Origin of the sequence: Achromobacter kerstersii (genome assembly GCF_902859595.1) — a bacterium.
In the GTDB taxonomy this organism is placed as follows: domain Bacteria; phylum Pseudomonadota; class Gammaproteobacteria; order Burkholderiales; family Burkholderiaceae_B; genus Achromobacter; species Achromobacter kerstersii.
The window spans coordinates 1-229,980 of sequence record NZ_CADIJQ010000010.1; the positions used below are offsets into that span (position 1 = coordinate 1).

Consider the following 229,980-nt stretch of genomic DNA (forward strand, 5'->3'; position numbering starts at 1 on the left):
CTGCGCGTGCGCCGCGCTTAGTTCCAGGCCTTTCAGCAATTGCGCAGCCGGGGCTTCCAGGTTCTTCATACCGGCCGAGATCTTTCGCATTGCGCCGTTTGACACCTTGCGCGCCGCATCTTCTGCTTGGCGGACGACTCCTTCCACGTGGCGCGCCGCGTTCTCTACTTGATTGCCCGCGACCGTCTTAAGGGCGTTGATTCGCTTGTGGACGTCTTCCGCACTGCCTTCGACCCACAACGTCACGTCAATCAACGTGTTTCTCACCGCTGGATCGGGGATGCTGATCAAGCCTGCGAAGACGAACGCGCGCACGCGCCGGCTGGCGTCTTGCTGTAGGGACTCGCCGACGCGTTGCAGCTCTTCCGCGCAGATGGACAACAGTTCCCCCACCGTGAGTTGGATCACGACTTGGGTCATCTGCGCCTTGCGGTACAGCCATGTCCCGCCCACGTGAACCGCATCGACGGCGGACTTTGCACCCGCGCTCAAGTGTTGGTGCAGGCGCTTGCTGGCGCCGTGCATGGCGGTGAGCAGTTGGTCGGCGGCGTCGGCGGCGCGGCCTTCGCGCCATGCGCCGATTTCCTTGCTGCTGATGATGCTTTTGACGGCATCGAAGTATTTTTTGCCGGCGTCGTTGGCCACCGCGCCCGCGCCGAACAGAGGGATAAACGTGGTTTGCAGAAAGGTTTGATGGCCGTTCAAGGCCAGATAGGCAGCGCTGTTGGGGTCGCTTAGCAACGACTGCCACGCGGTGCCTGTTGGCCCCAGCGTTTCGGGTTCATCCGACGCGGGATCAGACGCCGGCATGGCATCCGTGATGCCTCCATCCAAACACGCCCCCACCGTGATCAAGCGCAGCTGCCGCGAACGTTCGTCGGTATCGGAATAATCCATCGCCACGATGCGCTTCCACGCCGCGCTGCCGATCACCTGCGCCCAGTCCTTGCCATACGCATCGATGTCGTTTTCAAACCGCTTGATGTCCCGGTCGTACCGCGCCTGAAAACTTGCCCGGCCGTGGCGGCGAGGTTCGGTGGGCGGATTCGTTTCCCAATAGCGTTCTTTCAATCGTTCCACGCGATCGGTGATCTTGTCTTGCACACGCTCTTGCCGTTCACGTGCGGGGTCCCAGAACACGGGTGGCGTGCCGGACTCGCTGGGCATGATGTCGAGCAAGGGTGTGGGGCTATCCAGGGTCTCGGCGTCGGCCTGTACGGCGTACAGCTGCTGAATCGCCAGCAGGCATTGCGAGGTCAGATACGCGTAGCGGCGCTCCGGTTCTTCGGACCACAATCGCTTTTGCGTGTAAGCGGCCAGGCGGACGTTGTTAAGTTCTTCGGCCATGCCGATCGGGTCGGGCAGGATCAGCCCGCTCACGCCTTGCGGCAAGCGGTGCTGCCGTTCCATCAACGTCAGGTAATTGCGCATGCCTGCGGCTTGCGCCGAACGTGATGACCAGCCGTGAACGCTGCCGAAGTCGTCGACGCCGCTGGCATATTCCGCCACGTGCTCGTTCAACAGATGCGCATGTTCCAAGGCCAGCGCGGTGCCGCCGGCCGAGGGGTCTTCCCGCAGCTTCGGCAAGTCGACGATGACAAACCGCTGGGGGTAATCGGCATTTAAGCCCTTGCCCGACTTGTACGCATCCAACACTGAAGTCGGCCAAGGGTCTTGCGAATACGCGATCCAGGCGACCTTGTATTTATCAATGTCGATACCGATGAATGACGCAGGAAGATTGTGCGCGGCCTGAACGCAGCGCTCGGCCAATGGCGCAGGCTCGGCGCGGGGCATTTCATAAGGGTTGAAATGCCGCAGATGCCCGGCATCAGTCACTTGATAGGCATGCCACACCCTGCGATCCAGCAGCACATACACATAACCCATGCGCAAGATGCGCAGCGATTCTTGCAGACCGGAATGCGACAGCGCACCGCGCGCACGCAAGAACGAATTTTTAGCCACCACCGCCGGGCGCAGCAGCAGAATCGGCACGCCGTTGCGTTCGCAGGCGTTGCAGCTGCCGGGCGGCAGCGGCATGGTTTCTTCGACGATGTCGATGAGCTGTTGGCTGAGTGTCATACGCTTTCCCCCGTTTCGTTCAGGTAGGCGGCAATGCGGCTCCATGCCACGTCGCCGTATGCGACCAGGACGCTGGATGCGTGTCCGGGCGTCGCGCGAACCAATGCGTCACGCAACGGTTCAAACCTCAGCAATTGCGGATGGATCGTCTCTTGATGCAGGGCGAGCGCGAGGAGGTCATTGCTATCCGTGACGCCGCGTTGACGCGCCTGCCGGATTAGGCGGAATGCCAATGCGGCGGCCTGCGGCGGTAGCAGCGTCTTGCCTTGCCATCGTCGTGGCGCGAACGGCAACGGCGCTTGCAATGTTCGGCGCCATGCCGCCAGCAGCAACGCAATCAGCGTGGCCTCCCTCTGCGCATCGCGCGCAATCGGCGGGACGTCACACGCCTCGCCCGGCGCACCGCTCACCATGGCGATTTCGCCCCAGCTGGTCGGCAGCAACCATGCACGGATCGGCCACAGCGCACTGCCCAGCGAATCCGCCATCGATGCCGCCAGCAGCTCCAGGCGCAACGGTTCGAACCACGGCGACACGCCGCCCGAGGCGCTGGCGGAAAACGTTAAACATCGCGCCGCGATGTGCTCGGCCAAGGCGTCGGCGGACAGCGGGCTCAGCAAACACCCGCAGCCATATCGCTTGCGATGGCCGGTCTCGGTCAAAGCAAGCCGTTCCGTACGAGCCAGAAGATCCGCGGCAGGCGCGAGCCCCGGCCCGGCGAATCGAACCAGAATCGGACACGCCCCAACCGTATGCGCCAGGTCCGGCCTGGGGACGCTGACAAGCGCGTCATCCCCCAAGGCAGCGGCCAGCGATGACGGGCTTAGCGGATGATCCGGCGCACAACCCGCCAACGGATCGACGAGCAGATAAACAGAATCTTCCGGCGCTCTGTGCGCGGCGATTCGTTCCGCGATGACTGAGGCGGTCATCACGAACGTTCCTGGCAATCCGCCAACAGGCCTTCAACTGCCTGGCCCGCCATGGAAACCGAGTTGCCAACCCCGCCCGATTGCGAGATGGGGCCCTTCAAGTTGATTGCCACGCCTTCAAAGGTGATGCCGCCGCCATCAATCGTGATCGTGCCGCCCGGCCCCTTGATGACGGCGCGCTGGGCGGACTGCAATTCATACACCACCGTCTTACGCGCAATCCGCTGACCCGCATGCAGCTGATGATGCCCCTGCACGGTGTGTTCCACATTCCCGCCGGTTTCAATCCAGTGGTTCGCCGCGGTCTTGTCGCGCCGGTTGTTGCCGACGTCTTCAGTCCGGTCCTTGCCCGTCATCACCGTGTGATTACGCCCGATCGTCAGAAAATCATCCTGGCCGATGTCGTGACGCCGGTCGTGCCCGATGTTTACTTGTTCATCGTTGCCCACGGTTTCCTTGCGGTCGTGGCCGATCACGATGGTCTCGTCGTGCTCCACCTGCTCGCTGCGGTCATGGCCGACGAAGGTGGTTTCGTTGTGGTTCACATGGAGGTTCTGATCTTTCTGCGCATGCACGTAGATCTCTTCCTGATCCCGTTCGTCTTCAAAACGCAGTTCGTTATAGCCATCGCCTTTATGCGTCTGGCTTTTGATCGTCATGCGCGTTTTGTGACGCGGCAGTTCATACGGAGGCGGGTTGATCGACCGGTGCGTGCGGCCCGTGATGATCGGCTGCGAACTATCGCCATCCAGAAAGCTGACGATGACTTCTTGCCCGATACGCGGGATGGCCGTGTGGCCCCAGCCCGCGCCCGCCCAGTTTTGTGACACGCGTATCCAGCAGGAGCTGTGTTCGTTGTGCTGGCCCAGGCGGTCCCACGGGAATTGCACTTTGACGCGGCCATAGGCGTCGCAGTAGATCTCTTCGTTGGGCGGCCCGACTACGCTGGCGATCTGGGGGCCGTCCACTAGCGGCTTATAGCTGGGTTCGGGCTTCCAATCGACTTTGTCGGGCACGATATCGGCCGTGTAGTGATAGCGCGTGCCGTATTCTGCGCCCGCGCTGTCTTCTTCCTGGCTGGTGTGCTGCACGCCGTGATGGCGCATGCGCACGGGCCGCCAGCCTTGGTTCCAGTCTTCGCGCGGGTGGCCGGTCAGGTCAAACGCCACGCCGGGTATCAAGCGCGCATCGTCGCCTTCCACTTGCGCCATGCGCGCATCGCGGCGCAGGCCCAGCAGCCGGCTTTGTGTGAAGGGCTTGCCGGCTTCGTCGCGCTTGTAGCGGCCGGGATAGTCGTAGCGTTCGTAGCGGCGGTCTTGGTGTTGCAGGTCTGACGCGACGTGCGTGTGTTCTTGTTCGTACTGCGGGTGCGTGTAGGTGTAGTCGCGCTGGGTCTGGCGGGCGGTGCGCAGCTGCTCGGTATAGGTGAAACGATGCAGCGCGGGCTGAGCCGGGTCGCCGCCTGACAGCTGCACGTATACGACCGGGCCGCCAGCGATTTCGCCGTGGATGTAGATGCGGTCGCCGTGAATCAGCCGATGGCTTTTCTCGGTATGTTCGTAGCGATGGAAGTAGCCTTCTTCGGCGGCCAGCCGGTTCAAGAACGCCAGATCGGTTTCGCCGGCCTGCACACAGTATTCGCGTGGCAAGTGCTCGTTCGTGGTGACCTGTTCATAGTCGGTGATGCCGTGGCGCTTCAATACATCAGCCAAAATCTCTGGCACGGACAGCTGCTGAAACACGCGCCAGTCCGAACACAATGCCGCGCGCGCAAGTGATGGCTCGACCACGGCACGGTAGCGAGTGCGCCGAAAGCCGGTGTCGCCTTGTTGAAAGGCCGTCACGATGCCGTGCACATGGCGCACCGCCTGATCGCCGCGCCAGATCGTGAACAACGCGGGCTCATCCAGCATGGCGCCGAAGTCGATGGCGGGGTTGAAGCTGGATAGGTCCAATTCCAGCCGATAGGTTTCGGACAGCGCCTCGTCCAGCGTGAATTCGATGACGTCGAAATCCAGACCGCGGCCAGAGGGCGTGAAGGTGAAGCGCAAATCGGATTGGCGGGGCATGGCGGCATCCTGAGCAAAGGCGCGGTGAATCGCGCGATACCGGACTAATGCAACATCCGTGCCAGCTTTCGCATCACGCTTTTAACGTCAATGAAATCAACGACATACACCGAATCCAGCAACACCATGCAAACCGCCGCAACCCGTTCTCCGCTGAAAACAGCACGTTTGCCGCGAAAATCGGGCCAGTTTTGACTCGATAATTTTCAAGCCCTTGATTCATAAGCATTTATCGGCGGGTCAAATCTGGCCCGATCGGGTCAAATTTGGCCCGCGTACGGAGAGACCTGCCTTACTGGCCATGTTCCACACACCATTTCCACCAGCCATGCGCGTTCCGCATGGCCCCGTTCAAAACCGGCATATCCGCTACGCCCCTTTCGTCCCTACCATGAGTTCCACCGATGCGGCGCATGCCGCCGGTCAACACCACAACAACACAAGGGGCAGGACATGAGTGAAACCGTCCAGGCGGTGCTACGGGCTGGCACGCTGACCGGCGTACGCGATAACGACGGCGTCTGCCGCTACAGCGCGATTCCCTATGCGCAAGCGCCCGTGGGCCGTTTGCGCTTTGCGCCGCCCGAACCCGCAACGTGGCGCGGAGACCGCGACGCCACCCAGCCGGGACCCATTGCGCCGCAGATTCCGTCGCGCTTGCGCGGCGCGATGGGCGACTTCGACGTGCCGCAATCGGAAGACTGCCTGCATCTGACCGTCTGGACGCCCGGCGCCGACACCGCGCGGCGGCCCGTCGTGGTGTGGCTGCATGGCGGCGCATGGCAAAGCGGTGGCGGCGCGCTGGACTGGTATGACGGCGCGCGCGTGGCCGCAAGCGGCGGCATCGTGGTCGTGGCCGTGAACTATCGGCTGGCCGCGCTGGGATGGTTGTATGTGCCCGGCGAGACGGCCAACGCCGGCCTGCTGGATCAAGAGGCCGCCATTGATTGGGTGTTGGACAACATTCAAGACCTGGGCGGCGACCCAGAACGCATCACGGTGATGGGCCAATCCGCAGGCGCGTCGTCGATCTGCGCGATGCTGGCGCGGCGGCCGCGTTTCTCACGCGCCATTCTGCAAAGCGCGGCGCTGGGCCGGGGCTTTCGAACAGCCGCGCAAGCCGAAACGTTGGGGCGCGCCTTCTTGCAAGCGGCCGGCGTTGACTCGCTGGAGGCGGCGCGCGAACTCCCGGTGTCCGCGTTGCTCACCGCTCAGCAAGCCCCCGCGGTGGCCGAAGCGTTGCAAGCCGAAGGCAGCCGCCGCAGCCAGTTCTGCCCGGTCCTGGACGGACACGTGCTGCCGCAAGACATTGCGCCGGCATTGAAGGCAGCAGCGTCCCGTGCGGATGTGCTGGTGGCTTACACCCGCGACGAGATGGCCGCCTTTCCCGGCCACGCGGCGGATGCTGCTGGCCGCGAACAAAGCGAACAGGTGTTCGGCGCGCCGTCGCGGCAATGGGCCACGGACGCCGTTGCGCTGGGCCGGCAAGCTTGGCTGGCCCGTTTCGACGTTGCGCCCACATCGCGCTTTGGCGCCTGCCATTGCATTGAACTGCCGTTCGTCTTCGGCACCGTTGACGCTTTCGCCGCGGCGCCCATGCTCGTCGGGTTGCCCGGCAGCCACGCTGCGCAATTGACGCGGCAGACACAGAACGCCTGGATCGCATTCATCCGTGGCGAAACGCCCGGCTGGCCCATGGCGCCACATCAGCAGATTCTGGCCTGAAGGCGGGCGGACAAGGGTCAAAGCTCACGTTCACCGCCCGAGGCCGCAGCCTGAGTTCATAGCTCGAATGCACCGCCGCCGCACACACCAACAACACAAGGGGAATTCCATGTTCAAGCAAACCGCGCTGGCGCTTGCGCTGCTCGCGCCATTGGCCGCTCACGCCGTCTATCCCGACAAGCCCGTCAAGATCATCGTGTCCAACCCGCCGGGCGGGCCGGTGGATGTGATGTTGCGCGTGTTGGCCAGCAAACTGGGCGCGGCCTGGGGGCAGCCCGTGGTGGTTGAAAACCGGCCGGGCGCCTCGGGCATCATCAGCACCAGCGCGCTGGTGAAGTCCGCGCCCGACGGCTACACGCTGGGCATGGTGGTGGCGTCCACCGTCACCATCGTGCCGTTCGCGGTGGACAGCCTGCCGTTCGATACGCAGAAAGACTTGCAGCCGGTGTCGCTGGTGGCGCGCACGCCGTTCATCTTCATCGTTCCGAAAGACAGCCCCATCAAGTCCTGGGATGACTTCGTCCGCGAAAGCAAGACGCGCAGCTTGAGCGTGGGCTCGTTCTCCATTGGCACGGCGTTTCATCTGGTGTGGGAGCAGACGGCGCGGCGCGCCGGCATCAAGGCGCTGTACGTGCCGTCGTCGTCATCCGGCAAGACGCAGAACGATTTGATCGGCGGGCAGTTGGATGTGGGGCTGGATGCCCCGTCCAGTTCCAAAGGCCTGATCGATAGTGGCCGGCTGCGCGCGCTGGCCATCACCAGCCCCGAGCGTTTCGGCGGGTTGCCCGACACGCCCACACTGAAAGAGTCTGGCCTGAACTACGCCCCGCAACCGTGGATCGGCCTGATGGCGCCAGCGGGCGTGCCAAAGGACCGGGTCGCCCTGATCCAGAAGTCTGTGTCGGAAATCCTGAAGGAACCCGCGATGCGGGCGCAGATGGAAACGCTGGGCATGATTCCCATCGGCAGTACGCCGGACGTGCTGGCCGCCACGATTGAAGCGGATCGCGCCGAGATGGCGCCCTTGATCAAGGAGCTGGGCATCAAGCTGCAATAGCGCATTGCGCCCTCTACATCGCCAACGCCGCCTTCGCGAAAATTCCATCGGCCGGAATCAAAACGCGCCGATTTTAAGCATCCGTAACAAACACGCCGGCGGCGTGGCGCTTGGGTAAGATCCTCACCCAATAACAGGTTAACAACCACGAGGAGACCCCCATGCAAGCACGCAAGACGCTGTTCCGCCTGGCGCCGTTGGCGCTGGGCGCCCATCTGTTGATGGCCGGCCCCGCCGCCGCGCAAAGCGCGCCCGGCACGCAAGGCCCGTTGCCGCCCGCGCCCAATGCGGCGCTGTCCGAACAGATCGACCAACGCGCACGCGCCATCGAAGACAAGCTCATCGCCTGGCGCCGCGACATCCACCAACACCCCGAACTGGGCAATCAGGAAACGCGCACGTCCAAGCTCGTCGCCGACCATCTGCGCGCGCTGGGCATGGAGGTGAAGACGGGCGTGGCGGGCACGGGCGTGGTTGCGGTGCTCAAGGGCGGCAAGCCCGGCCCCGTGGTGGCGTTGCGTGCCGACATGGACGCGCTGCCCGTGAAAGAACAGGTTGACGTGCCCTTTGCGTCCAAGGCCAAGGGCACCTATCTAGGCAAGGAAGTGGACGTGATGCACGCCTGCGGCCACGACACGCACACGGCCATCCTGATGGCCACGGCCGAAGTGCTGGCCGGCATGAAAGACCAATTGCCTGGCAGCGTGAAGTTCATCTTCCAGCCCGCCGAGGAAAGCCCCGCCGACTTCGAACCCGACGGCAAGAAAATCTGGGGCGCCAAGATGATGGTGCAGGAAGGCGTGCTGGAAAATCCGAAGGTGGACGCCATCTTCGGCCTGCACGTGTCCAGCGCCTATCCGGCCGGCTGGCTGTCGTGGCGCAGCGGCCCCGCCATGGCCGCGGCCGACCAGTTCTGGATCGACGTCACCGGCAAGCAGACGCACGGCGCGCGGCCGTGGTCGGGCATCGACCCCATCGTCGTCAGCTCGCAAATCATTCTGGGCTTGCAGACCATTCCCAGCCGCCAGATCAACAGCATGCTGGAGCCGGCCGTCATCACCGTGGGCGCCATCCATGGCGGCAACCGCATGAACATCGTGCCGGACAGCGTGGCCATGACGGGCACCATCCGCACGTACGACGAAGGCATGAAGAAGGACATCCACCAGCGCATCGCCCGCACCGCTGACATGATTGCGCAAAGCGCAGGCGCGAAGGCGGATGTGCGCGTGGTCGAGCTCTACAACGCCACCGTCAACAACCCCGCGCTGACCGAGAAAATGGGCTCCACGCTGCGGCGCGTGGCGGGCGAAGGCAACTACGGCCTGCAACCGAAGTCCACCGCATCGGAAGACTTTTCGTTCTATCAGGAAAAAGTGCCGGGCATGTTCTTCTACCTGGGCGTCACGCCCAAGGGCACGGATGTGGAGAAGGCCGCGCCGAATCACTCGCCGCGATTCTATGTGGATGAATCGGGCTTGATCAACGGCGTGCGCGCGTTGTCGAACCTGACGGTGGACTACATGGCTCGCGCGCAGCAAGGCGGTTGAACTTGCGCGGGTAAGCCGTCGAAGACGCGTCGTACGACATGTAGTGCGCCATGTAGTACGGCGGGTAGCACGGCGTGTAGTACCGCATGTAGTACGACAGGTACTACCCGCCGGCCCCTGCCCGCCAGCCGCCAGCCCCCTGCCCGCCGCCCCATCGTGCGGCGGGCACGCATAACGCATAAGCAAACGGCTACAAATTCTTTGTCAGCCGATGTGCGGTTTTCTACAGTACGCCCCTTTGCCGCCCGCGCGGCGGCTCTGTAGAACCCACGCCATGCCGATTTCCCGACGAAAATTCATGCTTGCCAGCACGCTGGCGCTGCCCTTGGCGCGGCCGCGCATCGGGCGTGCGTCAGCTTGGCCCGACCGCCCTATCCGGCTCGTCGTCACCTTCCCGCCGGGCGGCGCAAGCGACATCGCGGCACGCATCATCGCGCCCGTTCTGGCTGAACGGTTAGGCCAGCCCATCGTCATCGAGAACAAGCCGGGTGCAGGGTCCACCATCGGCGCAAACCTGGTTGCGCAAGCGCCCGCCGATGGCTACACGCTGCTGATGTCGAACTCGGCGCCCTTGTCGATTTCACCCGCGCTGCTGCCGCAAGGCGGCTATGACGCGATTCGCAGCTTTCAGCACGTTGCCTACCTGGGCGCGGTGCCCACAGCGTTTGTCGTGCACCCGTCGGTGCCCGTGTCGGACTTCGCGCAACTGACCGCGTGGATCAAGGCGCAGGATGCGCCCGTGCAGTACGGCAGCGGCGGCCTGGCGTCGGTGGGCCAGATCGTCGGCGAACTCTATGCCCAGCAAACCGGCGCGCCGCTACAGCACATTCCGTACAAGGGATCGGGCGCCATGCGGAATGATCTGCTGGGCGGACAGATCCGCTTTGCGGTAGATGCGCTGCCGCAGAATCTGCCCTTTCTGAAGTCCGGCCAATTACGGCTGTTGGCGGTGACCACCGAGCAGCGCGTGCCGCAAGCGCCCGGCATTCCCGCCGTGGGCGAACTGGGGTATCCGGGATTGATCGCGGAAAACTTCATCGGCGTGTCTGGTCCGGCCGGGCTGCCCGACGCGGTGTCGCAACGCTTGAATGACGAAATCTCGCACGTGCTGGACACCCCCGACATCCGCAGCAAACTGGAAGCACAGGGCTTTGTGCTAAGCCACAAATCGCCCGCGGAATTCACCGACTTTGTGCGTCGGCAAGCGCAGGCCTGGGGACCGGTCGTGCGCGCAACGGGAGCCAGCCTGTGAGCGCCCGCCGCATCCTCGTGCTGTTCGGCCATGCGGGCCGCGGCGGCTTTAACGAAGCCGCGGTAGAAGGCGCGGCGCGCGCCGCTCAGGCCGGCCTGCCTTTGCAAGTGGAATGGATCGCGGACAACGACATCGCCGCGCGCACGGCCCGCCTTGCGCAGCTGTGCACGAGCCACCCCGACCTGGTCGTCGTGCATGGCGGTCAGGGCGATGGGCCGGTGGCGGACGTGGCACCGCGTTTTCCCGGCACGCAATTCGCCATCACGCAAGGCCATCACACCGCCGCCAACGTGGCGTCGTATGAAATCCTGCAAGAACACACCGCCTTTCTTGCGGGGGTGCTGGCCGGTTTGCGCGCGGCCAATGGGCGCGCCGCGCATCTGTCAGGCGAACGCGTCCGCCCGGGCCTGAAGGGCCGCGCCGCCTATGCGGACGGTGTCAGGCGCGTGACGGGCCGCGACCCGCTGACCGCGTTTTGCGGCAATCAGCACGACCCGGAACTGGGTGCGAAGTGGACCCGCGCTTTGGCGGGACGCGGCGCCCGCGTGGTGTTCGCCATGATGGACGGCGGACGCGATGGCGTGACGCGCACGTGCCGCGATACCGGCGTGTGGCAAATTGGAAACGTGCTGGACTGGGTGGCCCGCGACCCGCAGGTCTATCTGGCCTCGGCCCTGGCCGACTCTGGCTTATGCGTCGAGCGTGCGGTAGCCGACCATGCGGCGGGCGCGTTGGCGGTGGGCCGCGTCACCCGCTACGGCCTGGAAGAGGCGGCCGCGTTACGGCTGGTGCTGGGCGCCAAGGTGGGCGCGGAAGAACGCCGCACGCTGGATGACTGGGCGGGCAAGCTCGCATCCGGCGACGTCCACGTGGCGAACGACTACGCGGGCGCGGAGTTTGCGTTGTCGGCGTAGTCTGGCGCTGAGCGGGCTGCCCGCATTGCGGCCATTCCGCATTGACGCCCGCGCGGGCGCTGGATAAAGTGGCCGGCAACCTTGCGCCATCGGTGTCGATGGCGTTTTCTTTGATGCAGGGCTCGCGGTGCGCCGCGGCCTCACACGGGACTCTCCATGAACAACATCCGCGTCGGCATTGCCGGCTTCGGCGCCATCGGCCAGGCCGTGGCGCAATCCCTGGATGCCGGCCTGCCCGGCCTGTCGCTTGCCGCCATCGGGGTACGCGATCCCAGCGCCGCCCCCACCGTCGCATGGACGAACGCCGCGCCGCGCTTCACCACCATTGACGCCTTGCACGAGTATTGCGACGTGGTCGTGGAATGCGCCCCCGCCGCCGTGTTCCGCAACATCGCCGAACCCGTGCTGCGCGCGGGCAAGAAGCTGGTGGTGCTCAGCTCCGGCGCGCTGCTGCGCAACGATGACCTGATCGAACTCGCCCGCCAGCATCATGGCCAGATCATCGTGCCATCGGGCGCCATCCTGGGCCTGGACGCCATCACCGCCGCCGCCGAAGGCGTCATCCATTCCGTCACGATGATCACCCGCAAGCCGGTGCAGGGCCTGCTGGGCGCGCCCTACCTCACCGACAACAACATCGACATCGCCGGCATCACCGAACCGCGCCTGATCTTCCGCGGTTCACCGCGTGAAGCCGCCATCGGCTTTCCCGCGAATTTGAACGTGGCGGTCAGCGTGTCGTTGGCCGGCATCGGGCCCGACCGCAGCACCCTGGAAATCTGGGCCGACCCGTCGCTGGAACGCAATGTGCACCGCGTGGAAGTCGTGTCTGACGCCGCCACGTTCTCGATGGAAATCCAGAACATCCCGTCGGCCAACCCCAAGACGGGCCGCATCACCGCGCAAAGCGTCGTCGCCGCCTTGCGCAAGCTGTCCGGGCCGTTGCGCGTAGGCACCTGATCAGGCCGCCACCCGTAGTGGCGTGCCAACAGCGGGCGGCGCCATCGGGCCGGCCGTCCAGCCACCCGCGCCATCCAGGTCCAGCCGATGCGTATGAAACGGGTCCAGCGTGCTGCGATGCCCCACGCTGACCAGCATGCAATCAGGTAAAGCGCTGCGCAGCAGGCTGTACAGCATGTGTTCCAGCCCTTCATCGGTAGCGGATGTGGCTTCGTCCAGGAACACAATGGCTGGCCGGTTGAACAGCACGCGCGCAAACGCCACGCGCTGCTGTTCACCAATGGACAAGATGCGCGACCAGTCCGCCACCTCGTCCAGGCGCGCGCTTAAATGCCCCAGGTTGACTTGCCGCAGCGCATCGGCCAGCCGGGCGTCATCTTGCGGCAGGGCCACCCCCGGATACGCTACCGCGCTACGCAAGTCGCCCAAGGGCAAGTAAGGCCGCTGCGACAGGAACAAGGCCGACGCGCCTTCCGGCCGCCGCACATGGCCTTGCGCATACGGCCACAGCCCGGCAAGCGCACGCAGCAATGTCGTCTTGCCACTGCCCGACGGGCCTTTGATCAGCAAGGTCTGGCCGGGACGCAAGCGCAAATTCAAGGTGTGCAGCAAGACGCCGCCATCAGGCCGGCGAACCGTGACGCCATTGATGTCCAAGCCATCAGGCAAGGGTTCCGTCTGCACCGACGGCAGGGCGCGCGCCGCTTCGTTGGCGTCAAGAAACCCATTCAAACGGTCCAGCGTGGCGCGGTATTGCGCAAAGGTGTCGTACGACGTGCGAAAGAACGACAACGCGTCCTGCACCTGCCCGAACGCCTGGGACGTTTGCATCACGTCACCCAGCTTGATCGCGCCGGTAAAGAAGCGCGGCGCCTGCAAGATGAACGGAAACACCACCGCCACCTGGCTCACCGACAGGTTGAAGCCATCGAACTTCAAGCCCCGGTAAACGCGCGCCCACAGATTGGCGATGTAAGCGGTGAAACGCGTCCACAGGTTGCCGCGCTCGACGGCTTCGCCTTGATAGAACGCGACGTTCTCGGCGTTCTCACGCAAGCGCACCAGCGCATAACGGAAGTTAGCCGTGAGCCGCTCTGACAGGAAATTCAGTTTGATCAACGGCCGTCCGATCTTGAAGGCAAACCATGTGGCGACGATCACGTACAGGAATACGACAAACACCATGGCGCGCGGAATCTCCACGCCCGCCACCGTCAACGGGCCCGACAAGCCCCACAAGATGCCCGTGAACGCCACCAGCGACACCAGTGCGCTCAACGCGCCGATAGCCAGCGTGCGTGAACCCGTCACGAACATCGTGATGTCTTGTTCGATGCGCTGGTCGGGGTTGTCGACCGGTTCGTTGACGAAGTGGCCACGGTAGTACGCGCCCGCGCCCAGCCAATCGCGCGTCAGGTGGTCATTGAGCCAGACGCGCCAATGGATATCAAAGGCCTGGCCCGCGTAGCTGTCGACCAGCGTGCGCACCACATGGACCGTGGCCAGCACGGCGAAGATACCCAGAAAGCGCCAGAACGCGCTCTGGTCCAGCGCTTGCAGCGCGCTGTAGAAGCCGTTGTACCAAAACGAGAACAGCACCGTCATGCGCACGGCCGCCATCGCCAACAGCAGCAGCAACGCCAGCGTCAATAGCGGACGCCAGCTGCGGCGCGGGGTCAGATAGGGCCAGGCCAGGCGCCAGAACTTGCGCCCCCAATCGGTGGTGCGCGCAAGCACCACGGCAATCACCGCCATGGCGACGGCGGTGATGCCGAACGCGCGCGCCAGCCAGATTGCGCTTTCCACAAGTTGTTGTTGCCAGTTCAGATCCATGGACACCCCCATCGTCGTTTCTTGTTAGACGGGGCGGGCGTGCCGGGTTCCGAAGAAAATGCCGTTTTAAGCCAGGCTTAAGCGTTCTGGCAGGGCAACTGAATGCGCAGTGAAAGCCAGCACTGTAATCAGCGTGCGGCCAGGTCCAGGTTGGCGAACATGTCGGCCAAGGTGGGGACGGAACGGGCGGGCCAGATGGCGCTCAGGTCGAAGCTGGGCAGCGTCTGCCCGTCGCGCACGTCGCAGAAACGCACCCCGCCAAAATTCATGGTGCGTATCCAGCTGGGCAACAAGGCCACGCCGCAACCGCCCGCCACGCAAGACAGCACTGTCAGCGTGCGGTTCGCTTCTTGGGCAACGTGCACATCGTGGCCGCCCTTGCGCATGGCATCCAGAATGCCCGCATAGAACGCGGGCAATTGCGCTTGCGGATACATCACCAGCCCGGCTCGCGCGATTTGCGCCATCGACACCTTGCCGTCTTCGGCAACGTCGAATTCGTCCGGCACGGCGGCTACCAGCCGGTCGCGCAGCAGTTGCCGTTCGCGCATGCGTCCGCCCACCGCCACTGGCGTATGCATCAGGCCGATATCGATCTCGCCCGTCTGCAAGGCTTCGGCTTGCTCGGCGTTGCTCATCTCTCGCAAGATGACGCGCACGCCCGGCGCTTGGCGGCGCATCTCGCGCAAGGCGCGCGGCAAGGTATCGAATAGCGCCGACGACACCAGCCCCACCGTCAACTGCCCGGCACTGCCCCGCCCGATCTCGCGCGCGCGGTGCGCTGCGGCGTCGATGCGCGCCACGCTGATGCGCACGTCTTCCAGAATCGCCAATGCCGCCGGGGTGGGCGCGGCGCCCTGGCGCGAACGCTCGAACAGCCGCACGCCCAGGTCTTTCTCCATGCGGCCCAAGGCCTGGCTCAAGGCGGGCTGCGCGATGCCCAGCCATTCCGACGCACGGCTGACGCTGCCATGGTCCACCACTGCCAGGAAGTACCGCAGGTGCCGGGTTTCCATATCATTCCGATATATATAAAGCCGATTTAGACAATGGAAAACTATACCCCGAGTTCCTAGAATTCCGGCTAATAGAAGCGCGTTGGGCCACGCCGCCTAAGCGAATAGAAGCCCTTGGCACCGCCCGCCGCAGAGAACAGAAGCGCTGGTCCACGCCCGGCGCCAAGAACAGGAGACCGCCTTGCCCCCGCATTCGACCGGCGCCGCCGTCGACACCCACGCGCACGTGTTCCGGCCCGGTTTGCCCCTGGCTGACGCCCGCCGCCACACCCCCGATTACGACGCCACGCCCACGCAGTACCTGGCGCTGCTGGATGCGCACGGCCTCTCTCATGGCGTGCTGGTCCAGCCCAGTTTCCTGGGCACCGACAACCACCACATGGTGGACGCGTTGCGTGCGGCGCCCGATCGGCTGCGCGGCGTGGCCGTGGTGTCCCCCGACATCACCGACGCCGCGCTGCAAACGCTGGCCGACGCCGGTGTCGTGGGCATCCGCCTGAACCTGATCGGCCTGCCCGCGCCCGAGCTGCACGCGCCGGCCTGGCAAGCCTTGCTGGCCCGCGTGAACGCGTTGGGCTGGCACGTTGAAGTCCATCTTCAAGCCCAGCGCCTGCAGGACGTCATGCCCACCCTGCTGGCGGCCGGATGCCGCGTGGTGGTGGACCACTTTGGCCGGCCCGACCCGGCGCTGGGCGTGTCCGACCCGGGCTTTCAGTATCTGCTGCAACAGGCGGACAGCGGACGCGTCTGGGTCAAGCTGTCCGCGCCGTATCGCAACTGGCAGGCCCCGGCTTGCGCGGCTTCGGGCTGGCTGGCCACGCAACAACTGCTGCTGGCCTTTACCCCCGAACGTTTGATGTGGGGCAGCGACTGGCCCCACACAGAGCATCGCCACGTGGCGTCCTACCCTGCCGCACGGCAGTGGCTGGACGCGTGGATCGACGACCCCACGCAACGGCGCATCGTGCTTGCCGATACGCCGTTGCAGCTATTCCAATTCCAAGGAGACAAAAAATGAACCCTCTGATCAAACGCGTGGCGTGCCGTGGCGGCTTGCTGGTTGCCGCCGGCCTGTTGGCGGGCGCCGCCAGTTCGGCGTCTGCCGCCTATCCCGAACGCGCCATCACGCTGGTGGTGACCTATCCGCCCGGCGGCACCGTGGACGTCGTGGCCCGCTTGATCGGCCCCAAGCTCGCAGCCGAACTCGGCCAGCCCGTGGTGATTGAAAACCGCGGCGGCGCAGGCGGCATGATCGGCGGCGCGGTGGTGGCCAAGGCGCAATCCGACGGCTACACGCTAATGCTCGACGCCTCCAACCATGCGCAGAACCCCGCGCTGCATTCCAAGATGCAGTTCGACACGCTGACCGCGTTTGCGCCCGTCTCGCTGCTGTTGCGCGTGCCGAACGTGTTGGTGGTGACGCCTTCGTATGAAGTGAAAACGGTGGCTGACCTGATCAAGCTGGGTCAGCCCGGCGCCAAGGATCACGTGTACTTTGCGTCGGCCGGCCCCGGCTCGGCGCAGCATCTGGCGGGCGAATTGTTCAACCTGCTGGCGAAGACCCAGCTGCAACACGTGGCCTACAAGGGCGGCGGCCCGGCCATGATCGACGTGATGTCGGGCCAGGTGCCCGTCATGTTCGCCAGCATGGGTTCGGCGTGGCAGCACGTGAAGAACGGCAAGCTGCGCGCCGTGGCCGTGGGCGGCCTGGAACGTTCGAAGACCGCGCCCGATCTGCCCACCATTGCCGAGTCCGGCGTGCCGGGCTACGAGACTTATGAATGGAACGCGGTGTTCGCACCGGCCGGCACGCCGCCCGCCATCGTCGACCAGGTGTCGCAGGCGCTGGCGAAGGTACTGAAAGACCCGGCCATTGCCGAACAATTGGCCGGCATTGGCGCCGAGCCCATAGGCTCGACCCCGGCCGAACTCGATACGTTCCGCCGCGCCGAAATTGCCAAATGGCAGCGCGTGGTGAAAGAAGCGAATCTGAAATTGGATTAAGCCGCGCGGGGCGTTCACGCCCGATGAACGGAGTTTGCAATGGCGCCCTGCGGGGCGCCATTTTTTCGCCGGGCGACGCACGGGGCTATCATTGCGCCTTGGGCAAACGCATTGCAGACCGCACATCGCAGAGAGCAGCAAGATGGACAAGATTCGACTCGACAAATGGCTATGGGCCGCGCGCTTTTACAAGACGCGCAGCCTGGCCGTGCAAGAGATCGGCAAGGGCCGGGTCCTGGTGAACGACCAAGCGGCGAAGCCCGCGCGCGAAGTCGCACCCGGCGACCGCATTACGATCCGCAAGGAAGACCCGGCGCTACAGGTGCAGGTGGTGGCCGTCAGCGGCGTGCGTGGCCCCGCCCCCGTCGCGCGCCTGCTCTATGAGGAAACCCCCGACAGCATCGCCGCCCGCGAACGTGCCGCCGAAATGCGCCGCCTGGCGCCCGAACCGGCGCTAGGCATCGAAACGGGCCGCCCGACCAAGCGCGACCGCCGCCTGATCGATCAGATGCGAGGCAAATGATGAAGCGCAGTTCAAGCGGCGGGCTGGTCTATTCCACCGAAAGCGGCCGCATGTGTCCCGAATGCCGCCAAGCCCTGACGCAATGCCAATGCAAGCCAGCCGCGCGCGCCGTGCCTGCGGGTGATGGCGTGGCGCGGGTCTCGCGCGAGACCAAGGGCCGGGGCGGCAAGAGCGTCACGCTGGTGCGGGGGCTGGCGCTGGAACCGATGGCGCTTGCGGTGCTGGGTAAGGAATTGCGCACGGCCTGCGGGTCGGGCGGCACCGTGAAAGACGGGGTGATCGAAGTGCAGGGAGACCACTGCGACCGCATCATCGACGCACTAACCACCCGCGGCCACCGCGCCAAGCGCGCTGGCGGCTGAACCTGACGAGACGACCATGAATGATCTGGCGGTAAACGGCGTGGCCAGTTGGCACGCGCATGTGTACTTCGACGCGGCCAGCCGCGATACCGCGTATGCGTTGCGCGAACGGGTGATTGCGCAGTTCGACGGCAAGATGGACATAGGGCGCTTTCATGAGCGCCCCGTCGGCCCGCATCCCCAATGGAGCTACCAGATTGCGTTCACCCCGGCGCACTTCGCCGAGATCGCAACCTGGTTGACGCTGAACCATGGCGAGCTGGATGTCTTCATGCACCCCAACACCGGCGATTCACTGCGCGACCACCGCGACTGCGCCGTGTGGATCGGCCGCAGCTACACGCTGAATCTTCAGGTGCTGGGGGCTTGAACGAAGGCGGACTGAATACAGCCGCTTGAACCTAGGCCGCTTGAACCTAGGCCGCTTGAACGTGGCTCGCTTGAACTTGGCCCGCTTGAACGTGGCTCGCTTGAACGTGGCTCGCTTGAACTTGGGCAGCCTGATCACAGGCTGCCCAATTTGCTTTACAGCGCACGCCCCACGATCAGCGAATCCAATGCCATATCGGGTTCGCTGCTTTTGCCTTCATACGGCAGCCGGCTCAGCACGTAGCGCATGGCGTTAAGGCGCGCGCGCTTCTTGCAGTTCGACTTCACCACGATCCACGGCGCGTCCGCGGTGTCCGTATGCGCAAACATCGCTTCCTTGGCGCGCGTGTAGTCATCCCATTTATCCAGCGACGCCAAGTCCACCGGGCTCAGCTTCCATTGCTTGAGCGGGTGCACTTTGCGTTGCAGGAAGCGGCGGCGCTGCTCTTCCTGGCTGACCGAGAACCAGAACTTGATCAGGTGGATGCCGCTGGACACCAGATGGCGTTCGAAGTCAGGCACCTGACGCAGAAAATCCAGATACTCCTGCTGCGAGCAAAAGCCCATGACGCGTTCCACGCCAGCGCGGTTGTACCAGGACCGGTCGAACATCACGATCTCGCCCGCCGTGGGCAGGTGCTGCACATAGCGCTGGAAGTACCACTGGCCCTTTTCGGTATCAGACGGCTTTTCCAACGCGACCACGCGTGCGCCCCGCGGGTTCAGGTGTTCCATCATGCGCTTGATGGTGCCGCCCTTGCCGGCCGCGTCGCGGCCTTCGAACAGGATCACCACGCGCTGCCCGGTCGCTTTGACCCAGGCTTGCAGCTTCAACAATTCCACCTGCAGCTGGTACTTCTGCTTTTCATAATTGCGGCGCAGCATGCGATGGCGATACGGATAGATGCCTTCGCGCCAATCGGCGGCCAACTCTTCATCAGGATTGCGGCGGCTGCCCGGCACTTGCGCATTGGCGTCCAGCAGCGCGCGATGCACGGCGCGCGCATCGTCCGCCGACAGTTCTTCGATGACCGAACGCAGCGCGTCGTGCGCCTGCGTATCCGCGCCGACGGTGTAGCGGCGCGCAATGTCCGACAGCACCGACACCGCTTCCTGACGCGCCGCATCTTCGCGCGCTGCGACTTTCTTGCGCGCCTGCAATGCCGGCTCGATGGCAGGCTTGTCGCCCGGTTCAATGGCGGCATCAATGGCCGGACCCGCACCCCGCGCATTCGCCTTGACGACAGCCGCCGCCTTGGCCGGCGTGCGGCGCGAAGTCGTGCCGCTGCCTGCGCGCACCGAGCGTTTGGCGGCGCCCTGCGTGCCGCTTGCGCGCGGCTTCGCGCTGATGGCGGTGTCTGATTCGGCGGCTTGCGGTGTCTTGTCTGTCATGTGTCCAGTCCTTGCTGCGCTTGTCGTCTTGCCCACACCGGCCGGCCAGTCGCCGGCGACCTGCGAGGCAAAGGCAACACCCTAACGCGCGCCTTCAGGCGTGGATTTGACGAGAATCAAACGTTGTAACATCTATTGCGATTTCATTGCAGCCGCGCCGTCCGATACACTGCCCGATCCGCCTTCAGCCTTCATCCTTCATCCTTGCCATGTGGTCACGCATCAAGCGGTTCTTGATCGGCCCGCCTCCGCCCGAAGACCCTTTCCGCAAAACCGTGCGGTTCGACGACACCGGTTTCACGCGCCAGTGCGAATTGGCGCGCGCGATGGGCTTGCAGGAGTTCTGGCCGTGGAGCGATGTCGAAGAATTCGGGTTCGCCTTCAGCAAGGCGATGTTCCCCGACCCCTGGTATGGCGACTACATGGAAAGCCTGTGGTTCCTGCGCTTGCGCTGCGAAGACGGCGATCTGATGCGCGTCGATCTGGAAGAAGACCAGCTCGCCATCAGCCAGCTGCCGCCCGCACTGCTGCGCCATCTGCCGGGGCTGGATGTGGACGTGCTGCGCGAAGGCCTGGCCGTGGCCGGCCGCGGCCCGCGCCACTTCGACGGCGAAGGCATATGGGTGGCATGGCGGCGCACGTCGGCCCAACCGCCTCAGTCGCCTCAGCCGCCTCAGCCGCCTCAGCCGCCCCAGCCGCCCCACTCGCCTCAGTCGCCCGACTCGCCTCAGCCGCCCGACTCGGTCGACTCGCCGAATCCGCCGACTCGCGGTTACGGCACCGCCCCCCAGCCAGACCCTACACGCGATCCAGACCCTGCTTGAGATCCGCCAGAATATCTTCCGGCGTCTCCAGGCCCACGGACAAGCGCAACAACCCTTCTGACAAGCCATACTTCTCGCGGTCTTCCGCGGAATAGCTGGCATGCGTCATCGACGCCGGATGCTGGATCAGCGTTTCCGGGTCACCCAGGCTGACGGCGATACGCGCAAGCTTCAGGCTGTTCAGCAGATTGCGCCCCGCCGCCAGTCCGCCCTTCAGCTCAAACGCCACCAAACCGCCGCCCGCCGCCTGTTGGCGCAGCGCGATGTCCGCGCCCGCCGTGCCGGCAAGACCCGGATAGAACATATCCGCCACCGCCCGATGCTCGCGCAACAGCTTGGCCACCTTCAAGGCAGATTCGCTATGGCGTTGCACGCGCAGTTCCAGCGTCTTGATGCCGCGCAGCACCAGGAACGCGGTGAACGGCGACAACGTGGCCCCCGTGAAGTAGCGCAGGCCTTGCAGACGGATGGCGTCAATGTGCTCCTTGCGCCCCACCACCGCCCCCGCCAGCAAGTCGCCGTGGCCGCCCAGGTATTTGGTGGCCGAATGCAGCACGATGTCCGCACCATGTTCCAGCGGCCGTTGCAGCACGGGCGTGGCGAAGGTGTTGTCCACGATGGTCAGCAGGCCCTTGCCGCGCGCAATGGCGGACACGGCGGCGATGTCGACCAGGCGCAAGTTCGGATTGGCCGGCGTCTCGAAATACACGGCGCGCGTCTTGGGGCCGATGGCGGCGGCCACCGTCTCGGGCCGCGTGAAGTCCGCAAACACGGCGCGCACGCCAAAGCGCGTCAGCCCCTGTGTGAACAGCGTGAACGCCGTGCCGTAGACAATCTGGTCCACCACGATTTCGTCACCGCTTTGCAGCAGCGAAAACAGCGTGGCGGAAATCGCCGCCATGCCTGAAGCCGTGACCACGCCCGCCTCGGCGCCTTCCAGCGATGCCAGCCGCTCTTCCAGCAACGCCTGCGTGGGGTTGCGCGTGCGGCCATACACATAGCCCTGCTTCTCGCCCAGGCGAATCTGGTCGAAGGCTTCGATGCTGTCCTGCGTGTAGGTCGACGTCAGGTACAAAGGCGGCGACAAAGCGCCTTGCTCATCCAGCGGGTCGTAACCCAGGTGTATGGCGCGCGTGGCGAAGCCTTGCTTCAAGGTGTCAGACATATGAACTCCTGTCATCAGATGGCGCAAAGGCATCCCGCCCTTGCAAGAAATTGCACGGTCCCGACGCGGCCCGCAGGCGTTGACGGGTGCAGATCCACTCGTTACATTGCAAAGCAATGTCCCCAATTTTTGGTGCGCCATGACGTCGCAGGAATCGTCCCCGGAGTGCTCCCCGCGGCCGCCGAAGGGCCGGCCACGCCGCCTGCGCATCGCCGTCGCGGTGGGCCTGGTGGTGCTGATATGCGCCGCGGTGACCGGGCTGAGCCAAATGCGCGACCGCGAACAGGAACGCGTGGCGACCGGCGAAATCCGCAAGGTGGCCGACACGCTCAACCTGATGGTCAGCGGCGCCGAAAGCGAATCCGGCGAACTGCCGTCCATTGACCCTACGCCCAAGGCCACCGGCTTCTACGGCGAAATGGAGCGCGCCTTCAAGACCATTGCCAGCGAACGCCTTGCGCAGCACAAAGCCTATGTGCAAGAGCTCAAAACCATCGGCATGCCCCGCCTGCTGGATGCGCATCGTTTGGCGCAGGACGCCGGCCTGATCGAAAGCCGCATGATTCTGGAACAGGCCGAACGGCTGGTGCCGAAGTACCGGCAGCAAAGCCTGCAAGTGTTGAACAACATGCCCACGCTGATCCGTTCGCTGGCCATCCGCGAACCGGAAAAGCAGAAGATGCTGCACACGCTCGATACGTCGCTGGCGCAACGCAACGAAAGCCTGGAGCAAGTCTGGCGCCTTGAAACGCGCATCCTGCAAGAGTTCGGCAAGATGATCACGCTGCTGGATGACAACCGCCAATACTGGTATGCCGACCACGATGAACTGATGTTTGTGCGCGATGCCGATCTGACGCGGTTCCATCAGCATCAAGCCGCGATTGGCAAGATGGCGACGGAACAGGAACAGCTGGGCAAGCGGCAGTTGGCAAACGTGTTTTCGGCGTTGCGCTAGGCGCGGCCGCCATCGCCCTGCCTGCTGCCGCGCGCGCTTGGGGCTCATCAGCCCCGCCCTACCGCTTGTGGTCCGCCCGGCGTGACAACCATTCGCCGGTGAACTGCACGATCGACACCAGCGCGATCAGAATCACGATCACTTCAAACATCACGCGCGTTTCATAGCGTTCGTAACCGTAGCGGATGGCCAGATCGCCCAGGCCGCCCGCCCCCACCGCGCCCGCCATCGCCGACGCGTTGATCATGGCGATGACGCTGACCGTCATGCCGCCGATGATGCCGGGCAAGGCCTCGGGCAGCAGCACATGGCGCACGATGTGCCAGCGCCGGCACCCCATGGCGCGCGCCGCTTCCACCAGCCCATGGTCCACATCATTCAGGCTGACCTGCGCAATGCGGGCAAAGAACGGCACCAGGTTGGCCGACAGCGGCACAATGGCCGCCCACGTGCCCAACGTGGTGCCCACCAGAAAGCGGGTGAATGGCAGCATGGCCACCAGCAAAATGATGAACGGGATGGCGCGGAACGTGTTCACCGTGATGGACAGCGCCTTGTTGAAGCGCGGCTTGGGATACAGGTTGCCGGGCGCGGTCACCGTCAGCACCACCGCCAGCGCCAGGCCGGACACGATTGCGATGACGGCGGACACGCTCACCATCGCCAGAGTCTGCAAGAACGCTTGCAGGTATTTATCAAGCATCGGCAGCGACATAACCCAGCACCTTGATCTGATCGGCCACTAGCGCGGCGCGCGCGGCCTCTTCCTGTAATGCGCCCGCTGGCACGGAAACCAGCAGGCTGCCCTGTGCGTGGCCGCTCAAGCGGTCCAAGCCGCCATGCAACAGCGTGGCGCCCGGCCCCATCGCGGCCAAGGCTTGCAATGACACGCCCTCCGGCCTGCCCTGCCCCGTGAAGCGCAGCCGCAAGATGGCGACGCCATCGCGGCCTTGCAGATCGGGCACCAAGCGCGCCGCCAGGTCCGCCGGCAGTTCATGCTGCAAGGGGCGCAGCAAGGCGCGCGTGGCATCCGCTTGCGGGTTGCCGAACACGCGCCAGACGTCGCCCAGCTCAACCTTGCGGCCGCCGTCCAGCACCAGCACCCGATGGCAGACCTCGCGGATCACCGCCATGTCGTGCGTGATCAGCACCACCGTCAGCCCCAGCTTGCGGTTGATGTCCTGCAATAGCGCCAGAATCGATTGCGTGGTCTCGGGGTCGAGCGCCGACGTGGCTTCATCGCACAGCAGGATTTCGGGTTCATGCACCAGCGCACGCGCAATCCCCACGCGCTGCTTCTGCCCGCCCGACAGCTTGGACGGATACACGTCGGCCTTGTCGCGCAGGCCCACCATGTCCAGCAAGGCCTCAACGCGCGCCCGCGCGGCGGCGGGCTTCACGCCGGCCACACGCAAGGGCAGCGCAACGTTTTCAGCCACGGTCTTGGCGGACAGCAGATTGAAATGCTGGAAGATCATGCCGATGCGGCGGCGCAGGCCCACCAGCGCATCTTCATCCAGCTGGCCCACGTCCACGCCATCCACCTGCACGCGGCCCGCGGATGGGCGTTCAAGCATGTTGATGGAACGCAGCAGCGTGGACTTGCCCGCGCCGCTGCGCCCGATAATGCCAAACACCTCGCCGCGCGCCACCGAGAACGACACGTCGGCCAACGCCGTCACCACGCCTTGCGCGCTGGGATAGCGCTTCTGCAATCCGTCAAAGACGATGTGCGCGTCATACGCAGCAGGGTCCCCGGGCGCCCGCGACGGCGCGGGTTGGGAAAATTCGTGTTGCATCATGGCCTTGCCCGGCTTAGAAAACCGGGATCACCGAGCCTTCGTACTTGCTCAGAATGAACTGGCGAACTTCCTCGGAGTGGTACGCCTTCACCAGCTCGGGCACCCACGGCGCGTTCTTGTCTTTTTCGCGCACGGCAATGATGTTCACGTAGGGATTGTTTTCTTTCTTCTCCACGGCAATGCCGTCACGCGTGGCGATCAGGCCGGCCTGGTACGCAAAGCTGTTCACGATGGCGGCGGTATCCACATCCGGCAACGAACGCGCCAGCACGACCGATGCACTTTCCACGAAGTTCAGCTTCTTGGGGTTGGACGTGACGTCCGCCAGCGTCGCCGTGCCTGTTGCCGGGTCAAAGCCGTCTTTCAAGGTAATCAAACCCTGATCGCGCAAGATGACCAGCGCGCGGGTCTGGTTGCTGGGGTCGTTCGGAATGCCCACCTTGGCGCCGTCCGGCAGCGCTTTCAGCGACTTGTATTTCTTGGAGTAGAAGGCGATGGGCGAGATCAGCGTGTTCGCCACCGGCACGATCTTGTAGCCGCGCTGCTTGATCTGGTCGTTCAAAAAGGGAATGTGCTGGAAGGCGTTGGCCTCCAGGTCACCGTTGTTCAGCGCCTCGTTGGGGCTGGCGGTGCCGGTAATGATCACGGGTTCCACAGCCAGGCCGTTCTTCTTGGCGACTTGCGTCACCACTTCCCAGATTTGCTCGTCCACGCCGCCACGCACGCCCACTTTCAGCGGCTTGGGGTCCGCCGAGAAGGCGGGGCCATGGAACATGGCCGCCGACGCCAGCACCGCGCCCACCAGCGCTTTCAGAAAGACGCGCGTGCGATTGACGGTTGGCGATGCGCCTTGTTCGGACGCCGCAGCTAGAAAACGGGTAGTCATGATGGAATCGCCTCTAAGTCAATGCAGTTATGAGAGAGACGATTCTAGGGAGGGCCCTGGCGGCCACGAACGAATACTTCGTTGAGTCCTTATTACAGGGATCTTTGGATATGGCCGGGCGGCATAAGCGATGCACCCGGCCATGGCGCGCGGAAGGTTGGCGCGTAGGTCAGGTCAGGTCTGGTCTGGTCTGGTCTGGTCTGGTCAGGTCAGGTCTGGTCTGGTCGAAGCCTAGAACGGCTTGACCACCACCAGCGTCACGATGACTGCGCATGCGATGACGGTGAACGGCGCATACAGGTCGATCATCGGCGGGCGCTTCAGATTGCCCTTCACCATGCGGCGCAAGGCCGCGCTCTGGATGCCCAGCAACGCCGACAACGCCAGCGCGAAACCCAGCTTGACCCAGATCCAGTTCATGGCGAACCAGCCGAAAGTCATGGCCAGGTGCAGGCCGATCAACCACGTGATGACCATGGCCGGGGTCGTGACCCACAGCGTCCAGCGCCGCAGCGCGCCAAGCATCTTGCGTTCTTTGGGCGCCTCGTCACCGTCTTGCGGTTGCGACGACAAGAGGAACAGCGAGACGAACAGCGAGCCGACGATCCACGCAACGACGGCCGCCACGTGGGCCATTTTCAATAGTTGATAAGTCATGGCCGGCATTATCGCCGGATGCTCGGAGCCGGCAAGCGGCGCGCTGAACGCCCGTTTGCGTCAGCGCAAACCGGACGCGGCGATCAGGTGCAGGTGGCGGGCATATCGGAAGTGACGGTCAGTTGCCGGTGGCAGGGGCACCCGCCGCTGCCGGCGTCGAAACGGCAGGCGTCGTGGACGTGGCCGCCGGGGTCGTCGTCGGGGTGGTGGTCGTCGGCGAGGGGGCTGCCGTCGGCGCCGCAGGGGTCGTGGCCGTCGTACCGGACTCCGCGTTGCCTGCCGTGGACGGCGGCGTGGCATGCGGCGCTTCGGCTGCCGGCGTGGCCTTGTCCGGCGCGGCTTCCGTGGCCTTTGCTGCCCCAGGGGCCGGAGACGGACCGTTCGCCGCAGCCGGGTTCAAGGTGTCGGCCGGCGCATCTGGCGACACCACCGGATCGGCTGGAACCAGCAGTTTGGATTGCGAGGCGCGGGCGCGGCTGGGCGTCGGCACATGCGGCGCGGCGGCGGCTTCGGCATCCGGCAGGAAGCGCTGCAACAGCTGGAAGAAGCCTTCGTAGAACTTGGGCCGCGACACGGTCTGGCTGGCCGTCTTCACCAGCGAATCGTCGCTGGAGCCGAACGGCATCGACACCTGGCCCAGCACGCTCACGCCCACGCTGGCCGAACTGGTGGTGCGCTTGATGGAATAGCGATCCTGCACGGCATTGGCGAACACGGTGGCGCGCTGGTTGGCGCTGCCGTCCGAGGCGCAATCGATATTGAAATTGATCTGCGTATGCAGCCCGTCTTCGCCCTGGAAGTTCTTGTGGCCCGACACACGCGCCGGATCGAAGCGGTCGATGTTGTAGCCCTGGCTCAGCAAGGCGCGGCGGCCCGCGTCGCAGGCCGTGTTGCTGGCGGTGGGAAAGGTGCGGGAAAACACGTCGTTCTGCGCGAAGTCTTCTCTTTCGTATGCCGCTTTGGGGGACGCGCAGCCCGCCAAAATTGCCGAAACGCAGACGAGCAGGGGAACAGACAAACGACGGGTAACGCAGGGCATGAGGGGTCCAGCTGTTGGCGTAAAGGGGGCATTATCGGCCACGAAGGGGGAATCTGGCGAATGGCCCACTACCGGCCGTGATGGGTTGAAACAGGTTTAACGGGGCCAGGGTGCGCCGCACTGCTCCGCCCCTATTTTTCGCTCCGGTTTTGCCGGCCCCGACACCGGCGTCGAACACCGCCCCCCTGTGGCCGCGCCATCCTAAGCCTCCTCCCTACGCCACCTTTACGCATCGCACCTCATGCCCCGCCGCCACCGGCACGATGTCAGGCACCTTCGCCAGGCATTGCGCTTCTGCCAGACTGCAACGCGGCGCAAACGAACACCCCGGCGGCAAGGCGGCCAGGTCGGGCGGGGAACCTGGAATGGTTTCAAGCCGTTGCCCTTTTTGCATGGCGCCGTGCGCGCGGCCCTTCAACAGCGCCAGCGTGTACGGATGGCGCGGTGCGCGCAACAGGTCGGCCATGCTGCCCTGCTCCACAATGCGCCCGCCATACATCACGGCCACGCGGTCCGCAATTTCGGCGGCGGCGCCGATGTCATGGGTCACGAACACAATGGCCAGCCCCAGTTCGCGTTGCAGCTCGCGCAGCAACAGCAGAATCTGAATCTGCACCGTGGCGTCCAGCGCGGTGGTGGGCTCGTCGGCCAGCAACACCTTCGGATTGCAGGACAGCGCCAGCGCAATCATGGCGCGTTGGCGCATGCCGCCCGACATCTCATGCGGATACGCTTGCAGCCGGCGCTCGGGGCTGGGAATGCGCACGCGTTCAAACAATGACAGCGCCCGCGCGCGCGCCTCGGCGGCGCTCTTGCCGGTATGCCGGCGCACCATTTCCTCGATCTGGCGGCCCACGGTATAGACCGGGTCCAGCGCCAACAGCGGCTCCTGGAACACCATTGACACCACCGGGCCGCGCATGGCGGCCAGCTCGCGCGCATTCATCGCCAATACGTCGCGGCCGTCCACCACCATTTCACCGCTGATGCGCGTGCGGCGCGGCGGGTGCAGGCGCATCAGCGCGCGCAGGGTCACGCTCTTGCCGGAGCCAGACTCACCGATCAGCGCCACCGCTTCGCCCCGCCCCACTTCCAGGTTCACGCCGTTCAAGGCATGCACGGTCTTGGCGCCCGCCTGAAATGCCACTTCCAGGTTGCGGATGCTGACCAAGGGGGATGTGGTCGCGGTCATGTCAGCGCTCCTGATGCGGCGTAGCCGGAATCGGGTTGATGAATCAGGCAACGCACGGCGTGGCCGTCTAACTGTGTCATGGCGGGCGCCTCTGCCGCACAGGCCGCGCGCGCCAATGCGCAACGCGTATGGAAACGGCAACCCGAGGGCGGATCAATGGGGTTGGGCGGGTCGCCCGACAAGGGCGCCGATTCCGTGCGCTGCCCGGGTTCCATCGACGGCATCGAACGCAGCAGCGCCTGCGTGTAGGGATGACGGGGCGCATCAAACACCTGGTCCACCGGCCCCAGCTCTACGACTTCGCCCAGGTACATCACCATGACGCGGTCAGAGATGTACCGCACCACGTTCAGATCATGGCTGATGAACATATACGTCAGCCCGAAATCGTCTTTCAGGTCCAGCAGCAGGTTCAGCACCTGCGCTTCGACGGACTTGTCCAGCGCGGACACTGCCTCATCCAGAATCACCAGCCGGGGGTGCAGGGCCAGCGCGCGCGCGATGTTCACGCGCTGACGCTGGCCGCCAGACAGTTCATGCGGATAGCGGCCAGCGAAGCGTTGCGCGTCCAGCCCCACGCGGCCCAGCAGCCCGCGCGCCACCGCAATGGCGTCGCGCTTGGCGCTGCCATGCACCAGCGGGCCGAACGCCACCGAGTCCTCGATGGTCATGCGCGGGTTCAGCGACGAATAACTATCCTGAAACACCATCTGCGTCTGCCGCCGGAATTCGCGCAGCGCCAGCACGCGCGACCCCACGGCCATGCCGTCAAACACCAGCTCGCCATGATCCTGCGTGATCAGCTGCATGACCAGCCGCGCGGTGGTCGACTTGCCGCAACCGGATTCGCCCACCACGCCCAGCGTTTCGCCTTTCTTCACATCGAAGTCCACGCCGTCCACCGCGCGCACGGCGTTGCCGCCCCGGCCGCGCGACAGCGGGTCACGCTTCAACGGAAAGTGTTTGATCAAACCGCGCACGCTCAGCAAGGGCTGTGCGGGGCCGCCTACGTCTTCGTGCGTGACACGCACGGCGTCGATGACAGCGTTCATTCCTTGACCTCCATGGCCGAGCGCAGTCCGTCGGACAGCAGGTTGAAGGACATCGACGTGATGAAGATCATCACGCCCGGCAACGCCGCCACCCAAGGCTGCGTGTAGATGGCGGTGCGCAAGGTGTTCAGCATCAAGCCCCATTCCGGTTCTGGCGGACGCACGCCCAAGCCCAGGAACGACAGGCCCGACGCCAGAATCATCGACACCGAAATCAGGCTTGTGGAATACACGAAAATCGGCCCCAGCACGTTGGACAGCACATGCGCGCGCACGATCGTGAACGGCGACGCGCCGGATGCGCGCGCCGCGTCCACATAGTCGCTGCGCCGCACTTGCGTGGTGACGCTTTCGGCCACGCGCACAATCTGCGGCACGAACACGATGGTGAGCGACAGGATGGCGTTGAAGATGCCCGCGCCCAACGTGCCTGACAGCGCAATGGCCAGCAGCACCGACGGAAACGCATAGAACACGTCCACCACCCGCATGATCAGCGTGCTGGTCCAGCCGCCCGCATAGCCCGCCAGGATGCCGATGGCGCTACCCACGACGAACGCGGCAATCACCGGCACGATGCCCATGAACAGCGACAGGCGCGCGCCCAGCATCAGGCGGGACAGCATGTCGCGGCCCAGCTCGTCGGCGCCCAGCGGGTAGCCTTCGGTGCCGATGGGCCGCAGGCGTTTCAACATCGACGCCTGGAACGGGTCGGCCGGTGTGATCCACGGCGCCAGGATGGCGATGATGATCAGCGCCAGGATGACGCCGCCCGCGGTCAGCGCCAGCGGGTCGCGCCGCAAGCGGCGCAACACATTGGACCAATAGCCCGGCGACCGCGCCACGGGGGCCGTGACGGCCGCCGCGGTCAGGCTGGCAACGGAATCCGTCATATCAGCTCCTTTCGATACGAGGGTCGAACAGCCCTTGCAGGATGTCGACCGCCAGGTTCAGGATCACGAAGAACAACGCCAGCACCAGAATCGTTCCCTGCAACAAGGGCAGGTCGCGCTGGAAGATGGCGGCGTTGAGCAGGAAGCCCGTGCCGGGCCACGAGAACACCGTTTCGATCAGGATGGAGCCGCCCAGCAGATAGCCCAGTTGCAGGCCCATCACGGCCAGGGCCGTGGGCGCGCAATTCTTGACGACATGCAGGAAGACGCCCAGGTCGGTCAGCCCGCGCGCGCGCAAACCCACCACAAATTCCTGCGACAGCGTCTCGGCCACCAGCGCGCGCACGGTGCGCGCGATGATGCCCATCGGAATCACCGACATCGTCACGGCCGGCAGGATCATGTGGCGAAAATGCGCCCAGTCCGCCGTCCACTCGCCGGACCCGCCCGGCCCTGCCCCCGTGGGCGGCAGCCACATCAGCTGCGTGGAAAAAAGGATGACCAGCACCATGCCCAGCCAGTAGTGCGGCACGCTGACGCCAATGACCGACACGAAGGACGCCACGCGGTCCATCACCGAATTGCGGTAATAGCCGCCCACGAACCCCAGGAATGCGCCCACGATGAAACCCAGCAGCGTGGCCAGACAGGCCAGCCGCAAGGTGTTGCCCACGGCTTTGAAGACCTCGGCGGCCACGGGGCGGCCGGTGGCAATCGACGTGCCCAGATCGCCATGCAACGCGCGCCACAGCCAGCCGGCAAATTGCTCCACCAGCGGGCGGTCAAAACCATAGAGCTGCATCAGCTGCCGTTGCAGGTCGGCGGACGCGTCAGGCGGAAGAATGGAGACCAGCGGATCGCCGGGCGCCAGATGGATCAGCAGAAAACAGAGCAGCGCGACCCCCACCATGATGGGCAGGGCGTACGCGATACGCCGGATAAGGTAAGACAGCATAGGCGTCACCGGCTAGGGCGCTGGACGCCGCGCGCTCAAGGTGGCGCGCGGCGTCCAGCGCGTTCAAGATCAATCCATCGACATCGTGGCGATATCGATGAACCAGCTCTTGGGCTGCACCACGCCCTTGACCTTCGGCGAGATCGCGCGCGGGCCGACGTCATGCGCAATCCAGACGAACGGCGCTTCTTCCACCACGCGCGCATGCAACTTGGCCAGGGCCGCGTCGCGCTCGGCGGGTGCGAAGGTGGTGCGCGCATCCTTGATCAAGCCGTCGATCTCGGCGTTGCCGAAGTAGCCCCAGTTGTTGGAGGCCGGCGGAAAGGTCTTGGTGCTGACAAAGCGCACGATGGCAAAGAACGGGTCCATCGCCGCGAAGCTGACGTTGATGGCGTCGCTGCCGTTGGCCGACGGGTCCTTGGCGCCCTTGCGCCAGTTGGTGAACAGCGTGTTCCACTCGACCACGTCAAAGCTCACGTCGAAATAGCAGTCTTTCAGGTTCTGCTGCACGAACTCATTCATGGGCAAAGGCTGCATCTGGCCGGAGCCGGACGCGGATGTCTGCACTTTCACCTTCACCGGCTTGGCCTTGGAGAAGCCGGCTTCCGTCATCAGCTTGCGTGCGGCGTCCGGGTCGTACTTGATGTCGAACTTGGGGTTGCCCCACCACGGATGGCCCGGCGGCACCGTCCCCTTGGGCTCGGCCATCATGCCGCCCAGCAGCTGCTTGAGTTCACCGCGGTTCACGCACAGGTTGGCGGCTTGCCGCACGCGCGCATCCAGCCACGGCGAGCCTTCCTTGAACGACAACTGCCACGGCCACACGTGCGGCTGCTCGTTGGAATAGATGATGAAGCCGCGGCCCTTGATCGTGTCGAACGCGTCGGGCGCGGGCGCTTCAATCCAGTCCACCTGCCCGGACATCAGCGCCGCCGTGCGCGAGTTGGCTTCCGGCAGGGGCAGCATCACCACGCGGTCGATCTTCGGCCGGCGCTTTTCATCCCAGTACTGATCGTTCTTGACGACTTCCAAGCGCTCGCGCGGCACGAACTTGGCCATCTTGAAGGGGCCGGTGCCGGACGCGTCAGCCGCAAACGCGGCCCATGCCTTCTGCGAACGCTCGGCGGCATCGGTCACCGACGCGGGCACTTCCGCCAGCTTCTTGTTCCAGTGCGCGGGCGACGCCATGTACAGATTGGTCAGGTTGATCGGCAGGAAGGAATCCGGCTCGGTGGTGATCAGTTCCACCGTCAGGTCGTCGATCTTTTTCGCTGACTTCAACGTCGGCATGCGCGAGGCCGTGACGCCCACCTGGCTGGCGTCGAACTGCGGGGCGCTCTTGTCCAGCACCTTGCCCACGTTCCACACCACGGCATCCGCATTGAAGTCAGAGCCGTCGTGGAACTTCACGCCGGGGCGCAGCTTGAACACCCACTTTGTCTTGTCCGCCGCATCCACCTCCCACGACACGGCAAGGTCCGGGATCAACACGCTGGGGCCGTCCTTCTGCGACAAGTCCCATTGCGTCAGGCCGTCGTACATCGGAATGCCGGTGAAGCGATTTCCCTCGAACCCCTGGTCTGGCTGACCCAGCGTGCGGGGGATGTCTCCGGCGGTCATGCCAATGCGCAAGACCTTTTCGGCATGCGCCGATCCGGGGGCAATAACGGCGGCGCCGGCCGCCGTCAGCGCGAGCGCGGCGGCGAGGGATTTGATGCGGAAACTCCGTGTCTGCATTGTGGTTCTCCAATGTCTTGCATGGCGAGGAGCCGGATGAAGGAACCAACCCCGAACGCGCATTCCCCGCGAGGGTGCCGTGCGCGTGAACAGAGTTAGTACACAGAATTTGTATAAGCAATTTCTGTGCCATTTTGAGAACATCGCAGTGGTGTCAGGGATAGTCCCGAGCGGCCAGGCCAGGCCCGGCCCGCCGCGGCGCGAGGCAGGTCACACGCGCGGGCGTAGGCAGCCACGCGGGCAGAGGGCTATCGACAGGGAAACCAGCATGCGGCGCAGGCAAGCCGACGTCACAGAGAAGGCAGGCAGCGGGCCAGTGCAGGGCACCCAGCAGCCACCTAAAACACCTAAAAGAGCACCTAAAAGAGCACCGAAAAGGCACCAACGCAGCGCCGCGTGCGCCGCCTTGGTGCACCCTGCACGTCAACGCATCACGCGATGCCCGCTTGCGCCAGCATGGCGCGCAGCAGGACGTTGCATCCTGCTTCCAGGTGATCGGGGCGAGCGTCCTCGATTTCGTTGTGGCTGATGCCGTCCTTGCACGGCACGAAGATCATCGCGGTAGGCGCTACGCGAGCCACATACACGGCGTCATGCCCCGCCCCGCTGACCACATCCATGGCCGACAAGGACAACGCGCGCGCGCCGTCCCGCACCGACTGCACCAGCGCGGGCGCAAACGGTTGCGGCGCAAAGTACACCACCTGCTCGACGTCCGCCTTCACGCCCCGGTTGCCGGCCGCCGCCTGCACCGCCGCGCGCAAGGCGGCGTCCATGGCGGACAGCGTCACATCATCGGCCGCGCGCAAGTCCACCGTCAGGCGCACACGGCCGGGGATGACGTTGCGCGAATTGGGAAACACATCCATCCAGCCCACCGTGCCGCGCGCATCGGGCGCATGCGCCAACGCAATCTGGTTCACGGCCAGCACCAATTCCGAGGCAGCCAACAAGGCGTCGCGGCGCAGTGGCATCGGCGTGGGGCCGGCATGCGCTTCGACGCCCGTCAGCACCACGTCGTACCAGCGCTGCCCCAGCGCGCCGGTCACGACGCCGATCACGGTATCGGCCGCTTCCAGCACCGGGCCTTGCTCGATGTGCGCTTCGAAATAGGCGCCCACTTCGTTCGGGTTGGACGGCGGCACGGCGGTCTTGCCGTCGTAGCCGATGGCGGTCAAGGCATCCTGCACGCTGACGCTCTCGCGGTCTTCTTGCGACAACGCATGCTCCAACGTGAACGCACCGGCGTACACGCCCGAGCCCATCATCACCGGCACAAAGCGCGACCCCTCTTCGTTGGTCCACACGGCCAGCTCCAGCGGCGCTTCGGTCTGGATGTTCTCGTCGTTCAGCGTGCGCAACACTTCGAGGCCTGCCAGCACGCCGTAGTTGCCGTCAAACTTGCCGCCGGTGGGCTGGGTGTCGATGTGGCTGCCGGTCATGATGGCGGGCAAATCGTTGTTGCGGCCCGCACGGCGCGCGAAGATATTACCGATGGCATCCACGCGCACTTCACAGCCGGCCTCGCGCACCCAGCGCACGAACAGATCGCGGCCCTGGCGGTCAAGCTCGGTCAGCGCCAGCCGGCACACGCCGCCTTTTTCCGTGCCGCCGATCGCGGCCAGATCCATCAAGGACTGCCACAACCGTGCGCCATCCACGCGCAGGTCGGCCAGCGTTTCAGGTGCGGGGGCAAGGCTCATGGGGACTCCTGGTGACAAGTCGGCCGCGACACCTCGCGGCAATGGTTCGCCCGATTCTGCGCTGTGTACCAGCCCGATGCAAACGCCGGCCTACAAGGGATTCCCCTCACCCTCCTCGCGCGTCAGGCTCTGCCGATAGCTTCTGCAACCCGCCGCCAGCAGCACCACACACAGCACCGTCGCCCCGGCGATCAACAGCGAAAGCGACTGCCCCACCGCACCGGGATTCTTGAACAAACGGTCAGTCAGCAAGGCCACCGCCGTCGTGCCCAGCCCCAGCCCGATCAGGTTCGATATCAGCAGGAACAGCGCCGACACCTGCGCGCGAATCTGATTCGGCGGCAGGATCTGCATCGCTGCGGTAGACGTGGGCATGGGAAACGACGCAAAGAACATCGCGGGCAGCAAGAGCGCCACCGACACGCCCACGCTGTCCACCTGTGTGAACGCCACCGCCGGCAACGCCATGCCCACGGCGCCGATCACGCCTGCGCGCAGCGGCGCATCGCGGTAGCCGCGCTTGGCCAGCGCATCCATCAGCCAGCCGCCGCAGAACACGCCCGCGGTGTTGGCCACCAGCACCACCACGCCCAGCATGTACCCCACGTCCACGGGCGACATGCCGAACTTGCGCATGTAGAAGGCGGGCGTCCAGCCCAGCAGCGCAAACAGCACCATGGCGTAAAACGAAAAGCCCAGGTAGTGGCAAAAGAAGGTGCGGCGGTGGCGGCCCAGGAAACGGAAGGTGTCGCGGATGGTTGGTTTTTTTGCCTGGCCATCGGCGCTGCGGCGCAGGCCCAGCCGTTGCGGGTCACGCACCGTCAACAGAATCAGCAATGCCACCAGCAAGCCCGGCAGCCCCACGATGAAGAACGTCACCTGCCAGGGCCGCATCGCACCTATCCACGGCACCACCACGCTGTCTACGCTCTTGAGCAGATTGATGACGTAGCCGCCAATCAAAAACGCCATGCCGCCGCCGATGAACGAGCCGATCGAATAGATGCCCACGGCGCGGCCCAGCTTGTCGCGCGGGAACATGTCGCTAAGCATGGAATAGGTGGCGGGCGACAGCGCGGCCTCGCCCACGCCCACGCCAATGCGCGCCAGGAACATGTGCGCAAAGTTGCGCGACAGGCCACAGGCGGCCGTCGCCAGGCTCCAGAACGCCACGCCTATCGCGATGATCTTCGGGCGCGAATAGCGGTCGGCCAGCAAGGCGATGGGGATGCCCATCACGGCGTAGAACAAGGAAAACGCCAAGCCGTGCAACAAGCTGAACTGCGTGTCTGACAGCTGAAGATCGTGCTTGATCGGTTCGATCATCAGCGCCAGGATCTGTCTGTCGACGAAGGAAAATATGTACGCTAGCATGCATATCACGACGACGTACCACTCGTAGGCGTAGCTTCGTTTCGTCACTTGCGGCAGCGTGGCGTCAGTCATTTTTTTCCCTGGTAGTTGTCCGTCTTTTGTAGGTCTTTGCGCAGCCAGGCTCTATACGCCGGACGCAACGACTGTTCCCACCGCGCAGGAAAGCATGTTCAACGACACCTATCCGCTGAACCGCCATTGCTTGCTGAACTCGGGCAACGCCGCCGAGGTCAAGGATCAGGTCAGCCAACACCTGTGGTCACATCGCATGTGCGTCGCCCAGGGAAAACCCTTGCAGTCGCGTCTGTACGGCGTGTTCTTCGGCAACGCGGCGCTGTTCGATCTGCACTACGGCGCCGAAGTTGAAATTGACGCCGGCGACATCGCCAGCTACTACCTGATCCGCATCACGCTGCAAGGCTCGGGCCTTGTCACGCTGGGCAAGCGCAGCGCGTTGATGCAGGCGGGCAGCCTGACGATTTCGTCGCCATCCGAGCCCAGCGTGATCAGCATCGGCCGCGACTGCCGCAACCTGATCCTGCGTGTCGAACGCCAGGCGCTTGAGCACCAACTGCAACGCCTGCTTGACCGCCCCATCAAGCAGGCGCTGGTGTTTGATCTTGAAGTGGATGCCGACGCGCCGGGCCTGGCCGCCGTGCGCGAAACGCTGGACTATCTTTGCCGGCTGTACCAGCACCCCGCCATCGACGGCGTCACGCAGACGCTGGCAGCAGGGTTTTCCGATTACTTGCTGGCCTTGCTGCTGACCCAACTGCCTCATAACTATTCCGAGTCGCTGCGCGCCCAGCGCGGCCAGCCCCTGCCGCAGCATGTGCGGCGCGCGCGGGAATACATCGAGCACCATCTTGACGAGGCCATCTCGCTGGCGGATCTGGCCGCGCACTGCGGCGTATCGATCCGCACCTTGCAGAACGGATTCACCCAGTTCTTGAAGCAAAGCCCCAGCGACTATGTGCGCAACCAACGCCTGACGCTGGTGCATGCGGCGCTGGAAGCGGCGCGCGCGGGCGACAACGTCACCGACATTCTGCTGCGCCACGGCGTCACCAGCTTCGGGCATTTCGCAACCCATTACCGCAAGCGTTACGGCTGCCTGCCGTCGGATACCTTGCGCCAGCACAGGCCCTAGGCGTCAGCGCTGGCGGCCTTGGCTGCGCTGTCGGCCTTGGCTGCGCTGTCGGCCTTGGCTGCGCTGTCGGCCCTGGTTGCGCTGACCGGCCTGCGTGGCTCGGCTTGCGCGGCCCGGCCTGCGCGGCTCGGCCTGCGCGGCCCGGCCTGCGCGGCCCGACCATTCCCTTGCCGGATTGGAATGGCGCTTGCGCGTTTGGCGCAGCGCCGCGTGGCGCCCCGCCGCTAGGATCAAGGCTCCATCGAAGGAGCTTTGATCATGCGAATCAGCGTAATAGGCGGCGGCCACGGCTGCTACGCGGCGGCGGCCGAACTGGCGGAACGGGGGCACGAGGTGCGCTGGTGGCGCCGCGACACTGCCGCGTTCCAGGGCTTGCAAGACGCGGGCGCGCTGACCGTCACCGACTATCGCGGCACGCGCCAAGTGCCGCTGGGCAAGGGGCCAGGCCAACTGGAACTGAGCGCCTCGCTGCCCGACGCAGTGGCCGACGCGCAAGTGTTGGTCGTCCCCCTGCCCTCGACCACGCACGACGCGCTGGCGCCGGCATTGGCGCCGCTGTTGCAAGACGGGCAGGTGGTGTTCCTGCCGCCCGGCACATTCGGCAGCTACGTCTTTGCGCGCGCCCAGAAAGACGCCGGCAACACCGCGCGCGTGGCCTATGCAGAAACCGGCACCCTGCCCTATCTGGCGCGCAAGCACGGGAACACGGTCGTGATCAGCGGCTACGCCACGCGGCTGCCCACGGGCGTATTCCCCAGCCGCTTGTCGGACGAAGCATTGGCGCGGCTGAAGCAGGCTTACCCCAGCATCGAACCCATTGAAGACGGCCTGTCGGGCGCGCTGATGAACGCTGGCCCCATCATCCACCCGCCGCTCATCATGATGAACGCCGGGCCGTTGGAGCACTTCGACAAGTGGGACATCCACAACGAAGGCACGCAAGCTTCCATCCGCCGCGTGACTGACGCGCTGGACGCCGAACGCATCGCCATCCGTGTCGCGCTGGGCTACGCCGCGCCGCACTTCCCGCTGGCCGACCATTACGCCAGCGAGGGCGACGAATGGATGTACGGCCGCGGCGCGCACGGCAAGCTCACAGACAGCGGCGACTGGCGGGAAACCATCAACCTGCACACGCATCGCTACATGCTGGAAGACACGCGGCTGGGCCTGTCTTTCCTGGTGTCGATGGGCCGTTGGGCGGGCGTGCCAACCCCGGTTGCACAGGGGCTGCTAAGCGTTGCCAGCGCCATCACCGGCCGCGACCTGTACGCCGAAGGCCGCACGCTGGAACGCCTGGGGTTGGACCGCCTGTCGCGCCGCGGCATGGCCGAACTGCTGGCGCAAGGATGCTGAACATGGACGACAGAATCTGCGTGGTCGGCGCGGGCCGCATGGGCGAAGGCATTGCGTTGTCGTATGTGCACGCGGGGCGGGACGTGACGCTGATCGACATCAAGCCCCGCAGCCCGACCGAGCAAACCGAGCACGACGCGCGCGTGCTGGCCAACCTGCAACGCGAACTGGCCACGATGACGCGGCTGGGCCTGCTGGATGCCGCCCAAGCTGGCCTCGCCATGCGCCGCGTGCGCCTGTGCGGGCGCGATAGCGCGGCGGCTGACCTGCATGGGGCACGCATCGTCTTTGAAGCCGTGCCCGAACGGCTGGACGCCAAGCGCGATGCCTTCCTGTGGCTTGCGCAAGCCTGCGCGCCTGACACCGTCATCGCCTCCACCACATCCACCTTTCTGGTGACCGAACTGGCGGAACTCGTGGCAGGCCCGGAACGATTCCTGAACGCGCATTGGTTGAACCCCGCGCACCTGATCCCGCTGGTCGAAGTGAGCCGTGGCCCGAAGACCAGCAACGACGCGCTTCAACGCCTGCTGAACGTCTTGCGGCAAGCCGGCAAGGTGCCTGTGCAATGCGCCCCTGCGGCGGGCTACATCGTGCCGCGCATTCAGGCCTTGGCGATGAACGAAGCCGCCCGCATGGTCGAGGAAGGCGTGGCCAGCGCCGAAGATATCGACACCGCCGTGCGGCTGGGTTTCGGCCTGCGCTTCTCGGTGCTGGGCCTGCTGGAATTCATTGATTGGGGCGGCGGCGACATCCTCTACTACGCCTCGCGCTACCTGTCCGCCGAAATCGGCCCGCGCTTCGCCGCGCCCGACGTCATTGCCCGCAACATGGAACAAGGGCGTAACGGGCTGCGCGATGGCCAGGGCTTTTACGACTACGTCGGGGTGGACGTGGACGCCTACAAGCTGAAACGCCTGGGCGAATTGTGCAAACGGCTGGAGGTGATGGGACTGCTGCCGCGCTTTGATGCGGCGAAGGCTGCCGCCGGTTCGAACCGGACCGGCAGTTAGCGGTTAGCGGTTAGCGGTTAGCGGTTAGCGGTTAGCGGTTGGCGGTTCGCGGTTAGCGGTTGGCGAATCGCGGATCGCAGTTCGCGGTTCGCGGTTCGCAGGTCGCGGTTCGCAGGTGGCAGGTCGCAGGTCGCAGGTCGCAGTTTGCAGTTCGCGGACGGCGCTTAGCGGATCAATTCCTCCAGAATCTGATACGCCAGCCGCACACGCGCTTCGTTCGGATAGTTCTTGTTGGCCAGAATCACGACCCCGACCTTTCTGGCCGGCACGAACGCCACGTAACCGCCGAAACCGTTGGTCGACCCCGTCTTGTTGATCCACACATCATCGCGCGGCGCGGACGGCGGCGTCAGTGCGGTGACCGGGTGGCTCTGGCTGTTCAGCGTCCCCGCGTTGGCCGCCAGCAGCGCGTCCAGCGTGGCGGGATACGCCAATTGCTCCCACGCCAAGTCTTGCGTCATGTCGCCCACGCGGTAGTACCCGACATGCGTCTGGCGAATCGCGCGATGAATGGCATCATTGCCCGCGGCGTTCATGTTCGCATCCACAAAGCGGATCAAGTCACGCGCGCTCGTCTTCACGCCATACGCCTCGGCCGCCAGCACGCCCGGGTTCACGCGCACGGGCGCATCCTGCTTGTTGTAGCCCTGCGCATAATCGCCCATCTTCGCCGCCGGCACGTCGATGTAGGTGTGCGACAAGCCCAGCAACGGAAACAGCGTCTTTTCCATGGCCTGCGTGAACGGCTGATCCAGGCTTTTGGCCGCCACCACGCCCAACATGCCGATGCTGGGATTCGCATAAGTCCGGTAGGTGCCTGCGGCGTACTGCGGGGTCCAGGCTTTCAAGTAATCCATCAACTGCGCGTCATTGCGCACCGCGTCCGGCACCTGCAACGGAAAGCCGCCACCCGTGTGCGTACCCAGATGAATCAGGTTCAGTTTGGCGAATGCCGAGCCCTGCAACGCGGGAACGAAACGCGCCGGGCTATCGCCCAGCGACAGCTTGCCCAGCGCTTCTGCGTAGGTGGCCAAGGTCGCCGTGTAGGTCTTGCTGATCGAGCCCACTTCAAACAACGTGTCGGGGCTGACCTTCGCCTTTGTCTGACGCGACGCCACGCCGTACTGGTGAAATTCGTGGCGGCCGTCGCGGGTAATGGCAATCACCAGGCCCGGCACGTCGTGTTCCTGCATCAGCGCCTGCGCTGCGGCATCGATCTTTTGGTCGGTCTCGGAGGGCGCCGCCATCGCGGGCGGCACAGACGCCATCGATGAAAAAACGGCCAATGCCAACAACATCGTGCGTCGCATCGCGGGAAAGCTCATTCTTTTCGTCCTATTTTGATCAGGCAGCTACGCTGCGCCGCCGGCAACATAGTACTAACCCTGAATCAAATGCGACAGAAACTTGGCTATTCTCTACTCCGTCGTTTTAAAACCGCGTAGAAGAGACTGGCCCTTGCGGCCAGCGCCGACGGAGCAACCGCCCCGGAAACTCTCAGGCAACAGGACTGCGCGAGTCTAGACAATCTGGAGAGAGGCGCCGTGCGCGCCCACCGAAGGGGAACCCGCCGCCGTCAGCGCTGCGGGTGAAGCTCTCAGGTACAGAGACAGATGGGGTGCTGCGGCCTAGATGGGCCGCTGCCACACCGTCTGGAGCCATCATGCCCCGCATCGCCATCATTGGCGCCGGTATCACCGGCGTCACGTCCGCCTATGCCTTGTCCAAACTGGGTTACGACGTCACCGTCTACGACCGCCAGCGCTACCCCGCCATGGAAACGTCCTACGCCAACGGCGGGCAGCTATCGGCCAGCAACGCCGAAGTCTGGAACAGCACCGCCACCATCCTGAAAGGACTGCGCTGGATGTTGCGCAAGAACGCCCCGCTGCTGCTCAACCCCAAGTTCAGCTGGCACAAGTATTCGTGGCTGGCGCAGTTCATGGCGCAAATCCCGAACTACCGCGACAACACCATCGCCACCACCCGCCTGGCCATCGAGGCGCGCCAACACCTGTTCGACATGGCCGACGCAGAAGGTATTGATTTCGACCTGGAACGCCGGGGCATCCTGCACATCTATCACGACGCCGCCAGTTTCGACACCGCGCGCCGTTCGAATGCATTGCTGGAAGCGGGCGGGCTTGAACGCTACGCGGTGTCCAGCAGCGAAGCGCGAGACATCGAACCCACCCTGCAAACCGGTTGCTACGGCGGCTTCTACACGCCATCCGACGCCACCGGCGACATCCACAAATTCACGCGCGGCCTGGCCGCCGCCTGCGAACGCCGGGGCGTCACCTTCGTGCAAGACGCCGACATCGACAACATCAGCCGCGACAGCCGGCCGTACGTGCTCGACATCCTGCGCAACGGCGGCACACAACGCGAACAACACGAAGCCCACGCCATCGTCGTCTGCGCGGGCGCCGCCAGCCGCAAATTCGCCCAGCAACTGGGTGATTCGCTGAACATCTATCCGGTCAAGGGCTATTCCATCAGCGTCCACCTGGACGACGCAGAAAGCCAGGCCGCCGCGCCGCGCGTCAGCCTGCTGGACGAAGCCGCAAAAATCGTCACCAGCCGCCTGGGCGACCGCTTCCGCGTGGCCGGCACGGCGGAATTCAACGGCTTCAACATGGACATCCGCGCCGAACGCGTCCAACCCCTGATCGACTGGACCCGCAAGCACTTCCCCAACGTGAAGACGTCCCGCGTGGTGCCCTGGTGCGGCCTGCGCCCCATGACCCCCAACATGATGCCGCGCGTCGGCCCCGGCAAACGGCCCGGCGTGTTCTACAACACCGGACACGGGCATTTGGGGTGGACGCTGTCGGCAGCAACGGCGCAGATGCTGGCGGCGAGCGTGGGGCGTGCGCTGCCGGTGGGGTGAGGAAGGGGGGATTGCGGTAAGCCGAGAAGCGCAGAGGACAAGATCGTTGCGCTTCGCACGATGGGCCCGCGGAAGGCATTTCACCTTCCGCGGGTTTCAACGCGCTGACCGCGCCGGGTCAATTCGTGCACGGGCAAAAAGCCTTACCCCTGCAAGGTCTCGAAAAACGATTCAGCCTCATCACCATTCCCAAGCACCTTGGCAGCTTCACGAATCGCCGCCTCCCGATACTTCGGCTTTAGTTCCCAATCATCGTCCCGCAAGTCTTCATCGGCGTCATGAAACACGACGCCAATCGCAGCCGCTGCCGCCGCGAACGTCAGCAGGTCAGGCGCAAATTCATCGGCGGTCCAAGACCCCGCGCCATGGCGCGCGAACAGTATCTGTCCGGTTTGAGTCTCCAGAATGAACGGGTCGGCGTTCATATCTGCGATCACCAGCCATTCATCCCGCCAATCGGCTACGCGCTGGCCGTTTGACGCATCCCATCGATAACCGGCTTGCAGCGTCCACAGGCGATGCAGCGGCGGAAAACTGATTGCGGTCTCTGACAGCGTGATGCCCACCGGGCCGACGTTCTCGTGATAGGTCTCGCCCCAGGGGCCGATCTGCTCGTAGAAGTCAGCCAATGATTCAGGCAAGGGAATATCGCCGGTCCATGCGCTGCGGGGTTGCGGGCGCAGTTCGCCGAACAGGGAAAATTGTTCTCGGATCTTGGGAATGGAAATCATGGCGGCAATGGGCAAATGCGGGAAGACGAATGCCGGGGATTATCGCCGCTCGGTAACGGTGCGAGAAACCGAAGGGGCCGCCATCAGTAAGTCATAGGGGTTGATTGCCCCGCCGTCATAGATTCCATAGTGCAAATGCGGCGGTGTGCCCTTGGCGTTGCCGGTATTGCCCACATACCCCAGCACATCGCCTGGCGCGACCAATTGTCCGCGCTGGATATCTGCATAGCCGTCCAGGTGCGCGTAGTAATGCCGCTGGCGGCCGGGCCCCAGCACCCACACCACTTGCCCGCCCAGATTGTTGGTGCCGACCTGCATGACGACGCCTTCCGTCGTGGACAGCACGGGCGTCCCGCGCGCCGCAAAGATGTCGATGCCTTCATGCCGCCGCCCGCCCGCGCGCGCCGCGCCCCAGGTATCGGCCAGCCGCGCAGGCGTGACGCCCTGCACAGGAACCGGCAAAGCGGAAGGCGCTTCCTGCCATGCCAGCCGCGCCATATGCCACGGCGCACGCGCGGCATCCGGCAGCCGCGGCCATGCCCAAACTGCCAGCGCGGCGACTACAGCCAGGACGACGACACGCCGGAGAAAACGCCATAGGGGGTGTGCATTCATGAAGGGTTCGACGCTTGGCACCCCAGGGGGTTCCCCGCACCGCCCCTTCGCCCCTTCGCCCCCTCGCCCTTCGCCCCCTCGCCCTTCGCCCTTCACCCCCTCGCCTGCCCCCTCGTTACACGAACACCAGACAAACCGGCGTCGCCACCTGGGCGACCACGTCCGGGTCTCCCAGGCGCCCGCTCGGACCGTCTACGCGCAGGCGCAGAATCGAGTCGCCCTTTTGGTTTAGCGCATACACGCTGCCGCCGTCTGGCGACATGCTTAGCGCGCGCGGGAAGCGCAGCCCTTCGGTCCAGGTTTGCACACGGGTCAGCGCGCCGTCTGCGCCGACGGCGAAGACGGCGATGCTGTCTGCCTGGGGGTGGTCGTTCTGCACGCGGCGCGTGGACGCATAGAGGTAGCGGCCGGACGGATGGATCAGCAGGGACGCCGCATTGGCCGCGCCGGTAAAGCCTGCGGGCGTGGCCGGCACGATGTGGCGCGGTTCCAGGACGCGGCCTGCCCGGGCGTCGTATCCCAAGCACGCGATCGTGGCGTCCAGCTCGTTGACGACATACAGCAGCTTGCCGCCAGGATGCAGCGCGAGGTGCCGGGGGCCGCTGCCGGCCGGCAATGCCGTGCGGCCGGCCAGGGCCAAGCGGCCGTCTTCCAGGGTGAACAGATTGATGCGGTCACTGCCCAGGTCGGTGGCCAGCACGCGTTGGCCGGTAGGGTCGAACAGCACCATGTGCGGATGCGCGGATTCCTGTTCCGGGCGCGGGCCCGAACCGGTTTCCTTGACGATGCCTGAGACGGAACCCAGTGACCCGTCGCGATGGATTGGCAACACGTTGTAGGTGCCACCCAGGTACTGCGCGGTGACCAGATGGCGGCCGTCGGGCGATACGGCCAAGTGTGCGGGCGCGGTGCTGGCCAACGACAGCGGCTGCCGGTTCAGCAGGTGCAACGTGCCATCGTTCTCGTTGATGGCATAGGCTTCCGCGGTGCCTCGGGGCAGGCCTTCCCAGTGATCGATTTCATTGATGGCGTACAGAAATCGTTGTGACGGATGGACCGCAAGGAACGACGGATTGACGCTTTGCACGACCTGAACCAGGCGCCATTCGTCCGCGCGCAATGCAAAGACGTGGATACCTGCGGAAGGCGGCCCGCCGGCGGTGCCGCCCGGCGCGTCATGCGTATAGGTGCCCACGTAGGCAAAGCGGACAGGGTCCGCGGCAGATGCCGTGGCGCCCATCGCCGACAGCCACGGCCCCACCGCGCCTGCGGCCGATAAGCCGCCGGCGAACTGAATGAAGGATCTGCGCGGCGCACTCGAAAGGGAGTTCATGACAGGTTCCGGCAAGGCAAGCCGCGCGCCATCATGGGCGCACCGACATCGCGTGGTGGAAGATATTGTTGGGATCGTAGCGGCGCTTGACCTGTTGCAGGAAGGGGTACAACCCGCCGTCGCCGTAATACAGCTGCGGCCAGAACGGATAGGCCAGCATGTCGCGGTCGGGGTAGTTGATGTAGCAACCCTGATAGCGGCTGCCCGGATACGGCGTGCCTGCGTAGGCCGCGTCCAGCCCCGGGCCGGTATAAACGTCGCGATAGAAATCCGCCATCCAGCGCAAGTGCATGGCGTCGTGATCGGCGTTGTTCCAATAGGTTTGATACTGAAGCTTCATGACGGAGTCGCGTTGATGAACGGCCGTGTCCCGTAGGCGTTCAGGCCGGTTGATGGCGCCGCCATACGAATCCACCTGCAACAGCGACTGCCGCAGATCGGCGCCAGGCACGTCACGCGTCAGGTGCGCGTAAATGCGCGCGGACTCGTGCGCCGTGAAGTTGCCCTTCATATAGGCCGACTTGTATTTGCCCCGCTGGTTCGGCCCCGAGCCGTTCAGCGTTTGCGTGGCCGCGAGCCAGTCGTAGCGGATGACCGTGTGGGGTTCGCTACAGAGCAAGTCGCCGCCCAAGCGCGGACGCGGCAGGCCCGGCGTGGTGGCGCGCGCGGCAACGGGCGCACACGGACGAAAGCGGTCGAGGAAGTCTTGCAGCACGCTCAAGTTACGGCACGTGCCATCCGGATTGCAGAACTGCACGATCATCACGATCTGCCCGGCGGCTTGATGCGTGAGCTTCAGCAATGAAAACATGCCCCAGGTGTCGGCGTCCCGGCCCCGCGTGTCCCAGTAGCCGCCGTAGATATCCAGCAACTGCGCAAAGCGGGCGGGCGTCATGCCCGCCCAGTCGAACGCAACGGTGGCGATGGCCACTTCGCGCGGCGCTTGCGGCAGCGTGGCGAACCCATAGCTGGTGATGACGCCAAAGTTTCCGCCGCCCGCGCCGCGGCAGGCGCGGAACAAGTCCGCATCGTGCGTGGCGTTGACCGTGCGCGGCACGACTTGCCCGCTGGCGTCCACGGTCAGGATGTCGACGGCGCTTAGCCAATCGGACGCCAGCCCTTGCAGGCGTGACAACAAGCCGTAGCCCCCGCCGCTGATGTGGCCGCCCGCCCCCACCGAATAGCAGGAGCCGCCGGGCAACGACACGCCGTAGCGCTTGTACAAGTCTTGATCGCCATTCCAGTTTTGTGAGCCGGCCGCAATGCGTAGCAGCCCGTCGGCCGATGGCGGCACGCGGTCAAGCAGGCTCAAGTCCAGGATGGCGCCGCCCGGGTTATTCGAGACGAAGTCTTCGTAGCAATGGCCGCCGCTGCGCACCGTGGGGCGCATGCCTGCGGCGACGATGCGGGCCAATGCAGCGGCCGCCTCTTCGGGGGTTTCACAGAGTTCGATGCGGGAGGCGGCCTCACCGGGCTGGGCCGGCCACCGCAGGTTGAAGCCTTTTTTAAGGGTGGTGTAGCGGGGATCGCCCGGCATTACGCTGATGCTCATCTTGACTCGCCTCCCGGGCCGCATGCTTGGCCACGACGCGTCAAGGATAGGCCGAGAGCCCGCCGAAGATCTGTAAGAGGAGTCCGATTTTTCCACGTCCGATTTTTCGACGTCCGATGTTTCGACGTCCGATTTTTCAATCGTCCGATTTTTCAACGTCCGATGTTTGCGCCGCCGACGCATCGACGATCGCCGCACCGCCCGTCCCCTTGCGGCGTCTACTGATACCGCTCGCGATATCCCACGGGCGACATGCCGCAATACTTGTTGAAGATGTCGCGAAACGCTTTGGTGTCGTTGTAGCCGACCTCATACATGACTTCGGCCACGCTTTTGCGCGAACTCTCCAAGCACTTCTTGGCCGCTTCCACGCGCACGCGCTGCACGTACTCGACGATGCTGTTGCCGGTGGCCTGACGAAAGCGGCGTTCCAATGTGCGGCGGCCCAGCGCGTGACGATCGGCCAGATCTTCCACCGTGATTTTTTCTGTATAGCGCCCTTCGATATACGTCTGCACCGCGCGCACGACGTCGTCAGCGTGGGCCTTCTGGCCCATGAACACGGCGAACGGCAATTGGCTTTGCCGGCTCCAGTCCAGCTGAAAATACTTGGCGCACCAGATGGCGGTGTCGCGGTCGGTGTATTTTTCGATCAGGTGCAAGACCAGATGCGCGGCGGAGAAGGCGCCGCCGCTGGTGTAGACGCCATTTTCGGCCATGACGACGCGGTCGCTCGTCCACTGCACGTTGGGGAACAGGCTGGCGTACAGGTTCTGCGCCACCCAATGCACGACGGCCTGTTGGCCATCCAGCACGCCGCCCGCCGCCAACAACGCAGCGCCCATGCACAGGCTGGCCACTTCGCCGCCGTTGCGGTGATGGCGGGCCAACCAATCGATGAGTTCGCGGTTGGACAACACGGCGTCGGACACCGCGCCCAGCAAGGGCGGCGCAATGCAGATATCAACGTCTGGCGCATCGGCCAGCACCATATCGGCCTGCACCCGGATGCGCCCGTCATCCAGGCTGACTTCACGCGTGAGCGCCAGCGTGCGCACCGTGAATTGGGGCGGGCGGCCACGTGCGGCAAGGTATTCGTTGGCCACCAGGAAACCGTGGCGTGCAGTTTCCAACGAGGCGATATTCGCACCCGTCGGCAAAAGAAAGGCGACGTTTTTCATGCCGATAAGCATACGCCTGAGAGGTGTCGCAATCCACCCGCAAGAATGTCGCAAATCCCTATCTGAAACCGTCGTCAATCCCGATACAGTGGCATCTACCGGCTGTCAGGCCGGGCAGGCATCGGCCATGGCCAGCGGGCGTGGCCGGCGCCTGTAGAACAACAGGGATCAAAGGAGTGGCAGATGGAAAAGTACATAGATGGTTACCTGCTTGCCGTGCCGAAAGCGAACTTGTCTACCTACGTCGACATGGCCAACAAGGCCAAGGTGGTGTGGCTGGAACATGGGGCGCTGGATTACCGCGAATGCGTGGCCGACGACATCGACAAGGAAGGGTTTGCGTCGTTCTCGAAGGCGGCTGGCGCGCAGGACGGAGAAACGGTGGTGTTCGCCTGGATTCTTTACGAGAACAAGGCTGAACGCGACCGCATCAACGAGAAAGTCATGGCGGACCCCCGCTTGAATGACATGGCCTGCGAAGGCGTGTTCGATTTCAAGCGGATGCATTGGGGCGGATTCAGCACCTTGGTCGCCAAGTAAAAAATAAAACGGGCGGCGTGTCGATATTGGCACTCCCCGTTCGTCGTAGTAGCAGGAGGACTCGCCCCCACATCGCATTGCATCGCAGTGCATCGCATCGCTTTGCATCGCATTGCATTGCATTGCGGCAGGCCGGTCCGTCCCCCACCGCTCATTCAACGTATTTGGAGACGCATCATGGCTACCCCTGCAACGCAGCCCATTCCCGAAGGCATGCACACCGTCACCGCGCACATCGTGTGCGAAGGCGCGTCGGACGCGATCGCTTTCTACAAGAAGGCGTTCAATGCCGAAGAGCTGGCACGCCTGCCCGGCCCCAACGGCAAGATCATGCACGCGGCCATCCGCATCGGCGATTCCGTGGTGATGCTGATGGATGACTTTCCCGAATGGGGCAGCCTGGGTCCGAAGGCGCTGAAGGGTTCGCCCGTGACGCTGCACCTGTACGTCAAAGACGTGGACGCCGCCATGAAGCAGGCGACGGATGCGGGCGCCACCGTTGCAATGCCCGTTGCCGACATGTTCTGGGGCGACCGCTATGGCCAGGTGATCGACCCTTGCGGTCACCGCTGGTCGATCGCCACGCACAAGTTCGATTATTCGCCCGAAGAAATCCAGCAGAACATGGCGAAGATGGGTGAGATGAGCGGTTGCGGCGACGCGGCTAAAAAATAAGCCCTGCGTCCGGGCCGGCACGACGCCGTCCCGGCCGGCATGGCCCTGGCTGCTTGGACCGGCTTGCGTGGACCGACCTGCGTGGACCGGCCTGCGTGGACCGAGAGCTGCATGGACGGGCCTGCTTGCACCCGCCTGCATGGACCTGCATGAACGCTATTGAGGCGTGTACGGTCCCAGGAAATCCAGCTTGCCGATTTTGACTCCCGCGTTGCGCAAGATTGCATACGCGGTCGTCACGTGGAAATAGAAGTTGGGCAGCGCGAACGTCAGCAGATACGTATCGCCCTGGAACTCGGGTTTGAAGTCGCCGAAGTTCACGACGATCTTGCGGGATTCCGCGCCTTCGACTTGCTCGGGCGTCACCGTTTGCAGATAGGCGATGGTGTCGGCGATGCGCTGCTGCAATTGCGCAAACGTAGTTTCCTCATCCGGAAACTTGGGCGCCTGCCCTTGCGACAAGCGCTGAACGGCAAATTTGGCGGCGTCGCTGGCGCGCTGGATCTGGCCGGACAAGGGATACATATCGGGCGCGAGCCGCGCGTTGACGAGTTCAGACGGATCGAACCCCGCGGCGTCGGCGTGGGCCGCTGCTTTTTCCAGCAACGAGGCCAGCACGGTCATGCCGCGGATGAAGACAGGCACAGAGACCTGATAGACAGAAAGAGTCATGGCGATAATTTCCAAAGTTGGCCCACGCTAGGGGCCGGCCTGAACGGCGCCCACTCGGGCGCTTTACGGGTCAGGGGGGTCACGGGAATCAGGGGGATCGGGGATGCGCAGATCTTACTGCCGCGCCCTGCCGAATCCCGCCCGTGCCCGTCGACATCAGCATTCTCAAAAGACGAACAATCGCCACGAATGACGAACTTTCACGCCCTACGGCGCGATCTTCCCGGCCCCGGTGCGCCGCAGGCTTTGAAAGAACCGCCAGACCAGCGCCGACGCATCCGGCCCGCCGCCCGCATGGTATTTCACCGAGGCATCGCCGCCGCTCCACGCATGTTCCAGCCGCGTGATTTCGCATAGCCGCAATACGGTCTTGCGTCCGCGCATCATGTCCAGCCGACGGTACGCCTTTTCGGTGCCCAGGCCCAGCACGCGTTCCATCGGCACGTCTTCCGGACGCAGATCATTCAAGGCGCGGAATTGTTCGAACAATTGCTTGGCATTGCGCGGCGCTACCGCCGGGTCCAGCTGACCTTGCAGGATCAGCGCTGGCATGCCCAATTGGAAAACGGCGGGGTCCGACACGCCTTCCAGAATGGGCAACAACGGTTTCACCGACCCGCGCCGCATCGTGCTGATGCCGTTGGCGGCGGTGTGCGCGTCGCCCACGACCGGGCCGGAATGCATGGCCACCGCGGCAACCAGCGACGGATGCCGCAAGGCGACGAGTGCCGCCATGCCCGCCCCCGCCGACATTCCGGCGACGTAGACGCGTTCGGGGTCCAGCCCATGGCGCGCGACTTCGGACCGGATCAACGCCGCGATCAGATCGGCCTCGCCCCCGCCATGCTGGTCATCGGGCTGAAACCAGCGCCAGCAGCGCTGCACCTGGCGCGTCATGGACTGTTGCGGATACAGCACCATGAAGCCGCCGGCATCCGCCCATTGATTCATGCGCGTGCCACGCGCAAAGGACAGTGACGTCTGCCGGCAGCCGTGCAGCATCACCACCACCGGCAGGCCGGTCTTGGCTGCGGCAAGCGGCGTGTAGCGAGCGAAAGCCAACTGCCGCCCTGCCCCATCGGAGAACTGCCGCGAGGCTTCCCAGCGCCCGCCGCCCAGCGATGAGACCGCAGGCGTGCGTGACGGGGGGCTGGCGGATGCAGAGCTGGCGGACGATGTGCTGCCCGCTGCTGGCTTGGCCGTCGACTTGCGCGCCGCAGCGCGTTTGCGGGCGGGCTTGGGCGACGCCATGCGTAACGCGGCGCGCTGGAGCTTGCTTAATTTCTTGGCGGCTTTGAAAAACAGACTGGTAAAACTGCGTGCCATTGCGAGGCCTCGGCCAGTAAACCTTCTCTTAGAACCTCGGGGCCGGGCCGGGACCGCCCGTCAGCAATTGCAGACAGGACATCAACGCGACGGCGATGGTGAGTATTGACAATACCCTGAGCACTTTACTGGAGTCGGGACGCGTCAACATGTCTGTCATGCGTGTGATGATGTAAGCCCCTACCATTAAGCCAATTGCCGGAATCATGGTGCCTCCCCTTGGAGATCTGTTTGCGGACGGGCTCGTGCGCTGCCGCGTGTGCGAGCCCAGAAAAAAGAACGTCTGCACCGCCTCTTGGGGCGGATCATTTTGTGCGTGAAATGTATCACACAGTAACTTTCGCGCCGCCCATCAAACAGTGATCAACGCCGCCTTGCTTGCCCTACATCAAACGGGCCCCGCATCGCAGGCAACGAGAGGCGCCGCGCACTTGAGCACACGCCGCAAAGCGCCTAAGGTGGACACTTCGCATCAACAAGACGCATTCATGTTCCCCAACGACAGACCCCAGACTCTGGGCGAAGAAATCGCCAACACCATCAGCCATGGCGTAGGCGCGGCCGCCGCCGTCGCCTCTGCCCCCATCCTCATGATTGCCGCCGTGCGTCAGGGCGACGCCGCGTTCATCGCAGGCGCGGCGGTCTTTGCGGTGTCGATGTGCCTGCTGTATCTGGCGTCCACCATCTATCACGCGCTGCCGCGGTGCCGCGCCAAACAGATCTTCAATGTGCTGGACCACTCGGCCATCTATCTGCTGATCGCCGGCACCTACACTCCGTTTGCCTTGGGTGCGTTGCGCGGCCCTTGGGGTTGGACGTTGTTTGGTCTGGTGTGGGGGCTGGCGCTCTTGGGCGTGGGGCTGAAGGCCAGCAAGCGCCTGAACCGGCCCGCGATTTCCACCGGGCTGTATCTGGCGATGGGGTGGATCGTCGTCATTGCGGTGAACCCGCTGATCGAACGCGTGCCCACGGGCGGACTGTGGTGGCTGGTTGCGGGCGGCCTGGCGTATACGGGCGGCGTGGTGTTCTTCGTGTTCGACAACCGCTGGCGCTACAGCCATTTCATCTGGCATCTGTTCGTGCTGGCGGGCACGGTGTGCCACTTCTTCGCGGTGCTCTGGTACGCCGCATAGGGTACGCCGCGTAGCACGCCCCTGCCCTAACCCTGGCGCAGAAACTCAGTCGGCGAGCGGCCCAGCACCCGGCGGAACATCGTTGAGAATGCCGCCGGGCTTTGGTAGCCGAAGTCCAGCGCAATGGCGGTCACGGCTTCGCCTGCCGCCAGCCGCGCCAGCGCCAGCACCACACACGCGCGCTGACGCCATTCCGAAAACGACATGCCCGTGTGCGCGTGGAAATGGCGGCTGAACGTGCGCGGGCTCATGTGCAGGCGGTCGGCCCACCCTTGCGGGGGCTGACGGGCATCGGGCGCGGCGATGAAGGCGCGGCACAAGGCCGCCAGCCGCTTGTCGCGCGGCACCGGGATGTGCAACGGCAACACGGAAGCCCGATCCACCTCGTGCACCAGCAGCGCGGCCAGCGCGCCGTCGCGGCCCGCCAGCTCGTAGTCGGCGGGCATATCCACCGCGTCCAGCAACAGTTGCCGCAATAGCGGCGACACCTCAATCACTTCACACGCGGTGCGCTGCGCGCGCGCCGACCCCGGTTCCAGGTACGCGCTGCGCGTGCTGACGTCCAGCATGCGCACCTGATGCGTGACCCCTGCCGGTATCCACACGGCGCGTTGCGGCGGCACCACCCAGTTGCCATCGCGCGTGGTCACCTGCATGACGCCGGTTGCGCCATACAGCAGTTGCGCGCGCCTGTGTGCGTGCGCAGGCAGCAGCGTGCCCGGCGCGTAGTCGTTGCCGATGGCGACGACCGCGCGGTCCAGGGAATCGTAGTGATCGATGTGCGTGTTGCGCATGGCAGGCGATGACGCGTTGGCCGAAACGCAAACATTATTGTCCAATCCTCGAAAGCAGGCCACGCCGCGCCGCCGTATCGTCATCTTTTTCCGCAACCGGACGAACGGCATGCTGTATGTGATCTTGGCAATATTTGGCTGCGCAAGCGGCGTTACCACCGTGCTGTTTGGCTTTGGCGGCGGCTTTGTGGTGGTGCCCGTGCTGTACGGCGTGTTGACGGCCACGCATGGCGCGAACGACGCCATCGGCCAATCGGCCATGCACATCGCGGTGGCCACCTCCACCTGCGTGATGATCGTCAATTCCATTGCGGCCACGCGCAAGCACCAACGCGCGGGCAATATCCTGCGCGCCTACGTATGGCCGCTGGCGGGCTTTATCGCCGTGGGCGCCTTGCTGGGCGCATGGGCCGCCACGCGCGCCAGCGGCGATCTGGTGCGCGTGGCGTTCATCGTCTATCTGGGCGTGACGATTCTGGACTGCGTGCTGCGCCAGGGCTTCATGGCGCAGCACGCCGCACAAACACCCCGGCCGCTGGGCCAGGGCGTGGTGGTGGGTGGCGGCGTGGTCATCGGCACCATCGCCACGTTTCTGGGCGTGGGCGGCAGCGTGATGACCGTGCCCCTGTTGCGGCGGCGTGGCTTGCCGATGGCCAAGGCCGCCGCCATGGCCAACCCGTTGACGCTGCCCGTCGCGCTGGTGGGCACCGTGGCCTACATGGCGGCCGCGCGCAGCCTGCCCGCCGCGCTCGCGCCCTGGATCGTGGGCTATGTGGATCTGCTGGCGTTCGCCGCACTGGCGCTGGGGTCGCTGATCGGCATCCGCCTGGGCGCGCCGCTGATCCCGCGCATTCCCGACCGCTTGCATGCGCGGGTCTACATCCTGCTGCTGGCGCTGGTGATGCTGAGCATGCTGCTGATTTAAGCGGGGTGACTGCGTTGAGCGCGCTGCTGATCTGAGTGCGCTGCTGCTGAGCGCGCTGCTGATTTGAGCGCGCCGCTGCTGAGCGCACCGCTGATCTGAGCGCGCCGCTGAGACAAGCCGGCGGCTGATTTCGGCGCGCCACGCACGATTCTTCGGCCTCGCCCACACACCTAAGGAAACATCGCGGCCAGCAGCGACTACGAAACCGCGCAAAACGTTTCCGCACCGCCCCCGGGGGCCGCCCTCCCACAGAAGCCACCCCATATCGTGGCGTGCCGACACAGGAAAACACATCGCGAAACTTGTCCCGCGGCCGGTCACGTCGTCATCATGGTCGGACTCTTAACCGGAACAAGGAGGTTTCATGCAGCGTTCCACTTACGCATTCCTATCCGCCGCCATGTTGACGACGGCGTTGTCCGGTGCTCCCGCCCTGGCGCAGAACGCCAGCCAGCCGCCGGCGGCTCAACCGCAGATGGCCCCCGCCATCGCCCAGCCCACCGACCAGCAGTTGCAGCGCTTTGCCTCGGCATCGCAGAAGGTGTCTGGCGTGGTTGACGAGTACCGTCCCAAGGTCGACGCCGCGAAAACGGACGACGCCAAGCAAAAGGTCGTCCAGGAAGCGGACGCCAAGATGGTGCAGCTGGTGCGTGCCGATGGGCTGACCGTCGAAGAATTCAATGGCATCGGCCAGGCCGTGCAGCAGAACCCGCAATTGAAGCAGCGGGTAATGAACTTGAGCCAGGGCGCGCCCAAGCAGTAAGGCTGGACCGGGGATTGTCCGGCCTGCGCCACGCGCCCCTGGGGTACGTGGCGCTTTTTATTGCCCGCGCCGTCCGTTCGTGCGCAGCGTGATCACAATTTTTATTGCCCGTGCCGCCTGTTCGCGCGTGGCGTGATCGCAATTTTATTGCCCGCGCCGCCTGTTCGTGCGTGGCGTGATCGCAGTATGCTGGCTGCGGTTCTCACCCCGAAGACATCTTCAAGGAGCGCGGTATCTTGACCCCGGACCTTACCCTGTACGACCTGGCGGGCGCGGATGCGACCCTACGCTTCAGCCCGCATTGCTGGAAGACGCATATGGCCTTGGCCCACAAGGGGCTGTCCGCCAAGACGGTGCCGTGGCGCTTCACTGAAAAAGAAGCCATTGATTTTTCCGGGCAGAAGCTCGTGCCGGTGCTGGTGCATGACACGCATGTCGTCAGCGATTCCTGGCAGATTGCCTGCTATCTGGAAGACACGTTCCCAGAACGCCCGTCGCTGTTTGGCGGCGCGGGCGGACGCGCGGTGAGCCTGTTTGCGAACAGCTGGGCCGACACCACGCTGGTGCCGGTGCTGGCGCGCCTGCTGCTGCCCGCCATCCATGGCCTGATCCACGAGAAAGATCAGGACTACTTCCGCGCCTCGCGCGAGAAGCGCTTTGGCAAGCTGGAAGACCTGCCCGCGGGTTACGCAGACCAGGTCGCCGCGTTGCGCGCCGCCCTGTTGCCGCTGCGTCACCTGCTGGGCAAGCAGCCGTACCTGTCGGGCAGCCAGCACGCCTATGCCGACTACGCGGTGTTTGGCATGTTCATGTGGGCGCGCTGCACGAGCCCCCTGGAACTGCTGGCGGAAGACGACACGGTGTACGCGTGGCGCGAGAGGCTGCTGGATGCCTTTGACGGCCTTGCGCGCCGCGCGCCCACCGCGGCCGCATGAACAGGTCAACCCGATCAATCAGCGCAATCAGGATGAACAGATCAACCCGATCAATCAGCGCACTCAGGTCTTCAGGCGATAACCCGTCTTGAAGATCCAGCGCACGCCGATCAAGCATGCCAGCAGGAACACGAGCGTCATGCCCACGCTGACCCCGACGCTCACGTCCGACACGCCGTAGAACGCCCACCGGAAACCGCTGACCAGATAGACCACCGGGTTGAACAACGTGGCGGTCTGCCAGAACGGCGGCAGCATCTTGATGGAGTAGAAGGTGCCGCCCAGAAAGGTCAGCGGCGTGATGATCATCAGCGGAATGATTTGCAGCTTCTCAAAGCCATCGGCCCACACGCCGATGATGAAGCCGAAAAGGCTGAACGTGACGGCGGTCAGCACCAAGAAACCCAGCATCCAGATCGGGTGCGCGATCTCGAACGACACGAACAACCGCGCCGTCGCCAACATGATCAGCCCCAAAATGATGGACTTGCTGGCGGCTGCGCCCACATAGCCCATGACGATCTCTACGTAGGAAATCGGCGCGGAGTGGATTTCGTAGATGGTGCCCGAGAATCTTGGCATGTAGATGCCGAACGACGCATTGGCGATGCTCTGCGTTAACAGCGACAGCATGATCATGCCCGGCACAATGAACGCGCCGTAGCTCACGCCGTCGATCTCGACCATGTGCGAGCCGATGGCCGAACCGAACACCACGAAGTACAGCGACGTGGAAATGACGGGCGACAACACGCTTTGCATCAGCGTGCGCCAGGCGCGGGCCATTTCAAACAGATAGATAGCGCGGATGGCGTAGAAGTTCATGATTGACCGTGTACCAGGCTGACAAAAATATCCTCAAGCGAGCTTTCCGATGAATTCAAGTCGGTGAATTCAATCTGGAGCCGGCTAAGGTCGTGCAGCAGCTGGGAAATCTGGCCGCCGCCCTGGTTGTCGTAGGTGTAGACCAGCTTGTAGCCGTCGGCCGACAAGTCCAGCTGATAGGCGTCAAGCGCGGTGGGAATGCCCGGCAGCGGCGCGGTCAGCGTCAGGCTCAGCTGGCGCTTGCCCAGCTTGGCCATCAGCGCGTCTTTTTCTTCGACCAGAATGATCTCGCCTTTGCGGATCACGCCGATACGGTCGGCCATTTCCTGGGCTTCTTCGATGTAGTGCGTCGTCAGGATGATGGTGACGCCGCTCTCGCGCAGGCGCCGCACCATTTCCCACATGCCGCGCCGCAATTCGACGTCCACGCCTGCCGTGGGTTCGTCCAGGAACAGAATGGCCGGCTCGTGCGACAGCGCCTTGGCGATCATCACGCGGCGTTTCATGCCACCCGACAGCGCCATGATGCGGCTGTCTTTCTTGTCCCACAGCGACAAGTCGCGCAGCACCTTTTCGATATACGCGGGGTTGGCCGGTTTGCCGAACAAGCCACGGCTGAACGTCACCGTGTTCCAGACGCTTTCAAAGGCGTCGGTGGAAATCTCTTGCGGCACCAGGCCGATCTTGGACCGCGCGGCGCGAAAGTCCGACACGATGTCGTGGCCATCGGCCAGCACCCGGCCGTCGCTGGGGTTGACGATGCCGCAGATGATGCTGATCAGCGTCGTCTTGCCCGCGCCGTTCGGCCCGAGCAAGGCGAAGATCTCACCGCGTTGAATTTCCAGGTTGACGCTTTTCAGCGCCTGGAATCCCGAGGCATACCGTTTAGATAAACCCTGAACTGAAATGACAGGCTGCACACGCGCCCCCAACTTGATCGATAGTTAGGGATTTTACCCGCCACGACGGGGGCCGCTTGGTCGGCGTGGCGGAACGCTGTGTTCGCGATTCGGGAATTACCGGCCCCAGCGCAGCACCAGCGGGTCCAGCCGGCGGGCGGTTTCCAACAGGCCCTGGCGGACTTCGTCGCGCATGCCGGGGAACGGATGGCGGGGCGCGTCGCACGCGATCACCCCGCCCGCCTGCATCAAGGCCTTGGCCGTCAGGATGCCGCCCTGGCGGTTCTCGTAGTTGATCAGCGGCAGCCAGCGCTCGTACAGGCGGTAGGCCTCGTCGCGCTGGCCCGCCCGGTGCGCCTGGATGATGGGGCGGATGCCGTCGGCAAAGCCGCCCCCCGTCATCGAGCCCGTGGCGCCTGCATCCAGGTCCGGCAGCAGGGTAATGGCCTCTTCGCCGTCCCACGGCCCTTCCACCGCCGCGCCGCCCAGCGCAATCAGGTCTCGCAGCTTGGACGCCGCGCCCGCCGTTTCAATCTTGAAATACGACACCTGTTCGATCTCACGCGCCATTTTCGCCAGCAGCGCGGCGGACAGCGGCGTGCCCGCCACCGGCGCGTCCTGGATCATGATGGGAATTTCGACCGCGTCCGACACCTGCTGAAAGAAGGCTTCGACCTGCGCTTCCGGCACGCGGATGGTGGCGCCGTGATACGGCGGCATGATCATCAGCATGGCCGCGCCCTGGTCCTGCGCGCGCCGGCTGCGCGCGGCGCACACGCGGGTGCTGAAGTGCGTGGTCGTCACAATCACCGGCACGCGGCCCGCCACGTGTTCCAGAATGGCGCGCGTCAGCACTTCACGTTCGTCGTCCGACAGCACGAACTGCTCGGAGAAGTTGGCCAGAATGCACAGCCCGTCCACGCCCGAGTCAATCATGAAGTCCACCGCGCGTTTCTGGCTGGGCAGATCCAGCTCGCCTGACTCGGTGAAAGGCGTGGGCACCACCGGGAAAATGCCCCGGTAGCGCGGCGGTGGGGTGGTGGTCGGGGTCGGGGTCGTGGTCGGGGTCGTGGTCGGGGTCGAGGTCGTGGTCGAGGTCGTGGTCGAGGTCGTGGTCGAGGTCATCGGCGTCGTCATGGCGGGCCTATTCGATGATGTTGAAATCGTTCAGGTACTCGGTCTTCAAGGTCAGGCCCAGGCCCGGCTTGTTGTCGTCCAGGTCGATAAAGCCTTCCTTGGCGACGGGCTCACCGTCGAAGATGTAGTAGAACAGCTCGTTGCCCACTTCCACGTCAAACATCGGGAAGTACTCGCTCATGGGTGAGGCCAGCGTACTCATCGTCAGATGGTAGTTGTGCATCTGCCCCGCGTGCGGAATAACCGGCACGCTATAGGCCTCGCACAGCGCGTTGATCTTGTGCGCCGCCGTGATGCCGCCCACCCGGTTGGTGTCGTACTGCACGACGGACACGGCCTTGCGGTCCAGCAGCTGTTTGAACCCATACAAAGAAAACTCGTGCTCGCCGCCCGAAATCGGAATCGACGTCAGCTGATTCAATTCGGCATAGCCGTCGATATCGTCAGCGATGACGGGTTCTTCGAGCCATCGCGGTTCGAATTTTTCCAGCTTGGGCAGGATGCGCTTGGCGTATTCCAGGTTCCAGCCCATATAGCATTCCAGCATCAGGTCCGTGTCGTAGCCGATGACTTCGCGCACCGCCTCCACTGACTTCAAGTTTTCGGACACGCCCTTTTGCAAATGCGCCGGCCCGTAGCCAAAGCGCATCTTGAACGCGGTGAAGCCCTGGTCCAGATACGTTTGCGCCTCGTCCTGCATGGCCTTCAAGTCGGTGCGGTAGAGCTTGGAGTAATAGACCGGAATCTTTTCCTTCGTGCGCCCGCCCAGCAGCTTGAAGACGGGCTTGTTCACGGACTTGCCCAAGATGTCCCAGATGGCCAGGTCCACGCCCGAAATCGCCGCCATCGTCACGCCTTTGCGGCCCCAGGCGTGGGTGGCGCGGTACATGCGCTGCCACAGGTATTCGTAGTCCCAGGGGTCTTGGCCCACCACCAGCGGCGCCAGGTATTGGTCGATGATGGCCTTGGCCACGCGCGGGGCCAGCGCCACATTGCCCAGGCCCACGATGCCGTCGTCTGTTTCCACTTCCACCACCGTCCAGCCGTGAAAGCGGAAGGTGCTCATCGTTTCCTGCTTGGAATACAGCAGGTCCATGGCGTTGGAGCAAAAATTGCCTTGCGGCGGCACGGTCTTGCCGGTCCATTCGAAGACGCGGGCGCGGACGGATTTGATCTTCATGGGGAATCCAACCTTATTGGGAAAGGGAACGATGCGACCGGCCCATGCGGCAGGCGATCAGAAAGGCTTGCCACGTGGCGTCCACATTCGCGCGGCCCTGGCCCGCGATGTCGTACGCCGTGCCGTGCGCGGGCGTGGTGATGGGAATGGGCAGGCCGCCCTGCACGGTCACACCGCGCGAAAAGCCCAGCAGCTTGATGGCGATCTGCCCCTGGTCGTGATACATGGTGACAATCGCCTGGAACTCGCCGGCCTGCGACTTCAGAAAAATCGTGTCGGCCGGGAACGGGCCTTGAACCGCCAAGCCTTCAGCATTCAGCTCGCGCACGGCGGGCGCAATGATGTCGACCTCTTCGCGGCCGCACGTGCCGCCGTCGCCGCCATGCGGGTTGAACGCCGCCACCGCCACGCGGGGCGCGTCGATGCCGTTGGCTTGCAACGACCGGTAGATCAGCCTTGTGGCCGCCTTGATGCCGTCGATGCTGAGCGCGGCCGCCGCGTCCTTCAGCGGAATGTGCGACGACACGCGAGACGTCCACAGATCGCCCAAGGTATTGAATTCACAGAAATAGCCGGTGACGCCCAGGTACTGCGCAAAGTGGTGCAGCTCGTCGTCGTGCTTCAAGCCGCCCTGCTTCATGGCGTACTTGTTCAGCGGCGCGAAACAGATCGCGTCGACATGGCCGTCGCGCGCGGCGTCCATGCAGGCGTTCAGCACGCGCAGCACCGAGGCGCCGCCGGGGGCCTGCGCCTGGCCCACGGTGACCTGATCGGGCTGCACCGTGTCCATCGCCAGCCAGGCGGGCAGATGGGTATCCGCGCGGTGGCGTACGGCGTCCAGGCTATCCACCGCTTGGGTCGCGACGGTCACGCCCGCCACGCGCTGGCCTGCTTTCCACAGCCACGCGTCGCCCACCAGCACGATGTTGGCGTGCTCGCAGGCGTCGGGGCGCGCCAGCAGGCGAGCGATCAGTTCGGCGCCGATGCCGGCGGGGTCGCCCAGGGTCAGGGCAATTACGGGGAGTTGCTGCGGCGTCATGCTGGTGTCATTCCACGGAAATGTTGTTCTTCTTGATGATGCCGGCGTAGCGCTGGTTCTCGCTCTTGTGGAACTGCGCAAACTGTTCCTGGCTCATCGGGGTAATGTCGGCGCCAATCGCCAGCAAGCGCGTCTGCGTTTCGGGCAGCGCCAGGATCTGGTTGACGTCGTCATGGATGCGTTTCTGGATGTCGGCAGGCGTGGCGCTGGGCATATAGATGCCGTACCAGGCGCTCATTTCCACGCCGGGCACGCCGGCTTCGGCCATCGTCGGCACGTCGGGCAACTGCGCATTGCGGCGTGCGCTCAGCACGGCCAGCGCGCGCACCTTGCCGCTCTTGATGTGGGGGATGACCGACGACGCGGTCTCGAAGGCGATCTGCACCTGCCCGCCCATCAGGTCGACCATGGCGGGGCCGCTGCCGCGATAAGGGATGTGCGTCATCTGCACGCCGGTGGCGTCCTTGAACAGTTCGGCCGCGATGTGCTGCGTGCTGCCCGAGCCGCTGCTGGCGAAGTTGTATTCGCCCGGCTTGCTCTTTAACAGCGCGATCAATTCCTGCACGGTCTTGGCGGGCACCTGGTTGTTCACGACCAGGATGTTGGGCACCGCGCCCACGAACACCACGGGAGTCAGGTCGCGGTCGTTGTCGTAGCCCAGCTTCAGCAGATGCGGCGCGATGGCGTGCGCGGTAGACACGCCCATCACCATCGTGTGGTTGTCGGCAGACTTCGCGGCCAGATCAGCCGCCAGCGTGTTCGACGCGCCGGGCTTGTTCTCGACGACCACGGTCTGTTTCAGCATCGGCCCCAGCCGGTCGGCCACGGCGCGCGCCATGGCATCCGTGCCGCCGCCAGGCGCCGAGCCCACCAACAGACGCAAAGGTTTCGTGGGCCAGCCGGCTGCTGGGGTTTGGGCGGCGGCTGGGGCCGACGCCATTGCCGACAGGCACAGGGCGCCCGCCGCCATCGCGGCCAATACGCGGATCTTCATGGTTGTCTCCTTGGGGTTTTCTTTGCCACTGACGGGCATTTCTTATGGGTTCATCTTAGGGATTCGGTTCGTTTCCGTAAAATGAAACTTTTGCACCAACCGTTCACCACAGGCGATCAATCATGGAACGCACCCTGAACGTCCCCGCGCTGTTGTCACGCTTGCGCATGCGGCAGATCGTGCTGCTGCTGGCCATTGACGAACGCGGCACGCTGCGCGCGGCCGCCACCCAGCTGAACATGACCCAATCGGCCGCCAGCAAAATGCTGCACGAGCTTGAGCTGGCGCTGGGCCAGCCGCTGTTTGACCGCGTGGGCCGCGGGCTGGCGCTGACGCCGGCCGGCGATTGCGTCATGGGCTATTTCCGCGGCATGCGCGGCACGGTGTCATCGCTGGCGCGAGAACTGGACGAGCTGCGGCTGGGCAGCGCAGGCAAGCTGTTCATTGGCAGCATCATGGCGGCGTCGCCCGGCCATCTGACCGACGCGCTTTTGCGGTTAAAGCAAACTTATCCGCTGCTGGCCGTGGAAATTTCCACCGGCACCAGCGATCTGCTGATCGCGCAACTGAACGAGGGCAAGCTGGATGTGGTGATTGGGCGCATGCTGACCGCGTCCGACCGCAACTACGTGTTCCGCCCGATCGGCGACGAAGCGCTGTCCGTGATCGCGGCGGTGGATCACCCGCTGGCTGGCCAGAAGCGCGTGAGCTTCGAAGCCATGCAGGACTACTCCTGGATTCTGCAACCGCAGGGCAGCCCCATGCGGGACGTGATCGAACAGGAGTTCCGGTCGCACAGCATTGCCCTGCCGCCGGGGCTGATTGAATCCGCGTCCATCCTCACGACGACCAACCTGGCGATGAAGTCACAGATGCTGGGCGTGATTCCGGAATCCGTCGCCAGCCGCTATGCGCGCCACGGCCTGCTGGCCATCCTGCCGTATCAGATCCAGCAGTCGCTGACCGCATTTGGCAGCATCGTTTCGCGCGACCGCCCGCTCACCGCAGCCGGACAGCATTTTGTCGACTTGCTGCATGAAGATAAGCGATGATAAATGCGCGTTCAGCGCATTTTGCGTGCCCGGCGCAGTACAATCGCCGATTGCGCTTTTTGCGTTGTTACCTTGAGGTCTATCCGTGAGTGCTCTGCCCGCCTGTCCGAAGTGCCAATCTGAATTCACCTACGAAGATGGCAGCACGTATGTCTGCCCGGAATGCGCGCATGAATGGTCGGCCCAAGACGCCGCGCCCGCCGACGACGATGCCCGCGTCTACCGCGACTCGGCCGGCAACGTGCTGCAAGACGGCGACACCGTCACCGTCATCAAAGACTTGAAGCTCAAGGGCTCGGGCGGCGTGGTGAAGATGGGCACGAAGGTCAAAAGCATCCGCCTGGTGGATAGCGACCACGACATCGACTGCAAGATCGACGGCTTCGGACAAATGAGCCTGAAGTCGGAATTCGTCAAAAAGGTCTGACGCGGCGCCGCCCGCTTTGCCGGTGCTGCCCCGCTTGCCTTGCGCCACGTGTGCAAGTTGCGCAACTTGCCCGGCATAAATGCCGGGCAAGCGCGGGCCACACCGCAATCACACGTCTTCGTCTTCTTCCTGCTTGGGCATCAAGTACGCCGTCAGCGTGCTGGACAGCCCCGCCATCACCCACAGCACGAAAAACGACACGGTGTAAAAGCCCACGCGCCCCGTGGGCACATGCCCGAAAATCGCCACATCCAAGGGGTCGATCAGCGCGAAGATCAACGCGCTGCCCATCGCGGCCGCCAGGAACGACGGCCACAAAATCCACATCAATGAACGCAGGCCCATCTGTGCTCTCCCTGCTTTACGGGTTGGCTTGCGCGGCGCGCGCGCCCTCGCTCGCCTTGGGTGCGGCCTGCTCGATCACCAGGCCGCGCTTGACCACGCCTTCCTGAATCGGCTCGTGGGTGAAGTTGCTGTACGCGAAATAGATCGTGATGAAGCAGCCAATCATGGCGGCGGCAGGGCCCGCCATCAGAATCCAGGGCCAGGGCTCCTGGTACCAGGGCTTGGGCGACGGTGCGGTTTGGGCGAGGGTCATGGGAGTGTCCTTCAGGCTTAATCAGGTACGTAAAAACTGGCGGCTTCATCGGTCTCGATGGACCGGTTTTCGCCGTCGTGGCCGCGCGCGCGCAGCGTGATGGAGTGCGCACCGGGCTCAGCGCCTGCCGGCGCGCGAATCACCATCGGCACCAGCTTGTTGGAGGCGGCTTCCACTTCAACGGTGTCCGAGCCTTGGCGGCCAGCCATCACCGCCAGCCCCGGCATGCCGTCGGCCGACAGGCGCAGCCGCATCGGAGTGTCTGACGTATTGATGATCTGCAAGCGGTAGACGTTTTCGATCTGCCCGCCCGCCACTTCACGGCCCAGCGCGCCACGGTCACGAATGACGTCAACCCGCAGCGGGTTGCGCATCGCCAGCGACGCCACGAACGCCACGGCCAGAATCAGGATCAGGGTGCCGTAGATCAGCACGCGCGGACGCAGCAGATGCGAGCGCGCGCTTTGCGTGCTCAAGCCGTCGAGCATGGCGCGGTCTGACGTGTAGCGGATCAGGCCGGGCTCGTACTGCATCTTGTCCATGACCTGTTCGCAAGCGTCGATACAGGCGCCGCAGCCGATGCACATGTATTGCAGGCCTTCGCGGATATCAATGCCGGTGGGGCAGACTTGCACGCACAGGCTGCAATCCACGCAATCGCCCATGCCGGCGGCCTTGTGGTCCACCTTGCGCGAACGGCCGCCGCGCGGATCGCCCCGCCGCTTGTCGTAGGTGACGACGAAGGTGTCCGGGTCCACCATCACGCTTTGGAATCGCGCGTAGGGGCACATGTACTTGCACACGGATTCGCGCATGAAGCCCGCGTTGCCCCACGTGGCAAAGCCATAGAACAGCATCCAGAACCATTGCCACGGCCCCAGTTGCAGCGTGAAGAGTTCATGCCCCAGTTCACGGATGGGCGCGAAATAGCCGATGAAGGTCGAGCCCGTCCACCATGCCAGCGCAATCCACAGCACATGCTTGGTGATTTTCAGGCGCGCCTTGCGCAGCGTCCACGGCGCTTCGTCCAGGCGGATGCGCGCAATGCGGTCGCCCTCAACCTTGCGCTCGATCCACATGAAGATTTCGGTGTAGACCGTTTGCGGACAGGCGTAGCCGCAGAACAAACGCCCCGCCACCGCGGTGAACAGGAACAGCGCCAGCGCGGATATCACCAGCAGCACCGCCAGGTACACCACGTCTTGCGGCCACAACACCAGGCCAAACAAATAGAATTTACGCGCGCCCAGGTCGAACAGCACGGCCTGCCGGCCGTTCCATTGCAGCCACGGAAGGCCGTAGAAAATCAGCTGGGTGATAAACACGAACGCGATGCGCCAGCGGGCGAAATTGCCACTGACGGATCGCGGATAGATCTTGCTGCGCACCCCGGCCAGTGTCTGCTCCAGGGTTTCGGCCCCGGGGCGTGGCGGACGCGTATGCGGGCGCCAGGGCGGCGGGTCGCCGCCAGGCGGCGTGCCGACGCTTGCGGTTGACCCATCTTCCATATGCTGCTCCGTCCTGTAAGTCCGATGATGTGGGAGGCGCGCAAGGCGTCCTCCCACTTAAGTCCTGCTGACTGCGCGTTACTTGGCCACTGCCGCCGTGCTGGCCGCGGCCGTATCCACCACTGCCGCTTGCGCGCCGCCTTCCGGTTTGTTCGACAAGCCCCAGACCCAGGCCGTCAGCACCTTGATCTGCTCAGGATTCAGCACATGTTCCTGCGCCGGCATGCGGTTGTCGCGGCCATCCAGAATGGTCTTGACGATCGATGCTTCGGAACTGCCGTACAGCCAGACGTCATCGGTCAGGTTGGGCGCGCCCACCAGCTGGTTGCCCTTGCCATCCACACCGTGACAGGCCACGCAGAAGTTGCCGAATTCGCGCTTGCCGCGGAACACGCGCACCGGGTCCGCCGTCAACCCGGACAACGACCGCACGTACTGCGCGATGTCGCCGGCCATCTTGGCGTCGATGGCGGCCTTCCAGGGCGGCATCACGCCATGGCGGCCCTTCTTGATGGTCTCCATGATGATTTCCGGCGTGCCGCCGTGCAGCCAGTCGCCATCCGTCAGGTTCGGAAAGCTGGGGCCGCCCTTGGCGTCGGAGCCGTGGCATTGCGCGCAGTTGTTCAGGAACAGGCGCTGGCCGATTTCACGGGCGCCCGGGTCCTGCGCAATCTGCGGCACCGTCATGGTTTCAAACCGCGCGTAGATCGGGCGCACGGCCTCGGCCATCTTGGCCTGATGCTGCGCCACTTCTTCGGTGCTGCTGTAGCCCAGCTGGCCCTTGTACGAACCCAGGCCCGGCATGAAGAACAGGTAGCCCAGCGCGAACAAGCACGCCAGCAAGTACATCCATGTCCACCAGGTGGGGACCGGGTTGTTGAGCTCGGTCAGGTCGCCGTCCCAGACGTGGCCGGTGTCTTCGACCTGGCCGCTGGCGGGCTTGGCGCCCAGCCAGCGGCGCTGCGTGTACAGCAGCCACAGGCACCAGACCACGCCGCCCACGGCGACGACCGAGATGAAATATCCCCAGAAGCCATTAACGAAATCGCTCATGACCGATTCGCTCCATCTTGTTGTGCCTGGCCGAACTCATCGGGCAGGGCGAACGGCAGCATGGCCGATTCGCGGTTGGCGCTCTGGCGCCCGCGTGAGCAGGCCCACCAGACAATGCCGAAAAAGGTCGCCATCGAAATGGCGGTAACGATTGCGCTCAAGTAACCCAGCATGATCAGCCTCCCGTGGCCGCTTGCGCGGCAGGTTGCAAGGCGGACTGCGCGGCCGGCGCCGTCGCGGCCGGTGCGGCGGTGTCAGCGGCCTGCTTGGCGTCTTCAGCTTTCTTGGCGTCTTCTGCCTTTTTGGCCTCCTCTGCCTTTTTGGCTTCCGCAGCCTGCTTGGCTTCTGCAGCCTGCTTGGCCTTGCGCACACCGACGCCCAAGCTTTGCAGGTACTCGACCAGTGCGTCCTCTTCCGTCTTGCCTTCAATGGCCTTGGGCGCGTCGGCGATCTGCTGATCCGTGTACGGCACGCCCAGCATCCGCAGCGCACGCATGCGCTCGGCCACGTTCTCGCCGGTGATCACCGTCTTTTGCAGCCACGGATAGGCAGGCATGTTCGACTCGGGCACCAGCTTGCGCGGATCGCGCAAGTGGATGCGGTGCCAGTCGTCGGAGTAACGCTCGCCCACGCGCGCCAGATCGGGGCCGGTGCGCTTCGAACCCCACAGGAACGGATGATCGAAGACCGATTCCGCCGCCGTCGAGTACGGCCCGTAGCGCTGCACCTCCGCAGCCAGCACGCGCACCTGCTGCGAGTGGCAGCCGACGCAGCCTTCGCGGATGTACACGTCGCGGCCCATCAGCCGCAGCGGGCTGTAGGGTTCAACGCCCGCCACCGGCTGGGTCGTGCTGTGCTGGAAGAACAGCGGAACGATCTGGACCAGGCCCGCAAAGGACACCACCAGGATGCTCGCGATGATCATCCAGCCAATGTTCTTCTCAAGCGTCTGGTGAGAAAAGAAGCCAGTTTTCTTGTTGGCCATGATGTCCTCTCGTCAAACAGTGGCCGGCACGGCGGGCGCGTCAACGACGGCGACCGGCGGGCGAGCGGCATGGGGATCGTCCAGCGGAATGGCGGGGTTGACCGGCTGCGCACCGCGCACCGTCTTCCACACGTTCCAGGCCATGACGAACACCCCCGACAGGAACAACGTGCCACCAAGCAAGCGGATCAGGTAGTACGGAACCCGCGTCTTCAGTTCTTCGACGAAGCTGTAGACCAGGGTGCCGTCGGGTGCGGTGTCGCGCCACATCAGGCCCTGCTGCACGCCGGCGATCCACATGGCGGCGATGTACAGCACCACGCCGATGGTCGCAATCCAGAAGTGCAGTTCGATGGCGCGCACGCTGTACATCTTCTCGCGGCCATACAGGCGCGGGATCAGGTAGTAGAGCGATCCAAACGAGATCATCGCGACCCAGCCCAGCGCGCCGGAGTGCACGTGGCCGATGGTCCAGTCCGTGTAGTGCGACAGCGCGTTGACGGTGCGGATCGACATCATCGACCCTTCGAACGTGGACATGCCGTAGAACGACAGCGCCGTGACCATGAACTTCAGGATCGGGTCGGTGCGCAGCTTGTACCAGGCGCCTTGCAGCGTCATGATGCCGTTGATCATCCCGCCCCACGACGGCGCCAGCAGAATCAGCGAAAACGTCATGCCCAGCGATTGCGTCCAGTCAGGCAGCGACGTATACAGCAGATGGTGCGGACCCGCCCACATGTACGTGAAGGCCAGCGCCCAGAAGTGGACGATGGACAGGCGGTACGAATAGATCGGGCGGCCAGCCTGCTTGGGCACGAAGTAATACATCATGCCCAGGAAGCTCGTCGTCAGGAAAAAGCCCACCGCGTTGTGGCCATACCACCACTGCACCATCGCGTCCTGCACGCCGGCGTAGGCCGAGTACGACTTCCACATCGACACCGGCATTTCGATGTTGTTGAAGATGTGGAGAATGGCGATGGTGAGGATGTACGAGCCGAAGAACCAGTTGGCCACGTAGATGTGTTTGGACCGGCGCTTGATGATCGTGCCGAAGAACACGATGGCGTAGGCCACCCAGACCAGCGTGATCAGGATGTCGATGGGCCATTCGAGTTCGGCGTATTCCTTGCTGCTGGTGAACCCCATCGGCAAGGTGATCGCGGCGGCGACGATGACGACCTGCCAGCCCCAGAACGTGAAGGCGGCAAGCTTGTCCGAGAACAGCCGCGCCTGACAGGTGCGTTGCACGACGTAGTACGACGTCGTGAACAGCGCGCTGCCGCCGAACGCGAAGATCACCGCGTTGGTGTGCAGCGGGCGCAGGCGGCCGTAGCTGAGCCATGCGGTGTCGAAATTCAACTGAGGCCAAATCAGCTGCGCGGCGATAAAAACGCCCACAGCCATGCCGACAATGCCCCACACCACCGTCATGAGCGCGAACTGCCTCACGATCTTGTAGTTGAAGGTATCGGCCTTGCTTGCGATTGCGGCGCAATCGTTCATCACCCTTCCCCTAAAGTAACAAATAGCTCCAGGCTTGAATGATGGGACACGTCACAGGAGTCGGCGTTGATATGGATCAAGCGCCAGAGGGCGCGCGCGGGAACGCAGCGCGGGCACAACGAACCAAGGCCGCTTTAAAGAAAATTCCGTTGTTGCTCGGGCATGCCGCGCCAGCCCGTGCGCAGCGAACAGGCCGAACGCAATCGTGCTTAGCCGCGGCTGGCGGGGCCGCTGTCGTCGTCGCGCAAGATGGCGGTGCCGGCGCTGTCGGTGTCGTCGTACTGGCCATTGAAAACGGCCCACCAGAGCGACACGCCTATCACCAGCACAAACAGCAGCGACAAGGGCAAGAGCAGGTAGAGGATGGTCATGGCGCGGCGTCCAGCGCTGCGGGCGAAGCGATCGCGCCCGACCAGTCGCGGCGGCACAAGCGCCACGAGTTATAGGCCACGGCCAATGACGACACCAGCATCGTGATGGCGGCCAGCCACGGCTGCACCCAGCCCATCAGCGCAAGCGGCGTCATGAGCAGGTGCCAGATCAGCGAACCATACAGGTTCTGCCGCGCCTTGTGGCGCGCCTGTTCCAAGAGTTCGTCTAGCGCGGCGTCCGGCATCGTGGGATGTGCGGCCAGCGCGGAGTGCGCGGACGCCATCGCGGTGGGCACCGCCATCGACATTGCGCAAGGGCAGCTCATGACCAGCAGCGCAACCATCACCGGAATGCTGTGCGCCGGGTCGATGTATGCCCAGCCGGCAGCAGCCGCCAAGGCCAGCGCCACCTGGATCATGACGAAGCGTGAAGCCAGCCGATCAGCGCGTGCGCCAAGGTCCAGCCGCTGCGCCTCGACGCGTTGATGGCGCTGCCCGCCCGCCGCACCGCCAAACGATTGGCGGGCGCACAGTTCCAGGTAGCGGGCGGTCAACAGAAAGGCCACGAACATCGTGACGGAATCAAAATAGACTTCGCCGCGCCCCGTCCAGGTGGCATGAACGCTGGGGATGAACGCGGCGACGATGCCCAGCGCCACCGGCACGTCCATGCCGGCGCGCCCGTGGCGCAGGTTGTCTCCAGCATGACGCCAGATCGGCCACGCTGAATACAGCACCACGGGGATGGTCAGCGCAAAGCTGGCCCAGTTCATCAGCACGATGGCCCAGTCCAGCGTTTCCAACGCATCGGCGGGCATGCTGTCGTGGCGCAGGTAGCCGGGCCACGCGAACATCATCACCTGCATCATCGCCAGCCAGGCCAGCGACAAGCGCACCAGGGCATGGCGGCGCTGCTGGCGGTCGGTATCTGACAGGCAGGCCGGGACGGCGAAGATCGATTTTGCTCGCATGCGCCGATGGTAACGAGCGCCCCCGCCCCCCGCCTTGATCTGGATCAAGCCGCTTTTTATGGCTTGCCTATGAACCGGATCAGGGGCGTTGCTGACGCAGCACGGCCACGACGGCGCGGATCAGCGTGGCCAGTTCGTCGTCTGTGATCGTCAGCGCGGGCGTCAGGTACACGACGTTGCCGAAGGGGCGCACCCAGACCCCGGCTTCGACCAGCCGCCGCTTCAAGGCTTCGCGGTCGGTGATGCCATCCAGCTCCACCACGCCAATCGCGCCCAGCACGCGCACATCGCGCACCCAGGGCAAGTCGCGGCACGGTTCCAGGCCAGCCGCCAATGCCTGGGACAGCGCCTGCGCCTGCGCCAGCCGGGGTTCGGATTCGAACAGATCCAGCGACGCATTGGCCGCCGCGCAGGCCAGCGCATTGCCCATGAACGTGGGGCCGTGCATCAGCGCGTGCGCTGGGTTGTCGGACCAGAAGGCGTCGAACACCCGGTTGCTGGCCACCGTGGCGGCCAGCGGCAGCGTGCCGCCCGTCAGCGCTTTGGACAAGGTGATGATGTCGGGCTTGATGCCGGCCTGCTCAAACGCGAACATCGAGCCCGTGCGCCCGAAGCCGGTGAAGATTTCGTCAAAGATCAGCAGCAAGCCGTGGCGGTCGGCCAGGCGGCGCAAGCGGCGCAGCACTTCCGGGTCATGCAGCAGCATGCCGCCCGCGCCCTGCACCAGCGGTTCGACGAGGATGCCCGCCAGTTGCGGCCCGCGCGTTTCCAGGAACTGGTCCAGCGCCGCCAGGGCGGCGTCATCGCGCGGCAGGTCCACGATGTCGTGCTCGGCCAGCATGCCGCGGTACAGGCTGTGCATGCCGTCTTCGGGATCGCACACGGCCATGGTGCCGAACGTGTCACCGTGATAGCCGCCCCGAAACGCCAGAAAGCGGCTGCGGCCGCGCTCGCCCTGGTTCAACCAGAACTGCACCGCCATCTTCATGGCGACTTCCACCGCCACCGACCCCGAGTCGGTATAGAAGACGCGGTCCAGCCCCGGCCCCAGCAACCCGGCCAACCGGCGCGCCAGCGTCAGCGCGGGCTCGTGGGTCAGGCCGCCGAACATCACATGCGGCATGGCGTCCAACTGCGCGCGCACGGCCTGGGCAATGTGCGGGTGGTTGTAACCGTGACAGGCCGTCCACCAGGACGCCACGCCATCGATCAGGCTGCGCCCGTCGGCCAGTTCCAGCCGGCTGCCGTGGCTGCGCACGACGGGCAGCGGTGGCGTCACCGTTTTCATTTGGGCATAGGGGAGCCAGATGTGGGGCTGGCCCTGGGCCACCCAGTCGGGCGTGTGCATGTTTGAGCTCCGAAAAAGCAGGCGCCGCCGCAGGCATTCCCGGCGCCTTGGACGCCGGAAAGCGCCGGGCGCGCCTCCACTACAATGGCCCGCATTCTACGGCTTGGCGCGGGCGTTGCCCTGGCCCGGCCGCTGCCGGAACGATTGATGTCTAAGCTGGATTCCCTGTTTTTCTCTGAGTTGGCCGCCGCGGACACCCGCCGCGTACGCCGCCGCCTGCGCACCGCCACGGCCGCGCCGCCCGGGCGCATCGTGCTCAATGGCGCCCCCGTGCTGAACTTTTCCAGCAACGATTATCTGGGGCTGTCCAAGCACCCGCTGCTGATCGAGCGTGCGCGCGAATGGGCGGCTCGCCATGGTGCGGGCGCGCAAGCGTCGCGGCTCGTGTGCGGCAACCTGGATTTGCACGAACAGGTGGAAGCCAAGCTGGCCCGCCTGAAAGGCACCGAGGCCGCGCTGCTGCTGGCTTCGGGCTGGCAGGCCAACGCCGCAGTGCTGCCCGCCCTGCTGCGCGCCGCCGCAAGCCAGGGCGACATCGAGCTCTATGCCGACAAGCTCAACCACGCCAGCCTGCATCAGGGGTGCCAGGCGGCCGGGGTCAAGCAGATCCGGTTCCGGCACAACGACCTGGACCATCTGGAAAGCCTGCTCGCCGCCAAGGTGAAAGCGGGCGCGGGCACCGGCGCGGGCAGGGGCAAGCCCGTGTCGCGCTTCATCGTCACCGAAAGCGTGTTCAGCATGGACGGCGACCGCACCGACGTCGCCCGCCTGGCGGACCTGGCCGACCGCTACCAAGCCTTTGTCTACCTGGACGAAGCGCACGCGACCGGCGTGCTGGGACCCGGCGGCATGGGGCTGGCAGGGCTGGCCCCCGGGCGCATCGATCTGGCGATGGGCACGTTCAGCAAGGCGCTGGGCGGGTTCGGCGCGTATGTGGCCGGGTCGCGCGCGCTGTGCGACTACCTGATCAACACGTGCTCCGGCTTCATCTACACCACGGCATTGCCGCCCGCCGTGCTGGGCGCGATGGACGCCGCGCTCGACCTTGTGCCGACCCTGGACGCCGAACGCGCCCGGCTGGGTGCGAACGGTGACCGGCTGCGCGCCGCGCTGCAAGACATGGGTTTGGACACCGGCGATTCCTCCACGCAGATCGTGCCGGCCATCGTGGGCGACGAAGCGCGCGCGCTGGACATGGCGGCCAGCCTGGAACGCCGTGGCCTGCTGGCCGTGGCCATCCGCCCGCCCACCGTGCCGGCCGGCACCAGCCGCTTGCGCCTGACGCTCAGCGCGGCGCATCGCGACGCCGATGTCGCGCAACTGATCGACGGCATCAAGGCGGTGCTGGCATGAGTACCCTGCGCCCCACCCTGCTCTTCGTTCACGGCTGGGCGTTCGACGCGTCCGTCTGGACGCAACTGCGCGCCGCGCTTGCCGACTGGCCGCATGCTGTGGCCGACGCCGGTTACTTCGGCGCTACGCCCGCAGTGATCGACCCCGTCACTGGCCCCATCACCGGCCCCGACATTGCCCCCATCAATGGCCCCGTCATCGCCATTGGCCATTCGCTGGGCGTGATGCGCCTGTTGCGAAGCCTGCCGTCCAATTGCGTAGGCGTGGTGTCGATCAACGGCTTCCCGCGCTTTAGCGCCGCGCCAGACTTTGAGGCCGGCGTGCCGCGCCGCATGCTCGACCGCATGATGAAACGCTTGTCGGCCGACCCAGCCGCCGTCGTGCAGGACTTCCGCGAACGTTGCGCAGAGGCATCCGTATTAGGTGAACCGCGCCTGGAACCGCTGGCCCGCGACCTGGAACTATTACGCGACGACGACCAGCGCAGCGCGTTGGCGGCGCTGCCCGTTCCGTTGCTGATCCTGGCCGGGGAAGACGACCCCATCGTTCCCGCCGCCATGACGCAAGCCGCGTTCGGCGGCCGCGTGGGTGACGAACGGCACGATCTGGAACACGGCGGCCATTTGCTGCCGGTGTCGGACGCCCCCTGGTGCGCGCGCCATATCGCCGGCTTCATCGCCCGCGTGGCGCCAGCGGCTTGATGCAAGCCACCCAACGCAATGCCCGGGTCGGCGCCCGCTTCGGCGCCGCCGCCCACCACTATGAAGCGCATGCGCCCATCCAGCGCATCACCGCCGAACGGCTGGCCAGCGATATCGCCCGCTTGAACTTGCCCGCGCGCCCTCGCATCCTGGAAATCGGTTGCGGCACCGGGTTGCTGACCCAGGCCCTGGCGCGCCAGCTGGGTGCGGCAGACTGGACCATCACCGACATCTCGCCCGCCATGCTCGCCACCGCCCGAAGCGGCCCGGCGTTACCTGGCACCGCGCGCTACCTGGTGCTGGATGGCGAAAACCCCCAGGTGCTGGATGGCGAATACGACCTGATCTGCTCCAGCCTGGCCGTGCAATGGTTCACAGACCTGAACGCGGGCCTGGGCCGACTCGCCGCGCGGCTGGCGCCCGGTGGCTATCTGGCCGTGGCCACGTTGGCGGCAGGCACCTTCGCCGAATGGCAGGACGCGCATCTGGCGGCGGGTTTCGTTGCCGGCACGCCACCCTACCCGCCGTGCCAGCTCATCCGTCCCGCCATGAGCAATCTGGCCGGTGGCGTGCGCAGCGAGCGGCTGATACAAAATCATCCTGATGGCCTCGCTTTTCTGAAGGGCTTGAAAGGCATAGGCGCCACCACGCCCGCGCCCGGCCGCCCGCCGCTCTCTGCGGCGGCGCTGCGCCGGGTGTTGGCGGCGTTTGACGAACAAGGAGCCACGGTGACGTATCACCTGGCCTACGGTATGTGGAAACAATCGACGCAACGCCCCGCCGGGGTTTTCGTGACCGGCACTGACACCGGCATCGGCAAGACGCTGGTGTCCGCCATCCTGGCGCGCGCCTGGAACGCCGACTACTGGAAGCCGGTGCAAACCGGCGTCTCCGAAGACCCGGGCGACACCGACACCGTCGCCCAACTGGCGCAACTGCCGCCCGAACGCCTGCACCTGCCCGCCTACGTGCTGCAAGCGCCGCTATCCCCGTGGGCCGCGGCCACGCTGGAAGACACCGTCGTCGACGCCACCTCCATCGTGCCCCCCGCCACCACCGCCCCGCTGATCGTGGAAGGCGCGGGCGGCCTGTACGTGCCGATCGACGACACGCACATGATGATCGACCTGATCGCTCGCCTGGACATGCCCGTGGTGCTGGCCGCGCGCAGCGGGCTGGGCACCATCAATCACACATTGCTCAGCGTGGAAGCGCTGAAACGCCGCGGCATCCCAATTCTGGGCGTGGTAATGAGCGGCCCGCTGTCCGCCGGCAACAAGGAAGCCATCGAACGCTTTGGCGACGTCCGCGTACTGGCCGAGATCCCGCCCCTGGCGCACGTCGACGCGGCAGCCGTCGCAATGCTGGCGCAAAGCATCCCGCCACTGGAGGAATGCCTGGCCGCGCTAGGCGGCGCGCCGGCGGTGGCGGATTAGGGGGGACTACATCACCCCAACGCCCCCCCTACCCGTAACGCCTCGGCTCTTTCCGGGGATATCCCCGCTTCCGCCAGCACCGCCTCGCTGTGTTCTCCGAACGCGGGCGCGGCGCTTGGGGTGCCGGGCGCGGTGCGGCCGAACTTGATGGCTTGGGCGAAGCCCTGGTAGCTGCCGACGACCGGGTGGGTGAAGGTCGAGATCATGTTTTCGGCTTGCACCTGCGGGAAGTCGAACATGTCTTCGACACCACGCGCGGCGGCGCAGGGAACGGCTTCGCCGAACCAGGCTTCCCATTCCAGCGCGCTGCGGGCGCGCAACGCCTCGTGCAGGCGCGGCACGATTTCGTCGCGGTGTTCGGCGCGCTTGCGCACCGAGTCGTAGCGCGCGTTTGCGGCCAGGTCGGACAAGCCGGTTTTCTCGCACAGGGCTTGCCAGAAATGCGGCGTGTTCGCAGAAATGTACAGATAGCCATCGCCCGTGGGGTGAATGCCGGTGATGCCGCCTGAGCGCATGTCGCGCCCGATGTTGCGCGGTTCGCCTTCGGCCCAGATCAACCTTGCCGATTGCAGCGCCAGCGCGCTGCGCAGCAACGACACGCCCACGAACTGGCCACGCCCGCTGCGTTCACGTTCGTAGAGCGCCGACGCCACGCCCGCCGCCACCATCGACGACGCGTAGTAATCCACGATCGATCCGTACAGGATCTCAGGCGGGCCATCGGCCTTGCCCTGCAACGCGCACATGCCCGTCATCGTTTGCAGCACCTGGTCGTAGCCGGCCTTGTCCTTCAAGGGGCCCTGCTCGCCATAGCCCGACACCGCGCAATAGATCAGGCGCGGGTTCAGCTCGGCCAGTTGCTCGTAGGCGATGCCCAGACGCGCGGGCACGCTGGGCCGGAAGTTGTGGACCAGCACATCCGCCTGCCGGGCGAGTTCATGCAGCACAGCCAGCGCGTCGGGGTTTTTCAGATCCAGCACCAGGCCGCGCTTGCCCCGGTTCACGCCCAGAAAGGCGCGGCTTTCGGCGTCGAGCGTGGACGGATATTTGCGCAGGTTGTCGCCCGTGGGCGGCTCGACTTTGATGACGTCTGCGCCCTGGTCCGCCAGCAAGGTGCAGCCATAAGGGCCGGCGATGTAGGCGCTAAGGTCCAGCACGCGCACGCCCGCCAAGGGGCCGCCGGTGCTCTGCGCCGCGGTGGTTGCTGCGCCCGGCATCATTGCGCCTCCGCGGCGTTGACCAGACCCAGCCCCGAAGCCGCACGCAAAATCGCTTCGGCGCGGCGCAGGAAGGGGCCATCGATCATGCGGCCGTCCACGACGAACGCTGCAACGCCCTTTGCAGAGGCCTCGCGCGCCGCCAGCACCACTCGGCCCGCGTGTGCGATTTCTTCGTCTGTGGGGCGAAATGCCGCATTGGCCAGCGCCACTTGTTTGGGATGAATGCAGCTCTTGCCCAGAAAGCCAAAGCTACGCGCCAACGCCGCTTCGGCGCGATAGCCCGCTTCGTCTTCGATGTTGGCGAATGCCGAGTCATAGGCGAACACGCCCGCCTCCGCCGCGGCCATGCGCAAGGCGAACATGGCTTGCTGCACAGCGGCTGGTTCACGGCGGCCGATGCCAGCCGGCTCGAACAAGTCGCCCAAGCCCAATTGCAAACCGGCCACGCTGGGGTGCGCCGCCGCCAAACTCGCCGCCCGCCGCAACGCGCGCGGCGACTCGATGTTCAGCAGCAAGCCCACCGCGTCATGCACGCCATTGGCGATTCGCGCCTGCTCGATCGCGCTGGCTGCCGCCACCACATCTTCTTCGCGTTCCGCCTTCGGCAGGTTCACCAGATGCAGCCCCGGCCGCACGACCGCCTGCACGTCCGCATGAAAGTGTCCGGAGTCCAGCGCGTTGACGCGCACGATCAGCGTCTTGCCCGACGCCGCCGCTTCCGGCCCCGCGAGCATACGGGCCAGATGGCCGCGCGCTTCGTCCTTGCGCGAGTCGGCCACGGCGTCTTCCAGGTCGAACGACAGGGCATCGGCGTCGCCATTGAAGGCCTTGGCGAACAACTCGGGACGCGATCCCGGAACGAACAGTTTGCTTCTCATGCTTGCACTCTTTGGGGAATGGGAATCGGGACCGATGACGCGCTTACTGGATGGAGATGTTGCGGTCGCTCGCCACCTGTTTCCACTTGGCCGCATCGGCCCGGACCAGGTCTGCGAATTGCGGCACCGTCAGTTCGGCCGGCACCGCGCTTTCCTCCGCGAACATGGCGCGCATCTTCTGGTCGTTCACGATGCCGCGGATTTCGGCGTTCAGCTTGTCCACCAGGGGCGCAGGCGTGCCTGCCGGGGCCAGCACGCCCCACCAGAGTTCCACCGCGTAGCCGGGCTGGCCTTCGCCTATCGTGGGCAGCGCCGGATAGAACTGCGAACGCTCAGGCGACGTCACGGCCAGCACGCGCAGCTTGCCGCCCTTGAGCAGCGACGCCGTGGACGCAAAGCTGCCGATCACAAAGTCCACGCGGCCACCCGCCAGATCATTCAGCGCATGCGACATGCCCTTGTAGGGCACATGCGTGAAGGACGTTTTCTCGCCGCCGGCCAGAATTTCGCTGGCCATCTGGTTGACCGAGCCCAAGCCGGCGCTGCCGTAAGTCAGCTTGCCGGGTTCCTTGCGGCCTGCGGCCAGCAGATCGGCCATGGACTGATACGGCGAATCCTTGCCCACCACCAGCGCCATCGGGCTGCGCGCCAGCATCGCCACGGGCGCAAAGCTGCGCACCACGTCGTACTTCAGATTGGTCTGCACGGCGGCGTTGGTCGTCAACGTGGACGACGACAGCATCAGCACCGACCCATCCTTGGGCGCGCGCGCCACGTATTCCGCGCCAATTGCGCCGCCCGCGCCGGGGCGGTTTTCGACGATGACGGTGGTGGACAGCTTGGCGCCCAGCTTCTCGGCCAGCACGCGGGCGAAGACGTCGTTGCTGCCGCCTGGCGGAAACGGCACCACCATCGTGATCGTGGCCGGCACGGCGGGTGCAGCTTGCGCCACGGACACGCCCGGCGCGCCCAGCGCCACGGTCAACGCCAACGCGGGCAATAAGGCGGCGCGTGCGCCGGCCAGGATCTTGTTCATGCGGTGTCTCCTCGGTTGCGGTCTGGCCGGCGTGGAATGCCTGGCGTTCAGCCGCTTGTCGTTGTGGTTGAAGCCGATACTAGGACGCCGCTCTGGTGATATAAAGCGAGGATTCTTAAAACACTACGTGAGGATTTCTGATGAAGATCGAGTCTTTCCGTACGCTTAACGCCGTGCTGCGCGGCGGCAGCTTTGCGGCGGGTGCGGCGGACATGAACCTCTCGCCCAGCGCGGTCAGCCTGCAAATGAAGCAGATGGAGGAATACTTCGGCCAGCCGCTGTTTGACCGTTCGGCGCTACAGGTGCGGCCCAACGCGTTTGCGGCCGAGGTGGATGCGGTGTTGCAAGAGGCGCTGTCGCGTCTGGACGAATTGCGCCGGCGCAGCACGCCCGCCGTTGAGGGCCGCGTCCGCCTGGGCACGATCGAACCGTTGCAGGTCACGCTGCTGCCCCCGCTGCTGCGCAAGCTGCGCGAACGCTATCCGCTGCTGGACGTGCGGCTGGTGCGCGGCCGCGCCACGGAGCTGACAGAAAAATTGAAGCAAGGCGAGATCGACGCGGCCATCATCACCCAGCCGGAAACGGGCGGCTCGCGCCGTCTGACATGGACGCCGCTGTTTCGTGAAACGCTGGTGTTGATTGCACCGCCCGATTCGCGTGAGACGCGCGTGGCGGAATTGTTCCAGCAGTACGAGTGGATTCGTTTCGACAAGACCACCATCGGCGGGCGCCTGGCCGCGCGTTATGTGGCGCAACACGCCCCGCACGCGCGTTGCCGCATCGAAATGCAATCGCTGGCCGCGTTGACGGCGCTGGTGTCCGCCGGGCTGGGCGTGTGCGTGTTGCCAGAACCCGGGGCCAATTTGCTGGACGTGCACCCGGTGCGCGTGCTGCCGCTGGGCAAGCACGCGCCTTATCGCCAGATTTCATTCGTCTGCCGCCAGACCGACCAGGACAACCGCCTGGTGCAAGCCCTGCTGGAAGGCGCAAGGCCGTAGCACATCGGGCTTGGACACCGGCCTTGGACACCGGGCTTGGACACCGGGCTTGGACACCGCCCCCGTTTCCCGATGGCCCATCGCCGCTGCGCCCTACGCCTCGCCTTCCACCTTGGCCATGTCGATGAACGCCCGCAACGCCGACGACACGCGCCGTTGCCGCGGGTAATACAGCATGAAGCCGGGAATGGACGGGCACCAATCTTCCAGCAGCCGCACGAGCTTGCCGGCGGCCAGCAATTCCGTGACGTAGGTTTCCGGCACGCTGCCAATGCCGATGCCGTCCACCGCGGCGCGCACCTCGGCGTGCACATCGCTCAGCGAAATGCGGCCCGCCACATCCAGCTCGATCGCCACGCCGTCCTTTTCGAATTCCCATTTATAGAATCGCCCGCTGGCAAAGCGATAGCGCACGCATTCGTGCTGCATCAAATCATTGGGATGCCGGGGCGGTTCGCGCCCTTGAAGATACGCGGGCGACGCCACGACCGCCACGCGCAGGCGCGGGCCGATCTGCACGGCCACCATGTCTTCGGGAACGGCCTCCAGCAAGCGCACCCCCGCATCAAAGCCCGAGGCCACGATATCGACAAAGTTATCGTCTTCACCGATTTCCAGCCGGATATCCGGGTACGCCGCTAAAAAGCGCGCCGCAAACGGCATCAACAACAGGTAGGACGCCGCGCGCGAGGTGTTGATGCGCAGGGTGCCCGACGCCGACCCGCGAAACTGGTTCATTTCTTCGAGCGCATCGCCCAGGTCATGCAGCACGGGCAGCATGCGCTCGGCCAGCCGTTGGCCCGCATCGGTCAACGCCACGCTGCGCGTCGTGCGGTTGAACAGGTTCACGCCCAGCCGCTCTTCCAGGCTGCGGATGGCGTAGCTGACGGCGGAGGTCGACAAGCCCAGTTCTTCGCCCGCGCGGCGAAAACTACAGTGACGGGCGACGGCGGCGAACGCGGCCAGGTGGGACAGGTTATCGGGCAGCATGATTGTGCTATTTCATCGAACAAAGCATGCGGAAATTCTAGCTTGATCCGGGGTTTCCACAGGAATATTGTGAACGCCTGCTTAACAAATTCTGTCGAGATACCCCATGATTCAAGCCCGTGGCTACGCCGCCCACAGCACCGATACCCCCCTCGTCCCGTTCAGCTTCACCCGCCGCGAGCCGGGCGACGACGACGTGCTGATCGACATTCTGTACAGCGGCATCTGCCATTCCGACTTGCATCAGGCGCGTGGCGACTGGGGCAACTCCGTCTACCCGATGGTGCCAGGCCACGAAATCGTGGGCCGCGTCACCCAGGTCGGCAAGAACGTCAGCAAGTTCAAGACGGGCGACTACGCTGGCGTGGGCTGCATGGTGGACTCCTGCCTGCACTGCAAGGCCTGCCGCCTGAACCTGGAGCAATACTGCGAGGAAGGCGCAACGCTGACCTACAACGACAAGGAACGCGGCAGCGACCAGCTGACCTTCGGCGGTTACTCCGACCGCATCGTCGTGAAGGAACACTTTGCGGTGAAGGTGTCCGACAAGCTCGACCTGAAGGCCGTGGCCCCGCTGCTGTGCGCGGGCATCACGACCTATTCCCCGCTGCGCCACTGGAAGGTCGGCCCGGGGCAGAAGGTGGGCGTCATCGGCCTGGGCGGCCTGGGCCACATGGGCGTGAAGTTCGCCCACGCGATGGGCGCGCATGTCGTCATGATCACCACGTCCGCCGACAAGGGGCGCGACGCCAAGCGGCTGGGCGCCGACGACGTGCTGGTGTCGCGCGATGCCGACGCGATGGCGGCGCACGCCGGCACCTTCGACTTCCTGCTGAACACCGTGCCCGTCAGCCATGACGTGAACCCGTACCTGGCCCTGCTGGGCTTGAACGGCACCATGGCGCTGGTCGGCGCGCTGACGCCGCTGGACCCCATCCCCGGCGCCAACCTGATCATGGGCCGCAAGTCGATTGCGGGCTCGGCCATCGGCGGCATGGAAGAAACGCAAGAGATGATGGACTTCTGCGCCGAACACGGCATCGTCAGCGATGTGGAAATGGTGCCGATCCAGTCCGTCAACGAGGCCTACGAACGCTTGATCAAGAACGATGTGAAGTACCGCTTCGTGATTGACATGGCTTCGCTGGCGGCTGAACAGCCGCTGGCCGCATAGGGCAGCGTAGCGCGGCATAGGGCCTGCGCTGCCGAGGGTCGGCGGCGCATAAGGCCGCGCGCCCCAGGCCGACGCTTCAGGGTGAAAAAAAAGGGTGCCCGAAGGCACCCTGAATCCACCCTACAACAGCACCTACAACTGCAAAGCAATCCCTTCAATCATGCGCGCAAGGCTGCTTTAAGCCACCTTCTGCGTCTTGCCGTGTTCAAACTGGGCCTCTTCCGTCGAGCCGGTCAGCGCGGTGGTGGAAGACTGGCCGCCTTCGATCGTCTGCGTGACGGCGTCGAAGTAGCCGGTGCCCACTTCGCGCTGGTGCTTCACGGCGGTGAAGCCCAGGTCGGCGGCGGCGAATTCCTTCTGCTGCAATTCCACGAAGGCGCTCATCTGGCGGCGGGCATAGCCGTGGGCCAGTTCGAACATGCCGTAGTTCAGCGCGTGGAAGCCGGCCAGCGTGATGAACTGGAACTTGTAGCCCATGGCGCCCAGCTCGCGCTGGAACTTGGCGATGGTGCCGTCGTCCAGGTTCTTCTTCCAGTTGAACGAGGGCGAGCAGTTGTACGCCAGCAGCTTGCCCGGGAATTGGCGATGGATGGCGTCCGCGAACTTGCGGGCGTATTCCAGGTTGGGCGTGGACGTTTCGCACCAGATCAGGTCGGCGTACGGCGCATAGGCCAGACCACGCGAGATGGCCTGGTCGATACCGGCCTTGGTGCGGAAGAAGCCTTCCACGGTGCGTTCGCCGGTGATGAACGGACGGTCGTTTTCATCGACGTCGCTGGTCACGAGATCCGCCGCGTCGGCGTCAGTACGAGCCAGCAGCACGGTGGGCGTGCCCATCGTGTCGGCGGCGAGACGGGCGGACACCAGCTTGGCCACGGCCTCGCGGGTGGGCACCAGCACCTTGCCGCCCATGTGGCCGCACTTCTTCACGGAAGCCAGCTGGTCTTCAAAGTGCACGCCCGAGGCGCCGGCGTCGATCATGGCCTTCATCAGTTCGAAGGCGTTCAGCACGCCGCCAAAACCGGCTTCAGCATCCGCCACGATGGGCGCGAAGTAATCGATGTAGCCTTCATCGCCCGGGTTCTTGCCTTCCATCCACTGGATCTGGTCGCAGCGGGCCAGCGAATTATTGATGCGGCGAACCACTTGCGGCACCGAGTTGGCGGGGTACAGCGACTGATCGGGATACATTTCGCCGGCCAGGTTGGCGTCACCGGCAACTTGCCAGCCAGACAGGTAAATCGCCTTCAGGCCGGCCTTGACCTGCTGCATGGCCTGGTTGCCCGTCAATGCGCCCAGCGAATTCACGAAAGGCTCGCTATGCAGTTGCTCCCACAGACGGGTCGCGCCACGCTGGGCCAGCGTGTGCTGCACGCTGATGGAACCGCGCAGGCGGATGACATCTTCGGCGCTGTAGTCGCGCTTGATGCCCTGCCACCGGCTGTTCTCGGCCCAGTCTTTCTGCAGATTGCGGATTTCGGTTTCGCGATTGCTCATGGTGATGCTCCTGGTCAGTGATGAGAAGACTTCAAAAGATTCGCGTCTTGCATTGCGTGAATCGTTGGACAAAGTCTATGCCTCTGCTGCGGAGCAATGCGGGCTTATGTCTTATAGAAGATGAAAAATGTTTTGCTTATAAATCATTAACTTATAAGTGCGGTTTCGCATTGCGAAACGATATTGTCATCTGTGAAATGTGCCCTCGTTGCATAGCAGCAGGAACTTTCACATGACGAGACTTACATTTCATAATGCGAAAAAATGCCGGTTTTTGAAGCGCCTACAATGCCTCCATTCCGATGATTTCCATGGTTTCGCTATGACCCTGTCTCACGGCCCGCTGGGCCAGAGCGTGGCCTACGCCTCGCAATACGACCCGTCCCTGCTCTTTCCCATTGCGCGTTCGCACAATCGCGCGGCACTGAATCTCACCGCCGGCAGCCTGCCCTTTACGGGCGTGGACTTGTGGAACGCCTATGAGCTGTCGTGGCTGGACGCCAAGGGCAAGCCCCGCGTCGCCATGGCGACGTTCTCGGTGCCGGCCGACAGCCCCAACATCATCGAGTCCAAGTCGTTCAAGCTCTATCTGAATTCGTTCAACCAGACGCGCCTGGTGAATTCGGCCGCGTTGCGCGGACGACTGGAACGTGACCTGAGCGCCGCCGCGGGCGCGCCCGTGGGCCTGGATTTTTTCCTGCCGCAGCGCTTTTCTGAATTGCAGATGGGTGAGATGGACGGCATTTACATCGACAAGCTGGATATCGAAATCGATACCTATGAGCCCGCGCCCGAGGTGCTGCGCACGCGGCCCGGCGATGTGGTCGAGGAAACGCTGGCCTCGCGCTTGTTGAAGTCGAACTGCCCGGTCACCGGGCAACCTGATTGGGCCAGCGTGCAAATCCGTTATCGCGGTGCACCCATCGACCGCGAATCGCTGCTGCGCTATGTGGTGTCGTTCCGCCAGCACGCTGAATTCCACGAGCACTGCGTGGAACGCATCTTCAGCGACATCATGCAAGCCTGCGCACCCGAACAACTGACCGTCTACGCGCGCTATACGCGCCGGGGCGGGCTGGACATCAACCCGTGGCGCAGCAACTTCGAAAGCGCGCCCCCGGCCGACGTCCGCACCGTCCGCCAGTAAGCACACGTTGCCCGGCCCGGCCCGGGTGAACGTGGCGGCCTCACCGTCATGAAAGAACGGACACAGCGTCGGCTCGCCCTGAGCCGGCGCCGTTGATCTGCGGCAAATCGTGCCGCCGACAGCGGCTTGCTGACAAGCAGTTACAGAACGCCTGCTTCGAATCGATATCGTTTATTGTTGCCCCGGCATCCAGGCGGGCCTTCGGGCCCGCCGCCACATCCGAACCGCAGTCATTCAACTCCCCACAGGAGGCCGTAATGCAAGTCCGTGATTGGTTTGTCGAGCGTCAACCCGAATTTGCCCAATGGCGGCAAGACATCCATGCCCACCCCGAATTAGGGTTCCAGGAACACCGCACCGCGGAAGTCGTGGCGTCCAAGCTGGCGCAATGGGGGCTGGAGGTGCATCGCGGCGTAGGCCGCACCGGCGTGGTGGGTGTGCTGCGTGGCGAACGCGCAGGCAAGCGCAGCATCGGCCTGCGCGCCGACATGGACGCGCTGCCCATGCAGGAGAAAACCACGCTGCCCTACCGTTCCACGCACGAAGGCAACTTCCATGGCTGCGGACACGACGGGCACACGGCCACGCTGCTGGCCGTGGCGCTGCACCTGTCGCAGAACCGCGATTTCGCGGGCACCGTCAACTTCATCTTCCAGCCCGCTGAAGAAACCCTGGCCGGCGGCGCGGCGATGCTTGAAGACGGCCTTTTCACCCGTTTTCCCTGCGACGAAATCTACGGCCTGCACAACAATCCCATGGTCGGCAAAGGGCGCGTCGCCGTACGCGAAGGCGCGTTGCTGGCGGCCTGTGACGGCTTCACGATCCGCGTGCATGGCGTGGGATGCCACGGCGGCATGCCGCAGCAAGGCAACGACCCAGTCGTCATCGCCAGCCAATTGGTGGGCATGCTGCAAACCGTGGTCAGCCGTTCGCTGGACCCCTTGGTGGCGGGCGTACTCAGCGTGGGCATGATGAACGGCGGCACCGCGCGCAACGTCATCCCCGACCTGATGGAGCTGCAAGGCACGGTGCGCACGCTGAGCATTTCCGCGCGCGAAACCGCCTTGCGCCGCGTGCGTGAAATCTGCGACGGCCTGGCGGCCAGCCACGCCACCCGCATCGATTGCGAATTCGACCTGGGCTGCCCGCCCACCATCAACGCGCCCGGCCCCACCGCCACGGTGGCCGCCGCCGCCGCGCGCGTGGTCGGCCAAGACCTGGTTGACGCGCAGATCACGCCACTGATGGCGTCCGAAGACTTTTCGTATCTGCTTCAGGCGTGTCCTGGCGCGTACTTCTTCGTCGGCCAGGACGGCCACTTCTGCCACCACCCCGAGTACGACTTCGACGACGACATTCTGCCCATCGGCGCAAGCGTCTTCGTTGAGATCGTGCGCGACCGGCTGAGCTGACCCGCTCCCGCCTTTTTCGCGTCTCGGGTCTGGGCTGACCGCCCTTCCCCACTTTTTTGAATCCCCGGAGCGTGGCGCTCAAGCGCCGCGCTCTGTGCCCCCTTGCGCCTTCGCCGCGCCTGCAGGAGTCCCTGATGACGTCTGTTTCCGCTTCCTCTTACACCGTTTCCGCCAGCATGCGCCGCCGCGTGGTCATCGCGTCGGTGCTGGGCAATGCCTTCGAATGGTTCGACTTCGCCATCTACGGCATGTTCGCCACGATCATCGCAAAGCTGTACTTCCCCACCGGCGACAACGAAACGTCGCTGCTGCTGGGGCTGGCCACGTTTGGCGTGGCGTTCGCCGTGCGCCCGATCGGCGGCTTGGTGCTGGGTTTGTATGCCGACCGCTACGGACGGCGCCGCGCGCTGTCTTTGATGATCTTGATGATGGCGGGCGGCACCGCCATGATCGGCGTGCTGCCCACTTACGCGTCCATCGGCGTGGCCGCCAGCGTGCTGATGTTGGTGGCGCGGCTGATCCAGGGCTTTTCGGTAGGCGGCGAATACGCCAGCGCCAGCGCCATGCTGGTGGAATTCGCCCCAAAAGGACGCCGCGGCCTGTATGGCAGTTTTCAGATGTGTTCGCAGTCGTTGGCGTTTTCAATTGGCGCGGGCGTGGTGCATCTGCTGTCGTCGAACCTGTCGACGGCGGACCTGGAAAGCTGGGGCTGGCGCATCCCATTCCTGTTTGGCGTGCTGATTGGCCCCATCGGCTATTACCTGCGCACGCAGGTGGACGAAACGCCCGAGTTCCGGCGCTTTCAGGACCAGCGCGTCAAACCCCAACAAACCACGTTCCGCACCTTGTTTTCGCGTTACCCGCGCGAGCTCATCGGATCGTTCTGCATCGTGGTGACCGGCACGGCGTCCAACTACGTCATGTTGCTGTACCTGCCCATCTTCGCCGTGCGGGAATTGGGCCTGACGATGGGCGACGCGCAACTCAGCAGTGCGCTGGCCGGGGCCTTGCTGCTGGTGCTTTGCCCCTTGTCGGGCGCATTGTCTGACCGGCTGTCGCGCCGTGCGCTGATGCTGCCGGCCACGCTGGCCTTTGGCATCGCCACCTGGATCATGATGGCGCGCGTGCTGCACAACCCGTCCTTCGCCACGCTCGTACAAGCGCAATTGCTGGCGGCGGCGTGCATGGGATTCATGTGGGGGCCGACGCCCGCGCTGATGACCGAAATCCTGCCCGTCAACCTGCGGTCCACAGGCGTATCGCTGTCGTACAACCTGGCGGTGATGTTGTTCGGGGGCCTGGCGCCGTTCATCAATACGGCGGTGATCCAGTACACCGGCAACCGGATGGTGCCGGCGTATTACGTGGGCTTGTGCGTGGTCATCGGACTGGCGGGCTTGTTGTTGCTGGGCCGGCGAGGCGCCCCGCCCGCCGACAATTTGATGCCGCTGATGCAAACGCGCTAGTCAGGACTCGTCAGGATTGGACGCCGCCACGTCAAACGCGGCAGCGGGCATAGATAAACGGCGCACCCTCGGGTGCGCCGTTTTGGCTTTCAGGCAAGACGGGACGTATCAGGAACGCGCCACCGCGCCGCCTGCCGTCATCGGCTCGGCGCGACGCGCCTGCACCGCGATCCATTGCGCCAGGAAGGCCGCGGCTGTGAACGCCACGCCAGCGCCCACCCACGGACCCTGCCGCATGCCGGCGTCCAGCAGCAAACCAAACGCCAGCGGCCCCAGCGCCGAGCCCACGTCCATGCCCGAATACACCAAGCCGTAAACAGAACCCGTCGACCCCTTGGGCGTGACGCGGCGGATCAGCATGTCGCGCGACGGCGCGGCCACGCCCGAGCAGAAGCCGGCCAGCGCCACCACCGGCGCGGCAAACGCGGCCGGCACCAGACCCAGCGCCAGCACCACGAGCGTCAGGCCCGCCAGAATCAACGCCACCATCACCGTGCGTTCGGTGCGCGGGTTGGCCGACACCAGGAAGCCGCCCGCCGCCATGCCCACGGCCGACGCCACCATGTAGCCGGACAAGGCCGAACTGGCGGCCACCTTGGACAAGTCGTACAGCTGGCCCAACAGCGGAATCGTGTAGTTCTGCACCGACGACAGCGCAATCGACGTGCACGCAAAGAACAGGAACGCGCCCCACAACGCCGGCTTGGACAGCAAAGTGCTCAACGTGGTCAGCACACCTTCCTGCGGTTTGGCGGCGGCCGGCTTGGCGGATTTGGCGTCCGGCTGAACATCCAGCGGCGACGGGCCGCCGATGAGATTACGGCCGATCACCGTCAGCAGCAGCACCGCCGCCACCAAGCCCGCCGCGCTATAGGCCGCCACGCGCCAGTCGGCCAGCAAAGTGATGGTGGTGATGAAGACCGGCGTCAGCGCCCAGCCCAGGTTGCCCGTCAGCCCGTGCGCCGAAAACGCATGGCCCAGACGCGGCGCGGTAATCCGATGGTTGATGATGGAATAGTCTGCCGGATGGAACACCGAATTGCCGATGCCGCCCACCACGGCCGCGGTCACCAGCATCGTGTAGCCCGTGGCCGACCCGATCAGCAGGCCCGACACCACAAAGCACGCCAGCCCGAACCACAGCACCGGCCGCGCGCCGATGCGGTCCACCACAAAACCCGATGACGCCTGGCCGATGCCCGACACCACATAGAACGTGGACACCAGCAAGCCCAGCCGGGCGAAGTCCAGCCCGAACTCGTTGCCCAGCGATACGTACAGGGAAGGCAAGACCAATTGAAAGAAATGCGACGAGGCGTGCGCAACGCCAATCAGCAGGATGATTTTCCAGTCGCGCCGGCGGACGTCGGCATCCGAAGGCATAGGGGTGGCAGCGGTGTTCATTGCAGAAGGCCGCGGGCAGCGGCGGAAGGCGCCCGCCAAAGGCGGTGCAAGGTTGTCTCCGGCAACGTCCGGAAGAACCGGGCGTTGTGTGCTTGGCGACGTGGTCCGGCGGGCCGGCCGATCGCTCTTGGAATATCTCGGCGGCCGTGTTGCGCGAGCCGGGCCGCCGGGGTGTTGCAAAACCAAGGGTGTTGCAAAACAAACATGGCCAGTACTTTCGTACCAGCCATGGAGATGCATTTACAGCGCTTTCTCGCGGATGGCGGGCCAGGCGCGTTGCAGGTAATACAGCATCGACCAGACCGTCAGCACCGCCGCCACGATAATCAGCACATCACCCAACAGCTTGGTGCTGATGCCGTAGACCGGCTGGTTGTACAGCAGGCACGGAATCGCAACCATTTGGGCGGCGGTTTTGAATTTGCCCAGGCGGTGCACGGCCACGCTGGCGCTGGCGCCGATCTTGGCCATCCATTCGCGCAATGCCGAAATAGTGATTTCGCGGCCGATGATGATCAGCGAAATGAAGGCGTCGACGCGGCTCAAGTCCAGCAGGACGATCAGCGCCGCGCACACCATCAGCTTGTCGGCAACCGGGTCCAGGAACGCGCCAAAGGCCGAGGTCTGGTTCCAGCGGCGGGCCAGCCAGCCGTCGAACCAGTCGGTCAGCGCCGCGATGATGAATGCCCAAGCGGCAAAGCTGTCACGCGTGGGAACCGACATCCAGCTCTCGGGCAGGTAGAACAGCCCGACCACCAGAGGAATCATGGCGATGCGCAGCCATGTCAGGATAATGGGTACGTTAATTGGCATAGTGTCCGTATGCTACATCAGCCGGGTGACACTGGCTGTATCGAAGCCTTGGCATGACCGCCCGCTGGCCGCATGGGCGAATCGGGCTACCCACGCAGCGCCTCGTAAATGCGTTCGGCCAAATCCTGGGAAATGCCATCCACCGACGCCAGATCTTCGATGCTGGCCGAGGCCACGCCCGAAAATCCGCCGAAACGGGCCAACAAACGTTGACGCCGCCGCGCGCCCACGCCTTCAATTTCCTCCAACCGCGACACATTGCGCGTCTTGGCGCGCCGTGCTCGCATGCCGGTGATGGCGAAACGGTGGGCTTCGTCGCGCACCTGGGCGATCAGCATCAGCGCGGCAGACTCGCCGCCCAGCGCCACCGGGGGCCTTTCGTCGGCGAACACCAGCGTTTCCAGGCCTACCTTGCGCCCTTCTCCCTTGGCCACGCCCACCAGCGTCTGGATGTCCAACCCCAACTCCACGAACACCTTGCGGGCCACTTCGACCTGGCCCTTGCCGCCATCGATCAGCACCAGGCCCGGCATTGGCGCGTCACCATCCGCCACCTTGGCGAAACGGCGCGTCAGCACCTGGCGCATGGCGGCGTAGTCGTCGCCCGGGGTGATGCCCGCAATGTTGTAACGGCGGTACAGGGATGGCTGCATGTCGTGGTGTTCGAACACCACACAGGATGCCTGCGTCGCTTCGCCCGCCGTATGGCTGATGTCGAAACATTCGATGCGCAACGCGTCCAGCGCGGCTTCATCGGTATCCAGGTCCAGCGCTTCGGCCAGCGCCAAGGTGCGGCCGGCGCGGGCGCCCGATTCGGTCAAGGCGCGGGCCAGCGCCATTTCGGCATTCTTGCCCGCCTGTTCCAGCCACGACCGGCGCGCGCCCTGAGGACGCGTCAACAAGCGCGACGGGCGGCCACCCGCCTGTTCGACCAGCAGACCGATCAGGTCAGGGTCGGGCAAGGCGTGGGAACAGACCAGCACGGGCGGCATGGCGTTGTCGGTGTAATGCTGCGCCACGAAGGCTTCCAGCACTTGCGGCGCGGCCTCGCCCTCGGCGTGCGTCGGAAAGAAGGGCTTGTCGCCCAAGTGGCGGCCGCCGCGCACCATCGCCAGGTTGACGCAGACTTTGCCGCCCGCCACCGCCACGGCAATGATGTCGGTGTCTTCGCCGCTGGTGTTCTCCATGGTCTGCTGATGCAGCACGCGCGCCAGCGATCCCATCTGGTCTCGCAGCGCCGCGGCTTCTTCAAAGCGGAGTTCACCCGCCGCCTGCTGCATGCGGGCTTCGATTTCGCCCATGACTTCCTTGGCCTCGCCATTCAGAAAGCGCACGGCGCGCTGCACGTCGCGTTCGTACTCGGCGGCCTCGATGGCGCCCACGCACGGCGCCGAGCAACGCCCGATCTGATGTAGCAGACAGGGCCGCGAGCGGTTGGCGAAGACGGTGTCTTCACAGGTGCGCAGCCGGAAGACCTTTTGCAGGATCTGGATGGTTTCGCGCACCGCCCAGGCGTTGGGAAACGGGCCGAAATACTGGCCGCGCTTGTTCGTTGCGCCCCGGTAGTAGGCGATGCGCGGCCATTCGTGGCCGGTGATCAGCAGGTAGGGATAAGACTTGTCGTCGCGAAACAGGATGTTGTAGCGCGGCTTCAGGCTCTTGATGAGGTTGTTTTCCAGGATCAGCGCTTCGGCTTCCGAGCGCGTGACGGTGACCTCCAGCCGCGCCACCTTCGACACCATCTGGGCGATACGGGGGCTGGCTAGGTTCTTCTGGAAATACGACGAGACGCGCTTCTTCAGGTCGCGCGCCTTGCCGACATACATGACTTCACCGGCCGCATCCAGGTGCCGGTAGACACCTGGAAGATGCGGCAGATCAGCCAGGAACGATTTGAGATTGAAGTCGTCGGGCATTCTGATAGCGGCTTTCAGCCTGCAAGGTGTCCCAGTCGGGCGCATCGAAACGCGGCATGAGGCGGCGGATGCGTTCAACCGATTCGGGAGCATGGTCGAACTTCAGGCGCGACAGCAGATCGTCGGCCAGATCGGGGCGGTTGCACACCAGCACCATATCGCAACCGGCGCGCAGCGCGGCGTTGGCGCGGTCCAGGATGTCGCCCGCAACCGATGCGCCTTCCATCGTCAGGTCGTCCGAGAACACCACGCCGTCATAGCCCAGGCGCTTGCGCAGAATGTCCTGCACCCAGCGCTTGGAGAACCCGGCGGGATGCTTGTCGACCTTGGGGTAGATCACGTGCGCGGGCATCACGGACGGCAGCACGGCGTCGCCCAGCCAGGCGTACGGCGCGGCGTCGTCCTTCAGGATGTCGTCCAGGCCGCGCGGGTCCACGGGGATTTCGTGGTGCGAATCCGCGCCCACAAAACCATGGCCCGGGAAGTGCTTGCCGCAAGCCGACATGCCGGCCAGCGCCAAACCCTGAACCAGGGCGCGCGACAGCATCGTCACCACGCGCGGGTCGGAATGGAAGGCGCGATTGCCGATGACTTTGCTGACGCCGTAATCCAGATCGAGCACGGGCGTGAAGCTCATGTCCACCCCGCAGGCGCGCAGCTCGGCGGCCAGCACATAGCCGGCTTCGGTCGCCAGGCGCATGGCCTGAAGGGGGTCGCGGTCCCACAGCGCGCCCAGGTCGCGCATCGCGGGCAAGGCAGTGAAACCGTCTTCGCGGAAGCGCTGCACGCGGCCGCCTTCGTGATCCACCAGGATCAGCAGCGGTTCCTTGCGGGCTTTGTGAATCTGGCGAGTCAGCTTGGTCAGCTGCTTGCGGCTTTCGAAATTGCGGGCGAAAAGAATCACGCCGCCGACCAGCGGATGGCGCAGGCGCGTCTTCTCTTCTTTTGTCAGCGTGAAGCCCGCCACGTCGACCATCACGGGGCCGGGGGGCAGGCCACCCTTGGATTTCTTCTTGGCCATGAGGCTGTCCTTGTGTCTAGATATGGCAAGCCGGCACCGCGCAAGGCGGAGGCTCAGGGCTTGCGTTCGACCACCACATACGCGGCGGCCATGTCGGATTCGTCGGTGATGGATACATGCGCCGCGCCGAAACGCTGCGTGTACCAGTCGAGCAGCTCGGGCGCGATGACGAGTACCGGGCGTCCGCCCGGCGCATTCAGCGTTTGCACGCGCCGCCACGTCATGGGCATGCGCATGCCCAGGCCGATCGCTTTGGAAAAGGCTTCTTTGGCGGCAAAGCGCGTGGCCAGAAAGCGCAGGCCGCGCACCGGGTCGCGGGCGCGGCGCGCATGGAATTTCTGCAACTCTTCCACGCCTAAAATCTTTTCGGCGAAGCGGTCGCCGTGGCGTTCCAATGCGCGCTCGATGCGGTCGATGCGCAGCAAGTCCATGCCGATGCCGGCGATGGCGCCAGCGGGCGCGGGGGTCTTGGGCGTGTCAGACATGGGCATCAACCAAAAACAACGCCGCCAAAAACGCGGCGCGGGGTTTCATCATCCAGCCTGCCGTCACAGGCCGCGCAGCGCTTGCAGCCGGGCCTGCACCATCAGCGCTTTCATGTCGCGCACCGCCTTTTCCCAGCCATCAAACACCGCCTGCGCCACGATGGCGTGGCCGATGTTCAGCTCGGAAATACCGTCAATGGCGGCAATGGGCGATACGTTGCCCACATGCAGGCCGTGTCCGGCGTTCACGCGCAGGCCATGGCGCAAGCCTTCGGTGACGGCCAGGCGGATGCGCTGCAACTCGGCCTGGGCGGCGTCGCCCTGGGCTTCGGCGTAGGCGCCGGTATGCAGTTCGATGACCGTGGCGCCAGCCTTGGCCGCCGCGGCGATCTGCACCGGGTCCGCGTCGATGAACAACGACACGCGAATACCGGCTTCGCGCAGCAAGGCCACGGCGTCCGTCACCGGCCCCATGGCGCCCGCCACTTCCAGGCCGCCCTCGGTCGTGAGCTCGGTACGCTTTTCAGGCACCAGGCAGACGTCGTTGGGTTTGACGGCGCAGGCAATTTCCAGCATTTCCGCCGTGATGGCGCATTCCAGATTCATGCGCGTGCGCAACTGCGGACGAATGGCGTAAACGTCCGCGTCTTGAATGTGGCGGCGGTCTTCACGCAGATGCAGCGTGATCAGGTCGGCGCCGGCGTCCTCCGCGCGCAGCGCGGCGGCCACCGGGTCCGGGTACACCGTATGGCGTTGTTGCCGCAACGTGGCAACGTGATCGATATTTACACCAAGTTCTATCATTGAGCGGTCGTCGTCACTTTGGTCGGTTCTTTCGTGGTTTCTTCCCAGCCGCCGCCCAACGCCTTGTAGAGCTCCACGCGGTTGATCAGCGCGGCCAAACCGGTTTGCACCAGCGAAAGCTGGGCATTGAAGAAGTCTACCTGAGCGGTCTGCACTTGCAGGTAGCTGTCGATGCCATTGGTATAACGCAGATTCGACAGTTCCAGCGTGCGCGAAGACGAATCCTGCAACGCGCGCTGCGCATCAAGCTGCGCGCCATACGTGGCTTCGCCCGCCAGCGCGTCCGACACTTCGCGGAACGCCGTCTGGATGGTTTGCTCGTATTGAGCCACGGCGATGTTGTCGCGCGCCTTCGCCAGATTCAACCCTTCGCGGATGCTGCCACCCGCAAACAGCGGCGTCGTGATCGACGGCGAGAAGCTCCAGTACCCCTGGCCACCCTTGAACAGATCACCCAGCGACGGGCTGGCCACGCCCAGCAGGCCGGTCAGCGAAATCGTCGGGAAGAAAGCCGCGCGCGCCGCGCCGATATTGGCGTTGGCGGCCTTCAACTGGTTTTCTGCGGCCAGAATATCGGGCCGGCGCTCAAGCAGGTCAGACGGCAGGCCGGAAGGCACCGTCGCCAGCAACTGGTCGCGGCCGAACGTGGCGGGCTCGGGCAGGTTTTCCGGCAACGGCGTTCCCACCAGCAGCACCAGCGCGTTCATGGCCTGCGCACGGGCGCGGGCCAATTGCGCCAGGTCAGACGACGCCGTATCCAGCAGCGACTTCGACTGGTTCAAATCCAGTTCCGACGCCACGCCGCCATCGAAACGGCGCTTGACGAGGTTGTAGGATTCCTGGCGCGAGGCCAGCGTGCGCTGCGTCAGGTCCAGCTGCACTTCGGCCGCGCGCAGGTTGAAGTACGACTGCGCCACGGAACCGACCAGCGTGATCTGCACGCTCTTTTGCGCCTGTTCGGTCGACAGATACTGCTGATACGCCGCTTCGGACAAATTGCGCAAACGGCCGAACAGATCGATTTCGAAGGTCGTCAGGCCGATACCGGCCTGATAGGAACTGGAAATCGAACTGGAATCGGGGCCGCCTGCCCGCATGTTGGCGGGCAAGTGCTGGCGCTGGCCCTGAATGCCGGCGCCGATGCTCGGCCACTGCGCGCCGCGCTGCACGCCGTACTGCGCACGCGCCTCTTCGACACGCTGCACGGCCACGCGCAAGTCGCGGTTGTTCTCAAGCGACAAGGCGATCAGGCTTTGCAGGCGCGGATCGCGGAAGAACTCGCGCCAGCCCAGGTCGGCCGCGGGCGTGCCGTCTTGCGGCATCACCGACGTCGATGGCTGCGTGCCCAGCGTTGAAGGGTTGTTGTACGCGCCGTACTGCACCTTGGGCTGGTCGGGCCACGCGCCCGTAACCGGCGCATCGGGGCGCTTGTAGTCAGGCGCCAGCGAGCAGCCGGCCAACGCCACCGCCACGAAGGCGGACAAAGCGGTCTGTTTGATCATCAGGGCTTTCATGCCTTGCCCTCCGGGCCACCGTGGGGTTGTGCGGGAGTTTGCGCAGCGTGGGACGAATCAGCGGTGGGTTCGCCAGCCGCCTTCTTGGCCGCCTGCTCTTCTTCCCAGGCCTTCAGTTCAGCGCCCAGCAGACGCGGGCGGGTCTTGAACAGGCCCAGCACCACGACGAAGAACGTCGGCACGAAGATGACGGCGAACGGGGTTGCCGCCAACATGCCGCCCAGCACGCCCAGACCCACTGCGCGCTGGCTGGCGGCGCCTGCGCCCGTGGCCATCGCCAACGGCACCACGCCCAGAATGAACGCCAGCGACGTCATCAGAATCGGCCGGAACCGCAGCCTTGCGGCTTCCACCGCAGATTCATATAGCCCCATGCCCCGCGCGTACTGATCCTTGGCGAACTCCACGATCAGAATGGCGTTCTTGGCCGCCAAGCCGATCACGGTCACCATGCCCACCTGGAAGTACACGTCGTTCGACATGCCCAGCGCGCTGACCAGGGCCACCGCACCCAACATACCCAGCGGCACCACCAGCATGACCGAGATCGGGATGGCCCAGCTTTCATACAGCGCGGCCAGCACCAGGAACACGATCAGCAGCGACAGGCCCATCAGGATGGGCGCCTGGTTACCCGCTTGGCGTTCCTGATACGACAGCCCCGTCCACTCGTAGCCGAAGCCTTGCGGCAACTGCGCGACGAGGTTCTGCATTTCCTCCATGGCCTGGCCCGTGGTGTAGCCCGCCGCGGCGCTGCCGCCGATACGCATGGACTCGTAGCTGTTGTAGCGCACCACCTGCACCGGACCCTGCACCCAATCGGCCGTGACGAACGTCGACAGCGGCACCATCCCGCCTTGCGTGTTGCGCGCGTTCAGCTTCAAGACGTCAGACAGCTGCATGCGGTACGGCGCATCGGCCTGGACCCAGATGTTCTGCATCCGGCCCATGTTCGGGAACTTGCTCAGGTAGGCCGAGCCCACCGCCGTCGAGATCAGCGATGCCGCCTCGTTGAAGTCCACCCCCAAGGCTGCTGCCTTGTCGCGGTCGATGTTCAGCGTCAGTTGCGTGCCCGCCGCCAGACCGGTGATGCGGACTTGCGACAGCACCGGGCTCTTCATTGCCGCGCCCATCAACTGGCCCGTGGCCGCGGCCAGCGCCTCGGAGCCGGCCGCACCGCGATCCTGCAAGCGCAGGTCGAAGCCCGTGGCGTTACCCAAGGACGAAATGGCGGGCGGCACCAGCGTGAACACCTGCGCATCGTGAATGCCCATCAACTGCTTCTGGAAGGCATTGAAGGCGATGGCGCCGGCGGAGTCCTGGCGTTCCTTGCGGTCTTTGAAGTCTTTCAGCGTGGTGAACGCAATAGCGGCGTTCAGGCCGTTACCGTTGAAGCTGTAGCCCTGCACGGCGATGACGTTTTCCACCGCGGGAATGTTGCGGAAGTATTCCTCGACCTGTTCGATGACCTCAACCGTACGGTTGGCGCTGGCGCCCGTGGGCAGCTCGATGTTGCTGATCACGTAGCCCTGGTCTTCTTCGGGCAGGAACGACGACGGCAGACGCAGGTACAGCCAGCCCAGCAGCAGCACCAGCACCAGGAAGGCCAGCATCATGCGGCCGCCCTTGTGCAGAATGCGCGATACCCAGTTCTGATAACCGTGGGTGGTGGCGTCGAACTTGCGGTTGAACCAACCGAAGAAACCCTTTTTCTCGTCGTGGTGACCCTTGGCCACCGGCTTGAGAATGGTGGCGCACAACGCCGGCGTGAAGGTCAGCGCCAGCAGGGCCGAGAAGAAGATCGACACGGCCATGGCCACCGAGAACTGACGGTAGATCACGCCCACCGACCCGCTCATGAAGGCCAGCGGCAGGAACACCGTCACCAGCACCAGCGTGATGCCGACGATGGCCCCGCTGATCTGCGGCATGGCTTTCTTGGTGGCCTCTTTTGGCGGTAAGCCTTCGGTGGCCATGATCCGCTCAACGTTTTCAACCACCACGATGGCGTCGTCCACCAGAATCCCGATGGCCAGCACCATCGCAAACATGGTCAGCACGTTGATCGAGAAGCCCAGCCCCAGCATCACCGCAAACGAACCCAGCATGGCCACCGGCACGACAAGTGCCGGGATCAGCGTGTAGCGTACGTTCTGCAGGAACAGGTACATCACCAGGAACACCAGCACCATGGCTTCGGCCAGGGTGTGCAGCACCTGCTCGATGGACACCTTCACATAGGGTGCGGTGTCGTAGGGAATGGCGTACTGGATGTTGCCCGGGAAGTACTTGGACAGCTCTTCCATCTGTTGGCGCACGCCCTGGGCGGTGGCCAACGCGTTGGCGTCCGGCGACAGCACGATGGCGAAAGCGGCCGTGGGCTTGCCGTTCAGGCGGGCCCCGAATTGATAGTTGTCGGCGCCCACTTCGATACGGGCGACGTCGCGCAGCAGCACCTTGGAACCATCGGTGTTGGCGCGCAGGACGATCTTGCCGAAGCCTTCCACCGTGCTCAACTGGCCGTTGGCCGTGACGGTGGCGGTGATGCGCTGCGACTCCGGGTTGGGCGGCGAACCGATGCTGCCGCCAGAGATCAACACGTTCTGGCCCGAGATCGCCTGGTTGACTTCGGACATGCTCAGGTTAAAGCCCACCAGCTTGGCGGGATCGACCCAGATGCGCATCGCGCGCGGCGCAGCGAACAGCTGGAACTGGCCCACGCCGGCCACACGCGAGACCGGGTTCTGCACGTTGCGGGTGATGTAGTCGGCCAATGCCGTTTGATCCAGCGAGCCGTCTTCGGACGACAACGTCACGATCATCAGGAAGCCGGTACTGGTCTGCTCGTATTGCAGGCCCTGCTGTTGCACGGCCGCCGGCAACTGCGCAATCACGTTGGACACGCGGTTCTGCACGTCCACCTGCGCCAAGTCGGGGTTGGTGCCCGGGGCGAAGGTGGCGGTGATCGTGGCGGTGCCGTAGGAATCGCTGACCGACTCGTAGTAGATCAGGCCCTTGGCCCCGTTGAGCTTGTCTTCGATGATACTGGTGACCGATTCCGCCACTTCCTTGGCCGATGCGCCAGGGTAGGTAGCGGTAATCGTGATCGCCGGCGGGGCCACGTCGGGGTATTGCGCCACCGGCATGTTCGGGATGGCCAGCACCCCCGCCAGCAGAATGAACAGGGCAACTACCCAGGCGAAAATTGGTCGATCAATGAAAAATTGCGGCATGTGGGCTGACTCTGAAAGCGATGCTCACCAAAGGGGAACGCGGCGCTGGTTGCGCCGCGTGCCGCTCAAGATTTCTGGCCTGCTGCCTTGTCCTGCTGGGCAGGTTCGGCAGGCTTGGGCGATTGCTCGGGCGCGGCCGGCTTGGCGCCGGGTTGCGCCGCGGGCTGGGCGCCGTTCGCGGGGGCTCCGTTCTTGTTCCATTGGCTGACCTGCACCGGCGCGCCTGGGCGGATTTTCTGGAAGCCTTCGACCACGACAACGTCGCCTGCCTTCAGGCCGCTGGTGATCAACCAGTTGTTCTTGATGGCGCCGCCGGTGGTGACGGGCAACTGGGAAATCTTGTTGTCCTTCACCAGCATCAGGCTTTGCGAGCCGTCGGCCGTGCGTTGCAGCGCCTGCTGCGGCACGACCAGCGCCTTGTCATCCACGCCCTGCTCCAGCCGCACGCGCACGTACATGCCGGGCAGCAGGATGCCGTCGGGGTTGGGCACTTCGGCGCGCAGGTTCACCTGGCCCGTGGACGGGTCCACGGTGATGCCGGTGAACAGCAGCTTGCCGGCGTGCTCGTATTCCGTGCCGTCTTCCAGCACAACGGTGGCGCGAGCGGTGTCTTTGCCCACCTTCTGCAATTGGCCGCTGGCGAATGCGCGGCGCAGCGTCGCCAATTCGGAAGTGGACTGCGTGAAGTCAACATAGACCGGGTCCAGCTGCTGCACGGTAGCCATTTGCGTGGCGGACGTGGCTTCCACCAGTGCGCCTTCGGTGACCAGCGGCTTGCCGATGCGGCCCGTGATGGGCGACGTGACATCGGTGTAGCCCAGGTTGATGGCCGCGTTGTCCTGGTTGGCCTTGGCGGCCGCCACCGAGGCATCGGCCTGGCGGAACGAGGCCACGGCGTTGTCGTATTCCTGCTTGCTGACGGCGTTGGCCTTGACCAGCGGCGCATAGCGGTCTGCCAGCAGCTTGGCGCTGAACAGATTGGCCTGCGCCTGCTTCAACTGCGCCGTCGCTTGATCGTAGGCTGCCTTGTAGGGCGCCGGATCAATCTTGAACAGCAGTTGGTTTTCTTTGACGTCACCGCCTTGCTCGAAGGCGATTTTCTGAACGATGCCGGTAACACGCGAACGGATCTGCGCATCACGCACGGCATCCACGCGGCCGGGCAATTCAGAAACGATGGGCGCGCGCTCGGGCTGCACGGTAATGACGCTGACTTGAGGCATGCCGGGATTCATCTGTGGCTTTTCGCCGCACCCTGCCAATATCAGCGCGAGGACGCCACCGGAAACAGCCAGACCTGAAACACGTTTAGGCGAAAACCGCATTGAAACCCCCGCGCATAGCGTAGTGACCCGTGAATAGCCCAATAATGTAACTCAGTTATTGGGGAAATCACGTATTTTCAAGCCGTACAACGATGCGCGGGAGAGACAAATCCGTAACAGCCTCAGCAGTTGGGAAGCGCTCTGAGATTGCCCAGGAACACGTAACCCACGCCGTGCACAGTATGCAGCGGCAAACGGGCGCCTGTCTGCAGGACTTTGCTGCGTAGCCGGCAAATCGCCACATTGAGCGTGCGCATATTGGTGCTCTGGCGCACGGCCATCAACGCTTCGCGGCGCAATTCGCGATGCGGGCTCTGCAGCAGGCAGACAAAGCACGCGCGTTCAATTTCGGTCAGGTCGATACGCGCGCCGCTGGGCGCCAGCAGCGTCCACCCTTGGTACATCAGGCTCCACCAGCCGTCGACCCGGTCGGAGGCAAGCGTGGCAGGGGCATTGACGGTGATGGACGGCGGCAGGCGCGCGCCGCGTGGCGAGGGTTGATCCAGGCGGGCAAGCGCATCAGCGGCAGGCGCGTGAGGCGTAGGTGCGTGAGGGGCGAGCGCGTGAGGAGCAAGCGCGTGAGGGACATTCATGGCAGGTCTCCATCGGGCCGGCCCCGCCTGGCGTGGCGGCAGCCGGAACCCGGAACAAGGTTGCTGTTTGTCCCTGAAGACTACCGGTGTGAACGGCTTCTGGCTGCCGAATGAGCCAATTATCAGACCAGTCTTACGCGCCCTATCTGTTTGTGGCGACCCGGCCTGTTTGTGCCCACCCTGCCTACTTATGCGTACCGTTGCGATGAATATCGTGCGTCACAAAGCAGCTGTTTTCGGTGGGCCGCGCCAGAATGCCGGGCTTGGCCAGCGTTTGGCGGATGTCGGCCAAACCGGATTCCCAGTGCTCGCGCATGGCCTCGGTGCCGAATTCGTAGTCCTTGGAGTAACGCTCCAGGTGCTTGGATTCGTAGATGAGGTTGATGATGTTGGTGGCGGGCGTATGCGACAACTTGCGGATGTCGGCGAACTCGGGCGCGTTGCGCTCGGACTCGGGCAGGCGCTCAAGCAGGCGCTGCAAGCCATGGCGCAACTTCAGCACCCGCCGCAGCTGATCCGTGACAAGGCGGGTTCGGCTGGAATACTGAATGTCTTTTTGGCGCTCGGCCACTTCTTCAAGCGAAGTCGGCAGCCCGCCACGCGCAGGCCATAAATCAACCTGAAACGCCAAGGTGTCGCGCATGTTGTCGTTGGTCAGCACCTGCGCCAGCGGCGTGTTCGATACGATACCGCCGTCCCAATAATGCTCTCCCTCGATCTCCACCGACGGAAAACCCGGCGGCAAGGCGCCGGAAGCCATGATGTGCTCGGGGCCCAGCTTATCGGTCTGGCTGTCGAAATAGGCGAAGTTGCCACTGCGCACATTCACCACGCCGAAGCTTGCGCGCACCTTGCCGCTATTGAGCACATCGAAGTCGACGAACTGGCGCAACGTGGCCGCAAGCGGCGTGGTGTCGTAAAAGCTGGTGGACGCCGCACCCCGGCCGCTGGCCCAGTACGGAGGCGGGAAGCGCGGTTTGAAAAACCCCGGCTGCCCTGAAAATAGCGCCTGAAAGGCAGACAGCTGGCCGTTCATGGCCGGCGAGCCGAAGCCGAAGGGAATGCCTTCGAACATGCCCGCCAGCGTGTCACCCCACGGCACCGAGGCAAAACCGGCCGGGCGGCAAATGCTTTCCCAGAAGCCCCGCAGCCGCTCAACGCGTTCGTCTTCGGGCGAGCCCGCGATGATGGCCGCGTTGATCGACCCGATGGAAATGCCGGAAATCCAGTTGGGCCGAATGCCCGCTTCGTGCAAGCCTTGGTACACCCCCGCCTGATAGGACCCCAGCGCGCCCCCGCCTTGCAGGACGAGGGCAACGGTTTCGTAGGGAGGCGTATCGCCGGTATCGGTGGACGGGGCCTTGCGGCGAGTGGTCATTCGGCTACCTCTGGCTAGGGTTTGCTTTTGTCCGGCACTTGCGGCGCGGCGACGCCGGCCCGGAAAGGATACTTGGCGAAGATTTGCGCCACCGCCTTGTCCACGTTCTGCGAGGTGTTGGCGGTATCGGGATTCTGCACTTCACCCACGGCCACGCCTTCCCACACCAGCTGCTTGCGCCGGGGATCGACCAAGTCGATATTCAGCGTGCCTTCGGTGTATTGATAAACGTCGTCGCCCCAGCCGTAGCCGGGCCAGCCGCCGTAGAACCCCGTGCGGTAGCCATAGTAAGGCCCCATCGGCGGCGCGGCCGGCGTGACTTGGGTTTTTTGCTGGAGCTTGGCGCCGAAGTTGACGAGCAGATCCGGGTTGGCGGCGCTGTACGTATAACCGCGCATCTCCATCTGGCCGCGCGTGGCGTCCTTGAGCCGCTCGGTCAAGAGGCTGCTGTAGCCCGCCTTGTCCGTGCCTAGCGGGTTCATGAAAGCGAATGTCCGGTATTGGGCAAAATCCGCCTGGTGATCGTAATCGCCCTTCACGGTGGGGCCTGATGCGCAGGCCGCCAGCAATGCCGTCATGGAACCGGCCGTCAACCATTTCAACGCTGGAAACGCTTTCATGTCGATTTCTCCGAGAGCTCAAGGCTTGGACATAGTGCCGCGAAGCCCGCAAAGTTTCAACAGAATCTCATTCGCATCCCCCCGCCTGCCGTCCATTACACTCGCAGCTGATTCATCCCCCTGACACAGACCCAAACCAGCATGTTGGAACTCGACGGCTCAATCTGGTTTCGTTCCGGCGCCCAGACCTGGGGCGGAAAGAACCGCATCGACCTGCTCTCCCAGATCGACGCCACTGGCTCGATCACGGCGGCTGCGCGCGCCGTGGGCATGAGCTACAAGGGCGCGTGGGACGCCATCGACGCCATGAACAATCTGGCGGGTGAACCGCTGGTGGTACGGGCCGCAGGCGGCAAAGGCGGCGGCGGCACGCAGCTGACCGACCGCGCGCGCCGCCTGATCGGCACCTTTCGGGCGTTGGAAGCCGAACACCGGAAGTTCATGGACAACCTGACGCGCGCAGGGCTGGACGCCAGCGGCGACATCGACCTGATGAGGCGTTTCATGCTGAAGACCAGCGCGCGCAATAAATTTCTGGGCACTGTCATCGAGATCCGCACGGGCGCCGTCAACGACGAAATCCTGTTGCGCATCGCGGGCGGCCATACCGTCACCGCGACCATCACGCGTGAAAGCACGACGGAATTGGGCCTGGAGCCGGGCAAGGAAGCGATTGCGCTGGTGAAGGCGTCCAACGTGATCGTCGGCGCACCGGGCCCGGGCCTGCGGCTGTCGGCCCGCAACCAGTTGCTGGGCAAGATCAGCGCGGTGCGTCCGGGCGCCGTCAACAGTGAAATCCTGATCGCCATGGACGGCGGCGCGACGATGGTGGCGATTGTCACCAACGACAGCGCGACGGAACTGGGCCTGGCCGAAGGCGAACCCGCCGTGGCGATTTTCAAGGCGTCCAGCGTGATCCTGGGCGTGCTGGACTGACGCGCAACGCGTCAGCGGTCCGGTCAGACGTCCGATCTAACGCCCAATCCGCAACCCGCATCCATCCCCCGGGATCAAGCCCGATCAAACCCCCGGGTCATCCGCACGGCGGCGCACCTTGCCGTCGCGCACTTCGAACACTTCATCGGCCAGGGCATCCACATCCGCCGGGTCATGCGTGATCAGCAGCATCGGCACGTCCAGCTGCCGCTGCAGCGCATTCAGTTCCTGGCGCATCTTGCCGCGCAGTTGTGAATCCAGCGCAGAAAACGGCTCGTCCAGCAGCAGGATGTCGGGCTGCAACGTCAGCGCGCGCGCCAGCGCCACGCGCTGCTTCTGCCCGCCCGAAATCTCGTTGGGATAACTGCCGATGATGGCGCCCAGCTCAAACGCATCCACCCAGCGTTTGGCCTCTGGCGCCACGCCGCGCCTGGGCGGGTTGAGCCAGCCGCGCCGCAAGCCGAACGCGATGTTCTGCGCCACCGTCAGATGGGGAAACAGCGCGTAGTCCTGAAACAGATAGGCCACGCGCCGCGACTGCGTTGGCAGGCTGACGCCCGCCTGGCTATCGAACAGCACGCGCCCATTGATATCGATGCGGCCAGCGTCCGGCCGCAGCAACCCCGCCACCGCGCGCAAGGTCAGGCTCTTGCCCGCGCCCGACGGCCCGAACAAGGCGATGCGCTTGGACGACGACGTGAAGGCCACGTCCAGCTCAAATTGGCGGTCGCCCGACACCATGCGCTTGGCGACCTGGATGTTGATGCTCATCGCCCGCCCCCGTTGCGTTGACCCGCCCCGATAGGCACAAGCTTGCCCGCCACCAGCAACACGATGACGCAGGTGACGGACGTGACCAGCACCAGCAGGTTCGCGGTGTGATCGTCGCCTGCCTGCACGGCTTCGTAGATGGCCACCGACAAGGTCTGCGTGCGGCCCGGCAAGTTGCCCGCAATCATCAACGTGGCGCCGAACTCGCCCAAGGCGCGGGCGAACGCCAGCAGCACGCCGGCCGCAATACCGCGCGCCGCCAACGGTAAGGTCACACGGAAGAACACGCCGGCTTCGCGCACGCCCAACACCCGCGCCGCATTCTCAAGCTGCGGGTCCACGTTTTCAAACGCCGCGCGCGCCGACTTGAACACCAGCGGAAACGCCACGACGGATGCCGCGATCACCGCGCCCTGCCACGTGAACACCAGTTCAATGCCCCAGCCCGCCAGCGTTTCACCGATGACGCCGCGCCGGCCCAGCAAGACCAGCAGGTAATAGCCCAACACGGTGGGCGGCAAGACCAGCGGCAGGGTGAGGATGGCGTCCAGCAGATCGCGCCCCGGCCAGCGCCATCGCGACAAGCCGAACGCCGCGGCGGTACCGGCCACGGTCGCCAACAATGTTGCCCAGCCCGCCACCTTCAACGAAAGCAGCAGCGGCACCCAAACCGGATCTGTCATCAGTTCAACGCATCAGCAATATCAGGGCTTCTGAAAGCCGTAGCGCGACAGAATAGCCTGCCCTTCGGGCGACAGCACATAGGCGACGAAGCTATCGGCTTCTTTCGCCGCGGCTTCACGCGTGGTCACGGCAATGGGATACGTCACGGGCGTTTGCGACGGCACGCGCACCGCCACCTTGACCTTGTCAGGCATGACGGCGGCGTCTGTTGCGAACACAAAGCCCGCGTCCACTTCGCCGCGCGACACGTAGTCCAGGCTTTGGCGCACGTTCTGCGCCAGCACGCTCTTGGCTTGCACCGCCGTCCACAACCCGGCGGCTTCAAGCGCGCCCTGGGTGTAACGGCCCACCGGCACCGAGGCCGGGTTGCCATAGGCGATGCGCTTGATGTCGTCGCGCGTCAGGTCTTTCAGCGCGGTGATGTTGGCCTTGCTGTCCGTGGGAACGATCAGCACAATCTGGTTGGCGGCGAAGTCCACGCGCGAAGCAGGCTTGACGGCCTTTTCTTCCACGGCCTTGTCCATCGCTTTCTGGTCGGCCGAAGCGAACACATCGGCGGGCGCGCCCTTCACGATCTGCTGCAGCAGCACGTCGGACGCGCCGAAATTCAGCACGACCTTGGTGCCGGGATGCGCTTTCTCGTAGCCTTGCGCCACTTCCTTGAATGCGTTGGTCAGGCTGGCGGCGGCGGACACCACCAGGTCACCCGCGTGGGCGCTCGCGCCCCACAGGGTGGACAGCGCCAGGGATAGCGCCAGGGACAGGGCCAACGGCGGGCGTTTGCAGGTCATGATCTTCTCCTCGGGTATCGCCATATCGGTAACGAAATATATAGAGGTATATAACGCTCGTCAATTTGCGTCCCGCCGGCCATTGCGCCAGATCAAACGGGCAAAAAATGGGGGAATATCAGCCGCGCGCGACCGTCGTGACGTGTACCGATTCCGGCGCCAGCGCGTCTTGCAGCCAGGCCAGCGCCAGCTCGGGCTGCGCCGTGCCGCACATGAAGATGTCCAGCGCCGCGAACTGGTGTTCGGGCCAGGAATGGATGCTGATATGGGATTCGCTCAGCATGACCACGCCCGTCACGCCCGCGCCTTCGCCAAAGTGGTGGAAATGCGCGCTCAGCACATGCGCGCCGGCGGCCTGCGCCGCGCCGATCAATTGCGCTTCCAACGCGGCGGCATCCGTGAGCCGCGTGGCAGGCACGCCGCGAAAATCCGCCAGCACGTGGCGGCCCGGAGTGGCATGCACCGTCACTTGTGCGATCCGCCCGATGACCAGCCCGAACTGCCGGACGAGCTGCTGCCCCAGCTGCTGCTACTGCTGCTGCCGCCGCTCACGATACGGGCGCCGGGCGAACTGGCGCCCGTGGCCGCCAGCACCACCACCACCGCATAGACGGCATAAAGGAACTTGCCCATCGTCCTAGTCGTCCTTTCTGGAAAACTTGTCCGCCAGCTTGGCGGGGAACCACAGGAACGCCAGCCCGATCAGGACTGGAATAAAGCGGCCGTTCAAGATATTGCTCATGTTCAGGAACACCATGCCGATCGTCGCGATCCAGGCCCATTTGCCGTAGCCGCCGCGCTTGCCGCCCATAGGCAGCGACTTCTGCTTGGCCAGTTGCGCGTCGCCAAACCACTCCGCCAACTGCGCCGGGACGATGGGCGCCGACGCCGACCAGCCGAGTTCGTTGGCCGCGAGTTCACGCGTGAGCTTCAACGTGCCGGCCTTGTAGTCGGTGATCTTCGTGGTGTCGCCCGCCTTGACGCGCCAGTTGAACGCGCCCAGCGGCACCTCGACCCGCGAGGTGTAGTCGTACAGCTTCTGGTACAGCTTTGACCGCCAGCGCACGCTGGTGGCGTTATTCAGGCTGGGCCAGGTGTCGCAGACCTGCACGCGTTCCCAGCCTTCGTCGGTTTCCACCAGCCAGATAAAGCCTTTGGCCGGGTTGAACAGCAGATACTCGATCCAGTCAGACGGTTCGTCGGGATCGGGGTCCGCGCATTTCATCAGGCCGATCAGCGTGTAGCTGGCGCCGTCGATCTTGGCCACCGCGCCCAGTGACAGCGTGGTGGTGATCGCCTTGACCTTGTGGCCCTTGGCGATGACTTCGGCCGTGGGGCCCGAGCAATCCACCGCCGATGCGCACGACGGGCAGACAACGTGGGTGGCCATGGCCGCCACGAAGCTGATCGGCGCGCCGCAGTTGGGGCACTCCAGCGCCTTGATCTGTCCACGGAAGCGGCCCGCGGTTTCCTCGACCTGCTCGTTGGTGCGCAGCGACCCCGCCTGCATGGCGGACAGGTCGAAGGCTTTGCCGATATAGAGTTCGGGTTCGGGCGCGTCGGAAAAATCCAGCGTGAGAAACGCGTCCAGGCTGCGGTAGTCCGCCACCTTTGCTTCCCAGCCATCGCCCGGCACAAACGGCAGTTCGCCCTGCGCACCACCCGCCTGCGCCGTGCGGACATCGGCGGCGACAAAGCGCTGGCCATCCAGCTTGAGCTCGTCGCCTGGCGAAATGTCGGTAAACGCCGGCATGCCTTGCAAGGACTTGACCTTGCGGCGGCGCGTGACGGCGTACTGGCCCGACGCGTCCGACAACCAGCCGTCGGAGCCATCTTCGAACCACACGTACCACTCGTTCCAGAAGCCCTCGTCAAAGCGCAGCTGGATGCGGCCGATGACGTCAAAACGCTTGCTGTCGAACTTGCCCGTCGCGCCCAGGCACAAGGGCGAATAGTCTTCCAGCACATCGGCCATCTCGCCAATGCGCTTGACCGATTCGGCATCCTTCAACAAGGTGCTGCGGCAAGCGCCGCAAACCGCCATGACGGATGCGGTGGACGTGAACTTGACCGGGGCGCCGCACTGCGGACACAGAACCTGCTGCATAAGTCCTTAGCTGGTAAGTTTCTTCAGCACTTCGGCCTTGGCCGAATCGTAGTCAGCGGCGGTGATCAGCCCTTTGTCCAGCAAGTCCTTCAGCTGTTGCAGGCGCGCGACCGGGTCGGCGCCGGTCGCAGCGGGCGCGGCTTGCTGCGCGGGCTGCGGCGGTTGTTGCTGTGGCTGTTGCGGCTGGCCCTGCCCCACGCCCAACCCCGCGGCCATCGTCTGGCCCAGCGCGGCGCCGGCCGCCAGGCCCGCGCCGATGCCGGCAATGCCGCCTTCGTTCTGCGCCGCCAGCGGAATCGACGTCGCAGTCTGGTACTGGGTGAACTTGCCCAGATCGCCCGCCATACCCATCGAAATCCGCGTGTCCAGCGCCTTTTGCAGCTCTTCGGGCAGGGACACGTTTTCAACGGTGAAGTTGTCGAGCTTCACGCCATAACGGTCGAACACCGGGGCCAGCTGCTCGCTGATGCTTTGCGACATCAGCCCCTGGTTACCCGCGATATCCAGGAACGGCACCTTGGAGCCGCCCAGCGCCGTCGTCATCGCGGCGACCACCATGTTGCGCAGCTGCGCTTCCAGGTCGTCCACGGTGTATTCATCACGCGTGCCGCTGATTTCGCGATAGAACTTGGCCGGGTCGGAAATCTGATACGAATACACGCCGAATGCGCGCAGGCGCACCATGCCGAATTCGCTGTCGCGCAGCGTCACCGGCTGCGCCGTGCCCCAGCGCCGGCCCAGTTGCAGGCGCGTGCTGAAGAAGATCACGTCCGACTTGAAGGGCGACTCGAACAGCTTGTCCCAGTTCTTCAGGTACGTCAGGATCGGCAGCGTCTGCGTCGTCAGCTTGTACATGCCGGGGCCGAACACATCGGCCACCTTGCCTTCGTTGACGAACACCGCCATTTGCGATTCCCGCACGGTCAGGCTGGCGCCGTACTGGATTTCGAAATCCTGCATCGGATGGCGCCAGGCGAGCACGCCGTCGCGATCCTCGTTCCATTGCAGGATGTCAATAAACTGCTTGCGAATAAATGAACCGAGACTCATGGCAAGTTCTCCCGTGTCAGATCGGATGACGCGCGCCGGCCGTCAGGTCAGGCAGGCGGCGTTGACGACGCCTGCGGCCAGCGAGATCGAACCGATCAGGCCGCCCATGGCGATATTGTTTTGTTCGATGGCCTCGTTCATGCCGCGTATGGCCTGGGCGATCACGACATACACCACGATCTGCACCACCATGGCGGCGGCGCCCCACACCAGGAACATCACAAAGCTGGCGTGCACGGCAATACTGGAGCACAGCGTGAAGCTGAAACCGACCAGCGCGCCGCCGTAGGACAGCACCGCTGCGATGTTGCCTTCGCGGATCAGGTCGAATTCTTTGTAGCGGGTCACGGCGGTGTAGACCGCGGTGAAAACACCCAGCATGACAAGCGCCGAGACGATATAGATCAGATAGGTCACCGCCGGATGCATCGCTTCTCCCATTGCCACCCTCCTAATTGCGCGCAGTATATACGCGGCGTTCGATATACTGCGAACGCATTTTTCGCTCCGGACACCCCATGCGCGACCGCGTTCTCATCCTATCGGTATTGATCGTTGCTTCCTGCGGTTTGGGCTATGAGCTCATCAGCAGCGCGCTGGCCAGCTATTTACTGGGGGATTCCATCCTTCAGTTCTCGTCCGTCATCGGCTGCTATTTGTTCGCCATGGGCATCGGTTCGTGGTTGTCAAAATATGTAAAAGACGAAGACGTTTTGAATCGGTTCATCGACGTCGAACTGCTTGTTGCGTTGTTGGGCGGCGTGTCCGCCGCCGTCTTGTTCCTGGTTTTCGCCTGGCTGTCCGCCCCCTTTCGCGCGGCCTTGTATGTGGGCGTCTTCGTCATCGGCCTGATGGTCGGCATGGAGATCCCGCTGGTGATGCGCGTGTTCAACCAGCGCAAGGCCGAATTCCGCGAGATAGTCAGCCGCGTGCTGACCTTTGACTACCTGGGCGCGCTGGCCGTCTCCCTGATCTTCCCGCTGCTGCTCGCCCCCAAGCTGGGCCTGCTGCGCACGAGCTTTCTGTTCGGCATCCTGAACGCCAGCGTCGCACTGTGGACGACGTGGCTGTTTCGCGCCGAGGTCCGCCGGCCCGGCGAAAAAGCCATCCGCGCCTGCGTGGTGATCGGCTTTCTGGCGCTGGGCTTCATCTATTCCACCGCGATGACGGCCTGGGCTGAAAAGGGCCTGTATGGCGACGATGTGGTCCACGCCGAAACCACGCCGTATCAGCGGCTGGTGGTGACGCGCTGGCATGACGACCTGCGCCTGTACATCAACAACAACCTGCAATTCTCGTCGCGCGACGAACATCGTTATCACGAGTCGCTGGTGCATCCGGGTTTGCAGACGCTGCCCTGGGCGCGCAACGTGCTGGTGCTGGGCGGCGGCGACGGGCTGGCGGTGCGCGAAATCCTCAAATACAAGAACATCGAACACGTGACGCTGGTGGATCTGGACCCGGCGATGACGGGCTTGTTCTCGCGCTCGGAGCCGCTGGTGGCGTTGAACCAGGGCTCGCTCAAAGACCCGCGCGTTACCGTCATCAACGACGACGCCGGCCGCTGGCTGGAAACGCATGCCGAGGTCTATGACTTCATCGTGGTGGACTTTCCCGACCCGTCCAACTTCGGGCTAGGCCGGCTGTACTCGGTGCCGGTCTACCATCTGATGGCGCGCCATCTGGCCGAAAACGGCTATATGGTGATCCAGTCGACGTCGCCCTACTTCGCGCCGCGCTCGTTCTGGAGCGTGGACGCCACGTTGAAGGAAGCGGGCCTGAACACCTGGCCGTACCACACCTATGTGCCATCGTTTGGCGACTGGGGTTTCATTCTGGCCAGCAAGCGGCGCGACTACACACCGCCTGACAAGATCACCGTGCCAACGCGCTATCTCGACCCGGCCACCACGCGCGAACTGTTCCACTTCCCCGCCGACATGCCGGCGCTGGCGATGCCGCCCAACCGCTTGAATGAGCAGTCGCTCGTGCGCTATTTCGACGAGGACTGGCGCAAGGTTATCCGCTGATGCGCCGCCGCAGCTTTCTGCTGGGCGCAGCCACGGCCGCGGCCGCCGGCACCGCGGGCTGGTATCGGTCGCGCATCGTCGAGACCCCGCCCAGCGTTCACTACCCGGGCATGCAAGCCGGACACGCCTTGCGCGATGGCGCAGCGTTGCCCGCGCCGTCCGCCCACTATCAGCACAACGTCGCCATCCTGGGCGCGGGGGTGGCCGGCCTGTCATGCGCGTGGAAGCTTGCGCGCGAGGGCTTTACCGATTTCGTGGTGGTGCAAGGCCCGGAATTCGCAGGCAATGCGGCGGCAGGCAAGCGCGATGAACTGGACTACCCGCTGGGCGCGCATTACCTGCCGCTGCCCTCGATGGCGTCTACCCATGTGCGCGAGATGCTGTCCGACTTCGGCATCATCGAACGCGGCGCGGGTGACGTGCACCCGACTTACGACGAAGCCCTGCTCGTCCATTCGCCGCAAGAACGGCTGCTGCGCAACGGGCGTTGGGAAGAAGGCCTGCTGCCCATGACCGGGCTGCCGGACGAAGACGTGGCGCAGCATCACCGCTTTCTGGCGCTGATCGACCGGCTGCACACGCAGGTCGGCAACGATGGCCGCAAGGTGTTCTGCATTCCGCTTGTGCTGTCATCGCAAGACCCGGCGTGGCGCGCGCTGGACGCCATCACCTTCAAACAATGGCTGGCGCGCGAGGGCTATACGTCGCCCGCGCTGCACTGGTATCTGAACTACTGCTGCCGCGACGATTACGGCGCGCAATACGACGTGGTCTCGGCCTGGGCCGGCCTGCACTACTTCGCCAGCCGCGACGGCCACGCCGCCAACGCCGGCGAAGGCGCAGTGCTGACGTGGCCGGGCGGGCTGGCCGTGCTGGCCGCCCGCATGCGCGACGCCATCACCCAGAAGCTGGGACACAACCGCTGGCTGATTCCGGGTACGGCGGTGCGCGTGGACGAGACGGCCGCCGGCCCGCGCGTGACGTGCATCACGGGTATGGCGGACACGACGGGTATGCCAGGTATGACGGGCATGAATGGCACCCAAGCCGCCACCGCCGCCTACACGCTGCAAACCCGGCGCACCGTCTGCGCCATGCCCTTGTTCGTCGCGCAGCGCATCCTGCCCGACATCCGCGCCTACGGTTACGACCCGGCCGTACACACGTCATCGCACGCGCCGTGGCTGGTGTCCAACTTCGTCTTGGAAGGCTATCCGCTGGAAGCGCCCGGCGAACCGCTGTCTTGGGACAACGTCGTCTACCAAGGCCGGGCGCTGGGCTACGTGGTGTCCACGCATCAGCTGCTGCGCGTTGCGCGTTCGCCCCGCACGGTGTTCACCGCGTATCACGCGCTAAGCGGGCAAACGCCACAAGCCGCACGGCGATGGCTCACCACGGCAAGCCCCGAAGCCTTGCGCGACGAGGCGGCCGCAGATCTTGTCGCCGCCTACGGCAGCGAGTTCTGGCGCAACGCGCGGCAATTGGACATCACCGTGCGCGGCCACGCCATGGCCTCGCCGCTGTGCGGTTATTTGTCCAACGCGGGCTTGGCCGCGCTGCGCGAGGTAGATGGCCCGGTGCTGTTCGCGCATGCGGACCTGTCGGGCTATTCCGTGTTTGAAGAAGCGTCGTGGTGGGGCGTGGTGGCGGCGGGCCGCATCCTGGGGCAAAAGCCGGCCAGCTAACGGTGCATCCCAAGGAAGGACTGCAATACAATCCCCGGCCTTGACGCTTCGAATAAAAAATCATGGGAAAGCACGTCATTGTTCTGGGCGCGGGCATCGTCGGTGTCTGCTGCGCATTGGAATTGTTGCGCCGTGGCGCCACGGTCACCTTGGTCGACAAGCGGGAACCGGGCATGGAGACGTCAATGGGAAACGCGGGCGTGCTGGCGCGCAGCTCGCTGATGCCGTTCAACCACCCGGGCCTGTGGTCGCAACTGCCCCGGCTGCTGAAAAACGATACCGTCCAATTCCGTTATCACCCCGCGTTCCTGGCAAAGCATCTGGGCTGGGCGACGCGCTTCCTGCTGAACGCCCGGCCCGCCGTCTTCCGCGAAACCGTCAACGCGCTGGACGGGCTGATCCGGCTGTCGGCCCCTGAACACCTGAAACTGCTGGACGAAGCGGGCGCGCGCGATCGCTTGCGCGATACGGGCTGGGTGTTCCTGTACCGCAGCGAGGCTGCGTGGAATGGCAGCGAGCTGGCGCGCAAGACCTTTGCGCAATACCAGGTGCCCACTCAGACGCTCAGCCCCGCCGAGCTTGCCCAGATGGAACCCGCGCTGGCGCCCATCTTCCATCGCGCCTTGTGGATTCAAGGTTCGTATTCGGTGGATGATCCGCATGCAGTTGTGGCCGCGTATGCTGACCTGTTCCTTCAAGCGGGCGGCACGCTCAAGCGCATGACCGCCACCGGCGTGCGCCGCGACGGCCAGCGCTGGACGGTGCAAGGCGCGCAAGACTCGGAATCGCTATCCGCGGATCAGGTGGTGGTGGCGCTGGGCCCGTGGTCCAAGGCGCTGCTGAAAACCACGGGCATCGACTTGCCCATGGCGTTTGAACGCGGCTATCACATGCATTACCGCGGCGCGGACGGCGCGCGTGTCAGCCGGCCGGTGTATGACACGGGTGGCGGTTATGTGTTGTCGCCGATGGCGCGCGGGCTGCGCTTGACCACCGGCGTCGAACTGGATGCGTGCGACGCCGCCCCACGGCCGGCGCAGCTGGAGCTGGCGGAATCGCGTGCGCGCGAAGCCTTTCCGTTAGGCGAACGGCTGGATGCATCCGCCTGGCTGGGCCGCCGCCCCACTCTGCCCGACAGCCGCCCAATGATTGGCGAAGCGCCCAAACATCCCGGCCTGTGGCTGGCGCTGGGGCATCAGCACATCGGCTTCAGCACCGCGCCCGGCACGGCGAAACTGCTGGCGGAGTTGATGATCGATGGCCGTGCTACGGCCTTGCACCACGCGTTCCGGCCCGGCCGCTTTTTGTAAATTGCGCTTCGAACTTGGCGCGGGCTGCCGGCGTAAAGCCGGTCAGCCCGGGGCCGATTCAACCCAGCAGCAACGCGTCGTCCGACAGCTTTTCACCGCGCACGCGTTCAAACATTTGCAGCAGGTCAGGCACGTCCATGCCGCGGCGCTCGTCGCCCGACACGTCCAGCACCACCTGGCCCTGATGCAGCATGACCGTGCGGTCGCCCACGTCCAGCGCCTGACGCATGCTGTGCGTGACCATCATCGTCGTCAACTGGTTTTCGGCGACAATGCGCGCCGTCAGCTGCAACACGAAGTCCGCCGTGCGCGGGTCCAAGGCCGCCGTGTGCTCGTCCAGCAGCAGGATGCGCGACGGCTGCAAGGCGGCCATCAGCAAACTCACTGCCTGACGCTGGCCGCCGGACAACAGGCCAATGCGGTCGGTCAGCCGGTTTTCCAGGCCCAGGCCCAAGGTGGCCAGACGTTCGCGGAAGCCGTCTTTCATTGACGCCTTCACCGCGCGGCCAAAGCCGCGCCGCACGCCGCGCATCTGCGCCAGCGCCATGTTTTCTTCAATGGTCAGGTCTTCGCAGGTGCCGGCCATGGGGTCCTGGAACACGCGAGCCACACGGCCGGCGCGCGCCCACACGGGCTGACGCGTGACGTCCACGCCATTGATGTCGATGCGGCCGGAATCAATCGGCAGGTCGCCCGACACGGCGTTCAGGAACGTGGACTTGCCCGCGCCGTTGGAACCAATCACGGTCACGAACTGGCCCGACGGAATTTCCAGCGACAGGCCGCGCAGCGCGCGGGTTTCGATTGGCGTACCCGCGTTGAAGGTAATTTTCAGATCTTGTGCGGACAACATATCAGCGCCCCTTCTTGCCGACCAGGCGGCGCTTGAGCATCGGAATGACCAGGGCGAACGTGACCAGCACCGCGGTAACCAGGTTCAGGTCTTGCGCCTTCAGGCCGATGAAATCGCTATTCAACGCCAGCGCGATGAAGAAGCGGTAAACGATGGCGCCGATGATGACGGCAAGTGTCGCCAGCACCAGCTTGCGCGACGACAGAATGCTTTCGCCGACGATCACCGCGGCCAGACCGATCACGATGGTGCCGATGCCCATCGAAATATCGGAACCGCCTTGCGTCTGCGCGAACAGCGCGCCCGCCAAGGCAACCAGCGCGTTGGACAGCGCCATGCCGCCCAGAATCATGCGGCCGGTATTCACGCCTTGCGCGCGGGCCATGCGGCCGTTTGAACCGGTGGCGCGCACGGCCAGCCCGGTCTGCGTGGCGAAGAACCAGTCCAGCGCCAGCTTGGCCAGAATCACAATCACTATCAGGATCAGCGGGCGCGCCACGTAATCAGCAATCCAGCCCGGCTGCAAAATGGTGAACACCGTGGGTTCGGTGATCAGCGGAACGTTGGGCTTGCCCATGATGCGCAAGTTGACCGAGTACAGCGCAATCATCATCAGGATGCTGGCCAGCAGATCCATGATCTTCAGCTTCACGTTCAGCCAGCCGGTGACCAGCCCCGCGGCCGCGCCGGCGAAGGTGGCGATGATGGTGGCCGAAAACGGATCGGTGCCCGACGCGATCAGCGTGGCACAGACGGCGCCGCCCAGCGGGAAGCTGCCGTCAACGGTCAGGTCGGGGAAGCGCAGCAGGCGAAAGGAGATAAACACGCCCAAGGCCACCAGGCTGAAGATCAGCCCGATCTCCAACGCGCCTAACAACGAGAACAATGACATGGGTTAAATCCAATCAGGGTAAGGATGGTGCATATTAAAGACTTGAAACGTCGGGTTTCTTGCGTTTGGGGGTCAGTTTTACCCCAGCTTTCGCAACAAACGTTTCCCGGCGCGTCATTTTCGCTTTTTTTCTGCCAAAGCGCCGCCACGCCTGCGGATTGGGCCGCAAGCGGAGTTGGTCAAGCGCATCGGTGAAAAAAAACCCCGCGCACACCTAGCAGGCATGGCGGGGTTTGTGCGGCGCCGTTTTACTTCACAACCACGGCGGCCGACTTGATGATGGCGTCAGACAGCGTCACGCCTTGCTTGGCGGCGGCGCCCGGGTTCACGTAGAGCTCAAGCTTGGAGACCACTTCCGACGGGATGGCGCCGGGCTTTTCGCCCTTCAGGATGCGAACCACCACCTTGCCCGTCTGCACGCCCAGGTCGCGGTAGTTGATGCCCAGCGCAGCAATGCCGCCGCGCTTGACGCTGTCGGTGTCGGAGGCGATCAGCGGGATCTTGGCGTCGTTGCCCACCTTCACCAGCGATTCATACGCCGAGACGACGTTGTTGTCGGTGTTGGTGTAGATGACGTCGACCTTGCCGATCAGGCTGCGCGCGGCGGACGCCACGTCAACCGAACGCGGGGCGGCGGCTTCCACCAGGCTCATGCCCGACTTCGGCAGAATTTCCTGAAGCTTCTTCACCACCACCACCGAGTTGGCTTCGCCCGGGTTGTAGACGATGCCCACGCGCTTGGCGTTGGGAACGATTTTCTTGATGAGTTCAACCTGCTTGTCCAGCGCCAGCAAGTCGGACACGCCGGTCACGTTGGTGCCGGAAGCATCCATGCTGGACACCAGCTGGGCGGCAACGGGATCGGTCACGGCGGAATACACCACCGGCACGTCCTTCGTGGCGGCGACAACCGCCTGGGCCGAGGGCGTGGCGATGGCGACGATGGCGTCGGGGCGGTCGCCGACGAACTTGCGGGCGATCTGCGCGGCGGTGCCGTTGTTGCCCTGCGCGCTTTGGTATTGCCACTTCAGGTTCTTGCCGGGTTCATAGCCGGCTTGCTTCAGCGCGTCTTGCACGCCGTCGCGCACGGCATCCAGCGCCGGGTGCTCGACGATGGCGGTCACCGCCACCGACTTCTGCTGCGCGGACACCGGCGCGGCGATAGCCATTGCCAGCGCCATGGCGCCAACCGTCAGAAAATGTTTTTTTCCGATCAGCATTACTTAGCTCCTTGAACCCTTGGTATATGTTCGTCGGGTATTTGTTCGTGGTTACGGCAGCGCCGGCGGCTTCCCGACGGCTTGCGCAGGCCGTAAAGCCGTATAGTCTAACTTGCCGCCACGCAAAAGAATTTGGGGGGAATCCCTGAAATGGTGCATGCCGGAAGTGGCGCGCCCCACGCCGGGGCACGCGGCGCCAATATACTAAATCCGCGCGGCCGCCCTTGCTCCAAGACCGGCCGCCGCATCCAAAGGCCTCATCATGATCAAACGCGCATTGGGCCGTTCCGGCCTGCAAATTCCCCCCCTCACTTTCGGCGGCAACGTCTTCGGCTGGACCGTTGACGAGGCCGGCACGTACTCGCTGCTGGACGCGCTGGTGGATGCCGGGCTGAACTTCATCGACACCGCCGACGTGTACTCGCGGTGGGTGCCGGGCAACCAGGGCGGTGAATCTGAAACGCTGATCGGCAAATGGCTAAAGCGTTCCGGCAAGCGCGACCGCGTGATGATCGCCACCAAGGTCGGCATGGAAATGGGGCCCGACGCCAAAGGTCTGGCGCCCGCCTACATCCGCCGCTCGCTGGATGCCTCGCTTGCCCGGCTGCAAACGGATTACGTGGACCTGTACCAGTCGCACAAGGATGATCCCGATACGCCGCTGACCGATACGCTGGCCGAATACGCCAAGCACATCGAATCGGGCAAGGTACGCGCCATTGGCGCGTCAAACTACACGGCCGTGCGCCTGTCGGAAGCGCTGATCACCGCCGAACGCCACGACCTGCCGCGCTATGAAAGCATCCAGCCGGAATACAACCTGTACAGCCGCGAGCCCTTCGAGTCTGGCCTGCAAAGCCTGGTGAAGACGCAGCAGATGGGCACCATCAACTACTACGCGCTGGCCAGCGGCTTTCTCAGCGGCAAGTACCGCAGCGCCGCCGACGTCAGCAAGAGCGCGCGCGGCCAGAAGATTGTGGACACGTATCTGAACGAGCGCGGGTTCCGCATCCTGAAAGCGCTGGACGAAGTTTCGGAAGACGCCGGCTGCACGCCTGCGCAGGCGGCACTCGCCTGGCAGATCGCGCAGCCCGGCATTACCTCGCCGATCGTCAGCGCAACGTCGATCGCCCAGCTGGACGAACTGGTCAAGGCCGCCAGCCTGACGCTGACGCGTGACCAGTTGGCCAAGCTCAGCCAGGCGAGCGACTGGCGATAGCACGATGACTAGAAGCGCTGCGTCAGCGTGAGCAGCGCGGTTCGGCCTTCGCCATAGAAGACCGAGTTGTAAAAGCCCATCGAGCGGTAGTACTTCTTGTCGGCCAGGTTGCGCACATTCAGCTGCAACTGCGTCTTGTCCGTGAAGTTGATCTGCGCCATCAGATCAAACAACGCGTAGGGTTTCTGCACGATCGAACCGGACTTCAGACCGTAGTACGTCTGTGCGCTGGTCTGGCTTTGCCAGCGCACGCCGCCGCCCACCGTCACCTTGTTCAGCGCGCCGGGCAGACGGTACGCCGTGCTCAGCTTCAGCAGCTGTTCGGGCTGGGTCGTCTGCACCTTCTTGCCGTTGTTGTCCTTGGACTGGCGATACGTATAGCCCAGGAATACGTTCCAGCCCGGCATCACTTCGCCCGCCACTTCGGCTTCGAAGCCGCGCGTGCGCGTGCCGTCCAGGATGTAATACCAGCCGTCGTCGTGCGCGTAGTCGTAGCCGCCGTACTCGGCCACATCTTTCTGATCGGTTTGGAACACCGCAACGGATGCGTTCACGCGGCCATCCAGGTACGCCGCCTTCAGGCCCATCTCGTAGTTGTGGCCATAGGCTGGGCCGGCCATGTCCCACGTCTGCGTTTTCACCATCTGCGGCTGGAAGATGTTGGTGTAGCTGGCGTAGGCCGTGTAGGTGTCGTTCAGGTCATAGGTCACGCCCACATACGGCGTGACTTCGGAGTACGTGTGCGAATAGCCCGTCACGCCCCCGCTGGTTTCGGTGGATTCCCAACGGGTCCAACGCGCGCCGGTCAGCAGATGCAGCCGCTCGGTCAGGCCCAGGCGCAGCGTGCCGTAGATGCCCGTCTGCTTGTTGCGGTTGGTTTGCGACAGCGCCAGGATGTCCCAGTTGGGCGCGGGCCAGTCGCCCGTCCAGTGGTGGACGTCGGGAATGGGATAGGTGTCCTGATCCGTCGTGTCCCAGCTTTGGTTCCAGGCCTTGATATCGGAATGCGAGAAGCCGACGTTGAACTGATGCTGCCGGCCAAACGCATCGAAGCCGCCGTCCATCGAACCGCCCACCACGTTCTGGTCGCTGCCGCCCACGAATTTACGCAGCAATGGCGGCGTGGAAAAGCCATCGATGGTGACGGGCACGTCTGATGTGAACAGCAGCGGCGCGTCAAACTTGTTTTCCAGGCGCGTGAACGACAAACGCGCGTTCCAACCGTTGGCGAAGCCATGGTCCAGCTGCGCGAAATACTCATGCGAATCGGTGTCCCAGCGCGACCACTTCGCTCCCATGGCCTGGCCCTTGGGCCAATCGATCGGCTTGCCATCGGCATCGAGTGCGGGCAGCCCGCCCCAACTGATGCCGCTGGGCCGCGTGCGTTGCACTGATGCGCCCAGGCTGACCGTGGTGGCGTCGGCGATGTCGGCCTCGACAATGCCATACAGCACGTCGCGCTTTTTCTTGTAGAGGTCCATCGTGTCGCCGCGCCGTTCCTTGGCGCCGACGATGCGCCCGCGCACCGAGCCCGACTCATTGAACGGCGTGGACAAGTCCACTTCGCCGCGATAGGTGTCTTCGGTACCGGCCGACAATTTTATGTCGCCCTGGAACTCGCGGGTGGGACGCTTGCGGATGAAGTTCACCGAGCCGCCTGGGTTGCCCGTGCCGCTCATCAGGCCGGTCGCGCCGCGGATGATTTCCACGTGGTCGTAGATGACCGGGTCCAGGTTGCTATCGCCAAACTGGTAGAGGCCGTTCAGCGGCTTGACCACGCCGTCGAACTGGAACGTGTCCATGGAAAAGCCGCGCGAGTAATACGTCAGGCGCTCGGACTCCGCCTGCTGCACGTTCATGCCGGTGGCGTTTTCCATAACGTCGCGCACGGACGTGATGGAACGGTCGTCCATCTGCTGGCGGGTCAGCACGCTGGTGGATTGCGGCGTTTCGCGTTGGGACAGCACCAGGCCGTTGGCCGACCGCATCCAGTCAGCGGTGTAATCGCCCGTGCCTTCGGTGGTGGCGCCTGCGCCCAGCACCACCACAGGCGCCAACTGCGTGGCCTGCGGGCCGCCCGCGCGCAGCAATTGGTAATCCCCATCGGCGCGGCGCACGGCTTCCAGGCCCGTCCCCGCCAACAGGGCCGCGAAGCCCTGGTCGATGTCGTAACCGCCTTGCAGCCCGGCCGACTCCATGCCTGACGTCAGCGCCGGGTCGAACGACAGCAGCACCTGCGTCTGCTGGGCGAAGCTGGACAACGCGGCGCCGAGTGCGCCGGCCGGAATGGTCACGGAATGGCGGATCGTATTGGCGGCGCGGGGTTGCGCCTGCACGGCCGTGGGTGACAGCGCGGCGCCCGCCATGGCGGCCAGCACCAGCGCGGCAAACGCCTTCAAGCGCAAACCCGCTGGCGCTGAGCAATGAGAGGGGAAAAACGGCAGAGACATTTCGTTGGGTTCCAGGCGAAGAAAATCGAGGCTTCACCCGTATGCCAATCGAGAATGCAAAAGTGACAGGGCCGCGCAGAAAATTCTTTGAATCACCCTCGCGGGCGGATCGTTACCCAGTAGCGTGTGAACCGATCGACGCGCACGGGCAGCGCGCGTTCAACGGCGGCCAGGATGCGGTCGGTGTCGCCCAGCGGGTACGAGCCCGAGATACGCAAGCCCGCCACGGCCGGGTCGCACACAAGCCTGCCCTTGCGATGCCGGCTGAGCGCATCAACGAAGGCATCCAGCCGCATGGCATCGGCGTACAGCGCGCCTTGCACCCAGTCGTCGGCATGGGGCGCGGGGCGGGCGGCTTGCACCGCGCGCGCATCAAAATGCGTACCGGCGCCCGAGTCCACCACGCGCGCCGCGCCCGCGCCGCCTGAGATCGGTTCGATTCTGACGGCGCCGTCGGTCACCGCCACCCAGGCCTCGTCGTCCAACAAGCGCACGACAAAGCGCGTGCCTAGCGCGGTGATGCGGCCCAGGGGCGTGGCCACGACCAAGGGCCGCGCAGGCGCGTGCGGATCGGCGTGCGACGCAATATGCAGCTCGCCCCGGCGCAACACGATCTGGCGAAGCAAGCCGTCAAACCGCACGTCCGCCGCGCTGTCCGTGTTCAGGCTAAGCACCGTGCCGTCGGCCAGCGTGGCGACGCGCCGTTCCCCCACCGATGTGGTGAAGTCGGCGCTCCAGGCGCGCCACGGCAAGCCCGCCGCCGCCAGCCCGCCCGCCCCCAGCACCAGCGACAAGGCCTTCAGCGCCTGACGCCGGCCACGGGATGGCACGCGGTCCAGCGCCGCCAAACCGGCTTGGGGGTCAACCTGACCGAATTGGCGCCCCAGCATTTCCACGCGTTCCCATGCCAGGCGATGCAAGGGGTCGGCGTCGATCCAGCGGCGACAGGCCGCGCCATCGGTCGGCGTGGCCTCTTCGGCGCCCAGGCGCACAAACCAGTTGCTGGCTTCTCGGATGACGGCGGGCGGCAATTCCACCCGCCCCGTGGCGCGCGCGCTCACCACGCCGCCAGGCAATGCTGCATGGCGCGCGCCAGATACTGGCGCACCGAGCTCACCGACACCGCCATGCGTTCCGCGATCTCGCCGTGGCGCAGCCCTTCCAGCTGCGATAGCAGAAACGCCTTGCGCACCTTGGCGGGCAGCCCGTCAAGCAGGCGGTCAATTTCCAGCAGCGCTTCCAATGCCAGGGCGCGGCGTTCGGGCGAAGGCGCGTGCGCGTCCTCCACCAGCGCCAGGCTGTCCAGATAGGCGCGTTCGATATCGCGGCGGCGAAACAGGTTCACCATCAAGCCGTGCGCAATGGTCGTCAGATACGCGCGCGGCTCGCGCAGGGCGCGCGTGTCGTCCTCGCGGACCAGCACTTTCAGATAGGTGTCGTGGGTCAGGTCGGCCGCATCGAATGGGCAGCCCGTCTTTCTGCGCAGCCAGTCGCGCAGCCAGGATTGATGCTGAATATAGAGCCCTTCGATGGGGGCAGGCGTACCGCTTTGATTCATGACGTTCGACGGACCGGAAAGCAGATTTACCAATGATAACGATTATCAATAGTAATATGAATCCGGTCCGGCAAACGCATCAATCCAGCTTCACCCCGGAATCTTTCACGACTTTCGCCCAGCGATCCACCTCGCTATCGACGAACTTACCGAAGTCAGCGCCCGTCAATGTCGGCACCGCAGAACCGTTACCGGCCCAGGTTTCCTTGAGCTTCGGCGTGTTCAAGGCCTTGGTGATTTCCACCGCCATCTTGTCGACCGCTTCCTTCGGCGTGCCGGCGGGCGCCCAGATGGCGTACCAGGTCGACACGACGTAATTCGGCACGCCTGCTTCGGCGGCGGTCGGCACGTCGGGCAACGAAGCCGAGCGTTCGGTCGCGGCCACGGCCAGGGGCTTGATGACGCCAGCGCGAATATGGCCCGACGACGACCCCAGCCCGTCAAACGCCAGATCCACCTGGCCGCCGATCAGCGCCGACAACATAGGTCCTGCCCCCTGATATGGCACATCAACCAACTTGATGCCGGTCTGCATGGCAAACAATTCGCCCGCCAGGTGATGCGTGCTGCCCTTGCCGGCCGTGCCGAAGTTGATTTCGCCAGGGTGCTTCTTGGCGTAGTCGATGAATTCCTGCAAGGTCTTCACCGGCAGCTTGCTGGCGTTGATGACCACCACCTGCGGCGGCTGCGCCACCAGCGCCACGGGCACGAAGTCCTTCTGGATGTTGTAGTTCAGGCTTTTGTACAGCGACGGGGCCAACGCGTGATGCGCGCCGCCCATGAAGAAGGTGTAGCCGTCGGGCCGGGCCTTGGCGGCCACGCCTGCGCCCACCGTGCCGCCTGCGCCGCCCTTGTTGTCGATCACCACCGTCTGGCCAAGCTGCATGGTCAGTTGCTGGGCCAGCGGACGGGCAAAGGTATCCGTGCCGCCGCCTGCGGGGAACGGAACGATCAGCGTGATGGGGCGCTCAGGCCATTGCGCGGCGGCCACACCGCCAACACTCAGGGCTGCCACGGCGAATACGGCTGCGGCGGTCGTGCGAACTCTCATAGTGTCTCCTCTTGCTGCATCATGGGGACGGCGCGGTTATGTGCGTCTCGTCTCTTGGATTTTTTATGGAATGAAGCTGCCAGGACTGCGTTCACATTGAATGGGGATGGTCTCCTTGGGATAAAAAAATGCCGGCCCCTGGGGACCGGCATCTTCGCCTGGCGTTAAAGCGCCTTGTACGTTTCGCGCAGCACGTTCTTCTGCACCTTGCCCATGGTGTTGCGCGGCAGCTCGCCCACGATGTGCACGCGCTTGGGCACCTTGAAGTTCGCGATGCGTGACTTGAGTTCAAGCTGCATCGCCGCGGCATCCAGCGACACGCCGTTCTTGGGCACCACCACCGCCACCACGGCTTCGCCGAAGTCGGCGTGCGGCACGCCAATCACTGCCGATTCCGCCACGCCGGGCATGTCGTCGATCAGCGTTTCGATCTCTTTCGGATAGACGTTGAAGCCGCCCGAGATGATCAAGTCCTTGCTGCGGCCCACGATGGACAGGTAATCGGCCGGCACGTCGCGCCCAGCGGATTCGCCGCCCCAGCGGCCCACGTCGCCCGTTTTGAACCAGCCGTCTTCGGTGAATTCTTCGCGCGTCTTTTCCGGCATGCGCCAGTAGCCCGAGAACACGTTGGGGCCGCGCACCTGCACGTTGCCGATTTCACCCGGCGCCAAGGCGATGCCCGCATCGTCCACCACGCGCACCTGCACGCCCGGCAGCGCACGGCCGACGGTGCCGGCCAAACGCTCGCCCAGCTTGGCGTCGTAGGGGTTGGACGTCAGCATGACGGTTTCGCTCATGCCGTAGCGTTCCAGAATGGCGTGGCCGCTGCGCTGTTCGAAGTCGGTAAACGTTTCAGCCAGCAACGGCGCCGAGCCCGAAATGAACAGGCGCATCTTCGCGCACACGTCGCGGGTAAAGCGCGGGTCGGCCAGCAGACGAACGTAATACGTTGGCACGCCCATCATCACCGTGCTTTGCGGCAGGTAATGCAGCGCCTGATCGGCGTCCAGCTTGGGCAGCCAGATCATCTTGGCGCCGGCCAGCAGCGCGCCGTGCGAGGCCACGAACAAGCCGTGCACGTGGAAGATGGGCAGCATGTGCAGCAGCACATCGTCTTCGCGCCAGCCCCAGTATTCATGCAGCACCTGGGCGTTGGCGGCCAGGTTGCCATGCGACAGCATCGCGCCCTTGCTGCGGCCGGTGGTGCCGGACGTGTACAGAATGGCGGCCAGGTCATCGGCCTGCCGGACCACGGTGGTGAACGTTTGCGGCAGGCTGCCGGCGGCCTCCAGCAAGGTGCCGGTGCGGTCTTCATCCAGCGTGTAAACATGCGCGCAGCCCGCCTTGTCAGCGGCGCGTTGCACCCAGTCGCGGTTCTTGCTGGCGCACACCACCACGGCCGGTTCGGCATTGCCCAGGAAGTATTCGATTTCGGATTCGCGGTACGCCGTGTTCAGCGGCAGGTACACCAGCCCGGCACGCAACGTGGCCAGATACAGCAGCAGTGCTTCGGGCGATTTTTCCACCTGCACCGCCACGCGCGAGCCCTCGGGCAAGTCCAGCGACGTCAGCAGGTTGGCCAGGCACGCGGTGGCGCGGTCGATGTCATCCCAGGTGTATTCCAGGTCGGGCGTTTCCAGCGCGACTTTGCTGCGGTCCTTGGGAAAGCCGCCTTGCAGGACGGCATAGAGGTTGGCGTTGCTCACCTTGGTCAATCTCCGGAAAAGGAAGGGTCTACGCCGGCCAGGAAAGCGCGCACGCCTTCCTTGTGGTCCCGGCTGTCGGCATAGGAGAAATAATCTTGATATTCGGCTTCGGTCAAGGCGCCGCCTTGGGCGAGCCTTGCGGACAAGCGTTTATTGATGCGGGCGGCGATGGGTGCGCCCTGCGCGATGCGTTCGGCGCTGCGGCGGGCGGCGTCGGCCACCTGCTCATCCGGCACGATGCGCGTCAACAGGCCCAGGCCGTGCGCTTCGTCGGCGCCGAACACGCGGCCTTCGAGCAGGATGGCGAGCGTGGCGGCGCGCCCGGCCAGCGCCAGCAGGCCGCGCATTTCGTCGGGCGCCATGGGAAAGCCCAGCCGGTTGATCGGCACGCCAAAGCGGGCGGATGCGCCGGCAATGCGCAGGTCGCACTGGCTGGCGATTTCCAGCCCTCCGCCCACGCACACGCCTTCAATCTGAGCAATCACAGGATGCGGGCATTGCGCCACGGCTTGCAGCGCGGGCGCCAGGATGTCACGGTGATAGCGCTGCACGCCGGCCATGTCGGCGCGCTGCTGCGGGAATTCGCGGATATCCGCACCCGCCGCAAAATTGCCGCCTTCGCCGCGCACGATCACGCAGCGCAGGCTGTCATCGGCGGCCAGCTGCGTGAACACGTCCCGCAGTTGCCCCCACATGCCCACCGTGATCGCGTTCAGCCGCCCGGGGTGCGATAGCGTCACCCAGGCAAAGCCCCCTTCGCGTTCCAGCCGCACGCGGCCAGCGTCGTCTTCCTTCATGTCCCCCGCCCTTCTTATGGATGGATGGCGCCGTGTATCCGGCGTTCAGCCCACGCGTCCCACGCCCCGGCTGACCTGGGGCTTGCCTTCACCCAGACGCGCCAGGTTGGTATCAAGCTCGTCCAGGTCATACAGGTAATTGACCATCAGCGCGCACGATTGCTTGAGACCCTTGGGCGACGTGTCCGCCGCCCAGTTCAGGCGTTCGATGCGCGCGCCATTGCCCAAGTGAAAGCGCGCCACGGCGTCCACTGGCAAACCGTTTTTCATGGATTGCAGATACGTCGCCGCCAGCTTGAAGCCCGCGCGCTTGACCACATCGGACGCCTTGCCCTGCGCGGCCGTGGCCAGGCGGGCCACCCAACGCTGGCCGTCCGGCACGCCTTCGCGCTTGCGGTCCTTGGCGCGCGACTTGTCTTCGCGCACGATGGCTTCCACCGCGTCGGCATCCAGCTTGCTCAGCCAATCCGAGAACCCGGGAATCGGCGACAACGTCGCAAACGCCTTCAGCTTGGGCAGTTCTTCCAGCAATTGTTCCACCACGCGCTTGAGCAGGAAGTTGCCAAAGCTGATGCCCTTCAAGCCCGGCTGCGTATTCGAAATGGAATAGAAGATTGCCCAGCGCGCCTTGTCCAGATCCTGCGGCGGCAGCGTGCTGTCCAGCAGCACCTGCACGTTGTCGGCCATCTGGCTGGCGAATGCGACTTCCACAAAAATCAACGGCACACCCGGCATTTGCGGATGGAAGTAGGCGTAGCAGCGGCGGTCGGGCGACACGCGGCGGCGCAGATCATCCCAGGATTTGATCTCGTGCACCGCTTCATACAGGATCAGCTTTTCCAGCAGCGACGCGGGCGAATCCCACGTCAGCGGACGCAGCTCCAGCAGGCCCACATCGAACCACGCCGACAGCAGCGCTTCCAGTTCCTTGTCCAGCCCCTGAATGCCGGATACCTGTTTGCGCCAGCGCACCATGTCGGCCCGCAATTCCACCAGGAAGCGCAAGCCCTGCGGCAAGCCATTGAATCGTTTGAAGAGGCGCGTGCCCTCGCCGCCGTCGCCCGCGTAAGTTGCGCGCACCTGCGCCAAGGCGGCCAGCATCAGCCGGCGGTCTTTGCCGTCGGCCGCGCTGTATTGCTCGCACCAGCGGCGCGCCAGCTTGTTGGCGGCGACGTCGGTCAGGCGCGCTTCGAACAGGCGCCGGACTTCGGATTCGCTGGGCAGGCGGCCGCGTTCCCACAAGCGGCCCAGCCGCGTCATCAGGCTGGCGCTTTCGGCCGCCGTTGCGGCGTCGATCAGTTCGGCCTCGGGCTCAGGCGTGCGTGCGCCCCGCGCGGGCGCGAGATTGGCGGGGTCGGACATGGGCGGGCTCCTGGATAACGATGGGATCGGATAACGCCGGATCGGCGGCGTCTTCATTGGCCAACACGCGCAGCGCTTCCAGCTGCCGCATCAGATGGGTGTGGGCGAGCGCCTGCGCGGCTTCGCTGTCATGCGCCTTCAGCGCATCGAAAATGGCCAGGTGTTCGGTGCAGGATTGTTCAATGCGCCCCGGCCGCGCCAGGCTGCGATGCCGCGACAGGCTCAGCACCTTGCGCAGATTGCCGACCATATCGGACAACCATTGGTTGCCGGCCAGCGCCTGCACGGCTTCATGGATCAGGTAGTTGGTTTGGTAATAGGCGTCGATGCGGCCGGCCTGGGCGTGGCCCGCCAGTTCAGTGTGCAGCGGCTCCAGCGCCGCCAGCTCCGCGTCGGTGGCCTTGCGGGCGGCCTCGAAGGCGCAGCGCCCTTCCAGCATGGCCATCAGCGGGAAGATGTCTTCCAGATCTTGCGTGGACAGCTCATTGACGAAGCAGCCGCGGCGCGGCTCCAGCCGAACCAGCCCTTCGGTGGCCAGCACTTTCAGGGCCTCGCGCAACGGGGTGCGCGAAATGCCCATTTCGCCTGCCAGCCGAAGCTCGTCGATCCATTCACCATTGCTGAGCGCGCGCGCATGGATCATGGCACGCAGGCGATCCGCGACTTCCAGGTACAGGGCTTGACGGACGATGGGTTGGCTCATGGATGAACGGCTTGAACTGCGCCGTAATTCATAATTATGAATAAGGCCATGATAGAGCCCGCCACGGAAAAAGGTAAACCCCCTTCCGCCCCCGTACCTACCCTAATAGGGGAACACGCCCGGCAGAACGCCGGGCGATGGTCTTAGAAATGCAGCACGCCGTCCACGGCGTGGCGGGTCAGCGCCCGCGCCCAGCGGCGCGCCGGCAGGCCGTACTTCGATTCCACGACCTCGGCCCGCGCCAGCAGGTCTGCCGGGGTCACGGCCAGGCGCGGCCCGGAAAAGGCCAGCACGATCTGGTTGCCCGCGTCGACCTCGGGCAGCAGCAGCACGCGGTCGTCGAACGCCTTGGACAGGTTGTCGATGTTCTTGCCAAAGCTCTCGTGGCGGCCGAACAGGTTCACGGCCAGCACGCCGACATCACCCAACACCCGGCGGCAATCGCGGTAGAACTTCACGCTGTCGCGCACCGGCCCTGCGGCGGCCGCGTCGTACAGGTCAACCATCAGCACCGGGCAGCGCCCCGCGTTCATGGGGTCGGCCACCCAGGCGCCCGCGTCCGCGTGCTCGACTTCCAGCCGGTTGGCCCCCGGCAGCCGGAAGAACATGTGGCAGGCCGCCGTCACGCGCGGGTTCCACTCCACCGCCAGCAAGGGGCTGCGCGTGTGCTTGACGCAGTACCGCACAAGCGACCCCGCGCCCAGGCCCAGCATGCCGATGGCTTCTTCCTTGGGCGGCTCCAGGAACAGCAGCCAAGCCATCATCTGGCCGGTGTATTCCAACACCAGTTCCGACGGGTTCTTGATGCGCATGGCGCCCTGAACCCATTCGGTGTTGAAGTGCAAATAGCGCACGCCGTCCACTTCGGACAGCGTCGGCTGATCAAGTTCAGAGGGGAAGTTCGATTTATGCATGGCGGGATTGTAGGGCGGACGCCGCGCGGCGTCAGGCACGGCGGCCCCGCTCACGCCGCTATTGCCGCGCCGCCTTCCCAGATTCGTTCCAACAGTTCGGCGCAGGAGGCTTGCGCATGCAGCGCCGCCGCCAGCCGCAGCACGCGCTTCAGATACAGATGCGCGTCGCACTCCCACGTGACGCCCATCGCCCCATGCGTCTGGATGGCGTTTTGCACGGCGCGGCGGCCGCCTTCAACCGCCAATAGCGGCACATAAAGCGCATCGAGGTCCGCGTTTTCGGAACCCGCGTCGTGCGATGCCACCGCAGCCATGCCGGCCAGCCGGGCGTCATCCAGCGCCATCCAATCGTCCGCCAGCCGATGCTTGATGGCCTGGTTGGCGCCGATGGCGCGGTCGAATTGACGGCGTTCCTGCGCGTAGGCCGCCGCCATATTCAAGGCTGCCGCGGCCGCGCCCAACAGTTCGGCCGAACGTAGCAGCGTCAGCCGGGTTCGCAAGCGGCGCGCAGTTTCCGTGCCAATGGGCAGTTCGATGCGGTCCAGAACGTCAGGCCGCGCCACCACCGCCACGGGCATCGTCGGGTCCAACCCCGCCAAGCCGCCAACCGGCGCGTAGCGTTCCAGCAGCAAGGCGTTCGGCCCCGTGCACCGTACGGACAACGCCGACACGCCCTCGCCCGCGCCCTCGATGAAGATCGACCCATCGGGGCGCACCGAGGCGTCTGCAAAATAGCGGTCGCCCTGCATCACTTCACGCGCCCACTGCGCGGCCAGCCCCTTGATGCCCGCATCAACGAGCGTAGGCAGCACGACTATGTTGGCCACAAGCGGCAGGCTCAGCAGATGACGGCCGGCCGCTTCGGCAACCACCCACGCGTCGGACAGACCCAGCCCCAGGCCATCCTGTTCGGCGGGCGCCAACAACGCCGGCCAGCCTTGCGCGGCCAACTCGCGCCATTGCGCCAGACGTTCAGCGTGCGTGCGCGCCGCCGCATTGCGCGCCAAAGACAGCGGATGGCGTTCGGACAAATAGCGGCGCGCCGCGTCTTGCAGCATGCGCTGGTCTTCAGTCAGCAGAAAGGTCATGGTGATGTGGCTACGGGTTTCAAAATTTGGGCAAGCCCAGCATCTGCTCGGCAATGATGTTGCGCTGGATCTCGGAGGTGCCCGCCAGAATGGTCTCGGCGCGCGACCACAGATAGGCGTGCGTCAGCGCCGCGGCCTGCTCGTCGGCGCCGTCCGTCAGGCAGGCGGATTCGCCCAGCAGCTGCATCGACAGTTCCAACAAGCGCTGATGCGCTTCGCTCCAGTGGATCTTGGTGGACGAACCCTCAGGCCCCGGCGGATCGCCCCGCATGGCGCCCGCCAACGCGCGCTGCGACTTCAACGCCAGCACATGGCTGTCCGCCGCCAGCCGCGCCCACTTGTGGCGCACGGAAGCTGACGAGGCCGGCACATGGCCATAGGCGTCGGGGCGCAGCGCCAACTGGCGCACCGTGCCGAGTTCTTGCGCAAAACGCACCAGACGCGGAATGAAGTAGGTGCCGCGCTCGAAACTGGCGGCCGCCATCGCCACCTTCCAGCCCTGGTTCTGTTCACCCAGCAGCAAGTCCGCCGGCACGAAGACATCTTCGAAGAACACTTCGCAGAACTCGGCCTCGCCCGTGATCTGGCGGATGGGCTCGACCCGCACGCCGGGGCTGCGCATGTCCACCAGCAAGAAGCTCAAGCCCTTGTGCTTGGGCGCTTGCGGGTCGGTGCGCGCCAGCACGAAGCACCACTGCGCGCGGTCGGCGAACGACGTCCATATCTTGTGGCCGTTCAGCCGGTAGCCGCCGTCAACGGCCTCGGCGCGCGTGCGCACGGAGGCCAGATCGGACCCCGCGCCCGGTTCCGAATAGCCCTGGCACCAGACTTCGCGGTTGGACAGAATGCCGGGCAGGAAGCGGGCCTTTTGCGCGTCGGTGCCAAAGTGCAGCAAGGTCGGCGCCAGGATGCCGTGGCCAATCAGGTTCACGCCCAGCGGCGCGCCAGAGCGCGCGTGCTCTTCATGGAACACAGCTTGGCGAGACAGCGGCAAAGCCTGTCCGCCGTGCGCCTTGGGCCAGCCCAAGCCCGACCAGCCGTTGGCGCACAAGGTGTCTTCCCAGGCGCGGCGATAGTCCAGGTCGCGCGGGGCCGCGCCGCCCGGCCAGTCCCGGGCGAACCGGGCATAGGCCGAGGCCAGCCACGCGCGCAACGACTGCCGAAAGGCCGCGTCGTCAATCGCTGCGCTGTCGCACGCGGTGTTGCCTACGGGGTCGCCCGCGGTGTTGCGTGCGGATTGCACTTCACTCATTCCTGCTACTCCAGACGAATATTCGACTCGCGCGCCACCTTGGCCCACGTGGTCACGTCCTGCCGGATGAAGGCGGCAAACGTCTTGGGGTCGCTGCCGATGATGTCCAGCCCCAGCCCCACAAACTGCGCTTTCACATCGGGCTGCTCCAGAATCTGCGCCAGATTCTGGTAGAGCTTGTCGATCACCGGTTGCGGCGTGCGGGCCGGCGCCACCAGACCCAGCCACGGCATCGCGGAATAACCCGGCAGACCTGAGCCCGCCACCGTCGGCAGATCCGGCACAGACGCCGACGGCCGCGTCGTGGTGACTGCCAGCGCGCGCAGCTTGCCGTCCTTCACGAAGGGGCCGGACGAGGCCCAGGCGTCGAACATCACCTGAATGCGCCCAGCCACCAAGTCATTCAGCGCGGGTGCGCTGCCCTTGTACGGAATGTGCGCCATCTGCACGCCCGCCATGCTGTTGAAGAGTTCGGCCTCCAGATGCGTGGAGCTGCCGGTGCCCACCGAGCCGTAGCTGACCTTGCCGGGGTTCGCCTTCAGGTAGGCGATGAGTTCGCCTACGTTCTTGGCGGGAATCGACGGATGCACTTCCAGCACGTGCACCACCGACGCCACCTGGCTGACCGGCGCGAAGTCCTTGATGGGGTCGTAATTGACCTTGGCGTAGATGCTGGGCGCGATGCCCAGCGACGAAGCCGCCATCAGCAGCGTGTAGCCATCGGGCTCGGCGCGCGACACGTAGTCGGACGCGATCATCGTGCCGCCGCCCGGCTTGTTTTCGACGATCACGGTCTGGCCCAGCTTGGCGGTCAGGCGCTCGGCGAGCAGCCGGCTCATGATGTCCGCCGCGCCGCCCGGTGAAAACGGCACCACGATGCGCACGGGCCGGCTGGGATACGGGTCCTGAGCGTACGACGGGTTCGCGACGCCAATGCAGGCCAGCGCGACGCCGGCCAATAGTCTCTTCATCATGCTTGTCTCCTCCTGGGGATGCGCTGCGCGGATTGCGCGATGGCGCTACGGGGTTGCGGGCAGGATCAGGGCGTCCAGTACCGCAACGCCTTGTCCCGCCTCTTTGATCAGCAAAGGATTCACTTCAATTTCCGCCACGTGGGCGGGCGCGGCAAGCAGCGCATTGCCAATTGCCACGATGCTGCGGCACGCCGCCGCCAGATCGGCGCGGGGCTTGCCCCGGTAACCGTCCAGCAGCGCAAACGCCTTGAGCTCATGCAGCATCTGCAAGGCGATGTTCTCGTCCACCGGCAACAAGCGATGGCTGGTGTCTTGATAGATCTCGGTCAGCACGCCGCCCAGGCCCACGGTCAGCACGGGTCCGAAGACAGGGTCGCGCGTGGCGCCCACGATCAGCTCTGCCACACCGCGCTCCATCTTCTGCACCATCACGCCGTCGATGCGGGCGTCCGGCTGCGCTTGCGCGGCGGCTTGGCGGACTTGATCGAACGCGGCACGTACGGCGGCGGCGTCGGCCAGCCCCAAGGCCACGCCGCCCGCTTCCGTCTTGTGCGCGATGTCGGCGCTTAGGATTTTCAGGGCTACGGGGTAGCCGGCGGCTTGAGCCTCGGCCACGGCTTCGTCGGCATCGCGGGCGCAATGCACGCGCGCCTGCGGCAAGCCAAACGCCGCAACATACGCACGCGCGTCGGCTTCGTTGCAGGGCAACGGCGGCACGGGCACCGTCTCAAGCGGCGGCATCGGGGCAATGCGCGGCTTCCCACGCGCCTCGCACCACAACAGATACGGCGCCAGCGCGGACACGGCCAGGCCCAGGTCATCGAACACGGCCACTTCGGCCTCGCGCAAGGCGGCGCGGCTTTGCGCAAGGCCCGTGTCGATGGCGATGAACAGGCGTTGATGCTGGCGCGACGCCTCGGCCAGCGCGTCCGCCATGCGGTCGAGCATGTAGCCGGGCGCATAGACGACGACCGCGTCAATCGCGTCTGTCGTCGCCAGCGCCTGCAGCACGGTGCGCACGAAAGCAGGATCATTGACCACGTTGCCAGTCACGTCCACCGGGTTGCCCACCATGCCGTAATCGGGAATGCCGCCGCGCAACACGGCTTGCAAGGCCTCGGGCAGATCAGGCAAGTCCAGCCCCGCGCCGATGAATTTATCGGCCAGGATGGCGCCCAATGCGCCCGACATCGTCAGCACCGCCACGCGTTTGCCCGCGCTGCGATGGCGCAGCGTGGCCAGGCTGGCCAGGTGCGCCATCTGGGCGAAGTCCGATGCCTCGATCACATTCAATTGCCGGAACGCCGCCGCGTACACGCGCCGGTCACCCGCCAGCGCAGACGTGTGCGAACGCACGGCCTGCGCGCCCTTGTCGGTATTGCCGGCCTTCAACGCAATCAGCAATTTGCCTTGGCGTTCAAGCTCGCGGCAGGCGCGCACGAAGCGTTCGCCATCGCGCAGTTGCTCGATGTAGCCCAGCACGATTTCCGTCTGCGGGTCAGCGGCCAGATATTCCAGGTACTGCGAAAAATCCAGGCACGCTTCGTTGCCGGTGTTGATGAAGTGCGAGAACGGCAAATCCAGCTTGCGCGCGATGGCGTACACCGCTGCGCAGACGTTGCCGCTTTGCGTCAGCAGGCTGACCACGCCTGGGCCGCTCTGGGCGGGCGCGGTTTTGAAAACCGACGCAAACGCCGTGTGCGCCTGCGTGTTCAGGTTGGCAAAGCCCATGCAGTTGGGCCCGGCCACCGCCATGCCGCTTTCCGCCACGAAGGCTTCCAGTTCGTCTTGCAAGCGCTGGCCGTCGCCGCCCGCTTCCGCGAAGCCCGCGGCGTACACGATGGCCGCGCGCACGCCCTTGGCATGGCAGCGGCGCAACATGGGCGTGACGTCGGCTGCGGCAATGGCCAGCACCGCCAGGTCTACCGGTTCAGGCACAGATTCGATGTCGGGCCAGCAGCGCTTGCCGAACACTTCCTGGTACTTCGGGTTCACCGGATAGATGCCGCCCGCGTAGCCAAAGCGCGTCAGCAATTCCAGCGGCATGCCGCCGATGCGCCCCGCGTTGGCGCTGGCGCCGATCATGGCGATGGACCCCGGATTCAGCAAACAGTCCAGCGCGGCCCTCATGCCGTTTCGCCCTTCTTGTTGCGCTGGATGGCTTGCGCCAGCCCGCGCTCGCGCACGGCTTGAAACTCTTCGCTCAGGTGCGACAGCTGATGCGTGTCGAAGTGCGCCGACAACGCCGTGCGGAAACCTTGCGCATCGGCCGTGCGGTTCAGTGACCGCTTGATCAGCCGCAGCCCGAACGGCGGCGCCTGCGCAATACGGCGAGCCAGCGCCAAGGTGGCTTCATCCAGTTCGGCTTCCGGCACCACGCGGTTCACCATGCCGATGCGCAGTGCTTCCTGCGCGTCGACCTTCTCGCCGGTGTAAAGCATTTCCTTGGCCTTGCGCAGCCCCATCACCCAGGGATGGATCAGCACTTCGGTGGCGGCGGCGGCCAGCGTGTGGCCCACCGGATCAGAGAAATACGCGGTGTCGGAGCAGACCACCAGGTCGCACATATTGGCGATCATGAAGCCGCCCGCCACGCAGGCGCCTTGCACCTGGGCAATGGTGGGTTTCGGGAAATCCCAGATGCGCAGGCAGTAGCCGTAGTAACGGCGCGACTCATAGTCCCAGCGTTCTTCCACGGTGAAGTCGGCGCGCTTGGCCTGCGCTTCCTTCAGGTCATGGCCCGCCGAAAAGTGCGCGCCGCGCCCGGCCAGCACCACGACCCGCACGGAATCGTCTTGCTCGGCCCGCGTCAGGGCGTCATCCAGTTCGTCCAGCATCTGCTGGCTTTGGGCGTTGCGCGCAGATTCGCGCGCCAGGCTGATGCGGCATACCGAGTCGAGCCGTTCGACGGCAAGGGTGGCGTATTCCATAGTCTCCTCAACGCTTGCTATGCCCGCGCTCGACGGATGGCGCGGATCGATTGGATTGAATTAACGCACCTCAAATCCTAGAATACAAAATATTCAATCAACTTTTCCCATAATATGAACAAATCGACCGCAACGGGCGGAACCCAAAGCATGCGGCGCGCGCTCGGCCTGCTGCGCGTGCTGGCGCAGCACCAGGAAGACGGGCTGGATCTGCAAGGCGTCATGAACGCGACCGGGCTTGAGCGCTCCACCGCGCATCGGCTGCTGAGCTGCCTGCTGGAAGAACAATTCGCCGAACGCGACAGCAGCACGCGCCGCTACCGGCTAGGCGTGGATTCCATGCAGCTGGGGTTTGCGGCGTTGCGGCGCACTCCCCTGCTGGACGCGCTGCGCCCCTTCGCGCAAAAGCTCGCGCGGCTGTCGGGCGACACCGTGTTTCTGGTGATTCGCCAGGGCGACTACGCGCTGTGCCTGCTGCGCGAAGCGGGGTCGTTTCCGGTGAAGGTGTTCACCATTGACCAGGGCGAACGCCGCTTGCTGGGCGTGGGCGCGGGCGGCTTGGCGCTGATGGCCAGCCTGCCCGATGAAGACATCTCCGCGCTCTATGCGCGGCATGCGGCCAGCTACGCGCAGATCGGCGTTTCCAGCAGCGCGTTGATGAAGGCCGTGAAACAGACGCGCGCCACCGGCCATGCCGAAATCGTAGACACGATCACGCCAGGAGTTTCAGGCGTGGGCGTGGCGTTTCCGGTGTCGGAACTGACCTGGGTGGCGTTCAGCTTCGGCGCCATCAGCAGCCGGCTGGACGCGCCAAGACGCGCGGAGATGGGCGCGTTACTGCACGCCGAATGCCTGGCGTGGGCGCGGGACTATTTGGGGGATGCGTAACGCATCGGGGCGAGGCGAAAAAAAGCGGCCTCCGCCGTAACTGGCGGAGGCCGCTTGGGTTCAAACGCTTAAATGCGTTCGAAGATCGCGGCGATGCCTTGACCGCCGCCGATGCACATCGTCACCAGCGCGTAGCGCCCGCCCACGCGTTGCAGCTCGTGCAGCGCCTTGACGGTGATGATCGCGCCGGTGGCGCCGATGGGGTGGCCCAGGCCGATGCCGCTGCCGTTCGGGTTGACCTTGGCGGGGTCCAGCTTCAGTTCGCGCGACACTGCGCACGCTTGCGCGGCGAAGGCTTCGTTGGCTTCAATGACGTCCAGCTGGTCCACCGTCAGGCCGGCGCGCTTGAGCGCGGCTTGCGTGGCCGGCACCGGGCCGATGCCCATGATGTCGGGGTCAACGCCCGCGTGGGCGTAGGCCACCAGACGCGCCAGCGGTTTGATGCCGCGCTTGGCGGCAACCGACGCGTTCATCAGCACCACGGCGCCCGCGCCGTCGTTCAGGCCCGACGCGTTGCCCGCCGTGACGGTGCCGTTCTCTTTCTGGAAAACCGGCTTCAGCGTGGCCATGGTGGCGGCCGACACGTCGCGGCGCACGTGCTCGTCGGTGTCGAACACGACTTCGCCCTTGCGCGTCTTTTGCACGACGGGAACGATCTGGTCGCGGAAGTAGCCCGCGTCGATGGCGGCGGCCGCCCGGCGGTGCGATTCGGCGGCCAGCGCGTCCTGGTCCTGACGGCTGATGCCGAACTTGGCGGCCACGTTTTCAGCGGTAACGCCCATGTGCATGCGGCCGAACGGGTCGGACAACGCGCCCGTCATCATGTCCAGCATGACGCTGTCACCCATGCGGGCGCCCCAGCGCTGCGACGGCACGATGTACGGCGCGCGGCTCATGCTTTCGGCGCCCGCGCCGATGGCGATATCGGCATCGCCCAACAAGATGGTTTGCGCTGCCGACACGATGGCCTGCAAGCCCGAGCCGCACAGGCGGTTGACGTTGAAGGCCGGGGTTTCCTTGGCGATGCCCGCGTTCATGGCGGCCACGCGCGACAGGTACATATCGCGCGGTTCGGTGTTGATGACGTGGCCGACCGCAACGTGGCCGACCTCGTCACCCTTGACGCCTGCGCGTTCCAGCGCGGCGCGGATGACAGTGGCGCCCAGGTCGCACGGCGGCACGTCTTTCAGCGCGCCCCCGAAGTCGCCAATGGCGGTGCGGACGGCCGAAGCGACGATGACTTCATTCATGGTGTTTCCTCCTTGTAATGCGCTCCATCATACTGCCGCCCACCCTCGCTTTGCCTAGGCCCGTACTCAAACCCGCCCCCTGTTTGCCTGGCCTGCATTCATGCGCGCCCGCTCTCTGCCTAGCCGCCAGACGGGCGTCCCGCTTTGCGCGCGGCGCGTTGTGCGATGAAGTTTTCAACCGCCTCCGCGTGCGCGGGCGTCTTGTGGGCCAGGGCCTGATAGGCGGCCGACAGCTCCAGCAAATGGTCCAGGCGGGCGTGCTGGCTTTCGCGCAACAGGCGCTTGGTCAGGCGCACGGCGTCTGGCGAATTGGCCGCGATGCGGCTGGCCAGTGCGTGCGCGGCGGGCAGCAATTCCGTGGCCGGCACCACGCGCGACACCAGCCCCCAGTCCAACGCCGTTTGCGCGCTGATGGCGTCGCCCGTGAACGACATCTCGGCCGCCCGCGCCATACCGATCAAACGCGGCAGGAACCAGGCGCCGCCGTCGCCGGGAATCAACCCCAGCTTCACGAAGCTTTCCGCGAACGACGCCCCTTCGGCTGCGATGCGCACGTCGCACATGCACGCCAGGTCGCAGCCCGCGCCGATGGCGGCGCCATTCACGGCGGCGATCGTCGGCACTTCCAGCGCATGCAACGCCAGCGGCAAACGCTGGATGCCGTGCCGGTATTCCTGACGCAACGCGGCGCTGCCCACCTCTGGGCCAATCTGCCGCTGCATGTCGTTGATGTTGCCGCCGGATGAAAACACATCGCCTGCCGCCGTCACGATCAGCACCCGCACGGCGGGGTCACGTTCAATGCGTGCGAACACCGCCAGAATCTGGTCCACGATGTCGCTGCCGGTCAGCGCGTTGCGCGTAGCGGGGTCGTCCAGCGTCAACGTTGCAACGCCCTGCGCGTCCAATTCGTAATGCACACGTTCCGTCATGCCCGCTCCTGATAGTGAAAGGGTTGATCGCCCCAGCGTAGGTGTAGGCGTTGCTTGCCGTCCAATATTAGTTTTCGCGCGGGTGATACGAGATTCGTATCGGAAAGCCCAAAAATAATATTGGACGCGCACAGCCGCAGGCCGCGATAGTGCGCTTTCGAGCCCCCCGGCCAAGCGCCGGCCCGCACCGGAGCGCCTCATGATCGACACGCTGGAACTCACTGCCATCCCCGCCGCCGACGAAGCCTTGCGCGCCGAGGTGCGCGACTTTCTGGCCGAGACGCTGGATGGCCTGGAACCCGATGAACGCGCGCGCTCGTGGATGGGGTTCGATGCAGGCTTCAGCCGCCAACTGGCCGAACGTGGCTGGCTCGGGCTGACACTACCGCGCGAACACGGCGGCGCGGCGCGCGGACATTTCGCGCGCTTCGTGCTGTCGGAAGAACTGCTGGGCGCGGGCGCACCGGTATCGGCGCACTGGATCGCCGACCGCCAAAGCGCACCGCTGATCTTGAAGTACGGCACGCCCGCGCAGCAGGCGTTCTACCTGCCCCGCATCTGCCGCGCCCAAGCCTTCTTCTGCATCGGCATGAGCGAACCCGGCTCGGGCTCGGACCTGGCCAGCATCCGCAGCCGCGCCGAGCCCACCGCGAACGGCTGGCGCTTGAATGGCAGCAAGATCTGGACAACCAACGCGCACCGTTCGCACTACATGATTGCGTTGGTCCGCACGTCAGGTACGGCAGAAGACCGGCATCAGGGCTTGTCGCAAGTCATCATCGACTTGTCGCTGCCCGGCGTGTCGATCCGCCCCATTGAAGACCTGGCCGGCGACGCGCATTTCTCGGAAGTGTTCTTCGACAACGTCGAGTTGGCCGACGACGCGCTGATCGGCCAGGAAGGCGCGGGCTGGGCGCAAGTGAATGCCGAGCTGGCGTTTGAACGCAGCGGGCCGGAACGTTTGTATTCCAGCATCGCGCTGCTGGAGTGTTGGCTGACGCATTGCCGTCGCCGTTCGGGTCACACGAACCCCGCTGATATGGCAGACCACCAGAACGATCATGCGGTGCTGGGCAGCATCCTGTCGCAGATGGCGGTGCTGCGCGCTCTGTCCGTGGCGGTGGCGGGCAAGCTCGCGGCAGGCGCCAGCCCTGCCGTCGAAGCCGCGCTGGTGAAGGACTTGGGCACAGCGCTGGAACAACAGATTCCACGCCTGATCGGCGACGCGCTGGGCCGCCATCCCAATACGCCGATTCCCTTGCCACTGATGCGCACGCTGGCGTACCTGGAGCAGGTGGCGCCCACGTTCTCGTTGCGCGGCGGTACGCGCGAAATCCTGCGCGGCATCATCGCGCGCGGGCTGGGACTTCGATAAGGACGATGACCATGGACACCTTGCTTGGCGACGCCGCCGAACGCCTGTTTGCCCAAACCTGCACGCCTGCCCTGCTGCGCGCCGCGGAACAGGGCCATAGCATTGCCGCCGCGTGGCAGGCCTGCGAAGACGCAGGCTTTGCGGATGCGCTGGTGCCCGAAGCGCAAGGCGGCGCGGGCCTGGATTTGGCCGACGCGCTGCCCGTGGTGTTGGCAGCCGGGCGGCATCTTTGCCCCTACCCCATCGCGCACACCGTGCTGGCGCGCGCCTGGCTCGCCCGCGCCGGACACGCCGTGCCAAAGGGGTCCATCGCCATCGCCGCGCAGGGTTTGTCGATGCAGCAGGATCGCATGACAGGCGTGAACGTGCCTTGGGTGCGCGTTGCGGACTATGTTCTAGCGCAGGCTGACGGGCACGTCTGGCTGCTGCCTGTTGCGGCCGGCTGCGTCGCGCCCAACGGCGTGCACGGCAGTCTGGATGGCGAAGCGTCTTGGGGCTTGCGTGCAGCCGTCCGCGTGGATGGCGAAGCGGCCGGGGCATCACGTATTGCCAACCGGGAGCATGGCGACGCTCCGTTGGATGAACTCGCCGCCATCGCCTATGCCGGCCTGATGGCCGGCGCCATGGATCGCGTGTTGGCGATGACGCTGGACTATGCCAACCAACGCACGCAATTTGGCAAAGCCATCGGCCGGTTTCAGGCGGTGCAGCAACAGATCAGCGTCATGGCAGAACACGTGTGGGCCGCGCGCATGGCGGCGCAACTGGCGTTTCAGGGGCGCGGCGGCCAGCCGCAAGCGTTGATGGCCGCATTGGGCAAAGCGCGCACCAGCCAGGCCGCACCGCTAGTCGCAGACATTGCGCACGCGGTGCATGGCGCAATCGGCATCACGGCGGAATTCGACTTGCAGTGCTACACAAGACGGCTGCGCGACTGGCGTCTGGCGGGCGGCTCGGAATCGTATTGGCACGCGCGGATTGGCGCGGCGGCGTTGAGTAGCCATCACGATGCGCTGACGTATCTGCGTACCGAACTCCAAGGGGCGGCGGGCTGACAGCGAAGCGCCGGAGAGCAACGTCCCGGATAGCAACGTCCCGGATAGCGAAGAGCATGATGCCAACGGACCCGATACCGAAGGGATAGCACCGATGCCGAATCCGATACGCGGGCCGTATCATCCTGGGCAACCCTCGCCCCGGACCGCCCCCATGGATTTTCGCCATCTTCAGCAGTTCCTGGTTCTTGCCGACACGCTGAACTTTCACCGCGCCGCCGAAAAGCTGCACATGTCGCAGCCGCCGTTGTCGGTGTCGATCCGCAAGCTTGAAGATATGGTGGGCGTGCCGCTGTTTGTGCGCGGACGCCAGGGCGTGCAGCTGACCGAAGCCGGCCTGGCCGCTCGCGACGAAGCGCGCCGCGCGCTGTTCCATGCCGAGCAGTTCCGCCTCGCGGCACGCGCGGGCGCGGCGGGCGAAGGCGGCACGGTGCGCGTCGGCTTCGTGGGCTCCGCCACGCACGGCATCCTGCCGCGCATCCTGCCCGCGTTTCGCCAGCGTTATCCTGGCGTGACGGTGGTGCTGCGCGAAGCCACGTCGATCCGCATCATGCAGGACCTGGCCGAAGATGCGTTGGAAGTCGGCATCGTGCGCGTGCCGGTGGCCATGGGCTCGAACGTTCGCTTAACCCCCCTGACCACCGAGAATTTTGCGCTGGCCGTGCCCAAGAGCCATCCGCTGGCGCGCCGCGGCCGCATCCGTCTAGCCGATCTGGCGGATGAGGCCTTCATCATGTACACCGCGACAGAAGCCGCGGGGCTGCGCATGGCGGCCATCAACGCGTGCCAGTTGCGAGGCTTCACGCCCCGCATCACGCAGGAAGCCGTGCAGGTGCAAACGCTGCTGAGCCTGGTTGAAAGCGGCTTGGGCGTGGCGCTGGTGCCGGCGGGCAGCCGGCGCCATCCCGGCCCCAATGTGGTCTACAAGACGCTGGCGGACTTTCCGGCAGACGCATCCATCGGCATTTCCCTGGCGTGGAACCCCGACATCGAACGCAGCGCCGCCCGCAACCTGCGCGAATTGGCCAGCCTGTCGTTCCGCGACAAGGGTGCCAAATAAGCGGCGCCGCGCTTGCGGCAAGATGGCCCGCAGGCTTAGGATGGAGCATGGTTGCGCCGCAGCGCCCCGTCAGACCGAGGGCGCGACGCGCGGCCGGCGTTTGAACCTTGTCAGCGATCCGGGAGCACATCGTGAAATCAGTTGCTGAGATTCTTAGGGAAAAGTCGAACAATTCCGTCGTGACGGTTTCACCGGATTCTTCGGTGTTTGACGCCATCAAGACCATGGCCGAACGCAGCATCGGCGCCGTCGTGGTGGTGGAGGGCGACACCGTGCTGGGCATGCTCTCCGAGCGCGACTACGCCCGCAAAGTCGTTCTGCAAGACCGCTCGTCGCGCAGCACCAAAGTGCGGGAAATCATGACCGACTCGGTCTATTACGTGGGCCCCACCGACACCCGGGAACACTGTATGGCCATGATGACGGAACGGCATTTTCGTCATCTTCCGGTCATCGAAAACGAAAAACTGATTGGTCTGTTGTCCATTGGCGACTTGGTCAAGGACATCATGAGCGAGCAGAAATTCATCATCCACGAGCTCGAACGCTACATCAGCGGCGGCCACGGCTAGTTGTCTGGCGAGTTGTCCGGCGAGTTCTCTCCCGAGCCGCCACCGCTAGCCGCCACGGCAAGTGGCGGCCATGACCCTGGCGGCTAGCCCGCCGCCAGTATCCGCGCCGCCGGCACGATCAGCCCCATGCCGGCTGCCAGCAACAGCACGAACACCATGCGCTTGACGGTCTTCATCGACCCGGCCGTGCTGTAGCGGCGCGCCACCCACGTCACGCCAATCACCACCGGCAAGGCCTGCAAACTCAGCCAGAATGACGACGCCATGAACGCGCCCTGCCCGGTCACCAGCGTCAGGCGCACCACGGCATTCAGCGAAAACAGCACCAGCAGGCTGTTGCGGATGGACGCCAGCGGCAAGGGCTGGCGGTACAGGTGATACACCATGGGCGGCCCGGCGCTTGAGAACAAGCCGCCCAGCACGCCGGAAATTCCGCCGAAAAATACGAAAGAGGCTTTGGACGACAAGCGTTCCAGCGGCTTGGCGCGCGCCACCAGCAAGATGGCACAGGCCAGAATCGTGACGCCCAACAGCAGTTGCAGCAAGACCGCCATCGATCCGCTGATCCACGTCAGCGCGGCAACCCCGGCACCCACGCCCACCAGGCTGGCGATCATGGCCGGCCGCATCAGCGACCAGTTCACTTGCGGCTTGGCCCGCGCCAGCGTCACGGCGGCGTTCACCAGCGACAACACGCTGACCACATTGGCCACTTCCGACACCGACGCCAGCTGGAACACCCCCGACAAACCGAGAAGCACGAGTCCGAACGCAAAGCCGGTCATGGTCTGGGCATAGGTGGCGAGCGCCACGCAGGCCAGGAACAGCAAGTGGTGGGAGATACTCATGCGCTTTGAGGGTTTGGGGTCGCGGCGATGATATCACCGGGGTGCTGACCACCCGCCCAACGCGGGCGGGTGAACATGCCGAATCACATATCTTGTCACAACTGGAAGCGTCCCCGAACCCGGCCGCTGCGCGCTGCCGCTATCCTTGCCGCCCTGTCCGTCCTTGCCGGAAAGCTCGCGCTCAGAATGACGCCCAAACACACCACGATCAACACGGTAACCCTGACCTGCTCGACTTGCGGCAGCGCTCAGTTCACCAAATTGGCTCCGAACGAATACCGCTGCAATCACTGCCACGCGCTGACGCTGGTAGAAGATGACGTTGCCCAACGGCTGGAAAAGATTCTGCGCGGCATGCAGCAGCCCGCGCAGCACACGGCGATCAAGCCCGGGGCGCTGGCTGCGATTGCTTTCGTGGTGGTGGCCGCGGTGGTCGTGCCGCTGGTGATATCGCTGGTGTCATCAAACCGGACATCGACGCCGTATCGTGCGCCTGCCGTCACGCCGCCAATCGACGCGTCGCTGGTGAAGCTGACCGATGTGCGCGAGATCCAGACGCGCGGCAGCAAAGAGTTGGTCATGATGATGCGCAACGAAACGGGCAAGAAGATCGACCCGCCACGCGTCACGGCCACCTTCTTCCAGGGGGAGCTGACGCTGACGTCGTCCTGGGGTTCGATCTCGGCGCGTTCCCTGCAGCCAGGTGAATACGCGCCCTTGCGGATCTCGGTGCCGGGCAAGGCCTATACGCGCTACACGCTGCAGGTCGCAACCCCTGCGCCCGCCCGCGGCAAGCCCAACGATGTGGTGGCCAGCAGGGTGCAGCTGGTAAAGAATGATGGCGCGTACCGGCTGGTGGGATTGTTGAAGAATCAAGGACATGGCGACGCCAACAGCACCCAGATCACCGTCATCCTGTATGGCGAAGATGGCGCCATGATCGGCACCGGCAACGGCTACGCCGCCGCGGGTACGCTCGCGCCGGGCGCGGTGACGGCGTTCGATGCGCGGTGCGAAATGTTCGGCGACGGCAAGGTCGCGTCCTACGACTACATGGTGCAAAGTGAAAGCTGATCGTCGCGGCGCCCAGCCGCTGTCCTGGCCGGCCAAGGCCGTATTGGTGCTGATCATCCTGGCGGCCGCCGGGTTTGCATTGACGAAGTACACCGCCGCCGGCCCCTGGGCCATGCGCAAACTCGGCATGCAAGACGCGCCGGCCAACGACGCGCCCAACGTGGAAGCTGCCAAGGTGGAACCGCCCAAAGAGGCCGCCCCCGCCACCCGCATGGTGCGGGTCAGCCCGGCAGATGTGCGGGTGATCGACCATGTGCGCCTGACCACCGAAGAACTGCTGGACCCCGGCTTTGCGCTGTTCGACACCAAAGCGCTGACCTTGTCCGCGCCGCGTCGGCTGCTGGACGAAATCGACCGCCCGATCATGTACGCGGAAGTCGTCAACACCAGCCCGGACTATGTCGCCCTGTCGCCCCAGGCGCAGATCACCGTGTTCGATGGCTCGACCCCGCTGAAGGTCCGGCAGGACTGGACCCTGCCCGCCTATCTGTATCCGGGCGAGCGCGTGCCGGTGGCGCTGGTCGGCGGCAACTACGAACGCTACACCGAGGTCAAGACCGACTGGATGCCCGCCAAGCGCGCCGCCCTGCCCGGCCCCCGGCCCAAGCTGGACATTTCCGTCGACAACACCGAGGCCGGCGTCGGCACCGGCACGCTGAACTTCAGCTACCGCTACCGTTACAAATACGTCACCGTGACGGGCCGCGTGCGCAACGAGGATCAGGCGGAAGTGAACAACGTGCGGGTCTGGGTCAGCCTGTATGACGCGCAGGACAAGCTCAGCGGCGCCAGTTTCAAGGAACTGCGCCTGCCCAAGCTGCAACCCGGCGAAAGCGCCCCGTATGAGGTCATCGTGAAGCAGTACGGCGGGAATTTTGCGCGGGTTGGCGTGGTGTACGACGTCACGGCGCGCTAGCTCGCCCACAGCCCAATCCCCTGCCCAATCCCCAGCGCGCGCCCTGCGCGCCCCCTACGCTCGCCCTACGCTCGCCCTACGCTCCCCGTGCGCCGCGCCTGCGCGACCCCGCTCTGCGTCGCCGTAACGCAACAGCTATCGGCTCAGGTCTTATATAAGATATAAGACATTTGCTAGCGACTTCTGTTGCCTCTACAATTCCGGTCGAAAACCCTTCTTCCAACCCGACTTTGAGCAGGCCTCACATGCTGGATAACTACCGCCAACACGTTGCCGAACGCGCGGCTCTGGGGATTCCCCCGCTGCCCCTTACGGCTAAACAAACCGCTGAACTGATCGAACTGCTGAAGAACCCGCCCGCTGGCGAGGAGCAGAATCTGGTCGAACTGCTGACCTACCGTGTGCCGGCCGGCGTGGACGATGCCGCCAAGGTGAAGGCGTCCTACCTGGCCGCCGTGGCGCTGGGCAAGGAAGCTTGTGCGCTGATCAGCCGTGCCAAGGCGACGGAACTGCTGGGCACGATGCTCGGCGGCTACAACATTGGCCCGCTGGTCGACCTGCTGGACGATGCTGAAATCGGCACCATCGCCGCCGATGCGCTGAAAAAGACCCTGTTGATGTTCGACGCCTTCCATGACGTGAAGGAAAAGGCCGACAAGGGCAACGCCAACGCCAAGTCCGTGCTGCAAAGCTGGGCCGACGCCGAATGGTTCACCAGCCGCCCGGAACTGCCGGAAAGCCTGACCATCACCGTCTTCAAGGTGCCTGGCGAAACCAACACCGACGACCTGTCGCCGGCGCCTGACGCCACGACCCGCCCCGACATCCCGATGCACGCCCTGGCGATGCTGAAGAACAAGCGCGACGGCGCCGCGTTCGAACCGGAAGAAGACGGCAAGCGCGGCCCGGTCAAGTTCATCGAATCCCTGAAAGAAAAGGGCCACCTGGTCGCCTACGTGGGTGACGTGGTTGGCACGGGTTCGTCGCGCAAGTCGGCCACCAACTCGGTGCTGTGGTTCACGGGCGAAGACATCCCGTTTGTGCCGAACAAGCGCTTTGGCGGCGTGTGCCTGGGCAACAAGATCGCCCCCATCTTCTACAACACGATGGAAGACGCCGGCGCGCTGCCGATCGAACTCGACGTTTCCAAGATGGAAATGGGCGATGTCGTCGAACTGCGCCCCTACGATGGCAAAGCGCTGAAGAACGGCGAAGTCATCGCTGAATTCGAAGTGAAGTCCGACGTGCTGTTCGACGAAGTGCGCGCCGGTGGCCGCATTCCGCTGATCATCGGCCGTGGCCTGACCAGCAAGGCGCGTGAAGCGCTGGGCCTGGCGCCGTCGACGCTGTTCCGCCTGCCGAAAGACCCGGTCGACACCGGCAAGGGCTACACGCTGGCTCAGAAGATGGTTGGCCGCGCCTGCGGTCTGCCGGATGGCAAGGGCATTCGCCCGGGCACCTATTGCGAACCGAAGATGACCTCGGTCGGCAGCCAGGACACCACCGGCCCGATGACCCGCGACGAGCTGAAGGATCTGGCTTGCCTGGGCTTCTCGGCTGACCTCGTGATGCAGTCGTTCTGCCACACCGCCGCCTACCCGAAGCCCGTGGACGTCAAGACGCACCACACGCTGCCGGAATTCATCAGCACCCGTGGCGGCGTGTCGCTGCGTCCGGGTGATGGCGTGATCCACTCGTGGCTGAACCGCATGCTGTTGCCCGACACCGTCGGCACCGGCGGCGACTCGCACACCCGTTTCCCCATCGGCATTTCGTTCCCGGCCGGTTCGGGCCTGGTCGCCTTTGCCGCCGCCACCGGCGTGATGCCGCTGGACATGCCGGAATCGGTGCTGGTCCGCTTCAAGGGCAAGCTGCAACCCGGCGTCACCCTGCGTGACCTGGTCAACGCCATCCCGCTGTACGCCATCAAGCAAGGCTTGCTGACGGTGGCCAAGCAAGGCAAGAAGAACATCTTCTCGGGCCGCATCCTGGAAATCGAAGGCTTGCCGGACCTGAAGGTCGAGCAAGCTTTCGAACTGTCGGACGCTTCCGCTGAACGTTCGGCCGCCGGCTGCTCGGTGTTCCTGAACAAGGAACCGATCATCGAATACATCAACAGCAACATCGTGATGTTGAAGTGGATGATCGCCAACGGCTACGAAGACGAGCGCACGCTGGGCCGCCGCATCAAGGCCATGGAAGCCTGGCTGGCTGACCCCAAGCTGCTGGAGCCGGACGCCGACGCCGAATACGCCGCCATCATCGACATCGACCTGGCCGACGTGCACGAGCCCATCGTGGCCTGCCCGAACGACCCCGACGACGTCAAGACGCTGTCGGAAGTGGCTGGCGCCAAGATCGACGAAGTGTTCATCGGCAGCTGCATGACCAACATCGGCCACTTCCGCGCAGCCTCCAAGCTGCTGGAAGGCAAGCGCGACATCCCGGTCAAGCTGTGGGTGGCCCCGCCCACCAAGATGGACGCCACGCAACTGACCGAAGAAGGCCACTACGGCGTCTTCGGCACCGCTGGCGCGCGCACGGAAATGCCGGGCTGCTCGCTGTGCATGGGTAACCAGGCACAAGTGCGCGAAGGCGCGACCGTCATGTCGACCAGCACCCGCAACTTCCCGAACCGTCTGGGCAAGAACACGAACGTGTACCTGGGTTCGGCCGAGCTGGCCGCCATCTGCTCGAAGCTGGGCCGCATCCCGACCAAGGACGAGTACATGGCCGATATGGGCGTCATCAACAAGAGCGGCGACCAGATCTATCAGTACCTGAACTTCGACAAGATCGCGGACTACAAGGACGTGGCGGACGTGATCGAGGTGTAAGCTTTGCGCGCTAGCCAGGTGTCTTAGCCTGCTTGCAGTACGAACGACGGCCCCGGAGCAATCCGGGGCCGTTTTTCTTTGCAGGTCGTTTTCTTTGCAGGTCGTTTTCTTTGCAGGCTGCTTTCTTTGCAGGCTGCTTTCTTTGCAGGCTGCTTCCTTTGCAGGCAGCTCCCATTGCAGGCAGCTCCTTTTGCACGCCGCTTTCTTTGCAGGCCGCTTCCTTTTGGGGCCGAGTTCCGGGCAGAGGGTTTCAGCAGTTGCTCCCTTAACGCCAGAGCAAGCATCCGAACAGGAAACTTTTCCGGCGATACGTTTTCATACAATCGCGGTACCTTGTGACACCTGCCCGGCGCAGCATCCCGTTTGCGCCCCGAACCTGAGGAGGAAGCCCGCCAATGACCCGGCTTTTGCTGCCGCCGCTGCTACTGCTGGCGCTTGCCGGTTGCGCCACGGCGCCGCCATCGAACCCCGAGAATATTTGCGCGATCTTCCGAGAAAAGCCGGACTGGCACGACGCCGCCCTGAAGGTGCAGAAGAAATGGGGCGCCCCCGTCCCGGTGCCCATGGCGATGATGTACCAGGAGTCGTCCTTCAAACAGGACGCCGTGCCGCCCCGCTATTACTTCCTGGGCATCATTCCCTGGGGCCGCGTCAGCTCTGCCTATGGCTACGCCCAAGCCAAGGACGAAACCTGGGCCGACTACAAAAAAGAAGCCGGCGGATGGGGTTCCAGCCGCGACAACTTCGCCGACGCGCTGGACTTCATGGGCTGGTACATGAGCAAGTCACAACGCATCAACGGCGTGTCCAAATGGGACGCCTATGGCCAGTACTTGAATTACCACGAAGGCTGGACCGGCTACCGCAACCGCAGCTACGACCGCAAGGCCTGGTTGAAAACGGTGTCGCAAAAAGTGCAGGCACGCGCCGAGAAATTCTCGTCGCAGTACAAGAGTTGCGAAGGAGATTTGACGCGCGGGGGGTGGTTCTGGTGAGGGGATAGAGGAATCCCGTGGGCAATTGATCCTTATACAAAAATTTGTATAATCGCCGTATGAGCGTCCTCAAACTCGTCACCTTTTTAGGTACGGCACTTGACGAACTGCGGGCCTTTCCACTGCATGCACGACGCGACGCGGGGCATCAGATAGATCAGGTACAGCGCGGCTTGGAGCCGGACGACTGGAAGCCTATGACAACGATCGGACCAGGGGTCCGTGAAATTCGGCTTCGGGAAGAGTCGGGCGCGTTTCGCGTGATATACGTCGCAAAATTTGCCAAAGCTGTCTATGTCTTGCATTGCTTCCAAAAGAAGGCGGCAAAGACAGGAAAGACCGACCTGGATCTGGCGGCCAGACGATACCGCGATCTGTTGAAGGAGCTAGGCCTATGAGCAAGCAACAATTCGCCAGTGTGTGGGATGCCATTGAAGACACCCCCGCCGAAGCTGAAAACATGAAACTGCGCTCAGAACTCATGGTGGCGCTGAAGCATCACATTGCCCGATCGGAGATGAGCCAACAGCAAGCGGCGCAGCTGCTCGGCGTTACGCAACCGCGCGTGTCAGACCTGATGCGCGGCAAGATCAACCTGTTTGGCCTGGACGCCCTGGTCAATATGGCAACCGCCGCGGGCCTGCATGTGCAGATGACGATTCAAGAAGCCGCCTGAGCACCCGCTTGCTTTCCTTCAAATAAAAATCCCGGCGCCAGGCCGGGATTTTTTGTTGCGTACCGGCCAAAGCCGGCTGTGATCAGAAGTCCATGCTGGCTGACAACAGGAACGTGCGCGGGCCGCCCAGTACCAGATAGCCGTTGCCGGGGTATCCGCCCACCGACGACCAATAGTTGCGGTTGGCGATGTTTTCCACGCGGGCGCGCAGCGTCACGACGTGGCCGTCGATGTCCGTCATGTAGCGCAGGCCGGCGTCAAAGCGGGTCCAGCCGGGCACTTTGAGGGTGTTGGCGTCGTTCGCGTAAGACGAACCGGTGTAGACGACGCGGCCGTCCACGGCCAGGCCTTGCACGCCGGGGATGTCCCATTCCACGCCCATGTTGGCCTGAAAGCGCGGCACACCGATCACGCGGTTGCCGTCCAGCGAGGCGTTGCCGGTGGAGCGCTGCTCGGCATCCAGCCACGTCAAGCCGCCCAGCACGCGCACGCTCTTGATGGGCTCGCCGTAGACGGTCAGTTCCGCGCCTTGGTGACGGTCCTTGCCGGAGGTGGTCAGCTCGTTGCTGGCGTTGTACATCGCGCGCGGCTTGTCGGTGGAGAACAAGGCCAGACCGGCGCCAAGCCCGTCACCCTCGTACTTCACGCCGATTTCCTTTTGCTTGGACACGTAGGGTTGCAGGCTTTGGCCGACGTTAGGCACCGGCTTGCCGTTCGCGTTGGCAGGCGCGGTCGGCCCCGCGACCAGGGCTTCGATGTAGTTGGCATACAGCGATACGCTGGGCGCCACCTTGAAGACGATACCGGCGGCCGGCGAGTTGCGGCTGGCGTCATAGGCGCCGCTTTCCTTGCCCGTGTTGTAGGCGTAATCACGCTGCGACAAGCGTTGATGGCGGATGCCCAGGGTCAGCAGCACCTTGTCGTCCAGGAACGACAAGGTGTCACCCAGGGCGTAGCTGCTCATGCGCGTACGGCCTTGCAAGGCAGGGTTATCAATATCGTTGCCACGCAATGCTCCCGCGCTGAAGGCGGGCTTGTCGTAGGAGATCGGGTCATAGATGTTGGTCGGAAACGTATTGCCGAAATCCATGATGTAGGCGTTCTTCTTCTTCAGATCGAAGAAGGACGCCGACGCAACGATTTCGTGGCCGACCGGGCCGGTGCGCACCTTGGCGCGCAGGCCGAATTCGCCCGTGTTGACGCTGTCTTCACGGGTGTTGTCGAAGCGATAGAAATTGCCCGCGCCCGTGCTGCCGTTCGTCAACGTGACGTTGCCCAGCGAGTTCGCTTCATCGCTGCGGCGGAATCCGTAGGCTGCCCAGCCGGTCAGCTTGTCGCTGAAGTCATGTTCCGCGCGCAAGGTGCCGAACACATCGCGTTCGTTGGAGTACGACCACGGTTGCGCGTAGTTGGAGCTGGCGTCCGGTGCGTCGGGCACGGTGGTGACGCCCGCGCCCAGCGTCACGTTCGGACGCGCGCGCTTGAGCTTGTTTTCCTGCCAGCCGATATCCCCCGACAAGCGCGTATCCGCCGAGCGCCAATCAATGCCCAGCGACACCAGGCTGGTGCGGGAATGTTCATCATCAATCGCCGTATCACCACTGCGTTGCGCGGCGTTCAGGCGGATGCCAGTGCTGTCGTCCGGGCCAAAGCGGCGGGCGATGTCGGTGGACAACTGAAACTGGCCGCCGCTGGAAATACCGGTCGTGACGCGCGTCAGCGGATCGTTCGGGGCGCGCTTGGGCACCAGGTTGATCACGCCGCCGATACCGCCGCCGCCAGGGGTGGCGCCGGTCAGGAATGCCGTTGCGCCGCGCAGCACTTCCACGCGTTCGAACAGTTCAGTGGCGATGTACTGGCGCGGCAGCAGGCTGTACAGGCCGTTGTAGGCCACATCGTCCGAGCTCAGGATGAAGCCGCGAATGAAGTACGACTCCTGAAAGTTACCGAAGCCGCGCGCCACGCGCACGCCGGAGTCGTTTTGCAGCACGTCGCCGACGCTGCGTGCCTGCTTGTCCTGGATCAGCTCGTTCGTGTAGCTGGTGATGCTGAACGGCGTGCTCAAGTTGTCTTGCGTACCCAGAATGCCGACGCGGCCGCCGGTGGCGACTTGGCCGCCCGCGAACGGGGCCGACAGGCCGCCTGCCGACGCGTCCGCGCTGGCTTCGACCTTGATGGCTTCCATGGATACGGTAGCGTCGCCAGATTGGGCAGCCGGAGCCGTCTGGCCATAGGCTGCGCCCAGGCACGGAAGCGTGGCCGCCACGCAAGCTAGAGTTCTGATTTTCATATCGGGATCGATGGGCTAGAGAATGCGCGTCACCGCGCGAAGAAACACCAAATCCCGATGGGGTCACGCGCGGAAAACGGCTTATCTCCTTGCACTACCGCAAGGCTGTACAACGGCCCTGCCGAGCCCGTTCACCATGGGGTATTGAGGTCTGACGACGAAAATGTTATCAAACCGAGAATCATTCTCATACCATTTCCAACGCAGGAAAACCCGCCCGTTGCCCGGCCGCAACAAGTCGGGTTCGTTAAGGTCAAGGTCAGGATCAGGCGGCTAAATCGGGCTGCAACCGCCCAAAATCACCCGCCTCGAAAGCGGTTTCCGACTGGGTCAGACCGCGTCGGGCTGGCTTGGCGGCCGCATGGGGCTGGCCTGAAGCGGCTTCGATGGCGCCGCCCGCAATCAGCACGAAATGCACCGGCGCCCTGCCCGCCATCAAGACCAGCACGCCATGTTCATCGTCAACGGACGCCGACGCGGCCAGGGCCGAGCCCGCGTGCACCACAGCGAAATCCGGGTCACCGCCCGGCCGTTTCGGCAAGGCCGGTGCGCCCGTCAGGCGATGCCTGGCGCGTACGCCCACCTCCCCCTGCACCGCATAGATCCAGGCATTCCACCCCGGCGCCAACGGCACCAGTTGCGTCGCGCCGGGGCGCAGCCAGGCGTCCAGCAGCATCAGGGGGTCTGGCGTGGCCAGCGGCGATTGCCAGCCGCTATGGCTACCCGCCGCCACGCGGATACGGCCCGCGTCGGTCTGGATGACGGGCATCTCCCAGCCCCGCAGCAACGCAATGCCTGGCGCTTGGGCGGGCTGGCGGTCTGACAGCTTGATCCCGATGCGCAGCCCGTGCAGCCGCGCCTGCGCCTCGGGCCGGTGTACCCGCAGAATCCCCTGGCTCGCCTGCGTCCAATGCAGGTCGCCCGCCCGGATCTCGTGGTCGTCCTTGGTGCTGCCCAGGCTTTGCATGACGCCCTTGGAGTCCTCCAGCAACAGCGTCGCGGCGCACAGGCCGGGGGCCGGCTCAGGCGCCGTGGCAGGCCCTGTCATGACGAAGTGGTCCACGCTGACCACTGGCGACGGGCTGCGGGAAAAATCGGTGTGGCGGAACGGGCGGACGGTGCAGGCGTCGCCCGCGGACTGGACCGGGCTGGCAACGACGTTACTGAGATGGATAGTCAAAAAAGTGCTGCCTGGGGAAGTGGTAACGCTGGCTGACGCCAAGCTTATGAGTTCCACCTGGCGGACAGTAGAGCCCAATTTCAGGAATAGTTGTCCTGTCTTGCAGGACAATTCGCTCCTTTTTCGTTCGCGCCCAGCTGAAACCCCCATGCAATCGCACATTCATCACGTCGACGACCTGCTGCTCTTTAGCGAGGTCGTTGAAAAAGGCGGCTTCTCCGCCGCCGCGCGTGTGTTGAATATGCAACGTTCGAAGCTCAGCCGGCGCGTGGCCGAGCTGGAAGCGCGCCTGGGTGTCCGGTTGCTTCAACGCAATACGCGCCGGGTATCGCTGACCCCGATGGGCGAACAGATCTATGTGCATGCCCAGACCATGGCCCGCGAAGCCCGCACGGCGTTCGATCTGGCGGCGTCCATGGGCGACACCCCCAGCGGCCTGCTGCGCATCACGGCGCCGTCTCCGCTGGCTGTGACCTTGTTGGGGGACATGGTGGCCCGCTTCTGCATGGCGAACCCCGGGGTACGGGTGCTGCTGGATACGCGTGACGAAATCATCGACCTGGTCGGTGAAGGCTATGACCTGGCGTTTCGCGCCATGAGTTCGGCGCTGACGGACTCCCGGCTGATCGGCCGTGAACTGGCGCTGGTGCCGCTGACGCTGCTTGGCGCGCCAGCGCTGGCCCAGGCGCGGCCGCGCCACCCCCGCGACCTGGCCGCCCTGCCCTTGCTGGCGCACGCCACGCAAGACAACCGCCACACGTGGCGCTTTACCGGGCCGGCTGGGGAAATCGAGACTTTGGAATTCCAGCCGCGCTGCCTGAGCAGCAACATGGCCACGCTGCGTTCGATGGCGCGCAGCGGGCTGGGCGTGGCGCTGCTGCCGCACTACCTCAGCGCAACCATGATGGCCAAGGGCGAACTGGTTCCGATTCTGCCCGGCTGGCAGGCCGCGCCATCACGCATCTACGCCATCATGCCCGCCCGCCGCGGCGAGCCTCTTGCGCTGCGCCGCTTTCTGGAACTGGCGGCGGCGGAGCTGCCCGTGTTGCTGGCTTGAGACCCCGCATCTAATCCAGCTTGATGTGATTCGCCTGAATGACCGCGCCCCACCGCTCGCGGTCTTCCGCCACGTAGCGGTCGGTTTCCGCCTGATCACGCGGCGCCTGGATGACCAGCCCCAAGGTCTGGAAACGTTCGCGGAAATCCGGTTGCGCCATGACGCGCGCAACCGCCTCCTGCAAGGCTCGCCCTTCGGCGGCCGGCGTCGCTTGCGGCACGGCGATGCCAAACCAGGTGGCTGCGCGGAACCCCGGAAAGCCGCTTTCCGCCACCGTCGGCACATCGGGCAGCACGGGCAGGCGTTCCGCCGTCGTTACCGCCAAGGCCTTGATTTTGTTCTCTTTCACCAGCGGCAGCGACGTGCTGATCACATCCACCATCAGTTGCGTGTCGTTGGCCATCAGCGAGCTCAAGGCCGGCGCGCTGCCGTTGTACGGGATGTGCGCAATGTCGACGCCGGTGCGCGACTTGAGCAATTCCGTCGCCAGCTGCAAGGGGTTGCCAATGCCCACCGACGCATAGTTCAGCTTGCCCGGACGCGTCTTGGCGTAGCTGACGAATTGCGCCAGCGTGGTGGCCGGCACCGCGTTGTTCGCCACGACCACCAGCGGCAGTTCAGCCACCACCGACAGCACGCGGAAATCGCGCGCGGCGTCGTAGGCGATCTTCTGATACAGCATGGGGTTCAGCACCATGCTGGCATTGCTGGCCAGAAACAGGGTGTAGCCATCGGGCTGGGCGCGGGCCACCTGCGTGGCCGCAATCATCGTGTTGGCGCCCGGCTTGTTCTCCACCACGACGGGCTGGCCGAGTTCGCGCGACAGGCGCTCGGCCAGCACGCGCGACAACTGATCCGCCGCGCCGCCCGGCGTATACGGCACCACCAGCTTCACCGGGCGGTCAGGGAACGCCGCCAGCGCTTGGGGTGCAATTGCCGCGCAAGCCAGCACGGCGGCCGCGGTGCGGCCCAACCAACGATTCATTTTCAACATGCTTGTCTCCCGAGTCTTGAACGACTCTTGTAGTGGGTACTGCTGGGGTACTACTGGGGTATTGCTGGGGTATTGCTGGGGTATTGCTGGGGTGTTGGCCTGACGTTCGCCGCTACACCTTGCGCGCCTGCCCCTCCCAGAACTCGGCGCGCAGGCGGCGTTTGGCGATCTTGCCGTTGTCGTCGCGCGGCAAGGCCGGGCGCAGTTGCAGGTCGCGCGGGATCTTGTAGCGCGCGACGCGGCCAGCCAGCCATTGCAGGGCGTCCTGCACATTCACCGTGGCGTCCGGCGCGGGTTGAATCAAACCCAGCAAGCGTTCCCCGAACTCGGCATCCGGCACGCCAAATACGGCGCAATCAGCCACGCCCGGGTACTGCGTCAGGTGGTGTTCGATTTCGGCGGGATAGATGTTCACGCCGCCGGAAATCACCAGGTCCGATTCGCGGTCGCACACGAACAGATAACCGTCTTCGTCCACATAGCCCAAGTCACCCAGGCCGATCAGGCCGTCGCGCTCGACGGCCTGGCGGGCCTCGGGGTGGTTGCGGTAGGTGAAGTCGGCATAGGCCGGCTGGCGCACGTAGATGCGGCCGACCTCGCCGGGCGCGCAAAGCGACCCGTCTTCGGCATACACGCGCACCTGCGCCGGCCCGATGGGCCGCCCCGCGCTGCCGGGCTTGGCCCGCGCCTCGTGGGAGTCAATTACCGTCACCATGCCTGCCTCGCTGGACGCGTAGGTTTCATGGACCACGGGGCCTAGCCAGTCGATCATGGCCTGCTTGAGTTCAGGCGCGCACGGCGCCCCCGTCGACGCCACGAAACGCAGCGACGACAAGTCGAACGACGCTCGTGTGCGCGCATCCAGCTTCAGCAGCCGCACATACATGATGGGCACGAGATAGATGGTGTCGATGCGATGCTGTTCGATCAGGCGCAACACCTCGATGGGATCAAAGCGCGCGGTCAGCACCAGCGTGTCGCACACGCGCAGCGCCACCTGGGCGAAGACGCTGGGCGCGCTGTGATAGACCGGCGCGGGCAGCAAGGCCCGGCATCCGGGGCGCAATCCGTAGGCTTGTTCCACCACGGCTTCGACGGCCGCCAGGTGCTCGGGCAGATGCGCCACCGGAAACGGCTGACGCACCACGCCCTTTGGCCGGCCGGTGGTGCCCGAGGTGTACGCCATGTGCCCGCGGGGCGCGACGAGCGGCCCGTCGTAGCGCGGCTGCGCATTGCGCCAGGTTTCGTAGTTGTTGGCTTCGAAGTTGTTGGCTTGGAAGTCGTTGGCTTCGAAGTTGTTGGCTTCGAAGTCGTTGGGGGCAGACTCGTCGGGGTCGGACTCGTCGGCGGCTACATCAATGTTGCCGGCCACCGACTTCCCGCCGCCCATCACCCGCAGCGCGGGCAGCCCCTTGGGCAGCGCGGTCCAGACCTGCCGCCACAAATCGTCTTCGGCAATCACCAGCTTGGCGCCGCTATCGGTCACCAGAAACGCCACTTCCTCGGCCGTGTAATGCCAGTTGATCGGGCAGTAATAGCAGCCCAGCCGCTTGCAGGCCTGGATGATTTCCAGATACGGCATGCCGTTGCGCAGCAGCACCGCGATCACATCGCCTTCGCGCACGCCCATCGCCGCCAGGCCGGCCGCCACTTGCTCGCCGCGCGCAACCAGCGCGTCACGGGTCAACTCAATGCCGCCCGCAATGATGCGCCCGCTCATGCCGGCTTCCCGGCGCGCTGCGCCTTGTCTTGTGCGGTGCGCGCCTCGATCGCGGCGCGGGCGGCCGCCCAATCGTCGTCGCTCCATTCGAAGTACTGCTTGAAGTACGCGCCGTTGGCCAGGTAGTCGCCGCCGTCCAGCGCAATCGTCTGGCCGTTGATCCAATCGTTGCCCGGCCCCAGCAGGAACGCGGCCAATTCGCCGATGTCGTGCCCGGTGCCCAGACGGCGCATCGGATTTTGCTGGGTCAGCGCGTCCTGGCCATCGCCGTTGGGGCGCAGCCTTGCGGTTGCGCCTTCGGTGGGAATCACGCCAGGCGCGATGGCGTTCAGGCGGATACCGTGGCGGCCCCATTCCACCGCCAGCGACTTCGTCATCGCGTCGATACCCGCCTTGGACATGGCCGACGGCACCACGAACGGCGAGCCCGTCCAGACCCACGTCACCACAATCGACACCACCGCGCCGTGCGTGCCGGTCTCGATCCAGCGCTTGCCGACCGCCTGGGTCATATAGAAGGTGCCGCGAAATACCGTGTCGGCGATGGCGTTGAAGCCGCGCGCCGACAGCTTCTCAGTCGGGCTGATGAAGTTGCCCGCGGCATTATTGATCAGGCCGTCCAAGCCGCCATGCTCGCGCCAGATGCCGTCCACCATGGCGTCCACGGCGTCGGCATCGCGGATGTCGACGGCATGCGCATGGGCCTGGCCGCCGTAGCGGGCGCGCAGCGTGGCCGCGGCAGCTTCAACGACCGACAGCCGGCGGCCGCACAGGTGCACGGTGGCGCCCAGCGCGGCCAGTTGTTCGGCCATGGCGTAGCCCAGCCCGGTGCCCCCGCCTGTGACCAGGACGCGCTGACCGCGGAACAGATCCGCGCGGAACATGCTTTGGACCATGGGATTGTCTCCTTTATGTCGATATGGATTTGCTTTGGACCGAGAGTATCAACGCCAATATTCCGCGACAATCCTTCGGCTTGCGTAAACTATGTTTCCTCACAGGCAACAATCGAAGACGCCCATGTCCGCCTTGCCCGCGCTAGACCTGAACCTGATCCAGCTGTTCGTCACCATCGTCGAAGCCGGCACGCTCAGTGAGGCGGCCTTGCGCCAGGGCGTGACGCGGTCGCACGTCAGCCGGAATCTGCAAAAGCTCGAGCGCACGTTCGGCGCCCAACTGATCCGGCGCACCACCCGCCGCCTGGAACTGACGCAGCAAGGCACGGTGCTGTATGAGCACGGCGCGCGCATGTCGCGCGAGGTGGAATCGGCGCGACATACGCTGCAGAAGCTGGGCGCGGAACCCACGGGCCATGTGCGGCTGTCCTTGCCCACCGGCCTGGGCGAGCTGGACGCGCTGCGCCCGCTGCTGGTGCGATTTGCGCTGGAACACCCCAGCCTGAGCCTGCGGGTGCTGTTCTCCAACCGTGTCAGCGACCTGATTTCGTCAGAAATCGATGTGGCGCTGCGGGTAATTTCGACGCCGCCGCAGGACTACGTGGCCCGCGAGCTGGGCGAAGTGAAATGGCATCTGTGCGCCGCCCCCGGCTACTTGCAGCGCGTGGGCAAACCCGCCCACCCGCGCGACCTGGGCCGGCTGGATTTTCTTTGCCCGCCTGGCCCCAAGCCACAAACGACGCTGCGCCTGACCCGCAAAGGCCAGGTTTACGAAGCCAAGCTGGCGCCCCGGCTGCAATCCGAGTACTTCCCCTTTCTGGCCCAGGCCGCGCGCGACGGCGCCGGCATCGCGCTGCTGCCCGCCTACATCGTGCAGCCCGATCTGGAAGCCGGCCGGCTCATTGAAGTGCTGCCGGCCTACAAGGCGCAAGGACCGGGCGACAAGTTGTTCATCCTGACGTCCCCCACGCCCTACCCGTCGACCGCTCAACGCGCGCTGGTCGACTTTTTGAAATCCGAGCTGGAACCGCTGTTGCGCGGCTTCCTGGCCTGATCTGAAATTTTCCTGACCGCCGCCACGCCACGGTAGAACTTCCCTGTTAAAAACGCGGGGTCTTGCAGGCTTGGCTCATGTCCGCCAAAGTAGGGGTTTTGCAGTGCGGGGAGTGCCATCCCGGTGCCTTGCCGGAACTTGGACGGAACTTTGACGTGCGCCCCAAGTCTTATATAAGATATAAGACATGCAGCCGCGCAAGGGCTTGTCTCCCCTACAATGACAACCGCGCAAAATCGCCAGAAAATGCCGCCTGCGCCTGGGCACATACAGTCGGGCAAAACAACGGAGTCCATCATGCCGCACAACACTCTAGACACCCTCAAGAACTTCAAGATCGGCAATAAATCCTGTCAGTACTATTCGCTGCCGGCGCTGGGCAAGTCCCTCGGCATTGATGTGCAGCGGCTCCCGGTTTCTATCCGCATCGTGCTGGAATCCGTGCTGCGCAACTGTGATGGCAAGAAGGTCACTGAAGAGCACGTGAAGCAGCTGGCCAACTGGCAAGCCAACGCCCGCCGCGAAGACGAAATCCCCTTCGTCGTGGCGCGCGTGGTGTTGCAGGATTTCACGGGCGTGCCGCTGCTGGCTGACATCGCCGCCATGCGCTCGGTCGCCGACAAAATGGGCAAGAGCCCCAAGAGCATTGAGCCGCTGGTGCCGGTTGACCTGGTCGTCGACCACTCGGTCATGATCGACTACTTCGGCACCAAGAACGCGCTGGACCTGAACATGAAGCTGGAATTCAAGCGCAACCAAGAGCGCTACCAGTTCATGAAGTGGGGCATGCAGGCGTTCGACACGTTCGGCGTCGTGCCCCCGGGCTTTGGCATCGTCCACCAGGTCAACCTGGAATACCTGGCGCGCGGCGTGCACCAGGACAAAAAGAACAACGTCTATTACCCCGATTCGCTGGTGGGCACCGATAGCCACACCACGATGATCAACGGCATCGGCGTGGTGGGCTGGGGCGTGGGCGGCATCGAAGCCGAAGCCGGCATGCTGGGCCAGCCCGTGTACTTCCTGACGCCCGACGTGGTGGGCGTTGAGCTCAAGGGCCAGTTGCGCGGCGGCGTCACCGCCACCGACCTGGTGCTGACCATCACCGAAATGCTGCGCCGTGAAAAAGTGGTGGGCAAGTTCGTTGAATTCTGCGGCGAAGGCACCGCCAGCCTGACCGTGGCCGAACGCGCCACCATCGGCAACATGGCGCCGGAGTACGGCGCCACCATGGGCTTCTTCCCCGTTGACGAACGCACCATCGACTACTTCCGCGGCACCGGCCGCACGGAAGCTGAAATTGCCGCCTTTGAAGCCTATTTCAAGGCGCAGAAGATGTTCGGCATTCCGGCCGCCCAAGACATCAACTTCACCAAGCTGCTGACGCTGGACCTGTCCACCGTCGCCCCGTCGCTGGCCGGCCCGAAGCGCCCGCAAGACCGCATCGAAATCGGCAACGTCAAGAACACGTTCATCGACTTGTTCTCCAAGCCGGTCGCTGAAAACGGCTTCAACCAGCCCGCCGAAAAGCTGGCCGAAACCTTCACCACCAGCACCGGCACCAAGATCAAGAACGGCGACATCCTGATTGCCGCCATCACGTCTTGCACCAACACGTCGAACCCGAACGTGCTGCTGGCCGCAGGCCTGTTGGCCAAGAAGGCCGTGGAAGCCGGCCTGAAGGTGCCCAAGCACATCAAGACCTCGCTTGCGCCCGGATCGCGCGTCGTGACCGACTACCTGACCAAGACGGGCCTGCTGCCCTACCTGGAAAAGCTGGGCTTTGACGTGGCCGCCTACGGCTGCACCACCTGCATCGGCAACGCGGGCGACCTCACGCCGGACCTGAACGAAGCCATCACCGGCAACGACCTCGTCTGCTCGGCCGTGCTGTCTGGCAACCGCAACTTCGAAGCGCGCATCCACCCGAACATCAAGGCCAACTTCCTGGCCTCGCCCCCGCTGGTGGTGGCGTACGCGCTGGCCGGCACCGTCACGCGCGACCTGATGACCGAGCCGGTTGGAAAGGGCAAGAACGGCGACGTCTGGCTGGGCGACATCTGGCCCACGTCCGAAGAAGTCGAAGCGCTGATGAAGCATGCGCTGGACCCGAAGGTGTTCGAGGCCAACTACGGCCAGGTCAAGAGCAACCCGGGCAAGCTCTGGGAAAACATCAAGGGCGTCAGCGGCGACACCTACAACTGGCCCGACTCCACCTACATCGCCGAACCGCCCTTCTTTGAAGGCTTCGACATGACGCCGGCCGCGATGCCCACCGTCAAGAACGCGCGTGCGCTGGGCGTGTTTGGTGATTCCGTCACCACCGACCACATCTCGCCCGCCGGTTCCATCAAGGAAACCTCTCCCGCAGGCAAGTGGCTGAAGGAAAACGGCGTCATGAAGGCCGATTTCAACAGCTACGGCTCGCGCCGCGGCAACCACGAAATCATGATGCGCGGCACGTTTGCCAACGTGCGCATCAAGAACCTGATGATCCCGTCGTTGCCGGATGGCAGCCGCTTCGAAGGCGGCGAGACCCTGTTCCAGCCCACCGGCGAACAGATGTCGATCTATGACGCCGCCATGAAGTACGTGGCCGACGGCACGCCCACCGTGGTGTTCGGCGGCGAAGAATACGGCACGGGCTCGTCGCGCGACTGGGCGGCCAAGGGTACGCAACTGCTGGGCGTGAAGGCCGTGATCACCCGCAGCTTCGAACGCATCCACCGCAGCAACCTCGTCGGCATGGGCGTGTTGCCGCTGCAGTTCAAGGGTACGGACAGCGTGCAGTCGCTGGGCATCACGGGCGAAGAAACGTACGACATCTCGGGCCTGGAAAACGGCATCAAGCCGATGCAGGACGTGACGCTGACGATCACCCGCAAGGATGGTTCGAAGCAGGACGTAACCGTGCTGCTGCGCATCGACACGCCGATCGAGGTTGACTACTACCAGCACGGCGGCATCCTGCCCTTCGTGCTGCGCCAGTTGCTCGCGGCCTAAGCACGTTACTGCGCCGCACCGCGCCGAGCGCGATGCAAAAAGCCCCGGAACCGCCAGGTTCCGGGGCTTTTTACTGGCGGAAAACGGCCGGCGTCTGCCGCCGAACGAATACGCGCCAGTCGCCTAAGGGCTTCGCATCAGTCGTCGAACTGATACGCGTCCATCGCCAGCGCGCCGTACGAAATCTCGTCGTTCAGACGCTTGGCCGATGCGCCCGCCGCGCCCAGCGCCACATACAAAGGCATCAGGTGATCGTCGTGCGGATGGGCCTGCAACGCGCCCGGCGCCTGCGCCTGCCAGTCCAGCAGCGCCGGCACATTGTGCTCGGCCAGATTGCGCGCATACCACTCCTGAAACGCCGGCACGTACGGCACCGCCGGCGCATTCTGCGGCATGCGGACATGGCGCAGATTGTGCGTCAACGACCCCGACCCGATGATCAGGATGTCTTCATCACGCAGCGGCGCCAACGCCCGCCCCAGCGCCAGCTGGCCCGCGGCATCCCGGCCCATGTCCAGCGACAACTGCACCACAGGCACGTCCACGTCGGGATACAGGTAGCGCAACGGCACCCAGGCGCCGTGGTCCAGCGGACGGCGCGGGTCGCGGTCGGCGGCAATGCCCGATTCGGCCAGCAGCGCCTGCACGCGCGCGGCCAGCTCGGGAGAACCCGGCGCGGCATATTGCAGCGTGTAGAGCTCTGGCGGAAAGCCGCCGAAGTCATGCCAGGCCACCTGTTGATCGCGGGTGGACAGCGCCAGGCCCTCGCCCATCCAGTGCGGCGACACCACCAGAATGCCGCGCGGCTTGCGGCCTTGCGCAGCGCTCCAATCCGCCAGCACGGGGCCGGTCAGGCCCGGTTCAACGGCCAGCATGGGCGAGCCGTGAGAAACAAAAAGCGTAGGCCAACGCATGGCGAAGCCTCCAGAGAATAAGTTGATGGAAGCATTTTCAGCTGTTTCCAATCAGCAATAAACCCCCGCAGTGGGGATAATCTGTTGTCATTCCAGCACTAATGTGCCGAAGCGTCCGCCTCGCTCGCCGCATTGCCCTATTACCAGGCAATGCCGCGCCGTCATGCCGGTGCGCGCGGCGGGCGTTAAACTACGTCGTTACACACTTACTGGACGTCCCTCGAAGTTATGGCCCGATCCCGCAGCCAATCCGCTCCCCGCATGACCCGTGACGCTACCCGCCTGGTTGCGCTTGCCCAAGCGCTGAACCGCTCGGGCAGCCGCGTCGAAGACGTGTTCTGGGAGAACCAGCTTGGCGAGGCGATCCCCAAGCTGCTGAAGGCCGGGCAGGATGCCCCGCTGGAAGCGGCCCTGGACCACCTCGCGCAAAGCGACATAGGCGCTTACGAGGTCTTGATCGAGCAGGCCGAAACCCTGTCTGAATCGATGAAGATCGAGAAAAACGGCGTCCAGTACGACGTATTGCTGATCGTCGCGCCCATCGTCGCCTGGACCCGGTACGCCATTCCCACCGGCCCCGTTTCCGCCACCGCCCAACAGGCGCTGCTGGCTCAGTTGCATGGCCATGTGTTGTCCAGCCAGGCCCGCACCGCGCTGATGCCCATGCTGGTCAGCGTGGACCAGATGCCGCGCACCTTCGGCGAAACCTGGCAGTGGTTGCAACGCCTGGGTTCGCAGGCGCTGGGCGCCGAAACGACGAAGCCGACGCTGAACACCGAAATCGAAACCGCCAACATGCTGGCCGACACGCGCTACATCATCGGCGCGGTGGCAGTGCCCGAAAACGCGCCGATCTTCCGCTGGCAGGAAAGCATGGGCGACGCCGACGCCACCCGCGACGCCTGCCAGGCGCAATGGGCCGAGCAGGCGCAGCCCACGCTGGCCGCGCTGCTGCCGGGCTGCGGTTTCGAAGCGCTGTTGCCTGACGCCTATTACGTCAGCAACCGCGAAGCCGACCGCCGCGTGCGCCCGTTGTCGCTGCGCGCCGCCATCAGCTGGCTGGAAGGCGCGGTCAGCCTCGAAGCCTCGCAATTGCGCGCGGTCGTGGCCGGCTGCGGTGAAAGCCGCATCGACGAATACCGCATCAGCTTCACGGCACGCAGCAGCAACGACGTCTACTACGGCTGCGTGTGGCCGCTGTACGGCCGCGAAGAAGAGCTGCCGTCCGAAGAAGGCCAGCCCGATGTGGTCGACGAAATCGCCGCATTGCTGAAGGAATACGGGGTCACCGAAGTGCGCCGCATTCCCGGCGTGCTGCCGGCCGAGTACTGCGAAGATTGCGGCGCGCCCTACTTCCCCAATCCCCTGGGCGAGCTGGTGCACGCCGAACTGCCCGAGGACGCCGAGGCCGCGCCCGCCAAGTTCCACTAAGCGGCCATGCAAGCGGACATCTTCTGCCGGGTCGTCGACAACTACGGCGACATCGGCGTGTGCTGGCGGCTGGCCCGCCGGCTTGCGCAAGGCCGTGGCTGGGATATCCGCCTGTGGGTCGACGACCTGGCCAGCTTTGCACGCATCCAGCCGGGCATCACCGTGTCAGCCCCCCGCCAGCAGTTGGGCGGGGTCGACATCGTCCATTGGTCCGACACGCCTGACCCGGCCCTGACCGCCCGCGATGTCGTCATCGAAGCCTTTGCCTGCGACCCGCCGCCCGCGTTTCTGGACAGCATGCGCCAAACGCATCCTGCCTGGATCAACCTGGAATATCTGAGCGCGGAAGCCTGGGTGGAAAGCTGCCACGGCCTGCCCTCGCAGCGGCCCGACGGGCTGGTCAAGCACTTCTTCTTTCCGGGTTTCACGGCAGCCACCGGTGGCCTGCTGCGTGAACCCGGCCTCACCGCCGAGCGCGACGCGCTGCAAGCGTCGATAGACCAGCAAAATGCCTTCCTGCGCACGCTAGGCGTGGACGAGGCCGTGCTGTTGCGCCGGCAAGACGGCGCGCGCACGGTGTCTCTGTTTTGCTACCCTTCCGCGCCGGTCGATGCGCTGGTGCAGGCCCTGGCGGCGGACCCGCGCGCAAGCGTTCTGCTGGTGCCAGAGGGCATCGCCCCCGGGCTGGAAGCGGCCTGTTCGGCGCCCGGCGCGCCGCTGCTCGCGCGCCTGCCGTTCGTGGCACAACCGGATTTCGACCGCTTGCTGTGGAGTTCGGACCTGAATTTCGTACGCGGCGAAGATTCCTTCATCCGCGCCGCCTGGGCCGCCCGGCCGCTGGTGTGGCAGATCTACCCCCAAGACGAAAACATCCATCTGGAAAAGCTGGACGCCTGGCTGGCCCGCTATCCGGCCCCGGATTCCGCCCACGCGCTCATCCGCGCCTGGAACCAGCCGGAAACCGGCCAAACACAAGCAACGGCCGCCGCAGCGCTTGCGCCCGCAGCATGGAAAGCCTGGGCCAACGCCGCGCGCGACTGGGACGCCAGCCAGGCCGCGCGCCCGGATCTCGCCGAAAATCTGGCCGACTTTTGCGCAGACTTGGCCAAGAAACGTTAGAATAGAGAGTTTTCTGAGTCGCCCTGAATGTGTCGGGCCTCAACTATGACGCCTCCCGGGGTGTGCATGAAACGTCGCGAGCTTGGGTAGCCATCAGCAACACGCTACCGAGCGCCAGCGGTTTTTTGCAAGCACGGCGAGTGCACCTATCACCCCCGGAGTTTTATCGATGAAAACCGCTCAGGAATTGCGAGTCGGCAACGTGGTCATGGTCGGCAAGGACCCCCTCGTGGTCCAGAAAGCCGAATACAACAAGTCTGGCCGTAACGCTGCTGTTGTGAAGCTGAAGTTCAAGAACCTGCTGACCGCCTCGGCCAGCGAATCGGTCTACAAGGCCGACGAAAAGTTCGAAGTCGTTCAACTGGATCGCAAGGAGTGCACCTACTCCTACTTCGGCGACCCGATGTACGTCTTCATGGACGAAGAGTACAACCAGTACGAAATCGAAGCCGAAAGCATGGGCGACGCCCTGAACTACCTGGAAGAAGCGATGCCCGTGGAAGTGGTCTTCTACGACGGCCGCGCCATCTCGGTTGAACTGCCCACCACGCTGGTCCGCGAAATCACCTACACCGAACCCGCCGTCCGTGGCGATACGTCGGGCAAGGTCACGAAGCCGGCCAAGATCAACACCGGCTACGAACTGAACGTGCCGCTGTTCTGCGCCATCGGCGACAAGATCGAAATCGACACCCGCACGAACGAATACCGCAGCCGCGTCAACAACTGATCCGGCAGCAGGTACGAAAAAGCCAGGCCCTGTTTTCAGGGCCTGGCTTTTTTTTATGTCTGCGCATATCGCCGCGTGAAGGCCGGCAACGCTTGCCAACGTTTACTGCAAGCGTTCGTCGTCCAGAAAATCCGGCACGGCCATGACGTCGATACCGTCTTCGGCCAGCGATTGCCGTTCTTCCTGCGTGGCCGTGCCGCGAATGGGCCGCTCATCGGCGTCGCCATCGTGGATGCGGCGCGCCTCTTCGGCAAAGCGCGGGCCCACGTTTTCGGTATTGCGCAACAGCGCGCGCACCTGCTTCATCACCAACGCCTGCACCGCCGCCATCTTCTCGGCATCCGACGCGCCAGCCGACACGGCGGGCGCTTGGGCCGCCGGGGCGTGCAGGTGCGACACATTCAAACGCGGGGCCGACAGGCGCTTGGTAATGGTGGCCGACCCGCACACTGGGCACGTGACCAAGCCACGCGCCGTTTGCGCGTCATAGTCTTCGTGCGAACCGAACCAGCCTTCAAAAATGTGGCTGTGTTCGCACTGGAGATCGAAAACTTTAAGAGCCATGGTGGCTATATGGGGTCCGGGCGCAAGATATCAAGCATCCACCAGCAAGCGCCATTCCCGCAGCGATGGGATAAAGGACACGGGCTTTCAAGAAAAAACGGGCCCGAAGGCCCGTCTTCGTCTTGGCGTAAGCCTGCGCTTACTTGCCGCGCTTGGACGCCGGGCTGGCGTCGATTTGCGCCTGCTGCGCCTGCAGGGAATCGATCTGGCGTTGCAGATCACGCAGTTGCTGACGCACATCCTTTTGCTGATCGGCCAACGCGGTGGTTTCCTGGCGCGACTGTTCCTGACGCGCCGCCACTTGCTCTTCCTGCTGCATGCGCAGCGTGCGGTCGGCTTGCAGCGTGCTCAACTGCGCGCTGCGGGTGGCCAAGAGCTTCTCAGCATTGGCGTATTCGGCTTGCAGCTTGATGCGCTTGATGTCCACTTCGGCCAGCTCGGCCGATTGCGTCGTGAAAGCCCGGTACGTCGCTTCGGCCTGCTTTTCCGACACCGTTTTCAGCACGCGCCAGAAATCCTTTTGCTGAAACAGCGCGACGTAATACGTCAGGTCGTCCGGCTTGAACAACAGGCTGGCGCCGTACGTGCCGTTGTAGGCGGTACGCAGCTCAGAGACCTGACGGTTCTGGATCAGGCCTTGCAATTCAGCCACGGTCGACGACGGCCGTGCAGCAGCGGGTGCAGGCGCGGCGGGCGGGGTCACCGGCGTTGTGGCCGGCTGCTTGTCTTCGACCTGCTTAACCGTGGGCCGCGGCGCTTCGGATTGCGCGCTGGCGCAAGCCGCCAGGCCGGACAGAGCCGTGCCCAACAGCGCCATGCGAGTGGCGGCACGGATAAATTGGACGTTCATGCCTTCCCCAAAAAAATCGTTGCGGAACTATAGCAATTTATTTCGCTCGCGGCTGTTCCACTTACATTGCCGGCAAGCAATTTGTCGCCCGATACGGGCCTTTCCCTATTGCGTGATCAGGATGCCTCGACGATTCCTTCCGCCGTTTCGCCTTGGCCGCCGCCCAGATGCAGTTTGCGCATCTTCTCCCAGAGCACTTTGCGGCTGATGCCCAAGGTGTTGGCGGTGTCCTGCCGGCGCCATCCGTTGACGTCCAGCGCGGCCAGGATACGGGCGCGTTCGGCGCGCTCCGCATCGGTGAAGACGGGCGGTTCGCACAGCGTGCTGGCGCCGCCCAACGCACCTGCTGCGCGCAGCGGTTCGGCAATCTGATCAAAAATGCGTTCGATGCGGGGCTGGTCCCAGGTTTTGAACTGCTTCTGCATGATGGCCACGCGTTCGGCCACGTTGGACAGTTCACGCACATTGCCCGCATAGCGGGTACGCGCCACGCGCTCCAGCAGCCAGTCCGGCGGCTCCCCTTCCCCGCCCAGGCGCTCAAGCAGCGAACGGAAAATAGCGATCTTCTCTTCGCCGCCGCGCTGTTCCAGGTTGGGAATACGCAGCTCGATCACCGCCAGCCGGTAATACAGATCGGCGCGGAATTCGTCCTGCCCCACCAGCACACGCAGATCTTTATTGGTGGCGGCGACCAGCCGGAAGTCCACCGGCACCTCGGCGGTGGAACCCAGCCGGGTCACGGTGCTTTGCTCCAGCACGCGCAGCAGCTTCACCTGTTGGTACAGCGGCAGATCGCCGATTTCATCCAGGAACAGCGTGCCGCCATTTGCCTGTTCGAAATAGCCCTTGTGTGCGCCCACCGCGCCCGTAAAAGCGCCTTTGGCATGACCGAAGAAATGCGCTTCGAACAAACCTTCGGGAATCGCCCCGCAATTCACGGCTACGAACGGCCCGTCGGACCAGGCCGCGCGGTCGTGCAGCAGACGGGCAATGCGCTCCTTGCCCACCCCCGTTTCGCCATGGATCAGCGCATTGCTGCGGCAGTCGGCAAACATCTCGGCTTCGGCCAGCAACGCCCGCATCGGCTCAGACACCGCGATCAGCGGCTGCTCGCGCTTGGGCGCGGTGCGATTGAACTGGTCCAGCGTGCCAAGCAGCTCGAACAGCAGCTTGCGCAGGTCTGCCGTGGTGAAAGACAGCGGCAAGGTGTACGAGTATTCGGGCGGGTAGTAGCGCGAATCGCGCCCGCGGGTTTCGGCCGACACCCAGATAACAGGCATTGCCTGCACCGATAGCCAGTCATAGCCGCTGAACCGGTTGTCGCCCATCACCGATACCGACACCAGCGCAACCGCCGGACGCGTCGGGTCGCGCGGTGGCGGAAACGCGGTGCCCGCATCCGCCCGCACCAGCGACACGTCCATGCCCGCCAGGCAGCGCTCGGCGCGGCTGGCAATATCGGAAGTGCCTTCCCAGACGTACACATCGAACTCGTCGCGCGCGAATTTTTGAGTCATCAGTACACCAAGCGCGGCTGGCCGCAATCCACGGACAGCAACGAAACGTCAGTCTGGCCCACGCTCAGACCCAGCAGGTCTAGCAGTTGCTGCAACAAGGTAGACAGCGGCGCCAGCACGGGTTGCAACAGGTTCACCACAATCGACAGCACACCGCTTACCTGCGAGCTGCCGCTAAGCGCCAACGAGGCGACGGAATTGATACGGCATTGGCGGATGGCGCTAGGCGTCAAGCCCAACGCGCACACCACGTCGTTCACGGGCGCCAGCAACAACGAGCTCAGAACATTGCCGACCAGTTGCAACGTGCCGCCCAACACGCCCGTCAGGCCGCCTGTGGTCAGACGCGCGCTTAACTGGTTCAGCGCAGTCGTGGACCACTGCAAGTTATTGACGACCTGCGTGATGGAGTTGCCGGCGCTGCTGCCGCCACCGCCCACCAAGTCTGTGGCCAACGCCGTGCGCTCGGCCGCCGTCAGCGGCGTGCCGGTGTTGAAAAGATCGCCCAAGATGCCGCCGATCAAGGCGTCTGACAGGTTCGATGCCAGCGCGCCCAGGTTGACGGACGTGGCGGTCACCGTCTGCGTGGACGGCGTGCCAGGCGGTTCGGTCAGCGTCACGGACACGGGCGCCGTTGAATTGAATACCGGCAACGTCACCTTGGCCGTCAACGGCAAGATGCCCAGCACATTCAGCACCTGATAGCGCTGGATGGCGGAAAACGAACTGACCTGGCAACTGTTGGTCAGCGACACGAAGTTGGCGGCGGTTTGATCGGTGCTGGACGTCATGCCCGGGAACCGACCCAGGCAGATATTCGCCACGGACGACGTCACCGCGATCGTGGCTTGCGACTGCGTCAATGGCGCCTGGCACAGATTCGTCAGCGTGCCCGTGGATTGCGCCACGTCCACGATGATGGGCAGGTCCACCTTCGTGCCTAGCGTGTTCGCCAAGAGCGGCCCCACCAGCGGAATGTTGCTGGTATTCACCCGGATGTACACGCGTATGCCTGCGCTGGTGGCTTGCGTGCCGATGCCGCCAATCGCCAAGGTGGGCGGCTCCACCACGCGCACGCGGGCGTCCACGCCCAGCAGCGGGACGCTCAGGCCCAGATTGATCAGGTTCTGGCCGTTGGCCACGACCAGCGCGGTTTCAAGCAGGTTGAGCGCGTTGAGATTCGCCGACAATGCGCCCGTGGCATCGCCCCCCACCACCGACAAGTTCAACACGCCGCCATTGCCGAACAGCTTGACCGGCAAGTTCAACGGCATCACGGCCAGCACGGTATTGATGGCGTTGCTGACCAGCCCCACGTTCGCGCCGGCCGTGCCGCTTTGGTTGACGACCGTCAGCGTGGCTTGCAGCAACTGGCCCAGCGTCAGGTTGTTGACCGCGGCCAGCTCGGCGGGCGTACCCACGCCAGTTGCAACCGACAGCGGCAAGCCCAGCGCCTTGAGCAAGCCCGAAGGCGTGATGTTGACGCTGGCAAGCCCCGCGGCATCCAGCACGTCCAGCTGCGTGGGCGTTGCGCCCACGCTCGACAGCAATTGCGACAACAGGCCGCCGCGTTGCAAGCGCAGCAAGCGCGAGCCCACCATGAACGCCGCAACGGGCTGGGTGTTGGTTGCCACCGCGTTCACCGACACCGTCGTCCCCAGGCCCAAGACGCCAAACAGGCTACTCAGGTCCTTGCGGATGGTCAGGCGCACCGCATTGAGCGTCTGCGCGCCAGTGGGATCGAACACATGCATGCCCGTGGCGTCGGCGCGGGTGGAATCCCAGAGCTTGCATTCCACGGTGATGTCGCCCGCCGCGAAGGTGTCGAAAATATTGGGCACGTTCGCCAATGCCGACGTGCGCCCCGCCGTGACGGCGCGCGTGCAGTCAGCGGCCGAGCCCATGCCCAGCACCTGCACCGCAGACAGCGCGGCCAGATCCGCCGCCTTCTGCATTTCGCGCTTCATGTAATAGCCATAGCCCAGCTGCGCCACGCCCAGCAACAGGATGCCCACCAGCACCGCGAACACCACGGCGATGGCCATGCTGCCGCGCTGACGCAGCGGCGGAACACGAAGAGGAAGGGCTGGCATGACGTTAGCAACCTTGGAGGGGAATCGCGCGCGGGCGCCGCGGGTCCACGCTTAATTGGTGTTCTTCGTCTCGACCCGCTTCTGCAAATATTCCGGTATGGGATGCGAGAAGCTATCCAGATAGCGGTTCCAGGCTGCGGTGGATACGGGCCCCAGGACGGGTAATGCGCCGCCCGCCCGCCGGCCGTCCGCCTGCGCCGCGAGCAAGGCGCGCGTGACGTCGCCGAAATTTTCTTCAACGGCGGGGGCCGATGATGCCGTTTGGGTGGCCGCAGCCGCCGGTGCGGCCTGGGCGGATTGGGCGGACTGCGCCGCAGGCTGCGGCATCGGCGTCTGCACCTGCTGCACCACCGGCCGCTGAGGCAACTGCGCCTGGGGCAATGTAGAAGCGGGAGCGGCGGCGGCGGCAGGCGACCCGGCAGGCGACCCTGCAGGCGTCCCGGCAGCCGGCGCGCCACTCGTCATGTTGCCGGTCAGCGGCGCGTTCGATTGCGCAAGGGATGCCAACGGCATCAACGTGGCCACCGCCACCGCCAATGTCAGGGGACCAGAAATGCGGAAATCGGGCATGCGAAAACGAGACATGGTTGGCTTCCTGAGTTCGGAGTTAACGCACGATGGGGCCATTGCTCAGCCCTTCCATCAACGGACTCATCATCGGCATGACGATGCCGCCCCCGCTGGACACCCGCGTCGCGGGCGAATCCGCCGATGCCGCAGACACCGACGGCGCCGCTACCGTCGACGCCGAGGGCGACAGCGTGCGCTGGCTGCGGATATCCGAGGCCAAGCGCAGCACCTGGCTGCGCGCCTCATCACCCAGTTGAGCCTGATCCATCAAGCGCTGCGCACGCACGGGTTCGCCTTCCACCAGCAACAGCACCGCCAGATTGGCCAACACCTTGCCGTTGTCGGGCGCCAGTTCGGCCGCCTGCCCCAACGGCACACGAGCCCCTGACGGATCACCGGCACGCAAGCGCGCGTAGCCCAGGTCGCCCAGAATGCGCGGGTCCATCGGCGACAGCTTTGCCGCGCGCGCGAAGTCGTCAGCCGCCTGATCGAACTGCCCGCGCGAACCCGCAATCAGGCCCAAGCCATGCCAGCCGTCGGCAGCCTGATCAGTGCTGAGCAGCGCGCGATACGCCTGCTCGCTCATGGCCACCTGCCCGGTCTGCCGCAAAGCTTCCGCACGCAACACGGCCACGCGCGGATCGTTTCCGAATTTCTGCTGAAAAGCGTCGATGTAAGCCAGGGATGCAAAGTAGCGATCCTGGCGCTGCGCTTCCGAAATCAGCGACAGCATCATTTCGGGCTCTTTCGGACGGCGCTTGTTCTCGGCATCCTCCTCTTTCTGGCGTGCCAACGCCTGCTCCTGCTGTTGCTGCTGAATCAATTGCCAAGCGCTCTCCGCGCTATTGCTCTTGCATCCGGCCAGCCCGGCAACGGCCGCGATGGCTGCCGCCATCAAGGTCCAACGCAGGGCGCCCTTTTTTCTTCCCATGCCACCAGCCATCACAAGCCCCCCAAGCGCGACATACCGCGCAATACCGCAATGAACCCTGCGCCGCCCGTCACGATCAACAGCGCGGGCAACAGCGTCAAGATCATGACCCCCGTCATCTTCACGGTGGTCTTGCCCACTTTTTCCTTCAGCTCCAAGCGACGTTTGTCGCGCAGCCGCTCGCCGAACCGGTTCAACGGTTCCTGCACCGCGCCGCCATGCTGATCCACCTGCGCGATCAGGCGGCAGATGGCGGACAGGTCGTCGTTATCAAAGCCCGTCGCCAGGCGAGCCAGCGATTGTTCGCGCGTGCGGCCTCGCACATACAGTTCAGACGCCAGACGCAGCTCGGACGACAGCACCGGCAGCACCTGCGCGAATTCCTTGATCAGTACCTGCATGCTTTGGTCAATTGACAAGCCGACGCCTTGCAGCAGACGCAGCAAATCAATCAGCAGCGGCAGCTCGTCAGCAGCCATGCGCCGCCGCCGCGCCATGCGCCGCCGGACAATCCATTTGGGCAGCATGTAGCCAATCGCAAACCCGAAGAAGGCGGCGATGAGCACGCCCATCGATGAGTTGATCAGGTGCTTCTTCAGGTCCAGCACCACTGCCAGCACGGGGAACAAGATGGCCAAGCCGAAACGCGCCGCGACAAAGCGCGAGCGCGCGGTGCCGATGTCGGCGTAGCCGGCCATGTCGACCATCTTGCGGTCTTCGGCGGCCAGCAGCGCGTCGGCCAGACGGCCTTCGCTAAGACGTTTGCCGAACGCGTCCGCCGCACGCGTGGCCGAGGCGAACTTGCCCTTGCTTGCATCGGCAGGCGCCACTGCCGCGGATGCCCCCGCATTCTTGCGCGTGGCCAGCGCCTGCTCAACCACCTGCCGGCTGCGGCCCTGGCCGCGCAGGCGCCGCGTCATGCTGACGCCCAGCACCAGCATCGCGCCAGCAACCAGCATCAGCGCCACCGCCAGCACCGTCGAGGCATTCAAGGATTGCAGGATATCCATCGTCGCCTCCTCTTAAATCGACTTGGCCATGCGGTACAGCCAATAGCAGCCGCCCAGTTGCAGACCCACCGCGGTCAGCAGCATCTTGAAGCCCACCGGGTCTTCCCACAGGCCCATGAACAACTTGTTGTTGGCCACGATGATGAAACCGGCAATGCCCACGGGCAGCAAAGCCAGAATCCATGCCGACAAGCGCACTTCGGCCGAGCTGGCGGTGAGCTCGTCGCGGGCCTGTGACACGTCGCGCATGAAGGCCGCCATACGCTCCAGCACCTGGTCGCTGCGCCCGCCGAACCGCATGGCCAGCGACACCACCGCGGCAATCATGTAGAGCTCTTTCAAGCCGTACATGCGCGACACCTGCACCAGCGCGGCATCCAATTCCTTGGCCGAGCGGCTCAGGCTGGCCGCGGTTTCCACCACTTCCAGCAAGGGCTGGTCGGTGGTTGCGGCGGCCGTCTGGAACGCCGACCCCATGCTGTTGCCGATCGTGATCAGGCGCACGATGTTGTCCAGAAATGCGGGCAGCTGCGAGATCATGCGCCGCTGGCGGCGGTCGGCGCGCAGCCACAACATGAAGTACATCAGCACGGCCAGCATGATGCTGGTCACCACGCCAGACAGCGGCCCCAGGAACAGCCAGGCGAGGACACCGCCCGCAATCACAGGCAGCGTGATCCGCAGATAGAAACCCGGGGTTTGCCGTACGCCTGCCAGCAGCAGCATGCGGTCCCAGCCCGAAAAGCCGCTGCGCAACGCGCTGCCGCGCGCCGCTTCCGAAAACGTGCCTTCGGCCGGCGTCTCGCGTCCGCGCTTGAGCTGGTTGTCGAGAAAATCAGAGCTGGCCTTGCGACGCGCGCCGCTATTGGCGTGACGCCACAACAGCACCGCCCCGACGGCAAGCAGCAGCGCCATGCCTCCCAGGATCAGAGCGTCTTGCATCAGCGCCTCCGGCTCCAGAATCCGCCGCCGCCACCGCCATCGTTATCCCCTTGCGGGTTGTCGTTGGCGCGCGCTTCGTTGCGCATCTTGGCCAGCTTGGGCGTGTGCGGATGAATGCCCAGCCAGTTCCAGCGGTCTTTCTCTTCGCCTTCAGGCGTGGTGAAGGTTTCGTGGCGGTAAAGTTCCTGCGTGGAGATGACGTTGTCGCCCATGCCCGTGACTTCGGTCACCGACAGCACGCGCCGCTTGCCGTTGGACAAGCGGCCAATCTGCACAATGAAGTCCAGCGCGCTGGCAATCTGCCGGCGCAAGCTGTCTTCGCTGCCCTGAAAGCCCGCAAAGCCCGCCAGCATTTCGATCCGGTACAGACATTCGCGCGGCGAGTTCGCGTGGATGGTGGCCATGGAGCCTTCGTGCCCGGTGTTCATGGCTTGCAGCATGTCCATGACTTCCGCGCCGCGCACTTCGCCCACCACCACGCGGTCAGGCCGCATCCGCAAGCTGTTGCGGATCAGTTCGCGGATGCTGACTGCGCCACTGCCGTCGAACCCGCCCTGGCGCGATTCCAGCCGCACCACGTGCGGATGGTTGAGCGACAGTTCGGCGGTATCTTCCACCGTCACCACGCGTTCCGTTTCGGGGATGAAAAAGGCCAGCGCGTTCAGCAGCGACGTCTTGCCCGAGCTGGTGCCGCCTGACACCAGCACGTTGCAACGGTTCTTCACGGCTTCATGCAGCAAGCGGTAGATCTCTTCGTCGAACGTGCCCAGTGTCAGCAGGTCAGCGGGCTTGAGCGGGTCTTGGCGAAACTTCCGGATCGACACCATCGGGCCATCAACGGCCAGCGGTTCAATCACCACATTCAAGCGGCCGCCATCGGGCAAGCGTGCATCCACCATGGGGCTGGATTCATCCAGCCGACGACCGATGGGCGCCAGGATGCGGCGCACGATGCGCAACACGTGCTGGTTATCGGTAAAGCGCAGCGTCTCGCGGGCCAGCACGCCGCGCCGCGACACAAACACGTTGTCGTAACCGTTGATCAGGATGTCTTCCACCGCCGGATCGGCCAGCAGATCTTCCAGCGGCCCCAGGCCCGCCAGTTCCTTGGTCAGCGCTTCGGCAATCTGCCGCATTTCGCCTTCGTTGATGGGCACGCGGCGCAATCGGACAAAGCTGGCGACTTCGATATCAACGAATTCCTGTATCGCCGAACGCGCCCAGCGTCCGAACTCCGCCCCCAGTTCCTCGATACGGGACAGCAGGTGTTCGTACGCCGCCGTTTTCACTTCCTGGAAGCGGTTTGACGACGAGAACCCTTTGTCGCCATCGCCGCCGAACTCTATGGTCGCTGTCATGATCATGTCGGATTCCGCCGCCGTCCCTGAATCTTGCCGTTAACCAACGATCATGCGGCGGTGCACGCCGGGCAGCCAGGTGGCCAGCCAGCTTGCCCTCCCGCCGGGGGTGTTCTCTTCCGCGCTGAGCTTTTCCGCCAGCGTCTGCACGGCGCGCACGTACACATCGCGCTCGGCCTCCTCGTGCAGCAAATGGCCCTGGTTCGTGCACACCATCAGCGCCAGCGTGCGGTCGGGCAAGGTGCCAATCAGATCCAGCTGGAACCGGTCGGCAATCTGTTGCGCCGTCATGCCATAGCGTTCGTCGTAACGGTTGACGATCAAGCCCAGGCTGCGGCGGTCGACATGCAGTTGCTCAAGCTCTTGCAGCAAACCGGCCAGCGACACCAGCGCACCCACACTCTGGTCGGTCACGATCCAGTTCTGTTGAGACGACCGCGCAAGACCCGCCACGAATTCCGGATTCGTGAAGCCGCCTGCATCGGCCACGACCACGCCGAAATGCTGGCGCATGCGTTCAAACACCAAGAGCGAATCGGATTGCGAGACATCTCGCATCTGGTTCAGGTCGCGCGGCAAGGCCAGCACGCTGAGTCCGTTGGGGGTGTGCGCCATGGCCGATCCCAACAAGGTGGAATCCAGGCGGCGCAAGTTGCGGGCGGCTTCGGCGAAATCGAAGTCGCTGCCGATATTCAGATACAGCTGGCAATCGCCAACGGGCCAGCCCAGGTCCATCAGCGCCACGCGGCTGGACAGAGGCAGCATCGCGCCCGCCTGCTCCGGCGGTTTGGCGGGCTTGGCGCCCGCCGCCGTGGCGCGCGCCGCATGCATGTGTTTGAGGCGGTCTTGAACCATGCCGGCAAGATGCACGGCCAGCGTGCTGGTGCCGACACCGGGCCGCGCGCCCAGCAAGAGGACGCTGCGGCGCGAGCCGTCCATGCGCCCGCCGCCCGCCGGCACATCCAGCAAGCGCAACACCACTTCCTTGACCTCCTCGGGCGCCACGGAGGGGTCGACGAAATCGCTGACGCCTGCACGCAATGCCGCGATCGCGCCTTCGGGCTGACTCAAGAGGCCCACCGCCACACGCGGAACAGTCGGCGCAATGCGCGCCAGCAACCGCGCCAACTCCGCGGACTTGAACAGCTTGCCCGGTTCGTCTTCGCTCAGGGTGAAATCCAGAAACACCACCTGGGGGGCAATTTCGGTCAAGCGCCGCGCCAACTCTTCCACGCCAGGAGTCTCCTGGGTCAACATGCCCATGTCACCCAGGGCATGTCCAAGCTGCGCGGCAACACCATCGCCTTTAGAGCAAAACAGGAACCGCTTCCCATTTTGCAGGCCCACCCACTCGCTGGCATGTGTCTTCATATTGCTCACCGTGAGAATCCCGGCATTTGTTCGCCGCCGACGGGGCCCATCAAGTAATAGCCCCAGGCATTGAATGTGGAATCGGCACGCTCCTGGCGGCCCCCGGGTAGTGGCAGCGTCACCCCGCGCGCAATCGGGCGCACGAGACGCGGCGTCACCACAATGACCAGCTCGGTATCCTCCTGGGAGTAATCGACGCTGCGGAAAAACGCGCCGATGATGGGCAGGTCGCCCAGCATCGGAACCTTGTTGACCAACGCTTTGGTCTGGCGCGACACCAGGCCGCTGATGACGAAGCTTTCCCCGTCGCCCAGTTCAACCGTCGTATCTGCCCGGCGCGTACGCAGCGCGGGGATCATCGTAGGGGCTTCAGAGCCGTTGGGAATGGAGATGCCGTTGTTGTAGTCCAGCTCACTGGCTTCCGGCGCGACCTTGAGCGCAATGCGTTCCCGCGACAGCACCGTCGGCGTCACCGTCAGGCCGATACCGAAGGGCTTGAAGGTGATGGTGGTGGTGCCCAGGCCGCCGGCTTCCGGAATCGGCAGCTCGCCGCCGGCCAGGAAGCTCGCACTTTGGCCCGTCAACGCCACCAGCGTCGGTTCCGCCAACACGCGCGCCATGCCGTTGGTTTGCAACAGGCGCAGACGCGCCGCGAAGTCGTTTGAGTCGTAGAACAGTGAAAAGCCCGAGGCGATGGCGTCGCCCCGTACGAACCCCAAGGCCCCCGCCAAGGTGCCGCTGGTGCTGGCCCAAGGCCCGTTGCGAGCGGCGAAGTTGATGCCCGCCTGCTTCAACACGGACCGCGACACTTCCACGACCTTGACCTCAACCTGCACGACACCGCCCGTGCCCGCGGTGGACACGTCGACGACATTCTTGTCGCCTACCGCTGCAGCAGCCGCCTTGGCGGACGCGAGCTGGCCCAGCGGCGTTTCGGCATGCCCCGACACCACCGCCCGGTCGCCCGCGATATCCACGTTGGCGCCGCTTTCCAGGCCACGGCTGGCCAAGGCCGCCTGCACGCTGCCCGCCACGCGCACGTTCCAAATCTGAGGCGCGGCGTTGTTGCCGGTCCAGATTTGCAGCTGAGTGCTGCCGGCCTTCTTGCCGTAGAGCAATATCGACCCCGCCCGCTTGCCTGACGCCGGCAAGACCTTCACGTCCGCCACTTCCGGGTCGCCGATGGCGATGCGGCTGGGCGCCCCGCCATCCAGCATGAGCGACTGCTGGCCGCGCACGGCCACCGCGATGTCACGGACAGGCGCATTCGCACCTGCCGCAGGCGTGGCGGTTTGCGCCAGACTGGCGACACCGTAGGTCATCGCCGCTGCGGCCGACAGGACGCATATCAAGGTGGTGCGCTGATATTTCTTCATTGTGCTGGATCTACTTGTTTTGAAAGGTCCAGCCGCGGGCGGCACCTGGCCACGCGCAGCCTCGGTCAATAACGCACGCGCTCGGATTTATCTCCCCGCACGATTTCAACGGTTCTGCCGCCGCCCCCGCCGCTGGAACCCGCCACGCGGTTGGGCGTCGTGCGGGCGGCTGGCGTCGTGCCATCAAGCTGCACCAGGCTGTCGCCGGCGAACGCGCGGTTCGGGCCGGTCAGCAAGGCCTCGCGTTGCGCAGGCGTCAGGTCGGCGCGCGTGGACAACACCGCGCCACGTTTGGCGAACAGCGTCACGTCGGGAACGGCGTCATCGCCCACGGGGCGCAGCGCCAATTGCAGGCGGCCCGCGCGGCTGGCCAATATCAAGTCATTGATCTGATCCACCGGCACGGCCAGCACGGCGGTCTTGGCAGGCTGGCCCGGACCTTGTTGCAGCACGGATTTTTCTTCCGGCCCATCCACGGATTGCCGGCCATAGGCCAGCACGCGGACTTGCGACTGAAGCAGACGCGCCTGGCCGCCCGGTACTTCGGGGCTTTTCTCGACCATGAAGAACACGTCGACCAGATCGCCCGGCGCAATACGGTTGCCGCCGCCGATGACCTCATCAACCGCCACCGCCACCGCGCGTTCGCCCGGCTTGAGCTGCTTGGCTAGCCCTTGCGCCAACAGGCTGGGAACGATGGGATCGCCCACGGCGATATCCACCCGCGTGACGGCGCCTTCCAGCGGCGTCACGGAATCAAAGCTGTTGGACAAGGCGACTTGCCACTGCGCCACCATCAGCATTTTTGCGGAATCGATGCGGGTGCCGGCCGGTATCGCTTCCCTGGCCACCACGACGGGATGAAAGGTGACTGGCGGCGCGGCCGGTTCCTGCGCAGCCGCCACCGGCGCGGGCGGCGCCGGCGGCGCGCTGGAATGCGACGCCAAACGCCACGCCAGGAAGGCCAGCAGGATGCCCGCCACCAACAAAACGCCCGCGATGATCTTGCTAAGACTGCTCATGGTGTCCCTTGCGATATCTGCACGATGGCTTTCGATGACAACCGGGTGGGCACCCAGTTCTTGTTCGTGCCGGGCAGCATGACGATGAACGTCTGCAGCGTCGCCAGCAACGGCCAGGACTGGGTGTTGTAAGTCATGGCGACCGTGGCGCAGTTGGCCGTCTGCCCGCCCGAACCGGCCCATGTGCAGGGCGCGCGCGTTGTCGCGCACGCCACTGCGGAACCGGTAGAGAACACGCTCATGGCGGCGACGCAGGCATCGCCCTGCACGTTGTTGCTGCCACTGATCTGCGCATACACGGCGGCGCGAGCGCCTTCCGTCGCAGCCGACGCCAGCTGCTGCTGCATCCAGAACAGCACGCCATAGCCGACCACGGCGCAGACGAACATCAGCAGCATGGTCAGGGTCAGCGAAAGTTCGAGGGCGGCGATGCCACGCTGCCGCATCAAGCGGGGTGACAACGCAAGAGACCGGCGGGGCGATGTCGGCAGCGGCATATCAGCCCCCTACGCCCAAGGTATTGCCCAGGTGCACGGTGGCGCGCGCGCTCAGCACACTGGAGGCGGGCACCAACACCGCCTGCAACAACGGAACATTGGGAATCAGCGGATTCGCGCCGTAGGCGTAAGACACCGTCACTTCAATTTGATCGGGGGCCAGCGTCTGGCCACTGCACGTGCCGCCCGCGCTGCTGCTCAAGGTGCCGCCGTTGCCGCACACCGCCACCTTGATTGGCGCGGACGACATCGATGAGACCCACTGCGCGATGTCCAGCGCGGTGTCGCGTCCGGCATTGGCACGTGCGGTGAGCGACGTGGTTCCGGCCTGCCATTGGAGCACCTTGCGAGCCCCATCCTGGGCGGCGAGCGTCAGTGAATTCTGCGCAAGAAACGCGAGCCCGAACGTCAGGATCCCGTAGAGCACCAGGAAGAACACCAGGAATACCAAACCGAATTCAAGGGCGTAAGCGCCACGCTGAACGCGGCGAGCCCCAGGTACATGCCGTAGGGAATCTTGCGCGTCCGGTCGGACAGCGCCCAGTATTGCGACACCAACACGTAAACCAGCGCGTGCAGCCCCGCCAGCAGGCTTGCTCCCACCAGCACCAGAATCAGAGGAGCCAGCCCCAGCAGCAGTCCCAGTATGGCGATCGCCTTGACGTCGCCCGCGCCCATCACGCGTCGGCCCCAAAGCGGCAAGAAGAGAAATGCGCTCAGAAAGCCTGCCAGTGTCATGGGCCACCCCGTCCAGCGAGGGGGATACAGCCATCCAGGCAACAGGGCGGCGGCAACCAGCCAAAGCAGCTGCGCCGCAAACCCAGCCACGATCAACGTGTTGGGTACTCGGCGATAGCGCAGATCGTTGTAGATCAGCGCCAGATTCCAGCTTGCGAACAGCAGCCACCACAGCACTTCCCCTGGATACAAGGCAGGACCTTCTGATCAATCAGATTCAACGGCAAGCATGTCCATCCAGATGAACATGCCACTCAGTCAAGCGGTGCTACGGCAAATCAGGCACGTACCGCAACGGCGTCAGCCATCGCGGTACGCGTCCTGGGGGTTACGTTCTTGCCGCGTCGAGCTTGGCGCCGAGATCCGTGAACATGGTGCTGAGCGCGTCGCTAAATGTGCCCACGGCAGCAATCAGGGCAACAGCAACCAACCCAGCGATCAGCCCGTATTCCAGGGCGGTAATGCCATCTTCGTCGTTCCAGAACTGCGCAAGTTTCGCTTTCATGTCGAGCTCCTAGTCTCGATTGATAATTGAGCTGCGCCGCAACGCGGTACCAGCCCCCTAAACCCGGAACTGCTTGCTGACGGGTGTATTCCCCACCCGAAGCAAACCGGGGTCCTGCTAACCCGGCCCCAGGGTCGAACCCGGCAACTTGCCTGGTTCGGCCACCGGCGCCGATTCAATGAAAGAGTCAATCCGTTGCGCCATGCGCGCGCGGAAACGGCGGGACGCCCGCTGTAGTTGCCAACGCATGATCAGCAGCGTGACGGCGGACAGCACGAAAGCGATGTAAGGCAGCATGAGCCCGCCAATTTGCAGGCTGGAATAGTCACGCGGGGTGCTGCAGATAACGGTGCCGGCGGCCGCGCCGGTGTAATGCATGCCGCACACGGCCACCGCCATCAAAATGGCGGCTCCGGCGCGCTGAAACTCATTCTGCGTATTGAAAGCAAGCCACAGCGCGGCTGACGCCGCAACAACTGCGATAAGGACTGATAAAACAACGATCGGAAAATTCCAAAGCAGCACTGCCGGCATGCGCATGGCGCCCATGCCCAGATAATGCATGGCGGCAACGCCCAGGCCCGCGGCCGTGCCACCGATGACGCAACGGGAAAATGTGAAGCGATCGCGCCCGACAAACCAGAATGCCCAGCCAGAGAAGCCGGCTGCGACGAAAAAGCTGAGTACCGTCAGGCCCACTTGATAGCCCACTTCAAACGGCAGGTTCTGCGCCTGCATGCCGATGAAATGCATGCTCCAGATACCGACGCCGCCCATCGCGACGGCGCCGATGATGATGTAACCAATACGGATTTCGCCGTCCTGCGTTTCGGTTCGGATACCGGCGGCGGCAAGCAAAGCAACGTACGAGCCCAGCACCGCCGTCAGGAATGACAACGCGACCAGGCCGCTATTGAAAGAAAGGGGAACGATGTCACCCGGGTTCATGAATGGCCCCGGCGAAATAATCTGCCATTGCAGTGCGCGGCCGCTGCGCCGTCGCAAGAAGTATTACGGTCTAGCTCGTCCATTTGGTGGACCCCCGGTAGTCCGAATAGCCGATAGTATTGATACGTTTATATAGTCTTATCTATTAACATTTAATACACATCAGGGTTTATACCAATCTTATTGAGACTGCGACAACAGACATGTAACGAATACAGCAAAAATAGTAGGAATCCTATTAAAAACCGCTAGTTAACCCTCACTTGTCTTATATGTTTCCATTGCCGCTAGTTTCGCAATGTTGTTATCCTGCCGTTTCCACTTGGTCACAATGAAATAAATTGTCATTATCCCTAGCCGCTGGCACCATACCGCCAGCAGCGCAGGTAAATTTTTTCTTCTAACGTTATGTCCCTTTATATATTCAATATCTAGAGAATATTGAATACACAAGGGATAGCGCCTGCGGAAACGAGAGAAACACAAGGCATGAGACGTACCGTACCGGCAAGTCCGCTTACCCTCGCCCTGATTTGCCTGCTTGGCTTTAGCGCTGCGGCGCAAGCGGATGGCCCACTTCGCGGCAATCCCGTTGATGCCCTGCCCCAGCTGGAACGGCCGCCGGGCGCGACGCAGCCACCCCCCGTCGTACAAACGGCCACCCCCGAACAATTGGCGTTGCAGGCGCGTCTGGCGCAGCGCATCGTGCCGCTGAATTTCGACGTCAGCGGTGTGCACGCGATCCCGTTTGAAGAAGTCTCGGCAATACTCAGCCCGCTGTCAGGAAAAGAAATCAGCTTGGGCGAACTGGTGCAGCAGGTCGATAAGATTACCCAGCTGTATCGCGATAAGGGCTATCCCCTGTCCTTTGCCTTGGTGCAAAACCAGACGTTCGCCAATGGACTGGTCGTCGTGACAGTGGTTGAGGGGTATATCGGAACGGTTCGAATCGAAGGCGATATCGGCAATGCGCAAGACCGCTTGGAAACCCTTGCGGGTCCGCTGAAAGCAGACCGCCCTCTGAAACAAGCCACGCTCGAACGGCAGCTGAATCTGATGCGCACCGTGCCCGGCGTGAAATTCACCCCCGCGCTGGACTTGCCGCGCCGCGCCGATGGCGAAACCGAATTGGTGTTGACCGCGACCCGCCATCCCGTCAGCCTGACCGGCGGCATTGCGGACCTGGGCACGGGCATGCAGCCCATCGTCAATATGGCGGCCAACAGCCTGACGCCTTTGGGTGAACAGGTAAAACTGACGACGGCCATCCCTTTCAATAGCGACGACGTGAAATACGTCATGGGTGAAATTAGCGTGCCCATCGGCGCCGATGGCCTGGCGATCAAAGTCGACGGCTACCATTACGACGCCAAACCCAAGGATGACGCCGTCGAATACCTGGGTTTTGAACGCCGCGTGAAAAACGACCGTATCGGTATTGGCGTCAGTTACCCGTTCTTGCTGAACAACACGCGATCGCTGACGGGCACGCTGGGCATGTACGCCGCCAACTCCAAAGACCGTTACGATTCGCGCACCACCGACCTCTGGCTGCAACAAGACGCCCGCGTGCGCGCCGCCAATGCGGAGCTGCGCTATGTGCAGGTAGGGGAAGCCGCTTCCACGGACGTGACAGTCAGCGTTTCTAAAGGGTTCGATGCGGCCGGCGCAAAGAAAGATATCTCGACCAACTACGGGTACTCGGCAACCCCGATCCTGGACCTGGACTTCACCCGCTATAACCTGAGCGCCAAGCAGATCTTTGCGCTGCCGGGACAGTTTGGCCTGACGTTGTCGGGCGCTGGCCAGTACTCCAGCAATATCTTGCCGTCGTCGGAGCAAGTATCTTATGGCAGCTGGCGTTATGCCATGGGGTATCCGCAAGGCGACCAAAGTGGCGACAAAGGCATTGGCGTATCCGCTGAAATCAACCGCCGTTTTGCCACGGGTTGGGAATACGTCGCGGGGGTTCAGCCTTACGTGTTAGTGGACTATGCACGCACTTGGTACAACAACAAGGGCCTGCAAGCCTTGAACAATCGGCACTTGTCTTCCGTGGCGCTGGGCCTGCGTTTCACGGACGACAAATACTATCTATTCGATTTCAACGTGGCGAAGCCTGTGGGTTCGGCCACCGTGAACGATGGCCGCGACGTTCGATTCAACGCCAACTATTCACTCTTCTACGACGCATTTTGATCTGACGCCACGCCGAGCCGAATAAAAACGCCTGCTTAAGCAGGCGTTTTTTATTGATGCATCAATTAATAAAGGCCACGGCGCTTGCCGCGTTACGACAGTTCCGCACCCCGTTTTCCACATCGCGTTACGTAACGTTCCCCGTAACGTAACGGGCAATCCCCCGTCATTCGTAACATTCGCAGCGTTTTCGTGGTCGCAAAAATGGGAATTTCCCATGCCTAGTGCAAACCCTTTATTTGCGTCGCATGCCATTGATATATAAGGATTTTTTTAAGGAACACCTTTCAAATTCATTCCTAAAAACGCACTTCTGAAAAAAATTGGCACGGTTTATGCATGGAGAGACGTATCGGGCAGTTTCAGCGCCTGCTTATCCCACTAGGAGCTCGCCATGTATTCCAAAGTCGAAGCAAACCGTATTCAACGCGTTCTGACCTCCACCCTGTTGGCTGCAGCTCTGATGAGCGCATTGGCTGCCTGCGGCGGTGGCGGCAGCGGTAAGAAGTCAGCCAGCCTGCCCGGCATCGATATCCCGACCAATCCGGGCGGCAACAATCCGACCAACCCCGGTGGCACCGATCCCACCAATCCCACGAATCCTACCAACCCGACTAACCCGACTAACCCCACGAACCCCACCAATCCCACGAACCCGGTATCCGCCGGCTTGTTGGAAACCACGCTGGGCAATACCGGTACCGCGTTGGACAACACCCTGCCCTTGAATCTGGGCACGACGCTGAGTGGTGTGGGTAAAGCGCTGGACCCCACTGTGGAACCCATCGCCAACACCGTCGTCGGCCTGACCCAGCAAGTGGGCGCCACGACCGGCCTGGGTCAGCCCGTGGATGGCGTGACGAAACAAGTGGGCGGCCTGGTCAGCGACCTGGGCGGCTCGGTGAAAAGCTCGGGTCTGCCCGGCGGTTTGGACAGTGGCGTCGGCGGCTTGGTCGATGGCTTGGGCAAAACGGTATCGGGCGTGGGTGGCCTGCTGAATGCAGACCCGAACAATCCGGCGCCTCTGAAGAACGTCCTGGGTAACGCGACGAACGCCGTAGGCGCTCTGACCGCGGGCCTGTCGGGCGAAGGGGGTTTGCTGAACCCGATTATGCAGGTCGCGGGCGGCGTGACGGGCGGCCTTGTATCTGGCCCGTCGACCCCGTTGCTGGAGCCTGCCCTGGGCAATGCCGGCAAGACCGTAGACAACGTCTTGCCGCTGGGGCTGCAAACGACCCTTACGGGTGTGGGCGCCGCGCTTGACCCCACCGCCAGCCCGCTGGCCGGCAAAGTGGTCGGCCTGACGCAACAAGTGGGTGATACGACCAAATTGGGCGCGCCGGTCGCCGGCCTGCTCACGAGCTTGGGTGGCACCGTTGCCAACGCCGGCAGCACGCTGCCGGGCAACACTGCCGGCTTGAACGGGGTCTTGCAAGGCCTGGGCGGCGCAGTGGCCAGTGCCGGCGGCCTGCTCACCGCCACGCCGGGCAACACGAATCCGTTGGGCGCGACGCTGGCCAACGCCACAGGTGCTGTCGCCTCGCTGACGGGTGGACTGGGCTTGAACAACGTCACCAGTGGCGTCACCGGAGGCGGCACGGGCGGCTTGCTCAGCCCCATCACCGGCATTCTCGGTGGCGTGGGCGGTTTGGGCGGTGCGGGCGGCACCCCGGCGAACGGTGGCGTAGCCGGCCTGCTGGCGCCGGTGACGGGCCTGCTGAGCGGCGTGACCGGCGCCGTGGGCGGCGCGACGGGCGGCGCCACCGGGGGCACCGCTGGCGGCACGGCCAACGGCGGCTTGCTGGGCGGCCTGCTGGGCGGTGTGACAGGCGGTGCTGCGGGCGGCACGACAGGCGGCGCCTCGGGCGGTACGGCCAGTGGCGGCTTGCTGGGCGGGGTGGTCGGTGGCTTGGTCGGCGGTGTGTCCGTCGGGGCAACCACCGGGACGGGCGCCAGTGCTGGGGTGAGCGCAGGCGGCGCGGCGGGCGCCGGTGCGGGCGGTGCGGCGGGTGCGGGCGCTGCCAACAACGGCGGCTTGTTGGGCGGCGTGCTGGGCGGCGTCACCGGCACCACCACGAATGGAACCACCAACGGCGGACTGTTGGGTGGCTTGCTGGGCGGCCTCTCGGCCAAGAAGTAATCGACTACCAACGCTTGGGAGTAACACCATGCTTCAAGAAAACCTCATACACCATGAGCATGTGACCGTGATGCCAGAATCTCGCACGAGTGAACTGCGCCCGGGAATGCTTGACGACATCGCCTTGATGCTGGGCCGTCAATTCTCGGTTTACAACGCCGCATGCCAGTCCGCGCTGGCGGAAAAGCTGGGTATCCCCCTGGCCGACCTGAAAGCGCTGGAACTGGTGATGGAGTTCGATGCCCTGCCCACCGGGCAGCTTGCCCAACTGATGGGCATCAGCTCAGGCGGCGCCACGGCCTTGATCAACCGGCTGGAGGCGGCGGGTTATGTGCAACGCGGCCGCCACCCGCTGGATCGCCGGATGATCGTGATCCGGCCAGTTGAGGAACGGTGCCAGCACCTGTCGCAGGAACGCCAGTGGGTCGCCGATGCGGTCATGTTGATGGCGCGCCGCTACGACACCGCCGAGATGGAAACGGTTCATGCCTTCCTGGCGCAATGCGTGCGCACCTTGCGGCATGACACGCTGGTCTGGCTGGAGACGCGCAGCGCGCATCACGACGATCTCTGAGCCAGCCCCGCGCAAGTTTTACCCCAAAGCGTTTTACGCGCCCTGATCCCACCGGATCAGGGCGCGTTTTTCATGACCCAAACTGCAAGCGCGGCACCGCATCAAGCAAGCGCCGCGTGACCGCATGGCGCGGCGCGTGCAGCACCGTGTCCGCCGGGCCCAGGTCGACGATCTGCCCGCCATCCATGACCGCGATGCGGTCGGCCAGGTATTCCACCACGCCAAAGTTGTGGGTGATGAACAGGTAGGCAATGCCCAGTTCGTCTTGCAGCTCGCGCAGCAGATCCAGAATCTGCGCCTGGACGGAAACGTCGAGCGCGGACGTGGGTTCATCGCAAATCAGCACGCGCGGTTCAACCGCCAGCGCCCGCGCAATGGCGATGCGCTGGCGTTGTCCACCCGAAAACTCATGCGGATAGCGTGTCAGCGTATTGGCGGGCAAGCCGACGCGTTCAATCAACTGCGCGGCATGCGCGGCGCGCGCTTTCTGGCTCATGCCGCGGCGCAGAGACTCCAGGCCTTCGTCAAGAATATCGCCCACGCGCATGCGGGGATCGAGCGAGGCATAGGGGTCCTGAAAGACGATCTGAATGTCTTGGCGCAGGTCGCGCAAGGTGCGGCGGTCAGCCGTCAGCACATCCTTGCCTTGCAGCATGGCCCGGCCCGAAATCCGCGCGCCGTCGATCAAGCGCAGCAAGGCCTTGCCCGTGGTCGTCTTGCCGCAACCGGATTCACCCAGCAGCGCCAGGGTTTCACCGGCACGCAGCGAAAACGTGACGCCATCCACGGCCTTGACCCACGACACAATCCGCCGCAGCGGACCTTTGCGTATGGGGTAATGCACTTTCAGATCTTGCACGTCCAGCACCACCTCGCCCGCCTCGCGCGGCTTCGTGCGACGGTGGTCGTCACGCGCAATGGCTTGACGCCCGTGTTCGGTGAGCGGCACGCCGCGCTTTTCGAAGGTGGGAATGGCTTCGAACAATTGGCGCGCGTAGGGGTGTTTGGGCGCGCGGAAAAATTCCTCGGCGCTGGCGCTTTCAACGATTTCGCCGCCGCGCATCAGCGCCACATGGTGCGCCACATTTTTCACCACGGCCAGGTCGTGCGTGATGAGCAGCACGGCCATGCCCATTTCCCGCTGGATGTCAGCCAGCAAATCCAGCACCTGCGCCTGCACGGTGACGTCCAGCGCGGTGGTGGGTTCGTCCGCGATCAGCAGCAAGGGCTCCGCCGCCAGCGCAATGGCGATCATGACGCGCTGCTTTTGTCCGCCCGAGAACTGGAACGGGTAATCATCCACGCGCCGCTCGGGCTCGGGAATGCCCACGCGCCGCAGCCAGTCGATGGCGCGTGTGCGTGCGGCGGCGCCGCGTAAAGGCGTGTGCGCCGTCAGCGTTTCGATGATCTGGTCGCCCACCCGCATAACCGGGTTCAGGCTGGTGGACGGCTCTTGGAAGATGATGCCGATGCGGCCGCCGCGCACTCCACGCATGGCGCTTTCGGGCAACCGGTTCAGGTCTTCGCCGTCCAGATCGATCTGCCCGCCGACAATGCGGCCGGCATCGGGCAGCAAGCGCAGCAGCGCCAGCGCGGTAATGCTTTTGCCGCAGCCGGATTCGCCGACCAGCGCAAAGGTCTCGCGCTGTGAAATAGCGAGTTCCAGGCGTTTGACGGCATGCGTCATGCCGCTTTCGCCGGCAATGTCCACTTCCAGGCCGCGGACTTCAAGCAACGGAGTCGGGGCGTTCATGGTGCGTCTCCGGACTTCGAGGCGCGCGGTTCGGCGCCAAGCGCCGGCGCCGAACGACGGCCGATCAGGCCGCCCCACCCGCCCAACCGCGCCATCCGGCTGGGCTTGTAGCGGCGCGTGCGCGGGTCAAAGGCGTCGCGCACGGCGTCTGCGAACAGGTTGGCCGCCAGCACCAGCGCCAGCATGAAAATGAAAGCCGTCATCAGGCTCCACCAGATCATCGGGTCACGCGACATCTCAAGCCGGGCGCCATTGATCATCGAACCGAACGAATTCATGCTGGGGTCGACGCCAATGCCCAGGTACGACAGCACGGCTTCGTACAGCACCAGCCCCGAGAATTCCAGCACCACGGTAATCAGCACCAGGTGCGCCACGTTAGGCAACAGGTGGCGCGTCATGATGCGCCAGTGCGACACGCCAAATGCGCGCGCCGCCTGCACGTATTCCAGTTCACGCAGCTTGAGCGTTTCCGCGCGCAGCAAGCGGCACAGCCCCGCCCAGCCGGTGAACCCCAGGATCATGCACAGCAGAAACAGGCGCAAATCCGCGCGCGCCACCGAGGTGTCGAAAAGATCCGCGTGGTTGTCGATATACACCTGCATCATCAGCGCGCAGGCGGCTACGAGCAGCACACCGGGAATAGACGTGATGGTCGTGTACAGATATTGAATGGCGTCGTCGACCTTGCCCTTGAAATAGCCCGCCGCGATGCCGAAGATGATGGCGGGCGGCAGCATGGCGATGGTGGTCAGGCTGCCGATGACCAGCGCCGTGCGGATGCTTTTGAGCGCCTGCCACAAGACGTCGTTGCCAATGCGGTCAGTGCCTAGCGCGTGATAGCCGCTGGACAAGCCCGCCAGCGCGCCTGCGAACAGGCACAGCCCGGTGAAGGTGATCACCATGGCGCGCCATGGGATGTCGGACTGGCCAAGCAGCAAGGCATCGGCCGCGGCCGCTGCCGATTTCTCGCGCCGCGCCAAGCCCGCGAACAGGATGGCCGCCCCCGCCACCGCCACGGCCAAGCCGCCCGCCAGCCCGAAGCCCAACCGCGTGAGCACATCGCTTGTGCGTTCCTGCTTGGGATCGGTCAGGTGCGTGGCGGCGCCGCGCAAGCGCGGGAAGTCGCGCACCGGCTGGTCATTGACCAGCATGGTTTCCTTCAGGAACAGATAGGCCGCCAGCGGCTGTGAATAGTTCTTTTCAGGTTGGGTCAGCACGGTGCCGGTCAACAGCCCGTCCAGCGCCGACTTGACGGCGGGCGCATAGACGGGCGGCGCGTCAGCGGCGGCGCCCGGCGCGGGCGGCAACAGCGGCCGGTAGTGCACCGAGTCCAGCAGCCCCACCACCGAAAAGGCAACGAGGATGACAGCGGAACACATCGCGGGCGTGTCGCGCGCCACGCGCGCCCAGGTGGCGCGCAGGTTGGGGCTGCGGCGCACATGCCACAGGTAGGCCAGCGCGCTCAGCACCATCAGCCACAGCGCGACATCGGTCCACAGGAAGACGATCTTGGGCATGGCGGCTACTCGAATCGGACGCGGGGGTCAGCCAGCGTGTAGGAAATATCGGCCAGGATCAGGCCCACGATATAGAGCGCCGCGCCCAGGAACACCATGGCGCGCACCACCGAAAAGTCCTGCGCGTTGATGGCGTCGATCGTGTAGCTGCCCAGCCCGGGTATGCCGAAGAAGGATTCCGCGATCAGGCTGCCCATGAACAGCAGCGGCAAGGCGGCAACCGTGCTGGTCAGGATGGGCAGCATGGCGTTACGCAGCACGTGGCGGAACAGCACCACGCGTTCGGCCAGGCCCTTGGCGCGCGCGGTGCGCACGTAGTCCTTGCCAATTTCCTCCAGGAACAGCGTGCGGTAAAAGCGCGCTTCAGGCCCCAGCCGCGACACAATCGCCACCAGCACCGGCAACGCCAGGAACTTGACGACGTCCAACCCGCCCGAAAACCCCGAGAACGGCACCAGCCGCATCAGCTTGGCGAAGACCCACTGGCCCGCGATGATGTAGAACAGGCCGGAGATCGATAGCAGCAGCACGCACACGACCACGCCCCAGAAGTCCAGCCGCGTCGCCCGGAAAAATACCAGCGTCAGCGAAAACACGATGCTGACGAACAGGCCCAGGATGAACGTGGGCACCGCCAGCGCCAGGCTGGGTCCCATGCGCGTCTTGATCTCGCGGCTGATGTCGCGCCCGTTGTCGGACGCGCCGAATTTCATGGCCAAGAGCGGCACCGAGCGCTGATAGAAGACGGTATCGGTCAGTTGCGACGCGCCCTCGGCTTTGGCATTGAAGAACAGCGGTTTGTCGTAGCCCCGTTCGGCCTTCCATTTTTCAACCGCGTCCTGGCTGGCGCGCTGGCCGCCAATGGCCAGCCGCGCCATGTCGTCCGGCGTGTTGACGGCGAAGAACAGGATGAAGGTGAAGAGGTTCACGCCGATCAGAATCAGCACGCCATACAGCAGCCGGCGGATCACATAGCCGATCATGATTGATGCTCCTTACGGACGGCGGGGCCAAACGCCGTCTGGCGTTCACGGCGCTTGAGCGCGATGTATGACGGCCAGATCGCCAGCGCCAACAGCAGTATCAGTACGCCGATCGGCCACCAGATCGGCGAGTTCCATTCGTCAATCTTCCGCTCGCGCAGCGCGGGGTCCAGCTTCATGTACTGAAGCGTGTTGCGCACCATCTGCGTGGGCTTGGCATTGCCCACCCACTGCTGATACGCGCCCGCCGACATCGGGTAGTAGCCGAACATCCAGGGCGCGTCGCGCTGCACCACGGCCACCATCTTGGCGATCAGCTGTTCTTTTTCGGGGCCGTCGTCCAGGAATTTCATCTGCTCGAACAGCTTGTCGAATTCCGGGCTGGCGTAGTTGGCGGCATTTTCGCCGCCCGTCTTGGCCTTGGCGTTGGGGCCATAGAGCAGGAACAGGAAATTCTCGGCATCGGGGTAATCGGCCACCCAACCCCACAGGAAAATCTGCGCCGCGCCGCGCCGCATCTTGTCCTGGAAGCGGTTGTAGTCGGTAGAGCGCAAATCCAGTTGCACGCCCAGCTTGTTCAGTTGCCGGCGCATCCAGTCGAACTGCGGGTTGGAGCCGCCGCCTTGCATGGCGTCGTAGTACAGCACCAGCGGCGCGCCGGTCTTGGCGTTGCGGCCGTCGGGGTAGCCCGCTTCGGCCAGCAGGCGCTTGGCCACGTCCAGGGATTTACGTACGGGCTTGCCATCGACCAGGTCGTAGACAACGGGGTTCACGCCTTCTGGCGGTTCGCGGTAGCCCAGCACGCCGGGCGGCACCGGCCCTTGCGCTACGGACGCCTGGCTGTTCTCAAACACGGCAACGTACTCTTCCCAGTCGAACACGATGCTGATGGCCTGACGCAGCTTGCGGTTCTTTTCTTCCTGCTCGGGCGTGTCGCCCTTGCCCACCACCGGGTCCTGCCAGTTGAAACCCATGTACCAGATCGAAGTTTCGACGGTGGTTGGCAGCCGGATGCCACGGTCGCGGTACAGGCGCGCCTTGTCCTCGCTGTCGCCCGCCGCCACCAGCATGGCCACGCCGTACTCGCCGCGTTCAATCTGCGGCACGTCGTAATAGCCCTGCATGAATTTGCCGCTGAGCGGGATGGCTTCCTTTTCCAGGCTGAACACCGCGCGGTCAATGAAGGGCGTGGGCTTGCCGCAGTCTTCCAAGAGGCCAGCCGCCTTGTCGCCGGGTTCGCCTTCGCAGGGATAGGGTTCGCCGCGGAAGTTGGGGTTGCGGACCAGCACGTGGCGGCGGTTCGTCAACGACTCCGCCATCATGTACGGCCCCGTGCCCACCGGCCACGTGTTCAAGGACAAATCATGTTCGGCCATGCCCGGCTGGTTGTAGAAGCGGTCGGCTTCCCACGGCACGGGCGCGGTGAAGGTCATGGCCAGCCAGTACTTGAACTGCGGGTACTTGCCCTTGACGCGCACGCGCAGCGTGTGGGGGTCCAGCGCCTGTACGCCGGTAAAGCCATCGGGTTCGCGCAAGTCGAGCCAGGGCGGCGTGCTGCCGCCGGGCATGTCGCGCCGCAGGGCCTGGTCGCGCTTGCGCAGGCGGTCGCCGTATTCCTGCATGCCTTCGACGTGGTCAGCCATGACGGAATAAATGGGCGAAGCCACGCGCGGGCTGGCCAGGCGGCGGAAGGCGTAGACGTAATCGTCTGCGGTCAGTTCGCGCGTGCCGGTGCGCGGGAAATCGGGAATGTAGAACTTGTCGTCCAGCTCGCCGCTTGCCAGCGGGTAGTAGTCGTAGCTGCCGTCCGTCTTGCGGGCAAAGGCCGGATGCGGCTGAAAGCGCACGCCGGGCCGGATCTTGATGTCGTAAACGCTTTCGGCGATTTGATCGCCCGGCGCATCAGCGGGCAGTTCCTTGCCTTGGGCATCCAGATAGACCGGGGGATCAATGGACTGGGCCGCGCGCGGCACCAATTCGTACGGCCGCTTCAGATAGTGATAGCCGTACAGCGGTTCATAGATGTTGTAGGTATAAGGCGTTTCGTCGCCGGAATAAGAGTTAGCCGGGTCCAGGTACTTGGGCGAGCGCGACGCGAACGCTGAGAAAAACGTGTTCTGGCTTTCCGCGCCGGACGGATACGGGCTGTTGATGGGGCTTTCTTGCGAGCAGCCCGTCGTCGCCAGCAACAGCAGCATGGCTGTCGCCCAGAGCCGCTTCAGTGCACGCATGGAAACCTTCCCTTCAAATCGTTGCGACAGAGGATAGCAAACGCGGGACAGAGCCAGTACCCAGGCATCCCCCTACCGGCCGGGCTCATCCGCACTGGCGTTGGCGCCAGCAGTCGTAGCGCCATTTCCAGGGCTGCATGGCGTGTTGATCGACCCATAATCCGCGCTTGGCGTCCTTGGCCTGGCGTTGCAGGTCGGGCATGGCCTTGTCGCGCAGATAGTCGCCTTTTCTGGCCGTGTAGGCCCAGGCGTAGCCCGATTCCACTTGCAGGCGGTTGGCCGAACGGCCGTCGTCCAGGATCAGCGCGCACACGTCGCGGCCGTACTGGTCTTGTTCGTAGCATTGGGCGGTGAGCGTCTTGCCCGCCACCAGACTCGCCAGATTCTTGCGGGACGCCTCGGCATAGGGCTGGCCGGGCTGGTCAGCGCCATGGCCTTCTTCAGGGGCGTCGATGCTGTCCATGCGGATGCGGCGCTGGCCGTCGGGCGCGCGCAGCGTGACCGTGTCGCCATCGGACACGTTGACGATGGGGCCGGTCAGCGTATAGCTGCCTTGCGGAATGCCGCCCGCCAAGGCAGGGCCGGGGCGGGAGGGGGACGAGGTTGACGGCGGCCGTTGTTGATCCCGCCCGTCGGGTTGCAGCCAATTGACGATGGCGCCCGCCGCCGCAAGGATCACGGCGACGATCAGGGCGGTCAGCTTGCTGCCGCCGCGAAAAGGGGGTTTGCCACGCACCGGCCACACTCCACGTTAGAAACGCAGGAAGTTTGCCACAGCCAGCCCCGTTTCCACCGGCGTAATGAGAGGAAAATGTCCCGCTTGGCGGGGTGCTCCCGGTCTCACCCTTTCCCGAGCCCGCGCCTACAGCCAGCCCGACTTGCGGAAGCGCCAATACAGCACCGAACAGATGGATGCGATGACGCCCAGCGTAATCGGATATCCCCAGGGCGATTCCAGTTCGGGCATGAATTTGAAGTTCATGCCGTAGATGCCGGCAATAGCCGTTGGCACCGCCAGAATGGCGGCCCAGGACGCGAGCTTGCGGGTGGTGTCGTTCTGCGCCGCCTGCCCGATCATCAGGCTGGCTTCAAACGCGAAGGCCAGCGATTCCCGCAAGGCATTGAACAATTCGTCCACGCGCAGCACCCGGTCGGCCACTTCGCCGAAGTACGGGCGTGCATGTTCGTCCACCGCCGACATCTCGACGCGCGCCAGGCGGCGGCAGATCTCGGCCATCGGCGACACCACGGTGTGTATGCGCAGCAGGTCGCGGCGCTGCCGGTACAGCCTGCGGATATCGGTATCTTTGGCGCCGCGGATCAGGAGCTTTTGTTCGGCGCCTTCGACCACGCTTTCGATCTTGCCGGCCGCGGCCACATAGCGGTCGACCAGCCAGTCCAGCACTTCAGACGCCACGTAATCGCTGCCGCGCTTGAGCAAATCGGGCGAGGCTTCCAGCCGTTCACGCAAGGGGCTGTGCGCCGCCGTCGCACCCCGGCGCACGGTGACGAGAAAGCCGTCGCCAATCAGCAGCTGGGTCTCGCCAAAGATGGGCCGTTCGGCTTCGACCTCGACCGTGATGGTCACGATCAGGACCATGTTGCCGTAGTCGATGATCTTCGGCCGCCGGTGCGGCTCCAGCATTTCTTCCTGGTTCTTGCCGCAGGCGCCCAGTTCGCCGGTGATCCGGGCCAGCAATTCCGGCGTGGGGTTGCGCAGACCTATCCACAACATGCCGGGCGGTTGGCCCTGGGGCTGGCTGTTGTACCGGGTGATGTGCTGCCCCACCTCGTCGATGGGAACTTCACGGTCGCGGCGCCCGTTCACGTAGGCAATCGACGCGACCACCTCGCCCTTGTGGGCGTCGGCAAAACTATCTTCGGCGGACATGGACTTCCTTTGGCAACGCGATCCCTACCGGACAACTTATAAGCATCGGCCGATGATAGCCCAGGCTAGGAGAACAGGCTGCGCACCCGCTTGGTGACGTCGATGCTGGGCGCCTGGGGTTCCTTGGGCTGGCCGCCGCCGGGCAAATCAGACAGTGCGGGCGGCTTGGGCAGATGGTCAAACAGCGGCAGCATCGCATTCGTGATGTAGCGCGTGCGCGAGCCGTACACATGGCGGTCGCCCATGCCCGTTTGCTGATGCACATAAAAGCGCTGCGGCACGATGAGCTGCAAGCGTTCTTTCGCGCGCGTCATGGCCACGTACAGCAGGCGGCGTTCTTCCTCGATTTCTTCGGCGGTGCCGGTGCTCATGTCGGACGGAATGCAGCCGTCGACCACGTTCAGCACGTACACGGCCTTCCATTCCTGGCCCTTGGCGGAATGGATGGTGGACAGGATCATGTAGTCCTCGTCGCGGGACGGCGCGCCGGACTCATCGCTGGTGGCATCGGGCGGGTCCAGCGTCAGTTCGGTCAGGAAGCGTTCGCGCGACGGATAGCCCGCGGCCAGGCGCACCAGTTGGTCAAGATCGGTCTTGCGCACGCGGGCATCGTCATACAGGCGTTCGAGCTGGCCGGCATACCAGCGCAGGGCAAGATCGACATCCGCGGGCCAGCGCAGGCCGGGGTCGCACAAGGCCGCGTAGGTATCGGCAAATGCGCCCCACTCTTCTTGGGCGGCTGCGCCCGGCTTGAATTCGCGCAGGGCTTGCAGCGGTTCTGCGGACGCGGACATGGCGTCCATCAGTTTGCCGGCGGTGGCGGGGCCAATGCCCGGCATCAACTGCGCCACGCGAAAGCCCGCCATGCGGCCACGCGGGTTCTCGGCCCAGCGCAACAGCGACAGCAAGTCCTTCACGTGCGCGGCTTCCAGAAAGCGCAGACCGCCGAATTTCACGAAGGGGATGTTGCGGCGGGTCAGCTCAAGTTCCAGCGCGGCGCTGTGGCTGGCCGTGCGGAACAGCGCCGCCTGCGATTTCAGCGTGGCGCCGCCCTCGCGCTGCGCCAACACCTGATCGGCCACCCAACGCGCCTGACCGGCTTCATCGCTGACGGTCACCAGTTCAGGCAATTGCGACGACGCGCGATCCGTCCAGAGGTCTTTGGCGAAGCGCTCCGTCGCCAGCCCGATCACCGCATTCGATGCGTTCAGGATGGGCTGCGTGGAGCGGTAGTTGCGGTCCAGCGTGATGACGCGCGCGGGTTTGGGGAATTGCGTCGGGAAGTCCAGGATGTTGCGCACCGTGGCCGCGCGGAAGGAATAGATGGATTGGGCGTCGTCGCCCACCACCGTCAGCCCGCGCCCGTCGGGCTTCATCGCCAGCAGAATGGCCGATTGCAAGCGGTTGGTGTCCTGGTATTCGTCCACCAGCACGTGGTCGAACCGCGCCCCCACGTCGGCCGCGATGCCGGGGTCGGACATCATCTCGGCCCAGTAGAGCAGCAGGTCGTCGTAGTCCAGCACTTGCTGATCCTGCTTGGCGGCCACATAGCCGCGAAACAGATTCTTCAGTTCGTCTTCCCATTGGGCGCACCAGGGGAATGACGTTTTCAGTACGTCGGCCACCGGCGTCTGGCTGTTGACCACGCGCGAATAAATGGCCAGGCATGTGCCTTTCAAGGGAAAGCGGGATTTGGTGGACGACAGGCCCTGCTCGTGCCGCACCATCCCCATCAGGTCTTCGGCGTCGCCGCGGTCATGGATGGTGAAGGCTTCCGACAGCCCGATGCGCAGCGCGCAGTCGCGCAGCAGGCGCGCGCCGATGGCGTGGAACGTGCCGGCCCACGGCAGCGACGGCGCCTGTTGCGAGCCGCGCAGGTTCATCACCCGCTGCAATACCGAACCCACGCGGCGATCCATTTCCTGCGCGGCGCGGCGTGAAAAGGTCAGCAGCAACATGCGTTGGGGATCGGCGCCGTTCAGGATCAGGTGCGCGACACGATGCGCCAGCGTGTTGGTCTTGCCTGAACCCGCCCCGGCAATCACCAGCAAGGGGCCGTCATCGCCGGCAGCGCCCGCCACGCCGAATTCGGCAGCTTCGCGCTGCGCGGGATTCAAGTCGGCCAGAGGGTCGGGACGGGCGGGAGTAGAAGCGGGATTCTGATCGGGCATGACGCGTTGTGACGGCGCTGGGCACGGCTGGGCGGCAAAACCTGACCGGCGGGCTGGGCTGAATTGGCGGCCAATGACTGGCTATTTATCCAGCTATCATAGCAGCGTAGCCGGCCCCGCCGCCGGCACGATACGAACCCGATTCCCCCCATGCGCCTTCTGACCGGCACCGCCTCCTGGACCGATCCCACCCTGCTTGCCTGCGGCCGCTTCTACCCGCCCGAGGCCCGCAGCGCCGAATCGCGGCTGCGCTTTTACGCCTCGCGCTACCGGCTGGCCGAGGTCGATTCCAGCTACTACGCCCTGCCCTCGGCCGACAACGCCTATCTTTGGGACCAACGCACGCCGGACGATTTTGTCTTCAACATCAAGGCCTTCCGGCTATTCACCGGCCACCAGACGCCGCTTGCCGCCCTGCCCCACGACATCCAGCGCGAACTGGACGATTGGCCGGAGCCCATCATCTATCACGGCCAGATGCCGGAAGACTTGCGCGATGCGCTGTGGCGCCGCTATCAGCTGGCGCTGGAACCGCTGCGCATGCCGGGCAAACTGGGCGCGGTGCATTTCCAGTTTCCGCCCTGGGTCCGGCGCGATGCGCGGGGCCGCGCGCATGTGGCCGATTGCGCGCGGCGCATGGAAGAGCATCTGATTTCCGTGGAGTTCAGGCATCGCAGCTGGTTTGACAGCCCAGCCGCCATCGCGGACACGCTAGCGTTTGAACGCGACCTGGGCGTGGTGCACACGGTGGTCGACGCGCCGCAAGGCTTTGAGAACACGGTGCCCGCCATATGGGAATGCACGCATCCCGATCTGACCTTGCTGCGCCTGCACGGCCGCAACACCAACGCGTGGAATGTGTCGGGCACGGCCTCGTCGGGGCGCTTTCAATACGAGTACACCGAACAGGAACTGGCAGAGCTGGCGGAACGCTTTTCGCGGCTGGCCACGCAAAGCGCGCAGGCCCACGCCGTGTTCAACACCAACTTTGAAGACCAGGGCATGCGCAACGCCGCCGCCTTCGCGTCGGCGCTGTTGCCGTTTTAGTTCCGTTCTGACGCCGTGCGGATGCAGCTGTGATGCCGCCTTGGTACCGTTTTAACCCTGACGGGCACCGCTCAAGCCGCGGCCGGCTTGCGCGCCACTTCCGCCAGGCTTTCCAGCAACACCTCGAACTTGCGCGCAATGTCGTGCTCGGGCACACAGGCGTACCCCAACAGCAGCCCCGGCCGCCGCCCTGCTTCATTCACGTAATAACGCGACAGCGCACGCGTCAGCACGCCCTTGCTGCGCGCCACGTCCACCACGCGCAGGTCATCCATGTCCGGCGGCAGCGTCAGCACCAGATGCAAGCCCGCCATGCTGGCGTCGCGATGCAGCCAATCCGGCCCCAGGCGGCGTTCGATCAGGTTGACGAGCATTGCGCGCCGCCGGCCATACAGCATGCGCATGCGGCGGATGTGGGCGGCGTAATGGCCTTCTGAAATAAAGGTCGCCAGCGCCGCGTGCGTCATCAAGTGGCCTTCGCGGTACAGCTCGGCGTGCGCCGCCTGGAACGCGGCCGTCAGCGGCTTGGGCAGCACCAGATAGCCCACGCGCAGCCCCGGGTACAGCGTCTTGCTGAACGTACCCATATAGATGACGGGCGCGTCCGGCTCCAGCCCCAGCAGCGATGCAATGGGCCGGCCCGAGAAGCGGAACTCGCTGTCGTAATCGTCTTCGATGATCCAGCTGCCGCATTGCCGCGCCACGGCCAGCAACTGGCGGCGCCGGGTCAACGACATCACAGGGCCAAGCGGATATTGATGCGACGGCGTGACGAAAATGAAGCGCGGCGGCGTGCCCACCGTGTCGGGCAGGCGCATGCCTTCTTCGTCGACAGGCAGGTGCACGGTGTGCAGGCCATTGGCTTGCAGGATGGTGCGGGCGCCCCAGTAGCCCGGGTCTTCGACCCACGCGGTTTCTCCGGCTTCGCCCAGGATGCGGGTGGTAAGGTCGATGGCTTGGTGCGAGCCTTCGGTGATGATGATCTGTTCCGGGTCGCAATCGATGGAACGCGTCAGCGCCAGATGCTGGGCCAGGGCCTCGCGCAGCGCAGGCAGGCCGCCGCCGTAGGCGTAAGTCAGCAAGTCGGGCGACGGGTTGCGCCACAGCGCGCTGAAAATGCGGCCAAACTTCTTGTGCGGGAATTCGGTCAGGTCGGGCACGCCCGGCATGAACGCCCCCCATTGATAGGGCGATGCCGACACGCCATCGACGATGGCCGCACCGCGCGGCGACAGCGCCGGCCCCGGCTGGGCTTGCGGCGGCTGGCGCAGGCGGCGGCCGCTGGCCAGATACGAGTCCGGCACTGACGCGTTGACGAAGGTGCCGTTGCCCTGGCGGCTGCGCGTATAGCCTTCGGCCAGCAGTTGGCTGTAAACGTGAACGACGGTGTTGCGGGCGATGCCGAGCTCGGCGGCCAGGTCACGTGAGGCGGGCAGCCGCGAGTCCGCCGCGATGGCGCCATCGAGGATCGCTTCACGGATTCCGCGATACAGGCGCTTGTTCATCGGCTCAGTAGAGCCATCTGCCAAGCGCAGCAGAAGCAAGTCACCAACAATGGACCGCAATTGGTTCTACCTGTTTTATCAAAGTGGTTCCCACAAATGGGGCCATCGTAGCATTAAATAAGGTTTTTCCCGCCCATCACGTTCCCCGAGGCAGAGATGAAGAATCAGGACCTGAATACCCGCCGTTCCCTGGCCACGCCGCGCGGCGTTGGCGTCATGTGCGACTTCTACGCCGTGCGCGCTGAAAACGCCACGCTGTGGGACGCCAACGGCAAGGAATACATCGATTTCGCAGGCGGCATCGCCGTGCTGAACACCGGCCACTTGCACCCCAAGGTCAAGGCCGCCGTGTCCGCCCAGCTGGACAACTTCACGCACACCGCCTACCAGATCGTGCCGTATGAAGGCTACATCTCGCTGGCAGAGCGCATCAACCGCCTGGCCCCCATCGACGGCCTGAAAAAGACCGCCTTCTTCACGACCGGCGTCGAAGCCGTTGAAAACGCCATCAAGATTGCGCGTTCGTCGACGGGCCGCTCGGGCGTCATCGCCTTCTCGGGTTCGTTCCACGGCCGCACCATGCTGGGCATGGCGCTGACCGGCAAGGTCGCCCCGTACAAGCTGTCGTTCGGCCCGATGCCCGGCGACATCTATCACGTGCCGTTCCCCAACGCCACGCAAGCCATCAGCGTGGCTGACTCGCTCAAGGCGCTGGACTTGCTGTTCAAGTGCGACATCGATCCGAAGCGCGTGGCCGCCATCATCATCGAACCGGTGCAAGGCGAAGGCGGCTTCAACATCACCCCGCCTGAACTGATGACCGCGCTGCGCAAGCTCTGCGACGAGCACGGCATCCTGCTGATCGCTGACGAAGTGCAAACGGGCTTTGGCCGCACCGGCAAGCTGTACGCGATGGAACACCACTCGGTGCAAGCCGACCTGATCACCATGGCCAAGAGCCTGGGCGGCGGCTTCCCGATTTCGGGCGTCGTCGGCCGCGCCGATGTCATGGACGGCCCGGCCGCTGGCGGCCTGGGTGGCACGTACGCCGGCAACCCGCTGGCAGTTGCCGCCGCGCACGCCGTGCTGGACGTCATCGCTGAAGAAAAGCTGTGCGACCGCGCCAACGTGCTGGGCGAGAAGCTGCGCGCCCATCTGGAAGGCCTGCGCGCCAAGGTCCCGGGTATCGCCGATGTGCGCGGCCTGGGTTCGATGGTGGCGCTGGAACTGAACGACGCCAATGGCAAGCCGGACGCCGAAGCCGTCAAGCGTGTGCAAGCGCGCGCGCTGGAACAAGGCCTGATCCTGCTGAGCTGCGGCGTGTACGGCAACGTGCTGCGCTTCCTGTACCCGCTGACGATTCCCGACGCGCAATTCGACCGCGCGCTGGTTATCCTGTCGGAAGCGCTGGCCGCTTGACGTTCAGGGCCTGAACCCCGATAGCCGGTGGGCAGGCATGGCAATTGCGGGCGTGCAGCGGTTTACCGCCACGCCCGCAGCCGTTTCCTGACCCCGCTGCATTTCATTCAAGGAGACTCCGATAATGACCGCTTTGACTCACCCCCTGTCGCGCCCTGAACTGCTGCGCGACGCCTGCTACATCGACGGCAAGTGGGTTGGCGCCGGCAATGGCGCGTCGATCCCGGTGGACAACCCCTCCACCGGCAAGACCATCGTGTCCGTGCCCAAGCTGGGCCGCAAGGAAACCGAACAGGCCATCGCCAGCGCTCAAGCCGCGCTGCCGGCCTGGAGCGCCAAGACCGGCAAGGAACGCGCCGCGATCCTGCTGAAGTGGGCGCAACTGATGATGCAGAACCAGCAAGACCTGGCCGCCATCATGACGTCCGAGCAGGGCAAGCCCGTGACCGAAGCCGCCGGCGAAATCGCCTACGCCGCGTCGTTCCTGGAATGGTTTGCCGAAGAAGCCAAGCGCATCGACGGCGACGTGCTGCAAAGCCCCAAGGCCGGCCAGCGCCTGCTGGCGTTGAAGCAGCCCATCGGCGTAACCGCCGCCATCACGCCGTGGAACTTCCCGGCCGCCATGATCACCCGCAAGGTCGGCCCCGCGCTGGCTGCCGGTTGCACCATGGTCGTCAAGCCCGCTCAGCAAACCCCGCTGACCGCGCTGGCGCTGGCCGTGCTGGCCGAAGAAGCCGGCGTGCCGGCTGGCGTGTTCCACGTCATCACCGGCAGCTCGCGCGACATCGGCGCCGCCCTGTGCGAAAGCGACGTGGTGCGCAAGCTGAGCTTCACGGGTTCCACCGAAGTCGGCCGCACGCTGATGGAGCAATGCGCCCCGACCATCAAGAAGCTGTCGCTGGAACTTGGCGGCAACGCGCCCTTCATCGTGTTCGACGACGCCGATCTGGACCGCGCGGTCGACGGCATCCTGGCCTCCAAGTACCGCAACGCAGGCCAGACGTGCGTATGCGCGAACCGCATCTACGTGCAGGCCGGCGTGTACGAAGAAATCGCCAAGCGCCTGGTCGCCAAGGTCAACGCCATGAAGGTGGGCGACGGCTTTGGTGATGGCGTGACGCAAGGTCCGCTGATCGACGCCAACGCCGTTGAAAAGGTGCAGGAACACATCGCTGACGCGACGTCCCACGGCGCCAAGGTCATCGCTGGCGGCAAGCCGCATGCACTGGGCGGCACGTTCTTCGAACCCACCGTCGTGCGCGACGTGACGCAGTCGATGCGCTTTGCCACCGAAGAAACCTTCGGCCCGGTCGCACCGCTGTTCCGCTTCGAAACGGAAGAAGAAGTCATCGGCATGGCCAACGACACCATCTTCGGTCTGGCCGCTTATTTCTTCACGCGCGACTACGCCCGCATCTGGCGCGTGTCCGAAGCGCTGGAATACGGCATCGTCGGCATCAACACGGGTTTGATCTCGAACGAAGTCGGCCCGTTTGGCGGCGTGAAGCAATCCGGCCTGGGCCGTGAAGGCTCGAAGTACGGCATCGAGGAATACCTCGAAATCAAGTACCTCTGCGTGGATCTGGGCGCCTGACGCCCAACCGGTGCGCGGCGCCCTGCCGCGCACCGGGGATAAGCCGGCATGTCACCAGACACGCCGCGCTTATCCCCAGCAACTGTGGACAACCCGGCAGATAACTCCTGCATAGCCGGAAAATGTCCTTTCAATCCAGTGACTTATAAATCACGATCAATTGCCGCTCAGGCGTGATAGATTTGCGCGTTCCCTGGATGACACCGAATGAGCAGAACTTTTACCCTTGAGGACACCCGCAAGCTTGCCGCCGTGCTGGCCGAAACCGCCCTGACGGAAGTCATGCCGCGCTTTCGCAACCTGCCGGAAGGCTCGGTGCGGGGCAAGAGTTCGCCGCGCGATCTGGTCACCGACGCAGACGAAGCCGCCGAACGCATGATCGGCGCGCGGCTGGCCAAGCTGCACCCGGGTGCCGTGCTCATTGGTGAAGAAGCGTCCGCGCGCAACCCGGCCTTGCTGAACATGCTGGTCGACGCTGACCTGGCCTTTCTGATTGACCCCATCGACGGCACTCGCAACTACGTGGCGGGCCTGCCGCTGTTCGGCATGATGATCGCGGCCTGCCATCGCGGCGACGTCATCGCGGGCGTCATCTACGACCCGGTCAACCGCGACAGCGCGCTGGCCGTGCGCGGCGAAGGCGCCTGGATGGAGTACGAGAACGGCCGGCGCGTGCCGCTGACCGTGGCGCCGCCTGCGCCCCTGGAAGACATGGATGGCCTGATCGCCACGGGCGCCCTGCCCGAGCCGCTGCGCACCACCGTCAACAGCCATCTGTCGCGTTTGGCCAGTACCGCGTCGCTGCGTTGCGCCGCGCATGAATACCGCATGCTGGCCGCCGGCCATTGCCACATTGCGCTGTACAACCAGCTGACGGCGTGGGACCACGCGGCCGGCTGGCTGCTGCACCGCGAGGCCGGCGGCTATGCCGCGCGCTTTGACGGATCGCCCTACAAGCCCACGCACCGCACAGGCGGGCTCCTGTACGCACCCGACGCCGGCAGCTGGCACGCCGCCCGCAAGGCCCTGCTGGGCGAGGCGGTAGAGATGGCAGACGCGGGTAATCCCTAGGAATTATCCACAGTTCCTGTGGACAACCCTTTGGAAAGGTCTGTAACAGCGGGAAAAATCCCTTACGGGGCAAGCACTTGCTTAAACCGGTCAAAAACCGGCCGGTTACAAGGCGTCCAGCGCCACCGCGCAAGGCTGTTCCACCTTCAGGGTCAACAGGCTGTCGGCGCGGGTGCGGCCCAGGTTGATGGCGGCAATCGGCACGCCGTTACGCGCCGCAGCCGTCACGAAGCGGTAGCCCGAATACACCATCAATGATGAGCCCACGACCAGCACCGCGTCGGCGCTCATCAAGCCCGCGTTGGCGCGGTCCACACGGTCGCGCGGAACGGTTTCGCCGAAGAACACCACATCCGGTTTGACGATGCCGCCACAGCGCGGACACGGCGGCACGGTGAATTGCGAGAAATCTTCGCCGTCCAGATCGGCGTCGCCGTCGGGCGCATCGGTGGCGTCCAGCGACGTCCAATACGGGTTGCCCTGCTGCAGGGCCTCTTGCCAGGGCTGGCGGTCGCCGCGCCAATCGCAGTTCATGCAGCGCACTTCATCCAGCCGGCCGTGCAGGTCCACGACCTCGCGGCTGCCTGCGGCTTCATGCAGGCCGTCTACGTTTTGCGTGACCAGCACACTGATGTGGCCTTGCGACTCCAGCCGCGCCAGCGCCCGGTGCGAGTCGTTGGGTTTGACGTGGCCAAAGCGGCGCCAGCCAACCATGCTGCGCGCCCAGTAGCGGGCGCGCGCCAGGTCGTCGCCCATGAACGTCTGCAACGTCATGGGCGGCTTGCGCTTCCATTCGCCTTCGGTGTCGCGGTAGTCGGGAATGCCGGAGTCAGTGCTGACGCCCGCCCCCGTCAGCACGAACAGCCGTGGGTGGCGGTCGATGAAGCCGCGCAAGGCGGCCATGTCCGAGACTCGTGTGTCCATCCTGACTCCTGTGTGCCGGTCTGGGCGCCGCCCGCAGGGGCAGCGCCCGCGTGGACGGCGCTTAGCCGCCCAGCCCGCAGTCGGGCATGTCGCTGACCAGGCTGGCCTGCGTGACGTTGCTGCCCGGCGGCACGCTGCGCGTGAGCCAGACGTTACCGCCAATGGTCGAGCCCTTGCCGATCGTGACGCGGCCCAGGATGGTGGCGCCCGCGTAGATCACCACGTCGTCTTCAATCAGCGGGTGGCGCGGCAGGCCCTTCTTGAGCTCGCCGTTTTCACCGGGCGGGAAGCGCTTGGCGCCAAGCGTCACCATCTGATAGAGCCGCACGCGGTCGCCGATGATGGCGGTTTCACCAATGACGACACCCGTGCCGTGATCAATGAAGAAGCTGCGGCCGATGGTGGCGCCCGGGTGGATGTCGATGCCGGTATCGGCGTGTGCGATCTCGGCCACGATACGGGCCAGCATCGGCACATTCAGCCGATACAGCACGTTGGCCAGGCGGTGATGAATCATCGCCGCCACGCCGGGATAGCAGAGCAGCACTTCGTCAACGCTGTGCGCGGCCGGGTCGCCTTGATAGGCGGCGGTGACGTCCAGGTCGAGGGCGGCGCGCACGCGCGGAAGCTCGGCGCCGAACTGGCGCACGATTTCGATGGCGCGTTGCTGGGTTTGGGCAGGGTCCGCGTGTTCGTGACGGCCCACGTATTGCAGTTCAAGACAGACCTGATGCAACAGCGCGTCCAAGGCCGCGCCGATGGTGTGCCCCACATAGAAGTCTTCGACCTCTTCGCGCAGGTCGATGGGGCCCAGGCGCATCGGGAACAAGGCGCCACAGAGGTCTTTGATGATCTGACGCAGGCTTTCCTGCGACGGGAATTCACGCAGGCCCGAGTCTTCACGCAGGCGGCCACGCGGGCCGCGCCACGCCACGCGCGCGTCGCGCAGGCCGGACACGATGCTGTCCAGGTTCCAGTGGGCGGGCGGGATGTAGGTGGGGCCGCTCATTGCGACTGCCCCTGGCGGGCGCGGTGTTGTCCGCGGCGTCCGGCATACGGATGGAATTCAAACATGGGAGAGCCTCACTGACGGGTGCATGGCGTGGGCGGATGCGCCGCCTGCGCCATGCTGCTACGCAATAATGCCGTCAACTGTAACCGCAGGCGCCCCGTTTCCGGAATCCCTCCGACACGCCATTGGGGTTATGCCGCGGCCCGACCCGCCGGATCGCGCACGGCCTGCCCCGCAGATTCGTCCGTATGGGCCTCGGCGTCATACCCCTGCGGATTCCCCTGCTGCCAGCGCCAGCCGTCCGCGCACATCGCCGCCACGTCATGCGTGCTGCGCCAGCCCAGCAGCGATGCCGCCAGCGCCGGGTCGGCCCAGGTCCGCGCCACGTCTCCCGCGCGCCGTCCCTGCCGGTTCAGCGGAATTCGGCAGCCGCTGGCCGCCTCGAACGCGCGCACCAGCTGCAAGACGCTGGTGCCCTGCCCCGTGCCCAGGTTCACCGCGGCAAAGCCCGTGTGCGTCATGGCGTGCGCCAACCCCAGCACATGCCCCCGCGCCAGATCCATCACGTGCAGATAGTCGCGTTCGCCCGTGCCATCGGCGGTGTCGTAGTCGTCGCCGAACACGCGCAGATATGGCTGCCGCCCCACCGCCACCTGGGTAATGAAGGGGAACAGATTATTGGGCAGGTCGCGCGGGCTTTCGCCGATGCGGCCGCTCGCGTGCGCGCCGATAGGATTGAAGTAGCGTAAAGTCAGCGCGCTGAAGGCCGGGTCCGCCACGCAGACGTCGCGCAGCATCTCTTCCACCATCAGCTTGGTGCGCCCGTAAGGATTGGTGGGCGCCAAAGGATGCGACTCATCGAAAGGCAGATACTGCGGTTCGCCATAGACCGTGGCCGACGAACTGAACACCAGCCGCGTGACCCCCGTGTCACGCATGGCGCGCAACAGCACCATCGACCCTGTGACGTTGTTGTCGTAATACTTGAGCGGGTCCGCCACCGATTCGCCCACCGCCTTGCAGCCGGCCAGATGCAGCACCGCCTCTACCGGCGTACCGCTGGCCGCCGCGCCGGCCAGCACGGATTCAATCAACCCGGGCGTGCGGATATCGCCTTCGATAAGCGGTATCGGCACGCCGCACAGTTGTTCGACCCGGCGCACGGCCTCGCGGCTGCCGTTGCTGAAGTTATCCAGCACCAGCGGCCGCTGGCCCGCCGCCACCATCGCCACCAGCGTGTGCGTGCCGATGTAGCCCGCCCCGCCCGTCACCAGCACATGCAGGTCCGGCATGCCCGTCTCCGTCAAAGGTGTGCGGCCATGCCGGGCACCCATGCATGGCGCGGGCGCGGCGCCTGCGCGTGGCCGCGATAACGGTCGATCCAGTACGAGGTGGACGCGTCATGCCCCCAGTCCACCACGCCGGCCGACACCGGCACGGCCAGTTCACGTTCAATGCCCGTGGCCAGCCGTTTGCCCAGTTCCACACCCCATTGGTCAAACGGGTTGATGCCCCAGACCACGCTTTGCACAAACACTTTGTGTTCGTACAGCGCCAGCAGCGCGCCCAGACCGCGCGGGTCCAGTTGACGCAGCACGATCAGCGTTGACGGCCGTCCGCCCGGATGCACCATGTGCTGCGCGAGGCTCAGCGCGCGCTCCTGGTCGTCGATATGCGCCACGTCTTGCAGCGCTTGCTCCAGGCACTTGCCGCGCAACAGCGCTTGCCGCTGCGCCAGGCAATTGGCCAGCAACAGACGATGCGCGTCCGGGCTGTCGGTATGCCCTTGCAGGCTGGCGATGAAGTCCACCGGCGCGCCGTCTTCGCTTTGATGCAGCCATTGGAAGAAGGTGTGCTGGCCATCGGTGCCCGGCATGCCCCAGATGATGGGCGCCGTGGGCACCCCCACCGCCGTGCCATCGCCCGCCACGCGCTTGCCCAGCGATTCCATTTCCAACTGCTGAAGATAGGTCACCAGGTGCAGCAGACGCGCGCTGTACGCGGCAATGTTCAACGAGTTGTGGCCCAACACGCTGCAATTGACCAGCCCGGCCAGCGCCAGCTGAATCGGCGCATTGGCCGCGAATGGTGCTTGTTGGAAGTGCTGGTCCATCGCTTCGGCGCCCGCGCGCATGCCAATCAGCACATCGGCGCCCACGGTCAACGCAATCGACAGGCCCGCCACCGACCACACGGAATAGCGTCCACCCACCCAGTCGCACATCTTGAACACCTGGCTGGCCGGCACACCCAGCGCGCGCGCCGCCGGCGCATTGGCGGTCACCGCCGCCAGATGTTCAGACACGTCGGCTACACCGCCTTGCTTGAGCCAGGCAATGGCCGCGCGGGCGTTGTGCAGGGTTTCAGACGTGGTGAACGATTTGGACGACACCACCACCAGGCAACGCCGCGGGTCCAGGCCGGCGATAGCGTCGTGAAACGCATGGCCGTCGATGTTGGACACGAAGCGGATCTGGCGGCGTTGCGACGGGCCGCCGAACGCCTGGATGGCCAGGCGCGGGCCCCAGTCGCTGCCGCCGATACCAATATGCAGCACGGTGGAAAAATCTGCCGTCTGATCCACGCGGCGCACGAAGTCCGTCATGCGCGAATATTCGCAAACAGAATCGGCGTCCTGGCCGTCAGGTTGCTCGCGCGTGCGGCCGGCTCGCAGCGCCGTGTGCCACGCGGGCTTGCCTTCCGTCCAGTTGACCGGATCGCCGGCGAACAGCGCGTGGCGGGCATCCGCCAGCGCGCGCGCCTGCAACAGATTCAGCGCCGCGGCCTCCAGCGCCGGAGACTGGCGCTGCATGGTCAGGTCCACGCACAACCCGGCCGCTTCGATCACTTTCAGCGTGCTGGCATCCAATTCGGCAGTTTGCGCCGCCTGCGCAAACGCCTGCCACTCGGGGCTCTGCGCCAGGCCGGAATTCGCCCTTAACGCCTCAATCGCATAATTGGCCTTACCCATCGCGTGATGCTCCTTAGAACGGTAAACGAACATGAGGTGCAATGCGCCGGAACGCGTTGCGGAAGTCCTCCTCAATACGGGCCAATGCGGCCACGGTGTCTCCTTCAAAACGCAAAACCACCGTCGGCGTCGTGTTGGATGGACGCGCCAGGCCGAAGCCGTCGGCATAGTCCACCCGCACGCCGTCCAGATCGTTGATGGACACGGCGCCCGGGAATTCCCCTTGTGCGCGCAATGTCTCCACCAGTTCGAACTGCTCGCCTTCGGCGGTGTCCAGCTTGATTTCGGGGGTCGCGCAAGACTGAGGCAGGCTTTCGAGCAAGCCTGACGGGTCCGGCGCAGACGACAGAATTTCCAACAGCCGTGCAGCGGCGTAGATGCCATCGTCAAAGCCGTACCAGCGCTCTTTGAAAAACATGTGGCCGCTCATCTCTCCAGCAAGTAGCGCTCCCGTCTCGCGCATCTTGGCTTTGATCAGGGAATGCCCTGATTTCCACATGGTGGCCCGGCCCCCCGCTTCGACAACGGCGCGCGCCACATGGCGGCTGCACTTGACGTCGTAGATGATCTCGGCGCCCGGGTTGCGCGCCAGCACGTCGCGCGCAAACAGAATCAACTGCCGGTCTGGCCAGATGATCTGTCCCGATTTGGTGACAACGCCCAGCCGGTCGCCATCGCCGTCAAACGCCAGGCCGACTTCGCAATCGGAATAGCGCAGGCAATAGATCAGGTCTTGCAGGTTTTGGGGGTCGGCAGGATCAGGGTGATGGCCCGGGAACGAGCCATCCACCTCGCAGAACAGTTCCGTCACTTCGCACCCCAAGGCGCGAAACAAGGCGGGCGCCACCGCGCCTGCCACGCCGCTGCCGCAGTCGATGGCGATCTTCATCGGGCGCGCCATGCGGATGTCGCCCACCAGCCGTGCCGCGTAGCAGGGTTGAAGCTGCATCTGCGTGCGCCCGCCCGGCACGTCGGCCGATTCAATCGGCAAGCGCATCGCATCGCGCAGCGCGGTGATGCCCTCGCCGTACAGCGACGCGCCGTCCAGCACAATCTTGAAGCCGTTGTGCGCGGGCGGGTTGTGGCTGCCCGTCACCGCAATGCCCGCGCCCGTGTCCATCAGGCGCGTGGCGAAGTACACCATCGGCGTGGTCGCCATGCCCAGGTCGATGACGTGCATGCCCGCCGAACGCAAACCGGCTTGCAGCGCCGCCGCCAGCTCCACGCTGCTCAGCCGGCCATCGCGTCCCACCACAATCGAACGCGCGCCCAGGTCCCGCGCCTTGCTGCCCACCGCCATGCCCAGGCTGTGCGCGAAGCGCGCATCGATTTCGTCCGGCACCGTGCCGCGTATGTCATAAGCCTTGAAAACCGCATCCAGAATTTGCGGGGTATCCCAGCCAAAAGTTCCGTGCATGCCAGTTTCTCCGGGTGGCGTTATTTGGGGCCGTTCTGTTTGAAATCGCCGTAATACGCCGCACGGGAGTATCGATAGCTCCCATACTTGGACCGGAAGCCAAAGCGTTCCGGCATGAGTTTCAAGCCGTTGAACAACACGCCGTCCACGGGCGCACCTGCCTGGATGAGCCGCTTGGCGGTCTCGCGGATTTCACCCACGGTGTTTTGGCCGGAGCGCACCACCACCATGACTGCCGCGGCATGCGTGCCCACCACCGCCGCATCGGGCGACGACAGCACGGGCGCGGTGTCCAGAATCACCATGTCGTATTGGGAAGACAGTTCGCGCAGCGTGGCGCCAAACACCGGCGAGGCCAGCAGTTCAGACGGGTCGAACGTCACCGCACCCGTGGCGATGAAGTCCACGCCTTCAGACACACTGTGCTTTTTGACGCGTGCCAGCGGGATCGTGCCCGACAGCACTTCGAACAAACCGTCTTCCTTCGGCACGCCGAAATAACGGTTCAGTTGGCCCTTGCGGAAGTCGGCGTCGATCAGCAGCACGCGCTTGCCCACGCCGCCCTGGATGAACGCGAAGTTGGCCGACAGGAACGACTTGCCCACGCCCGCCACCGGGCCGGTAAACATGACCATGTTGTTGGCCGATTGGCGCAGCGACGCTTGCAGCACATTGCGGAACGATCGCAGGCTTTCGATGGGTGGCGAGTTGCCCTGGCTTTGCGCCAACAGCGCAGGCACCGTCGCGTTCTTGCGGCGGCTGCGGCGCCACAGCTTGTCCTGCATGTCGCTGTAGGGAATGGCGGCCAGCACCGGCAGGCCCGTGTAGCGTTCGACGTCTTCGGGTTCGGACAGGCCGCCGAACAACGCGTTGCGGACAAAGGCGCACAGCATGCCGAAGATCAGGCCGATGGCGGTGGCCACGCCCAGAATGATCGCGGCCTTGGGGCGCACGGGGCGGTCAGGCTGCACGGCGGCATCCAGGATGCGCACGTTGCCCACCTTGCCGGCGCGGATCAAACGCAGTTGCTGCGCGTTGTTCAACAGCCCCGTGTAGAGCTCGGTGTTCACGCGCACATCACGCACCAGGCGCACCACGTCTTGCTCCAGATCCGGCAGCTGCTTGATGTTGTTGCCAATGCGGCTGACATCCCCCGACAGCGATGCAATCTGGCGGTCGATGGCGACGATGCTCGGGTGCGTGGGCGCAAAGCGCGTGATCAGTTCCTGACGCTTCGAACGTAGCTCCATCACCTTCGTTTGCGCATCCACCGATTGCGCCAGGATCAGCTTGGCTTCTTCGCTCAGGTCGATCGTGCCGCGCTTGTTGCGCAAGGCGTTGTACTTGGTTTCGGCCGCGTCCAGCTCGCCCTTCAGGATAGGCAGTTGCTGCTCCAGGAAGCCCAGCGATTTTTCCGCTTGCGCCGACTTCCGGTTCACGTTCTGCTGCACGTATTCCTGGCCGATCTGGTTCAGCACGGCGGTGGTCAACGCCGGGTCATTGCCTTCCAGCGTGACGCCGATCACGCCCGATGTGCGGCCGCGCTCGAAGATGCCCAGGTGCGATTGCACGTCTTCAATGGCCGCCAGGCGCGAGCTGCGCGACACGGTGAATTCGGTGCCGGGCCGGCCTGCCAACGCATCGATGTGCACGTCCATGGCGCCACCGCCAGGCAACAGGAAATGCTCGGCCTTGCCCACCGTGCCGTTGAACGTGGCGCCGGTGAATTTGTCGGTCAGCGTGTAGCGGCCTTCGCCAAGCGTGGTCACGCGAAACGGCTTGCCCAGCCATTCGTTGGGCACATCCAGCTGCGAGATCGCAATGGATTCTCCGCCCCATGCATAACCGCCACGCGGCAGGCTGGACGGATACGGCAGCGCTTCATAACGCTGTGCAAGCCATTCGCCCACCACCGGGAAGTAGCGAGGCTTGGCGTGGATGTAGAGCAGGAATTTATCGACGGCGGGTCCCACCACCATGCGCGAACGCAGCACTTCCATTTCGCCGGAGGTTTCGGCCTTGGTGTCGAACATGGCGGACACATCGCCCAACAGGCTGCGCGCCTGGCCGTTCGGCATTTCCTCTTCAACCTGCACGATGATGTCGGCCGAATAGACCGATGGGGTCACCATCACGTAGGCCAAGGCGCCCAGGAAGGCGAGCAAGGTGATCGCGAAGATCATCCACCGGTTCGACACGATTGCATCCACATGGGACGACAACGGGGTTTCCTGCTGGCGAGCCGGGACGTTCGGCTCGAATGATTCGATGGGCAACGACATGCAGCTCTCCAGACGTGGGCGCCGCCGCGGACGCGGCGCCCCCAAAGGCGTGGTTTTGGAGCCTTGCGGCCCCGAAAGGCGGACTTAGTTGATCGACTTCACGGTCTGTACCGTTTGCGCGCTCGGGAACAGGTTGCTGATGAAGCGGTTCCACCGCACCAGCGCAGCCGTATCCACGAACACGACGTCTTTGGGCTCCAGCTCGAACTTCGCTCCTACCGCCAAGGCCTGCGGCGACTTGGAGTTCAGATGGAACACCAGCGGCATCGCTTCCTCGGTACTGCGGACTACAAAAATTTGCGACGCGTCAGCCGTGAGCTGGTTAGGTCCTCCCGCCATGCCCAGCGCCTCGGTCAACGACATCCGTCCGTCGCGCATCACCACCGTGGTGGGCAGGAACACCTCGCCCATCACGAACACTTTGCTGTCGTCTCGCGGCGTGACACGCACGATGTCGCCCGACTTCAGCATCACTTGATTCAAGTCTTGGCCACGCTCGATCAGCGCAGGCAGATTCACGCGAGTCCGGCGTCCATCACGAATCACATAGACGGCGCTGCGATCAGCGGTAGGCAACAAACCTCCCGCGCGGTTGACCGCTTCAAGCAGAGTCATCGGAATGTCGTTGATGGCAACCGTGCCCGGCAACTTCACTTCGCCTTCGACGTAGACACGCTTGCTTCGATAGCCCAGCACGCGTACCGTGATCTGCGGATCCTGGATGTACTTGCCGGAACTATTCACTATGAGATTGCGCGCCTGAAGTTCCGTCAACCCCGCCACTTTCAGCAATCCTGCATACGGAAATTGGATGTATCCAGTGGATGAGACCGTATAGCCCGGAATGCCCGAGGCGGTATCTCCCATGATTAGTTCGGTCACCCCAGTTCCGATGGCGTAGGTTTGCGTCGGAAGGACGAGCTCGGGGTGATCCCACACGACAATGGAGAGGATGTCTCCGGGTCCAATGCGGTAGGGTTCAACGGTACCGACCAGGCGTTCGACGCCGTCGTTATTGATCAATGCCTGGCGGGCGCGCAAGTCGTCCACCACGAGCGAAGGCGTAATTTCCTTGATCGGCGCCACGGAGTTCGGGTCCAGCGGATCAACGAGATGGCCGGCGCTGAAGGTCATACCGGGTGACAGGGCGCAAGCGCCTAGCGAGGACACGAGCGCGATAGCGGCGATGGCCCGGCTCAACGTTCCGAAAAATGTCGTCATGGCAAATCCACTGTGAATGACTTCGTTGCTTGGAAAGGAGCCCGATGCGTAACGGGTTGCGACATTCCACTCTCTTTTTGAAGCCCCGCACATTCGACGGATGCCCTAAGCCTTCTCCTACATCGTTTGGAGGTTTCGGGTACGCCTTGCACTCAATAAGATTTCGTCGGTAGCCACAAGTTTTGCGGCACTGCACCGTTGTTGTTGTCGCCGCAAGAAAGACTCCCCCCGAACAGGAGTGCGCGATGGACCCGTCCCAATCGGACACGTCGGCAAGATTCAGTGGAGCAAGCTATCTATACCGCCTGCTCGACGCCGCGATCGTCATCACCTGCGGCCTGACTGCCACCGGCTTGAAATTCTCGGACGATGCATTGGCGGAACCGCCGCAAATTCATCTGTTCCTGGTGTATTTGTGCGGGCTGGGCGTGATTGCCCTGTTCCCCGCCTTCCGCCTGTATGTGTCTTGGCGGGGCCGGCTGCTGACGGATCTCGTCGTGCGCAGCCTGGCGGCGTGGGCGACCGTGTTCGCACTTGGCATTCTTGTCAGTTTTCTCATGCATCAGACCGCCGCGATATCGCGCATATGGGCGGCTACCTGGTTTGGCATGGCGGCGCTGACGCTGGCCGGCGTGCGCATCGCCGTCTATGCCGCGTTGGGCGCGGCGCGTGATCGCGGGCTGAATAAAAAGCATGTGCTGCTGGTGGGCTTTGGCGCACTGGGCCATGACCTGTGGCGCCGCGTTGAACAGTACCGGGGCGCGGGCTATGAAGTGGCGGGCATCTACGCCGAGCCGCATGAAAGCCTGCCGCCGCAAGTCCGCCGCCTGCATGATCTGGACAACCTGCACAGCTTCGTCCATGAAAACAATGTGCGCGAGATCTGGATCGTGCTTCCGATGGAGGCGGGCCAGGAGCTGCGCGAAGTGCTCTATCACTTGCGTAACGACTTGGTGGATATCCGCTGGATTCCAGATGTGATGTCGATTCAGCTGCTGGGCCATCGCATCGGCGAATTCCTGGGGCTGCCCGCCATTCAACTGAATAGCCTGCCGGCGGCTGGCGTGCGCGGTTGGGCCAAGGAAGTGTTTGATCGCAGCTTCGCTTTTTGCGCGCTGATCGGGTTGTCGCCCGTGATGTTGTCCATCGCGCTGATGGTGAAGCTGACTTCACGCGGGCCGGTGTTCTTTACCCAGCCGCGCTTGGGCGTCGATGGCAAGGTCTTTCACGTCTACAAATTCCGCACGATGACGGTGCATGAGGAGCATGGCACTGTCACCCAGGCCACGCGTAACGACACGCGCATCACCCGTATCGGCGGCTTCCTGCGCCGTACCAGCCTGGATGAGCTGCCGCAGTTTTTGAACGTGCTGATGGGCGATATGTCCGTCGTGGGGCCGCGCCCGCACGCGCTGGAACATAACGAGATGTACAAGGACCTGGTGCAGCGCTACATGATGCGCCACCGCGTCAAACCGGGCATCACGGGCTGGGCGCAGGTGAATGGCTTTCGGGGTCAGACGGACACGCTGCGCAAGATGAGCGACCGCGTCGAGCACGACATCTATTACATCCAGCACTGGACGTTCAGGATGGACCTGCTGATCATCGCCCGCACGGCCGTGTCGGGATGGACGGGCCGCAATGTCTACTAAACCTTTGGGATGGCCCGCCCACAGCACTGGGCCGCACAACACGTGCGCCGGCGTCCTCCCGCAGGCGGACTTCCGCCAGGCGGTGGAGATGCTGCCGCTGGTGTCCATTGACCTGCTGCTGCGCGACGCCGACGGCCGCTACCTGACCGGCTTGCGTACCAACCCGCCCGCGCGCGGCGCCTGGTTTGTGCCGGGCGGACGCATCCGCAAAAACGAATCCTTGCGCGACGCGCTCGCCCGCATCGCCCGCGAAGAACTCGGCCTGCCCATCGAGGCAGACGCGTGGACGCCGCGCGGCGTGTACGAACACTTCTACGGCACCAATTTCGCGGGTGAAGCCGGACGCTCCACCCATTACGTCGTCCTCGCCTATGAGGCCGAGCTGTCGCTGGACACCGCAAGCCTTCCCCAACGCCAGCACCAAGGCTACCGCTGGCTGCCCGCACAAGAGATCGCCGCCGACCCCGGCGTGCATCCGTACACCCAGGCCTACTTCAAGGAGTGAGCGCCATGACGAATCCCCCTCCCCCCTACCGGGCAGTCATTCTTTGCGGCGGCTCCGGCTCGCGCCTGTGGCCGCTGTCGCGCGAACTGCTGCCGAAGCAGTTCATCCGTTTGACCGATGCCCGCAGCCTGTTGCAGAACACGCTGTTGCGGTTGGGGTCGGCCGGCGCCGAGGCCAAGCCGATGCTGGTGTGCAATGACGCCCACCAATACATTGCGGCCGAGCAGGCGCTGGAGCTGGGCATCAAGGACGCCGAGGTGATTCTTGAACCCTTTGCCCGCAACACCGCGCCCGCCATTGCGGCCGCCACGCTGCGCGCCATGCGTGATGGCGAAGACCCCATCATGCTGATCATGCCGTCGGACCATGTGCTGGAAGACGGCGAGGTGCTCAGCGCCGCGTTCGCCCAGGCCTATGAGGCCGCGCGCCAGGGCGCCTTGGTCACGTTCGGCATCACCCCGACCGCGCCGCTCAGCGGCTATGGCTACATCCAGTCGGAAGAGCCGGGCGTGATGGCGCCCGCGCGCCGCGTGCGCCGCTTCGTGGAAAAGCCGTCGCCGGAAGTGGCGCAGCGTTTCATCGAGGATGGCGGCTACTACTGGAACAGCGGCATGTTCGCGTTCCAGGCGTCTGTCTTCCTGTCTGAAATGGCCCGGCTGGCCCCGAAGATGCTTGAGCAGGTGCAGGCAGCGGTTGCCACCGGCCACGGAGACAACGGGCTGTTCCACCTGGACGGGCCGTCGTTCGAAGCCTGCCCCAGCGACTCGATGGACTACGCCATCATGGAACGCACGGACAGCGCCGTCGTCATCCCGCTGGCCGCCTCGTGGAGCGACGTGGGCGCCTGGGACGCCGTCTGGGGCATCGCCCAGAAGACGGTGGAAGGCAACTCCACCACCGGCGACGTCATGGTGGAGGATTCGCGCAATTGTTTGATCCACTCCACCAGCCGTCTCGTCGCATCGGTGGGTCTGGACGACATTGTGGTGATCGAAACGGCCGACGCCGTGCTGGTGGCGCATAAATCGCGTTCGCAGGACGTCAAGCGCCTGGTCGAGATCTTCAAGACGCAGCATCGCTCCGAGCTGAACCATCACCGCGAAGTGCAGCGGCCGTGGGGGTCGTATGACTCGGTGGGCCAAGGCCCGCGCTACCAGGTCAAGCGCATCACGGTGAAGCCGGGCGCACGCCTGTCGTCGCAGATGCATCACCACCGGGCGGAACACTGGATCGTGGTGTCAGGCACGGCGCGCATCTACAACGGCGACAAGCAGTACCTGCTGACGGAGAACCAGTCGACCTACATCCCGCTGGGGGAAACCCACAGCCTGGAAAACCCGGGAAAGATTCCGCTGGAAATCATCGAAGTCCAATCGGGCGCGTACCTGGGCGAGGACGACATCGTCAGATTCCAGGACATGTATGGCCGGGTCTGAAAGGCAGGCGCCTCACGAACCGTTCTGGCGTCCCGGCATGGCTCGCATCTGCCTGCCTCTGGCGGGTGTGTTCTTCGCGGTGCTGATCACCGTGGGGAACCTGCCTGGCCTGGCTGCCGACATGTCAGACGCGTTTGGCGACAAGCGCCTGCATCTTCTGGCTTACGCCTTCCTGACCGGTTTGATTTACCTGTCGGTCAACCGGCGCCCGGCGCTGGTGGCCATGCTGACCATCACGGCCTTGGGCGCATTGGATGAATCAATCCAATCCTTTTTTCCCTATCGACAGGCTGAACTCTTAGACCTTTTGGCCGATATCTTGGCGGCTGGTGCAACAGTAATCTCATTGCACATTGGTACCGCAGCCTTCGGCTCCTTTCGTGCAGTTACTAAGTCTTAAGGATACAACCATGCCAAAACGGGCACTGATTACCGGCGTTACCGGACAAGACGGCGCCTATCTGGCGGAGTTCCTGCTGGCCAAGGGCTATGAAGTCCATGGCATCAAGCGGCGCGCTTCGCTGTTCAATACCGCGCGTATCGACCATCTGTACCAAGATCCGCACGATAAGCCCCGCAATTTCGTGCTGCATCACGGCGACATGACTGACTCGTGCAGCCTGATCCGGATCGTGCAGTCGGTGCAGCCCGACGAGATCTATAACCTGGCCGCTCAAAGCCATGTGGGGGTCTCGTTCGAAGAGCCGGAGTACACCGCCAACGCCGATGGGCTAGGCACGCTGCGTTTGCTGGAAGCCATCCGCATCCTCAAGCTGGAGGAGAAGGCGCGTTTCTATCAGGCGTCTACGTCCGAACTGTATGGCCTGGTGCAGGAAACGCCGCAGAAGGAAACCACCCCCTTCTATCCGCGCAGCCCCTACGCCGCCGCCAAGCTCTACGCCTACTGGATCAGCGTGAACTACCGCGAAGCGTATGGCATGTACGCCTGCAACGGCATCTTGTTCAACCACGAATCGCCCAAGCGCGGCGAAACCTTCGTGACGCGCAAGATCACCCGCGGCCTGGCGCGCATTGTGCTCGGCCTGCAGGAATGCCTGTACCTGGGCAACCTGTCTGCGCTGCGTGACTGGGGCCATGCCCGCGACTACGTCGAAATGCAGTGGTTGATGCTGCAACAGGACACGCCGGAGGACTACGTCATCGCCACCGGCATGCAATACAGCGTGCGCGAATTCATCAATACGGCGGCGCGCGAGCTGGGCATTCTGCTGGCGTGGGAAGGCGAAGGCCTGGAAGAAACGGCCACCGTGCTGTTCTCGCCGGTGCACGACGTCAAGCCGGGCCAGGTCATCGTGCGCGTCGACCCGCGCTATTTCCGTCCGACCGAAGTGGAAACCCTGTTGGGCGACCCCACCAAGGCGCGCGAAAAGCTGGGCTGGTCGCCGCGCACCACCTTCCAGGAGCTGGTCAAGGAAATGGTGGAGAGCGACCTGAAGGATGCGCGCCGCGACGCGCTGGTCGAGCAGAACGGCTACGAAATCTACGCCTACAAGGAGTAGCGCGCCATGACGAACCTGGACCAACGCGTGTTTGTCGCCGGCCACCGTGGCATGGTGGGCGCCGCGATCACGCGCGAACTGCGCCGCCGCGGGTACGAGCAGGTGCTGACCCGCAGCCACGCCGAGCTGGACCTGGAAAACCAGAACCAGGTGCACCGCTTCTTTTCGACCACGCCGGTCGATGTGGTGTACCTGGCCGCCGCCAAGGTGGGCGGCATTCTGGCCAACCAGAATCATCCGGTGGACTTTCTGTACAAGAACCTGATGATCCAGTGCAACGTGATCCGCGCCGCCTATGCGGCCGGCGTGCGCAAGCTGCTGTTTCTGGGTTCGTCATGCATCTACCCCCGCGAAGCCCCGCAGCCGATTCACGAAGACGCCTTGCTGACCGGCCCGCTGGAAGCCACCAACGAGCCCTACGCCATCGCCAAGATCGCGGGCTTGAAGTTGTGCGAGGCCTACCAACGCGAGTATGGCGCGCGCTTCATCTGCGCCATGCCCACGAACCTGTATGGGCCGCACGACAACTACGACCTGCATAGCAGCCATGTGCTGCCCGCGCTGATCCGCAAGTTCCATGAAGGCCGCGAAGCCGGTCAGGAGAGCGTGACGATCTGGGGCACGGGCACGCCGCTGCGCGAATTCCTGTACGTGGACGATCTGGCCCAAGCCTGCGTGATGCTGATGGAACATCCGGATGCCACCGGCATGTACAACATCGGCGCCGGCAAAGACATCTCGATTGCGGATCTGGCGGCGCTGGTGGCGCGCGTGGTGGGCTATCAAGGCCGCATCGTCTACGACACCAGCAAGCCCGACGGCACGCCGCGCAAGCTGATGGATTCGTCGCGCGTGCAGGCGCTGGGGTGGCAACCCGGCATCTCGCTGGTAGACGGCATCACGCTGGCCTACGGACATTTTCTGCGTGAACGCGCAGACCAATCCCAACAGGCGCTGCCCGTGGCCTGAGGGCCGCGCCAGCAGCTTCAACCACAGGCTTCCCGATGCTTGGATTCGTCAGAAAACACATCGCCGGCAATGCTTCCTTCTGGGGGCTGGTGGAGTACGGCATCGGCCCCGTTGCGGCGCTGGTGGCCTTGCCCATTCTGTTCCGCCAGTTGGGTACGGTGGGCTTTGGCCAGTACTCGATGATCATCGCGCTGGCCGGGTTCGGCAACGCGGCCAACCTGGGCGCGGCGGTCACCGCGACCAAGCTTGTGTCCGAACGCCTGCACGAACCTGGCGGCGCTTACCGTGCCGCCGGGGTCAGCATGTCGTTGATTGGCTGCGCGCTGGGCGTGGTGACGCTGGCCGCGGTGTTGCTGTGGGCGGTGGTGGGCCTGGGTTGGCCCGCCGCGACCTTTGGCGGCGTGGCCGTGACGCTGCTGGCCATGCCCGCACTGGCCATCTACCTGACTCAACAATATGACCAGCTTTTCTCCGGCTGCCTGAAAGGCCGGGAAGATTTTCGTGCGACCGCCTTGTGCGAACTGTTCAGCCGCACCGGCACGATGGCGCTGGCCTGCGCCACGGCCGCGCTGACGGCATCGCCCACGTGGACCGGGGTCGCACAAGCGTTCGGGCTGCTGGTGGCCGGCACGGTGAAGATGCGCGTGTTCTCGCGCGCCTACGGCCGGGTGTTGGTGCGCCCGGTGCGTGATCGCGCGGCCATGTCTGACGCATTCAAGTTTTCGCGCTGGTCGTGGCTGAACAGTCTGAGCGCGCTGGCCTTCGGCTCGGTGGACCGCGTGCTGGTTGGCAGCATGATGGGCCCGGCGGCGCTAGCCATCTACACGGTGGGCGTGCAAGTGGGCCAGATCATCCACACGGCGTCCGTCGCCATCTTCCAGAAAGCGATGCCGCGCGTCAGCCGCCTGACGGTGTCGCCGCCTTATGTGGGCGCAGCCGAACGCGAGATCCGCCGCATGATGATGTGGAACCTGGTGCTGTCAGCCAGCGCCACACTGGCCGTGCTGGCGGTGAGCCATCCGCTTTTGAATCTGCTGTTGGGCGACAACGTGGCCACCGGCCACCTGGGCACCTTTCAGTTGCTGATCGTGGCGTCGGGCTTGTTGTCGCTCAACGCCGCCGCGCACTTCTCGCTGCTTGGCCTGGGGAATTCCCGCGCCGTCGCCATTCTGAATGGTCTTGGCGGGCTGGCGATGCTGTGCGTCATGGCTGGACTCGTACACGCGGCCGGTGAACACGCCGCGGCTTGGGGCCGCATGGCCTACGCGGCGATCACGCTGGCCGGCGTGGCCCTCGCCATCCGTCAATCCCGCCCCGACTTCCCGGGCGCATTGCCTGCGGCCACCCGATAACACCCACATGCTGAGGTCTTACATGCGCAAGCGTCATAACGAGTATTCACGTCAGCTCATCGACTTCGTTCGCGAGCTTCGCCCGCCCGCGCCGATCGCCGGCGGCCTGTTGCCCAAAGTGACCATCGTGACCCCCTCGTTCAACCAGGCGAAGTTCCTGGAACGCACCATTCTGTCGGTGTTGAACCAGGGCTATCCGCGTCTGGAATACATCATCATCGACGGCGGTTCCACCGATGGCAGCGTGGACATCATCCGCAAGTACGAGCGCTACCTGACCTATTGGGAAAGCACCCCCGACCGCGGCCAGTCGCACGCCATCAACAAGGGATTCGAACGCGCCACGGGCGATTACGTGGGCTGGCAGAATTCCGACGACCTGTACTTCCCGGGCGCGTTGCGCAAGCTGGGCGCGGCCGCGGCAAAAGGCCGCGCGCCAATCGTCAGCGGCAACCTGTTCGTGGCGGATGCCGACAACAAGATCTTCCGCAAGATCCACTACACGCCCGTCAACCGCGGCACGTTGACGGTGGTGAAGGCGTCGATTCCCAACCAATCGGCCATTTTCCGCCGCGACCTGCTGCGCAAGTACGGGCTGCTTCAGGAAAGCATGCGCTACTGCATGGACCTGGAGCTATGGAGCCGGCTGCTGCGCGAAGGCAAGAACCTGATCGTGCCGGATGCGCTGGGCGTCTACACCGCGCATGACGAAACCAAGACGGCGCTGATGCAGGACGTGCTGCTGGAAGAGCGCGAACAGATCGTCACCCGCATCCGGCGCACGGAGCCGGGGCTGGGCCGGCTGTTCGAACTGTCTTGCCGCGCGTCCAAGGTGGCGGCGCACGCCCGTCAGGGCGACCTGTCGTACCTGTTCGAAAAGCTGACCACGAAAATTTTCGGACGCGACGACTGGGCCGCGCACTAGGACGACACCGACATGAGCCCGCATCGCCGCTTTACCACCCTGCATCTGCTGGGCCTGTTCGCGTTCACCGCGCTGGCCCTGAACGATGACCGCTTCATCCTGGGCGTGGGCAGCTTCAAGCTATCGCCCTTTGATGTGCTGTTCGTCGCCATGCTGGCCGTCAAGGCGCTGCGGCTGGCGGAACCCAGCGCCTACGCCTTGCCGCGCGGGCTGCTGGGCGCCCTGCTGGGCCTGCAGGCCATGTCGGTGATTTATCTGCTGCTGGTGTCCATGCATCACCCCGGCATTGAAACGGGCGACGTGGCGCGCGACCTGCGCATCGTCTTCTATTTTCTGTGCACGCCGTTCCTTTGCTACAAGGACATCGACAGCCCCGCCGCCTATGCCGTGCTGCAAAAGTACATTGTGGCGGCCTGCCTGGCGGTGGCCACGCTGATGCTGCTGGAACAGTTGCAGGGGTTCAGCGTATCCAACCCGCTGCGCAACGTGCGGCTGGGGGTGTGGGCAATTCCGTTTGGCGTGGTGTCGCTGCTGTACTTCCGGCGCACCTTGAACGTGTCCGGGCCCAAGGCTTACGCGTTGACGGTGTATATGCTGCTGGCGCTGGTCTTCTCGCTGAACCGCAGCCAATACCTGCAACTGGCCGTGTCCGTGCTGATTGCGGTGCTGCTGGGTTCCAGCGCCGAAATCCGGCGGCGCGCCATCATCATCTTTGCGCCGGCGGCGCTGGCGGGTGTGCTGGTGTTTGCCAGCATCGGCTACCTGGATGTGCTGGCCAACCGCATTTTCAGCGTGGAAAAGCTGGACGAAGATTCCAGCTACGGCGCGCGCATTCAAGAAATGCAGGGGCAGATGGACTTCTTCGCCGAAAGCCCCGTGTTCGGCAAGGGTGCGGGCTTTCGCAGCTGGGTGATGGGCGAGAACGGATTCGAACTCAGCACCTTCGCGCACAATTCCTGGGCCTTCTATCTGATGAAGTTCGGCGTGGTCGGCACCATCATGATCATGTTGCCGCCCTTGCTGATTCTGCTGCTGACGCTGCTCAGGCGCTACGCGCATCCCGGGCTGGAGATGCACCGGCGCTACCTGCTCGCCACCGCCCCGATCTACATCTTCATCGATTCGCTATCCGGCGGGCTGGCCTATGCGCCCAAGACCGCGTTCACCGGATTCCTGCTTTGCTACTGCCTGTCGCTGATGCGCAATGCGCAGATCATGCCCGTACCCCAGGCAAAGGCCGCCGCTACGCCGCTTACCCCCAGCCACCGTCCGAGCGCTGCGCGCCGGGCGCCACCGCGAGTAATCCCCCATGCCTGATGTCCTGTTTGTCGCGCCGGACCTGCACGGCGGCGTCGGAAGATGCGTCGCCTTCATCGTGGATGCCTTGCCGGAACAGGGAGTCGACTCGGCCCTGTTCCTGCTGCGTTCGCGCAACCGTGAGTACCCCGTCGCCAACCCAAAGGTGACGCGCGCCTTGCCCATTATTGAATCGCCCACAAAGCTGCGGCTCATGCTGCCCGTGGCGTTTTTTCGCCTGATGGCGCAGATCCGCCGCGAGAAGCCGGCCATCGTGTGTTCGCATGGCTTGTTGTGCAACATGCTGGTGGTGCTGGCCAGAAAACTTCTGGGCGGCAGCTTCAAGACCGTGGCGTTCGAGCACAGCAGCCCGGCCATCCACTACGGTGCATCGCGGATGCGGCGCCTGAAGTGCTGGCTGGTCAGCCAGACGTATCGGCGGCACGACGCCGTGGTGGGCGTGTCGCGCGGCGTGAAGGAAGACCTGGTCAGCATGTTCCCGCCGCTGCGCGGCAAAGTGCAAACCATCTACAACGGCGTGCCGCTGGACAAGGTGCGCCGGCAAGGCGCTCAGCGCCCCAATGACGATGGCAATGCGCCGTACCAAGTGGTGGCGGTGGGCCGGCTGGAAGCGGTGAAGGACTACGCCACGCTGATCGACGCGGCGGCGATCCTGGACGACCCCGGCATCGCCTTCACGATTCTGGGCGAAGGTTCGGAACACGACGCCTTGCAAAAGCGCATCGACGAGCGCGCCTCGCGCACGCCCGTCACGCTGGCCGGCCATATCGACAACCCCTTCCCCGTTATTGCCGGCGCCGGTGCGTTTGCGCTGACGTCCATCCGCGAGAGCTTTGGCAACGTGCTGGTGGAGGCGCTGTGCCTGGGCGTGCCGGTGATCTCCACCGACTGTCCGCATGGCCCCGCCGAAATTCTGGACGCAGGCCGCTACGGCCTGCTGGTGCCCGTGGGCGACGCCCATGCGCTGGCCGCGGCGGTGCGCCGCCTGGCCTACGACGGCGAAATACGCGAACAACTGGCCGCCCAAGGCCCCGAACGCGCCGACGCCTTTTCCCTAGAGCGGCACTGCCGCAACGTCATCGCGCTATTCCAGCCGCTGATGCAACGCGGCACGCCCTGAACAGGACAGCATCATGCAGAAAATTCCGGTTTCCGTGGTCGTCATGACGAAGAATGAAGAACGCAATATCGCCAAGTGTTTGAAGGCGCTGGTTGAGTTCGACGAAGTCTTCGTGGTGGACTCCAACAGCACCGACGCCACCTGCGCGATGGCGACGGCGCTGGGCGCCCGCGTCTCCAACTTCCAATGGAATGGCAAGTATCCGAAGAAAAAGCAATGGTGCCTGGAGCAGTTGCCGTTCTCGCATCCGGTGGTGCTGTATGTGGACGCCGACGAAGAAATGACGCCCGCCCTTGCTGCCGAAATTCGCGACGTGCTGCCGCGCTTTGCCGCGGGGGCAGGCGGCGCGTTCGTGCCGTTTGACTACGTGTTCTGCGGCAAGAAGCTGGAGCACGGCCACCGCGTCTACAAGCTGGCGCTGCTGGCGCGCGACCAGTCCCGCTTCCTGGATTACGACGACCTGGACGTGGCGCACATGTGGGAAGTGGAAGGCCACTATCAGCCGCAAGTTCAAGGCGAAACATTCGCGTTGCGCCAACGCATGGTGCACAACGATCACGATTCGCTGTTCCATTATTTCGACAAGCACAACCGCTATTCGGACTGGGAAGCGAACCTGCGCACCAAGGGGCTGATGAACGATCCGCGCGAAGCCAACGTCGGCGCACGCGCCTTGCTCAAGCGCATTTTCCAGGCCCTGCCCTTCAAGGCGCCGATCTCGTTCCTGCATTCCTACGTCTTCAAGCTGGGCTTTCTGGATGGCAAGGCCGGCTATGACTACGCCGTTGCGCGCGCCATGTACTACTGGCAGATCCGCATCAAGACCGAAGAATTGCAGAAGGCGCGGCTGGCGCAAGAAGACACGCAGGCCGACACCGTAGCGGGGGCCGCCAAATGAGCACCCTTCAGCAACTGGATCGCTTTGCGCTGGCCCCGGGCCAGCGTGGCCGCTCCGCGCTGACGGTGCAGCTGTGGTGGACGGTGCAAAGCACGCTGTTTCGCTGGTCGCCCCAAGTGGCGTATGGATTTCGCCGATGGCTGCTGCGTTGCTTTGGCGCGCAGGTGGGCCGCAAGGTGCTGATCCGCCCGACCGCCACGGTGACCTATCCGTGGAAGGTCGAGATTGGCGACTACGCCTGGATCGGCGACGACGCCGTGATCTACAGCCTGGGTCCCATCCACGTCGGCGCACACGCCGTGGTGTCGCAACGCAGCTATCTGTGCGCGGCCGACCACGACGCAGGCCAGCCGGATTTTCCGTTGCGCGAACGCGCGGTGCGGATTGAGGATGGCGCCTGGGTTGCAACAGACGTCTTCGTGGGGCCGGGCGTGACGATCGGCCGTGAAGCCGTCGTGGGTGCGCGCAGTTCGGTGTTTCGCAACATGCCGCCCGCGATGGTGTGCCACGGCAACCCCTGCCGCCCCGTGCGCCCCCGCATGGCGACATCGCCATGAAAATACTGATCTACGGCATCAACTACGCGCCCGAACTCACCGGCATCGGCAAGTACAGCGCCGAGCTGGCCGAATGGCTGGCCGCGCATGGGCATGAAGTCAGCGTCGTCACCGCGCCGCCCTATTACCCGCAATGGAAAGTGCACGACGGCTATCGCGCGGGCCGCTACCAAAAGGAAGACCGGCGCGGCGTCACCGTGCGCCGCGCGCCGCTGTGGGTGCCGAGCAAGCCGGGCGGGCTGAAACGCCTGATTCACCTGGCCAGCTTTGCCGTATCCAGCTTGCCGTCATTGCTGCGCGCGGCAGCCGGCCGGCCGGACTTGATTCTGGTGGTGGAGCCCGCGCTGTTCTGTGCGCCCGCCGCGTGGATCACCGCACGCTTGTGCGGCGCGCGCGCCTGGCTGCACATTCAAGACTACGAGGTCGACGCCGCGTTTGAGCTGGGGTTGCTCAAGGGCGCCGGCTTGCGGTCACTGGTCAAGCGTGCCGAACGCTGGCTGATGCGCCGCTTTGACCGCGTGTCGACGATATCGAACCGCATGCTAGACCTGGCGCTGGTCAAGGGCGTGGACGCCGATCGCGCAGTGCTGTTGCCCAACTGGATCGACGTCAACGCCATCACGCCGCGCGCTGACAGTGGCGACTACCGCGCCGAACTCGGCATTCCTGCCGATGCAGTGGTGGCGCTGTATTCGGGCAACATGGGCGGCAAGCAAGGCTTGCAGACGCTGGCCGATGTGGCGCGGCGGTTAAGCCACGACAAACGGCTGTGGTTCGTGTTTTGCGGCCAAGGCCCCGAACGCGCACCGCTTCAGGCCGCCTGCGAAGGCTTGTCGCAAGTCATCTTCCTGGACTTGCAACCGGCCAACCGCCTGGGCGCGCTGCTGAACACCGCCGACATACACCTGCTGCCGCAACGCGCCGGCGCGGCCGACCTAGTCATGCCGTCCAAGCTGACCGGCATGCTGGCCAGCGGCCGACCGGTCGTCTGCGGCGCAGCGCCGGGCACCGAGCTTGCCAGTGTCGTCACGCATTGCGGCCTGCTGACGCCGCCCGAAGACGCCGACGCCATGGCCGAAGCCGTGCGCAAGCTGAGCTGCAACGCGCAGATCCGCGAAACGCTGGGCGCCGCAGCGCGCCAGTACGCGTTGAATCATTTGCATGTGGACGCCGTGCTGGCCGCGGCCGAGCGTGAATTCGAAGCCGTGGTGCAAGGCCGCGCGAAACCGCTGGACTCGCGTACGCGCGAAGGCGATATCTAAGCCCTGTGTTGCGTCTGATGCGCACGCCGCGGCCCTCTGGGCATTGGCATTGGGCAGCGAAAACTCAGACCGTTATCGCGCGTGACCCATCACTGCGCCAGCGCTGCACCATCGCTGCACCATCACCCCACCGTCCGAACGACATCCGAACGATGCCTGACGCGCGCGTGGCCACTTCGTTCTTGCGAACGTCGTGGCGCGCTTCATTTCTCTTACGGATCATTCCTTTCCGGGCGGCACATTGTTGCCGCTGCGCACCAACCCCATCTGCACAGCGATATAAGCCGCCTCTGCCTGGTTCCGCGCATTGAGCTTCCAGTACAGCGTGCGCGCATGACTCTTTACCGTCGCCACCGAAATGCCGACCTGCTGGCCGATCTCGCGCATTGTCTTTCCCTGCACCAGCAGTTGCAGGATTTCTTCTTGCCGTTGCGTCAGCTCCCGTAGTTCTTGCGTGGGCGCATGCGTTGCGCCTTGGGGCCGGCCGGCAGGCTGCGGATAGCATTCACCGCCCGCCATCACCAGGCTCACAGCCGCCGCCAGCGCGTCCGGGTTGGACGCTTTAGGCAGATAGCCCGCCACGCCCGCCCGCGCGCACGTTCCCATCACGGCGGGGTCCAGTATCGAGTAAAGCACCAGCACCAGCCGGGGCATGAAAAAAGCCATCGCCTGCGAGATAAGCCCAATATCCTGCTCGGCCACGCCACTACAACCAACGACCAGTAATTCCACTGGGCGGTTGATCGAACTGGACATGTTGAGCAGGTGAGCTGGCGAGATGGCCAGGATGTCGTCGGCGTTCCGTACACGTTCCAGGACATGCTGGATTGCGACGCGAAGCAGAGCGTAGTCTTCGATCAGTACGGTTGTCATCCCGGGAAGAACCTTGTGACACATGGCCCATACACGGTTCCCACGGTGTTGGCGCATCACGCTGCAATGGCAGGTTCTTGTGCGGCGACGCCCCCTTGGGAATCTCGTCCGCGCTATTGGATCGTGATGGCGAGGCGTTGTGATTCGCGCTCTCAACCCATGCTTGCGGACACAACCCATGCTATCAGCGGCTACGTTCGCTGAATCTCGTTCAGGAGGATGAATGGTGGTTGAAAGGTGCGCCAGCAAAGGCGCTGCGAACTGCGATGTATGTATTAGGCGGGATGGTGGGGCGAACCCGGCAGCAACAGAACAGAACCTGTTCCTGGGCTGCCGGGCAGGCGGCGCGGCCTGTTAACTACCCAAGCTTGCGCCCATAGAGCTGCCCGGCGTCCGAATCCCTGTTATTGGGTTCATGCCACTCCAAGGTTGCGCCGCGTTGCAGCGCTGCATACACAGCTTCGCCCTTGTTCTTGACATGCAGGCGCTGGTAAAGCGTGCACGCGTGCGTCTTGGCGGTTGCAACCGAGATGTTGAGCATGCGGCTGACCGTCTTGATCGGATAGCCTCGGGCCAGCAACACCAACACTTCATATTGACGGGGCGTGATCTGCAGCAATTGCGCACCCGCACTGACCGGCATCGTGCCCTTGCTGGACACGTCATCGGCATCACGGGACGGCAAGGCGCAGACCGCAGCTGCGGGCGCTTGCATCGCCTGCTCGCTGGGAAAGCACTGTCCACCCGCCATCACCAGGCGTATCGCAGCTTCAAGAATCTCGACCGAGGCGGTCTTCATCAGGCAGCCATACACGCTTGCGCCAGGCAGGCCCTGCACCGGCATGGGCAGGGGCATCACATCCGTCAGAAGCAGAATCCGCTTCGGCGTGAGCACGCGCTGAATTTCGTGCAGCGCGCTCCATGCTTCATCGGTATCTACCGGCAACCCATAGATCAGGAGATCGGCGCCCGCGTGCGCGCCATCGGCCTTGGACAAATCTGCCAGGCCCATCCCCTCGATTTCCCACACATCATCCAACTTGCTAAGTATCTGCCACAACCCCAACCGCAGTAGCGGATGGGCTTCAATCAGGACCATCTTGGCCATGGTGTCCTCCCGGTTTTTCGACGGGCCTAGAAGGGATCTTCGCTGTGCTGAAGACTATTTTTTTTCCAGCCCCACGGGGGTGGTCCGCAATATCCCGGAATATCTAATGAAGCTGGACCGGGACATTTGGGCTGGGCAACTTTGGTAGCCAACATAACGGATGGCATGAACCCATCTTATGGTTCGAAACCTTCAAAATCAAGACGTTTCAGGGCGATATAATCCGATAAAAACAGAAATCATTCGTTAGCCTTAATCACCATCCTAAATAGGGATGAGATGACGTCCTCAACCTTTTAACCGCTAGGGTTTTTACTAGCTGTCGCCTTGCGCCCTGGGGATTCCCTCTATGAGGACCTGCCGCCAGCGCCAACATCAACGGGGTTTTGACCCCGTTACCTGCCGAAAAAAAGCCGCGACCCGGCACATGCCGGGCGCGGCAAGAAAGAGGCTTTTTCGACGAAAAGACTGTCGATATGTTTCCGCCGACACAACCTGCCCGTGCCGGGGATGCGCAATCGAAATATAGGTAACATTTTTATTTTTGTGCCGGACCTTCCATTTACTCCATATAGGCGAAGTCAAATACCGTATGACCCCCCTGATGGTGCCAATGGTGCATTGAAGCATGACGCTTCCTCAGGAAGCTTGCGTAGTGGATTTCGCCGTCCGTTTCAACGTAAGTGGACGGCGTGAGCTCTTCGATGCGGTTGAGCGACACGCCCTTTCCGTAGTGGCAAAAGCCCTGGTACTGGGCGCAGCGGATCACCTCTCCGCTAGGCGACACAACGATTCCCGCGTTGCGGGCCCGCATGGGGTTGCGAACGATGGGGTTGCAGGCGTGAGGCGTCCACTCGGTCGAGCGCGGCGAATCCGAGAAAAATGCGAAA

206 protein-coding genes and 2 riboswitches (1 of these 208 only partly in view) are annotated in these 229,980 nt (G+C 64.5%); of the genes, 77 read left to right on the forward strand and 129 right to left on the reverse strand.

Features of this window, described 5'->3' with window-relative positions; translation table 11 throughout:
• The 3 genes from HV765_RS24240 to HV765_RS24250 all read right to left on the reverse strand — a co-directional run.
• The coding region (locus HV765_RS24240; RefSeq protein ID WP_217483395.1) for a T6SS effector BTH_I2691 family protein at nt 1–2,085 on the reverse strand (2,085 nt) is incomplete at its 3' end.
• Nucleotides 2,082–3,017, reverse strand: coding sequence for a hypothetical protein (locus HV765_RS24245; protein ID WP_175171272.1), 936 nt, complete (start codon nt 3,015–3,017; stop codon nt 2,082–2,084). The genes HV765_RS24245 and HV765_RS24240, both read right to left, overlap by 4 nt.
• Nucleotides 3,017–5,086 (reverse strand): type VI secretion system Vgr family protein, encoded by a 2,070-nt coding sequence (locus tag HV765_RS24250; protein ID WP_175171273.1) that lies wholly within the window; start codon nt 5,084–5,086, stop codon nt 3,017–3,019. The genes HV765_RS24245 and HV765_RS24250 overlap by 1 nt, the downstream gene beginning before the upstream one ends.
• A 453-nt stretch (nt 5,087–5,539) precedes the next feature.
• Between HV765_RS24250 and HV765_RS24255 the strand changes: the two genes are divergently transcribed.
• The 6 genes from HV765_RS24255 to HV765_RS24280 all read left to right on the forward strand — a co-directional run bounded on the left by HV765_RS24255 (nt 5,540) and on the right by HV765_RS24280 (nt 12,544).
• Nucleotides 5,540–6,811, forward strand: a complete 1,272-nt coding sequence (locus tag HV765_RS24255; RefSeq protein WP_175171274.1) for a carboxylesterase/lipase family protein — start codon at nt 5,540–5,542, stop codon at nt 6,809–6,811.
• Between the two features lie 109 nt (nt 6,812–6,920).
• Nucleotides 6,921–7,868 (forward strand): Bug family tripartite tricarboxylate transporter substrate binding protein, encoded by a 948-nt coding sequence (locus HV765_RS24260; RefSeq protein ID WP_054422067.1) that lies wholly within the window; start codon nt 6,921–6,923, stop codon nt 7,866–7,868.
• 161 nt (nt 7,869–8,029) lie between these two features.
• Nucleotides 8,030–9,418 carry an amidohydrolase gene (locus HV765_RS24265; protein WP_175171275.1) on the forward strand — a complete coding sequence of 463 codons (1,389 nt, stop codon included), beginning with the start codon at nt 8,030–8,032 and terminating at the stop codon, nt 9,416–9,418.
• Nucleotides 9,419–9,692: 274 nt separating this feature from the next.
• Nucleotides 9,693–10,670 (forward strand): Bug family tripartite tricarboxylate transporter substrate binding protein, encoded by a 978-nt coding sequence (locus tag HV765_RS24270; RefSeq protein ID WP_175171276.1) that lies wholly within the window; start codon nt 9,693–9,695, stop codon nt 10,668–10,670.
• Nucleotides 10,667–11,584, forward strand: coding sequence for a BMP family ABC transporter substrate-binding protein (locus HV765_RS24275; protein ID WP_175171277.1), 918 nt, complete (start codon nt 10,667–10,669; stop codon nt 11,582–11,584). The genes HV765_RS24270 and HV765_RS24275 overlap by 4 nt, the downstream gene beginning before the upstream one ends.
• A gap of 156 nt (nt 11,585–11,740) precedes the next feature.
• On the forward strand, nt 11,741–12,544 hold the full coding sequence (locus HV765_RS24280) for an aspartate dehydrogenase (RefSeq protein WP_054422071.1): 804 nt from the start codon (nt 11,741–11,743) through the stop codon (nt 12,542–12,544).
• On the opposite strand, the gene HV765_RS24285 is transcribed toward HV765_RS24280, so the two are convergent.
• Nucleotides 12,545–14,377: an ABC transporter ATP-binding protein/permease gene (locus HV765_RS24285; RefSeq protein ID WP_175171278.1), complete on the reverse strand. Its 1,833-nt coding sequence runs from the start codon at nt 14,375–14,377 to the stop codon at nt 12,545–12,547.
• A gap of 128 nt (nt 14,378–14,505) precedes the next feature.
• The gene (locus HV765_RS24290; RefSeq protein ID WP_175171279.1) at nt 14,506–15,393 is read right to left on the reverse strand and encodes a LysR family transcriptional regulator; all 888 of its coding nucleotides are present in this window, start codon (nt 15,391–15,393) and stop codon (nt 14,506–14,508) included.
• A 181-nt stretch (nt 15,394–15,574) separates the two neighbouring features.
• Here HV765_RS24290 and HV765_RS24295 point away from each other — a divergent pair, with 181 nt between their 5' ends.
• The 5 genes from HV765_RS24295 to HV765_RS24315 all read left to right on the forward strand — a co-directional run bounded on the left by HV765_RS24295 (nt 15,575) and on the right by HV765_RS24315 (nt 18,652).
• The gene (locus HV765_RS24295) at nt 15,575–16,411 is read left to right on the forward strand and encodes an amidohydrolase family protein (RefSeq protein WP_175171280.1); all 837 of its coding nucleotides are present in this window, start codon (nt 15,575–15,577) and stop codon (nt 16,409–16,411) included.
• Nucleotides 16,408–17,397 carry a tripartite tricarboxylate transporter substrate binding protein gene (locus tag HV765_RS24300; protein ID WP_175171281.1) on the forward strand — a complete coding sequence of 330 codons (990 nt, stop codon included), beginning with the start codon at nt 16,408–16,410 and terminating at the stop codon, nt 17,395–17,397. Before HV765_RS24295 ends, HV765_RS24300 begins: the two co-directional genes overlap by 4 nt.
• 142 nt (nt 17,398–17,539) lie before the next feature.
• Nucleotides 17,540–17,920, forward strand: a complete 381-nt coding sequence (locus HV765_RS24305) for an RNA-binding S4 domain-containing protein (protein WP_054422075.1) — start codon at nt 17,540–17,542, stop codon at nt 17,918–17,920.
• Complete coding sequence (locus HV765_RS24310) at nt 17,920–18,282, forward strand: translation initiation factor Sui1 (protein ID WP_175171396.1); 363 nt, start codon at nt 17,920–17,922, stop codon at nt 18,280–18,282. The genes HV765_RS24305 and HV765_RS24310 overlap by 1 nt, the downstream gene beginning before the upstream one ends.
• Before the next feature lie 16 nt (nt 18,283–18,298).
• Entirely contained in the window at nt 18,299–18,652 is a 354-nt protein-coding gene (locus HV765_RS24315) for a DOPA 4,5-dioxygenase family protein (protein ID WP_175171282.1), read from the forward strand.
• 155 nt (nt 18,653–18,807) lie between these two features.
• Here the strand turns inward: HV765_RS24315 and ppk2 are convergent, their stop codons facing one another.
• Entirely contained in the window at nt 18,808–20,043 is a 1,236-nt protein-coding gene (ppk2, locus tag HV765_RS24320; protein ID WP_175171283.1) for a polyphosphate kinase 2, read from the reverse strand.
• Between the two features lie 209 nt (nt 20,044–20,252).
• Here ppk2 and HV765_RS24325 point away from each other — a divergent pair, with 209 nt between their 5' ends.
• On the forward strand, nt 20,253–20,867 hold the full coding sequence (locus tag HV765_RS24325) for a hypothetical protein (RefSeq protein WP_254600718.1): 615 nt from the start codon (nt 20,253–20,255) through the stop codon (nt 20,865–20,867).
• Here HV765_RS24325 and HV765_RS24330 read toward each other — a convergent pair.
• Nucleotides 20,842–22,032 carry a trans-sulfuration enzyme family protein gene (locus HV765_RS24330; protein ID WP_175171284.1) on the reverse strand — a complete coding sequence of 397 codons (1,191 nt, stop codon included), beginning with the start codon at nt 22,030–22,032 and terminating at the stop codon, nt 20,842–20,844. The genes HV765_RS24325 and HV765_RS24330 overlap by 26 nt on opposite strands.
• Nucleotides 22,033–22,171: 139 nt before the next feature.
• Here HV765_RS24330 and HV765_RS24335 point away from each other — a divergent pair, with 139 nt between their 5' ends.
• Entirely contained in the window at nt 22,172–22,990 is an 819-nt protein-coding gene (locus HV765_RS24335; protein ID WP_175171285.1) for a hypothetical protein, read from the forward strand.
• 58 nt (nt 22,991–23,048) lie between these two features.
• On the opposite strand, the gene HV765_RS24340 is transcribed toward HV765_RS24335, so the two are convergent.
• From HV765_RS24340 to HV765_RS24395, 12 genes are all read right to left on the reverse strand, one after another.
• Nucleotides 23,049–23,705: a methionine ABC transporter permease gene (locus tag HV765_RS24340; RefSeq protein WP_054422080.1), complete on the reverse strand. Its 657-nt coding sequence runs from the start codon at nt 23,703–23,705 to the stop codon at nt 23,049–23,051.
• Nucleotides 23,686–24,792, reverse strand: a complete 1,107-nt coding sequence (locus HV765_RS24345; RefSeq protein WP_175171286.1) for a methionine ABC transporter ATP-binding protein — start codon at nt 24,790–24,792, stop codon at nt 23,686–23,688. The genes HV765_RS24340 and HV765_RS24345 overlap by 20 nt, the downstream gene beginning before the upstream one ends.
• Nucleotides 24,793–24,805: 13 nt before the next feature.
• Nucleotides 24,806–25,567, reverse strand: a complete 762-nt coding sequence (locus tag HV765_RS24350) for a MetQ/NlpA family ABC transporter substrate-binding protein (RefSeq protein WP_054422429.1) — start codon at nt 25,565–25,567, stop codon at nt 24,806–24,808.
• Nucleotides 25,568–25,909: 342 nt separating this feature from the next.
• On the reverse strand, nt 25,910–26,335 hold the full coding sequence (locus HV765_RS24355; protein ID WP_254600719.1) for a CopD family protein: 426 nt from the start codon (nt 26,333–26,335) through the stop codon (nt 25,910–25,912).
• A gap of 118 nt (nt 26,336–26,453) precedes the next feature.
• Nucleotides 26,454–27,257 (reverse strand): DUF2242 domain-containing protein, encoded by an 804-nt coding sequence (locus HV765_RS24360; RefSeq protein ID WP_254600720.1) that lies wholly within the window; start codon nt 27,255–27,257, stop codon nt 26,454–26,456.
• A 331-nt stretch (nt 27,258–27,588) separates the two neighbouring features.
• A complete protein-coding gene (locus tag HV765_RS24365; RefSeq protein ID WP_175171290.1) occupies nt 27,589–28,566 on the reverse strand; it encodes an ABC transporter ATP-binding protein in 978 nt (325 codons plus the stop codon).
• Nucleotides 28,563–29,618, reverse strand: a complete 1,056-nt coding sequence (locus HV765_RS24370; protein ID WP_175171291.1) for an ABC transporter ATP-binding protein — start codon at nt 29,616–29,618, stop codon at nt 28,563–28,565. Before HV765_RS24370 ends, HV765_RS24365 begins: the two co-directional genes overlap by 4 nt.
• Nucleotides 29,615–30,511, reverse strand: coding sequence for an ABC transporter permease (locus HV765_RS24375; protein WP_054422085.1), 897 nt, complete (start codon nt 30,509–30,511; stop codon nt 29,615–29,617). The genes HV765_RS24370 and HV765_RS24375 overlap by 4 nt, the downstream gene beginning before the upstream one ends.
• 1 nt (nt 30,512) lies before the next feature.
• Nucleotides 30,513–31,466 carry an ABC transporter permease gene (locus HV765_RS24380; protein WP_054422086.1) on the reverse strand — a complete coding sequence of 318 codons (954 nt, stop codon included), beginning with the start codon at nt 31,464–31,466 and terminating at the stop codon, nt 30,513–30,515.
• A gap of 69 nt (nt 31,467–31,535) precedes the next feature.
• Complete coding sequence (locus tag HV765_RS24385) at nt 31,536–33,203, reverse strand: ABC transporter substrate-binding protein (RefSeq protein WP_175171292.1); 1,668 nt, start codon at nt 33,201–33,203, stop codon at nt 31,536–31,538.
• 431 nt (nt 33,204–33,634) lie between these two features.
• The gene (locus HV765_RS24390) at nt 33,635–34,906 is read right to left on the reverse strand and encodes a Zn-dependent hydrolase (protein WP_175171293.1); all 1,272 of its coding nucleotides are present in this window, start codon (nt 34,904–34,906) and stop codon (nt 33,635–33,637) included.
• Nucleotides 34,907–34,996: 90 nt separating this feature from the next.
• Nucleotides 34,997–36,352 (reverse strand): spinster family MFS transporter, encoded by a 1,356-nt coding sequence (locus tag HV765_RS24395; RefSeq protein ID WP_054422089.1) that lies wholly within the window; start codon nt 36,350–36,352, stop codon nt 34,997–34,999.
• 94 nt (nt 36,353–36,446) lie between these two features.
• Here HV765_RS24395 and HV765_RS24400 point away from each other — a divergent pair, with 94 nt between their 5' ends.
• Genes HV765_RS24400 through HV765_RS24415 form a run of 4 tightly spaced genes read left to right on the forward strand, consistent with a single transcriptional unit; the run spans nt 36,447 to nt 39,799 of the window.
• A complete protein-coding gene (locus HV765_RS24400) occupies nt 36,447–37,430 on the forward strand; it encodes an AraC-like ligand-binding domain-containing protein (protein ID WP_054422090.1) in 984 nt (327 codons plus the stop codon).
• An 18-nt stretch (nt 37,431–37,448) separates the two neighbouring features.
• Nucleotides 37,449–37,658, forward strand: a complete 210-nt coding sequence (locus HV765_RS24405; RefSeq protein WP_175171294.1) for a hypothetical protein — start codon at nt 37,449–37,451, stop codon at nt 37,656–37,658.
• A gap of 30 nt (nt 37,659–37,688) precedes the next feature.
• Nucleotides 37,689–38,786 carry an NAD/NADP-dependent octopine/nopaline dehydrogenase family protein gene (locus tag HV765_RS24410; protein ID WP_175171295.1) on the forward strand — a complete coding sequence of 366 codons (1,098 nt, stop codon included), beginning with the start codon at nt 37,689–37,691 and terminating at the stop codon, nt 38,784–38,786.
• Nucleotides 38,780–39,799: a 3-hydroxybutyryl-CoA dehydrogenase gene (locus tag HV765_RS24415; RefSeq protein WP_175171296.1), complete on the forward strand. Its 1,020-nt coding sequence runs from the start codon at nt 38,780–38,782 to the stop codon at nt 39,797–39,799. Before HV765_RS24410 ends, HV765_RS24415 begins: the two co-directional genes overlap by 7 nt.
• Nucleotides 39,800–39,963: 164 nt before the next feature.
• Here the strand turns inward: HV765_RS24415 and ampC are convergent, their stop codons facing one another.
• Nucleotides 39,964–41,109 carry a class C beta-lactamase gene (gene ampC, locus HV765_RS24420; RefSeq protein ID WP_175171397.1) on the reverse strand — a complete coding sequence of 382 codons (1,146 nt, stop codon included), beginning with the start codon at nt 41,107–41,109 and terminating at the stop codon, nt 39,964–39,966.
• 122 nt (nt 41,110–41,231) lie between these two features.
• Nucleotides 41,232–41,322: riboswitch (glycine riboswitch) on the forward strand.
• Nucleotides 41,323–41,422, forward strand: a riboswitch (glycine riboswitch).
• A gap of 40 nt (nt 41,423–41,462) precedes the next feature.
• Between ampC and HV765_RS24425 the strand changes: the two genes are divergently transcribed.
• Nucleotides 41,463–42,692 (forward strand): D-amino acid dehydrogenase, encoded by a 1,230-nt coding sequence (locus HV765_RS24425; RefSeq protein ID WP_054422094.1) that lies wholly within the window; start codon nt 41,463–41,465, stop codon nt 42,690–42,692.
• A gap of 143 nt (nt 42,693–42,835) precedes the next feature.
• Here HV765_RS24425 and HV765_RS24430 read toward each other — a convergent pair whose 3' ends face one another.
• The 5 genes from HV765_RS24430 to HV765_RS24450 all read right to left on the reverse strand — a co-directional run bounded on the left by HV765_RS24430 (nt 42,836) and on the right by HV765_RS24450 (nt 48,116).
• Nucleotides 42,836–43,423, reverse strand: coding sequence for an SMI1/KNR4 family protein (locus tag HV765_RS24430; RefSeq protein ID WP_175171297.1), 588 nt, complete (start codon nt 43,421–43,423; stop codon nt 42,836–42,838).
• A gap of 39 nt (nt 43,424–43,462) precedes the next feature.
• The gene (locus tag HV765_RS24435) at nt 43,463–44,038 is read right to left on the reverse strand and encodes a M23 family metallopeptidase (protein ID WP_054422095.1); all 576 of its coding nucleotides are present in this window, start codon (nt 44,036–44,038) and stop codon (nt 43,463–43,465) included.
• A gap of 115 nt (nt 44,039–44,153) precedes the next feature.
• Complete coding sequence (locus tag HV765_RS24440) at nt 44,154–45,371, reverse strand: lactonase family protein (RefSeq protein WP_175171298.1); 1,218 nt, start codon at nt 45,369–45,371, stop codon at nt 44,154–44,156.
• 31 nt (nt 45,372–45,402) lie between these two features.
• Nucleotides 45,403–46,923 (reverse strand): FAD-binding oxidoreductase, encoded by a 1,521-nt coding sequence (locus HV765_RS24445; protein ID WP_175171299.1) that lies wholly within the window; start codon nt 46,921–46,923, stop codon nt 45,403–45,405.
• A gap of 218 nt (nt 46,924–47,141) precedes the next feature.
• On the reverse strand, nt 47,142–48,116 hold the full coding sequence (locus HV765_RS24450) for a GlxA family transcriptional regulator (protein WP_054422098.1): 975 nt from the start codon (nt 48,114–48,116) through the stop codon (nt 47,142–47,144).
• Nucleotides 48,117–48,287: 171 nt separating this feature from the next.
• Between HV765_RS24450 and HV765_RS24455 the strand changes: the two genes are divergently transcribed.
• On the forward strand, nt 48,288–48,644 hold the full coding sequence (locus HV765_RS24455) for a DUF1428 domain-containing protein (RefSeq protein WP_175171300.1): 357 nt from the start codon (nt 48,288–48,290) through the stop codon (nt 48,642–48,644).
• 177 nt (nt 48,645–48,821) lie between these two features.
• The gene (locus tag HV765_RS24460; protein WP_054422100.1) at nt 48,822–49,319 is read left to right on the forward strand and encodes a VOC family protein; all 498 of its coding nucleotides are present in this window, start codon (nt 48,822–48,824) and stop codon (nt 49,317–49,319) included.
• A gap of 156 nt (nt 49,320–49,475) precedes the next feature.
• Here the strand turns inward: HV765_RS24460 and HV765_RS24465 are convergent, their stop codons facing one another.
• Together HV765_RS24465 and HV765_RS24470 are read right to left on the reverse strand one after the other, a co-directional pair.
• Nucleotides 49,476–49,991 (reverse strand): DUF1993 domain-containing protein, encoded by a 516-nt coding sequence (locus tag HV765_RS24465; protein ID WP_175171301.1) that lies wholly within the window; start codon nt 49,989–49,991, stop codon nt 49,476–49,478.
• 207 nt (nt 49,992–50,198) lie between these two features.
• Nucleotides 50,199–51,317, reverse strand: a complete 1,119-nt coding sequence (locus tag HV765_RS24470; RefSeq protein ID WP_175171302.1) for an extracellular catalytic domain type 1 short-chain-length polyhydroxyalkanoate depolymerase — start codon at nt 51,315–51,317, stop codon at nt 50,199–50,201.
• A 488-nt stretch (nt 51,318–51,805) separates the two neighbouring features.
• Here HV765_RS24470 and trhA point away from each other — a divergent pair, with 488 nt between their 5' ends.
• Nucleotides 51,806–52,450 carry a PAQR family membrane homeostasis protein TrhA gene (gene trhA / locus HV765_RS24475; protein WP_054422432.1) on the forward strand — a complete coding sequence of 215 codons (645 nt, stop codon included), beginning with the start codon at nt 51,806–51,808 and terminating at the stop codon, nt 52,448–52,450.
• Between the two features lie 26 nt (nt 52,451–52,476).
• Here trhA and HV765_RS24480 read toward each other — a convergent pair whose 3' ends face one another.
• Nucleotides 52,477–53,244 carry an AraC family transcriptional regulator gene (locus HV765_RS24480; RefSeq protein ID WP_175171303.1) on the reverse strand — a complete coding sequence of 256 codons (768 nt, stop codon included), beginning with the start codon at nt 53,242–53,244 and terminating at the stop codon, nt 52,477–52,479.
• 109 nt (nt 53,245–53,353) lie between these two features.
• Between HV765_RS24480 and HV765_RS24485 the strand changes: the two genes are divergently transcribed.
• From HV765_RS24485 to HV765_RS24495, 3 genes are all read left to right on the forward strand, one after another.
• Nucleotides 53,354–54,169 (forward strand): sulfite exporter TauE/SafE family protein, encoded by an 816-nt coding sequence (locus HV765_RS24485; protein ID WP_175171398.1) that lies wholly within the window; start codon nt 53,354–53,356, stop codon nt 54,167–54,169.
• A gap of 364 nt (nt 54,170–54,533) precedes the next feature.
• Nucleotides 54,534–54,932 (forward strand): DUF4168 domain-containing protein, encoded by a 399-nt coding sequence (locus HV765_RS24490; protein WP_054422105.1) that lies wholly within the window; start codon nt 54,534–54,536, stop codon nt 54,930–54,932.
• Between the two features lie 236 nt (nt 54,933–55,168).
• Nucleotides 55,169–55,867, forward strand: a complete 699-nt coding sequence (locus HV765_RS24495) for a glutathione S-transferase family protein (RefSeq protein ID WP_175171304.1) — start codon at nt 55,169–55,171, stop codon at nt 55,865–55,867.
• Nucleotides 55,868–55,930: 63 nt separating this feature from the next.
• Here the strand turns inward: HV765_RS24495 and HV765_RS24500 are convergent, their stop codons facing one another.
• From HV765_RS24500 to HV765_RS24525, 6 genes are all read right to left on the reverse strand, one after another.
• Nucleotides 55,931–56,692: an ABC transporter permease gene (locus HV765_RS24500; RefSeq protein WP_006220442.1), complete on the reverse strand. Its 762-nt coding sequence runs from the start codon at nt 56,690–56,692 to the stop codon at nt 55,931–55,933.
• Nucleotides 56,689–57,612, reverse strand: a complete 924-nt coding sequence (locus HV765_RS24505) for an ABC transporter ATP-binding protein (RefSeq protein WP_054422434.1) — start codon at nt 57,610–57,612, stop codon at nt 56,689–56,691. The genes HV765_RS24500 and HV765_RS24505 overlap by 4 nt, the downstream gene beginning before the upstream one ends.
• Before the next feature lie 96 nt (nt 57,613–57,708).
• Nucleotides 57,709–58,728, reverse strand: coding sequence for a dihydrodipicolinate synthase family protein (locus HV765_RS24510; protein ID WP_254600721.1), 1,020 nt, complete (start codon nt 58,726–58,728; stop codon nt 57,709–57,711).
• 7 nt (nt 58,729–58,735) lie between these two features.
• Nucleotides 58,736–59,908: an L-rhamnonate dehydratase gene (locus HV765_RS24515; protein ID WP_054422107.1), complete on the reverse strand. Its 1,173-nt coding sequence runs from the start codon at nt 59,906–59,908 to the stop codon at nt 58,736–58,738.
• A 13-nt stretch (nt 59,909–59,921) separates the two neighbouring features.
• On the reverse strand, nt 59,922–60,947 hold the full coding sequence (locus HV765_RS24520; protein ID WP_175171305.1) for a 4-hydroxythreonine-4-phosphate dehydrogenase PdxA: 1,026 nt from the start codon (nt 60,945–60,947) through the stop codon (nt 59,922–59,924).
• A gap of 7 nt (nt 60,948–60,954) precedes the next feature.
• Nucleotides 60,955–61,941, reverse strand: a complete 987-nt coding sequence (locus HV765_RS24525; RefSeq protein WP_175171306.1) for a Bug family tripartite tricarboxylate transporter substrate binding protein — start codon at nt 61,939–61,941, stop codon at nt 60,955–60,957.
• Nucleotides 61,942–62,063: 122 nt separating this feature from the next.
• Here HV765_RS24525 and HV765_RS24530 point away from each other — a divergent pair, with 122 nt between their 5' ends.
• Together HV765_RS24530 and HV765_RS24535 are read left to right on the forward strand one after the other, a co-directional pair.
• A complete protein-coding gene (locus tag HV765_RS24530) occupies nt 62,064–62,993 on the forward strand; it encodes a LysR family transcriptional regulator (RefSeq protein WP_175171307.1) in 930 nt (309 codons plus the stop codon).
• Nucleotides 62,994–63,078: 85 nt separating this feature from the next.
• The gene (locus HV765_RS24535; protein WP_054422110.1) at nt 63,079–63,420 is read left to right on the forward strand and encodes a zinc ribbon domain-containing protein YjdM; all 342 of its coding nucleotides are present in this window, start codon (nt 63,079–63,081) and stop codon (nt 63,418–63,420) included.
• A 108-nt stretch (nt 63,421–63,528) separates the two neighbouring features.
• Here the strand turns inward: HV765_RS24535 and HV765_RS24540 are convergent, their stop codons facing one another.
• From HV765_RS24540 to HV765_RS24585, 10 genes are all read right to left on the reverse strand, one after another.
• Nucleotides 63,529–63,765 (reverse strand): hypothetical protein, encoded by a 237-nt coding sequence (locus HV765_RS24540; protein WP_054422111.1) that lies wholly within the window; start codon nt 63,763–63,765, stop codon nt 63,529–63,531.
• Nucleotides 63,766–63,781: 16 nt separating this feature from the next.
• Complete coding sequence (locus HV765_RS24545) at nt 63,782–64,018, reverse strand: FixH family protein (protein WP_054422112.1); 237 nt, start codon at nt 64,016–64,018, stop codon at nt 63,782–63,784.
• Between the two features lie 17 nt (nt 64,019–64,035).
• Nucleotides 64,036–65,526 (reverse strand): cytochrome c oxidase accessory protein CcoG, encoded by a 1,491-nt coding sequence (ccoG, locus tag HV765_RS24550; RefSeq protein WP_054422113.1) that lies wholly within the window; start codon nt 65,524–65,526, stop codon nt 64,036–64,038.
• A gap of 78 nt (nt 65,527–65,604) precedes the next feature.
• A complete protein-coding gene (gene ccoP, locus HV765_RS24555; RefSeq protein ID WP_175171308.1) occupies nt 65,605–66,579 on the reverse strand; it encodes a cytochrome-c oxidase, cbb3-type subunit III in 975 nt (324 codons plus the stop codon).
• Nucleotides 66,576–66,752: a cbb3-type cytochrome oxidase subunit 3 gene (locus HV765_RS24560; protein ID WP_054422115.1), complete on the reverse strand. Its 177-nt coding sequence runs from the start codon at nt 66,750–66,752 to the stop codon at nt 66,576–66,578. Before HV765_RS24560 ends, ccoP begins: the two co-directional genes overlap by 4 nt.
• Nucleotides 66,753–66,754: 2 nt before the next feature.
• On the reverse strand, nt 66,755–67,564 hold the full coding sequence (gene ccoO / locus HV765_RS24565) for a cytochrome-c oxidase, cbb3-type subunit II (protein WP_175171309.1): 810 nt from the start codon (nt 67,562–67,564) through the stop codon (nt 66,755–66,757).
• A gap of 12 nt (nt 67,565–67,576) precedes the next feature.
• Entirely contained in the window at nt 67,577–69,073 is a 1,497-nt protein-coding gene (ccoN, locus tag HV765_RS24570) for a cytochrome-c oxidase, cbb3-type subunit I (RefSeq protein WP_175171310.1), read from the reverse strand.
• 209 nt (nt 69,074–69,282) lie between these two features.
• On the reverse strand, nt 69,283–69,444 hold the full coding sequence (gene ccoS, locus HV765_RS24575; RefSeq protein ID WP_082386961.1) for a cbb3-type cytochrome oxidase assembly protein CcoS: 162 nt from the start codon (nt 69,442–69,444) through the stop codon (nt 69,283–69,285).
• Complete coding sequence (locus tag HV765_RS24580) at nt 69,441–70,415, reverse strand: P-type ATPase actuator domain-containing protein (RefSeq protein WP_175171311.1); 975 nt, start codon at nt 70,413–70,415, stop codon at nt 69,441–69,443. Before HV765_RS24580 ends, ccoS begins: the two co-directional genes overlap by 4 nt.
• A 79-nt stretch (nt 70,416–70,494) precedes the next feature.
• A complete protein-coding gene (locus HV765_RS24585) occupies nt 70,495–71,763 on the reverse strand; it encodes an adenosylmethionine--8-amino-7-oxononanoate transaminase (RefSeq protein ID WP_175171312.1) in 1,269 nt (422 codons plus the stop codon).
• Nucleotides 71,764–71,910: 147 nt separating this feature from the next.
• Between HV765_RS24585 and HV765_RS24590 the strand changes: the two genes are divergently transcribed.
• Genes HV765_RS24590 through bioD form a run of 3 tightly spaced genes read left to right on the forward strand, consistent with a single transcriptional unit; the run spans nt 71,911 to nt 75,253 of the window.
• On the forward strand, nt 71,911–73,116 hold the full coding sequence (locus HV765_RS24590; protein WP_175171313.1) for an aminotransferase class I/II-fold pyridoxal phosphate-dependent enzyme: 1,206 nt from the start codon (nt 71,911–71,913) through the stop codon (nt 73,114–73,116).
• Nucleotides 73,113–73,817, forward strand: coding sequence for an alpha/beta fold hydrolase (locus HV765_RS24595; protein WP_175171314.1), 705 nt, complete (start codon nt 73,113–73,115; stop codon nt 73,815–73,817). The genes HV765_RS24590 and HV765_RS24595 overlap by 4 nt, the downstream gene beginning before the upstream one ends.
• The gene (gene bioD / locus HV765_RS24600) at nt 73,817–75,253 is read left to right on the forward strand and encodes a dethiobiotin synthase (protein WP_175171315.1); all 1,437 of its coding nucleotides are present in this window, start codon (nt 73,817–73,819) and stop codon (nt 75,251–75,253) included. Before HV765_RS24595 ends, bioD begins: the two co-directional genes overlap by 1 nt.
• Before the next feature lie 11 nt (nt 75,254–75,264).
• On the opposite strand, the gene HV765_RS24605 is transcribed toward bioD, so the two are convergent.
• Genes HV765_RS24605 through HV765_RS24615 form a run of 3 tightly spaced genes read right to left on the reverse strand, consistent with a single transcriptional unit; the run spans nt 75,265 to nt 78,387 of the window.
• The gene (locus HV765_RS24605) at nt 75,265–76,473 is read right to left on the reverse strand and encodes a CaiB/BaiF CoA transferase family protein (protein ID WP_420840151.1); all 1,209 of its coding nucleotides are present in this window, start codon (nt 76,471–76,473) and stop codon (nt 75,265–75,267) included.
• Nucleotides 76,470–77,351, reverse strand: a complete 882-nt coding sequence (locus HV765_RS24610; RefSeq protein ID WP_054422122.1) for an HpcH/HpaI aldolase/citrate lyase family protein — start codon at nt 77,349–77,351, stop codon at nt 76,470–76,472. The genes HV765_RS24605 and HV765_RS24610 overlap by 4 nt, the downstream gene beginning before the upstream one ends.
• A 43-nt stretch (nt 77,352–77,394) precedes the next feature.
• On the reverse strand, nt 77,395–78,387 hold the full coding sequence (locus tag HV765_RS24615) for a tripartite tricarboxylate transporter substrate binding protein (RefSeq protein WP_175171316.1): 993 nt from the start codon (nt 78,385–78,387) through the stop codon (nt 77,395–77,397).
• A 140-nt stretch (nt 78,388–78,527) separates the two neighbouring features.
• On the opposite strand from HV765_RS24615, the gene HV765_RS24620 reads away from it, so the two are divergent.
• Nucleotides 78,528–79,385, forward strand: coding sequence for a LysR family transcriptional regulator (locus tag HV765_RS24620; protein WP_175171317.1), 858 nt, complete (start codon nt 78,528–78,530; stop codon nt 79,383–79,385).
• Between the two features lie 93 nt (nt 79,386–79,478).
• Here HV765_RS24620 and HV765_RS24625 read toward each other — a convergent pair whose 3' ends face one another.
• Nucleotides 79,479–80,375: a LysR family transcriptional regulator gene (locus HV765_RS24625; protein ID WP_054422125.1), complete on the reverse strand. Its 897-nt coding sequence runs from the start codon at nt 80,373–80,375 to the stop codon at nt 79,479–79,481.
• A 106-nt stretch (nt 80,376–80,481) separates the two neighbouring features.
• Here HV765_RS24625 and HV765_RS24630 point away from each other — a divergent pair, with 106 nt between their 5' ends.
• Complete coding sequence (locus HV765_RS24630) at nt 80,482–81,549, forward strand: NAD(P)-dependent alcohol dehydrogenase (protein WP_054422126.1); 1,068 nt, start codon at nt 80,482–80,484, stop codon at nt 81,547–81,549.
• A gap of 177 nt (nt 81,550–81,726) precedes the next feature.
• On the opposite strand, the gene aceA is transcribed toward HV765_RS24630, so the two are convergent.
• Nucleotides 81,727–83,046 carry an isocitrate lyase gene (aceA, locus tag HV765_RS24635; RefSeq protein ID WP_054422127.1) on the reverse strand — a complete coding sequence of 440 codons (1,320 nt, stop codon included), beginning with the start codon at nt 83,044–83,046 and terminating at the stop codon, nt 81,727–81,729.
• 322 nt (nt 83,047–83,368) lie between these two features.
• On the opposite strand from aceA, the gene queF reads away from it, so the two are divergent.
• The 3 genes from queF to HV765_RS24650 all read left to right on the forward strand — a co-directional run bounded on the left by queF (nt 83,369) and on the right by HV765_RS24650 (nt 87,071).
• Nucleotides 83,369–84,193 (forward strand): NADPH-dependent 7-cyano-7-deazaguanine reductase QueF, encoded by an 825-nt coding sequence (gene queF / locus HV765_RS24640; protein ID WP_054422128.1) that lies wholly within the window; start codon nt 83,369–83,371, stop codon nt 84,191–84,193.
• 257 nt (nt 84,194–84,450) lie between these two features.
• Entirely contained in the window at nt 84,451–85,605 is a 1,155-nt protein-coding gene (locus HV765_RS24645) for an amidohydrolase (RefSeq protein ID WP_054422129.1), read from the forward strand.
• Nucleotides 85,606–85,739: 134 nt separating this feature from the next.
• Entirely contained in the window at nt 85,740–87,071 is a 1,332-nt protein-coding gene (locus tag HV765_RS24650; RefSeq protein WP_217483397.1) for an MFS transporter, read from the forward strand.
• 108 nt (nt 87,072–87,179) lie between these two features.
• Here the strand turns inward: HV765_RS24650 and HV765_RS24655 are convergent, their stop codons facing one another.
• The 12 genes from HV765_RS24655 to HV765_RS24710 form a co-directional block, all read right to left on the reverse strand.
• Nucleotides 87,180–88,475 (reverse strand): MFS transporter, encoded by a 1,296-nt coding sequence (locus tag HV765_RS24655; RefSeq protein ID WP_175171318.1) that lies wholly within the window; start codon nt 88,473–88,475, stop codon nt 87,180–87,182.
• Nucleotides 88,476–88,715: 240 nt separating this feature from the next.
• On the reverse strand, nt 88,716–89,288 hold the full coding sequence (pgsA, locus tag HV765_RS24660) for a CDP-diacylglycerol--glycerol-3-phosphate 3-phosphatidyltransferase (protein ID WP_054426407.1): 573 nt from the start codon (nt 89,286–89,288) through the stop codon (nt 88,716–88,718).
• A gap of 86 nt (nt 89,289–89,374) precedes the next feature.
• Nucleotides 89,375–91,204: an excinuclease ABC subunit UvrC gene (gene uvrC, locus HV765_RS24665; protein ID WP_054426410.1), complete on the reverse strand. Its 1,830-nt coding sequence runs from the start codon at nt 91,202–91,204 to the stop codon at nt 89,375–89,377.
• Nucleotides 91,167–92,225 carry a beta-N-acetylhexosaminidase gene (gene nagZ, locus HV765_RS24670; protein ID WP_054426413.1) on the reverse strand — a complete coding sequence of 353 codons (1,059 nt, stop codon included), beginning with the start codon at nt 92,223–92,225 and terminating at the stop codon, nt 91,167–91,169. Before nagZ ends, uvrC begins: the two co-directional genes overlap by 38 nt.
• Before the next feature lie 53 nt (nt 92,226–92,278).
• On the reverse strand, nt 92,279–92,710 hold the full coding sequence (acpS, locus tag HV765_RS24675; protein ID WP_175171319.1) for a holo-ACP synthase: 432 nt from the start codon (nt 92,708–92,710) through the stop codon (nt 92,279–92,281).
• A 63-nt stretch (nt 92,711–92,773) separates the two neighbouring features.
• A complete protein-coding gene (locus HV765_RS24680; protein ID WP_054426415.1) occupies nt 92,774–93,514 on the reverse strand; it encodes a pyridoxine 5'-phosphate synthase in 741 nt (246 codons plus the stop codon).
• Nucleotides 93,511–95,028, reverse strand: coding sequence for an efflux transporter outer membrane subunit (locus tag HV765_RS24685; RefSeq protein ID WP_175171320.1), 1,518 nt, complete (start codon nt 95,026–95,028; stop codon nt 93,511–93,513). The genes HV765_RS24680 and HV765_RS24685 overlap by 4 nt, the downstream gene beginning before the upstream one ends.
• Complete coding sequence (locus tag HV765_RS24690) at nt 95,025–98,261, reverse strand: efflux RND transporter permease subunit (protein ID WP_175171321.1); 3,237 nt, start codon at nt 98,259–98,261, stop codon at nt 95,025–95,027. The genes HV765_RS24685 and HV765_RS24690 overlap by 4 nt, the downstream gene beginning before the upstream one ends.
• Before the next feature lie 65 nt (nt 98,262–98,326).
• Complete coding sequence (locus HV765_RS24695; RefSeq protein WP_175171322.1) at nt 98,327–99,586, reverse strand: efflux RND transporter periplasmic adaptor subunit; 1,260 nt, start codon at nt 99,584–99,586, stop codon at nt 98,327–98,329.
• 122 nt (nt 99,587–99,708) lie between these two features.
• A complete protein-coding gene (locus tag HV765_RS24700) occupies nt 99,709–100,179 on the reverse strand; it encodes a helix-turn-helix domain-containing protein (protein WP_420840153.1) in 471 nt (156 codons plus the stop codon).
• Between the two features lie 184 nt (nt 100,180–100,363).
• Entirely contained in the window at nt 100,364–101,557 is a 1,194-nt protein-coding gene (locus HV765_RS24705) for a DUF3734 domain-containing protein (protein WP_175171323.1), read from the reverse strand.
• A 14-nt stretch (nt 101,558–101,571) separates the two neighbouring features.
• Complete coding sequence (locus tag HV765_RS24710; RefSeq protein ID WP_054426424.1) at nt 101,572–102,177, reverse strand: DUF4136 domain-containing protein; 606 nt, start codon at nt 102,175–102,177, stop codon at nt 101,572–101,574.
• A 141-nt stretch (nt 102,178–102,318) separates the two neighbouring features.
• Here HV765_RS24710 and HV765_RS24715 point away from each other — a divergent pair, with 141 nt between their 5' ends.
• Nucleotides 102,319–103,113, forward strand: coding sequence for a TOBE domain-containing protein (locus tag HV765_RS24715; protein ID WP_054426426.1), 795 nt, complete (start codon nt 102,319–102,321; stop codon nt 103,111–103,113).
• 84 nt (nt 103,114–103,197) lie between these two features.
• On the opposite strand, the gene HV765_RS24720 is transcribed toward HV765_RS24715, so the two are convergent.
• The 4 genes from HV765_RS24720 to speD form a co-directional block, all read right to left on the reverse strand.
• Complete coding sequence (locus tag HV765_RS24720; protein WP_054426428.1) at nt 103,198–103,884, reverse strand: ATP-binding cassette domain-containing protein; 687 nt, start codon at nt 103,882–103,884, stop codon at nt 103,198–103,200.
• Nucleotides 103,881–104,567, reverse strand: coding sequence for a molybdate ABC transporter permease subunit (gene modB / locus HV765_RS24725; RefSeq protein ID WP_054426430.1), 687 nt, complete (start codon nt 104,565–104,567; stop codon nt 103,881–103,883). The genes HV765_RS24720 and modB overlap by 4 nt, the downstream gene beginning before the upstream one ends.
• Before the next feature lie 21 nt (nt 104,568–104,588).
• A complete protein-coding gene (gene modA, locus HV765_RS24730; protein ID WP_175171324.1) occupies nt 104,589–105,359 on the reverse strand; it encodes a molybdate ABC transporter substrate-binding protein in 771 nt (256 codons plus the stop codon).
• A 118-nt stretch (nt 105,360–105,477) separates the two neighbouring features.
• Nucleotides 105,478–105,828 carry an adenosylmethionine decarboxylase gene (gene speD, locus HV765_RS24735; RefSeq protein WP_054426434.1) on the reverse strand — a complete coding sequence of 117 codons (351 nt, stop codon included), beginning with the start codon at nt 105,826–105,828 and terminating at the stop codon, nt 105,478–105,480.
• Between speD and HV765_RS24740 the strand changes: the two genes are divergently transcribed.
• The gene (locus HV765_RS24740) at nt 105,817–105,969 is read left to right on the forward strand and encodes a hypothetical protein (protein WP_175171325.1); all 153 of its coding nucleotides are present in this window, start codon (nt 105,817–105,819) and stop codon (nt 105,967–105,969) included. The genes speD and HV765_RS24740 overlap by 12 nt on opposite strands.
• A 27-nt stretch (nt 105,970–105,996) precedes the next feature.
• Here the strand turns inward: HV765_RS24740 and HV765_RS24745 are convergent, their stop codons facing one another.
• The 3 genes from HV765_RS24745 to HV765_RS24755 are packed head-to-tail and all read right to left on the reverse strand — an operon-like array spanning nt 105,997 to nt 108,945.
• Nucleotides 105,997–107,466: a DUF4178 domain-containing protein gene (locus HV765_RS24745; RefSeq protein ID WP_175171326.1), complete on the reverse strand. Its 1,470-nt coding sequence runs from the start codon at nt 107,464–107,466 to the stop codon at nt 105,997–105,999.
• A gap of 6 nt (nt 107,467–107,472) precedes the next feature.
• Entirely contained in the window at nt 107,473–108,516 is a 1,044-nt protein-coding gene (locus HV765_RS24750; RefSeq protein WP_175171327.1) for an SPFH domain-containing protein, read from the reverse strand.
• A gap of 42 nt (nt 108,517–108,558) precedes the next feature.
• Complete coding sequence (locus tag HV765_RS24755; RefSeq protein ID WP_054426731.1) at nt 108,559–108,945, reverse strand: DUF350 domain-containing protein; 387 nt, start codon at nt 108,943–108,945, stop codon at nt 108,559–108,561.
• An 89-nt stretch (nt 108,946–109,034) separates the two neighbouring features.
• Here HV765_RS24755 and HV765_RS24760 point away from each other — a divergent pair, with 89 nt between their 5' ends.
• The 3 genes from HV765_RS24760 (at nt 109,035) to HV765_RS24770 (ending at nt 113,541) form a co-directional block, all read left to right on the forward strand.
• A complete protein-coding gene (locus tag HV765_RS24760; protein ID WP_175171328.1) occupies nt 109,035–110,546 on the forward strand; it encodes a polyamine aminopropyltransferase in 1,512 nt (503 codons plus the stop codon).
• Complete coding sequence (locus HV765_RS24765) at nt 110,546–112,231, forward strand: NAD(P)-binding protein (protein ID WP_175171329.1); 1,686 nt, start codon at nt 110,546–110,548, stop codon at nt 112,229–112,231. Before HV765_RS24760 ends, HV765_RS24765 begins: the two co-directional genes overlap by 1 nt.
• 62 nt (nt 112,232–112,293) lie before the next feature.
• Nucleotides 112,294–113,541, forward strand: a complete 1,248-nt coding sequence (locus HV765_RS24770; protein ID WP_175171330.1) for an NAD(P)/FAD-dependent oxidoreductase — start codon at nt 112,294–112,296, stop codon at nt 113,539–113,541.
• Between the two features lie 58 nt (nt 113,542–113,599).
• Here HV765_RS24770 and HV765_RS24775 read toward each other — a convergent pair whose 3' ends face one another.
• The 3 genes from HV765_RS24775 to HV765_RS24785 all read right to left on the reverse strand — a co-directional run bounded on the left by HV765_RS24775 (nt 113,600) and on the right by HV765_RS24785 (nt 116,506).
• Entirely contained in the window at nt 113,600–114,394 is a 795-nt protein-coding gene (locus tag HV765_RS24775; RefSeq protein ID WP_054426446.1) for an ABC transporter ATP-binding protein, read from the reverse strand.
• A 1-nt stretch (nt 114,395) separates the two neighbouring features.
• Nucleotides 114,396–115,286, reverse strand: a complete 891-nt coding sequence (locus HV765_RS24780) for an ABC transporter permease (RefSeq protein WP_175171331.1) — start codon at nt 115,284–115,286, stop codon at nt 114,396–114,398.
• Nucleotides 115,287–115,534: 248 nt separating this feature from the next.
• Nucleotides 115,535–116,506, reverse strand: coding sequence for an ABC transporter substrate-binding protein (locus tag HV765_RS24785; protein ID WP_054426450.1), 972 nt, complete (start codon nt 116,504–116,506; stop codon nt 115,535–115,537).
• 262 nt (nt 116,507–116,768) lie between these two features.
• Between HV765_RS24785 and HV765_RS24790 the strand changes: the two genes are divergently transcribed.
• On the forward strand, nt 116,769–117,725 hold the full coding sequence (locus HV765_RS24790) for an aldo/keto reductase (protein ID WP_054426452.1): 957 nt from the start codon (nt 116,769–116,771) through the stop codon (nt 117,723–117,725).
• Nucleotides 117,726–117,733: 8 nt separating this feature from the next.
• Here HV765_RS24790 and HV765_RS24795 read toward each other — a convergent pair whose 3' ends face one another.
• The 14 genes from HV765_RS24795 to HV765_RS24860 form a co-directional block, all read right to left on the reverse strand.
• A complete protein-coding gene (locus HV765_RS24795) occupies nt 117,734–120,175 on the reverse strand; it encodes a TonB-dependent siderophore receptor (protein ID WP_175171332.1) in 2,442 nt (813 codons plus the stop codon).
• 92 nt (nt 120,176–120,267) lie between these two features.
• The gene (locus HV765_RS24800; RefSeq protein ID WP_175171333.1) at nt 120,268–121,236 is read right to left on the reverse strand and encodes a FecR domain-containing protein; all 969 of its coding nucleotides are present in this window, start codon (nt 121,234–121,236) and stop codon (nt 120,268–120,270) included.
• On the reverse strand, nt 121,233–121,733 hold the full coding sequence (locus HV765_RS24805) for a sigma-70 family RNA polymerase sigma factor (RefSeq protein WP_054426733.1): 501 nt from the start codon (nt 121,731–121,733) through the stop codon (nt 121,233–121,235). Before HV765_RS24805 ends, HV765_RS24800 begins: the two co-directional genes overlap by 4 nt.
• 79 nt (nt 121,734–121,812) lie before the next feature.
• Nucleotides 121,813–122,784 (reverse strand): Bug family tripartite tricarboxylate transporter substrate binding protein, encoded by a 972-nt coding sequence (locus tag HV765_RS24810; protein ID WP_054426456.1) that lies wholly within the window; start codon nt 122,782–122,784, stop codon nt 121,813–121,815.
• Nucleotides 122,785–122,948: 164 nt separating this feature from the next.
• Nucleotides 122,949–124,490, reverse strand: coding sequence for a malonate--CoA ligase (locus tag HV765_RS24815; protein WP_175171334.1), 1,542 nt, complete (start codon nt 124,488–124,490; stop codon nt 122,949–122,951).
• A 5-nt stretch (nt 124,491–124,495) separates the two neighbouring features.
• Nucleotides 124,496–125,287, reverse strand: a complete 792-nt coding sequence (locus HV765_RS24820; RefSeq protein WP_175171335.1) for an enoyl-CoA hydratase/isomerase family protein — start codon at nt 125,285–125,287, stop codon at nt 124,496–124,498.
• A 45-nt stretch (nt 125,288–125,332) separates the two neighbouring features.
• Nucleotides 125,333–126,649: a malonyl-CoA decarboxylase domain-containing protein gene (locus HV765_RS24825; RefSeq protein ID WP_175171336.1), complete on the reverse strand. Its 1,317-nt coding sequence runs from the start codon at nt 126,647–126,649 to the stop codon at nt 125,333–125,335.
• On the reverse strand, nt 126,600–127,352 hold the full coding sequence (locus HV765_RS24830; protein ID WP_175171337.1) for a GntR family transcriptional regulator: 753 nt from the start codon (nt 127,350–127,352) through the stop codon (nt 126,600–126,602). Before HV765_RS24830 ends, HV765_RS24825 begins: the two co-directional genes overlap by 50 nt.
• 143 nt (nt 127,353–127,495) lie before the next feature.
• The gene (locus HV765_RS24835) at nt 127,496–128,266 is read right to left on the reverse strand and encodes a class I SAM-dependent methyltransferase (protein WP_175171338.1); all 771 of its coding nucleotides are present in this window, start codon (nt 128,264–128,266) and stop codon (nt 127,496–127,498) included.
• Nucleotides 128,267–128,316: 50 nt separating this feature from the next.
• Nucleotides 128,317–129,354 carry an acyl-CoA dehydrogenase family protein gene (locus HV765_RS24840; protein ID WP_254600722.1) on the reverse strand — a complete coding sequence of 346 codons (1,038 nt, stop codon included), beginning with the start codon at nt 129,352–129,354 and terminating at the stop codon, nt 128,317–128,319.
• 19 nt (nt 129,355–129,373) lie between these two features.
• Nucleotides 129,374–130,606, reverse strand: a complete 1,233-nt coding sequence (locus HV765_RS24845) for an acyl-CoA dehydrogenase family protein (RefSeq protein WP_175171339.1) — start codon at nt 130,604–130,606, stop codon at nt 129,374–129,376.
• A gap of 5 nt (nt 130,607–130,611) precedes the next feature.
• Nucleotides 130,612–131,580, reverse strand: coding sequence for a Bug family tripartite tricarboxylate transporter substrate binding protein (locus HV765_RS24850; RefSeq protein WP_175171340.1), 969 nt, complete (start codon nt 131,578–131,580; stop codon nt 130,612–130,614).
• Nucleotides 131,581–131,625: 45 nt separating this feature from the next.
• On the reverse strand, nt 131,626–133,710 hold the full coding sequence (locus HV765_RS24855) for an acetate--CoA ligase family protein (RefSeq protein WP_175171341.1): 2,085 nt from the start codon (nt 133,708–133,710) through the stop codon (nt 131,626–131,628).
• Nucleotides 133,707–134,510 (reverse strand): enoyl-CoA hydratase, encoded by an 804-nt coding sequence (locus HV765_RS24860; protein WP_175171342.1) that lies wholly within the window; start codon nt 134,508–134,510, stop codon nt 133,707–133,709. The genes HV765_RS24855 and HV765_RS24860 overlap by 4 nt, the downstream gene beginning before the upstream one ends.
• A 114-nt stretch (nt 134,511–134,624) precedes the next feature.
• On the opposite strand from HV765_RS24860, the gene HV765_RS24865 reads away from it, so the two are divergent.
• Nucleotides 134,625–135,398 (forward strand): IclR family transcriptional regulator, encoded by a 774-nt coding sequence (locus tag HV765_RS24865; RefSeq protein WP_054426465.1) that lies wholly within the window; start codon nt 134,625–134,627, stop codon nt 135,396–135,398.
• A gap of 68 nt (nt 135,399–135,466) precedes the next feature.
• Here HV765_RS24865 and bktB read toward each other — a convergent pair whose 3' ends face one another.
• Nucleotides 135,467–136,648 carry a beta-ketothiolase BktB gene (gene bktB, locus HV765_RS24870; protein WP_054426466.1) on the reverse strand — a complete coding sequence of 394 codons (1,182 nt, stop codon included), beginning with the start codon at nt 136,646–136,648 and terminating at the stop codon, nt 135,467–135,469.
• 119 nt (nt 136,649–136,767) lie between these two features.
• Entirely contained in the window at nt 136,768–137,580 is an 813-nt protein-coding gene (locus HV765_RS24875) for a crotonase/enoyl-CoA hydratase family protein (protein WP_175171343.1), read from the reverse strand.
• 199 nt (nt 137,581–137,779) lie between these two features.
• Between HV765_RS24875 and HV765_RS24880 the strand changes: the two genes are divergently transcribed.
• The 4 genes from HV765_RS24880 to HV765_RS24895 all read left to right on the forward strand — a co-directional run bounded on the left by HV765_RS24880 (nt 137,780) and on the right by HV765_RS24895 (nt 141,642).
• Nucleotides 137,780–138,955: an acyl-CoA dehydrogenase family protein gene (locus HV765_RS24880; protein ID WP_175171344.1), complete on the forward strand. Its 1,176-nt coding sequence runs from the start codon at nt 137,780–137,782 to the stop codon at nt 138,953–138,955.
• 11 nt (nt 138,956–138,966) lie between these two features.
• The gene (locus tag HV765_RS24885; RefSeq protein ID WP_175171345.1) at nt 138,967–140,010 is read left to right on the forward strand and encodes an acyl-CoA dehydrogenase family protein; all 1,044 of its coding nucleotides are present in this window, start codon (nt 138,967–138,969) and stop codon (nt 140,008–140,010) included.
• Between the two features lie 154 nt (nt 140,011–140,164).
• On the forward strand, nt 140,165–141,070 hold the full coding sequence (locus tag HV765_RS24890; protein ID WP_175171346.1) for a LysR family transcriptional regulator: 906 nt from the start codon (nt 140,165–140,167) through the stop codon (nt 141,068–141,070).
• A 131-nt stretch (nt 141,071–141,201) separates the two neighbouring features.
• Nucleotides 141,202–141,642: a CBS domain-containing protein gene (locus HV765_RS24895; RefSeq protein ID WP_054426470.1), complete on the forward strand. Its 441-nt coding sequence runs from the start codon at nt 141,202–141,204 to the stop codon at nt 141,640–141,642.
• 83 nt (nt 141,643–141,725) lie between these two features.
• Here HV765_RS24895 and HV765_RS24900 read toward each other — a convergent pair whose 3' ends face one another.
• Nucleotides 141,726–142,490 carry a sulfite exporter TauE/SafE family protein gene (locus tag HV765_RS24900; RefSeq protein ID WP_175171347.1) on the reverse strand — a complete coding sequence of 255 codons (765 nt, stop codon included), beginning with the start codon at nt 142,488–142,490 and terminating at the stop codon, nt 141,726–141,728.
• Between the two features lie 186 nt (nt 142,491–142,676).
• Between HV765_RS24900 and HV765_RS24905 the strand changes: the two genes are divergently transcribed.
• The 6 genes from HV765_RS24905 to HV765_RS24930 all read left to right on the forward strand — a co-directional run bounded on the left by HV765_RS24905 (nt 142,677) and on the right by HV765_RS24930 (nt 148,988).
• Nucleotides 142,677–143,564, forward strand: coding sequence for an FxLYD domain-containing protein (locus HV765_RS24905; RefSeq protein ID WP_175171348.1), 888 nt, complete (start codon nt 142,677–142,679; stop codon nt 143,562–143,564).
• Complete coding sequence (locus HV765_RS24910; RefSeq protein ID WP_175171349.1) at nt 143,554–144,480, forward strand: FxLYD domain-containing protein; 927 nt, start codon at nt 143,554–143,556, stop codon at nt 144,478–144,480. The genes HV765_RS24905 and HV765_RS24910 overlap by 11 nt, the downstream gene beginning before the upstream one ends.
• Before the next feature lie 245 nt (nt 144,481–144,725).
• Complete coding sequence (gene acnB / locus HV765_RS24915; RefSeq protein WP_054426474.1) at nt 144,726–147,317, forward strand: bifunctional aconitate hydratase 2/2-methylisocitrate dehydratase; 2,592 nt, start codon at nt 144,726–144,728, stop codon at nt 147,315–147,317.
• A 395-nt stretch (nt 147,318–147,712) separates the two neighbouring features.
• On the forward strand, nt 147,713–148,312 hold the full coding sequence (locus HV765_RS24920; protein WP_054426475.1) for a transglycosylase SLT domain-containing protein: 600 nt from the start codon (nt 147,713–147,715) through the stop codon (nt 148,310–148,312).
• A 59-nt stretch (nt 148,313–148,371) separates the two neighbouring features.
• Nucleotides 148,372–148,710, forward strand: coding sequence for a type II toxin-antitoxin system RelE/ParE family toxin (locus HV765_RS24925; RefSeq protein WP_175171350.1), 339 nt, complete (start codon nt 148,372–148,374; stop codon nt 148,708–148,710).
• The gene (locus HV765_RS24930; protein ID WP_175171351.1) at nt 148,707–148,988 is read left to right on the forward strand and encodes a helix-turn-helix domain-containing protein; all 282 of its coding nucleotides are present in this window, start codon (nt 148,707–148,709) and stop codon (nt 148,986–148,988) included. Before HV765_RS24925 ends, HV765_RS24930 begins: the two co-directional genes overlap by 4 nt.
• 82 nt (nt 148,989–149,070) lie before the next feature.
• Here the strand turns inward: HV765_RS24930 and HV765_RS24935 are convergent, their stop codons facing one another.
• Both HV765_RS24935 and HV765_RS24940 read right to left on the reverse strand, forming a co-directional pair.
• Nucleotides 149,071–151,278, reverse strand: a complete 2,208-nt coding sequence (locus HV765_RS24935) for a TonB-dependent receptor (protein WP_054426477.1) — start codon at nt 151,276–151,278, stop codon at nt 149,071–149,073.
• Nucleotides 151,279–151,543: 265 nt separating this feature from the next.
• Nucleotides 151,544–152,458: a pirin family protein gene (locus tag HV765_RS24940; protein WP_175171352.1), complete on the reverse strand. Its 915-nt coding sequence runs from the start codon at nt 152,456–152,458 to the stop codon at nt 151,544–151,546.
• Between the two features lie 148 nt (nt 152,459–152,606).
• Here HV765_RS24940 and HV765_RS24945 point away from each other — a divergent pair, with 148 nt between their 5' ends.
• On the forward strand, nt 152,607–153,515 hold the full coding sequence (locus tag HV765_RS24945; protein WP_054426479.1) for a LysR substrate-binding domain-containing protein: 909 nt from the start codon (nt 152,607–152,609) through the stop codon (nt 153,513–153,515).
• A 10-nt stretch (nt 153,516–153,525) separates the two neighbouring features.
• Here the strand turns inward: HV765_RS24945 and HV765_RS24950 are convergent, their stop codons facing one another.
• The 3 genes from HV765_RS24950 to HV765_RS24960 form a co-directional block, all read right to left on the reverse strand.
• Nucleotides 153,526–154,509 carry a Bug family tripartite tricarboxylate transporter substrate binding protein gene (locus HV765_RS24950; protein ID WP_054426480.1) on the reverse strand — a complete coding sequence of 328 codons (984 nt, stop codon included), beginning with the start codon at nt 154,507–154,509 and terminating at the stop codon, nt 153,526–153,528.
• A gap of 112 nt (nt 154,510–154,621) precedes the next feature.
• Nucleotides 154,622–156,229 carry an AMP-binding protein gene (locus HV765_RS24955; protein ID WP_175171353.1) on the reverse strand — a complete coding sequence of 536 codons (1,608 nt, stop codon included), beginning with the start codon at nt 156,227–156,229 and terminating at the stop codon, nt 154,622–154,624.
• Nucleotides 156,226–157,113, reverse strand: a complete 888-nt coding sequence (locus tag HV765_RS24960; RefSeq protein ID WP_054426738.1) for an SDR family oxidoreductase — start codon at nt 157,111–157,113, stop codon at nt 156,226–156,228. Before HV765_RS24960 ends, HV765_RS24955 begins: the two co-directional genes overlap by 4 nt.
• Nucleotides 157,114–157,249: 136 nt before the next feature.
• Between HV765_RS24960 and HV765_RS24965 the strand changes: the two genes are divergently transcribed.
• A complete protein-coding gene (locus HV765_RS24965) occupies nt 157,250–158,179 on the forward strand; it encodes a LysR family transcriptional regulator (protein ID WP_175171354.1) in 930 nt (309 codons plus the stop codon).
• Nucleotides 158,180–158,476: 297 nt separating this feature from the next.
• Nucleotides 158,477–161,182: an aconitate hydratase AcnA gene (acnA, locus tag HV765_RS24970; protein ID WP_054426483.1), complete on the forward strand. Its 2,706-nt coding sequence runs from the start codon at nt 158,477–158,479 to the stop codon at nt 161,180–161,182.
• Between the two features lie 137 nt (nt 161,183–161,319).
• Here acnA and HV765_RS24975 read toward each other — a convergent pair whose 3' ends face one another.
• The gene (locus HV765_RS24975; protein ID WP_175171355.1) at nt 161,320–162,096 is read right to left on the reverse strand and encodes a DODA-type extradiol aromatic ring-opening family dioxygenase; all 777 of its coding nucleotides are present in this window, start codon (nt 162,094–162,096) and stop codon (nt 161,320–161,322) included.
• Nucleotides 162,097–162,324: 228 nt separating this feature from the next.
• On the opposite strand from HV765_RS24975, the gene HV765_RS24980 reads away from it, so the two are divergent.
• The 3 genes from HV765_RS24980 to efp all read left to right on the forward strand — a co-directional run bounded on the left by HV765_RS24980 (nt 162,325) and on the right by efp (nt 165,376).
• On the forward strand, nt 162,325–163,527 hold the full coding sequence (locus HV765_RS24980; RefSeq protein WP_054426486.1) for a DUF2863 family protein: 1,203 nt from the start codon (nt 162,325–162,327) through the stop codon (nt 163,525–163,527).
• 6 nt (nt 163,528–163,533) lie between these two features.
• Nucleotides 163,534–164,646 (forward strand): elongation factor P maturation arginine rhamnosyltransferase EarP, encoded by a 1,113-nt coding sequence (gene earP / locus HV765_RS24985; protein WP_175171356.1) that lies wholly within the window; start codon nt 163,534–163,536, stop codon nt 164,644–164,646.
• Nucleotides 164,647–164,815: 169 nt separating this feature from the next.
• On the forward strand, nt 164,816–165,376 hold the full coding sequence (gene efp, locus HV765_RS24990) for an elongation factor P (RefSeq protein ID WP_006225610.1): 561 nt from the start codon (nt 164,816–164,818) through the stop codon (nt 165,374–165,376).
• 102 nt (nt 165,377–165,478) lie between these two features.
• On the opposite strand, the gene HV765_RS24995 is transcribed toward efp, so the two are convergent.
• From HV765_RS24995 to HV765_RS25075, 17 genes are all read right to left on the reverse strand, one after another.
• Nucleotides 165,479–165,940, reverse strand: coding sequence for a DUF1178 family protein (locus HV765_RS24995; protein WP_054426488.1), 462 nt, complete (start codon nt 165,938–165,940; stop codon nt 165,479–165,481).
• Between the two features lie 139 nt (nt 165,941–166,079).
• Nucleotides 166,080–166,790, reverse strand: coding sequence for a DUF2968 domain-containing protein (locus tag HV765_RS25000; protein ID WP_054426489.1), 711 nt, complete (start codon nt 166,788–166,790; stop codon nt 166,080–166,082).
• Nucleotides 166,791–166,906: 116 nt separating this feature from the next.
• On the reverse strand, nt 166,907–168,307 hold the full coding sequence (locus tag HV765_RS25005; RefSeq protein ID WP_054426490.1) for a sigma 54-interacting transcriptional regulator: 1,401 nt from the start codon (nt 168,305–168,307) through the stop codon (nt 166,907–166,909).
• On the reverse strand, nt 168,307–170,400 hold the full coding sequence (locus tag HV765_RS25010) for a TadG family pilus assembly protein (protein ID WP_175171357.1): 2,094 nt from the start codon (nt 170,398–170,400) through the stop codon (nt 168,307–168,309). Before HV765_RS25010 ends, HV765_RS25005 begins: the two co-directional genes overlap by 1 nt.
• A gap of 51 nt (nt 170,401–170,451) precedes the next feature.
• Entirely contained in the window at nt 170,452–170,985 is a 534-nt protein-coding gene (locus HV765_RS25015) for a DUF3613 domain-containing protein (protein ID WP_175171358.1), read from the reverse strand.
• Between the two features lie 22 nt (nt 170,986–171,007).
• Nucleotides 171,008–171,901 (reverse strand): tetratricopeptide repeat protein, encoded by an 894-nt coding sequence (locus HV765_RS25020; RefSeq protein WP_254600723.1) that lies wholly within the window; start codon nt 171,899–171,901, stop codon nt 171,008–171,010.
• An 11-nt stretch (nt 171,902–171,912) separates the two neighbouring features.
• Nucleotides 171,913–172,911, reverse strand: coding sequence for a type II secretion system F family protein (locus HV765_RS25025; protein WP_054426494.1), 999 nt, complete (start codon nt 172,909–172,911; stop codon nt 171,913–171,915).
• A 12-nt stretch (nt 172,912–172,923) separates the two neighbouring features.
• The gene (locus HV765_RS25030) at nt 172,924–173,853 is read right to left on the reverse strand and encodes a type II secretion system F family protein (protein WP_175171359.1); all 930 of its coding nucleotides are present in this window, start codon (nt 173,851–173,853) and stop codon (nt 172,924–172,926) included.
• Nucleotides 173,853–175,217 carry a TadA family conjugal transfer-associated ATPase gene (locus HV765_RS25035; protein WP_054426496.1) on the reverse strand — a complete coding sequence of 455 codons (1,365 nt, stop codon included), beginning with the start codon at nt 175,215–175,217 and terminating at the stop codon, nt 173,853–173,855. Before HV765_RS25035 ends, HV765_RS25030 begins: the two co-directional genes overlap by 1 nt.
• A 33-nt stretch (nt 175,218–175,250) precedes the next feature.
• Nucleotides 175,251–176,591: a MinD/ParA family protein gene (locus tag HV765_RS25040; protein WP_054426497.1), complete on the reverse strand. Its 1,341-nt coding sequence runs from the start codon at nt 176,589–176,591 to the stop codon at nt 175,251–175,253.
• Nucleotides 176,588–177,958, reverse strand: a complete 1,371-nt coding sequence (locus tag HV765_RS25045) for a type II and III secretion system protein family protein (RefSeq protein ID WP_082387193.1) — start codon at nt 177,956–177,958, stop codon at nt 176,588–176,590. Before HV765_RS25045 ends, HV765_RS25040 begins: the two co-directional genes overlap by 4 nt.
• A 65-nt stretch (nt 177,959–178,023) precedes the next feature.
• Nucleotides 178,024–178,980, reverse strand: coding sequence for a Flp pilus assembly protein CpaB (cpaB, locus tag HV765_RS25050; protein WP_175171360.1), 957 nt, complete (start codon nt 178,978–178,980; stop codon nt 178,024–178,026).
• Nucleotides 178,977–179,477 carry a TadE/TadG family type IV pilus assembly protein gene (locus HV765_RS25055; protein ID WP_175171361.1) on the reverse strand — a complete coding sequence of 167 codons (501 nt, stop codon included), beginning with the start codon at nt 179,475–179,477 and terminating at the stop codon, nt 178,977–178,979. Before HV765_RS25055 ends, cpaB begins: the two co-directional genes overlap by 4 nt.
• A gap of 1 nt (nt 179,478) precedes the next feature.
• Nucleotides 179,479–179,904: a TadE family protein gene (locus HV765_RS25060; protein WP_420840155.1), complete on the reverse strand. Its 426-nt coding sequence runs from the start codon at nt 179,902–179,904 to the stop codon at nt 179,479–179,481.
• Nucleotides 179,886–180,407 (reverse strand): A24 family peptidase, encoded by a 522-nt coding sequence (locus HV765_RS25065; protein WP_245636424.1) that lies wholly within the window; start codon nt 180,405–180,407, stop codon nt 179,886–179,888. Before HV765_RS25065 ends, HV765_RS25060 begins: the two co-directional genes overlap by 19 nt.
• A 136-nt stretch (nt 180,408–180,543) precedes the next feature.
• Nucleotides 180,544–180,720 (reverse strand): Flp family type IVb pilin, encoded by a 177-nt coding sequence (locus HV765_RS25070; RefSeq protein WP_054426500.1) that lies wholly within the window; start codon nt 180,718–180,720, stop codon nt 180,544–180,546.
• 117 nt (nt 180,721–180,837) lie between these two features.
• Nucleotides 180,838–181,668, reverse strand: coding sequence for an MHYT domain-containing protein (locus HV765_RS25075; RefSeq protein WP_175171362.1), 831 nt, complete (start codon nt 181,666–181,668; stop codon nt 180,838–180,840).
• Nucleotides 181,669–182,157: 489 nt separating this feature from the next.
• Here HV765_RS25075 and HV765_RS25080 point away from each other — a divergent pair, with 489 nt between their 5' ends.
• The 3 genes from HV765_RS25080 to HV765_RS25090 all read left to right on the forward strand — a co-directional run bounded on the left by HV765_RS25080 (nt 182,158) and on the right by HV765_RS25090 (nt 186,581).
• A complete protein-coding gene (locus tag HV765_RS25080; protein WP_175171363.1) occupies nt 182,158–183,867 on the forward strand; it encodes a ShlB/FhaC/HecB family hemolysin secretion/activation protein in 1,710 nt (569 codons plus the stop codon).
• A gap of 394 nt (nt 183,868–184,261) precedes the next feature.
• Nucleotides 184,262–186,007: a collagen-like triple helix repeat-containing protein gene (locus HV765_RS25085; protein ID WP_175171364.1), complete on the forward strand. Its 1,746-nt coding sequence runs from the start codon at nt 184,262–184,264 to the stop codon at nt 186,005–186,007.
• A gap of 70 nt (nt 186,008–186,077) precedes the next feature.
• Nucleotides 186,078–186,581, forward strand: coding sequence for a MarR family winged helix-turn-helix transcriptional regulator (locus tag HV765_RS25090; RefSeq protein WP_245636434.1), 504 nt, complete (start codon nt 186,078–186,080; stop codon nt 186,579–186,581).
• A gap of 70 nt (nt 186,582–186,651) precedes the next feature.
• Here HV765_RS25090 and HV765_RS25095 read toward each other — a convergent pair whose 3' ends face one another.
• The 7 genes from HV765_RS25095 to HV765_RS25125 form a co-directional block, all read right to left on the reverse strand.
• Nucleotides 186,652–188,334, reverse strand: a complete 1,683-nt coding sequence (locus tag HV765_RS25095; RefSeq protein ID WP_054426505.1) for an ABC transporter ATP-binding protein — start codon at nt 188,332–188,334, stop codon at nt 186,652–186,654.
• Nucleotides 188,331–189,854, reverse strand: a complete 1,524-nt coding sequence (locus HV765_RS25100) for an ABC transporter permease (RefSeq protein ID WP_054426506.1) — start codon at nt 189,852–189,854, stop codon at nt 188,331–188,333. Before HV765_RS25100 ends, HV765_RS25095 begins: the two co-directional genes overlap by 4 nt.
• A 5-nt stretch (nt 189,855–189,859) precedes the next feature.
• Complete coding sequence (locus tag HV765_RS25105; RefSeq protein ID WP_054426507.1) at nt 189,860–190,837, reverse strand: ABC transporter permease; 978 nt, start codon at nt 190,835–190,837, stop codon at nt 189,860–189,862.
• Nucleotides 190,834–193,068, reverse strand: a complete 2,235-nt coding sequence (locus tag HV765_RS25110; RefSeq protein WP_054426508.1) for an ABC transporter substrate-binding protein — start codon at nt 193,066–193,068, stop codon at nt 190,834–190,836. Before HV765_RS25110 ends, HV765_RS25105 begins: the two co-directional genes overlap by 4 nt.
• 85 nt (nt 193,069–193,153) lie before the next feature.
• Nucleotides 193,154–193,804, reverse strand: a complete 651-nt coding sequence (locus HV765_RS25115) for a thermonuclease family protein (protein ID WP_175171366.1) — start codon at nt 193,802–193,804, stop codon at nt 193,154–193,156.
• Nucleotides 193,805–193,930: 126 nt separating this feature from the next.
• On the reverse strand, nt 193,931–194,959 hold the full coding sequence (locus tag HV765_RS25120) for a magnesium and cobalt transport protein CorA (protein ID WP_054426510.1): 1,029 nt from the start codon (nt 194,957–194,959) through the stop codon (nt 193,931–193,933).
• Between the two features lie 65 nt (nt 194,960–195,024).
• On the reverse strand, nt 195,025–197,130 hold the full coding sequence (locus tag HV765_RS25125) for an ATP-dependent helicase (protein WP_175171367.1): 2,106 nt from the start codon (nt 197,128–197,130) through the stop codon (nt 195,025–195,027).
• Nucleotides 197,131–197,280: 150 nt separating this feature from the next.
• Between HV765_RS25125 and HV765_RS25130 the strand changes: the two genes are divergently transcribed.
• Nucleotides 197,281–198,177, forward strand: a complete 897-nt coding sequence (locus HV765_RS25130; protein WP_175171368.1) for a DUF72 domain-containing protein — start codon at nt 197,281–197,283, stop codon at nt 198,175–198,177.
• 71 nt (nt 198,178–198,248) lie between these two features.
• Here the strand turns inward: HV765_RS25130 and pdxR are convergent, their stop codons facing one another.
• The gene (gene pdxR, locus HV765_RS25135) at nt 198,249–199,742 is read right to left on the reverse strand and encodes a MocR-like pyridoxine biosynthesis transcription factor PdxR (protein ID WP_420840156.1); all 1,494 of its coding nucleotides are present in this window, start codon (nt 199,740–199,742) and stop codon (nt 198,249–198,251) included.
• A 96-nt stretch (nt 199,743–199,838) separates the two neighbouring features.
• Here pdxR and HV765_RS25140 point away from each other — a divergent pair, with 96 nt between their 5' ends.
• The 3 genes from HV765_RS25140 (at nt 199,839) to HV765_RS25150 (ending at nt 203,766) form a co-directional block, all read left to right on the forward strand.
• Nucleotides 199,839–201,101, forward strand: coding sequence for a 4-aminobutyrate--2-oxoglutarate transaminase (locus tag HV765_RS25140; protein WP_054426514.1), 1,263 nt, complete (start codon nt 199,839–199,841; stop codon nt 201,099–201,101).
• 124 nt (nt 201,102–201,225) lie between these two features.
• Nucleotides 201,226–202,695, forward strand: a complete 1,470-nt coding sequence (locus HV765_RS25145) for an NAD-dependent succinate-semialdehyde dehydrogenase (RefSeq protein WP_054426515.1) — start codon at nt 201,226–201,228, stop codon at nt 202,693–202,695.
• A 207-nt stretch (nt 202,696–202,902) separates the two neighbouring features.
• Nucleotides 202,903–203,766: an inositol monophosphatase family protein gene (locus tag HV765_RS25150; protein ID WP_054426516.1), complete on the forward strand. Its 864-nt coding sequence runs from the start codon at nt 202,903–202,905 to the stop codon at nt 203,764–203,766.
• 105 nt (nt 203,767–203,871) lie between these two features.
• On the opposite strand, the gene HV765_RS25155 is transcribed toward HV765_RS25150, so the two are convergent.
• The 7 genes from HV765_RS25155 to HV765_RS25185 all read right to left on the reverse strand — a co-directional run bounded on the left by HV765_RS25155 (nt 203,872) and on the right by HV765_RS25185 (nt 213,593).
• A complete protein-coding gene (locus HV765_RS25155; RefSeq protein WP_175171370.1) occupies nt 203,872–204,690 on the reverse strand; it encodes an NAD-dependent protein deacetylase in 819 nt (272 codons plus the stop codon).
• Between the two features lie 61 nt (nt 204,691–204,751).
• Nucleotides 204,752–205,699 (reverse strand): serine O-acetyltransferase EpsC, encoded by a 948-nt coding sequence (epsC, locus tag HV765_RS25160; RefSeq protein WP_054426518.1) that lies wholly within the window; start codon nt 205,697–205,699, stop codon nt 204,752–204,754.
• Between the two features lie 194 nt (nt 205,700–205,893).
• Complete coding sequence (galE, locus tag HV765_RS25165) at nt 205,894–206,994, reverse strand: UDP-glucose 4-epimerase GalE (protein WP_175171371.1); 1,101 nt, start codon at nt 206,992–206,994, stop codon at nt 205,894–205,896.
• Nucleotides 206,995–207,005: 11 nt separating this feature from the next.
• Nucleotides 207,006–208,673 carry a glucose-6-phosphate isomerase gene (pgi, locus tag HV765_RS25170; protein WP_175171372.1) on the reverse strand — a complete coding sequence of 556 codons (1,668 nt, stop codon included), beginning with the start codon at nt 208,671–208,673 and terminating at the stop codon, nt 207,006–207,008.
• Between the two features lie 13 nt (nt 208,674–208,686).
• Entirely contained in the window at nt 208,687–210,090 is a 1,404-nt protein-coding gene (locus tag HV765_RS25175; protein WP_054426521.1) for a phosphomannomutase/phosphoglucomutase, read from the reverse strand.
• A gap of 20 nt (nt 210,091–210,110) precedes the next feature.
• On the reverse strand, nt 210,111–212,372 hold the full coding sequence (locus tag HV765_RS25180) for a GNVR domain-containing protein (RefSeq protein WP_054426522.1): 2,262 nt from the start codon (nt 212,370–212,372) through the stop codon (nt 210,111–210,113).
• Between the two features lie 84 nt (nt 212,373–212,456).
• Entirely contained in the window at nt 212,457–213,593 is a 1,137-nt protein-coding gene (locus HV765_RS25185) for a polysaccharide biosynthesis/export family protein (RefSeq protein ID WP_054426523.1), read from the reverse strand.
• Nucleotides 213,594–213,838: 245 nt separating this feature from the next.
• On the opposite strand from HV765_RS25185, the gene HV765_RS25190 reads away from it, so the two are divergent.
• The 13 genes from HV765_RS25190 to HV765_RS25250 all read left to right on the forward strand — a co-directional run bounded on the left by HV765_RS25190 (nt 213,839) and on the right by HV765_RS25250 (nt 227,109).
• Nucleotides 213,839–215,248, forward strand: a complete 1,410-nt coding sequence (locus HV765_RS25190) for an undecaprenyl-phosphate glucose phosphotransferase (protein ID WP_054426524.1) — start codon at nt 213,839–213,841, stop codon at nt 215,246–215,248.
• An 88-nt stretch (nt 215,249–215,336) separates the two neighbouring features.
• The gene (locus HV765_RS25195; RefSeq protein WP_054426743.1) at nt 215,337–215,753 is read left to right on the forward strand and encodes a GDP-mannose mannosyl hydrolase; all 417 of its coding nucleotides are present in this window, start codon (nt 215,337–215,339) and stop codon (nt 215,751–215,753) included.
• A gap of 5 nt (nt 215,754–215,758) precedes the next feature.
• Nucleotides 215,759–217,189 (forward strand): mannose-1-phosphate guanylyltransferase/mannose-6-phosphate isomerase, encoded by a 1,431-nt coding sequence (locus HV765_RS25200; protein WP_054426525.1) that lies wholly within the window; start codon nt 215,759–215,761, stop codon nt 217,187–217,189.
• A gap of 37 nt (nt 217,190–217,226) precedes the next feature.
• Nucleotides 217,227–217,589 (forward strand): VanZ family protein, encoded by a 363-nt coding sequence (locus tag HV765_RS25205; protein WP_175171373.1) that lies wholly within the window; start codon nt 217,227–217,229, stop codon nt 217,587–217,589.
• A 10-nt stretch (nt 217,590–217,599) separates the two neighbouring features.
• Nucleotides 217,600–218,709 carry a GDP-mannose 4,6-dehydratase gene (gene gmd / locus HV765_RS25210; RefSeq protein ID WP_054426526.1) on the forward strand — a complete coding sequence of 370 codons (1,110 nt, stop codon included), beginning with the start codon at nt 217,600–217,602 and terminating at the stop codon, nt 218,707–218,709.
• Between the two features lie 6 nt (nt 218,710–218,715).
• Entirely contained in the window at nt 218,716–219,678 is a 963-nt protein-coding gene (locus HV765_RS25215) for a GDP-L-fucose synthase family protein (RefSeq protein WP_054426527.1), read from the forward strand.
• 35 nt (nt 219,679–219,713) lie between these two features.
• Nucleotides 219,714–221,030: an oligosaccharide flippase family protein gene (locus HV765_RS25220; protein WP_054426528.1), complete on the forward strand. Its 1,317-nt coding sequence runs from the start codon at nt 219,714–219,716 to the stop codon at nt 221,028–221,030.
• Between the two features lie 22 nt (nt 221,031–221,052).
• Nucleotides 221,053–221,955, forward strand: coding sequence for a glycosyltransferase family 2 protein (locus tag HV765_RS25225; RefSeq protein WP_054426529.1), 903 nt, complete (start codon nt 221,053–221,055; stop codon nt 221,953–221,955).
• A 12-nt stretch (nt 221,956–221,967) separates the two neighbouring features.
• Nucleotides 221,968–223,272, forward strand: coding sequence for an O-antigen ligase family protein (locus HV765_RS25230; protein WP_175171374.1), 1,305 nt, complete (start codon nt 221,968–221,970; stop codon nt 223,270–223,272).
• Complete coding sequence (locus HV765_RS25235; RefSeq protein ID WP_054426531.1) at nt 223,265–224,392, forward strand: glycosyltransferase; 1,128 nt, start codon at nt 223,265–223,267, stop codon at nt 224,390–224,392. Before HV765_RS25230 ends, HV765_RS25235 begins: the two co-directional genes overlap by 8 nt.
• A 13-nt stretch (nt 224,393–224,405) precedes the next feature.
• Nucleotides 224,406–225,290, forward strand: a complete 885-nt coding sequence (locus HV765_RS25240) for a glycosyltransferase family 2 protein (RefSeq protein WP_175171375.1) — start codon at nt 224,406–224,408, stop codon at nt 225,288–225,290.
• Complete coding sequence (locus tag HV765_RS25245; protein WP_175171376.1) at nt 225,287–225,847, forward strand: putative colanic acid biosynthesis acetyltransferase; 561 nt, start codon at nt 225,287–225,289, stop codon at nt 225,845–225,847. The genes HV765_RS25240 and HV765_RS25245 overlap by 4 nt, the downstream gene beginning before the upstream one ends.
• The gene (locus tag HV765_RS25250) at nt 225,844–227,109 is read left to right on the forward strand and encodes a glycosyltransferase WbuB (RefSeq protein ID WP_175171377.1); all 1,266 of its coding nucleotides are present in this window, start codon (nt 225,844–225,846) and stop codon (nt 227,107–227,109) included. Before HV765_RS25245 ends, HV765_RS25250 begins: the two co-directional genes overlap by 4 nt.
• A 219-nt stretch (nt 227,110–227,328) precedes the next feature.
• On the opposite strand, the gene HV765_RS25255 is transcribed toward HV765_RS25250, so the two are convergent.
• The 3 genes from HV765_RS25255 to HV765_RS25265 all read right to left on the reverse strand — a co-directional run.
• Complete coding sequence (locus HV765_RS25255; RefSeq protein ID WP_054426535.1) at nt 227,329–227,982, reverse strand: helix-turn-helix transcriptional regulator; 654 nt, start codon at nt 227,980–227,982, stop codon at nt 227,329–227,331.
• A gap of 358 nt (nt 227,983–228,340) precedes the next feature.
• Entirely contained in the window at nt 228,341–229,090 is a 750-nt protein-coding gene (locus tag HV765_RS25260) for a response regulator transcription factor (protein ID WP_054426536.1), read from the reverse strand.
• Nucleotides 229,091–229,652: 562 nt separating this feature from the next.
• Nucleotides 229,653–229,980 carry the end of a glucosamine inositolphosphorylceramide transferase family protein gene (locus HV765_RS25265; protein WP_054426745.1) on the reverse strand. The gene runs 1,277 nt beyond the window's last position, so the window shows 328 of its 1,605 coding nt (coding positions 1,278–1,605); its start codon lies off the right edge, out of view — the gene reads right to left on this strand; it ends in the stop codon at nt 229,653–229,655.

Coding starts and splice junctions, on each gene's coding strand:
- HV765_RS24245 (WP_175171272.1), bottom strand. CDS start 3,017: ATGACCGCCTCAGTCATCGCGGAACGAATCGCCGCGCACAGAGCGCCG.
- HV765_RS24250 (WP_175171273.1), bottom strand. CDS start 5,086: ATGCCCCGCCAATCCGATTTGCGCTTCACCTTCACGCCCTCTGGCCGC.
- HV765_RS24255 (WP_175171274.1), top strand. CDS start 5,540: ATGAGTGAAACCGTCCAGGCGGTGCTACGGGCTGGCACGCTGACCGGC.
- HV765_RS24260 (WP_054422067.1), top strand. CDS start 6,921: ATGTTCAAGCAAACCGCGCTGGCGCTTGCGCTGCTCGCGCCATTGGCC.
- HV765_RS24265 (WP_175171275.1), top strand. CDS start 8,030: ATGCAAGCACGCAAGACGCTGTTCCGCCTGGCGCCGTTGGCGCTGGGC.
- HV765_RS24270 (WP_175171276.1), top strand. CDS start 9,693: ATGCCGATTTCCCGACGAAAATTCATGCTTGCCAGCACGCTGGCGCTG.
- HV765_RS24280 (WP_054422071.1), top strand. CDS start 11,741: ATGAACAACATCCGCGTCGGCATTGCCGGCTTCGGCGCCATCGGCCAG.
- HV765_RS24285 (WP_175171278.1), bottom strand. CDS start 14,377: ATGGATCTGAACTGGCAACAACAACTTGTGGAAAGCGCAATCTGGCTG.
- HV765_RS24290 (WP_175171279.1), bottom strand. CDS start 15,393: ATGGAAACCCGGCACCTGCGGTACTTCCTGGCAGTGGTGGACCATGGC.
- HV765_RS24300 (WP_175171281.1), top strand. CDS start 16,408: ATGAACCCTCTGATCAAACGCGTGGCGTGCCGTGGCGGCTTGCTGGTT.
- HV765_RS24305 (WP_054422075.1), top strand. CDS start 17,540: ATGGACAAGATTCGACTCGACAAATGGCTATGGGCCGCGCGCTTTTAC.
- HV765_RS24310 (WP_175171396.1), top strand. CDS start 17,920: ATGAAGCGCAGTTCAAGCGGCGGGCTGGTCTATTCCACCGAAAGCGGC.
- HV765_RS24315 (WP_175171282.1), top strand. CDS start 18,299: ATGAATGATCTGGCGGTAAACGGCGTGGCCAGTTGGCACGCGCATGTG.
- ppk2 (WP_175171283.1), bottom strand. CDS start 20,043: ATGACAGACAAGACACCGCAAGCCGCCGAATCAGACACCGCCATCAGC.
- HV765_RS24325 (WP_254600718.1), top strand. CDS start 20,253: ATGTGGTCACGCATCAAGCGGTTCTTGATCGGCCCGCCTCCGCCCGAA.
- HV765_RS24330 (WP_175171284.1), bottom strand. CDS start 22,032: ATGTCTGACACCTTGAAGCAAGGCTTCGCCACGCGCGCCATACACCTG.
- HV765_RS24335 (WP_175171285.1), top strand. CDS start 22,172: ATGACGTCGCAGGAATCGTCCCCGGAGTGCTCCCCGCGGCCGCCGAAG.
- HV765_RS24340 (WP_054422080.1), bottom strand. CDS start 23,705: ATGTCGCTGCCGATGCTTGATAAATACCTGCAAGCGTTCTTGCAGACT.
- HV765_RS24345 (WP_175171286.1), bottom strand. CDS start 24,792: ATGATGCAACACGAATTTTCCCAACCCGCGCCGTCGCGGGCGCCCGGG.
- HV765_RS24350 (WP_054422429.1), bottom strand. CDS start 25,567: ATGTTCCATGGCCCCGCCTTCTCGGCGGACCCCAAGCCGCTGAAAGTG.
- HV765_RS24355 (WP_254600719.1), bottom strand. CDS start 26,335: ATGACTTATCAACTATTGAAAATGGCCCACGTGGCGGCCGTCGTTGCG.
- HV765_RS24365 (WP_175171290.1), bottom strand. CDS start 28,566: ATGACCGCGACCACATCCCCCTTGGTCAGCATCCGCAACCTGGAAGTG.
- HV765_RS24370 (WP_175171291.1), bottom strand. CDS start 29,618: ATGAACGCTGTCATCGACGCCGTGCGTGTCACGCACGAAGACGTAGGC.
- HV765_RS24375 (WP_054422085.1), bottom strand. CDS start 30,511: ATGACGGATTCCGTTGCCAGCCTGACCGCGGCGGCCGTCACGGCCCCC.
- HV765_RS24380 (WP_054422086.1), bottom strand. CDS start 31,466: ATGCTGTCTTACCTTATCCGGCGTATCGCGTACGCCCTGCCCATCATG.
- HV765_RS24385 (WP_175171292.1), bottom strand. CDS start 33,203: ATGCAGACACGGAGTTTCCGCATCAAATCCCTCGCCGCCGCGCTCGCG.
- HV765_RS24390 (WP_175171293.1), bottom strand. CDS start 34,906: ATGAGCCTTGCCCCCGCACCTGAAACGCTGGCCGACCTGCGCGTGGAT.
- HV765_RS24395 (WP_054422089.1), bottom strand. CDS start 36,352: ATGACTGACGCCACGCTGCCGCAAGTGACGAAACGAAGCTACGCCTAC.
- HV765_RS24400 (WP_054422090.1), top strand. CDS start 36,447: ATGTTCAACGACACCTATCCGCTGAACCGCCATTGCTTGCTGAACTCG.
- HV765_RS24410 (WP_175171295.1), top strand. CDS start 37,689: ATGCGAATCAGCGTAATAGGCGGCGGCCACGGCTGCTACGCGGCGGCG.
- HV765_RS24415 (WP_175171296.1), top strand. CDS start 38,780: ATGCTGAACATGGACGACAGAATCTGCGTGGTCGGCGCGGGCCGCATG.
- ampC (WP_175171397.1), bottom strand. CDS start 41,109: ATGCGACGCACGATGTTGTTGGCATTGGCCGTTTTTTCATCGATGGCG.
- HV765_RS24425 (WP_054422094.1), top strand. CDS start 41,463: ATGCCCCGCATCGCCATCATTGGCGCCGGTATCACCGGCGTCACGTCC.
- HV765_RS24430 (WP_175171297.1), bottom strand. CDS start 43,423: ATGATTTCCATTCCCAAGATCCGAGAACAATTTTCCCTGTTCGGCGAA.
- HV765_RS24435 (WP_054422095.1), bottom strand. CDS start 44,038: ATGAATGCACACCCCCTATGGCGTTTTCTCCGGCGTGTCGTCGTCCTG.
- HV765_RS24440 (WP_175171298.1), bottom strand. CDS start 45,371: ATGAACTCCCTTTCGAGTGCGCCGCGCAGATCCTTCATTCAGTTCGCC.
- HV765_RS24445 (WP_175171299.1), bottom strand. CDS start 46,923: ATGAGCATCAGCGTAATGCCGGGCGATCCCCGCTACACCACCCTTAAA.
- HV765_RS24450 (WP_054422098.1), bottom strand. CDS start 48,116: ATGCTTATCGGCATGAAAAACGTCGCCTTTCTTTTGCCGACGGGTGCG.
- HV765_RS24455 (WP_175171300.1), top strand. CDS start 48,288: ATGGAAAAGTACATAGATGGTTACCTGCTTGCCGTGCCGAAAGCGAAC.
- HV765_RS24460 (WP_054422100.1), top strand. CDS start 48,822: ATGGCTACCCCTGCAACGCAGCCCATTCCCGAAGGCATGCACACCGTC.
- HV765_RS24465 (WP_175171301.1), bottom strand. CDS start 49,991: ATGACTCTTTCTGTCTATCAGGTCTCTGTGCCTGTCTTCATCCGCGGC.
- HV765_RS24470 (WP_175171302.1), bottom strand. CDS start 51,317: ATGGCACGCAGTTTTACCAGTCTGTTTTTCAAAGCCGCCAAGAAATTA.
- trhA (WP_054422432.1), top strand. CDS start 51,806: ATGTTCCCCAACGACAGACCCCAGACTCTGGGCGAAGAAATCGCCAAC.
- HV765_RS24480 (WP_175171303.1), bottom strand. CDS start 53,244: ATGCGCAACACGCACATCGATCACTACGATTCCCTGGACCGCGCGGTC.
- HV765_RS24485 (WP_175171398.1), top strand. CDS start 53,354: ATGCTGTATGTGATCTTGGCAATATTTGGCTGCGCAAGCGGCGTTACC.
- HV765_RS24490 (WP_054422105.1), top strand. CDS start 54,534: ATGCAGCGTTCCACTTACGCATTCCTATCCGCCGCCATGTTGACGACG.
- HV765_RS24500 (WP_006220442.1), bottom strand. CDS start 56,692: ATGAACTTCTACGCCATCCGCGCTATCTATCTGTTTGAAATGGCCCGC.
- HV765_RS24510 (WP_254600721.1), bottom strand. CDS start 58,728: ATGACGACGCCGATGACCTCGACCACGACCTCGACCACGACCTCGACC.
- HV765_RS24515 (WP_054422107.1), bottom strand. CDS start 59,908: ATGAAGATCAAATCCGTCCGCGCCCGCGTCTTCGAATGGACCGGCAAG.
- HV765_RS24520 (WP_175171305.1), bottom strand. CDS start 60,947: ATGACGCCGCAGCAACTCCCCGTAATTGCCCTGACCCTGGGCGACCCC.
- HV765_RS24525 (WP_175171306.1), bottom strand. CDS start 61,941: ATGAAGATCCGCGTATTGGCCGCGATGGCGGCGGGCGCCCTGTGCCTG.
- HV765_RS24530 (WP_175171307.1), top strand. CDS start 62,064: ATGGAACGCACCCTGAACGTCCCCGCGCTGTTGTCACGCTTGCGCATG.
- HV765_RS24540 (WP_054422111.1), bottom strand. CDS start 63,765: ATGGGCCTGCGTTCATTGATGTGGATTTTGTGGCCGTCGTTCCTGGCG.
- HV765_RS24545 (WP_054422112.1), bottom strand. CDS start 64,018: ATGACCCTCGCCCAAACCGCACCGTCGCCCAAGCCCTGGTACCAGGAG.
- ccoG (WP_054422113.1), bottom strand. CDS start 65,526: ATGGAAGATGGGTCAACCGCAAGCGTCGGCACGCCGCCTGGCGGCGAC.
- ccoP (WP_175171308.1), bottom strand. CDS start 66,579: ATGAGCGATTTCGTTAATGGCTTCTGGGGATATTTCATCTCGGTCGTC.
- HV765_RS24560 (WP_054422115.1), bottom strand. CDS start 66,752: ATGCTGGGTTACTTGAGCGCAATCGTTACCGCCATTTCGATGGCGACC.
- ccoO (WP_175171309.1), bottom strand. CDS start 67,564: ATGGCCAACAAGAAAACTGGCTTCTTTTCTCACCAGACGCTTGAGAAG.
- ccoN (WP_175171310.1), bottom strand. CDS start 69,073: ATGAACGATTGCGCCGCAATCGCAAGCAAGGCCGATACCTTCAACTAC.
- ccoS (WP_082386961.1), bottom strand. CDS start 69,444: ATGACCATCCTCTACCTGCTCTTGCCCTTGTCGCTGCTGTTTGTGCTG.
- HV765_RS24580 (WP_175171311.1), bottom strand. CDS start 70,415: ATGCGAGCAAAATCGATCTTCGCCGTCCCGGCCTGCCTGTCAGATACC.
- HV765_RS24585 (WP_175171312.1), bottom strand. CDS start 71,763: ATGCACACGCCCGACTGGGTGGCCCAGGGCCAGCCCCACATCTGGCTC.
- HV765_RS24590 (WP_175171313.1), top strand. CDS start 71,911: ATGTCTAAGCTGGATTCCCTGTTTTTCTCTGAGTTGGCCGCCGCGGAC.
- HV765_RS24595 (WP_175171314.1), top strand. CDS start 73,113: ATGAGTACCCTGCGCCCCACCCTGCTCTTCGTTCACGGCTGGGCGTTC.
- bioD (WP_175171315.1), top strand. CDS start 73,817: ATGCAAGCCACCCAACGCAATGCCCGGGTCGGCGCCCGCTTCGGCGCC.
- HV765_RS24605 (WP_420840151.1), bottom strand. CDS start 76,473: ATGATGCCGGGCGCAGCAACCACCGCGGCGCAGAGCACCGGCGGCCCC.
- HV765_RS24610 (WP_054422122.1), bottom strand. CDS start 77,351: ATGAGAAGCAAACTGTTCGTTCCGGGATCGCGTCCCGAGTTGTTCGCC.
- HV765_RS24615 (WP_175171316.1), bottom strand. CDS start 78,387: ATGAACAAGATCCTGGCCGGCGCACGCGCCGCCTTATTGCCCGCGTTG.
- HV765_RS24620 (WP_175171317.1), top strand. CDS start 78,528: ATGAAGATCGAGTCTTTCCGTACGCTTAACGCCGTGCTGCGCGGCGGC.
- HV765_RS24625 (WP_054422125.1), bottom strand. CDS start 80,375: ATGCTGCCCGATAACCTGTCCCACCTGGCCGCGTTCGCCGCCGTCGCC.
- HV765_RS24630 (WP_054422126.1), top strand. CDS start 80,482: ATGATTCAAGCCCGTGGCTACGCCGCCCACAGCACCGATACCCCCCTC.
- aceA (WP_054422127.1), bottom strand. CDS start 83,046: ATGAGCAATCGCGAAACCGAAATCCGCAATCTGCAGAAAGACTGGGCC.
- queF (WP_054422128.1), top strand. CDS start 83,369: ATGACCCTGTCTCACGGCCCGCTGGGCCAGAGCGTGGCCTACGCCTCG.
- HV765_RS24645 (WP_054422129.1), top strand. CDS start 84,451: ATGCAAGTCCGTGATTGGTTTGTCGAGCGTCAACCCGAATTTGCCCAA.
- HV765_RS24650 (WP_217483397.1), top strand. CDS start 85,740: ATGACGTCTGTTTCCGCTTCCTCTTACACCGTTTCCGCCAGCATGCGC.
- HV765_RS24655 (WP_175171318.1), bottom strand. CDS start 88,475: ATGAACACCGCTGCCACCCCTATGCCTTCGGATGCCGACGTCCGCCGG.
- pgsA (WP_054426407.1), bottom strand. CDS start 89,288: ATGCCAATTAACGTACCCATTATCCTGACATGGCTGCGCATCGCCATG.
- uvrC (WP_054426410.1), bottom strand. CDS start 91,204: ATGCCCGACGACTTCAATCTCAAATCGTTCCTGGCTGATCTGCCGCAT.
- nagZ (WP_054426413.1), bottom strand. CDS start 92,225: ATGGCCAAGAAGAAATCCAAGGGTGGCCTGCCCCCCGGCCCCGTGATG.
- acpS (WP_175171319.1), bottom strand. CDS start 92,710: ATGTCTGACACGCCCAAGACCCCCGCGCCCGCTGGCGCCATCGCCGGC.
- HV765_RS24680 (WP_054426415.1), bottom strand. CDS start 93,514: ATGATAGAACTTGGTGTAAATATCGATCACGTTGCCACGTTGCGGCAA.
- HV765_RS24685 (WP_175171320.1), bottom strand. CDS start 95,028: ATGAAAGCCCTGATGATCAAACAGACCGCTTTGTCCGCCTTCGTGGCG.
- HV765_RS24690 (WP_175171321.1), bottom strand. CDS start 98,261: ATGCCGCAATTTTTCATTGATCGACCAATTTTCGCCTGGGTAGTTGCC.
- HV765_RS24695 (WP_175171322.1), bottom strand. CDS start 99,586: ATGCGGTTTTCGCCTAAACGTGTTTCAGGTCTGGCTGTTTCCGGTGGC.
- HV765_RS24700 (WP_420840153.1), bottom strand. CDS start 100,179: ATGAATGTCCCTCACGCGCTTGCTCCTCACGCGCTCGCCCCTCACGCA.
- HV765_RS24705 (WP_175171323.1), bottom strand. CDS start 101,557: ATGACCACTCGCCGCAAGGCCCCGTCCACCGATACCGGCGATACGCCT.
- HV765_RS24710 (WP_054426424.1), bottom strand. CDS start 102,177: ATGAAAGCGTTTCCAGCGTTGAAATGGTTGACGGCCGGTTCCATGACG.
- HV765_RS24715 (WP_054426426.1), top strand. CDS start 102,319: ATGTTGGAACTCGACGGCTCAATCTGGTTTCGTTCCGGCGCCCAGACC.
- HV765_RS24720 (WP_054426428.1), bottom strand. CDS start 103,884: ATGAGCATCAACATCCAGGTCGCCAAGCGCATGGTGTCGGGCGACCGC.
- modB (WP_054426430.1), bottom strand. CDS start 104,567: ATGACAGATCCGGTTTGGGTGCCGCTGCTGCTTTCGTTGAAGGTGGCG.
- modA (WP_175171324.1), bottom strand. CDS start 105,359: ATGACCTGCAAACGCCCGCCGTTGGCCCTGTCCCTGGCGCTATCCCTG.
- HV765_RS24740 (WP_175171325.1), top strand. CDS start 105,817: ATGCACCGTCACTTGTGCGATCCGCCCGATGACCAGCCCGAACTGCCG.
- HV765_RS24745 (WP_175171326.1), bottom strand. CDS start 107,466: ATGCAGCAGGTTCTGTGTCCGCAGTGCGGCGCCCCGGTCAAGTTCACG.
- HV765_RS24750 (WP_175171327.1), bottom strand. CDS start 108,516: ATGAGTCTCGGTTCATTTATTCGCAAGCAGTTTATTGACATCCTGCAA.
- HV765_RS24755 (WP_054426731.1), bottom strand. CDS start 108,945: ATGCATCCGGCGGTGACCTATCTGATCTATATCGTCTCGGCGCTTGTC.
- HV765_RS24760 (WP_175171328.1), top strand. CDS start 109,035: ATGCGCGACCGCGTTCTCATCCTATCGGTATTGATCGTTGCTTCCTGC.
- HV765_RS24765 (WP_175171329.1), top strand. CDS start 110,546: ATGCGCCGCCGCAGCTTTCTGCTGGGCGCAGCCACGGCCGCGGCCGCC.
- HV765_RS24770 (WP_175171330.1), top strand. CDS start 112,294: ATGGGAAAGCACGTCATTGTTCTGGGCGCGGGCATCGTCGGTGTCTGC.
- HV765_RS24775 (WP_054426446.1), bottom strand. CDS start 114,394: ATGTTGTCCGCACAAGATCTGAAAATTACCTTCAACGCGGGTACGCCA.
- HV765_RS24780 (WP_175171331.1), bottom strand. CDS start 115,286: ATGTCATTGTTCTCGTTGTTAGGCGCGTTGGAGATCGGGCTGATCTTC.
- HV765_RS24785 (WP_054426450.1), bottom strand. CDS start 116,506: ATGCTGATCGGAAAAAAACATTTTCTGACGGTTGGCGCCATGGCGCTG.
- HV765_RS24790 (WP_054426452.1), top strand. CDS start 116,769: ATGATCAAACGCGCATTGGGCCGTTCCGGCCTGCAAATTCCCCCCCTC.
- HV765_RS24795 (WP_175171332.1), bottom strand. CDS start 120,175: ATGTCTCTGCCGTTTTTCCCCTCTCATTGCTCAGCGCCAGCGGGTTTG.
- HV765_RS24805 (WP_054426733.1), bottom strand. CDS start 121,733: ATGAATCAAAGCGGTACGCCTGCCCCCATCGAAGGGCTCTATATTCAG.
- HV765_RS24810 (WP_054426456.1), bottom strand. CDS start 122,784: ATGAGAGTTCGCACGACCGCCGCAGCCGTATTCGCCGTGGCAGCCCTG.
- HV765_RS24820 (WP_175171335.1), bottom strand. CDS start 125,287: ATGAAGGAAGACGACGCTGGCCGCGTGCGGCTGGAACGCGAAGGGGGC.
- HV765_RS24825 (WP_175171336.1), bottom strand. CDS start 126,649: ATGTCCGACCCCGCCAATCTCGCGCCCGCGCGGGGCGCACGCACGCCT.
- HV765_RS24830 (WP_175171337.1), bottom strand. CDS start 127,352: ATGAGCCAACCCATCGTCCGTCAAGCCCTGTACCTGGAAGTCGCGGAT.
- HV765_RS24835 (WP_175171338.1), bottom strand. CDS start 128,266: ATGCATAAATCGAACTTCCCCTCTGAACTTGATCAGCCGACGCTGTCC.
- HV765_RS24840 (WP_254600722.1), bottom strand. CDS start 129,354: ATGACCTTTCTGCTGACTGAAGACCAGCGCATGCTGCAAGACGCGGCG.
- HV765_RS24845 (WP_175171339.1), bottom strand. CDS start 130,606: ATGAGTGAAGTGCAATCCGCACGCAACACCGCGGGCGACCCCGTAGGC.
- HV765_RS24850 (WP_175171340.1), bottom strand. CDS start 131,580: ATGATGAAGAGACTATTGGCCGGCGTCGCGCTGGCCTGCATTGGCGTC.
- HV765_RS24855 (WP_175171341.1), bottom strand. CDS start 133,710: ATGAGGGCCGCGCTGGACTGTTTGCTGAATCCGGGGTCCATCGCCATG.
- HV765_RS24860 (WP_175171342.1), bottom strand. CDS start 134,510: ATGGAATACGCCACCCTTGCCGTCGAACGGCTCGACTCGGTATGCCGC.
- HV765_RS24865 (WP_054426465.1), top strand. CDS start 134,625: ATGAACAAATCGACCGCAACGGGCGGAACCCAAAGCATGCGGCGCGCG.
- bktB (WP_054426466.1), bottom strand. CDS start 136,648: ATGAATGAAGTCATCGTCGCTTCGGCCGTCCGCACCGCCATTGGCGAC.
- HV765_RS24875 (WP_175171343.1), bottom strand. CDS start 137,580: ATGACGGAACGTGTGCATTACGAATTGGACGCGCAGGGCGTTGCAACG.
- HV765_RS24880 (WP_175171344.1), top strand. CDS start 137,780: ATGATCGACACGCTGGAACTCACTGCCATCCCCGCCGCCGACGAAGCC.
- HV765_RS24885 (WP_175171345.1), top strand. CDS start 138,967: ATGGACACCTTGCTTGGCGACGCCGCCGAACGCCTGTTTGCCCAAACC.
- HV765_RS24890 (WP_175171346.1), top strand. CDS start 140,165: ATGGATTTTCGCCATCTTCAGCAGTTCCTGGTTCTTGCCGACACGCTG.
- HV765_RS24900 (WP_175171347.1), bottom strand. CDS start 142,490: ATGAGTATCTCCCACCACTTGCTGTTCCTGGCCTGCGTGGCGCTCGCC.
- HV765_RS24905 (WP_175171348.1), top strand. CDS start 142,677: ATGACGCCCAAACACACCACGATCAACACGGTAACCCTGACCTGCTCG.
- acnB (WP_054426474.1), top strand. CDS start 144,726: ATGCTGGATAACTACCGCCAACACGTTGCCGAACGCGCGGCTCTGGGG.
- HV765_RS24920 (WP_054426475.1), top strand. CDS start 147,713: ATGACCCGGCTTTTGCTGCCGCCGCTGCTACTGCTGGCGCTTGCCGGT.
- HV765_RS24925 (WP_175171350.1), top strand. CDS start 148,372: ATGAGCGTCCTCAAACTCGTCACCTTTTTAGGTACGGCACTTGACGAA.
- HV765_RS24930 (WP_175171351.1), top strand. CDS start 148,707: ATGAGCAAGCAACAATTCGCCAGTGTGTGGGATGCCATTGAAGACACC.
- HV765_RS24935 (WP_054426477.1), bottom strand. CDS start 151,278: ATGAAAATCAGAACTCTAGCTTGCGTGGCGGCCACGCTTCCGTGCCTG.
- HV765_RS24945 (WP_054426479.1), top strand. CDS start 152,607: ATGCAATCGCACATTCATCACGTCGACGACCTGCTGCTCTTTAGCGAG.
- HV765_RS24950 (WP_054426480.1), bottom strand. CDS start 154,509: ATGTTGAAAATGAATCGTTGGTTGGGCCGCACCGCGGCCGCCGTGCTG.
- HV765_RS24955 (WP_175171353.1), bottom strand. CDS start 156,229: ATGAGCGGGCGCATCATTGCGGGCGGCATTGAGTTGACCCGTGACGCG.
- HV765_RS24960 (WP_054426738.1), bottom strand. CDS start 157,113: ATGTTCCGCGCGGATCTGTTCCGCGGTCAGCGCGTCCTGGTCACAGGC.
- HV765_RS24965 (WP_175171354.1), top strand. CDS start 157,250: ATGTCCGCCTTGCCCGCGCTAGACCTGAACCTGATCCAGCTGTTCGTC.
- acnA (WP_054426483.1), top strand. CDS start 158,477: ATGCCGCACAACACTCTAGACACCCTCAAGAACTTCAAGATCGGCAAT.
- HV765_RS24975 (WP_175171355.1), bottom strand. CDS start 162,096: ATGCGTTGGCCTACGCTTTTTGTTTCTCACGGCTCGCCCATGCTGGCC.
- HV765_RS24980 (WP_054426486.1), top strand. CDS start 162,325: ATGGCCCGATCCCGCAGCCAATCCGCTCCCCGCATGACCCGTGACGCT.
- earP (WP_175171356.1), top strand. CDS start 163,534: ATGCAAGCGGACATCTTCTGCCGGGTCGTCGACAACTACGGCGACATC.
- efp (WP_006225610.1), top strand. CDS start 164,816: ATGAAAACCGCTCAGGAATTGCGAGTCGGCAACGTGGTCATGGTCGGC.
- HV765_RS24995 (WP_054426488.1), bottom strand. CDS start 165,940: ATGGCTCTTAAAGTTTTCGATCTCCAGTGCGAACACAGCCACATTTTT.
- HV765_RS25000 (WP_054426489.1), bottom strand. CDS start 166,790: ATGAACGTCCAATTTATCCGTGCCGCCACTCGCATGGCGCTGTTGGGC.
- HV765_RS25005 (WP_054426490.1), bottom strand. CDS start 168,307: ATGACTCAAAAATTCGCGCGCGACGAGTTCGATGTGTACGTCTGGGAA.
- HV765_RS25010 (WP_175171357.1), bottom strand. CDS start 170,400: ATGCCAGCCCTTCCTCTTCGTGTTCCGCCGCTGCGTCAGCGCGGCAGC.
- HV765_RS25015 (WP_175171358.1), bottom strand. CDS start 170,985: ATGTCTCGTTTTCGCATGCCCGATTTCCGCATTTCTGGTCCCCTGACA.
- HV765_RS25020 (WP_254600723.1), bottom strand. CDS start 171,901: ATGGGAAGAAAAAAGGGCGCCCTGCGTTGGACCTTGATGGCGGCAGCC.
- HV765_RS25025 (WP_054426494.1), bottom strand. CDS start 172,911: ATGGATATCCTGCAATCCTTGAATGCCTCGACGGTGCTGGCGGTGGCG.
- HV765_RS25030 (WP_175171359.1), bottom strand. CDS start 173,853: ATGCAAGACGCTCTGATCCTGGGAGGCATGGCGCTGCTGCTTGCCGTC.
- HV765_RS25035 (WP_054426496.1), bottom strand. CDS start 175,217: ATGATCATGACAGCGACCATAGAGTTCGGCGGCGATGGCGACAAAGGG.
- HV765_RS25045 (WP_082387193.1), bottom strand. CDS start 177,958: ATGAAGAAATATCAGCGCACCACCTTGATATGCGTCCTGTCGGCCGCA.
- cpaB (WP_175171360.1), bottom strand. CDS start 178,980: ATGAGCAGTCTTAGCAAGATCATCGCGGGCGTTTTGTTGGTGGCGGGC.
- HV765_RS25055 (WP_175171361.1), bottom strand. CDS start 179,477: ATGCCGCTGCCGACATCGCCCCGCCGGTCTCTTGCGTTGTCACCCCGC.
- HV765_RS25070 (WP_054426500.1), bottom strand. CDS start 180,720: ATGAAAGCGAAACTTGCGCAGTTCTGGAACGACGAAGATGGCATTACC.
- HV765_RS25075 (WP_175171362.1), bottom strand. CDS start 181,668: ATGAACCCGGGTGACATCGTTCCCCTTTCTTTCAATAGCGGCCTGGTC.
- HV765_RS25080 (WP_175171363.1), top strand. CDS start 182,158: ATGAGACGTACCGTACCGGCAAGTCCGCTTACCCTCGCCCTGATTTGC.
- HV765_RS25085 (WP_175171364.1), top strand. CDS start 184,262: ATGTATTCCAAAGTCGAAGCAAACCGTATTCAACGCGTTCTGACCTCC.
- HV765_RS25090 (WP_245636434.1), top strand. CDS start 186,078: ATGCCAGAATCTCGCACGAGTGAACTGCGCCCGGGAATGCTTGACGAC.
- HV765_RS25095 (WP_054426505.1), bottom strand. CDS start 188,334: ATGAACGCCCCGACTCCGTTGCTTGAAGTCCGCGGCCTGGAAGTGGAC.
- HV765_RS25100 (WP_054426506.1), bottom strand. CDS start 189,854: ATGCCCAAGATCGTCTTCCTGTGGACCGATGTCGCGCTGTGGCTGATG.
- HV765_RS25105 (WP_054426507.1), bottom strand. CDS start 190,837: ATGATCGGCTATGTGATCCGCCGGCTGCTGTATGGCGTGCTGATTCTG.
- HV765_RS25110 (WP_054426508.1), bottom strand. CDS start 193,068: ATGCGTGCACTGAAGCGGCTCTGGGCGACAGCCATGCTGCTGTTGCTG.
- HV765_RS25120 (WP_054426510.1), bottom strand. CDS start 194,959: ATGTCCGCCGAAGATAGTTTTGCCGACGCCCACAAGGGCGAGGTGGTC.
- HV765_RS25125 (WP_175171367.1), bottom strand. CDS start 197,130: ATGCCCGATCAGAATCCCGCTTCTACTCCCGCCCGTCCCGACCCTCTG.
- HV765_RS25130 (WP_175171368.1), top strand. CDS start 197,281: ATGCGCCTTCTGACCGGCACCGCCTCCTGGACCGATCCCACCCTGCTT.
- HV765_RS25140 (WP_054426514.1), top strand. CDS start 199,839: ATGAAGAATCAGGACCTGAATACCCGCCGTTCCCTGGCCACGCCGCGC.
- HV765_RS25145 (WP_054426515.1), top strand. CDS start 201,226: ATGACCGCTTTGACTCACCCCCTGTCGCGCCCTGAACTGCTGCGCGAC.
- HV765_RS25150 (WP_054426516.1), top strand. CDS start 202,903: ATGAGCAGAACTTTTACCCTTGAGGACACCCGCAAGCTTGCCGCCGTG.
- HV765_RS25155 (WP_175171370.1), bottom strand. CDS start 204,690: ATGGACACACGAGTCTCGGACATGGCCGCCTTGCGCGGCTTCATCGAC.
- epsC (WP_054426518.1), bottom strand. CDS start 205,699: ATGAGCGGCCCCACCTACATCCCGCCCGCCCACTGGAACCTGGACAGC.
- galE (WP_175171371.1), bottom strand. CDS start 206,994: ATGCCGGACCTGCATGTGCTGGTGACGGGCGGGGCGGGCTACATCGGC.
- pgi (WP_175171372.1), bottom strand. CDS start 208,673: ATGGGTAAGGCCAATTATGCGATTGAGGCGTTAAGGGCGAATTCCGGC.
- HV765_RS25175 (WP_054426521.1), bottom strand. CDS start 210,090: ATGCACGGAACTTTTGGCTGGGATACCCCGCAAATTCTGGATGCGGTT.
- HV765_RS25180 (WP_054426522.1), bottom strand. CDS start 212,372: ATGTCGTTGCCCATCGAATCATTCGAGCCGAACGTCCCGGCTCGCCAG.
- HV765_RS25185 (WP_054426523.1), bottom strand. CDS start 213,593: ATGACGACATTTTTCGGAACGTTGAGCCGGGCCATCGCCGCTATCGCG.
- HV765_RS25190 (WP_054426524.1), top strand. CDS start 213,839: ATGGACCCGTCCCAATCGGACACGTCGGCAAGATTCAGTGGAGCAAGC.
- HV765_RS25195 (WP_054426743.1), top strand. CDS start 215,337: ATGCTGCCGCTGGTGTCCATTGACCTGCTGCTGCGCGACGCCGACGGC.
- HV765_RS25200 (WP_054426525.1), top strand. CDS start 215,759: ATGACGAATCCCCCTCCCCCCTACCGGGCAGTCATTCTTTGCGGCGGC.
- HV765_RS25205 (WP_175171373.1), top strand. CDS start 217,227: ATGGCTCGCATCTGCCTGCCTCTGGCGGGTGTGTTCTTCGCGGTGCTG.
- gmd (WP_054426526.1), top strand. CDS start 217,600: ATGCCAAAACGGGCACTGATTACCGGCGTTACCGGACAAGACGGCGCC.
- HV765_RS25215 (WP_054426527.1), top strand. CDS start 218,716: ATGACGAACCTGGACCAACGCGTGTTTGTCGCCGGCCACCGTGGCATG.
- HV765_RS25220 (WP_054426528.1), top strand. CDS start 219,714: ATGCTTGGATTCGTCAGAAAACACATCGCCGGCAATGCTTCCTTCTGG.
- HV765_RS25225 (WP_054426529.1), top strand. CDS start 221,053: ATGCGCAAGCGTCATAACGAGTATTCACGTCAGCTCATCGACTTCGTT.
- HV765_RS25230 (WP_175171374.1), top strand. CDS start 221,968: ATGAGCCCGCATCGCCGCTTTACCACCCTGCATCTGCTGGGCCTGTTC.
- HV765_RS25235 (WP_054426531.1), top strand. CDS start 223,265: ATGCCTGATGTCCTGTTTGTCGCGCCGGACCTGCACGGCGGCGTCGGA.
- HV765_RS25240 (WP_175171375.1), top strand. CDS start 224,406: ATGCAGAAAATTCCGGTTTCCGTGGTCGTCATGACGAAGAATGAAGAA.
- HV765_RS25245 (WP_175171376.1), top strand. CDS start 225,287: ATGAGCACCCTTCAGCAACTGGATCGCTTTGCGCTGGCCCCGGGCCAG.
- HV765_RS25250 (WP_175171377.1), top strand. CDS start 225,844: ATGAAAATACTGATCTACGGCATCAACTACGCGCCCGAACTCACCGGC.
- HV765_RS25255 (WP_054426535.1), bottom strand. CDS start 227,982: ATGACAACCGTACTGATCGAAGACTACGCTCTGCTTCGCGTCGCAATC.
- HV765_RS25260 (WP_054426536.1), bottom strand. CDS start 229,090: ATGGCCAAGATGGTCCTGATTGAAGCCCATCCGCTACTGCGGTTGGGG.